The sequence below is a fragment of the Ruegeria sp. ABF4_144 genome, assembly GCF_056160045.1.
The window spans coordinates 2,395,323-2,620,511 of the sequence record NZ_JBSWWK010000001.1 but is presented as its reverse complement, the minus strand read 5'-3'; the positions used below and the strand labels follow the sequence as shown (position 1 = coordinate 2,620,511).

220 protein-coding genes, 1 tRNA gene and 1 pseudogene (2 of these 222 running past the window's edge) are annotated in these 225,189 nt (G+C 58.5%); 110 read left to right on the top strand and 112 right to left on the bottom strand.

All coding sequences use genetic code 11. The annotated features are described in order from the left end of the window. A protein-coding gene (locus tag ACXAGD_RS13115; RefSeq protein ID WP_475211246.1) for a trimethylamine methyltransferase family protein crosses the window boundary here: on the bottom strand, positions 1–657 show its beginning. The gene continues 864 nt to the left of window position 1, outside the view; only the first 657 of its 1,521 coding nucleotides appear in the window; its start codon is at positions 655–657; the stop codon falls past the left edge of the window. A gap of 184 nt (positions 658–841) precedes the next feature. Between ACXAGD_RS13115 and ACXAGD_RS13110 the strand changes: the two genes are divergently transcribed. Together ACXAGD_RS13110 and ACXAGD_RS13105 are read left to right on the top strand one after the other, a co-directional pair. Next, complete coding sequence (locus tag ACXAGD_RS13110; RefSeq protein ID WP_475211245.1) at positions 842–3,277, top strand: GcvT family protein; 2,436 nt, start codon at positions 842–844, stop codon at positions 3,275–3,277. An 81-nt stretch (positions 3,278–3,358) separates the two neighbouring features. Next, entirely contained in the window at positions 3,359–4,330 is a 972-nt protein-coding gene (locus ACXAGD_RS13105) for a LysR family transcriptional regulator (RefSeq protein ID WP_475211244.1), read from the top strand. Here the strand turns inward: ACXAGD_RS13105 and ACXAGD_RS13100 are convergent. Then, positions 4,327–5,308, bottom strand: a pseudogene (locus ACXAGD_RS13100) (LacI family DNA-binding transcriptional regulator). The gene ACXAGD_RS13105 and the pseudogene ACXAGD_RS13100 overlap by 4 nt on opposite strands. 284 nt (positions 5,309–5,592) lie before the next feature. Between ACXAGD_RS13100 and hisD the strand changes: the two are divergent. The 4 genes from hisD to comE all read left to right on the top strand — a co-directional run bounded on the left by hisD (position 5,593) and on the right by comE (position 8,599). Next, positions 5,593–6,900 (top strand): histidinol dehydrogenase, encoded by a 1,308-nt coding sequence (gene hisD, locus ACXAGD_RS13095; protein WP_475211243.1) that lies wholly within the window; start codon positions 5,593–5,595, stop codon positions 6,898–6,900. A 182-nt stretch (positions 6,901–7,082) separates the two neighbouring features. Beyond that, positions 7,083–7,493 carry a universal stress protein gene (locus ACXAGD_RS13090; RefSeq protein ID WP_475211242.1) on the top strand — a complete coding sequence of 137 codons (411 nt, stop codon included), beginning with the start codon at positions 7,083–7,085 and terminating at the stop codon, positions 7,491–7,493. Between the two features lie 48 nt (positions 7,494–7,541). Then, positions 7,542–8,048: a sulfopyruvate decarboxylase subunit alpha gene (gene comD / locus ACXAGD_RS13085; protein WP_475211240.1), complete on the top strand. Its 507-nt coding sequence runs from the start codon at positions 7,542–7,544 to the stop codon at positions 8,046–8,048. Further along, positions 8,045–8,599 (top strand): sulfopyruvate decarboxylase subunit beta, encoded by a 555-nt coding sequence (gene comE, locus ACXAGD_RS13080; RefSeq protein ID WP_475211238.1) that lies wholly within the window; start codon positions 8,045–8,047, stop codon positions 8,597–8,599. Before comD ends, comE begins: the two co-directional genes overlap by 4 nt. A gap of 51 nt (positions 8,600–8,650) precedes the next feature. On the opposite strand, the gene ACXAGD_RS13075 is transcribed toward comE, so the two are convergent. Genes ACXAGD_RS13075 through ACXAGD_RS13060 form a run of 4 tightly spaced genes read right to left on the bottom strand, consistent with a single transcriptional unit; the run spans position 8,651 to position 14,188 of the window. Next, positions 8,651–9,391, bottom strand: a complete 741-nt coding sequence (locus ACXAGD_RS13075) for a maleate cis-trans isomerase family protein (protein WP_475211237.1) — start codon at positions 9,389–9,391, stop codon at positions 8,651–8,653. Further along, on the bottom strand, positions 9,388–10,470 hold the full coding sequence (locus tag ACXAGD_RS13070; RefSeq protein ID WP_475211236.1) for a pyridoxal phosphate-dependent aminotransferase: 1,083 nt from the start codon (positions 10,468–10,470) through the stop codon (positions 9,388–9,390). The genes ACXAGD_RS13075 and ACXAGD_RS13070 overlap by 4 nt, the downstream gene beginning before the upstream one ends. Continuing rightward, positions 10,467–12,116, bottom strand: coding sequence for a hydantoinase B/oxoprolinase family protein (locus ACXAGD_RS13065; protein ID WP_475211234.1), 1,650 nt, complete (start codon positions 12,114–12,116; stop codon positions 10,467–10,469). Before ACXAGD_RS13065 ends, ACXAGD_RS13070 begins: the two co-directional genes overlap by 4 nt. Beyond that, complete coding sequence (locus ACXAGD_RS13060; RefSeq protein WP_475211233.1) at positions 12,113–14,188, bottom strand: hydantoinase/oxoprolinase family protein; 2,076 nt, start codon at positions 14,186–14,188, stop codon at positions 12,113–12,115. The genes ACXAGD_RS13065 and ACXAGD_RS13060 overlap by 4 nt, the downstream gene beginning before the upstream one ends. A 370-nt stretch (positions 14,189–14,558) precedes the next feature. On the opposite strand from ACXAGD_RS13060, the gene ACXAGD_RS13055 reads away from it, so the two are divergent. The 6 genes from ACXAGD_RS13055 (at position 14,559) to ACXAGD_RS13030 (ending at position 19,636) form a co-directional block, all read left to right on the top strand. Further along, a complete protein-coding gene (locus ACXAGD_RS13055) occupies positions 14,559–14,939 on the top strand; it encodes a hypothetical protein (RefSeq protein ID WP_475211232.1) in 381 nt (126 codons plus the stop codon). A 185-nt stretch (positions 14,940–15,124) separates the two neighbouring features. Continuing rightward, positions 15,125–16,255: an ABC transporter substrate-binding protein gene (locus ACXAGD_RS13050; RefSeq protein ID WP_475211230.1), complete on the top strand. Its 1,131-nt coding sequence runs from the start codon at positions 15,125–15,127 to the stop codon at positions 16,253–16,255. 52 nt (positions 16,256–16,307) lie between these two features. Next, positions 16,308–17,228, top strand: a complete 921-nt coding sequence (locus ACXAGD_RS13045) for a branched-chain amino acid ABC transporter permease (protein ID WP_475211228.1) — start codon at positions 16,308–16,310, stop codon at positions 17,226–17,228. After that, entirely contained in the window at positions 17,225–18,211 is a 987-nt protein-coding gene (locus ACXAGD_RS13040; RefSeq protein ID WP_475211227.1) for a branched-chain amino acid ABC transporter permease, read from the top strand. Before ACXAGD_RS13045 ends, ACXAGD_RS13040 begins: the two co-directional genes overlap by 4 nt. Continuing rightward, on the top strand, positions 18,204–18,953 hold the full coding sequence (locus tag ACXAGD_RS13035) for an ABC transporter ATP-binding protein (RefSeq protein WP_475211225.1): 750 nt from the start codon (positions 18,204–18,206) through the stop codon (positions 18,951–18,953). Before ACXAGD_RS13040 ends, ACXAGD_RS13035 begins: the two co-directional genes overlap by 8 nt. Further along, complete coding sequence (locus ACXAGD_RS13030; protein ID WP_475211224.1) at positions 18,950–19,636, top strand: ABC transporter ATP-binding protein; 687 nt, start codon at positions 18,950–18,952, stop codon at positions 19,634–19,636. The genes ACXAGD_RS13035 and ACXAGD_RS13030 overlap by 4 nt, the downstream gene beginning before the upstream one ends. 9 nt (positions 19,637–19,645) lie before the next feature. Here the strand turns inward: ACXAGD_RS13030 and ACXAGD_RS13025 are convergent, their stop codons facing one another. From ACXAGD_RS13025 to ACXAGD_RS12995, 7 genes are all read right to left on the bottom strand, one after another. Continuing rightward, positions 19,646–20,398 carry an outer membrane beta-barrel protein gene (locus ACXAGD_RS13025; protein WP_475211222.1) on the bottom strand — a complete coding sequence of 251 codons (753 nt, stop codon included), beginning with the start codon at positions 20,396–20,398 and terminating at the stop codon, positions 19,646–19,648. A 47-nt stretch (positions 20,399–20,445) separates the two neighbouring features. After that, the gene (locus ACXAGD_RS13020) at positions 20,446–21,690 is read right to left on the bottom strand and encodes a DUF3179 domain-containing (seleno)protein (RefSeq protein ID WP_475211221.1); all 1,245 of its coding nucleotides are present in this window, start codon (positions 21,688–21,690) and stop codon (positions 20,446–20,448) included. Between the two features lie 21 nt (positions 21,691–21,711). Then, positions 21,712–23,379 (bottom strand): sulfatase-like hydrolase/transferase, encoded by a 1,668-nt coding sequence (locus ACXAGD_RS13015; protein ID WP_475211219.1) that lies wholly within the window; start codon positions 23,377–23,379, stop codon positions 21,712–21,714. 198 nt (positions 23,380–23,577) lie between these two features. After that, positions 23,578–24,807 (bottom strand): serine/threonine transporter SstT, encoded by a 1,230-nt coding sequence (gene sstT / locus ACXAGD_RS13010; protein WP_475211218.1) that lies wholly within the window; start codon positions 24,805–24,807, stop codon positions 23,578–23,580. Positions 24,808–24,956: 149 nt separating this feature from the next. Next, a complete protein-coding gene (locus ACXAGD_RS13005; protein ID WP_475211216.1) occupies positions 24,957–25,442 on the bottom strand; it encodes a hypothetical protein in 486 nt (161 codons plus the stop codon). Between the two features lie 72 nt (positions 25,443–25,514). After that, complete coding sequence (locus ACXAGD_RS13000) at positions 25,515–25,982, bottom strand: cysteine hydrolase family protein (protein WP_475211215.1); 468 nt, start codon at positions 25,980–25,982, stop codon at positions 25,515–25,517. A gap of 19 nt (positions 25,983–26,001) precedes the next feature. Continuing rightward, positions 26,002–26,415, bottom strand: coding sequence for a VOC family protein (locus ACXAGD_RS12995; protein WP_475211213.1), 414 nt, complete (start codon positions 26,413–26,415; stop codon positions 26,002–26,004). Between the two features lie 181 nt (positions 26,416–26,596). Here ACXAGD_RS12995 and ACXAGD_RS12990 point away from each other — a divergent pair, with 181 nt between their 5' ends. The 5 genes from ACXAGD_RS12990 to ACXAGD_RS12970 all read left to right on the top strand — a co-directional run bounded on the left by ACXAGD_RS12990 (position 26,597) and on the right by ACXAGD_RS12970 (position 36,476). After that, complete coding sequence (locus ACXAGD_RS12990) at positions 26,597–27,694, top strand: efflux RND transporter periplasmic adaptor subunit (RefSeq protein WP_475211212.1); 1,098 nt, start codon at positions 26,597–26,599, stop codon at positions 27,692–27,694. 7 nt (positions 27,695–27,701) lie between these two features. Next, a complete protein-coding gene (locus ACXAGD_RS12985) occupies positions 27,702–30,830 on the top strand; it encodes an efflux RND transporter permease subunit (protein ID WP_475211210.1) in 3,129 nt (1,042 codons plus the stop codon). A 69-nt stretch (positions 30,831–30,899) separates the two neighbouring features. Continuing rightward, positions 30,900–32,705, top strand: coding sequence for a BCCT family transporter (locus ACXAGD_RS12980; RefSeq protein WP_475211209.1), 1,806 nt, complete (start codon positions 30,900–30,902; stop codon positions 32,703–32,705). A gap of 139 nt (positions 32,706–32,844) precedes the next feature. Next, positions 32,845–34,908 (top strand): oxidoreductase, encoded by a 2,064-nt coding sequence (locus ACXAGD_RS12975; RefSeq protein WP_475211208.1) that lies wholly within the window; start codon positions 32,845–32,847, stop codon positions 34,906–34,908. Beyond that, positions 34,905–36,476: a trimethylamine methyltransferase family protein gene (locus ACXAGD_RS12970; RefSeq protein WP_475211206.1), complete on the top strand. Its 1,572-nt coding sequence runs from the start codon at positions 34,905–34,907 to the stop codon at positions 36,474–36,476. The genes ACXAGD_RS12975 and ACXAGD_RS12970 overlap by 4 nt, the downstream gene beginning before the upstream one ends. 19 nt (positions 36,477–36,495) lie before the next feature. On the opposite strand, the gene ACXAGD_RS12965 is transcribed toward ACXAGD_RS12970, so the two are convergent. The 12 genes from ACXAGD_RS12965 to glyA all read right to left on the bottom strand — a co-directional run bounded on the left by ACXAGD_RS12965 (position 36,496) and on the right by glyA (position 50,830). Then, on the bottom strand, positions 36,496–37,470 hold the full coding sequence (locus ACXAGD_RS12965) for a sensor histidine kinase (protein ID WP_475211205.1): 975 nt from the start codon (positions 37,468–37,470) through the stop codon (positions 36,496–36,498). Continuing rightward, complete coding sequence (locus ACXAGD_RS12960) at positions 37,467–38,144, bottom strand: response regulator transcription factor (RefSeq protein WP_475211204.1); 678 nt, start codon at positions 38,142–38,144, stop codon at positions 37,467–37,469. Before ACXAGD_RS12960 ends, ACXAGD_RS12965 begins: the two co-directional genes overlap by 4 nt. Continuing rightward, on the bottom strand, positions 38,141–39,706 hold the full coding sequence (locus ACXAGD_RS12955) for a DUF4153 domain-containing protein (RefSeq protein ID WP_475211203.1): 1,566 nt from the start codon (positions 39,704–39,706) through the stop codon (positions 38,141–38,143). The genes ACXAGD_RS12960 and ACXAGD_RS12955 overlap by 4 nt, the downstream gene beginning before the upstream one ends. A 104-nt stretch (positions 39,707–39,810) precedes the next feature. Next, positions 39,811–40,695, bottom strand: a complete 885-nt coding sequence (locus tag ACXAGD_RS12950) for a helix-turn-helix domain-containing protein (RefSeq protein ID WP_475211201.1) — start codon at positions 40,693–40,695, stop codon at positions 39,811–39,813. Positions 40,696–40,869: 174 nt separating this feature from the next. Further along, a complete protein-coding gene (gcvP, locus tag ACXAGD_RS12945) occupies positions 40,870–43,725 on the bottom strand; it encodes an aminomethyl-transferring glycine dehydrogenase (RefSeq protein ID WP_475211199.1) in 2,856 nt (951 codons plus the stop codon). Positions 43,726–43,839: 114 nt separating this feature from the next. After that, on the bottom strand, positions 43,840–44,205 hold the full coding sequence (gcvH, locus tag ACXAGD_RS12940) for a glycine cleavage system protein GcvH (RefSeq protein ID WP_475211197.1): 366 nt from the start codon (positions 44,203–44,205) through the stop codon (positions 43,840–43,842). Between the two features lie 18 nt (positions 44,206–44,223). Beyond that, on the bottom strand, positions 44,224–45,318 hold the full coding sequence (gene gcvT / locus ACXAGD_RS12935) for a glycine cleavage system aminomethyltransferase GcvT (RefSeq protein ID WP_475211195.1): 1,095 nt from the start codon (positions 45,316–45,318) through the stop codon (positions 44,224–44,226). Positions 45,319–45,334: 16 nt separating this feature from the next. Next, a complete protein-coding gene (locus tag ACXAGD_RS12930) occupies positions 45,335–45,757 on the bottom strand; it encodes a universal stress protein (RefSeq protein ID WP_475211194.1) in 423 nt (140 codons plus the stop codon). 76 nt (positions 45,758–45,833) lie between these two features. After that, entirely contained in the window at positions 45,834–47,204 is a 1,371-nt protein-coding gene (locus tag ACXAGD_RS12925; RefSeq protein ID WP_475211192.1) for an alanine/glycine:cation symporter family protein, read from the bottom strand. Positions 47,205–47,229: 25 nt separating this feature from the next. Continuing rightward, positions 47,230–48,171 carry a lipoyl synthase gene (gene lipA, locus ACXAGD_RS12920; RefSeq protein ID WP_475211191.1) on the bottom strand — a complete coding sequence of 314 codons (942 nt, stop codon included), beginning with the start codon at positions 48,169–48,171 and terminating at the stop codon, positions 47,230–47,232. A gap of 14 nt (positions 48,172–48,185) precedes the next feature. Continuing rightward, positions 48,186–49,565 carry a dihydrolipoyl dehydrogenase gene (lpdA, locus tag ACXAGD_RS12915; RefSeq protein WP_475211190.1) on the bottom strand — a complete coding sequence of 460 codons (1,380 nt, stop codon included), beginning with the start codon at positions 49,563–49,565 and terminating at the stop codon, positions 48,186–48,188. 11 nt (positions 49,566–49,576) lie between these two features. Beyond that, a complete protein-coding gene (gene glyA / locus ACXAGD_RS12910) occupies positions 49,577–50,830 on the bottom strand; it encodes a serine hydroxymethyltransferase (RefSeq protein WP_475211189.1) in 1,254 nt (417 codons plus the stop codon). A 146-nt stretch (positions 50,831–50,976) separates the two neighbouring features. Between glyA and ACXAGD_RS12905 the strand changes: the two genes are divergently transcribed. Continuing rightward, positions 50,977–51,579, top strand: a complete 603-nt coding sequence (locus ACXAGD_RS12905; protein ID WP_170328704.1) for a helix-turn-helix domain-containing protein — start codon at positions 50,977–50,979, stop codon at positions 51,577–51,579. A gap of 45 nt (positions 51,580–51,624) precedes the next feature. On the opposite strand, the gene ACXAGD_RS12900 is transcribed toward ACXAGD_RS12905, so the two are convergent. The 4 genes from ACXAGD_RS12900 to ACXAGD_RS12885 all read right to left on the bottom strand — a co-directional run bounded on the left by ACXAGD_RS12900 (position 51,625) and on the right by ACXAGD_RS12885 (position 55,600). Continuing rightward, positions 51,625–52,749, bottom strand: a complete 1,125-nt coding sequence (locus ACXAGD_RS12900; RefSeq protein WP_475211188.1) for a mandelate racemase/muconate lactonizing enzyme family protein — start codon at positions 52,747–52,749, stop codon at positions 51,625–51,627. Between the two features lie 3 nt (positions 52,750–52,752). Further along, entirely contained in the window at positions 52,753–53,841 is a 1,089-nt protein-coding gene (locus ACXAGD_RS12895) for an alcohol dehydrogenase family protein (RefSeq protein ID WP_475211187.1), read from the bottom strand. 143 nt (positions 53,842–53,984) lie between these two features. After that, positions 53,985–54,527, bottom strand: coding sequence for a TetR/AcrR family transcriptional regulator (locus ACXAGD_RS12890; protein ID WP_475211185.1), 543 nt, complete (start codon positions 54,525–54,527; stop codon positions 53,985–53,987). A gap of 191 nt (positions 54,528–54,718) precedes the next feature. Next, on the bottom strand, positions 54,719–55,600 hold the full coding sequence (locus tag ACXAGD_RS12885) for a LysR substrate-binding domain-containing protein (protein ID WP_475211184.1): 882 nt from the start codon (positions 55,598–55,600) through the stop codon (positions 54,719–54,721). Between the two features lie 56 nt (positions 55,601–55,656). On the opposite strand from ACXAGD_RS12885, the gene ACXAGD_RS12880 reads away from it, so the two are divergent. From ACXAGD_RS12880 to ACXAGD_RS12850, 7 genes are all read left to right on the top strand, one after another. After that, entirely contained in the window at positions 55,657–55,845 is a 189-nt protein-coding gene (locus ACXAGD_RS12880; protein ID WP_475211183.1) for a hypothetical protein, read from the top strand. Then, positions 55,846–58,299: a GcvT family protein gene (locus tag ACXAGD_RS12875; RefSeq protein WP_475211181.1), complete on the top strand. Its 2,454-nt coding sequence runs from the start codon at positions 55,846–55,848 to the stop codon at positions 58,297–58,299. Between the two features lie 15 nt (positions 58,300–58,314). Then, complete coding sequence (locus ACXAGD_RS12870; protein ID WP_475211180.1) at positions 58,315–59,835, top strand: trimethylamine methyltransferase family protein; 1,521 nt, start codon at positions 58,315–58,317, stop codon at positions 59,833–59,835. 57 nt (positions 59,836–59,892) lie between these two features. Next, the gene (locus tag ACXAGD_RS12865; protein WP_475211179.1) at positions 59,893–60,903 is read left to right on the top strand and encodes an Ldh family oxidoreductase; all 1,011 of its coding nucleotides are present in this window, start codon (positions 59,893–59,895) and stop codon (positions 60,901–60,903) included. A gap of 15 nt (positions 60,904–60,918) precedes the next feature. Then, complete coding sequence (locus tag ACXAGD_RS12860; protein ID WP_475211178.1) at positions 60,919–62,163, top strand: NAD(P)/FAD-dependent oxidoreductase; 1,245 nt, start codon at positions 60,919–60,921, stop codon at positions 62,161–62,163. 235 nt (positions 62,164–62,398) lie between these two features. Continuing rightward, entirely contained in the window at positions 62,399–63,211 is an 813-nt protein-coding gene (locus ACXAGD_RS12855; RefSeq protein WP_475211176.1) for an RNA ligase family protein, read from the top strand. 844 nt (positions 63,212–64,055) lie between these two features. Then, positions 64,056–64,328 (top strand): hypothetical protein, encoded by a 273-nt coding sequence (locus ACXAGD_RS12850; protein WP_475211174.1) that lies wholly within the window; start codon positions 64,056–64,058, stop codon positions 64,326–64,328. 179 nt (positions 64,329–64,507) lie between these two features. On the opposite strand, the gene ACXAGD_RS12845 is transcribed toward ACXAGD_RS12850, so the two are convergent. Next, positions 64,508–65,578, bottom strand: coding sequence for an agmatine deiminase family protein (locus ACXAGD_RS12845; RefSeq protein WP_475211173.1), 1,071 nt, complete (start codon positions 65,576–65,578; stop codon positions 64,508–64,510). Positions 65,579–65,840: 262 nt separating this feature from the next. On the opposite strand from ACXAGD_RS12845, the gene ACXAGD_RS12840 reads away from it, so the two are divergent. Continuing rightward, complete coding sequence (locus ACXAGD_RS12840) at positions 65,841–66,221, top strand: hypothetical protein (RefSeq protein ID WP_475211171.1); 381 nt, start codon at positions 65,841–65,843, stop codon at positions 66,219–66,221. A 545-nt stretch (positions 66,222–66,766) separates the two neighbouring features. On the opposite strand, the gene ACXAGD_RS12835 is transcribed toward ACXAGD_RS12840, so the two are convergent. After that, positions 66,767–67,363, bottom strand: a complete 597-nt coding sequence (locus ACXAGD_RS12835; protein WP_475211169.1) for a hypothetical protein — start codon at positions 67,361–67,363, stop codon at positions 66,767–66,769. Further along, positions 67,360–68,136 (bottom strand): hypothetical protein, encoded by a 777-nt coding sequence (locus ACXAGD_RS12830; RefSeq protein ID WP_475211168.1) that lies wholly within the window; start codon positions 68,134–68,136, stop codon positions 67,360–67,362. The genes ACXAGD_RS12835 and ACXAGD_RS12830 overlap by 4 nt, the downstream gene beginning before the upstream one ends. Positions 68,137–68,180: 44 nt before the next feature. Between ACXAGD_RS12830 and ACXAGD_RS12825 the strand changes: the two genes are divergently transcribed. From ACXAGD_RS12825 to ACXAGD_RS12815, 3 genes are all read left to right on the top strand, one after another. Beyond that, positions 68,181–68,864 carry a hypothetical protein gene (locus tag ACXAGD_RS12825; protein WP_475211167.1) on the top strand — a complete coding sequence of 228 codons (684 nt, stop codon included), beginning with the start codon at positions 68,181–68,183 and terminating at the stop codon, positions 68,862–68,864. Continuing rightward, complete coding sequence (locus ACXAGD_RS12820; protein ID WP_475211165.1) at positions 68,861–69,811, top strand: hypothetical protein; 951 nt, start codon at positions 68,861–68,863, stop codon at positions 69,809–69,811. The genes ACXAGD_RS12825 and ACXAGD_RS12820 overlap by 4 nt, the downstream gene beginning before the upstream one ends. Before the next feature lie 450 nt (positions 69,812–70,261). Then, on the top strand, positions 70,262–70,471 hold the full coding sequence (locus ACXAGD_RS12815) for a hypothetical protein (RefSeq protein WP_475211163.1): 210 nt from the start codon (positions 70,262–70,264) through the stop codon (positions 70,469–70,471). A gap of 267 nt (positions 70,472–70,738) precedes the next feature. Here the strand turns inward: ACXAGD_RS12815 and ACXAGD_RS12810 are convergent, their stop codons facing one another. From ACXAGD_RS12810 to ACXAGD_RS12760, 11 genes are all read right to left on the bottom strand, one after another. Continuing rightward, positions 70,739–71,134: a methylglyoxal synthase gene (locus ACXAGD_RS12810; RefSeq protein ID WP_475211161.1), complete on the bottom strand. Its 396-nt coding sequence runs from the start codon at positions 71,132–71,134 to the stop codon at positions 70,739–70,741. After that, positions 71,112–71,639, bottom strand: coding sequence for a 2,4'-dihydroxyacetophenone dioxygenase family protein (locus ACXAGD_RS12805; protein WP_475211159.1), 528 nt, complete (start codon positions 71,637–71,639; stop codon positions 71,112–71,114). Before ACXAGD_RS12805 ends, ACXAGD_RS12810 begins: the two co-directional genes overlap by 23 nt. Positions 71,640–71,651: 12 nt before the next feature. Continuing rightward, positions 71,652–72,356, bottom strand: coding sequence for an SDR family NAD(P)-dependent oxidoreductase (locus ACXAGD_RS12800; protein WP_475211157.1), 705 nt, complete (start codon positions 72,354–72,356; stop codon positions 71,652–71,654). Positions 72,357–72,359: 3 nt separating this feature from the next. Beyond that, positions 72,360–73,277, bottom strand: coding sequence for a sugar kinase (locus ACXAGD_RS12795; RefSeq protein WP_475211155.1), 918 nt, complete (start codon positions 73,275–73,277; stop codon positions 72,360–72,362). A 60-nt stretch (positions 73,278–73,337) separates the two neighbouring features. Next, positions 73,338–74,528, bottom strand: a complete 1,191-nt coding sequence (locus ACXAGD_RS12790) for an L-dopachrome tautomerase-related protein (protein ID WP_475211153.1) — start codon at positions 74,526–74,528, stop codon at positions 73,338–73,340. A gap of 66 nt (positions 74,529–74,594) precedes the next feature. Further along, positions 74,595–75,245, bottom strand: coding sequence for an RraA family protein (locus ACXAGD_RS12785; RefSeq protein ID WP_475211151.1), 651 nt, complete (start codon positions 75,243–75,245; stop codon positions 74,595–74,597). Then, the gene (locus ACXAGD_RS12780) at positions 75,242–75,901 is read right to left on the bottom strand and encodes a bifunctional 4-hydroxy-2-oxoglutarate aldolase/2-dehydro-3-deoxy-phosphogluconate aldolase (protein WP_475211149.1); all 660 of its coding nucleotides are present in this window, start codon (positions 75,899–75,901) and stop codon (positions 75,242–75,244) included. Before ACXAGD_RS12780 ends, ACXAGD_RS12785 begins: the two co-directional genes overlap by 4 nt. Beyond that, entirely contained in the window at positions 75,895–76,863 is a 969-nt protein-coding gene (locus tag ACXAGD_RS12775; RefSeq protein ID WP_475211147.1) for a C-terminal binding protein, read from the bottom strand. Before ACXAGD_RS12775 ends, ACXAGD_RS12780 begins: the two co-directional genes overlap by 7 nt. Before the next feature lie 21 nt (positions 76,864–76,884). Next, entirely contained in the window at positions 76,885–77,895 is a 1,011-nt protein-coding gene (locus tag ACXAGD_RS12770; protein WP_475211145.1) for a DctP family TRAP transporter solute-binding subunit, read from the bottom strand. A 19-nt stretch (positions 77,896–77,914) separates the two neighbouring features. Continuing rightward, positions 77,915–79,201 carry a TRAP transporter large permease gene (locus tag ACXAGD_RS12765; RefSeq protein WP_475211143.1) on the bottom strand — a complete coding sequence of 429 codons (1,287 nt, stop codon included), beginning with the start codon at positions 79,199–79,201 and terminating at the stop codon, positions 77,915–77,917. Between the two features lie 3 nt (positions 79,202–79,204). Beyond that, positions 79,205–79,711 carry a TRAP transporter small permease gene (locus ACXAGD_RS12760; protein WP_475211141.1) on the bottom strand — a complete coding sequence of 169 codons (507 nt, stop codon included), beginning with the start codon at positions 79,709–79,711 and terminating at the stop codon, positions 79,205–79,207. A 124-nt stretch (positions 79,712–79,835) separates the two neighbouring features. On the opposite strand from ACXAGD_RS12760, the gene ACXAGD_RS12755 reads away from it, so the two are divergent. Next, the gene (locus ACXAGD_RS12755; RefSeq protein WP_475211140.1) at positions 79,836–80,516 is read left to right on the top strand and encodes a GntR family transcriptional regulator; all 681 of its coding nucleotides are present in this window, start codon (positions 79,836–79,838) and stop codon (positions 80,514–80,516) included. A gap of 256 nt (positions 80,517–80,772) precedes the next feature. Here ACXAGD_RS12755 and ACXAGD_RS12750 read toward each other — a convergent pair whose 3' ends face one another. After that, entirely contained in the window at positions 80,773–81,669 is an 897-nt protein-coding gene (locus ACXAGD_RS12750) for a LysR family transcriptional regulator (protein ID WP_475211139.1), read from the bottom strand. A 141-nt stretch (positions 81,670–81,810) separates the two neighbouring features. Here ACXAGD_RS12750 and ACXAGD_RS12745 point away from each other — a divergent pair, with 141 nt between their 5' ends. From ACXAGD_RS12745 to ACXAGD_RS12730, 4 genes are all read left to right on the top strand, one after another. Then, positions 81,811–82,305: a nuclear transport factor 2 family protein gene (locus ACXAGD_RS12745; RefSeq protein ID WP_475211138.1), complete on the top strand. Its 495-nt coding sequence runs from the start codon at positions 81,811–81,813 to the stop codon at positions 82,303–82,305. A gap of 20 nt (positions 82,306–82,325) precedes the next feature. Continuing rightward, complete coding sequence (locus ACXAGD_RS12740; protein WP_475211136.1) at positions 82,326–82,703, top strand: nuclear transport factor 2-like protein; 378 nt, start codon at positions 82,326–82,328, stop codon at positions 82,701–82,703. Between the two features lie 11 nt (positions 82,704–82,714). Further along, positions 82,715–83,317, top strand: coding sequence for an NAD(P)H-dependent oxidoreductase (locus ACXAGD_RS12735; protein ID WP_475211135.1), 603 nt, complete (start codon positions 82,715–82,717; stop codon positions 83,315–83,317). Between the two features lie 112 nt (positions 83,318–83,429). Continuing rightward, positions 83,430–84,587 (top strand): adenylate/guanylate cyclase domain-containing protein, encoded by a 1,158-nt coding sequence (locus ACXAGD_RS12730; protein WP_475211133.1) that lies wholly within the window; start codon positions 83,430–83,432, stop codon positions 84,585–84,587. Positions 84,588–84,832: 245 nt separating this feature from the next. Here the strand turns inward: ACXAGD_RS12730 and ACXAGD_RS12725 are convergent, their stop codons facing one another. The 5 genes from ACXAGD_RS12725 to ACXAGD_RS12705 form a co-directional block, all read right to left on the bottom strand. Next, positions 84,833–85,504 (bottom strand): response regulator transcription factor, encoded by a 672-nt coding sequence (locus tag ACXAGD_RS12725; RefSeq protein WP_475211131.1) that lies wholly within the window; start codon positions 85,502–85,504, stop codon positions 84,833–84,835. A gap of 100 nt (positions 85,505–85,604) precedes the next feature. Then, a complete protein-coding gene (locus ACXAGD_RS12720; protein WP_475211129.1) occupies positions 85,605–87,188 on the bottom strand; it encodes a sensor histidine kinase in 1,584 nt (527 codons plus the stop codon). A gap of 1 nt (position 87,189) precedes the next feature. Further along, positions 87,190–88,665 carry an ABC transporter transmembrane domain-containing protein gene (locus tag ACXAGD_RS12715; protein WP_475211127.1) on the bottom strand — a complete coding sequence of 492 codons (1,476 nt, stop codon included), beginning with the start codon at positions 88,663–88,665 and terminating at the stop codon, positions 87,190–87,192. 50 nt (positions 88,666–88,715) lie between these two features. Further along, positions 88,716–89,780 carry a hypothetical protein gene (locus ACXAGD_RS12710; RefSeq protein WP_475211125.1) on the bottom strand — a complete coding sequence of 355 codons (1,065 nt, stop codon included), beginning with the start codon at positions 89,778–89,780 and terminating at the stop codon, positions 88,716–88,718. A 233-nt stretch (positions 89,781–90,013) separates the two neighbouring features. Next, positions 90,014–90,523: an EF-hand domain-containing protein gene (locus ACXAGD_RS12705; RefSeq protein ID WP_475211123.1), complete on the bottom strand. Its 510-nt coding sequence runs from the start codon at positions 90,521–90,523 to the stop codon at positions 90,014–90,016. Positions 90,524–91,064: 541 nt separating this feature from the next. On the opposite strand from ACXAGD_RS12705, the gene ACXAGD_RS12700 reads away from it, so the two are divergent. After that, positions 91,065–91,481: a hypothetical protein gene (locus tag ACXAGD_RS12700; protein WP_475211122.1), complete on the top strand. Its 417-nt coding sequence runs from the start codon at positions 91,065–91,067 to the stop codon at positions 91,479–91,481. Between the two features lie 183 nt (positions 91,482–91,664). Here the strand turns inward: ACXAGD_RS12700 and ACXAGD_RS12695 are convergent. Then, a tRNA-Gln gene (locus ACXAGD_RS12695) sits at positions 91,665–91,739 on the bottom strand. 409 nt (positions 91,740–92,148) lie between these two features. Here ACXAGD_RS12695 and ACXAGD_RS12690 point away from each other — a divergent pair. Continuing rightward, entirely contained in the window at positions 92,149–92,652 is a 504-nt protein-coding gene (locus ACXAGD_RS12690; RefSeq protein WP_475211120.1) for a ferritin, read from the top strand. A gap of 38 nt (positions 92,653–92,690) precedes the next feature. Here the strand turns inward: ACXAGD_RS12690 and ACXAGD_RS12685 are convergent, their stop codons facing one another. Then, on the bottom strand, positions 92,691–93,212 hold the full coding sequence (locus tag ACXAGD_RS12685; protein ID WP_475211119.1) for an SH3 domain-containing protein: 522 nt from the start codon (positions 93,210–93,212) through the stop codon (positions 92,691–92,693). Between the two features lie 137 nt (positions 93,213–93,349). Between ACXAGD_RS12685 and ACXAGD_RS12680 the strand changes: the two genes are divergently transcribed. From ACXAGD_RS12680 to ACXAGD_RS12660, 5 genes are all read left to right on the top strand, one after another. Then, entirely contained in the window at positions 93,350–94,336 is a 987-nt protein-coding gene (locus tag ACXAGD_RS12680) for a 2-hydroxyacid dehydrogenase (protein ID WP_475212590.1), read from the top strand. Between the two features lie 46 nt (positions 94,337–94,382). Then, on the top strand, positions 94,383–96,176 hold the full coding sequence (gene ggt / locus ACXAGD_RS12675; protein ID WP_475211117.1) for a gamma-glutamyltransferase: 1,794 nt from the start codon (positions 94,383–94,385) through the stop codon (positions 96,174–96,176). A gap of 12 nt (positions 96,177–96,188) precedes the next feature. Beyond that, positions 96,189–97,595: an FAD-binding oxidoreductase gene (locus ACXAGD_RS12670; protein WP_475211115.1), complete on the top strand. Its 1,407-nt coding sequence runs from the start codon at positions 96,189–96,191 to the stop codon at positions 97,593–97,595. Between the two features lie 100 nt (positions 97,596–97,695). Next, entirely contained in the window at positions 97,696–98,979 is a 1,284-nt protein-coding gene (locus ACXAGD_RS12665; RefSeq protein WP_475211114.1) for a hypothetical protein, read from the top strand. A gap of 138 nt (positions 98,980–99,117) precedes the next feature. After that, positions 99,118–101,625: a GcvT family protein gene (locus tag ACXAGD_RS12660; protein WP_475211112.1), complete on the top strand. Its 2,508-nt coding sequence runs from the start codon at positions 99,118–99,120 to the stop codon at positions 101,623–101,625. A 45-nt stretch (positions 101,626–101,670) separates the two neighbouring features. Here the strand turns inward: ACXAGD_RS12660 and ACXAGD_RS12655 are convergent, their stop codons facing one another. From ACXAGD_RS12655 to ACXAGD_RS12645, 3 genes are all read right to left on the bottom strand, one after another. Next, positions 101,671–102,006, bottom strand: a complete 336-nt coding sequence (locus tag ACXAGD_RS12655) for a carboxymuconolactone decarboxylase family protein (RefSeq protein ID WP_475211111.1) — start codon at positions 102,004–102,006, stop codon at positions 101,671–101,673. 69 nt (positions 102,007–102,075) lie between these two features. Continuing rightward, on the bottom strand, positions 102,076–102,729 hold the full coding sequence (locus ACXAGD_RS12650) for a DUF938 domain-containing protein (RefSeq protein WP_475211108.1): 654 nt from the start codon (positions 102,727–102,729) through the stop codon (positions 102,076–102,078). Then, positions 102,726–103,799: an NAD(P)/FAD-dependent oxidoreductase gene (locus ACXAGD_RS12645; RefSeq protein WP_475211107.1), complete on the bottom strand. Its 1,074-nt coding sequence runs from the start codon at positions 103,797–103,799 to the stop codon at positions 102,726–102,728. The genes ACXAGD_RS12650 and ACXAGD_RS12645 overlap by 4 nt, the downstream gene beginning before the upstream one ends. 121 nt (positions 103,800–103,920) lie before the next feature. On the opposite strand from ACXAGD_RS12645, the gene ACXAGD_RS12640 reads away from it, so the two are divergent. Together ACXAGD_RS12640 and ACXAGD_RS12635 are read left to right on the top strand one after the other, a co-directional pair. Beyond that, complete coding sequence (locus ACXAGD_RS12640; RefSeq protein WP_475211106.1) at positions 103,921–104,325, top strand: hypothetical protein; 405 nt, start codon at positions 103,921–103,923, stop codon at positions 104,323–104,325. Positions 104,326–104,328: 3 nt separating this feature from the next. Continuing rightward, the gene (locus tag ACXAGD_RS12635; RefSeq protein ID WP_475211104.1) at positions 104,329–105,561 is read left to right on the top strand and encodes an HlyD family secretion protein; all 1,233 of its coding nucleotides are present in this window, start codon (positions 104,329–104,331) and stop codon (positions 105,559–105,561) included. Between the two features lie 20 nt (positions 105,562–105,581). On the opposite strand, the gene ACXAGD_RS12630 is transcribed toward ACXAGD_RS12635, so the two are convergent. Continuing rightward, a complete protein-coding gene (locus ACXAGD_RS12630) occupies positions 105,582–105,959 on the bottom strand; it encodes a winged helix-turn-helix transcriptional regulator (RefSeq protein WP_475211102.1) in 378 nt (125 codons plus the stop codon). Between the two features lie 181 nt (positions 105,960–106,140). On the opposite strand from ACXAGD_RS12630, the gene ACXAGD_RS12625 reads away from it, so the two are divergent. Next, positions 106,141–106,911, top strand: a complete 771-nt coding sequence (locus ACXAGD_RS12625; RefSeq protein ID WP_475211099.1) for a nuclear transport factor 2 family protein — start codon at positions 106,141–106,143, stop codon at positions 106,909–106,911. A gap of 72 nt (positions 106,912–106,983) precedes the next feature. Here ACXAGD_RS12625 and ACXAGD_RS12620 read toward each other — a convergent pair whose 3' ends face one another. From ACXAGD_RS12620 to xdhA, 7 genes are read right to left on the bottom strand one after another with little or no spacing between them, the layout of a single operon-like run. Further along, a complete protein-coding gene (locus ACXAGD_RS12620; protein WP_475211098.1) occupies positions 106,984–108,057 on the bottom strand; it encodes a BMP family ABC transporter substrate-binding protein in 1,074 nt (357 codons plus the stop codon). A gap of 31 nt (positions 108,058–108,088) precedes the next feature. Then, positions 108,089–109,009: an ABC transporter permease gene (locus ACXAGD_RS12615; protein ID WP_475211096.1), complete on the bottom strand. Its 921-nt coding sequence runs from the start codon at positions 109,007–109,009 to the stop codon at positions 108,089–108,091. Between the two features lie 2 nt (positions 109,010–109,011). Next, a complete protein-coding gene (locus ACXAGD_RS12610) occupies positions 109,012–110,094 on the bottom strand; it encodes an ABC transporter permease (protein WP_475211093.1) in 1,083 nt (360 codons plus the stop codon). 35 nt (positions 110,095–110,129) lie between these two features. Then, the gene (locus tag ACXAGD_RS12605) at positions 110,130–111,647 is read right to left on the bottom strand and encodes an ABC transporter ATP-binding protein (protein ID WP_475211092.1); all 1,518 of its coding nucleotides are present in this window, start codon (positions 111,645–111,647) and stop codon (positions 110,130–110,132) included. Then, complete coding sequence (gene xdhC / locus ACXAGD_RS12600; RefSeq protein ID WP_475211090.1) at positions 111,644–112,579, bottom strand: xanthine dehydrogenase accessory protein XdhC; 936 nt, start codon at positions 112,577–112,579, stop codon at positions 111,644–111,646. Before xdhC ends, ACXAGD_RS12605 begins: the two co-directional genes overlap by 4 nt. Further along, positions 112,579–114,981 (bottom strand): xanthine dehydrogenase molybdopterin binding subunit, encoded by a 2,403-nt coding sequence (gene xdhB / locus ACXAGD_RS12595; protein ID WP_475211088.1) that lies wholly within the window; start codon positions 114,979–114,981, stop codon positions 112,579–112,581. Before xdhB ends, xdhC begins: the two co-directional genes overlap by 1 nt. Continuing rightward, complete coding sequence (gene xdhA / locus ACXAGD_RS12590) at positions 114,978–116,336, bottom strand: xanthine dehydrogenase small subunit (RefSeq protein ID WP_475211086.1); 1,359 nt, start codon at positions 116,334–116,336, stop codon at positions 114,978–114,980. Before xdhA ends, xdhB begins: the two co-directional genes overlap by 4 nt. A gap of 344 nt (positions 116,337–116,680) precedes the next feature. Between xdhA and dnaE the strand changes: the two genes are divergently transcribed. The 3 genes from dnaE (at position 116,681) to ACXAGD_RS12575 (ending at position 120,865) form a co-directional block, all read left to right on the top strand. Then, positions 116,681–120,181: a DNA polymerase III subunit alpha gene (gene dnaE, locus ACXAGD_RS12585; RefSeq protein WP_475211084.1), complete on the top strand. Its 3,501-nt coding sequence runs from the start codon at positions 116,681–116,683 to the stop codon at positions 120,179–120,181. A gap of 85 nt (positions 120,182–120,266) precedes the next feature. Continuing rightward, positions 120,267–120,491, top strand: a complete 225-nt coding sequence (locus ACXAGD_RS12580; protein ID WP_475211082.1) for a YMGG-like glycine zipper-containing protein — start codon at positions 120,267–120,269, stop codon at positions 120,489–120,491. 62 nt (positions 120,492–120,553) lie between these two features. Beyond that, the gene (locus ACXAGD_RS12575) at positions 120,554–120,865 is read left to right on the top strand and encodes a hypothetical protein (protein ID WP_475211080.1); all 312 of its coding nucleotides are present in this window, start codon (positions 120,554–120,556) and stop codon (positions 120,863–120,865) included. A gap of 4 nt (positions 120,866–120,869) precedes the next feature. Here the strand turns inward: ACXAGD_RS12575 and ACXAGD_RS12570 are convergent, their stop codons facing one another. After that, positions 120,870–121,064: a SlyX family protein gene (locus ACXAGD_RS12570; RefSeq protein ID WP_170573549.1), complete on the bottom strand. Its 195-nt coding sequence runs from the start codon at positions 121,062–121,064 to the stop codon at positions 120,870–120,872. A 129-nt stretch (positions 121,065–121,193) separates the two neighbouring features. Between ACXAGD_RS12570 and hisS the strand changes: the two genes are divergently transcribed. Genes hisS through hisG form a run of 3 tightly spaced genes read left to right on the top strand, consistent with a single transcriptional unit; the run spans position 121,194 to position 124,459 of the window. After that, positions 121,194–122,681, top strand: coding sequence for a histidine--tRNA ligase (gene hisS / locus ACXAGD_RS12565; protein WP_475211078.1), 1,488 nt, complete (start codon positions 121,194–121,196; stop codon positions 122,679–122,681). A 3-nt stretch (positions 122,682–122,684) separates the two neighbouring features. Then, positions 122,685–123,773: an ATP phosphoribosyltransferase regulatory subunit gene (locus ACXAGD_RS12560; RefSeq protein ID WP_475211075.1), complete on the top strand. Its 1,089-nt coding sequence runs from the start codon at positions 122,685–122,687 to the stop codon at positions 123,771–123,773. Continuing rightward, the gene (gene hisG / locus ACXAGD_RS12555; protein ID WP_475211074.1) at positions 123,770–124,459 is read left to right on the top strand and encodes an ATP phosphoribosyltransferase; all 690 of its coding nucleotides are present in this window, start codon (positions 123,770–123,772) and stop codon (positions 124,457–124,459) included. The genes ACXAGD_RS12560 and hisG overlap by 4 nt, the downstream gene beginning before the upstream one ends. On the opposite strand, the gene ACXAGD_RS12550 is transcribed toward hisG, so the two are convergent. After that, the gene (locus tag ACXAGD_RS12550) at positions 124,456–124,887 is read right to left on the bottom strand and encodes a DUF1489 family protein (protein WP_475211073.1); all 432 of its coding nucleotides are present in this window, start codon (positions 124,885–124,887) and stop codon (positions 124,456–124,458) included. The two genes, hisG and ACXAGD_RS12550, sit on opposite strands and share 4 nt — an antisense overlap. A gap of 129 nt (positions 124,888–125,016) precedes the next feature. Here ACXAGD_RS12550 and ACXAGD_RS12545 point away from each other — a divergent pair, with 129 nt between their 5' ends. The 3 genes from ACXAGD_RS12545 (at position 125,017) to rpsD (ending at position 129,092) form a co-directional block, all read left to right on the top strand. Next, the gene (locus tag ACXAGD_RS12545; RefSeq protein ID WP_475211070.1) at positions 125,017–127,299 is read left to right on the top strand and encodes an adenosylcobalamin-dependent ribonucleoside-diphosphate reductase; all 2,283 of its coding nucleotides are present in this window, start codon (positions 125,017–125,019) and stop codon (positions 127,297–127,299) included. A gap of 469 nt (positions 127,300–127,768) precedes the next feature. After that, positions 127,769–128,278 carry a hypothetical protein gene (locus ACXAGD_RS12540; protein ID WP_475211069.1) on the top strand — a complete coding sequence of 170 codons (510 nt, stop codon included), beginning with the start codon at positions 127,769–127,771 and terminating at the stop codon, positions 128,276–128,278. Between the two features lie 193 nt (positions 128,279–128,471). Next, on the top strand, positions 128,472–129,092 hold the full coding sequence (rpsD, locus tag ACXAGD_RS12535; RefSeq protein WP_170325974.1) for a 30S ribosomal protein S4: 621 nt from the start codon (positions 128,472–128,474) through the stop codon (positions 129,090–129,092). Positions 129,093–129,162: 70 nt separating this feature from the next. On the opposite strand, the gene ACXAGD_RS12530 is transcribed toward rpsD, so the two are convergent. Then, positions 129,163–130,050 carry an AraC family transcriptional regulator gene (locus ACXAGD_RS12530; protein ID WP_475211067.1) on the bottom strand — a complete coding sequence of 296 codons (888 nt, stop codon included), beginning with the start codon at positions 130,048–130,050 and terminating at the stop codon, positions 129,163–129,165. Positions 130,051–130,212: 162 nt separating this feature from the next. Here ACXAGD_RS12530 and ACXAGD_RS12525 point away from each other — a divergent pair, with 162 nt between their 5' ends. Further along, a complete protein-coding gene (locus ACXAGD_RS12525; protein WP_475211065.1) occupies positions 130,213–131,037 on the top strand; it encodes an SDR family oxidoreductase in 825 nt (274 codons plus the stop codon). 2 nt (positions 131,038–131,039) lie between these two features. Here ACXAGD_RS12525 and ACXAGD_RS12520 read toward each other — a convergent pair whose 3' ends face one another. Further along, positions 131,040–131,501 (bottom strand): Lrp/AsnC family transcriptional regulator, encoded by a 462-nt coding sequence (locus ACXAGD_RS12520; RefSeq protein ID WP_475211063.1) that lies wholly within the window; start codon positions 131,499–131,501, stop codon positions 131,040–131,042. A 102-nt stretch (positions 131,502–131,603) separates the two neighbouring features. Between ACXAGD_RS12520 and ACXAGD_RS12515 the strand changes: the two genes are divergently transcribed. From ACXAGD_RS12515 to ACXAGD_RS12500, 4 genes are all read left to right on the top strand, one after another. After that, on the top strand, positions 131,604–133,019 hold the full coding sequence (locus ACXAGD_RS12515; protein ID WP_475211061.1) for an aminotransferase class V-fold PLP-dependent enzyme: 1,416 nt from the start codon (positions 131,604–131,606) through the stop codon (positions 133,017–133,019). Positions 133,020–133,084: 65 nt separating this feature from the next. Continuing rightward, positions 133,085–134,170 carry a histidinol-phosphate transaminase gene (hisC, locus tag ACXAGD_RS12510; RefSeq protein ID WP_475211060.1) on the top strand — a complete coding sequence of 362 codons (1,086 nt, stop codon included), beginning with the start codon at positions 133,085–133,087 and terminating at the stop codon, positions 134,168–134,170. Next, complete coding sequence (locus ACXAGD_RS12505) at positions 134,167–135,087, top strand: prephenate/arogenate dehydrogenase family protein (protein ID WP_475211059.1); 921 nt, start codon at positions 134,167–134,169, stop codon at positions 135,085–135,087. The genes hisC and ACXAGD_RS12505 overlap by 4 nt, the downstream gene beginning before the upstream one ends. Before the next feature lie 20 nt (positions 135,088–135,107). After that, entirely contained in the window at positions 135,108–135,911 is an 804-nt protein-coding gene (locus ACXAGD_RS12500; RefSeq protein ID WP_475211057.1) for an extensin-like domain-containing protein, read from the top strand. On the opposite strand, the gene ACXAGD_RS12495 is transcribed toward ACXAGD_RS12500, so the two are convergent. Next, positions 135,908–136,909 (bottom strand): DUF2125 domain-containing protein, encoded by a 1,002-nt coding sequence (locus ACXAGD_RS12495; RefSeq protein WP_475211056.1) that lies wholly within the window; start codon positions 136,907–136,909, stop codon positions 135,908–135,910. The genes ACXAGD_RS12500 and ACXAGD_RS12495 overlap by 4 nt on opposite strands. 67 nt (positions 136,910–136,976) lie before the next feature. On the opposite strand from ACXAGD_RS12495, the gene ACXAGD_RS12490 reads away from it, so the two are divergent. The 4 genes from ACXAGD_RS12490 (at position 136,977) to ACXAGD_RS12475 (ending at position 141,169) form a co-directional block, all read left to right on the top strand. After that, a complete protein-coding gene (locus tag ACXAGD_RS12490) occupies positions 136,977–137,507 on the top strand; it encodes a gamma-glutamylcyclotransferase (RefSeq protein ID WP_475211055.1) in 531 nt (176 codons plus the stop codon). An 80-nt stretch (positions 137,508–137,587) separates the two neighbouring features. Next, positions 137,588–138,766: a biopolymer transporter ExbB gene (locus ACXAGD_RS12485; RefSeq protein ID WP_475211052.1), complete on the top strand. Its 1,179-nt coding sequence runs from the start codon at positions 137,588–137,590 to the stop codon at positions 138,764–138,766. Positions 138,767–138,769: 3 nt separating this feature from the next. Beyond that, the gene (locus tag ACXAGD_RS12480) at positions 138,770–140,407 is read left to right on the top strand and encodes a peptidoglycan -binding protein (RefSeq protein WP_475211050.1); all 1,638 of its coding nucleotides are present in this window, start codon (positions 138,770–138,772) and stop codon (positions 140,405–140,407) included. A 111-nt stretch (positions 140,408–140,518) separates the two neighbouring features. Then, positions 140,519–141,169 carry a phosphotransferase gene (locus ACXAGD_RS12475; RefSeq protein ID WP_475211048.1) on the top strand — a complete coding sequence of 217 codons (651 nt, stop codon included), beginning with the start codon at positions 140,519–140,521 and terminating at the stop codon, positions 141,167–141,169. Positions 141,170–141,296: 127 nt separating this feature from the next. Here the strand turns inward: ACXAGD_RS12475 and clpA are convergent, their stop codons facing one another. Both clpA and gloB read right to left on the bottom strand, forming a co-directional pair. Next, on the bottom strand, positions 141,297–143,621 hold the full coding sequence (clpA, locus tag ACXAGD_RS12470; RefSeq protein ID WP_475211045.1) for an ATP-dependent Clp protease ATP-binding subunit ClpA: 2,325 nt from the start codon (positions 143,619–143,621) through the stop codon (positions 141,297–141,299). 166 nt (positions 143,622–143,787) lie between these two features. Further along, positions 143,788–144,555, bottom strand: coding sequence for a hydroxyacylglutathione hydrolase (gene gloB, locus ACXAGD_RS12465; protein ID WP_475211042.1), 768 nt, complete (start codon positions 144,553–144,555; stop codon positions 143,788–143,790). Between the two features lie 61 nt (positions 144,556–144,616). Here gloB and ACXAGD_RS12460 point away from each other — a divergent pair, with 61 nt between their 5' ends. The 7 genes from ACXAGD_RS12460 to ACXAGD_RS12430 all read left to right on the top strand — a co-directional run bounded on the left by ACXAGD_RS12460 (position 144,617) and on the right by ACXAGD_RS12430 (position 150,980). Further along, positions 144,617–145,351, top strand: a complete 735-nt coding sequence (locus ACXAGD_RS12460) for a methyltransferase domain-containing protein (protein WP_475211040.1) — start codon at positions 144,617–144,619, stop codon at positions 145,349–145,351. 303 nt (positions 145,352–145,654) lie between these two features. Then, positions 145,655–146,215: a F0F1 ATP synthase subunit delta gene (locus tag ACXAGD_RS12455; protein ID WP_475211038.1), complete on the top strand. Its 561-nt coding sequence runs from the start codon at positions 145,655–145,657 to the stop codon at positions 146,213–146,215. Beyond that, entirely contained in the window at positions 146,216–147,754 is a 1,539-nt protein-coding gene (atpA, locus tag ACXAGD_RS12450; protein ID WP_475211036.1) for a F0F1 ATP synthase subunit alpha, read from the top strand. 15 nt (positions 147,755–147,769) lie between these two features. Next, entirely contained in the window at positions 147,770–148,648 is an 879-nt protein-coding gene (locus ACXAGD_RS12445) for a F0F1 ATP synthase subunit gamma (RefSeq protein WP_475211033.1), read from the top strand. Positions 148,649–148,666: 18 nt separating this feature from the next. Beyond that, positions 148,667–150,091, top strand: coding sequence for a F0F1 ATP synthase subunit beta (atpD, locus tag ACXAGD_RS12440; RefSeq protein WP_475211031.1), 1,425 nt, complete (start codon positions 148,667–148,669; stop codon positions 150,089–150,091). Positions 150,092–150,103: 12 nt separating this feature from the next. Further along, on the top strand, positions 150,104–150,514 hold the full coding sequence (locus ACXAGD_RS12435; RefSeq protein ID WP_475211030.1) for a F0F1 ATP synthase subunit epsilon: 411 nt from the start codon (positions 150,104–150,106) through the stop codon (positions 150,512–150,514). 115 nt (positions 150,515–150,629) lie between these two features. Further along, entirely contained in the window at positions 150,630–150,980 is a 351-nt protein-coding gene (locus ACXAGD_RS12430; RefSeq protein WP_475211027.1) for an H-type lectin domain-containing protein, read from the top strand. A 50-nt stretch (positions 150,981–151,030) separates the two neighbouring features. Here ACXAGD_RS12430 and ACXAGD_RS12425 read toward each other — a convergent pair whose 3' ends face one another. The 3 genes from ACXAGD_RS12425 to ACXAGD_RS12415 form a co-directional block, all read right to left on the bottom strand. Beyond that, complete coding sequence (locus ACXAGD_RS12425) at positions 151,031–151,723, bottom strand: hypothetical protein (protein WP_475211025.1); 693 nt, start codon at positions 151,721–151,723, stop codon at positions 151,031–151,033. Between the two features lie 296 nt (positions 151,724–152,019). After that, positions 152,020–152,469 carry a ribose 5-phosphate isomerase B gene (gene rpiB, locus ACXAGD_RS12420; RefSeq protein ID WP_475211023.1) on the bottom strand — a complete coding sequence of 150 codons (450 nt, stop codon included), beginning with the start codon at positions 152,467–152,469 and terminating at the stop codon, positions 152,020–152,022. 60 nt (positions 152,470–152,529) lie between these two features. Continuing rightward, entirely contained in the window at positions 152,530–153,549 is a 1,020-nt protein-coding gene (locus tag ACXAGD_RS12415) for a ribose-phosphate pyrophosphokinase (protein WP_475211022.1), read from the bottom strand. A 108-nt stretch (positions 153,550–153,657) separates the two neighbouring features. Between ACXAGD_RS12415 and ACXAGD_RS12410 the strand changes: the two genes are divergently transcribed. After that, the gene (locus ACXAGD_RS12410; protein ID WP_475211020.1) at positions 153,658–154,260 is read left to right on the top strand and encodes a DsbA family protein; all 603 of its coding nucleotides are present in this window, start codon (positions 153,658–153,660) and stop codon (positions 154,258–154,260) included. After that, positions 154,257–155,066, top strand: a complete 810-nt coding sequence (locus ACXAGD_RS12405) for an alpha/beta fold hydrolase (RefSeq protein ID WP_475211018.1) — start codon at positions 154,257–154,259, stop codon at positions 155,064–155,066. The genes ACXAGD_RS12410 and ACXAGD_RS12405 overlap by 4 nt, the downstream gene beginning before the upstream one ends. On the opposite strand, the gene ACXAGD_RS12400 is transcribed toward ACXAGD_RS12405, so the two are convergent. The 9 genes from ACXAGD_RS12400 to ACXAGD_RS12360 all read right to left on the bottom strand — a co-directional run bounded on the left by ACXAGD_RS12400 (position 155,063) and on the right by ACXAGD_RS12360 (position 162,923). Continuing rightward, entirely contained in the window at positions 155,063–156,097 is a 1,035-nt protein-coding gene (locus ACXAGD_RS12400; protein WP_475211017.1) for a threonine aldolase family protein, read from the bottom strand. The two genes, ACXAGD_RS12405 and ACXAGD_RS12400, sit on opposite strands and share 4 nt — an antisense overlap. Further along, positions 156,097–156,570, bottom strand: coding sequence for a YcgN family cysteine cluster protein (locus ACXAGD_RS12395; protein WP_475211015.1), 474 nt, complete (start codon positions 156,568–156,570; stop codon positions 156,097–156,099). The genes ACXAGD_RS12400 and ACXAGD_RS12395 overlap by 1 nt, the downstream gene beginning before the upstream one ends. Beyond that, positions 156,567–157,499, bottom strand: a complete 933-nt coding sequence (locus tag ACXAGD_RS12390) for a bifunctional riboflavin kinase/FAD synthetase (RefSeq protein WP_475212588.1) — start codon at positions 157,497–157,499, stop codon at positions 156,567–156,569. Before ACXAGD_RS12390 ends, ACXAGD_RS12395 begins: the two co-directional genes overlap by 4 nt. Before the next feature lie 94 nt (positions 157,500–157,593). Continuing rightward, on the bottom strand, positions 157,594–158,085 hold the full coding sequence (locus ACXAGD_RS12385; RefSeq protein ID WP_475211012.1) for a ClbS/DfsB family four-helix bundle protein: 492 nt from the start codon (positions 158,083–158,085) through the stop codon (positions 157,594–157,596). A gap of 96 nt (positions 158,086–158,181) precedes the next feature. Next, positions 158,182–158,625, bottom strand: coding sequence for a MaoC family dehydratase (locus ACXAGD_RS12380; protein ID WP_170440782.1), 444 nt, complete (start codon positions 158,623–158,625; stop codon positions 158,182–158,184). Between the two features lie 100 nt (positions 158,626–158,725). Further along, complete coding sequence (locus ACXAGD_RS12375; protein ID WP_475211010.1) at positions 158,726–159,601, bottom strand: HAD family hydrolase; 876 nt, start codon at positions 159,599–159,601, stop codon at positions 158,726–158,728. 105 nt (positions 159,602–159,706) lie between these two features. Next, on the bottom strand, positions 159,707–160,783 hold the full coding sequence (locus ACXAGD_RS12370) for a DUF389 domain-containing protein (protein ID WP_475211007.1): 1,077 nt from the start codon (positions 160,781–160,783) through the stop codon (positions 159,707–159,709). 127 nt (positions 160,784–160,910) lie between these two features. Further along, positions 160,911–161,831, bottom strand: a complete 921-nt coding sequence (locus ACXAGD_RS12365; RefSeq protein WP_475211005.1) for a manganese-dependent inorganic pyrophosphatase — start codon at positions 161,829–161,831, stop codon at positions 160,911–160,913. A gap of 111 nt (positions 161,832–161,942) precedes the next feature. After that, positions 161,943–162,923: a TraB/GumN family protein gene (locus ACXAGD_RS12360; RefSeq protein WP_475211004.1), complete on the bottom strand. Its 981-nt coding sequence runs from the start codon at positions 162,921–162,923 to the stop codon at positions 161,943–161,945. A 123-nt stretch (positions 162,924–163,046) separates the two neighbouring features. On the opposite strand from ACXAGD_RS12360, the gene ACXAGD_RS12355 reads away from it, so the two are divergent. The 6 genes from ACXAGD_RS12355 (at position 163,047) to ACXAGD_RS12330 (ending at position 168,778) form a co-directional block, all read left to right on the top strand. Beyond that, on the top strand, positions 163,047–163,721 hold the full coding sequence (locus ACXAGD_RS12355; RefSeq protein ID WP_475211002.1) for a DUF2161 domain-containing phosphodiesterase: 675 nt from the start codon (positions 163,047–163,049) through the stop codon (positions 163,719–163,721). Positions 163,722–163,873: 152 nt separating this feature from the next. Then, positions 163,874–164,161, top strand: a complete 288-nt coding sequence (gene groES / locus ACXAGD_RS12350) for a co-chaperone GroES (protein ID WP_039523824.1) — start codon at positions 163,874–163,876, stop codon at positions 164,159–164,161. A 54-nt stretch (positions 164,162–164,215) separates the two neighbouring features. Continuing rightward, positions 164,216–165,856 carry a chaperonin GroEL gene (groL, locus tag ACXAGD_RS12345; RefSeq protein ID WP_475211000.1) on the top strand — a complete coding sequence of 547 codons (1,641 nt, stop codon included), beginning with the start codon at positions 164,216–164,218 and terminating at the stop codon, positions 165,854–165,856. Positions 165,857–165,975: 119 nt separating this feature from the next. Beyond that, positions 165,976–166,818 carry a DMT family transporter gene (locus ACXAGD_RS12340; RefSeq protein WP_475210998.1) on the top strand — a complete coding sequence of 281 codons (843 nt, stop codon included), beginning with the start codon at positions 165,976–165,978 and terminating at the stop codon, positions 166,816–166,818. 38 nt (positions 166,819–166,856) lie between these two features. Next, positions 166,857–167,630 carry an alpha/beta fold hydrolase gene (locus ACXAGD_RS12335; protein ID WP_475210996.1) on the top strand — a complete coding sequence of 258 codons (774 nt, stop codon included), beginning with the start codon at positions 166,857–166,859 and terminating at the stop codon, positions 167,628–167,630. After that, complete coding sequence (locus ACXAGD_RS12330; RefSeq protein WP_475210994.1) at positions 167,627–168,778, top strand: alpha-D-ribose 1-methylphosphonate 5-triphosphate diphosphatase; 1,152 nt, start codon at positions 167,627–167,629, stop codon at positions 168,776–168,778. Before ACXAGD_RS12335 ends, ACXAGD_RS12330 begins: the two co-directional genes overlap by 4 nt. 60 nt (positions 168,779–168,838) lie before the next feature. Here the strand turns inward: ACXAGD_RS12330 and ACXAGD_RS12325 are convergent, their stop codons facing one another. From ACXAGD_RS12325 to ACXAGD_RS12310, 4 genes are all read right to left on the bottom strand, one after another. After that, on the bottom strand, positions 168,839–169,906 hold the full coding sequence (locus ACXAGD_RS12325; protein ID WP_475210992.1) for a 5-(carboxyamino)imidazole ribonucleotide synthase: 1,068 nt from the start codon (positions 169,904–169,906) through the stop codon (positions 168,839–168,841). Positions 169,907–169,909: 3 nt separating this feature from the next. Next, entirely contained in the window at positions 169,910–170,665 is a 756-nt protein-coding gene (locus ACXAGD_RS12320; RefSeq protein WP_475210990.1) for an NAD(P)-binding domain-containing protein, read from the bottom strand. Beyond that, positions 170,662–171,147: a 5-(carboxyamino)imidazole ribonucleotide mutase gene (purE, locus tag ACXAGD_RS12315; protein ID WP_475210988.1), complete on the bottom strand. Its 486-nt coding sequence runs from the start codon at positions 171,145–171,147 to the stop codon at positions 170,662–170,664. Before purE ends, ACXAGD_RS12320 begins: the two co-directional genes overlap by 4 nt. Positions 171,148–171,546: 399 nt before the next feature. Next, a complete protein-coding gene (locus tag ACXAGD_RS12310; protein WP_170325931.1) occupies positions 171,547–171,771 on the bottom strand; it encodes a YdcH family protein in 225 nt (74 codons plus the stop codon). Positions 171,772–171,935: 164 nt separating this feature from the next. On the opposite strand from ACXAGD_RS12310, the gene ACXAGD_RS12305 reads away from it, so the two are divergent. The 4 genes from ACXAGD_RS12305 (at position 171,936) to ACXAGD_RS12290 (ending at position 174,410) form a co-directional block, all read left to right on the top strand. After that, the gene (locus ACXAGD_RS12305; protein ID WP_058275530.1) at positions 171,936–172,349 is read left to right on the top strand and encodes an Hsp20 family protein; all 414 of its coding nucleotides are present in this window, start codon (positions 171,936–171,938) and stop codon (positions 172,347–172,349) included. Between the two features lie 5 nt (positions 172,350–172,354). Next, positions 172,355–172,579 carry a DUF1150 family protein gene (locus ACXAGD_RS12300; RefSeq protein ID WP_475210987.1) on the top strand — a complete coding sequence of 75 codons (225 nt, stop codon included), beginning with the start codon at positions 172,355–172,357 and terminating at the stop codon, positions 172,577–172,579. Positions 172,580–172,665: 86 nt separating this feature from the next. After that, the gene (locus tag ACXAGD_RS12295; RefSeq protein WP_475210985.1) at positions 172,666–173,553 is read left to right on the top strand and encodes a PhzF family phenazine biosynthesis protein; all 888 of its coding nucleotides are present in this window, start codon (positions 172,666–172,668) and stop codon (positions 173,551–173,553) included. Further along, the gene (locus ACXAGD_RS12290) at positions 173,550–174,410 is read left to right on the top strand and encodes a hypothetical protein (RefSeq protein ID WP_475210984.1); all 861 of its coding nucleotides are present in this window, start codon (positions 173,550–173,552) and stop codon (positions 174,408–174,410) included. The genes ACXAGD_RS12295 and ACXAGD_RS12290 overlap by 4 nt, the downstream gene beginning before the upstream one ends. A 52-nt stretch (positions 174,411–174,462) precedes the next feature. Here the strand turns inward: ACXAGD_RS12290 and ACXAGD_RS12285 are convergent, their stop codons facing one another. From ACXAGD_RS12285 to trxB, 4 genes are all read right to left on the bottom strand, one after another. Beyond that, positions 174,463–176,181, bottom strand: a complete 1,719-nt coding sequence (locus ACXAGD_RS12285) for a bifunctional sulfate adenylyltransferase/adenylylsulfate kinase (protein ID WP_475210983.1) — start codon at positions 176,179–176,181, stop codon at positions 174,463–174,465. Positions 176,182–176,397: 216 nt separating this feature from the next. After that, positions 176,398–178,068: an adenylate/guanylate cyclase domain-containing protein gene (locus ACXAGD_RS12280; RefSeq protein ID WP_475210982.1), complete on the bottom strand. Its 1,671-nt coding sequence runs from the start codon at positions 178,066–178,068 to the stop codon at positions 176,398–176,400. A gap of 58 nt (positions 178,069–178,126) precedes the next feature. Continuing rightward, positions 178,127–178,585: an RES family NAD+ phosphorylase gene (locus ACXAGD_RS12275; protein ID WP_475210979.1), complete on the bottom strand. Its 459-nt coding sequence runs from the start codon at positions 178,583–178,585 to the stop codon at positions 178,127–178,129. Between the two features lie 4 nt (positions 178,586–178,589). Next, positions 178,590–179,531: a thioredoxin-disulfide reductase gene (gene trxB, locus ACXAGD_RS12270; RefSeq protein ID WP_475210977.1), complete on the bottom strand. Its 942-nt coding sequence runs from the start codon at positions 179,529–179,531 to the stop codon at positions 178,590–178,592. Positions 179,532–179,757: 226 nt separating this feature from the next. Here trxB and ACXAGD_RS12265 point away from each other — a divergent pair, with 226 nt between their 5' ends. Next, the gene (locus tag ACXAGD_RS12265) at positions 179,758–180,258 is read left to right on the top strand and encodes an Lrp/AsnC family transcriptional regulator (RefSeq protein ID WP_170331943.1); all 501 of its coding nucleotides are present in this window, start codon (positions 179,758–179,760) and stop codon (positions 180,256–180,258) included. 116 nt (positions 180,259–180,374) lie between these two features. Here the strand turns inward: ACXAGD_RS12265 and ACXAGD_RS12260 are convergent, their stop codons facing one another. From ACXAGD_RS12260 to lgt, 4 genes are all read right to left on the bottom strand, one after another. Next, positions 180,375–181,157, bottom strand: coding sequence for a Hint domain-containing protein (locus ACXAGD_RS12260; protein WP_475210975.1), 783 nt, complete (start codon positions 181,155–181,157; stop codon positions 180,375–180,377). Positions 181,158–181,884: 727 nt separating this feature from the next. Continuing rightward, on the bottom strand, positions 181,885–182,643 hold the full coding sequence (gene pgeF / locus ACXAGD_RS12255; RefSeq protein ID WP_475210973.1) for a peptidoglycan editing factor PgeF: 759 nt from the start codon (positions 182,641–182,643) through the stop codon (positions 181,885–181,887). Then, the gene (locus tag ACXAGD_RS12250) at positions 182,640–183,707 is read right to left on the bottom strand and encodes a class I SAM-dependent methyltransferase (protein WP_475210972.1); all 1,068 of its coding nucleotides are present in this window, start codon (positions 183,705–183,707) and stop codon (positions 182,640–182,642) included. Before ACXAGD_RS12250 ends, pgeF begins: the two co-directional genes overlap by 4 nt. Next, positions 183,704–184,591, bottom strand: coding sequence for a prolipoprotein diacylglyceryl transferase (gene lgt / locus ACXAGD_RS12245; protein ID WP_475210971.1), 888 nt, complete (start codon positions 184,589–184,591; stop codon positions 183,704–183,706). The genes ACXAGD_RS12250 and lgt overlap by 4 nt, the downstream gene beginning before the upstream one ends. A 97-nt stretch (positions 184,592–184,688) precedes the next feature. On the opposite strand from lgt, the gene ACXAGD_RS12240 reads away from it, so the two are divergent. The 5 genes from ACXAGD_RS12240 to ACXAGD_RS12220 all read left to right on the top strand — a co-directional run bounded on the left by ACXAGD_RS12240 (position 184,689) and on the right by ACXAGD_RS12220 (position 187,883). Continuing rightward, positions 184,689–184,937 carry an accessory factor UbiK family protein gene (locus ACXAGD_RS12240; protein WP_050604795.1) on the top strand — a complete coding sequence of 83 codons (249 nt, stop codon included), beginning with the start codon at positions 184,689–184,691 and terminating at the stop codon, positions 184,935–184,937. Between the two features lie 312 nt (positions 184,938–185,249). Continuing rightward, positions 185,250–185,750: a type III secretion system chaperone family protein gene (locus ACXAGD_RS12235; protein WP_170490324.1), complete on the top strand. Its 501-nt coding sequence runs from the start codon at positions 185,250–185,252 to the stop codon at positions 185,748–185,750. A gap of 36 nt (positions 185,751–185,786) precedes the next feature. After that, positions 185,787–186,602 carry a pyrroline-5-carboxylate reductase gene (proC, locus tag ACXAGD_RS12230; RefSeq protein ID WP_475210970.1) on the top strand — a complete coding sequence of 272 codons (816 nt, stop codon included), beginning with the start codon at positions 185,787–185,789 and terminating at the stop codon, positions 186,600–186,602. Further along, a complete protein-coding gene (locus tag ACXAGD_RS12225) occupies positions 186,595–186,933 on the top strand; it encodes a tRNA-binding protein (RefSeq protein WP_475210968.1) in 339 nt (112 codons plus the stop codon). Before proC ends, ACXAGD_RS12225 begins: the two co-directional genes overlap by 8 nt. Next, a complete protein-coding gene (locus tag ACXAGD_RS12220) occupies positions 186,933–187,883 on the top strand; it encodes a 2-hydroxyacid dehydrogenase (protein ID WP_475210966.1) in 951 nt (316 codons plus the stop codon). The genes ACXAGD_RS12225 and ACXAGD_RS12220 overlap by 1 nt, the downstream gene beginning before the upstream one ends. On the opposite strand, the gene ACXAGD_RS12215 is transcribed toward ACXAGD_RS12220, so the two are convergent. Next, positions 187,880–188,458 (bottom strand): thymidine kinase, encoded by a 579-nt coding sequence (locus ACXAGD_RS12215; protein WP_475210965.1) that lies wholly within the window; start codon positions 188,456–188,458, stop codon positions 187,880–187,882. The two genes, ACXAGD_RS12220 and ACXAGD_RS12215, sit on opposite strands and share 4 nt — an antisense overlap. 357 nt (positions 188,459–188,815) lie before the next feature. On the opposite strand from ACXAGD_RS12215, the gene ACXAGD_RS12210 reads away from it, so the two are divergent. Then, a complete protein-coding gene (locus ACXAGD_RS12210; RefSeq protein WP_475210963.1) occupies positions 188,816–189,277 on the top strand; it encodes a hypothetical protein in 462 nt (153 codons plus the stop codon). Positions 189,278–189,376: 99 nt separating this feature from the next. Here the strand turns inward: ACXAGD_RS12210 and ACXAGD_RS12205 are convergent, their stop codons facing one another. Both ACXAGD_RS12205 and ACXAGD_RS12200 read right to left on the bottom strand, forming a co-directional pair. Beyond that, positions 189,377–190,120, bottom strand: a complete 744-nt coding sequence (locus ACXAGD_RS12205) for a hypothetical protein (RefSeq protein WP_475210961.1) — start codon at positions 190,118–190,120, stop codon at positions 189,377–189,379. Between the two features lie 146 nt (positions 190,121–190,266). Further along, the gene (locus ACXAGD_RS12200; protein ID WP_475210960.1) at positions 190,267–191,391 is read right to left on the bottom strand and encodes a beta-ketoacyl-ACP synthase III; all 1,125 of its coding nucleotides are present in this window, start codon (positions 191,389–191,391) and stop codon (positions 190,267–190,269) included. A gap of 167 nt (positions 191,392–191,558) precedes the next feature. Between ACXAGD_RS12200 and ACXAGD_RS12195 the strand changes: the two genes are divergently transcribed. From ACXAGD_RS12195 to ACXAGD_RS12185, 3 genes are read left to right on the top strand one after another with little or no spacing between them, the layout of a single operon-like run. Further along, positions 191,559–192,026, top strand: a complete 468-nt coding sequence (locus ACXAGD_RS12195) for a MarR family winged helix-turn-helix transcriptional regulator (RefSeq protein ID WP_475210959.1) — start codon at positions 191,559–191,561, stop codon at positions 192,024–192,026. After that, a complete protein-coding gene (locus ACXAGD_RS12190) occupies positions 192,023–193,060 on the top strand; it encodes an efflux RND transporter periplasmic adaptor subunit (RefSeq protein ID WP_475210957.1) in 1,038 nt (345 codons plus the stop codon). Before ACXAGD_RS12195 ends, ACXAGD_RS12190 begins: the two co-directional genes overlap by 4 nt. A 10-nt stretch (positions 193,061–193,070) precedes the next feature. Further along, positions 193,071–196,112 carry an efflux RND transporter permease subunit gene (locus ACXAGD_RS12185; RefSeq protein ID WP_475210955.1) on the top strand — a complete coding sequence of 1,014 codons (3,042 nt, stop codon included), beginning with the start codon at positions 193,071–193,073 and terminating at the stop codon, positions 196,110–196,112. Positions 196,113–196,131: 19 nt separating this feature from the next. Here ACXAGD_RS12185 and ACXAGD_RS12180 read toward each other — a convergent pair whose 3' ends face one another. After that, positions 196,132–196,542, bottom strand: a complete 411-nt coding sequence (locus ACXAGD_RS12180; RefSeq protein ID WP_475210954.1) for a VOC family protein — start codon at positions 196,540–196,542, stop codon at positions 196,132–196,134. Between the two features lie 241 nt (positions 196,543–196,783). Then, positions 196,784–200,128 (bottom strand): carbamoyl-phosphate synthase large subunit, encoded by a 3,345-nt coding sequence (gene carB, locus ACXAGD_RS12175; protein ID WP_475210952.1) that lies wholly within the window; start codon positions 200,126–200,128, stop codon positions 196,784–196,786. Between the two features lie 176 nt (positions 200,129–200,304). Between carB and ACXAGD_RS12170 the strand changes: the two genes are divergently transcribed. The 4 genes from ACXAGD_RS12170 to aspS all read left to right on the top strand — a co-directional run bounded on the left by ACXAGD_RS12170 (position 200,305) and on the right by aspS (position 204,557). Further along, positions 200,305–201,432: an aminodeoxychorismate synthase component I gene (locus ACXAGD_RS12170; protein WP_475210951.1), complete on the top strand. Its 1,128-nt coding sequence runs from the start codon at positions 200,305–200,307 to the stop codon at positions 201,430–201,432. Next, positions 201,387–202,034: an aminotransferase class IV family protein gene (locus ACXAGD_RS12165; RefSeq protein WP_475210949.1), complete on the top strand. Its 648-nt coding sequence runs from the start codon at positions 201,387–201,389 to the stop codon at positions 202,032–202,034. The genes ACXAGD_RS12170 and ACXAGD_RS12165 overlap by 46 nt, the downstream gene beginning before the upstream one ends. After that, a complete protein-coding gene (locus ACXAGD_RS12160) occupies positions 202,031–202,702 on the top strand; it encodes a CPBP family intramembrane glutamic endopeptidase (protein WP_475210947.1) in 672 nt (223 codons plus the stop codon). The genes ACXAGD_RS12165 and ACXAGD_RS12160 overlap by 4 nt, the downstream gene beginning before the upstream one ends. 79 nt (positions 202,703–202,781) lie before the next feature. Beyond that, on the top strand, positions 202,782–204,557 hold the full coding sequence (aspS, locus tag ACXAGD_RS12155) for an aspartate--tRNA ligase (RefSeq protein ID WP_475210945.1): 1,776 nt from the start codon (positions 202,782–202,784) through the stop codon (positions 204,555–204,557). A 190-nt stretch (positions 204,558–204,747) separates the two neighbouring features. Here the strand turns inward: aspS and ACXAGD_RS12150 are convergent, their stop codons facing one another. Further along, positions 204,748–205,464, bottom strand: coding sequence for a response regulator (locus ACXAGD_RS12150; protein WP_475210944.1), 717 nt, complete (start codon positions 205,462–205,464; stop codon positions 204,748–204,750). Positions 205,465–205,598: 134 nt separating this feature from the next. On the opposite strand from ACXAGD_RS12150, the gene mce reads away from it, so the two are divergent. Next, positions 205,599–206,003 carry a methylmalonyl-CoA epimerase gene (mce, locus tag ACXAGD_RS12145; protein WP_170325901.1) on the top strand — a complete coding sequence of 135 codons (405 nt, stop codon included), beginning with the start codon at positions 205,599–205,601 and terminating at the stop codon, positions 206,001–206,003. Positions 206,004–206,019: 16 nt separating this feature from the next. Beyond that, positions 206,020–206,295, top strand: coding sequence for a DUF1467 family protein (locus ACXAGD_RS12140; RefSeq protein ID WP_475210943.1), 276 nt, complete (start codon positions 206,020–206,022; stop codon positions 206,293–206,295). A gap of 3 nt (positions 206,296–206,298) precedes the next feature. On the opposite strand, the gene ACXAGD_RS12135 is transcribed toward ACXAGD_RS12140, so the two are convergent. Both ACXAGD_RS12135 and ACXAGD_RS12130 read right to left on the bottom strand, forming a co-directional pair. Beyond that, positions 206,299–207,009 carry an EI24 domain-containing protein gene (locus tag ACXAGD_RS12135; RefSeq protein ID WP_475210942.1) on the bottom strand — a complete coding sequence of 237 codons (711 nt, stop codon included), beginning with the start codon at positions 207,007–207,009 and terminating at the stop codon, positions 206,299–206,301. Continuing rightward, positions 206,994–207,572 carry a nitroreductase family protein gene (locus tag ACXAGD_RS12130; RefSeq protein ID WP_475210941.1) on the bottom strand — a complete coding sequence of 193 codons (579 nt, stop codon included), beginning with the start codon at positions 207,570–207,572 and terminating at the stop codon, positions 206,994–206,996. Before ACXAGD_RS12130 ends, ACXAGD_RS12135 begins: the two co-directional genes overlap by 16 nt. Before the next feature lie 137 nt (positions 207,573–207,709). Here ACXAGD_RS12130 and ACXAGD_RS12125 point away from each other — a divergent pair, with 137 nt between their 5' ends. Beyond that, positions 207,710–207,985 carry a DUF167 domain-containing protein gene (locus ACXAGD_RS12125; protein WP_475210939.1) on the top strand — a complete coding sequence of 92 codons (276 nt, stop codon included), beginning with the start codon at positions 207,710–207,712 and terminating at the stop codon, positions 207,983–207,985. Here the strand turns inward: ACXAGD_RS12125 and ACXAGD_RS12120 are convergent. Beyond that, on the bottom strand, positions 207,973–208,221 hold the full coding sequence (locus ACXAGD_RS12120) for a hypothetical protein (RefSeq protein ID WP_475212586.1): 249 nt from the start codon (positions 208,219–208,221) through the stop codon (positions 207,973–207,975). The two genes, ACXAGD_RS12125 and ACXAGD_RS12120, sit on opposite strands and share 13 nt — an antisense overlap. Before the next feature lie 122 nt (positions 208,222–208,343). On the opposite strand from ACXAGD_RS12120, the gene ACXAGD_RS12115 reads away from it, so the two are divergent. The 5 genes from ACXAGD_RS12115 (at position 208,344) to ACXAGD_RS12095 (ending at position 210,282) form a co-directional block, all read left to right on the top strand. Then, positions 208,344–209,051, top strand: coding sequence for a M48 family metallopeptidase (locus ACXAGD_RS12115; RefSeq protein WP_475210938.1), 708 nt, complete (start codon positions 208,344–208,346; stop codon positions 209,049–209,051). Next, the gene (locus tag ACXAGD_RS12110; RefSeq protein ID WP_475210937.1) at positions 209,048–209,416 is read left to right on the top strand and encodes a YigZ family protein; all 369 of its coding nucleotides are present in this window, start codon (positions 209,048–209,050) and stop codon (positions 209,414–209,416) included. Before ACXAGD_RS12115 ends, ACXAGD_RS12110 begins: the two co-directional genes overlap by 4 nt. Positions 209,417–209,485: 69 nt before the next feature. After that, positions 209,486–209,737, top strand: a complete 252-nt coding sequence (locus ACXAGD_RS12105) for a DUF6455 family protein (RefSeq protein WP_475210935.1) — start codon at positions 209,486–209,488, stop codon at positions 209,735–209,737. Between the two features lie 15 nt (positions 209,738–209,752). Next, on the top strand, positions 209,753–210,025 hold the full coding sequence (locus ACXAGD_RS12100; RefSeq protein WP_475210933.1) for a DUF6455 family protein: 273 nt from the start codon (positions 209,753–209,755) through the stop codon (positions 210,023–210,025). Continuing rightward, entirely contained in the window at positions 210,022–210,282 is a 261-nt protein-coding gene (locus ACXAGD_RS12095; protein WP_475210931.1) for a DUF6455 family protein, read from the top strand. The genes ACXAGD_RS12100 and ACXAGD_RS12095 overlap by 4 nt, the downstream gene beginning before the upstream one ends. Here the strand turns inward: ACXAGD_RS12095 and ACXAGD_RS12090 are convergent, their stop codons facing one another. Beyond that, positions 210,283–210,525, bottom strand: a complete 243-nt coding sequence (locus ACXAGD_RS12090; RefSeq protein WP_475210930.1) for a CDGSH iron-sulfur domain-containing protein — start codon at positions 210,523–210,525, stop codon at positions 210,283–210,285. A gap of 229 nt (positions 210,526–210,754) precedes the next feature. Here ACXAGD_RS12090 and ACXAGD_RS12085 point away from each other — a divergent pair, with 229 nt between their 5' ends. Both ACXAGD_RS12085 and ACXAGD_RS12080 read left to right on the top strand, forming a co-directional pair. Beyond that, positions 210,755–210,943, top strand: a complete 189-nt coding sequence (locus tag ACXAGD_RS12085; RefSeq protein WP_170347886.1) for a hypothetical protein — start codon at positions 210,755–210,757, stop codon at positions 210,941–210,943. A gap of 132 nt (positions 210,944–211,075) precedes the next feature. Then, positions 211,076–211,432, top strand: coding sequence for a diacylglycerol kinase (locus ACXAGD_RS12080; RefSeq protein WP_475210928.1), 357 nt, complete (start codon positions 211,076–211,078; stop codon positions 211,430–211,432). Positions 211,433–211,449: 17 nt separating this feature from the next. On the opposite strand, the gene ACXAGD_RS12075 is transcribed toward ACXAGD_RS12080, so the two are convergent. After that, the gene (locus tag ACXAGD_RS12075; RefSeq protein WP_475210927.1) at positions 211,450–211,851 is read right to left on the bottom strand and encodes a hypothetical protein; all 402 of its coding nucleotides are present in this window, start codon (positions 211,849–211,851) and stop codon (positions 211,450–211,452) included. Between the two features lie 104 nt (positions 211,852–211,955). Next, positions 211,956–213,344 carry a 30S ribosomal protein S12 methylthiotransferase RimO gene (gene rimO, locus ACXAGD_RS12070; protein ID WP_475210924.1) on the bottom strand — a complete coding sequence of 463 codons (1,389 nt, stop codon included), beginning with the start codon at positions 213,342–213,344 and terminating at the stop codon, positions 211,956–211,958. 96 nt (positions 213,345–213,440) lie between these two features. Here rimO and ACXAGD_RS12065 point away from each other — a divergent pair, with 96 nt between their 5' ends. Further along, positions 213,441–215,402: an AsmA family protein gene (locus tag ACXAGD_RS12065; protein WP_475210923.1), complete on the top strand. Its 1,962-nt coding sequence runs from the start codon at positions 213,441–213,443 to the stop codon at positions 215,400–215,402. 35 nt (positions 215,403–215,437) lie between these two features. On the opposite strand, the gene ACXAGD_RS12060 is transcribed toward ACXAGD_RS12065, so the two are convergent. From ACXAGD_RS12060 to ACXAGD_RS12045, 4 genes are read right to left on the bottom strand one after another with little or no spacing between them, the layout of a single operon-like run. Then, a complete protein-coding gene (locus tag ACXAGD_RS12060; RefSeq protein WP_475210921.1) occupies positions 215,438–216,934 on the bottom strand; it encodes a phosphomannomutase/phosphoglucomutase in 1,497 nt (498 codons plus the stop codon). Between the two features lie 14 nt (positions 216,935–216,948). Further along, entirely contained in the window at positions 216,949–217,782 is an 834-nt protein-coding gene (gene kdsA / locus ACXAGD_RS12055) for a 3-deoxy-8-phosphooctulonate synthase (protein ID WP_475210920.1), read from the bottom strand. Between the two features lie 5 nt (positions 217,783–217,787). Continuing rightward, positions 217,788–219,362 (bottom strand): KpsE/RkpR family capsule polysaccharide export protein, encoded by a 1,575-nt coding sequence (locus ACXAGD_RS12050; RefSeq protein WP_475210917.1) that lies wholly within the window; start codon positions 219,360–219,362, stop codon positions 217,788–217,790. Next, complete coding sequence (locus tag ACXAGD_RS12045; RefSeq protein WP_475210915.1) at positions 219,340–219,999, bottom strand: ABC transporter ATP-binding protein; 660 nt, start codon at positions 219,997–219,999, stop codon at positions 219,340–219,342. The genes ACXAGD_RS12050 and ACXAGD_RS12045 overlap by 23 nt, the downstream gene beginning before the upstream one ends. A gap of 228 nt (positions 220,000–220,227) precedes the next feature. On the opposite strand from ACXAGD_RS12045, the gene ACXAGD_RS12040 reads away from it, so the two are divergent. Together ACXAGD_RS12040 and ACXAGD_RS12035 are read left to right on the top strand one after the other, a co-directional pair. After that, entirely contained in the window at positions 220,228–220,815 is a 588-nt protein-coding gene (locus tag ACXAGD_RS12040; protein WP_475210913.1) for a uracil-DNA glycosylase family protein, read from the top strand. Further along, positions 220,808–221,596, top strand: a complete 789-nt coding sequence (locus ACXAGD_RS12035) for an SseB family protein (protein ID WP_475210911.1) — start codon at positions 220,808–220,810, stop codon at positions 221,594–221,596. The genes ACXAGD_RS12040 and ACXAGD_RS12035 overlap by 8 nt, the downstream gene beginning before the upstream one ends. Before the next feature lie 40 nt (positions 221,597–221,636). On the opposite strand, the gene yghU is transcribed toward ACXAGD_RS12035, so the two are convergent. Continuing rightward, on the bottom strand, positions 221,637–222,515 hold the full coding sequence (gene yghU, locus ACXAGD_RS12030; RefSeq protein ID WP_475210910.1) for a glutathione-dependent disulfide-bond oxidoreductase: 879 nt from the start codon (positions 222,513–222,515) through the stop codon (positions 221,637–221,639). Positions 222,516–222,745: 230 nt separating this feature from the next. Between yghU and ACXAGD_RS12025 the strand changes: the two genes are divergently transcribed. Next, on the top strand, positions 222,746–223,264 hold the full coding sequence (locus ACXAGD_RS12025) for a YHS domain-containing (seleno)protein (protein WP_475210909.1): 519 nt from the start codon (positions 222,746–222,748) through the stop codon (positions 223,262–223,264). Positions 223,265–223,318: 54 nt separating this feature from the next. Here the strand turns inward: ACXAGD_RS12025 and ACXAGD_RS12020 are convergent, their stop codons facing one another. Both ACXAGD_RS12020 and metF read right to left on the bottom strand, forming a co-directional pair. Beyond that, positions 223,319–223,972 (bottom strand): DnaJ domain-containing protein, encoded by a 654-nt coding sequence (locus ACXAGD_RS12020; protein ID WP_475210907.1) that lies wholly within the window; start codon positions 223,970–223,972, stop codon positions 223,319–223,321. Positions 223,973–224,188: 216 nt separating this feature from the next. Continuing rightward, a complete protein-coding gene (gene metF / locus ACXAGD_RS12015) occupies positions 224,189–225,055 on the bottom strand; it encodes a methylenetetrahydrofolate reductase [NAD(P)H] (protein WP_475210906.1) in 867 nt (288 codons plus the stop codon). 94 nt (positions 225,056–225,149) lie between these two features. Here metF and ACXAGD_RS12010 point away from each other — a divergent pair, with 94 nt between their 5' ends. Beyond that, positions 225,150–225,189, top strand: partial view of a LysR family transcriptional regulator gene (locus ACXAGD_RS12010; RefSeq protein WP_475212584.1) — the start only. Its footprint extends 866 nt past the window's final position; only the first 40 of its 906 coding nucleotides appear in the window; it begins with the start codon at positions 225,150–225,152; its stop codon lies beyond the right edge, outside the window.

Genomic DNA, 225,189 nt, shown 5'->3' with positions numbered 1-225,189 from the left:
ACCCGGTCCACCGGCCACGATATCCAGCATCTCGACAATTGGGGCAACATTCTCGGCCAGCGTAAACGAGGTGGCTACCGGTTTGGTTGTGTTGCGCACCAGCGCATAGGCCGTGTTGATATCCAGGTCGAGTACATCCGGGACATCCGTTGCCACGCAGCAACGGGTAAACCAGCTGACATTGGCCAGTGTGTCCTGCAACCGGGTGAAATCGTGCAGGTCGGCCAGAGTAGACGGGCGGTAGAGGCCAGAGTCCAGGTCCAGTGTCTGCACGGCCGCGCCGCCGGTGCCGAAATACACACGATCACCGCCCACTTCGATCGAGCGACTTTCATCCCGACCGTGCAGAGTGAATGTTTTGGTGGCAGAACGAACCAACCGCTCGACCATCTCACGCGGAAAAACCAGCCTATCCTGTTCCCCGGGTTGCGCTCCGGCAGCCATCAGATCGGCGGCCAGCCGGTCGGGCACATTGCCCATACCCAATGTCTCCAGCAGGCGCAGGGCGGTGTCGTAGATTTGCTCAATCTCAGTTGGGGCTAAGGGTTTGAATGCCCCCCCTTTCTGACCCGGCGGGCAGGGATCGACCACGGGCTTCGCTGCCCGCTGCGCGTGCCGGGCACGGCGACCGCTCCGTTTGCTGACCTCTGAAGCCATCCCGCTCCTTTCTCGCTGCTCTTTTTGGGCACACTAAGCGGCAACTCTGTCCCGTCGCAAAGGGGAATTGCGAATTTGAAAATCTTCAATCGCAGTTTCGATTTTCCAATACAGTCTCCGCACCTGTTGTCGGCCGGGTAAATTCTTCCGCACAACTTGTCCCGGATCAGAGGGAGCAGAGCCAATGAAGTCGCGCACCAAAGTTGTCGTCATCGGGGGTGGTATCGCCGGATGTTCGACGCTGTATCACCTGACGCAAGAGGGTTGGACGGATGTGGTTCTGGTCGAGCGCAACGAATTGACCTCGGGCACGACGTGGCATTCGGCGGCGCAGGTGACGAATTTTGGCATGAACCAGACGATGGTCGGGCTGAAAACGCACTCTATCCAACTGTACAAAGAGCTGGCCGACGACCCGGATTATCCGATCAACTACCACCATGGGGACGGAGGCATCCGTCTGGCCAATACCGAAGCGCAGATGCAGGGCTATCGCCATTTTGCCTCGATGGCGCGCGGGATGGATGTGCAGTTCGAGGTGATCGATGCCGAAGAATGTGCCCGCCGCCACCCGCTTATTTCGACCGAGAACCTGATCGGCGGGCTATGGGACCCGATGGATGGAGACATCGACCCAGCGCAGCTGTGTCAGGCGTTGGCCCGTCGCGCACGCAAAGCCGGGGCCGAGGTTTATCGCAACACACCGGTTGTCGGTTTGACCCAGCACAGCGATGACACCTGGACCGTCCACACTGAGCATGGCGATATCGACTGCGATATCGTGGTCAATGCCTGCGGCTATCGTGTGAATGAGGTCGGCGCGATGATGGGGGTGCATCATCCGGTGTCCTCCATGGAGCACCAGTATTTCCTGACGGAAGAAATTCCTGCCATTCGCGATGCGGGGCACAGGATGCCTCTGCTGCGGTGCCCGATCAGTGACTATTACTGCAGGCAGGAAAAGAATGGGCTGCTGCTGGGGTTCTATGAACAGAACTGCAAGACATGGGGTATGGACGGGATTGATCCGAATTTCGTCAACGCCCTGTGCCCGGATGATCTGGACCGCGTAACCGACGTGCTGGAGGGCGCGTTTGCCCGCATGCCCGCTCTGATGGAGGTCGGGGTACACACGGTCGTCAACGGTCCAATCACATATACGATCGACGGTGCACCTTTGGTCGGGCCGATTCCGGGCAAGCGCAACGCGTTTTGCATCATCGGTCTGCGCGCCGGGTTGGGCGAGGGTGGTGGTCACGGCTGGCTGCTGGCCCAGCAGATCGTGCATGGCGAGGCGTGTTATGACACGTGGTGTCTGGACCCGCGGCGGTTCACGGGCCACGCGAATGTGGAACTGACAGCGCTGAAGGCTATTGAGGATTACCAGAACGAATTCCGCTTTCACTTCCCGCACGAACATCGCCCTGCCGGACGGCCAGCCAAGACCACCCCTCTGACCCCCGTTATGGCCGCCGAGGGTGCGGAATTCACGGTGGTGAATGGCTGGGAGAGAGTCGAATACGTCAAGCCCACCCCCGACTTCTCGCCCTCGCTCAGTTTCGATTTTGACGAAACATTTGATCTGGTCGCCGCTGAAGTCGCCAATGTGCAAAACGGTGTCGGATTGGCCGAGGTGAACGGGTTCAACCGGATCGAGATCACGGGCGCGGACAGGCACGCCTTTTTGGACCGGATGTTCTGCGGCACCGTCACTCGGCGCGATGGTCGGGTTGGGCTGGGCTATCTGTTGAACCATCACGGTATGGTCAAGGCCGAGGCGACTATTGCCAACCTGCCTGCCACCGACCGGGGGCCGGACCGCCTGTGGTACGGGTCCGCTGCCGCCAGTGAGTTTCACGACATGGACTGGCTGACCCAACACCTGCGGGCTGACGAAGACGTACAACTGCGCAGCTTGACCAACGACCAGACCATTTTGGTCCTTGCCGGTCCCAAGGCGCGTGATGTCCTTTCTGCTTGCGCTCGCGGCGACTGGTCCAAGGAGGCTTTCCCGTGGCTCAGCGTGCGCGAGTGCTTTGTCGGTATTGCTCCGGCCACGGTGATGGGTGTCAGTTTCTCGGGTGAGCTGGCCTATGAAATCCATATTCCCAACGCCTCGCTCTACGCTGCCTATCTGGCACTACGGCAGGCCGGAGAGGTTCATGGATTGAAACTTTTCGGCGCGCGGGCGGTGGAGTCTATGCGTATGGAGAAGAGCTTTTTGCATTGGAAAGCTGATCTGATCACGGAATTTGACCCGTTTGAAACCGGCCTCGACCGCTTTGTGAGGCTGGGCAAGGGTGACTTCATCGGTCGCGATGCACTGCAGAAAAGACAGGCCGAAGGGCCGCGAAAAAAGCTGGTCTCATTGCAAATCCACGCCACGCAGCAACCTGCCCATCCCGGGGCGTCGTTGATGCAGGGAGGTCGGGTTGTGGGTACGATCACCTCGGGCGACTGGGGGCATCGTGCGGGTCTGAATTTGGCGCATGGCTTCGTTCTGCCCGAATTGTCCGATATTGGGGTTGAGATGGAGTTGGATTCCTGCGGCCAGCGCGTACGCACGACGGTTATCCCCCCTTCGCCTTATGATCCTGGATTTGAACGTATGAAAGCGTGAGACCGGGGGCACATTCATCATTGCCGTTTGCGCCAAACTTTGCTTGGTTTGTTTCGAAGAAATCGAAACAACGGGTGCGCGGTGTCTAAATCTCTGAGCCTTCGCTGGCTGGAAGTCTTCCGGCTGGTTGCCAAATCGGGATCAATCCAGCAGGTCGCGTCTGAGACGGGACTTTCGATCAGCACTGTCTCGAACCATCTGCGCAGCCTTGAGGGAGCGCTGGGCGTTGACCTCGTCGATCACGGGCGCCGCCCGATGGGACTGACCCCGGCGGGCGAGGTGTTTGCGCGCTATGTCCGCGATGGGCTGACGGTATTGAAACGGGGCGAGGCCGAAATCCGTTCAGGCAACTGGAAGCACGCAACGGATCTGCGACTGGCACTGATTGATGATTTCGACAACCAGATCGCGCCGGACCTGTTCCGCTTTCTGGCGCAGGCCCTGCCGCGTTGCAGTTTCCGCCATTACACGCGCCCCAGTCACGAGATCATCACTAATCTGCAAGAGCACAAGCTGGACGCCGGTGTCGCCACGCGCCCCTCGGAACGCACCGAAGGCCTGATAGAGTACCCGCTGATGCGCGATCCGTTTATCGTGATCCTGCCCAATACGTTCAGCGGAGAACCCGAGGACTTGCTAAAGCCGGACGCGGAATTGCCTCTGCTGCGCTATTCGCGCGACTTCATGATCGGCAAACAGATCGAGATTCAGTTGACCCGCAGCAAGTACAACCTGCCTAACCGGTTCGAATTGGAGTGCAACCACTCGATTATCGGTTTGGTCGCCGAGGGCAGCGGCTGGGCGATCACAACAGCCGCCTGTTTTCATCGCGCGCAAAGGTTCCACGACAGTGTCCGGGCGCTTCCGTTTCCGGGGCGCAACTTCGTGCGCACCGTGTCCTTGTTCACAACTGAGGTCTATCCAGAGACAACCTCGAAACTGATTCAGAAGGTGATGGCAAAGCTGATCCGGCAGCATTTCACTGACCCGATGTGCGAGGCGCATTCCTGGTTGGGGGATGACTTCCGTACTATGGAGGCCGAGGCCGCCTAAGAGCTGGCCGGAGGCCCGAGGGTTTGACGCTCAACAATATGTGTGTCCAGCCGCGTTCCAGTACCCGCGGTTTGGTTTTCCAGCATCGCTAGCAGTGCCAGCGCAGATCGGCGGCCCATTTCCCGATGAGGCACATGCACGGTGGTCAGAGCAGGGGTGGCGATCCGGGCCAGTTCGATATCGTCAAACCCTGTAACTGAAACGTCCTGTGGCACTTTCAGGCCCATCTGGCGCGCCCGGTGCAGCGCGCCAACGGCCAGAACGTCGTTGCCGCAAAAGATCGCCGTGGGGCGGGCATCATGTGACATCAGCCTGGAAAACGCCTCGGCACCGTTTTCGATCTGATACGGAGCTTCGAGGATCGTCAGATCCGATGAGGAAAGTCCGTTCTGCTGGACCGCGTCCCGTATTCCTTCGATCCGAGCACGCGCCCGATCATTGCTTGTGGTGATGCCGGAAATCACACCGATCCGTTGATGGCCCAATCCTATCACACGATTTGCCAATTCAGCCATCGCCGCGCGATTGTCAAAGCCGACCGAGGCAATTCGCGCATCTGCCAGATAAGACTACGCGACCATCACTGGCATGTTGCGGTGCGCGAGACCTTCGTAAATCTTCGGATCGCGGTCATACCCGATCAATAGTACCCCGTTCACACCGCGTGCGACCAGAGTCCGGTTCTGCTCTTGTTCATGATCGGGATCGTAGGCCGAGCTTGAGATCAGCAGCGTGTAACCGCGTTGATGCAATTCTTCCTGAAAGGCTTGCAGGCCGCGTGCAAAAAATTTCGTTCTCCATGGTGGGTATGATCGCGCCGATCGTCCAGCTCCGCTTGGCCGCTATCACCCGCGCGGCGAAACTTGGCGTGTATCCCCGCCTATCCACCGCCGACATAACACGCTGACGCGTTGCCTCCACCACCCGGGCGGGATCATTCAAACGGCGGGACACGGTTGCCGTCGAAACGCCTGCCAGCTTGGCGACATCATTCAGCGTGGGCGGAGCGAAGTTTTGGCATTTTCAAACCTGGGATTTGTTTTTCTCAATAAGTCTAAGTGCAAGTTAATATTAAGAAAAACGGAAATGTAAGTGCTTGCATTTTTGATGTAAGGCTTACAAATTTCGGTGAGCCGAATCCGGAAAAAAAGGCCAGATAAAACGTCGTGGTCGCACTTTTCGGAGATGTCGGGGAAGTAGTGGCTCTGTTCGCAGTGCCGATCACCTTGTTTCATGTAAACTACGAATAGGACCCGCTGCCTATGCCTCGTGACTATTTGAAGAAAGCGACTCTAACGGCGCAATCCCATGCCTCTGAGGTGCATGATACGGTCAGGACTATTCTTGCCGATATTGAGGCCGGCGGCGATGCCAAGGCGCTGGAATATGCGGCTAAGTTCGACAAGTTCGACGGCAACGTTTTGATGACGCAGGATGAGATCGACGCCGCCATCGCAAAGGTTCCAGAGAGACTTAAGGCTGACATCCGCTTTGCCCACGACAATGTACGCCGCTTTGCCGAAACGCAGAAGGCAACCGTTGGCGATGTACAGACAGAGATCGTTCCGGGGTTCGTCGCCGGTCAAAAGGCGATCCCGGTGGATGCGGCGGGCTGTTACGTGCCCGGTGGGCGTTATAGCCATATCGCCAGCGCGATCATGACCGTTACCACCGCGAAGGTTGCCGGATGCCGTCACATCACCGCCTGCTCTCCGCCGCGCCCGGGCGAGGGGGTCGCGCCTGCAATTGTATATGCCGCGCATATCTGCGGGGCGGACAGTATCCTGGCCATGGGCGGCGTGCAGGGTGTGGCTGCGATGACTTATGGCCTGTTCGGTTTGCCACGCGCCAATATCCTTGTGGGTCCGGGCAACCAATACGTGGCCGAGGCCAAGCGCGTTCTCTACGGTAAGGTCGGCATCGATATGATCGCAGGTCCCACTGACAGCCTGATCCTTGCCGATGCCAGCGCTGATGCGCATGTGGTGGCCACCGATTTGGTCAGTCAGGCCGAGCATGGGTACAACTCACCCGTGTGGCTGGTGACCGATGACCGGAAGCTGGCGCTGAAGGTGATGGAACTTGTGCCAAAGCTCATCGACGATCTGCCCGAGTTGAATCGCGAAAACGCCGCCGCCGCGTGGCGCGACTATGCCGAAGTGATCGTTTGTTCGGATCGCGAGGAAATGGCGACGTGTTCGGATGAATACGCGCCCGAGCATCTGACCGTTCAGGCCGAGGATCTCGATTGGTGGCTGGAACGGCTGACCTGCTACGGCTCTCTGTTTCTGGGTGAAGAGACCACCGTGTCTTACGGCGACAAGGCCACCGGCACCAACCACGTTCTGCCGACCTCGGGCGCGGCCAGCTATACCGGGGGATTGAGCGTCCACAAGTATATGAAGATCGTCACTTGGCAGCGGGCCACACGCGAAGGATCGAAGTCTGTTGCTGTTGCGACCGCGCGCATTTCCCGGCTTGAAGGCATGGAAGGTCACGCCCGCGCCGCGGATGTGCGTCTGGCCAAGTATTTCCCGGACGAGCAGTTTGACCTGCGCGCGGATGGGTGATTCACGGATGCCCTTTGATCTGCCATCGCGGGCGCCCCGGGGCCGAAAATGCGCCGCAATACCTTGCAGGAAATCACTTTTGTCGGCACCGTATGCACATACGGCCGAGGATTTCCGGCAGACCGTGTGGTCCATTTTAACGGCCGTCTGTGGGCTATGGCCCGGCAGATACGGAGGGATTCATGTATAAGAAAATTCTTGTTCCTATGGCGCTCGACCACGGCATTTCGCGGCACACGCTGGAAGTGGCCCGGGCGCTCTCGGCGGAAGACAGCGAAATTATTGCACTGCATGTGTATGAGATGCCGCAGGGCTCGGTCAGTGCCTATCTGGACAAGGACGCAGTGGCCAATGGGTTTCGCGCAGCTACCAGTCTGTTGCGGGAAAAGACCGAGGAACTGGAGGGCATCCAGCCCGAAATCGTCAAGGGTCATACCGCTCGGACCATCATCGACTATGCCAACGACAATGACTTTGATTGCATCGTCATCGGCTCGCACAAGCCGGGTCTCAGTGATTATTTCCTGGGCTCGACCGCCTCGCGCGTGGTCCGCCATGCGGGGTGCGCCGTGCATGTGCATCGCAGGATTTGAACCCAAAAATCGCGCCTCGGCGCCCCAAGCAGGACGGACAGACGGTATATGAACATAGACAAGAAGATCACGGATGATCTGGTCGCAAACGACATTTCGTTTGTCACCACCGTGCCGTGCAAGCAACTGGCCGGGGTCATCGAAGAAATCGACAATCGCGATGGCATCTATCACATCCCCTCGAACAAAGAAGACGAGGGCATGGGCCTGTGCGCAGGTGCCTGGATGGGCGGCAAACGCCCTGCGATTATCATGCAGAACACGGCCATTGGCGTAACCATCAACACACTGGCCACGCTGATTCAGTATTACCGGATGCCGCTGCCTATGCTGATTTCATATCGCGGAGAGTTGCGCGAACCGATCGCCTGTCAGGTGGAAATGGCGGTACACACCAAGGCCTTGTTGGCGCAGCTGAACATCCCGACCTATCACTTCCACCATCAGTCGGACGTGGACGAGCTGGACGCGATCCTGAAATACACTTTCATGTGCAACAAGCCGGTCGCCATTCTGACCGACGCCAATTTCTGGGGAGGCTATGGCGACCAATGATCCGTTCTGAAATCCTGACAGAAATCGCCCTGATCCTGCGTGATCAACTGGTCGTTTGTAACATTGGCATCCCCAGCCAAGAGCTGCACGCCATCGACGATCAGCCGACCAACTTTTATATGCTGGGCACGATGGGACTGGCCTCATCCATTGGTCTCGGGCTAGCGCTGTCGCAGCCGAAACCGGTGATAGTGATTGATGGGGATGGCTCGGTGCTGACCAATTTGGGCACGCTGCCGACCATCGCGAACAATGTGGCCGACAACTATATCCTGCTGATTGTCGACAACGGCTCCTACGGGTCGACTGGGGATCAACCTACCTATGCAGGGCGGAAGACCTCGCTGGCGAAAATGGCCGAGGCTGCGGGCTGTGACCGCGTGATTGAATGCCCCGCCGAGGAAACCGGTCGTGTGCTGAAAGAGGCGCTGGATGCCAAGCAGATGACAATCATCGTCAGCAAATGTGAAAGCGGTAACGCCAAGATGCCGCCGATCACGATGGACCCGGTGGTGATCCGCGACCGGTTCATGAAGGCTGTGCAGGCCTGAGGAATTCAAGGCGCGGATGTGTTGTTCATTATCCGCGCCTTTGGACAGGTTTCACCGGGGCTGTTCCAATAGCTGCCCGAACCCTGAAACGGGTTCTTTGATATCCAACAGTTGCAGCGCCTGAAAAAGCATTGCTTGATTTGAACTGATCACGGGTTTGCCGACCGTCTCCTCAAGCCGTGCCAGAGCCTCGACACTACGCATGTCGGTGCAAGACAGAACCAGCGCGTCGACCTCAGGGTGATCCGCGGCCCGGCCCAGTTCGAAGACGGCGTCTGGGTCCAATGCTCCCTGGCCTTCGTTGTCCAGTGCCTCAGTTACTTCTGAGCGCTGGATGGTTTCGAAACCCAGTTCACCCAAAAACCCGATCGCCATATCGTTGATCGCCGGAACATAGGGTGAGGCGAACCCGATACGACGGGCGCCGAGCGTAGTCAGAGCATGACCCAAAGCCCCAGCCGCAGTGACCGTCTTGGCCCCGCTTGCAGTGCTGATCCGTGCGGTCAGTTCGCGGTCAAACTCTGGGCCGTGGGTCAGGGTAGCCGAGGTGCATCCGTATAGGACCACACCCGGCTTTGCCCCCATTAACAGGTGCAGTGGCTCGTCCAGATCGGCTGCTCCCAGCCCGTGCATTTGACCCTCATCGGGGATTTCATCTTCGTCATAGCCGCCCATCCGAGCCACGTGCAGCGTGATCCCAGGGGGACACATTAGCGCCAGATCGGGTTCAAGGTTGGTGTTGGTAAAGGGGACAAGAACCCCGAACCTTGCGCGGCCTCTGGGCGTGTTCATAATTGTCCCTCCTGTTTCCATTTCCTCAGGATTGCGATTGCAGTTTCCATTGCTTCCTGTGACCCGACGGTCATGCGTAGTGTGTGCGGCAACCCCGCACCGCCCTGAGGGCGCAGGAAAACGCCTTCGGAGCGCAGCTTTCGGTCTGCGCTTGCCGCGGCCTCAGGTTTACCCATGTCCAGCAGCAGGAAGTTGGTAAAGCTGGGGTAGGGGGTAAAACCAGCGTCCCTCAACTCGCTTGCCGCCTGTTCGCGCAGAGCAGCCGTTATCGCACAGGTTTCACGCATGTAGGCGTCGTCTCGCACTGCTGTTGCTGCGGCGACTTGAGCGCTGGCGGGGATGTTGTTCGGGTTCATCACCTTGCGTAGTTCTTCGGCAATGCCGGGCGGGAACAACCCCCAACCGACGCGAAACCCGGCCATACCATAGGCTTTGGAGAAGGTTCGCAACACGACTGTGTTGTCCTCGGCGGTCATATCAAAACACCGCTCTCCCAAATGATCTGAAAACTCACCATAGGCTTCGTCGATCACCAGCAGAATGTCGGGCCGTAGTCTTTGCCGCAAACGGATGAGTTCGGATTTCGTGATGCGCGTGCCGGTCGGGTTACCCGGATTTGCAACAAAAACGATCCCCGTGTCCGGTTGGACTGCTGCCAGCAAGGCATCGACGCTGATGGTGGCCTCCGTTTCCCGGGCAGTATCGAACCGCGCGTCGGCCATACGCGCAGCCGTCTGAAAGAACGGGTAGGCATGGGCCGGGGCCAGTACTGCTCTACCCGGTCCGGCGTAGACACGGGCAAGACAACCGATCAGGTCGAGCGATCCGTTGCCACTCAAAATCCGGGCCGCATCAATCCCGTGCAGCTCCGCTAGAGCGTGTCGCAGGTCAGTCCAGTCCGGGTCGGGATACAGCATCGACGTGCCCATGGTTTGTGCTGCCGCCTCGAGCGCCTTGGGGCTGGGTGGGCGCAGGCTTTCGTTTTGGGACAGCGAGATGAGGGTTTTGCCCTTGGGCGCGGCAAGGTCAGCCAGCGCGTAAGGTGACATGCGCGCGATATGTGGGTGCGGGCGGGTCATGTCTGCCTCCGATATTGGGTTCGGGCCATGCCCTGAGTGATCAGACCCGCGCGAAGGTCGTTCCGCACCGCGTCGTCCGAGCGTTCCTCGGGCAAACCAAATCCGCCCCCTCCGGGCGTCTCGAACGTTAGTGTTTCACCGGCCTTGATCCGAACCTCGCCTTTGCCGGGCAATTGGCGGTTGCCGGGCTGCACGGTGACACGCCCGGGCGCGCCGTCCAACCCGCCGTCGCGGCCGCCAGCCGGGTTCTTGATCCGCTCGACCGACAGGAACAGCATCAGGTCCTGATCCTTGGATGCGCTGAGTTCAATCTGCTGCCCTAGTCCGCCGCGCGTACGGCCGGCTCCTCCGGAATCCGTTCGTAACTCGCGGCGATGAATCAACACTGGCGCAACGGCCTCGGTTGTTTCGACCTGGCTACCCCAGACGCCGCTGGGAAAGGCGGTGGCCGATAAGCCATCCAGCTGGGGTCGGGCGCCGGTGCCTCCGTTGAAGACCAACTCCAGCGCAAACAGGTCATCGCCGCGATCAACGGCTTCGGGCGCGTGGCGTAGGGGTAGATCGTACATGCAGGATGCCCCCTCAGCCGGAACCTTGTCGGGCAAGGCCTGAGACAGGCAGCCATAGACCAGATCGGGTGTCATCTGCCCCAGCGTATGCCGCATCGCGACCGGGGCCGGGGGCTGCGCGTTCAGGATACAGCCCTTGGGGCCGGTCACGCGAAAGGGGTCGAGCGAGCCTGCATTGTTCGGGATATCCGCTCCAATGATGCAGCGCAGGGCAAAGACGGAATAGGCCGTAGCATAGTTCAGCGGCACGTTGATCCCTTTACCGACACAGTCCGCGGTGCCGTCGAAATCCAGCAACAGGTGGTCGTCTGCGATGGTGAGGGCGGCGTGCAGTTCGATTTCGTCGTCGTAGCCATCAACCTTCAGCACATGGTGCCACGTGCCCTTGGGCAGGGCGGCGATGGCCTCAAGAGTACCGCGTTTGGAAGTGTCGATGATGTAGTCGGCCAGAGCATTCAGATCGGTAAGACCGAATTCTTGCATCATCTGGATCAGTCGGGTGGACCCGGCCTCACAACAGGCGATCAGGGCATATATGTCACCTTCGTTTGCAATAGGCTCGCGCGAGTTGGCTTTGACGATGTCCAGCAGCAGAGCGTTGACCTCTCCCTGGCCAACCAGTTTGCAAGGTGGGATCAGCAGGCCCTCGTCATAGATATCCGACCCTTCTGGCCCCATGCCCAGCCCGCCCAGATCAACAAGATGCGAGGTGCAGGCGGTGTAGCCGATCACCGTGTCCTGATAAAACACGGGCATCATCAGCAGAAAGTCGTTCAGGTGCCCCGAGGCGATCCACGGATCGTTGGTCATGTAGATATCGCCGGGTTTCATTTCGCTTTGGGCAAAACGCGCACGCAGGGTTTTGACCGCCTCGGCCATTGTGTTGATATGCCCGGGCGTGCCGGTGACGGCTTGCGCCAGCATCCGGCCCTGTGCATCGAATACCCCGGCTGAGATATCGCCGCATTCCCGCACGATAGGGCTGAAGGCGGCGCGGATTAGCGCCTGTCCCTGCTCTTCAACCACGGCCAAAAGCCGGTTCCACAGCACCTGCAGGCGTGTATCTGACTGGATCATGTTTGAACCTCCCCTTGCCGCGTCAGCCAGATGTTGCCTTGGCCGTCCACGGTGGCGCTGAAATCGGCGCTGACGAATGTGGTTGTTTGGGCTTCGACGATCAGCGCCGGGCCGCTGAGGGCTGCGCCGGGTGTCAGGTCAGAACGGTTGAACACCCCCGCCGTACGCCATTGGCCGGTGACATCGCACAGGATTTGGCGGTGCTCGGTTGCTGCAGTGGGATGTTCCGCCGGTTTGTCTGAATAGGGTTCATGTGCGGCGGCGGGGGAGGAAACGGACAGCCCCCAGTTCAGGATTTCGATGGCCATGCCGGGTACGATCCGGCTGAACTGGCGGCTGTATTCCGTTTCAAAGGCCTCGCGCAAAGCGGCGAGGTCCGAGCTGGCTAAAGCCCGGTCGGGCAGTTGGATTTCGATCTCATGTCCCTGTCCATGATACCGCATGTAAGCGATCCGACGTTGCTGCAGCGCGCCTTCAGGCGCACCGGCGCGGACAACCTGCTCGGCCTCGGCCTGCATGGAGTCGAAGAAGTGGTTCAGCCCGTCGATATCCAGATTGTCCAACCGGGCATAGCGTGACCGGATGACCTCATAAGACACAGGCGCGAACAGGAAGCCGACTGCCGATCCCACCCCCGGATCACGCGGGATCAGCACCCGCCGCATCTGGGCGCGTCGGGCCACGCGGGTGGCGTGCAACGGGCCGTTGCCGCCGAAGGCGATCATCAAACGGTTGCCAAGGTCCTTGCCGGATTCAACCGCGTGCATCCGGCCAGCGCTGGCCATGCTTTCATCTACAATTTCGCTGACCGCAAAGGCGGCCTGATCAGGGCCAAGTTTCAATGGATCGCCCACATCCTGCGCCATCGCCTGCTTGGCGACATTTGGATCAATCTGTAGCCGTCCTTCAGCAAACCGCCCTGGTTCGATAAGGCCCAACGTCAGGTCGGCATCGGTGACCGTGGGCTTATCTCCGCCCTTGCCAAAGGCTGCCGGACCGGGGTCTGACCCGGCGCTGTGCGGACCGACCTGAATGCGGCCTAAGCGGTCAACACTTGCGATTGAGCCGCCGCCTGCTCCGATCTCGATCATCTCGATCACTGGAATGCGCACTGGCATCCCGGACCCCTTGATGAACCGTTCGGCCCGCGAAATTTCAAACTTGCGCGCGGTTTGGGGGCGGTAGTCGTCGATCAGGCACAGCTTGGCGGTGGTGCCTCCCATGTCAAAGGACAGCACCTCGGGCTCACCCGTGGCCTCGGCGATACGGGCGGCCAGAACGGCACCCCCGGCCGGGCCGGATTCGACCAGACGGATCGGCAACCGCGCGGCGGTGTGCAGCGTGGTCATGCCACCGCCCGCCGTCATCATCAGGATCGGGCAGGCGAGTCCCATCTGTCGGAACCGTGCTTCAAAGTCATGCAGATACCCAGCCATCAGGGGCTGCACATAGGCGTTGGCAATCGTGGTGCAGAGCCGGTCGAATTCGCGCGCTTCGGGGCTGACCTCGTGGCTGAGCGAGATGACCAAATCTGGCATATGCTGCGCCAGCAGATCGCGCAGCGCCAGCTCATGCGCTGGGTTGGCATAGGCATGCAGCAGGCAGACGGCGACGGCCTCGACCTTAAGCGCTCGCAGTTCGTTGACTAGGTTTACAACACCGGTCTCATCCAGCGGCTCCAACTCTTGCCCGCTGGCATTCATGCGCCCGCCGATTGTAAGAGAATGGGTGCGCGGCACGATCAGGTGCGGTTTGACCAGATCGATCGCATATTGGCTGTAGCGCCGCTCATACGCGATTTCGAGGATATCGCGGAACCCACGTGTGGTTATCGTCGCAGTGACGGCTCCGCGGCGTTCGATCAGGGCATTGGTGGCCAAAGTGGTGCCATGGATGAATCCGGTTACCTGGCTCCAGTCGGCGCCCGTGGCCTGTAACACATGTGTGGCACCTGCAACCGCACCAAGGGCGGGGCGGTGTGGCGTGGTGGGTGTTTTGGTGGTTGCCACCACCCGAGACGTATTGTCCAGCAGTACGGTGTCGGTAAACGTACCACCGATGTCGATTGCCATGCGCAATCCAACTGTTTGATTCATAGGGGTATCAGCCTGAAAAGGTGGAACAGACCCTAAGGCGGGTCAGATGAAAACGGACTGTTCCTTGCGGGTCAGGCGACCAGATCGCACCCGGTTTCGCGACGCATCATCGGTTGTCGAAGGTTGGTTGTCACAGCTTCAGTTCCTAGTCGTCTGATGCGACGAGATTGAGTGACAAAATGCGTATCCGTCAACACTTCTTTCGGGGCTCGTGCCGGTTTGGTCCAATTGTCTGAATTTCATATGACGTTAGGTGAGGCGCATCCCACTCAAAAGTTTTCCGAAATTTCGTCACAGGGGGTAAGTCATTAAGCTCAGTCACTTCACACATAACCTTCTGATCGGCATGCGCCTGATACCGGCGGGCCTGTCTCAGGCACAGGCACACGACCACGAGGAACGTCAGGGCATGGGGCTTTTGCGCTTGCTGCCGATTCTAAAGACCAACCACAGTATCGCAATCATCGAACTGTATCCGGAATCGGAGGAGTTCGGAGAGATCCTCAGCGAAGTGGAACAGCCCGAGATGGAGCATCCGCTGCACCATCTGTTCTACAGCCCCAATGGTCGGCTCTATGCGAGCGGACTGGATCCGTCCTGTAGTCTAGCCGAGGTCAGATGGTCTCCTGATGCGGGCGGGGCGCCGGTGATTTCCGGCTTTGACAGTCTGGACACGCAAGGGCAGATCGTCAGCGAAGACATCATCATGGTCACTCTGGCCTACTGAAACGGGCCGCTTTTCAAGAAAATTCAGTAGTTCCGGTTGAAATCGCCCTCGACTGCGGGGGTGTGATCGGTGATTGTTTGCACGATCGGCAAGGTGGAAAAAGACCGCTCTGTCAGGCGAATAGACTAAAAGCCGTGAAGGCTGACATAAGTTGCGTCGAAAAAGACCAACGAAGGGAGAAGAAGATGAAAAAGTTATTAGCGGCCGCTGCGGTTTCCGCGCTGTGCGCGACAGGCGCTTTGGCCGAGGTCAAGGTGGGCATGATCACCACGCTATCGGGTGGTGGCGCCGGGCTGGGTATCGACGTGCGTGACGGGTTCATGCTGGCCATCGCGCAATCGGGCCGGGACGACATCGAGGTCGTTATCGAGGACGACCAGCGCAAGCCGGATATCGCGGTGCAACTGTCCGACAAGATGATCCAATCCGAGCGGGTCGATGTGATGACCGGCATCATCTGGTCCAACCTTGCCATGGCGGTTGTGCCTGCGGCGGTGAACCAGAACGTATTCTATCTGTCGCCTAACGCCGGACCGTCGCCGCTGGCCGGAAAAGGCTGTCACAAGAACTACTTCAACGTCGCCTGGCAGAACGACAACTTGCACGAGGCCGCAGGCGCCTATGCCAACGGTGCGGGTTACAAGAACAGCTTTATTCTGGCACCGAACTACCCGGCGGGCGTTGATGCGCTGACCGGCTACAAGCGCTTCTTCGAGGGTGATCTGGCCGGCGAGGTCTATACCGAACTGGGGCAGACCGATTACGCCGCCGAAATCGCGCAGATCCGCGCCAGCGATGCGGATAGCGTGTTTTTCTTCCTGCCCGGCGGTATGGGGATTTCCTTCCTGAAGCAATATGCTGACAGTGGCATCGACAAGCCCGTGATCGGTCCTGCCTTCAGCTTTGATCAGGGTATCCTTCAGGCGGTTGGCGATGCGGCGATGGGTGTGGTGAACACCTCGCAATGGAACAAGGATATCGACAACCCAACCAACGCGGCGTTTGTCGAAAGCTTCCAGGCCGAATATGGACGTCTGCCCTCGCTCTATGCCAGCCAGGGGTTCGATACCGCCAATCTGCTGCTGTCGGCGCTGGAAAAGGCCGATCCTTCAGATGCGAGGGCCTTCCGCGACGCCCTGCGCCTGGCAGAGTTCGACAGCACCCGCGGTGATTTCAAGTTTGGCCCGAACCATCACCCGGTTCAGACCATTTACGCCCGCGAAGTGATCAAGGAAGGTGATGTGTTCACCAACAAAATCATCGGTGTCGCGTTGGATGACCACATTGACGCCTACGCGGTCGAGTGCAAAATGTAATTGACCTTCTGCCTGCCCCGGCCGACGGGGCGGGCAGACCACCGGAGTTTCCATGTCCTCGATCCTGATTATCGAGCAGATCCTTAACGGGCTGCAGTTCGGCGTCATGCTGTTCCTGATGGCGGCTGGCCTGACGCTGATTTTCGGCGTTATGGGGCTGATCAACCTCGCGCATGGCTCGCTGTATATGGTGGGGGCCTTTGCGGCCGCCGCCGTAGCAGGGGCCACCGGGTCTTTCCTGTTGGCGCTGGTCGCCGCATTGGCGGCAGCAGCACTGGCCGGCGCGATTGTCGAGATGGTTGTGATCCGGCGATTGTACAACGCGCCGCATCTGGATCAGGTGTTGGCGACCTTCGCGCTGATCCTGATCTTTTCCGAGGGCACGCGCTGGGTCTTTGGTTCGTTTCCGCTGTTTCTGGACATCCCCGACGCGCTATCGGGGCCGGTCACCCTGCCCGGGGGCATCGAGTACCCGCTCTATCGCCTCACTCTGATCGGCATAGGGCTGGCTGTCGCGGTGGGCCTCTGGGTGCTGATCGAGCGCACCCGGTTGGGCATCCAGATCCGCGCCGGAGAGAATGACCGCGAGATGATCGCGGCGCTGGGCGTCGATATCTCGAAGCTCTACACGTTGGTTTTTGCGCTGGGCGCGGCACTGGCCGGGCTGGCGGGCGCTTTGGTCGGCGCAATCCAGTCGGTTCAGGTGGGGATGGGCGAGCCGGTGCTGATCCTGGCCTTTGTTGTCATCGTGATCGGTGGCATCGGCTCGGTCCGTGGGGCCTTTATCGGTGCGCTGCTGGTCGGGTTGACGGATACGCTGGGCGGGGTGTTCCTGCCCGAGCTGTTCAAACTGTTCATGGACAATGGTGCGGCGCAAAAGACCGGCTCGGCGCTGGCGTCGATGGGGATTTACGTGCTGATGGGATTGGTGCTGATCTGGCGGCCCACCGGATTGTTCGGAGCGCGCGCATGAGGCTGAAGGAGAACTACCTCAACGCGCTGGTGATCGCGGGTTTGCTTGCGCTGCCGCTTTGGGCGGTTGTCGCGGATCAGCCATTCACGATCACGCTGGTGACGCGGGCGGTGATCCTTGCGCTGGCGGCCGTGGGGCTGAATCTCATCCTCGGGATCGGCGGCATGGTCAGCTTCGGACATGCCGCGTTCTTCGGGATCGGCGGCTATGCGATGGGCATCCTTGCCCATCACGCGCAGACGTACACGGCGCTTGATCTGGGGCTGTTCAGCACCGATGGTACAAAGTCCATGCCGGTGATCTGGCTGGTGGCAATGGTCCTGTCAGCGCTGGTGGCGTTTTTCATCGGGCTGCTGTCGCTGCGCACGTCCGGCGTGTATTTCATCATGATTACGCTCGCCTTTGGGCAGATGTTCTTCTACTTCGCGATTTCCTGGGCGCAGTATGGCGGTGAGGACGGGCTGTCGATCTATGTCCGCAATGGCTTTCCCGGTCTGAATACGCTGGTGCCGATCCAGTTCTACGCAGTGTGTTTCTCGCTGCTTTGTGTCGTGCTGTTTCTGTTCGCGCGTTTGCAGGCGTCTCCCTTCGGTCTGGCGCTGAACGCGGCGCGACAGACGGCGACACGAGTCGAGACCGTGGGCCTGAACCCGATGCGGCTGAAGCTGCTGGCCTTTGTGATCTCGGGCGCAATCACCGGGCTGGCGGGGGCGCTGTTTGCCGACCTAAACCGCTTTGTCTCGCCTTCAATGTTCAGCTGGCAATTGTCGGGGGAACTGATCGTACTGATCATCATCGGCGGGGTGGGGCGCCTTATGGGGCCGGTCATCGGAGCCTGCGTCTTTGTCGCCTTGGAACATTTCCTGGGCGAACTCACCGATTTCTGGCATGTCTATTTGGGCGTCGCCCTGCTTTGCATCGTACTGTTTGCGCGCGGTGGTCTTATCGGCTTGTTGACCGGGAAAGAGGGCGCGCATGTCTGATCCCATTCTCGCCACGCTGAACCTGAACAAAAGCTTTGGAGCGCTCAGGGCCACCGTCGACGTTTCCATCGATCTGAAGCCCGGAGAAATCCACGCCATCATTGGCCCAAACGGGGCTGGCAAGTCGACATTGATCCAACAGATATGTGGCGGGCTGGCACCTGACTCCGGGCAGGTTCTGCTGAACGGACAGGATGTCTCGGGCCATTCTACTCAGGCACGGGCGCAGGCTGGGTTGGCGCGAACCTTCCAGATTTCGCAGCTATGTATGGAAGATACGGTGCTGGAGAATGTCGTGCTTGGTGCGATTGGTGCGGAACGCAGGGCGTGGCGGTTTTGGCAGCCGGCGCTGAAACGGCCCGAATTGCGCGACCGGGCCGAGGCCGCGCTGGATCGCGTGGGTCTTAGCGATGAACGCGATACTAGATGCGCCAATCTCAGCCACGGTCAGCGGAGGCAATTGGAAGTCGCGGTGGCGCTGACTCAGTCGCCTACAGCCTTCGTCATGGATGAGCCGATGGCGGGGCTTGGCGCCGAAGGCTCGAAACGGCTGACCGGGTTTCTGGACGGTTTGCGGCAGGAAGCGCCCATTCTGCTGGTGGAACACGACATGGATGCGGTGTTTGCACTGGCCGACCGGATCAGTGTGCTGGTCTACGGTAAGATCATCGCCACCGGTGCGGCCAATGAAATCCGCACAAGCCCCGAGGTGCGTGATGCCTATCTGGGGGATGAGGCATGACCCTGCTGCGACTAGAAAATCTCACCGCCAGCTACGGTGACAGTCAGGCGCTGTTCGGCGTTGATCTGCAGATGGCACAGGGCGAAGTGACCGCTCTGATGGGGCGCAACGGGATGGGTAAAACCACCACGGTCAAGGCGATCTGCCGGATGATCCGGTCGCAGGGCAAGCTGACGCTAGACGGTCAGGACCTGCATACACTGCCCAGCCATAAGGTGGCCCGAAAAGGGGTGGGGCTGGTGCCCGAAGGCCGCCGTTGTTTCGCGGATCTGACCGTGCGCGAAAACCTGATTGCGGCGGCACGCCCCGGCGATTGGACTCTGCGCCGCGTGACCGAGCTGTTCCCCCGGTTGGGTGAACGCCTGGGTCAGCGCGCCGCCTCGCTGTCGGGCGGGGAACAGCAGATGTTGGCGATTGGCCGTGCGTTGATGACCAATCCGCGCCTGCTGATTTTGGATGAGGCTACCGAGGGCCTTGCCCCGATCGTGCGGCAGGAAATCTGGGCTGCCCTGCACTGCCTGCGGCAAGAGACGAATGTGGCGATCCTGCTGATCGATAAATCACTAAAGGAAATGGCGGCAGTGTCCGACAAAGCGGTCATTCTGGAACGGGGTCGCACGGTCTGGTCCGGTGCAATGACGGACCTGACCCCGGAAGTTTCCGAGAAATACGTGGGCGTCTGATTGCTGCGTTCAGAACCTGTAGGTCGCGCCGATCAGAGGCCCTGATTGATCGAACGTGTAGTCGTTTCCGTCAATGTCATGATCGAATGAGATATAGCGGTATCCGCCCCGCAGAACCCACCGGTCATTGATTGCGTAATCGGCCGTCAAGAGAACAGACCAGGTCTGACTTCCGCTGCGAAATCCCCCGTAATCCACATAGGCCGTGCTGGTCCATGCATCGGACAGAGTAAATCGGGCCCGAACGCCCACCACCGGATCGAACCAGCTGGCGTCGGCAGAGTTGGTCTGCGATGGCGCTCCGCCCGGGGTCAGGGTGAATTCTGTGTCGGTGCTGTACCACCTGAAACCGCCCGCCAGATCGACCTTTACGGACGCATCGTTGCGCACCCGGTATCCAAGCAATGCGGTTAGAAATTGTGTTTTGACCGAGGTCTCAAGCTCTGAACCGGCTGGTCCGGCTACGGTGTTGCCGAAGGACAGGTTGGTATAGTTGTAGTCGGCCAGCACGCTCCATTGGCCGTTGGTTGCGGCAACCGTACCCATAAAGGCAAAGTCCAGATTCTCGAGCGCGTCGGTGAAGCTCAGCGTTCCGTCGAGGGTGCCATTGGGTGTTTCAATGCTGGTCTCGGTCTCGGGCATGAACAAATAGATGGTTGCCTCGTATGACCAGTCGGATTGCTGCGCCGATGTCATCGTCGCAGCCGATGCCAGCAGGGCCGCCGCCGCGGCGCGGGGTATAAATCTCTTCTTAAATGCCATTTCGTCCCTCCGTTTAGTTGTCGCCCATGTTGTCCGGGCTTGCGGGGTTATGCCGCCGCTATGTCAGGTGTTGCCGCGCGTGCGCCTACGCGGTTGATGTCTGTTTCAGGGAAAAACTCGGACCAGACATGCCAGAAAACGCCGGCGCGCAGTGTTTCAACCCTTTTCAGTTTGCCTTGATCCGACATGCCCCAAAAATCGCAGCGCGTAATAGGCTTGCCGCTGTCGTTGTACCAAACCCCCAGGCTTTCGTATTTCGGGTCCAGACTGACCACGATGTCGCGCCCACCTACAGTGGCATTCACGATCCAGTTGTTGTCCACAATGAAATCATCGGTCCAGCAAGCGGCGTCGGTGCCGATGGTGATCCCCCAGACATGGGTCTTATTCGGCAATCGGTCGTCCGAACGGTCCATGTTGTCCATTACTGGGGCTTCTTCCTGATGCTGGCGGCTGATGCCCCAGCCAAAGGTAATCTCGGTCACCATGTCCAACAGCCGCAGAAGCGGGTTGGGGGAAGGTATATTCAGAAAAACCTCGCCATCGGGAAACGCCTTTTGAAATCCTCGAAAGGTCATTCGATAGGTTGGCCATGGCTTCATCTGCGCCTCGGGGCGCAGGGGGCAGGCGGGGCCATCGGCACTTGGGTCGCGGTCGGCTTCGCGGAAGCCATAGATATGCTGGATCGGCTCGCCGGATTCATTGTCGCGCAGGATCAGGTTATTGCCATGCTGAGCCAGAACTTCGAGGTCCAACCGCTTACCTTCGATACGTGGGGCATATCCCTGCCCAAGATTGGCCATAGCACAATAGGTCATGACCACGTCTTCGCCGCCCAGCCCGTCTACGTCGCCCGCCAGATGCGGCCGCATGATCTGTGCATCGGGGTGCGCGCGGGCGTGGCCTTTGTTGTCGATCACGATAACCGGTGCGGTTGGTCCGACATATTTCTGCGCCTCGCTGATCGGGAAGAAGGCGGCATCATTCATCTGGTTGCGCAGTCCCAGATGCACCCAGACATAGGGAAAGCCATACAGAAACAGCACCAATAGCGCCGAGACGATCCACAACCAGAACGGCCCGCCACCCAGAATGAAATGTGCCAAAGTGGCAATTGCAAACGCGCCCAGTCCGATCCCGATCAGGCGGTATTCATGCCGGATGAAACGCACCATGTTCCGGCGTTTCACCTTCAGCAGCATCTGCGAGATGTCGCCCAGATCACGGAAATAGACGAATCCGATTCCTAGCGAGACGACCAGACCAAGAGCGAAGAGAATATTGCCTACCATGTGCACCTCCTGATCCGGGTTCTATTGCTGTGGAGCGGCGCGTTTGGTCATGAACGCTTCGACGGCCTGCTGGGTTTCGGGGCGGATGTTCTCGATCCCCTCATAGGGCACGCCATAGGCAGGAGGGGTGTCGGGGTATTTCTCTTTCCGCGCCATGTGACGGCCAAGTATGCGCGAGAATTCCTGTCCGCCCCAGGCACCAACTTCGGTCGAGACCGAATACTCTTCGCGCGTGTCGCGATAGAGGTCGAAGAACTTTGCGAGGATAGCGCTTTCCCCAGGTCCTGGTAGTTTCAGTTTAAGTTGGTCTTTCACGATCGCCTCGGGTTTGTTCACCGAATACACAATGACGTGATCGCGGCGGGCTTTGGATTCATCCGCAAACAAAAGCGCAGCCGACTGGTCCACGCCGTCTACCAACCGGTCGCGTGGAATGTACTGATCCGCTCCGGCAAAGCGTGACAGGGTCGTGTACAGGTCCGAGACGTGGATGATGCTGTTCAACAGCCCGTCGGCCTCGATCATGCCAGGCCAGCGGATGAAGGCATCCACGCGGACACCGCCCTCGGTCGTGTCACCTTTTCCGCCCGCGTAGATCAAAGGTGTAAAACCGGATTGAGGCGCGTATTTGGTGAAATGGCCGTTGTCGCCCATCACCACAACCACGGTGTTGTCTGCCAGCCCCAGTTCGTCCATCCGCGCGAACAGATCTCCCAGCCATTGGTCCAGAAGCTGCATCTTGTCGACATACAGCCCGCCGTTCACGCTTTCGGGTCCGGACCGCCCGGCGCGGGTATTGTCCAGCGGAATCATCGGCCAATATTGCAGGAAGAATGGCGCATCGCCGCCCGCAAGGCGATCCAGCTCCTCAAGCGTCTTGTCCTGAAACGCCTGGTTCATCTCATCGTATTTAGCAGCGTTCCAGCGTTCGCCGGTTTCCATGCGGATTTCACGGATCGGACCGCCGGTTTCACCCTCGATCACGGTCATCATTGCGGCGGAGTCCGGTCGGAACCAGTCATCCAGCGTGTATTTGTCGTCATAATCGCGGATCGCGACCGAGACCTGTTCCTTGATCGCATCGTCATTGAAAATGGTTAGCTGACCCTGCTGGTGAATGGCGTGCTGAGCATAGTCAAAGCCCTGATTCATCGCCCAGCTTTCCGCAATGTCACCCATGTGCCACTTGCCCACATGGCTGGTGTCATAGCCAGCTTGCTTTAGGACCTCGGCCAGTGTCACTTCATCGCCGGGCAAACCGAAGCCTGCGATATCGACAGTGGTGTCGCCCATGCCCATCCTCACCGGCAACCGCCCGGTCATCTGCGCCACGCGGGTCGGTGTACAGGAAGGTTCGGTATACATCCGCACCATCCGCATGGCCTGGTCCGAGAAGTCGTTGATATTCGGCGTCTCGTATCCCCGCACGGCGTTCAGCTCAGGGATGCCCATGTCGCCAAATCCCATGTCGTCGATCAAAACGCTGACGATGTTCGGTGGCTTGCCCCCGTTGCTGTCGCGAAACGCGGCCAGGGCCTCATCAACGGCGGTGTCATCCTGCGCCCATTGCTCACCATGTTGAGCCTGAAGGATGTAAAATTCGGCATCGTGGTGGATAGGATTTTCCTGTGCCAGAGCCGGTGCGGCCGCAAGACTCGTCGAAAGTGCAATCACCCAGTTCAAATTCATTTCATATTTCCCCCTTGCCAGATACGCCCTGCCGCCAGCGCCGCAAGATCACCTCACATTGAAACATTATGATATTTACTGGGAAATTTCTACGGACCTGCATCTATGGCGGCTACTAAGCCTGTTGCGGGTCAGTACAGGGACAACAACCGCGCAGCAAAACCGCGCGGTTGTCAAAAGGTTTTGGGGAGGGGGCGCTTAGGCGGCGACCTCTTCCATTGGCAGTTTGCGCGGGTAAGGATCGCCGCGCTTGTATGACCCGGCCGCCGTAAACAGTACGTCGGTGGACGAATTCAGCCCGGTTTCCGCGGAGTCCTGTAGGACGCCGATGATAAACCCGATGCTGACCACCTGCATTGCAGTTGCGTTGTCGATACCGAACAGGCTGGCCGCCATCGGGATCAGCAACAGCGAACCGCCGGCCACACCTGACGCTCCGGTTGCGGCAATCGATGCGATGATGCTCAGGAACAGGGCTGACAGGAAATCGACCTGAATACCCATTGTGTGCACCGTCGCCAGCGTCATCACCGTGATGGTGATCGCGGCACCGGCCATGTTGATGGTGGCACCGATAGGGATGGTGACCGAATAGGTTTCCTCATCCAGGTTCATGCGGCGGCACAGTTCCATGTTGACCGGAATGTTGGCGGCCGAACTGCGCATGAAGAACGCGGTGATCCCGGATTCCCTCAGGCAAGTGAAGACCAGCGGATAGGGGTTCTTGCGAATGCGCAGGAACACGATCAGCGGGTTCACGACCAGCGCCATAAACGCCATACAGCCGATCAGAACCAACAGAAGGTGGCCATAGCTGGCAAGGGTTTCAAAACCGGTCTCGGCAATGGTCGAGGCCACGATGCCAAAGATACCGATGGGGGCGACGCGGATGATGGCGGCCACGATCTTGGTAATTGCGCCATCCAGATCGGACATCAGCGTTTTGGTCGAGTCGCTTGCGTGGCGGAAGACCAGCCCAAGACCGACGGCCCAGGCGAGAATGCCGATATAGTTGGCTTGCGCCAGTGCATTTACCGGGTTGTCGACGATTTTCAGCAGGATGTTCTTCACCACTTCGGCCAGACCGTCCGGGGCGTCCATCAGGTGAGGTGTGCCGGTCAAATGCAGAGTGACCGGGAACATGTAGCTGGCCACCACCGCAACCAGCGCCGCCGCGAAAGTGCCGAGGATATACAGCAGAACCACAGGCCCCATACGGGCCTGACTGTCTTTCTTGTGGTTGGTGATTGCGGCGCAGACAAGGATCAGCACCAGCACGGGCGCGACGGCTTTCAGCGCGTCGACAAAGAAATCCCCCAACAGACCAACAGCCGAACCAGCGGCGGGCCAGAGGGTGGCAAGTAGGGCACCGGCCACAAGGCCGATGATGATTTGAGTAACCAGGCTACCGCGTAGAATAAAATTCATCGGGACCATCCTGTTTGACTGGGGGCTTGCCGGGGAACGGATCCTCCCGATCAGGCACGGTTAAGTTTCAAGACTGGGCGCTATATGGGCACTTTGGATCCAATTTAAACATCTGGACTTAACAAATAAGTCCAGATGGGGATTTGAGCCTAACGCTCTGCCGTCTCGCACGGTCTGACATTGGGAGTTTCTGAGGACACCCGTTTCAGGCTCCACGTGCAGGTTTGAACGGTCAGGCCGGGAAGGTTCGGCACTTGATCCGAAGCCCAGACGCTGGTGACCGAAAAGCTGAACGGCGTGTCCGTGGCGGCAGGAAATAGTCGAGCGAGTTCCTTCGATGGAAACGTGCCGCCGCAGGATTCGAAATACCCGCTGACCAGCTTGCTATCAGGTGCCAGCGCAATCGAACCGGTATAGAGCGAATACTCGGCGCCAAGCTCTTGTTTGTCAGTGTATAGCAGGTCGATGGATATTTTATCGCCGTCCTGAACAATTCCGGCACGCATCGGGTCAGCCCAGCTTGACGGCACGCCACCTGTGGTGCTGTCGCAGGCATACATGCCTTCATACTGGCCAGTCAGTGAGAAATTTTCGGCATATGCGGGTGCAAAACTACCGGCCACAAGAAGGGTCATGGCCGTTCTTCCAAGAATGTGTTTCGAGGTCATAATGGGCTCTCCTCTCCAATGCAGACAGGGATTGCGCCGTCACAAAATATCCGAGTGCTTCTCAATCACCTGGCCAAAATGATGCCGCCAGAGGTCCACGCCCAACTTGCCGCTGCGATCCAGCGAAGACCCGACGACCGTGTCTGCAATTATGGTCGGTTGCAGCCCCGCGTCAAACAGGGCGAATCCTGCGGCCAGAACACAAGTGTCGGCCTGAATGCCGCAGACCAAAACGCGGTCAACCTTCCAGCTGTGAAACTGGTCGATCACCTCGGGTGTTGGGCCGTAGCCATACTTCAGAATGGTGCGGTCGGCCTGAACAAGGCTGTCATCGACAGATCGGGGTTTCCAGCCAAGCTGGCGGAAAAAGGGCACTTTTGCTTCGTCATGGCGTTCGACCGTGGCGATAGAGGGGAATTGCGAGGCCAGTAACTGGCTGCGCTCGACCAGCCAATCGGGTGGGTCAAAGCTGGGTTGAACATCGATTACCAGTACGGCCTGTTTCAATGCATACCTCCGATGTTAGTCACACCGCCTGATGAACTTCGATGATATTGCCCTCGGGGTCGTGGAAGAAAAGTTGATGCCATTCCTTCGCGAAGGCGGTGCCATAGTCCGAATAGGGAATGCCGTTGTCGTCCAGCAGCTTTTTGAACGCTTCGATATCGTCTGTGCGAAAGGCGATATGGCCACGTTCGACCGGGTTTATCGTCTCACCATGTTTGAAGGCGACGTCCAGGTTTCTTTCGGCCAGATGCATCTGCATCCCGCCATCGGTCGCAAACCGGATCTTGCCGCTGTAGCCCTTGTCGTCGGTCTCATCGGGGCGGGGGAAGTTTTCAATCGGGATGTCGTCCAGCCCAAGAACCTGCGTGTAAAACCGGTGCAGCCGGTCGACGTCATCGGACACAAAGTTGATGTGGTGAAATTCGAGCTTCATTCAGGTCCGGCCTCTTGGTTGATGCGCGGTGCCAGAAAATCGCAAGAACCTGTCACAGGCAAGCCCTGCGTCAAAGGGTTTGATATGCTTGAGAAATGCGGAAGCGAACTCGCCCAGAAAACCGTTGCGCCAATGTGGGGATGTGGGGATAGTTAAGGAATTACAAGCTCCCGAGGGTCGTATGAAACCTTCTGCTCTGTTTGTCTGCGCATTGATCCCCCTGTTTCTGCCTGACCCGGCAGCGGCCCAGTCCGACGCGCCGCCCAGTGTGATGGTTGCTCCGGTGATGCTGCAAGACCTGCAGAAACAGGACCAGTTCGTTGGCCGTGTCGTGGCGGATCAAAGCGTTGATCTGCAGGCTAGGGTTGAAGGGTTTCTGGAAGAGGTCAACTTTACCGAAGGCGGAACGGTCGCCAAAGGTGATGTGCTGTTCCGGATCGAACAGAAGAAGTACGCAGCCACTGTGGACAGCGCTCAGGCCGCTTTAAAAAGCGCGCAGGCCAGCGCGCAGTTGGACAAGGCCGCGTTGGCCCGGCAGCAGGAGCTGTTCGACAAGGGCGATATTCCTCAGGCGGTTCTGGACACGGCTCTGGCGACCTATGCTGCAGGTCAGGCGGCAGTGGATGAGGCGCAGTCCGATCTTAAGATTGCCCAGATTGATCTGGACTACACTGAAATTTTCAGCCCCATTGATGGCCGCATTGGTTTGTCTGCGGTGGATGCGGGCAATCTGGTTAGCTCGGATACCGGCGTTCTGGCGACCGTCACCAGTGTTGATCCAATATTGGTCAGCTTTTACGTCAGCGAGCCGGTTTTGCTGCAGGAACGCCGCAAAGGCGGGATCACGCCAGGTGCCATCAAGCTGACCACGGATATCAAACTGGCGGATGGTGAGACCTTTGCCGCCGCGGGCAAAGTGATCTTTGTCGGCGACAGCGTCAGCCAGGACACCGACACGATCGAGCTGCGCGCGAGCTTCGCCAACCCTGACGGGGTGCTGATCCCCGGTCAGTTCGTGACCGTCAGCCTGACCGGGTCCGAAGACCCCAAAGTGCTGACCGTGCCGCGCAATGCGGTGCAGTTCGACAAACAGGGGTATTTTGTGTTCTCGGTTGATGGCGACAGCAAGGCCCACCGGCAGAATATTGAGATCGGTACCCAGACCGCGACCCGCACGCAGGTTACATCCGGGCTTTCTGAGGGTGACCGCGTAGTGGTGCAAGGGCTGCAGAAAATACATGACGGGCTGGTTGTGAAGGCCGTCGACAGTCAGGGGTAGGGCCGGTTTGATCGCGCGCTATTTCATCAACAGGCCGCATTTCGCCGCTGTCATCGCGATCCTGATGGTTTTGTTTGGCGCGGTCTGTGTGCGCCTGATCCCGATCACCGAATACCCCCATATCACGCCACCGCAGATTTACGTCGATACCTCATATCCGGGAGCAGACGCGCAAGTCATTCTGGAATCCGTTGCGACCCCGATCGAAGAACGCGTGAACGGTATTCCCGGCATGTTGTCCCTGTCCTCCAAAAGCTCGAATGACGGCACCTACATGCTGAACGTATCGTTCGAGCTTGGCACCGATCCCGATGTCGCGGCTGTTGAAGTGCAGAACCGCATCGCTCTGGCCAGTTCCGAGTTGCCCTCGGCGGTGTTGCAGCAGGGGATCGAGGTGACCAAGAGGTCAGGCAACATGATCATGGTGATCAACCTGATTTCTCCCGACGGATCACGGGATGAGCTGTACCTGAGCAATTTTGCCGCCGATTTCCTTCATGATCCGCTGCAGAGGCTGCCGGGCGTGGGGTCGGTATCGCAGTTCGGTCAGTTGGAATACAGTATGAGGGTTTGGATCAACCCGGTTCGCATGGCTGCGCTGAACATCACTGCGGCGGAAGTGGCCGACGCCATCAAAGACCAGAACGTCATTGCCGCAGCAGGGCAGGTCGGGGCGCCCCCTTTCGCAGAAGGTCAAACCGACTTCCAATTCAAACTGCGCGCCGAAGGCTTGTTGCGCGATGCCGAAGAGTTTGGGCGGATCATCGTCGCCTCGGACCCCAGCGGTTCAGTCACGCGGCTAGAGGATATCGCCCGGATCGAGTTGGGCGCCGCCACCTATTCCGGCACGACCAAGCTGAACGGCAAGGACTCGGCCACTGTTGCGGTGTATCAGGAAAGCACCGCCAACGCGCTTGAGATTTCCGACACCCTACGCGCGCTGTTGAAGGAGCTGTCAACGAAGTTCCCCGACGGTGTCTCGTATGAGGTTACCTATGACGTCACCGATGCGGTGCGCGTGTCGATCCGGGATATCATGACCACGCTGGCCCTGACGGCGGGGTTGGTGATCGGCGTGACCTTCCTTTTCCTCGCGAGCCTGCGTGCCACCATCGTACCAGCTATCGCTATTCCAGTATCGCTGCTGGGTGCGGTGGCGCTGATCTATGCCATTGGGTTCAGTGCCAATATGATCACCCTCTTCGCGTTGGTGCTGGCGATCACTCTGGTGGTGGATGACGCGATCATCATCATCGAAAACGCCGAACGTATCCTGCGGGACGAGGGGTTGGACCCACGCAAGGCAACCCTGAAAGCGATGTCGCAGGTCAACCGACCGATCATCGCGACAACCTTTGTTCTGGCGGCGGTGTTTGTTCCGGTCTGTTTCTTTCCTGGGGTGACAGGCACGATCTATTTCCAGTTCGCCCTGACGATCATCTTTGCCTTTGTTCTTTCGGCCGTGAATGCACTGACTCTCGCGCCTGTGCTCTGCGCAATGATGCTGAAGACCGACAGTAAGCCAATCGGGCCGCTGGCAATTGTTCCAAGGGTGATCGTATGGGTGCGGCACCAGTACCTGCGCCTTGTATCGTTGATGCTGCGCTATATGGCGGTTTCGTTGGTGGTGTTTACCGGGGCCGTGGGTTTGACGGTGTACCTGTTCAATACCGTCCCCACGGGCCTGATCCCGCAGGAGGACAACGGCGTTCTGATGGCATCGATGGAGTTGCCGGACGGGGCCTCTCTGCAACGCACGCAGGCGTTCATGGATAAGGCGGGCGCGCTGATCGAACAAACGCTGGGGGTCGCGGACGTCACGGTTGTGTCCGGCCACTCGATGCTGGCCGGAGGGCGCCCCAACGCGGGTATGGTCATCGTAACGCTGACCCCATGGGATCAGCGCACCAGCCCTGATCTGCAGTGGTATGCGATCATGCACAGCCTTGAACGGCAACTGGCGGCGTTACCCGAGGGGGTTTCCTATGTCTTCCCGTTCCCGACCATTCACGGGCTGGGCTCGACCGGAGGAATTTCAGTGGAACTGCTGGACCTTGGCAATGGGGATGGGGCGCAACTGGATGCGGTGATGACCGGCTTTGTGACCGCCCTGAACGCCGCGCCCGAGTTTTCCCGTGCGCATGGCAATTTCTCGGCCCAAAGCCCACAGTATAAACTGTCTGTTGATCGCGACCGGGCCGAGACATTGGGCGTCAGCGTGGCCGATATCTTCACCGCGTTGCAGGCCAATCTCAGTTCGTATTTCGTGGACAACTTCATCCTGAACGAGCGTGTTTACTGGGTCGTGATTTCTGCCGATGCCGAATTCCGCCAGACATTGGATGATGTGGACAATATCTATGTCAAAAACAGCGCCGGAGAGTCTCTGCCCCTGCGCAACTTCGTCAGCAACGAACCGGTCCTCGCGCCGGATACAGTGCCGCGTTACAACCTGTTCACAGCCGCTTCGGTCAGTGCGCAGCTGGCGGATGGCGTCAGTTCCGGAGATGGCATCATCGCGATGCAGGCGATTGCCGAAAAAACCCTGCCCGACGGGTTCCAGATCGACTGGTCTGGCGTCACCCAGCAAGAGGTGAAAGCACAGGGGCTTGTTCCTTACATCATGCTGTCGGCGTTGGTTCTGGCATATCTGTTCCTAGTGGTTCTGTATGAAAGCTGGATCCTGCCGTTTTCGATCATCACCTCGGCCGTCTTCGCGCTGTTGGGCGCGTTGATCCCGCTGTCGCTGCTGCCCTTCGTGAACAGCAACATCTTTGCGCAGGTCGGGATGGTATTGCTGATCGGACTGGCAGCGAAAAAAGCGATCATGGTGGTTGAGTTCGCCAACCAACAGCGCGACAGTGGCGCCAGCATCCGTGACGCGGCCCTGAAAGCGGCTGAAATCCGGTTTCGCCCCGTGACCATGACTGGCCTGTGTTTCATCGTAGGCGTTCTGCCACTTGTCCTGTCCAGCGGGGCAGGGGCAGCGGCGCGGGTCTCGGTCGGGTATCCCGTTTTGTTCGGCATGATCCTCGACAGCACGCTTGGGTTGCTGATGATCCCGGTTTTGTATGCTGCTTTCCAGAGCCTGCGCGAATGGCTGGTCAGTATCGGGCAAGTACGCCGCAAGACCTGAAAATTGTTGCAGTCTTTCAGGCTTTGCCGGATGCTGAACGGCACCGGAACTGAGGCGGGCCCAAGCAAGATGTCGCTGCAAGACCCCTTTACGGACCTGAAAATCGAACGGCAGGACAGCGGGTTCTACAAGGGCTATAACCTGCCAATTGCGCTGGTCAGCAAGATCGTCGTCTCGCTGTTGGTGCTGTGGGCCTTGGTCTGGCCGCTGAACGCCAATGACACCCTGCGGTCCTGGAAATCGGGGCTGTTGAGCGAGTTTAACATCTTCTACGACCTTTCGGTCGCGCTGTTCGCGTTCTTTCTGATTGTCATCGCGATCATCCCGGCAACCGGGCGGATGCGATTGGGCGGTGAGGACGAACGACCCGAATTTACTAACTTCTCATGGTTTTCGATGATGTTTGGGGCCGGGCTGGGTGTTGGTCTGATGGTTTATGCCACTGCCGAACCGCTGGGGTTATGGGAGACGAATCCCCTGACCGTCTCGGGCGAGGTTGAAGCCAAAAGCCAAGAGGCGATAAAAGGGGCCTATCGATACACGTTCTTGCACACCGGATTTCACGCCTGGGCCATCTACGTGGTGACGGGGTTGAGCCTAGCCTACTACGCCTACACCCGCGACATGCCGCTGACGATCCGCACCGCGCTGACGCCGCTGTTGGGAGAGTATTCCAACGGTGTTGCAGGGCACGTGATCGACATTCTGGGCGTTGTCGCCACGATCCTCGGGGTGGCCGTGACCATCGGATACGGAGTGTCGCAGCTGGTGGACGGGGCGTTTCTGATCACCAGTGCGGAATGGCTGATGGACGGTTTGATGAAGCCATCGACCGCAGGGCTGATCGTTGCGCTTGCGACCGTAATGCTGATGTCGACCCTGTCTGCGGTCTCGGGCGTCGGGCGTGGGGTGAAATACCTTTCGAACTTAAATCTGGTCCTGTCGCTGGTTCTTCTGGCGGTGTTCATTATCTTCGGATCATTTGCCTTTGCCCTGACAACCTATGGGCAGGCATTGGTGGATTACATCATCAATTTCATCCCGCTTAGCCTGCAGGCCTATGGCCCGATGTCCGAGGCCGAGTTCGCCTCGGCCCTGCCGCCCGAAGCCGCCCCCTTCGTGGCCGAGCTGTTTCCAGGCGCTACCGACGCCTGGGGCACCCGCGACAGTTTTCTGGCCGGGTTGGGTGGCGAAGCAGCCGCCCTTCCGGATACTGCGAAACACGCCGCTTATGAGGCCGGAACTCCGGGGCGACTTTTCGGCTGGCAATCGGGCTGGACCACGTTTTATTGGGCTTGGTGGATCGCCTTTTCACCCTTCGTCGGCCTGTTTCTGGCTCGAATCTCACGCGGGCGCACGGTGCGCGAGTTCATTCTTGGGGCGGTGATCGCGCCGTCGCTGGTTTGTTTTGCCTGGATGACCATTCTGGGTGGGTCGGCCATTGATCTGGAACTGAACGGAGACGCCGGTGGCGCGATCCTGTCGGCATCGACCACGGCCACGCTGTTCGTGACGCTCAGCCAGATGATCTCGGGACACATGCTGGTAATCGTCAGCTTTATGTGTGTGGTCCTGACAATGACCTTTCTGGTGACCTCGGCGGATTCCGGGATACTGGTGATGAACACGATCATGTCCGGCGGGGCCGAGGAAACCGGGGTCATGCATCGCATACTGTGGGGCGGTCTGTTGACGCTGGTGATCGGGACGCTGTTGATTGCGGGCGGTGGTGGGCTTGAGGCGTTGACCAATTCGATGATCATTGGCGCGCTGCCCTTCAGCGTTGTCCTCCTGCTGATGTGTGTTGCGCTGGGCAAGGCTATGATCAACGACCTGCGGCGTGCGCGGTACGACGAAAGCCCGACCGAACGTTAAGCCGGTCTGAGGTTTTCTTAATCTTTCCGCCGGGGCGCGCTTCATGAACATTGCGTAGCTTTGCATGGACTGTCCTGTTCGGGGCGACAGGATCGGAGGTCTCGGGCATTCCCGGCAAAACGTAAGAAAGGGGCGCGTCATGGCGGACGTTCAAGGATACGCACCACTTTTTGAGCCCATTCGTCTGGGGCCAGTTACTGCGAAAAACCGTTTCTATCAGGTGCCGCATTGCACCGGTCTAGGCCATGTGCGCCCCCGGGCCGAGGCCGCCCTGCGCGGGATGAAAGCCGAAGGCGGCTGGGGCGTTGTTTCCACGCAAGAGACCGAGATCCATCCGACCTCGGACCTGGCCCCCTCTGCCGAGGGTCGCTTGTGGGACGCTCGCGATATTCCCGCATTGCGGCTGATGACGGATGCGGTGCATAAACATGGTGCTCTGGCGGCTGTTCAACTGGTCCACAACGGCAGACATGCCACCAATCTTCTGTCCCGCGCGCCGGTGCTTGCGCCCTCGGATATGGCGATCAGCGCTTGCCAACCGAAACAGGGGCGCGCAATGGACAAGGCCGACATCCGCGCGCTGCGGCGCTGGCATCGTGATGCTGCCCTGCGCGCCAAAGAGGCCGGGTTCGACATCATCTATGTCTATGCGGGTCACGGGATGACGCTGGCCCAACAGTTCATGTTGCCTCATCTGAATGCGCGCGGTGACGAATACGGTGGATCGCTGGAAAATCGCGTGCGCCTGACCCGCGAACTGCTGGAGGACACTCGCGATGCCGTGGGCGACACCTGCGCCGTGGCCTTTCGGTTCGGGATAGATGAGATGCTTGGCCCCGACGGGATGCAGGCGGCCGAAGAAGGCAGGGCCGTTGTCGAGCTGCTGGCCGATCTGCCGGATATCTGGGACGTGAACGTCTCGGACTGGGCCAACGATTCCGCGACCACCCGGTTTAAGCCACAGGACGGGTATCAGAACGACTATCTGTCTTACGTCAAAAAGGTGACTGAGAAGCCGGTCGTGGGTGTCGGGCGGCTGACCTCGCCAGACCTGATGCTGTCGATGCTGCGCAAGGGGATCGTTGATCTGATAGGTGCGGCCCGCCCGTCGATTGCCGACCCGTTCATCCCGCGCAAGATTGAGGAGGGTCGCGTTGACGAAATCCGGGAGTGTATCGGCTGCAATATCTGCGCCGCCTCGGACGGGTTGGGCGTTCCGATCCGCTGCACCCAAAATCCGACCATCGGCGAGGAATGGCGGCGTGGTTGGCACCCAGAACGCATAGCCTCGCAGGGCCAAGCGACACAGACGCTGGTCGTGGGCAGCGGCCCCGCCGGGTTGGAATGCGCCATGCAGCTGGCACGGCGCGGATATGAGGTCACGCTGGCTGAAAGCGCGATGGACTTTGGCGGGAGGGTTCTGCGGGAAAGCCAATTGCCGGGGCTGGCCGCATGGGGCCGGGTGGCTGATTACCGGCTGAACGATCTTCGCCAACGCGCCAACGTGCAAATGTTTGCGGAAAGTACGCTGGATGCGGATCAGGTGATCGAACTGGGCATCGAACACGTGTTTCTGGCCACCGGGGCCGAATGGCGCGTCGACGGTGTGGGGCGCAATACGCGACGCTTGCCGCCGACGATCGACCCGTCGGCCTTTGTCTATACGCCGGACGATATCATGGCCGGGTCCGAGCCAGAAGGTCGGGTGGTGGTCTATGACGATGACCATATTTATCTGGCCGGTGTTATTGCCGAAAAGCTGGTGCAACTGGGATGTGATGTCGTTTTTGTGACACCGGAAAGCACGGTGTCGAGTTTCTCAGATTTCACCTTGGAGCAACACCGCATTCAGGCCCGGCTGATCGAACTTGGCGTGGAAATTTGCTGCAACCAAACGCTGAGCCGAATTGCGCCCGACTGCGTGACCACAGACTGCGTCTATACCGGGCGGGTGTTGCAGGTGGAATGCGCAGCAACCGTGTTGGTGACCGAACGGCAGCGCAACACCACGCTGTATGATCAGTTGCGGGGCAGGGGATTGAAAACGCTTGAACTGATCGGTGATGCCGCTGCCCCAGGCCTGATTGCCGATGCAATATTCGACGGCCACCGCGCCGCGCGCGACTTTGAACGCCCTAGGGACGCAGCCGAACAAGACTGGTTCCGCCGGGAAATCACCGACCTGCGAGAGGAGGCATCATGACCCAGACCATCGCTCCCAAAACGCGCCGCCGTGGCGGCGGTCGCGCGGCACGCATCGCGCAACAGCAGGCCAGCACCGGAAATGAGGCGGTTTACGGCGGGCTGACCGGTGGCCGCTATCGCCCGCTGTCGCAGGCCGATATGCAGGCCATTCACAGCGCGGCCCTAACCGTGTTGGAGCGGACCGGTCTTGCCGATCCGTTCCCAGAACTGCTGGATCTGGTGCTGCCCAAAGGCGCGATTTTGAACGAGCATAACCGCCTGTGCTTTCCCCGTGGGCTGACCGAGGACCTGCTGTCCAACGCCGCACGGGAATACTACGTCCACGCGCGGGGTGAGCGTGCGGGCAAGGATGATATGCACTGCACCGCGCAAAGCGTTTATTTCGCCAATTCAGGCACTGCCGTTACAACTTTTGACGCGCGGACCAAATCCTACCGCCCGTCCACGCTGTGCGATATCTACGATTTCACCCGGCTGGTCGATAAGCTGGACAATATCCACATGCTGGGCGCCACGGTGCTGGCCACAGATGTGACCGATGACTTCACCCATGACATGAACATGGTCTACGCCATGCTTTCAGCCAGCCAGAAACCGGCCTGTCTGGCCTTTCGGAACCGCAGCCATATGCCCCATGCCATCCGCATTTTTGATCTGGCCTCGGGCGGGGAGGGTTCCTTTCTGAAAAAACCTTCGGTGGTGTTTGGCGGCTGTCCGATTGTGTCGCCCCTACGCATAGGGCGCGAGAATATGGAAATTCTGATCGACACTGCCAAGCTGGGCCTGACCGTGGATCTGGCCGTCCCGCCGCAGGCTGGGGCCACCGCGCCCGCAACGTTGGCCGGAACTCTGGTGCAGGCAGTGGCAGAAACGCTGTCCTGCGTCGCCATTGCCAACCTGATCACGCCGGGTTGCCCGGTCAGTTTTGCCGCCTGGCCGTTCATCACCGATCTGCGCAGCGGGTCGTTCACCGGCGGCAGCGGAGAGCAGGCCTTGATCGGGGCCGCCGCAGTGCAAATGGGCAACTTTTACGGCCTGCCGACCTCGGTCGGGGCGGGGATGACCGATGCAAAACTGCCTGATGCGCAATATGGGCTGGAAAAGGCGCTGACCTTTTCGTTGGCCGCCCATGCCGGGGCTAACCGGGTGTGCGAGTTCGGCGGTATGTTGGGCAGTCTGATGGGGTGCAGCTTCGAAAGCATGGTCATCGACGATGAGGCTGGCGGCATGATCCTGCGATCCCTGCGGGGCATCGAGGTGAACGATGAGACCATGGCCGTTGACGTGATCCATAAATGCGCCATCGACCCGGGGCATTTTCTGGGCAACCCGCATACGCTGAGTTTTATGAACTCGGAGTTTGTCTACCCTCAGCTCATGGACCGAGAGCGCACCGATACTTGGGAAAACGAAGGCAAGGTTGATCTGTTGCAGCGTGCGCAGGACAAGGCACAGGCCATTCTAGGGGCGCATTTCCCCAACTATTTCGGGGCCGAGGACGCCCGAGTGCGCGATGAATTCCCTATCGTCCTGAAAACCGAGCAGATGCGGAGCAGCCGGGCGTAAGGCGCACAATGGTCCCCGCCTATCTGTGTTCGAACCAGATCGAAAAGGCAGCGCCGTCGGTGGCGGGTAGCAGCGCAATATCTCCGCCATGCGCGCGCAGCGTGTTGCGGGCGATAGCCAGCCCCATGCCCGTCCCGCCCTGATCGCGTTTCGTGGTGAAAAACGGGTCAAACACCCGCGCCGCATTGCCTTCAGAGATGCCCTGACCGTCATCGCGCACTCTCAGGACAACCCGTGCCTCGTCTGGCTCGGTTGAAAGCTGAACGACCTGCGCGCCATGTTCTGACGCGTTGCTCAGCAATTGCCGCAGGACAACTTGCAGACCTTTGGGGCCAATCGGGATGATTGCATCACCGCCACTGATCCGCAGATCAAGGGCTGGGAAGTCGCTTCGCAGCCCGTACTGCAATTCGTTAAGTGAGGCCGCACCTTCATGGCGCGACTCGCGCGCGCGGGCGACCTGTCGCATGGCGTCAATCTGGTGCTCCATCTGCACGCCTGCGCTGGCGATCTGATCGACCAGACGCAGATTCTCGGCCGAGAGGGTTTCATCATCGCGCAGCAGTTCCGTCGCTGCGCGAAGGGTTGCCACCGGGGTTTTCAGCTCATGCGTGACGTGGTCTGAGAAGCTGCGAATTGTTGTCTCGCGGTTGCGCAGGGTCTCGGCCATGTCGATGACGCTTTGGGCGGTGGTGCCGAGCTCCTGCGTGCCGAACCGTGCAGGTGGCGACAGGGGGTCGGCAGGGTGCCGAACGACCTGAGTGGCAAACCGTTCCAGCGCAATAATTGGCCGAAGCAACAGCCGGACCAGAAGCCAGCCCAGAACCGCGGTGGCTGCGGTGATGATCAGCGCCAAAGAAACGGCGGCGTTGCGATAGCCCAGTTCCGGCCCGAGATACCGAAACGCCACCAGACCGGTCAGCGACAACAGCAAAGTACCGCACAGCGCTCCGCCCAATACAAAGGCAAGACCCGGGCGCCATTTGCGCGTCATGCCGGGGAACCCTGAATGCGGATTCCAACGCCATGCACGGTTTCAATTGCGCCCGCGCAGCCCGCCTGCGCCAGCTTGCCTCGCAGGTTTCTGAGATGGCTGTCCAATGTGCGGTCCGAGACCTGAGATAGTGCGCCCCAGACCGCCTGTATTAGCTGCGCCCGGCTGTGCACCTGACTGGGGCGTTCAATCAGAGTGGCCAGCAAGGTGAACTCGGTCGCGGTCAGGGGCACTGTGGCCTCATCCAAACGGCAAATATGCGCGCCAGGGTCCAGCGTTATCCGGCCATGGGACAGGATCGCTCCGGGTCGTGGCCCGGCCGAGCGTTTCAGGATAGCCCGAACGCGTGCGACCAACTCTCGTGGGCTAAAGGGTTTGGTGACGTAGTCGTCAGCGCCCATTTCCAGACCAAGTATGCGGTCTATCTCATCATCGCGGGCGGTCAGGAACAGGATCGGCACGTCGGATTTTGCGCGAATGCGGCGGCACACCTCTAACCCGTCCATCTCGGGCAGGCCGATATCCAGAACGATAAGATCCGGTGCTTCGCGGGCGGCGTGGGTAACCGCGATCTGGCCGTCGCTGGCGGTAACCACCCGAAATCCCGCCCGTTCCAGCGCCAGACTTACCAGCTCACGCAGGCGGGGATCATCGTCAACCAACAGGATTTTCATTGCGCCTCGCTTTGCGTGTTTGCTGCAAGATAGCCATTCACGCGCGCAGTGCGAAAGTCCCATTCGCGCCAGTTGAGATGGGTTGGGTCTGGATGCACACAGCTTTGCGCCCAGTCCGGGATATGAGGGATGGGCTGAAGCGCGACCTGTTTCGAAACCGCCTTGGCCGCAGTATGTCCAAGGCTGCAGAGATAAACCCAGTCCGTCGGGGTCGTGTTGTCCGAGTCCGCCGCGCGGGACAGTGTATCGGTTGCGATCAGGGCACCGAAATTGACGAACGCACAGGTATATAGTGTCACGACGCTTAACGCAGTGACCCGCAGCACCAGCCAGCCCGAGGATCGGTCCCGATAGATCTGCCATGCCACCATCGCCAGACCGATCGCGACCAGCCCCATCCATATTGCCGCATAGACGCGCAGATAGGTCAGGCCATAGGAGCCGATATAGAGGTCCAGCCGGAATGCGGCTGACAGGGTCAACAGCACGTTTTGCGCCAGCCAAAACAGCAGCAAGGATTTCAACGCCGGATTTTGTTCCGAGAACGGGCGTGCTGCCAGCGCAAAACCGCCAGCCAGCAAGGCGGTCGCCAGCAGCGGGTAGGCGCCGCGATGGGCATAAGTGGCATAGCTCATTCCGTCCGGTAGGGCCGCACCGCCGAACAGGATCGAGAAATCCAGTACACTCTGCAGTGCCAGCACGAGGTTGAACAGAACCAGTGCGCGAAAGACCGACCCGGCATTCAGAAATCGGGGTGTCCCCCAGTCTGGTAGCTTCACTGAAAGCGCACCGTCGAGGGCAGGGGCGGCCAGAACCGGCCAGATCAACAAGGCCAGCCCGGCCCAGAACATTGCGCGACGGACCAACACGAACAGATCGAAATCCACTTGCAGCATTCGGACCAGCATATGTTCAAGCACAGGGTTCGCGCTGATCAGTAGGGTGCTCAGGACCATCACGCCGCCCAAAGGAAAGGCCCAGTTGCGAAGGAATGTACGGACTGTTGTTCGTTTGGAAGTGCTGTGAGAAGCGGCCCGAATGGGCCTGCCCCGGATGTGGGCCGCAAAGGCCATGACACCGGCGGTCGGAAGGCTTTTGAGCAGGCGGAGAACAGCACCAACCAGCCAGGGCAGGCTTTCGCGAGTCTTGACCTCGGGTGGAATGCGCAACAGCGCCACAGCTCCAAGCAGCCCGAGGGTGAGGAAGGCCAAAGACAGAAGCTGGACATATTCAAGAACGGGCAAGGTTGCCAGCAGCAGTACCCCAGCAGCGACCCACTGCCTGTTGTGGCCCGGGCTATTGACCCTAACCGCCGTAAAGATGCTCCATGCAAAGAGGGTCAGAGAAAACCCGGGCCAGTACCCCCAGAACAGAAAATCCCCTAACAGAACCAGAAGGATCAGTGCAGCAAGTCGGGGAAACTTGCGAATATGATCCAGAATGTTACCGGGTGGTGTGACAGGAGGCGTCTGGTCAATCGTTGCGCCACCTTCGTTGGCCAGCCACCAGCCGTCATATGCAAGCGACCGGGGAATTCCACGGATGATGAGTTCTTTGGGCATGTCGTTCTCCTGCTCGGGTTTCCCCAAGCGTGAACGCGCGAATTGCAGACTATCCGCACCAGTTGTGCAGATTTCGTGCAGACATGCAGAATTCGCTCTTTGCCTTAGCGAGGTCGGCGACGCTCCGACAACTCCCCACTAAAACGCTGATTTCGGACGTCTTCCGTGGTCAAGTTATACTGCACCCGAAAGGCCCGCCCCAACGCAGCGGCGGATGAAAAACCGGTGGCCGTGGCAATCTCGGGCTGCGGCATGTCGGTGTATCGCAGCAGGCTTTGGGCGCGCTCCAGTCGAAGCTCACGATATGTGGTCAGAAGCTTGACGCCCGTCTTACCCAGAAACCGCCGCTGCAGCTGTCGGGTGGATGCGCCAACGGTTTGGGACAGGTCCGAGATTTTCAGCGGATCTTCCACATTATCCAGCATAGCCCCGATCACCTGCCGCACCATTGGGTCCGCGCCAGACCGTTGGATAAGGCGGGTGGCCAATTGGCTGGAAAAGTTGCGGTCCGGCTCGGTCAGGCCGATGTAACCGCGCAGGGTGTCGGCCAGATGTTCTCCGTGATCCAGTGCCACGCAATCCGCAAGCAGCCGAAGGGCGCTCAACTTTGTTGCGGCGCTGTGAACACGGTTGTCGGGGGATCTGTGGGTAGCTCTGTTACAGTCGACAAGACCGATTTCCTGCGCTGCGGCGGTAAAGTTCGGGTGGATGGCAGCAGATGTTTCATCGGCCCGCCCGGTTTGTGCCAACAACAGCACCGCCCCACCGACCAGCACCGAGCGCGACGCCAGACGCAGTATCTGCGATATCCGGGCTTTCTCCACAGCGTCGCATGACCAGGTTTTGTGATGATCGCCCCAGAAAATCGCCGTACGACCTGCCCAATACAGCGGGTCGCCCGCAGAAACCGTCGCGGCACCGCGGATATTCACGGTATAGGTGTGATCCTCGACCAGATGGTTCAAAGAGTCGAAAAACTCGACAATCATCTCTGCCGGCGATTTTACATTTTGATCGCTCAGAAAAACGTCGACGTACCTTGTTCTTTCTGACGTCGTATTGGCCGGCCGCGCGTGGTCGTTTCCGAGGACATAGTGTTTCATCGTTCCTCCACCTGCCATTCATGGGGTAGGCCCCCGCCGGTCTCCCGGCGGGGGTAACTTTTACTCAGCGGCGTCTTGGTATGCGTCCATTGGAGGGCATGTGCAGACGAGGTTTCGGTCGCCGTATGCGTTGTCGACGCGGTTGACGGGGGACCAGTATTTATCGACGCCCATGGAGCCCGGGGGGAAGCAGGCCTGTTCGCGGGTGTAGGGGCGGTCCCAGTCGCCGACCAGATCGCGCACCGTGTGGGGCGCGTTTTTCAGCGGGTTGTTTTCCGCGTCGATCTTGCCGTCGATGATGTCCTGCGCTTCCGAGCGGATCGACAGCATGGCGTCGCAGAAGCGGTCGAGCTCGGCCATGGGCTCCGATTCCGTGGGTTCGACCATCAGGGTCCCGGCCACCGGCCAGGACATGGTGGGCGCGTGGAAGCCTGAATCGACCAGACGCTTGGCGATGTCGTCGACGGTAACATGAGCGGCCTCATCCAACGGACGGGTGTCGAGGATGCATTCATGCGCCACACGACCGGACTCGGAGGTGTAGAGGATCGGGTAGGCCTCGGCCAACCGCGCGGCGATGTAGTTGGCGTTCAGGATCGCCACTTTCGTCGCCTGCGTCAGACCCGCGCCGCCCATCAGCAGCACATAGGCCCAGCTGACCGGCAGGATCGAGGGCGACCCAAACGGCGCCGCCGAGACCGGGCCCACGGCTGTGCCGTATTCCGGGTGACCGGGCAGGTGTTCCTCAAGATGCGCTTTGACGCCGATCGGGCCCATGCCGGGGCCGCCACCGCCATGCGGGATGCAGAAGGTCTTGTGCAGATTCAGGTGGCTGACGTCGCCGCCAATGTCACCCGGACGCGACAGACCGACCATGGCGTTCATGTTGGCGCCGTCGATATAGACCTGACCGCCGTGGTCATGGGTGATCTGGCAGACCTCCTGCACGGTGGTCTCGAACACGCCATGGGTGGAGGGGTAGGTGATCATGCAGCCGGCCAGATGATCGCTGTGCTTCTCGGCCTTGGCGCGGAAGTCATTCAGATCGATATTGCCGTTCTCATCCGACTGCACCGGTACAACCTGCCAGCCCACCATCTGCGCCGAGGCCGGGTTAGTCCCGTGTGCCGAGGTCGGGATCAGACAGACATTGCGGTGCCCTTCGCCGCGGGCGAAGTGATAGTTGCGGATGGTCAGCAGGCCCGCATATTCGCCCTGCGCACCCGAGTTGGGCTGCTGGCTGATCGCGTCATAACCGGTGATCTGGCACAGCTTGTCGTTCAGATCGGCAATCATCTCGTGATAGCCCTGCGCCTGATCTTCGGGGCAGAACGGGTGCAGATTGCTGAACTCGGGCCAGGTGACCGGGATCATCTCGATCGTGGCGTTCAGCTTCATGGTGCAGGACCCCAGCGGGATCATTGCCCGGTCCAGCGCCAGGTCACGGTCGGCCAGACGACGCATATAGCGGGTGATCTCGGCCTCGGCCCGGTTCTGATGGAAGATCGGATGAGTCAGATAGGGCGTCTCGCGCAGCGCGTAATCCGGCAGGCGGTACTGCTTGTTCGAGCTGTCATCGGTGCGGTCGATGCCGAAGGCACCCCAGACAGCTTCGATGGTCTCGGGACGGGTCTGTTCATCCAGGCTGATGCCCACTTTCGTGTCGCCGATCTTGCGCAGGTTGACGCCACGCGCCACGGCGGCCTCCATGACCGTTTTCTGCAGATGACCAACCTCGACCGTGATGGTGTCGAAGAACACCTCAGGTTCGACGGTAAAGCCCGCCTCTTCCAAACCGGCGGCCAGACGCGAGGTCTTGCGGTGCACCGATTGCGCGATGGCCTTGATGCCGTCGGGGCCGTGGTACACGGCATACATCGAGGCAATCACCGCCAGCAGCGCCTGCGCGGTGCAGACGTTCGAGTTGGCTTTCTCGCGCCGGATATGCTGCTCGCGGGTCTGCAGCGACAGGCGGTAGGCCTTGTTGCCGCGGCTGTCGATGCTGACACCGATGATCCGGCCCGGCATCGAGCGCTTCAGCTTGTCGGTGGTCGCCATGTAAGCGGCGTGCGGGCCGCCATAGCCCATCGGAACGCCAAAGCGCTGAGTCGAGCCGATGGCAATATCCGCGCCCATCTCGCCGGGCGACTTCAGCAGGGCCAGTGACAGGATGTCGGCAGCGACGATGGCAATCGCCTTGTGCTCATGCAGCGCCGCGATCTCGGCGGTGTAGTCGCGCACATGGCCATGGGTGCCGGGGTACTGGAAGATCGCGCCAAAGACGGCACCAGCGTCCAGGCTGTCGGGATCGCCCACCTGCACATCGATGCCCAGAGGCTCAGCCCGGGTTTTGATCACCGCGATGGTCTGCGGGTGGCAGTTCTTGTCGACAAAGAAGGCCGCGTTGTTGGCCTTGGACCGGCCGCCGCGCTTGGCCATCGCCATGGCTTCGGCCGCCGCAGTGGCTTCGTCCAGAAGCGAGGCGTTGGCCACGTCCAGCCCGGTCAGGTCGCTGACCATGGTCTGGAAGTTCAACAGCGCCTCAAGACGGCCCTGGCTGATCTCGGGCTGGTACGGCGTATAGGCGGTGTACCAGGCTGGGTTTTCCAGAATGTTGCGCAGGATTGGCGCCGGGGTCGTGGTACCGTAATAGCCCTGACCGATCAGCGAGGTCAGAACCTTGTTCTTGCTGGCCACCTCGCGCATATGGAACAGCGCATCCCGCTCGGTCATCGCCGGGCCCCAGTCCAGCGGCTCCTTCTGGCGGATCGCGGGGGGAACGGTGGCGTCGATCAGTTCGTCCAGCGTCTTGAAGCCGATCACCTTGAGCATGTCGCGCATCTCGGTCGGGCTGGGCCCGATATGGCGGCGATTGGCAAAGTCATAGGCTTCGTAGTCGGTCAGTTTGAAGGCCATTGCAGCGCTCCTATGAATAAGTCAGGTCGGGCGGAGGCCGCGAGGACCTCCGGTAGAAAGCGGGCCGGGTCGGCCCGAACGGGTGGGGTCCCGGATCAGGACCCCGGCAGAGGCTCAGCCGATAAAGGCCTTGTAGCCCGCTTCGTCCATCAGATCTTCCAGCTGCGACGCGTCCGCGATCTTGATCTTGTAGATCCACGCGTTGCCCTCGGGGTCTTCGTTCAGCGCGCCGGGGTTGTCGGCCAGCGTCTCGTTGACCTCGGTGATCTCTCCATCGACCGGCGCATAAAGCTCGGACGCGGCCTTGACGGATTCGATCACGCCGATCTCACCGTCCTTGGCAAATTCCTCGCCCACGTCCTGCTGTTCGACAAAGACCACTTCGCCCAGCTGCTCGGCCGCATGCGCCGTGATGCCCAGCGTGGCGGTGTCGCCCTCAACGGTCAGCCATTCATGCTCTTCGGAATAATAGGTTGCCATGGTGTCTCTCTCCTGACTTCAACGCTTGTAATTCTGTTTGACGAAGGGCAGCGCCACGATCTGCGCCGGTTGCGCCTTGCCCCGGATGATCAGGTTCACCGTCTCGCCCGGTTCGGCATGGCCTGCAGCCACATAGCCCATCGCCACCGGCCCGCCGACCGTGGGGCCAAAACTGCCCGAGGTGATCTGGCCAATCGTATTGCCTTCAAGGCACTGCACCTCGACGCCCTGACGCGCGGGGGCGCGGCCTTCGGGCTTGATGCCCACCAGCTTGCGCGCGGGGCCGTCGGCCAGTTCGCGCTGGATACGCTCGGCGCCCGGAAAGCCGCCCTCTTCCTTGCGGCGCTTCTGGATCGCCCAGCCCAATGAGGCCTCAATCGGCGAGGTGCTCTGATCGATGTCATTGCCATAAAGGCACAGCCCGGCCTCCAGCCGCAGGCTGTCGCGCGCGCCCAGACCCGCCGGTTCGCAATCCTCATGCGCCAGAAACGCGCGGGTGATCTCAATCGCCTTGTCCTCGGGGATCGAGATCTCGTAGCCGTCCTCACCGGTATAGCCCAGCCGCGAGATGCGGCACTCGGTGCCCATGATCTCGGCCACGGTGGTTTCCATGAACTTCAGCTCGCGCGCCGCGGGGCACAGTTCGCCCACCACATCCTCGGCCTTGGGACCCTGCACAGCGACCAGCGCGCGGTCGAAGATCTCGGTCACTTCGACGCCGTCCAGATGGGCCTGCATATGCGGAATGTCCTGATGCCGCAGCGCCGCGTTCACCACGACGAAATAATGATCCCCCGCGTTCGACACGATCAGATCATCCATGATCCCGCCTTCCGGATTGGTGAAGAACCCGTACCGCGCCTTGCCCTCTTTCAAGGTCGCATAGGCCTGCGGGCAGAGCACCTCAAGCTTCTCGCCCACATTCTCGCCCCGCAGGATCACCTGACCCATATGGCTCACATCAAACACCGCCGCCTTCTCACGACACTGCTTATGCTCCCCCATGATCCCCAAAGGATACTGAACAGGCATCTCCCAACCCGCAAAATCAACCATCTTACCGCCCAACTCAACGTGCAAGGAGTGGAGAGGCGTGCGCTTCGGTGTGGTCATCTCAAATACCTTTCAATTAGCGGGATTGGTCACGAACAACAATGACGGTGCAGTGCGCGTTGCGCACGACACGGGCCAGGTTCGGGCCGATCTCATAATTCGGGAAATCGCCTTTGGTCGATGCCATGACGATCAGATCGAAGCCTTCCTTGTAAGCAAGCTTCAGGATTTCGCGGTAGACGCTGCCTTCTTCGATGTGGACGGTCACATCGGCAGCACCGCCATGATCCAGAATAGCCTGAACTGCGCCTCGTACGTGGTCCTTGGCACCGGCGCCGTAGTTGGCGGGCAGGTTCGGCAATTGGATGATCTCGGGGATGACGGCAACTGCATGCAGTTCAGCACCGTAGAACTTGGCTTGTTCTTGTGCAAGCGGCAGGGCGTTCTTCCACGAGCGGTCGTCGGTGTGATCAATCGGCAGCAGGATTTTCGTGGCCATCACGTCTCTCCTCGAGATATAGAGTTTTGTTTGAAAGGCGGGGGGCCGGGTTGGCCCCCCGTTTTGGTTTCCGAGTTTATTCGGCAGGTGTGCCGCCCGGCTCTTCGGATTTACCGCCCGAGGCGAAGAACTCTTTCGTCAGTTTGAAGACGATCGGGCTCAGCAGGGCCAGGGCGATCAGGTTCGGGATGGCCATCATGGCGTTCAGCGTATCCGCCAGCAGCCAGATGAAGCCCAGATCCGCTGTTGCGCCGAAGTAAATCGCAACGATCCACAGAACGCGGTAGGGCATCAGGGATTTGACACCCAGCAGGAATTCGACGCATTTCTCGCCGTAGAACGACCAGCCGAGGATGGTGGTGAAGGCAAAGATCGACAACGCGATTGCGATCAGGTGACCACCGCCTGGCAGTGAGTTTGCAAAGGCCAGCGAGGTCAGTGCCGCGCCCGATTCACCCGATGTCCATGCGCCCGAAGAGATGATCGCCAGACCAGTGATCGAGCAGACGATGATGGTGTCGATGAACGTGCCCAGCATCGCGATCAGGCCCTGATTGACCGGACCTTTGGTCTCGGCTGCGGCGTGTGCGATCGGAGCGGAACCCAGACCGGCTTCGTTCGAGAAGACACCACGTGCCACACCAAAGCGGATGGCTGCCCAGACGGCTGCGCCCGCGAAGCCACCTTCGGCGGCCGAGGGGGTGAACGCGTAAGTGAAGACCAGCGACAACGCGTGACCGATGTTGCCAATGTTGATCAGCAGAACCAGCAGACCGGCGATGATGTATGCAATCGCCATGAACGGAACCAGTTTACCGGCTACAGCACCGATGCGGGTGATGCCACCCAGAATAACGGCTGCGGTCAGTACCATCAGAACAACGCCGGTGACCGAGGTGTTGACACCGAAATTCGATTCCAGAACCTGAGCAACACCGTTGGCCTGTACGCCGTTGCCGATGCCGAAGGCCGCGATTGCGCCGAACAGTGCGAAGGCGACGCCCAGCCAGGCCCATTTCGCGCCCAAGCCGTTCTTGATGTAGTACATCGGGCCGCCGACAAAGTTGCCCAGCTCGTCTTTTTCCCGGTACTTCACCGCACAAACGGCTTCGGCATATTTGGTGGCCATGCCCACCAGGGCGGTCATCCACATCCAGAACAAAGCGCCCGGACCGCCCAGGAAGACAGCAGTGGCCACACCGGCGATGTTACCCGTGCCGATGGTCGCCGACAGCGAGGTCATCAGCGCGTTGAACGGGCTGATCTGCCCTTCGCCCTGACCTTCACGGCCTTTGAACAGCAGGCTAAAGCCCGTGCCAATGCGCAGGATCGGCATGAATTTCAGCCCGACCTGCAGGAAGAAGCCGACGCCGAGGATGAGAACCAGCATCAGCGGCCCCCACACGACGCCATTGATGGCCCCTACGATTGAATTTAACGCTTCCATGGTATTCCTCCCTAGTGCGTCTGGTTTATGCCCCGGCGATGGCCCGTTGGCGGGCTTGCTTGAGGGCGGCAAAGTCTTCGTCCGCATGGAACGACGAACGGGTCAGCGGCGTGGCCGACACGTGCAGAAAGCCCTTGGAGCGTGCGATCTGCTCCAGTTGGGCGAACTCTTCCGGCGACCAGAACCGGTCGATCGGATGGTGTTTGGGGGTCGGCTGCAGATACTGACCAACGGTCAGGAAATCGACGTTGGCGGCTCGCAGGTCGTCCATCACCTGCCGCACGTCGTTCAGGTTTTCGCCTAGCCCGACCATCAGGCCGGACTTGGTGAAAATCTCGGGGTTGGCGCGTTTGGCATCGTCCAGCAGCCGTAGCGAGATGTAGTAGCGCGCACCGGGGCGGACCCTTGGGTACAGATGCGGGACGGTTTCAAGGTTGTGGTTGAACACGTCCGGGGCGGCTTCGAAGACTACGTCCGCAGCGTCACCCTTGCCCAGAAAGTCTGGGGTCAGAACCTCGACCGTTGTACCGGGGTTCTGGTGCCGCACGGCGCGGATGGTCTGGGCGATGTGAGCGGCCCCGCCATCGGCCAGATCATCGCGGTCGACCGAGGTGATGACCACATGGCGCAGGCCCAGTTTCTTGACCGCCGCCGCAACGCGGCCGGGTTCGAAAACGTCCAGCGCGTCGGGTCGCCCGGTCGCCACGTTGCAGAAGGAACAGCCGCGCGTGCAGACTTCGCCCATGATCATCATAGTGGCGTGGCGTTTGGACCAGCATTCGCCAATATTAGGGCAGGCGGCCTCTTCGCAGACGGTAGTCAGATTGTGGTCGCGCATGAGGCGCCGTGTTTCGTAATACTCGGCGCTGTCGATTTTTTTCTTGCGAATCCACTTGGGCTTACGCGGGATGACACTGTCAGCCTTCTTGGCCTTTTCGGGATGGCGGGGGCGAAGCTGGATGGTCATCTGACGGCTCCTTCTCAGGCGTGAATTGCACGGCCCATGGCGTCGAGGCAGGCTTCCTTGACCGCTTCGCCCATGGCCGGATGTGCATGGCAGGTGGCGGCAACCTCAGCGACGGTGGCGCCTTTTGTCATGGCCAGAACCAGCTCGGCGATCAGATCACCGCCATGGGCTCCGCAGATATGCGCGCCAAGGATTTTGCCGTTCGGGTCAGCCAGAACCTTGACCGCACCATCGGTTTCGCCGGTTGAGCGGGCGCGCGAATTCGCCATGAATGCGAACTTTCCGACCGCGTATTCAGCGCCTGTTTCCTTCAACGCTTCTTCAGTCAGACCAACCGAGGCGACTTCGGGGTCGGTGTAAACCACGCCTGGAACGGTGTTGTAATCCACGTGACCGGCTTGACCTGCCAGCATCTCGACACAAGCAACGCCATCCTCTTCGGCCTTGTGCGCCAGCATCGGCCCGGGGACACAATCACCAATCGCGTAAATGCCGGGAACCGAGGTGCGGAAGGTGTCGTCCACCTGAATAAATCCGCGCGGGTCAAGGGCCACTCCCAGTTCTTCCAGCCCAAGCCCGCGCGTGACGGGGCGGCGTCCGACGGCGATCAGAACCTTGTCGGCTTCGATCACCTCTTCCTTGTCTTTGCCGACCCGATCCAAAGTAAGCGTCAGCCCGGCTTCAGATTTCTCAACGGATTTCAGCGCGCGCCCAAGTTGGAATTTTAGTCCGCGCTTGGACAGCGCACGCTGTGCCAGTTTCGCGATATCGCCATCGATGCTGGGCAGCACACGGTCGAGGTATTCCACAACGGTGACCTTGGCGCCCAGACGTGCCCAGACCTGACCAAGCTCCAACCCGATTACACCGGCTCCGACGACGACCATATGGTCGGGCACGGCGTCCAGCTTAAGCGCCCCGGTCGAGCTGAGGATGTCCTGCTCGTCAATCTCTATCCCATTGAGAGGGGTCGGTTCCGAGCCGGTGGCTATCAGGATATTCTTGGCCTCAAAGACGTCATCCCCAACCTTTACGAGCCCATCAGCGGGAATGCTGGCCCAGCCCTCGATCAGGTCTACGCCGTTCTTCTTGAATAGAAATGCGATGCCTTTAGTCAGGTCGCCGACGATCTTATCCTTGCGCCCCATCATTGCGGGCACATCGATGCTGGCCCCCTCGACCGCAATGCCATGGGAGGAGAGGTGTGCAAGCTCGGCATATTTGGCCGAGGAGGTCAGCAACGCTTTGGAGGGAATGCACCCCACATTCAGACAGGTTCCGCCCAGTGCCCCGCGCCCTTCGACGCAGGCCACTTTCAGTCCCAGTTGAGCCGCACGGATGGCAGCGACATAGCCGCCCGGGCCGCCGCCGATGACAACAACGTCGTAGGTCATTTCAATGTCTTTCAGTAGATCGGATGGTTTGCGCACAAGGTGCGGACTTTTTCGCGGGTCGCATTTTCGACGGCCTCATCGCCATTCGGCGACTGCGCCAGCGCATCCAGAACGTCTCCGATCAGGTGACCGATCTGCTGGAATTCCTCGGGTCCAAAGCCCCGGCTGCATCCAGCCGCGGTGCCCAGTCGGATGCCGCTGGTGACGGTGGGTTTCTCGGGGTCGCCCGGAACGCTGTTCTTGTTGCAGGTGAAACCGGCACGCTCCAGCGCTGCTTCGGCGTCTTTTCCGGTCACGCCGATGGGGCGCAGATCGACCAGCATCAGGTGGTTCTCGGTTCCGCCCGAAACGATATCACAGCCGCGCGCCATCATCACATTCGCCAATGCCGAGGCGCTGTCGACTACGCGCTGCATGTAGTCCTTGAACTCGGGCTTCAGCGCTTCGCCAAAGGCGACTGCCTTGCCTGCAATCACATGCATCAGCGGGCCACCCTGCAAACCAGGGAACACAGCCGAGTTGATCTTTTTCGCCAGCGCCTCGTCATTGGTCAGAATGATGCCGCCGCGCGGACCGCGCAGGGTCTTGTGCGTGGTCGAGGTCACCACATGCGCGTGACCGATGGGTGAGGGGTGTAGGCCAGTTGCGACCAGTCCGGCGATATGGGCCATGTCAGCCAGCAGCCAGGCGCCGACTTCATCAGCAATGGCGCGGAAACGGGCAAAGTCGATCTTTTGCGAATAGGCTGATGCGCCAGCGATGATCATCTTGGGCTTTTCGGCCTTGGCCAGAGCCTCAACCTGATCATAGTCGATGAGCCCAGCGTCAGTCAGACCATACTGAACCGGGTGAAACCACTTGCCGGATTGTGCAGGTTTTGCTCCGTGGGTCAGGTGACCTCCTGCATCCAGGGACATGCCAAGGATCGTGTCACCGGGGCTGAGCAGCGCCAGCTTGACCGCGCCGTTGGCCTGCGCACCCGAATGCGGCTGCACGTTGGCGTATTCACAGCCGAACAGCTGTTTCAGCCGTTCGATGGCTTCGACTTCGACCTCATCCACATACTCGCACCCGCCATAGTAACGGCGGCCGGGGTAACCTTCGGCATACTTGTTGGTCAACACAGACCCCTGCGCATCGATCACGGCCTGAGAGACGATGTTCTCGGATGCAATCAACTCGATCTGTTCGGCTTGACGTGTGCCTTCGCGTGCAATCGATGCGGCGATTTTCGGGTCGGCCTCGGCCAGCGACGTCTTGAACATGAGCTCCTCCTCTCAGTCGAATCCCTGGTTCGGGAATTTGTTTCCTATAGTGGAATTAGTTCCCGCAAAGCAACATAATTCTCGTATTCGTGAAGTTGCGTGCGAATAGGGGAGCGGCTAACCTGCCGCAGAATAGGGAGATTTTCATGGGCGAAGACCAAAGGAACGAAGCCTCAGCACCTGAGGAACTGGATGAAGGTGCCGCTTTGGGGCGCTCGATCCGGGATGCGAGGCGGGAAAAAGGCTGGACGCTGGAAGAGGCCGGGCGTGCTGCGGGAATCGGTCGTTCCACCTTGTCGAAGATCGAAAACAACCAGACAAAACCCAGTTTCGAGATCGTGCGACGTCTGACGCAGGCGCTGGATCTGAACCCGCCGCAACTGTTTCTTCAGTCAGGCCAGACGGGGATCACCGGTCGACGAGATTATACGCCAAAGGGGCAGGGCGAATTTCGTGAGACCGCTACCTATCTGCACGAACTGCTGTGTTCGGACCTGACCAGCAAGCGGATGCTGCCCTATGTCGCGACGATCCGGGCGCGGGATATTTCCGAGTTCGACCCGTGGATTCGCCACTCGGGCGAAGAGTTCATGTATGTGCTGAGCGGCGAACTGATCTTTATCTCAGAGCATTATCGCCCGCTGCCGATGAAGGCTGGGGATTCACTCTATTATGACAGCAGCATGGGGCACGGGTGCGTGTCGACCAGTAAAGAGGACGCACAAGTTCTTTGGGTGTCGCTGGAGTAAGACAGAAATAGCGGAAGGCCAGGGCACGCACCGCCCCGGCCCCTTTTAACTCTCCCAGCTCGCGACTGGAGCGCCCAAAAGGTCGCGATTGACGGTGACACCTAAACCGGGCGCATCAGGTGGCACTACGCCGCCATCTTTGATCGGCGCGTCGAAAGCACCGGTTTGAATCGTCACCATGTCACGCGGGTCAAGCACGCAACGCAGCAACCGCTCGGGTACGGTGGCACCCATGTGAAAGATCGAAGCGGCTGACAGGGTGGACCCGACGGTGTCCTGAACGCTGATCGTAAGCCCGGCGGCGCGACAGATGTCACGATGGCGGCGCGCGTGGGTCAGACCTCCGGCCTTCGAAATCTTGAGCCCGATCCCGTCCGCCACGTCCAAAGCCACCAGTTTCGAGACGTCACCATCTTCCTGTGCCAGTTCGTCAAGGATGATCGGCACATCGCATCGCTGGCGTAACGAAATGGTTTCGCGCCAGGTGGCACAAGGGGCCTCTAGCACGAAATCCAAGCCGCTCGGCAGGGCGCGAAGCATCCGCAACGCGGTTTCCGGAATCAACCCGCCATTGGCATCGACAATGAAGTACTCGCCGGGCTGACGATCCGCCAGCGAGGCTGCGATACGCTCGGCGTCCAGTTGCGGGCCGCCTTCGCTGTCCAGAGCCCCGACTTTCACGGAATGGCCCATATAGCCCATCTTGCGGTGCTCGGCGACGCGTGCCCGCATGTCTTCCGGGGTGCCTGCATAGATCGAGCTGATCGCCGGAAGGCGGTTCCCCGTACTGCCGCCCAGCAGTTTGTAGACCGGCAGCCCCACTGATTTACCGAACATGTCCCAGCAGGCCAGATCGATGGCATTCTTAGCATGGTTGTGCCCCAAAAGTGCCTCGTCCATGGCGTCGTTGATCCGATCCACATCGCGCGGATCACGGCCGATCAGATGCGGCGCGATCTCTTCGACTCCTGCCCGTGCGCCAAGGGCATGGGCGGCGATATAGTTGGGGCCGAAGGGGGTGCTTTCGCCCCAGCCTTCGTTGCCATCATCAGCAGTCAGGCAGACCATGACACTGTCAAACCCGGTGTAGATGCGACCGCCGGACAACTCGTAGCTGCCGCCGGAATAGGGCAGGTGCAGCTCGAAAAGGTCGATTTTCTTGATCTTCATGAGTTATTCCTGCGGCGGGAGCAGCACGAGCTGTCCGGTGTGTTTCTTGGCCAGAAAATCTTCCTGCGCGGTGGCGATGTCGGACAGCGGATAGGTCTTGGCCACAACAGGACGAATTTCACCGGCCTCAATGTATTTCACGAGGTTTTCGAACACGATGTCTTCCTGAAATGTGCAGCCGTACAGCGTCAGGTCTTTCAGATAGAGCGTGCGAATGTCGATCTCACATATCGGCCCGGCAATGGCCCCTGCAGTCGCATAGCGGCCACCCCGGCGCAGCACGTCTAGCAGGCTGGGCCATTGTGGACCGGCCACCAGATCGACCACAACGTCAATCGACCCTGCGCCCAGTTCGGCCACCAGATCGGCGTCACGGTCCAAAATTCGGTCAGCACCCAGCGCCTGAACGGCGTCAACCTTAGACGGCGAACACAGCGCGATCACGGTGGCGCCACGGCGCTTGGCCAGTTGCACGGCAGCCGAGCCGACACCGCCCGAGGCGCCCGTGATCAGAACCGTTTCGGCACCGACACCTGCGCGGTGCAGCATGCCTTCGGCGGTGGAATAGGCGCAGGGGATCGCGGACAGTTCAGCGTCGGACCAGTCACACGCGACGGCATGGGTCTCTTGCGCGGGAGCCTTGCAGTATTGCGCAAACCCACCGTCGCACTCGCTGCCAATGGTCCAGCATTCGTAAGGGCGGTAGTCAACATAGGTCCGCAGCATATTGCGCACAATAACCCGTTCGCCGATACGGGCTGGGTCCACGCCTTCACCAACCGCGACGACATGGCCGCATACATCCGCGCCCTGAATGCGGGGGAAAGTCAGCGGCACGCCCGACCAGCTTGCGTCATCGTCGTCAACCCTGTCGAACCCTTCGGCCCCGCCAGTTTCGGTGTCGGCGGTCACGGCCTTGGAATACCACCCGATGCGCGTGTTGATGTCGGTGTTGTTTACACCCGCCGCCGCGACGCGGATGAGTACTTCGCCCGATCCGGGCTGCGGCGTGGGCACATCGGCCCGATAGTCCAGTTTGTCGATGCCACCATGGCCTGTCAGCAGGACGGCTTTCATCGTTTCAGGGATCATCTTTACCTCCAAAAGACGTAACAGGCGCGCCAACAGACCGGCCCAATGACCACCGCATAGGGGTCATTCTTGACCGGCAGGTCACGCGAGTAGACATTGATTTCCTTCAGTTTCATGCCGGACATTCCGATAGTTCAGAAGAGTTACTTGATGCCGTCAGCAGCAAGGATCAGGCCTGCGGCATGGAGTGTCTGGCGGCTGGCACGTTCCGGCCCGATCATGCGGGCGGCTTCGGTCAGGCCTTCGTGAAGGACGAACAACTGATCGGCCAGTATGTCCGCATCGCAATGCGGGGCAACATTGAGAAGCCGCTTGTGAAATTGCGCACGCACCCCGGATTTATGTGCTTCGACCGCAGCGCGTATCGGGGCGCTGTCGGGGTAGGCGGACAGGGCATTGCGGAACAGGCAGCCGCAGTTCGAAATCCCGAACAGCCAGTCGGATAGCCGTTGAAGAATATGAACAACATGCGCAGCGCCGCCGTCGGGGCCGCCGCTGATCCAGTCTGCATAGGCGCGATCGCGGTGCTGCAACGCGCCCACCACCATGGCCTCACGGCTTGGGAAATACTTGTATAGGGTTCTCAGCGAAACATCCGCCCCCGCGCGCAAGGCTTCTACACCTGGTCCGGCAAACCCCATTTCTTCAAATTGTCCGTGCAAACGGGCGGCAATCTGGGTTTTCATATCGATCATGCATGGAGGGTAGAGTGATCACTCTACTACAGGCTTTGCGAAAACCGACGCGTTGCGTGGCGACAGCGACATGGTGCTGGCCCGGTTTGCGAAAGACCTTATGGTGCCTCAGGTTTCCGGAACACTGGTCGGTGCGCAAAACCGTTCACTGACGATAACGAGTGGCTGGGTAGGGTCTCCGTTCAGGTGGTTTCGGCAAGCCAACGAAACGCAAGTTTGGCGCGATCCGAGGTCGTATTGTGAAGCGCGACGTAAAAGTCCAACGGAGAGGAAATCGCCTGCGGTAGCAAGCCGACCAGCTTGCCGGACGCGACGAGTTCCGAAGTCAGCCCTTCCCATCCCAGCACTGCCCCCATGTCGTCCTGTGCGGCCTGTAAGGCAATGGTGTAATTGTTGACGCGATGAGCCGAATTCAAAGGCCCGTCATACCCAAGTTGCCGGGTCCATTCGCGCCAATCCGTCCATCCTGTTCCCGGCGCATCAAGGTGAATCAGCGAGACACGCGCGAGGTCCTGTATGTCAGTAATCTTATTTTGTTCCAAAAACCGTGGGCTGCCGAGCGCCATGATGCGATCACGAAACAGAATATGGTGGTTTGCCTTTTCCTGAGAGGCATCTCCATAGCGAATGCTTAGATCGCATTTCGAAGTGTCAAACCCCAGATCCGTGACCACTTGTGTCACCGAAATATGTCCATGGGTTTTCCAGAATTGCGCAAGCCGCGGGGTCAGCCAAAGCGAGCTGACTGCGGTGCTGGATCGAATTGTTACACCGGACCGATCATATTGCGACCGCAGTTGTTGCAAGGCTTCACTGATATCTTCGAGACCTCGCTGCAGTGCGACCAGCAGGTAAGCCCCGCTTTCGGTCAGTTCGACCCCACGATGATGGCGGCGGAACAGCGAACAATTGAGTTCGGTTTCCAGCGACTTGACCTGATGACTAATGGCGGCCGGCGTCACGTTTAACTCAGTCGCAGCGTTTTTAAAGCTGACATGACGCGCAGCGGCTTCGAAGCTGATCAGTGAGTTCACCGGAGGAAGTTCATAGGGGCCTTTGGGCAAGATGCTTTGACCTTTGATTCTTAGTTTTCTTGCTTTTAAAGCAAAAAAAGCGAAACTTGAGTTACCTCAAGTATCGCAAAGTGAATTTTTTTGCAATTGCCCGAAAGCCTGCCGCCAGTGATGCTGGTCACCAGCTTTGGGGATGTGCCTACCTAAAACTGTGGGGCGGTGTTCATGGAACACGCGTGAGCATCTCTGATTTTCCAAAATGCCCGGTTTTCGGCGCAAATTACGGAGTCGATTGAATGAAGTCGCACGCAAAAGCAGTGGTGGTTGGTGGTGGATGCGTTGGAGCATCGATCCTTTATGGCCTGACTGAACACGGGTGTTCGGACGCGGTCATGCTGGAGCGTACAACGCTGACCTCGGGATCCACTTGGCATGCAGCGGGTCTGTTGGTGACATTTGTGCGGTCGCACAACGTGTCCAAGATGACGATGGAAACCATCCGCATCTATTCCGAAGTTGAGGAGAAGATGGGTGCCTCGGTGGGTCTGCGCAAAGTGGGCCAGTTGCGTGTCGCCAACACCGAAAAACGCTGGGATGAATTCCAGTCCTACATTTCGATCGCCGAAGCCGCAGGCGTGCCTTGCAAGCTGGTAACGCCGGAAGAGATTGCGGAGATTCACCCTCTGCTAAACCAAAGCCCGGACATTCGCGGCGGCATTCTGCATACCGAAGACGGTTATGTGAATCCGGCGGATATCACCATGGCGCTGGCAAAGCTGGCACGCGATGCGGGTGCGAAAGTCTACCAGAACACAGAAGCCCAATCTTATGAGAAGCTGGATAATGGTCATTGGAAAGTGACCACCAATCAGGGAGAAATCACCTGCGAACACCTGATCTTTGCCACGGGCAATTACGCCCGTGAGAACGCGCGTCGAGTGGGCCTGGATCTGCCTTGTATCCCGATCGTTCACCAGTACTGGACCACCGAAACCGTACCGCTGCTGAAAGAGCGCCGTGCGCAAGGTCTGAAAGAATTCCCGATCCTGCGCGACGAGGATTACGGTGCCTATCTGCGCGAGGACGTGGGTGGGATTCAATTTGGGCCTTATGAGTTCACCAAAGACCTCAAACTGTTTGCAGAAGACCGCGTGCCGCCAGACTTCGGGGCGGATCTTCTGCCCGAAGATTTCGATGCCGTGGAAACCCAGTGGGAGCGTGCCATCGAACGCGTCCCGACGCTGGGCGAAGTTGGCATCAAGGCTAACACCCGTGGCCCGTTCCAGATGACACCGGACGAGCTGCCTCTGGCAGGTCCCGCGCCGGGGCATGACAACCTGTGGCTGGCTGAGGGTATGCCGGGTGGCATCCTGTGGGGCGGCACTGTGGGCAATCGCCTGGCTAAGTGGATCGTCGATGGCGACCCGGGCATGGACATGTCTGAACTCGATCCGCGCCGGTTCTCGGACTATGCGTCCAAGCGCTGGACCATGGACAAGGTGCGCGAAACCTGGGGCACCCATATGGACGCGCATGTTCCGGGTGAGGACTTCCCCGATGCGCGCCCGATGAAAACCATGGGGTCTTACGACCTGCTGACGGCACAAGGCGCGGTCTGGACCAGCTTCAACGGCTACGAATTCCCCCGTTGGTTCGCTAAGTCGCCCGAGGAGGCGATTCCTGAGCACTCTTTCCGCCATACCAACCACATGGAGCTGGTTCAGGAAGAGGTTCGTCGCACGCGGGAAGAGGCCGGTTTCATCGAAATGTCGCCAATGACCAAGTTCACGGTTCGCGGACCGGGTGCAGCCAAATGGTTGGACAGCCTGATGGCGAACAAACTGCCCAAAGTGGGCCGTATGACCCTGTCGCTGATGTTGAACGACAAGGGGGGCATGGACGCGGAATACACCATCGTTCGGTATGCTGAGGATGATTTCTATCTGATCTCCACCCCGAACTGGCGTGCCTATAACTGGGATCAGTTGCAACGCCTGCTGCCCAAGGACGGCTCGGTTGTAATGGAGGACATCTCGGAACAACTGGGCGTGATTGCGTTGGCTGGTCCAAACGCGCGGGAAATTCTTCAGCCGCTGACTGATAACGATCTGTCGAATGAAACTTTCCCTTGGCTTTCGGCCCAGATGGGTGAGGTAGGCTATGCCAAAGGTGTGCACCTGCTGCGCGTATCATACACTGGTGAGCTTGGCTGGGAACTGCACCACCCGGTTGGCTATAACCGTCACCTCGTGGACCTACTGCTGAAGGCGGGCGTCAAACCGTTCGGTCTTGAGGCGCTTGAGTCCATGCGGCTTGAGAAATCCTATCGCGCGATCAACCGCGAGATTTGCAAGGATATGACCCCGTATGAGGCAGATCTGGGTCGTTTTGTGGCCATGACCGAAAAGGTTGGTGGTCAGGTTTGCGAACGCGACTTTATCGGCAAACAGGCGCTGGTGGCGCAGAAAGAGTCGGGCGGACACAGTGTTCTGGTCACGCTGAAACTGCCATTTGGCGATACATCCGTGATGTTTGACGAAGGCGTTTATGCCGACGGCAAACTGATCGGTCGCGTCACCTCGGGCGGATTCTCGTATTACTGCAATCACGACATCGCGATGGCGTTGGTGCCGCAGGATGTGACCGCACCGGGCACGAAAATGCAGGTGCTGGTGCATAACGAAATGCGCGACGCCGAAGTAATCGATGTCTGCGCCGTTGACCCAACCAGCGCCCGTGCGCGCGCCTGATCCGGAGGGTTTGATATGGCACAAGCAAGAGCACGTTCGGGCCGGGGTGGCCGCGCGGCACGGGTGCAGGCCCGCACCAACCCGCCACCGGTTTACCTGCCGACGCTGAACCGCAAAATCGGACCAATTGATCTGCTTGGACCCGAAGGGGTCGAGAAGATCCACAACGCGGCCATGACGATCCTCGAGACCACCGGTATCGAATTCCGTGACCCGGTGGCCTTGGCCGATTGGAAAAAACACGGTGCGGATGTTCAGGGAGAACGGGTCCGTATTGGTCGGGACATGCTGATGGACCTGATTTCGGCGGTACCATCGGAATGGGGTTATGCAGCGCGCAATCCGGAACGTTCCCTGCGGGTCGGAAACCGGAATTCGGTGTTTGCAAACGCTTACGGCGCGCCGTTTGTCTATGGCCTGGATGGCATGCGTCGCCCGTCGATGCTGGAAGATGCGCACAACTTCTTCAAGCTCAGCCAGATGAGCCAGTCGATGATGGTTCCGGGTATCCTGCCGGTCGAGCCGCAGGACGTGCCCGTGCCACAACGTCACCTTGAGCTTGTTCACGCAGCACTGACGCTGACGGACAAGCCGATCAAAGGGTCAGTTTTATCAGAACAGGCCGCGCGCGACTCGGTTGAGATGACGCGCATCGTGTTCGGTGAAGAGTTTGTGGACAACAACGTGGTGATGGCCGCGCTGCTGAACTGCAACACGCCGCTGGTGTGGGACGAGACCATGCTGGAAAGCCTGCGGGTTTACGCCAGTGCCAACCAGCCCTGCCTGCTGTCGCCCTTCGTGCTGGCGGGGGCCTCGACCCCGGCCAGCCCGCAGGGTGGCGTGGCGCTGCTGATCGCCGAGTCACTGGCAGGCATGGCATATAGCCAGATCATCCGGCGCGGAGCGCCGATGGTTCTGGGCGTGGCAATTATGGGCGTTTCGATGAAGACCGGCGCGCCGATGATGGGATCACCCGAACCTGGGTTGATGAACCTGCTGGTGGGCCAGATGGCGCGCTTCTACGGTGTTCCGTGGCGGACCTGCACAATGTGGACCGGATCAAAAACCCCGGACATGCAGGCGGCGTTCGATACAGCCAACACCATGTGGCCAGTGCTGCTGGGCGGTGCCAACTATATCGTGCACTCGGCAGGGTTCCTGGAAGGTGCGCTTGGGGTCAGTTATTCGAAATGGGTACAGGACACACGCCAGCTTGAGAACTTCCACCGGTTCTTCAGCGGGATCGAGGATGAAAACCTTGATGCACTTCTGGATGACATTGCCGAGATCGGTCCTGGTGGTCACTTCCTTGGTACAGACCATACCCGGGAAAATCCGCTGCACATGAACCCGCTTCAAAACAATGACAGTTTTGAACAGTGGGAAGCAGAAGGATCGAAGACCGCCGAAACCGTCGGAAATGAAGAGGCGCAGCGTATTCTGGACAACTACGTCAAGCCGCCGATGCCGGATGATCAGCGCGGGGCACTTGACGAATTTGTTGCCAAGAAGAAGCTGGAATATCAGAACTCTTAACTAAAATACGGGCGCGCAAGCGCTCGTCAGCCTAGACACAAGGACAGGATAAGGCTTATGACAGACGCCCCGACGAAAACGCTCTCACTCGAAGAGGTGAAAGTACTGGCCAAATCTGTCCTTGTGTCCGCGGGCATGGACGAACGCGGAAGTGAAATTCTGGCGGATTTGGTGATGCGGTCCGAACGTGACGGCCCCCGCAGTCACGGTTTGCGGATGCTGCCCGTCTATGCGCAAAGCTTTAAGTCGAACTATGCAAATCCGAAAGCCAATCCCACTGTCGAACGCATTGCACCGGGCGTTTTGCGTGGCGATGGAGATAACGGATATTACCAGATTGTGGGAGCAGATGCGCGGGATCAGCTGATCGCGATGGCCCGCGAAAACGGTATCGCGTCCTTCACTTGTGCAAATTGCCACCATCTGGGCGCACTGCGCTTCGACACCGAGCCGCTGGCACAAGCGGGGCTGGTCGCGATGGGCGTTGTGAATTCACTGTCGATGGTCGTGCCCCAAGGGGGGCTGCGCCCGGTCTTCGGGACCAATCCGATGTCCTTCGCCTGCCCGCGCGCAGGGGCGGAGCCTGTGGTCTGGGATCAGGCCTCATCCGTTGCTGCGCTGATGGATGTGCGCATGGCCGCCGCCGAAGGGCATGACCTGCCGCGCCCCAGTGGGCTGGATACTTCGGGTCGGCCGACAACCGATCCGAACGCCATTCTGGAGACCCGCAGCCTGTTGCCCTTTGGCGAACACAAAGGCGCGGCCATTGCCTTCCTGATCGAGGTGCTAGGGGCGGCGCTTGCCGGTGGCACCTTGTCAGTCGACAATCAGGAGCGTGAGTCTCACGGAGCTCTGAACATAAAAGGCGGGGCAACTCTGATCGCGATTGACCCGAGCCGGTTCGGTAACCCGATGTTCAACGATTACGTCACTCGGATCTGTGCCGAGATCGAAGGCAACGGAACCGCGCGCGTACCTGGTGATGGGCGGTTGAAAAACCGCGCGGCGACCGAAGCGAATGGAGTATCCGTCGCACCAGACCTGATGGCACAGTTGCAGGCGCTGTAAGAAAGGTCGCAAGGCATGCCAAACTTGGTGGTGATCGGCGGCGGCGTCGTGGGGATTTCCTGCGCGCTGGCTTTGCAGGCCGAGGGGTTTCAAGTCACTGTCATCGAGCCGGGGCCGGTCGGTGAGGGGGCCAGCTGGGCCTCGTGCGGATGTATCGCCGTCGGTGAGATCGTACCGCTGTCGCAGCCCGGGATGCTGATGAAAGTTCCGGGGCTGTTGATGCATCCCAAAGCGCCTTTGACATTGCGCCCAAGTTCGGCGTTGCGGTTGACGCCTTGGTTCAGCCGATTTGTCGCCAATGCCCGCCCTTCGAAAATGCGCTCCATTGCGGCGGATTTGGCGCGATTGACCTTTTTAGCGACTGCAGATTTCAAGGCGCAGCTGGCCGATATCGGGCATCCTGAGCTGCTGGTGGAACGCCCTGTCATCAAGCTTTTCGACGGGGACGATGATCGCGCCAGCATGGTTGCCGCTTTTGATCTGGCGCGCGAACTTGGGTGCTCGATCGAAGAGGTCAGCGGCAGTGATGCGCATGACATCGATCCCGCCATCGCACCAGATTTCAAATATGCCGCCCTGCTTCGGGACTGGAGCTTTGTGACCGAACCCAAGCAATTGGTCGAAGCGCTGCATCAAGCCTTCATAAAGCGTGGGGGGACAGTCGTCTCTGGCATAGCGGTCGGCTTTGATCGGGATGGTCGTCAGGTGAAAGCCGTGAAGCTGCAAGACGGTCGATCTATTTCAGCTGAGGAGTTTGTTCTGGCTGCGGGGACACATTCCCACAATCTGTCGGCAGAGTTGGGTGTTCCGCTGCAGATTGAAGGCGTTATCGGCTACTCCACGGCATTGAAGAACAGCGGGGTCGACCTGTCCCATACTGTGTTCTACGCAAAGGGCGGGTTCGGCATAACGCCTTACGACGGCGCGCTTGCCGTGGCCGGTACGATTGAATTTGCCGGGGCCGAGGCACGCCCAAATTGGAACCGTACGGACATTCTGGTCGAAAAGGCACGACGGGTTCTGCCCGGGTTACAAACAGGCAGCGCTGAACGCCGGTTTGGGCGGCGACCATTGACGTCCGACACACGCCCGATCATTGGCCGTAGCGGACGGCTGGCGAACGTTACCTTTGCAACAGGCCACGGGCAATTAGGTCTGACGTTGGGCGCAACAACGGCTCGGCTGGTGGCAGCCGAGGTTTCAAACCGCCAATTACCCATCGACATACAGGCCTACAGCCCGGATCGTTTCTCGGGATAGTCTGCTGTCGCGCCGCAGTGGCGCGCAATGTGGTGAACTGTGACCTTCTGGACAACGAGGGTCTTTAACCCTGTGCCCTGTATTGATTTTTTGCGAGGCGATGGTAAGCAGCGCATTCTGTTTCACCCCGAACCCCACGGAAGTCCGATGTGACGCTTGCGAACATAGCGAATCCTTCACCCTGACCATTCTGGCCGGGTGATTTCGTGCGACATCATTACATTGTGAGACAGTTATGAAGATCTACAAATACCCGCGCACGCGGCACATTGAAGGTTCGCGCCTTCAGGTCGGCGATCTTGCGGACGACAAACCCATAAAAGAGCTGGCAGGCCAGCATCTGATCGTCGAAGAGAAAATCGACGGGGCAAACTCAGCCGTTTCGTTTGACAGGGACGGAAATCTGCTGCTGCAAAGCAGGGGACATTTTCTGCTGGGCGGTGGCCGAGAGCGCCACTTTGCGCTGTTCAAAACCTGGGCGGCTGCGCATGCGCTCAGCTTCCATCACGTGCTTGGTCATCGCTACGTCATGTACGGCGAATGGATGTATGCCAAGCACACGGTCTTTTACGATCGCTTGCCGCATTACTTCCTTGAATTCGATGTGCTTGACCGCGAAACAGAGGTGTTTCTAAGCACTGCAGAGCGCCGGTCCTTGCTGGGGGGATTGCCGGTCATGCCAGTGCCCGTTGTGCATGAAGGAGAGCTGACCTCAGTTGATCAGATCAATGCCATGGTTCGACCTACGCCCTATAAATCGGGCCGTTGGCGGAATGCCTTGGAAACGGCCGCAGTTCAGTCAAACAGCCGCCCTGACATGGTGCTGCAACAGACCGAAGACAGTGATTTGGCCGAAGGGCTGTATATCAAGCTTGAGGATGCGGGCTGTGTACAGGATCGGTTCAAGTTTGTGCGGGGGGACTTCCATCAGGCGATCCAGGCCGCGGATGGCCATTGGCATGGTCGGCCTATCCTACCCAATGCTCTCACCGATGGTGTCGACATCTTCGCGCCAACCCTCGGTGTGGAAGGAGCATATGACGTGTAGATCTGCAAAGCCCGCCGTGGCGCATCAGCAAGTGCTGTCTTTGCTTCCAATCGGCCCGCTCTAGCGGGTCGATTGGGGTGCGATCTGGGTCATGTGGTCCGAGCTGGCCGCGCTGGATGACTGCCCATAGGACCCTATCCATCATGCCGAAGGGGACGTGGGCAACCATACTGGAACGGTTGTCGACGCGCTTGTTGCCGACAAAAGTTGGCGCGTGCTGCCGGCAGGTAAGCAGATCTGAGTGCTCTGGGCGTCTGTCGCACGTCAGTTGCTGCGGCGGGCGGCAACGCCGTTCGCGTGGCGCGAGAAGCTGTGCGGCATCATAAGTCAGCATCATTTGCCGTTCTGGCTGATCGAACTTGATGATCCGCTACGGCTGGCTATCGAAACATCATAGCCTTGCCGTCTCGATCTTCTCTGCCTGCACGCAAAGGCTGACGCCCTGGGGCGATCCTGTGAGGATCAGCATTCGTTACCGGGTAGCGCTGAACTGGCGGCTGCAACTTTCGATAAGGCAGGGTTCCGGAACCACCCGATTCCCTTCGCGACTGACGAAAGCCGTGTGTCCTTCTTCGAACTGTCGGATCGTTAACTGCATTACGCGGCGCGTGAAGCGTTTAGTTGCAATGTGACGGTCATGTCGGGCTTTGGCTTTCCGGGCGATCGCAGTCGAAATCGCATTGGCAGGGGCATCGACTTTGACGCTTTTCAACCGTGTTTAAAAGCGCGGCGAAGCTCTGGTGATGCAGTTGAATGGAGGCGACATTCAAAGGCGCGCTCCGAGTTTCAATGTGCAGTTTCAGCCTTTGGTCAGCAAAGGGCCATACCCTCGCAGAACCATATTGTGATCAGTGCCACCTCGGTCGGTTTGCTCCCGAATACCCATGAGGAACTGCCACCGGACTATGGATCGCTTTCGATCAACATGGTGGCTGTCGAGGTCATCCCGAACCCGCCCAATACTAAATTCCCCAACAAGGCCAGAGAGGCTGGTTGCCACTCAATCGACGGGCTTGGCATGCTGGTGGAACAAGGGCGTATTGGCGGCAAACTGTGGTGTGGAACCCTAACGGATGCGTGGGTTATGCGAAACGGGTTGGAAAAAGCCCGGCCTTAAGCAAATCAGATTTTATGATCCAACTTCTTCGGTGCAAGATGTCGTTGTTGCCGCGAAAAGCCCTACGGCGTTACGAAAATAGTAAGCGGATAGTTTAGGCTGCTCGCAACGCTTTGCACTACCATGCAGAGCTCCATAGGGTTTGGTTAGTTGCCTGCGTTTAGTCAGCAAAGATTCACTCAGACGTCGGGCATTTGTTGTGTGGCACAATGAATGCCGCCGCCGAGTTCGCCCAATGGGTCCACGTTCAGCATGATAATTTCCCGCCCGGGGTAGTGTCGTGACAACGCGTCAGCTGCGATTCCATCGGTCTCTTCATCGCCGTATTCCGCGGCGATAACTGCACCGTTGCAGGCGTAGTAATTAGCGTAAGTCGCAACGAAGTCGTAGCTTTTTATCCTGCGCACAAGCGGTTCCGGAATGACATCAACTTTCAGTCCATGGGACACGAGCGTGTCATAGGTTTTCAGAGCCGCACCATGGAACGGGTCACGGCTATCGGGGTCGTCAGGCAGGTTGATCAGAACGCGACCGGGGCCCGTAAACCGCGCGAGGCCGTCTATGTGATAGTCGGTAATGTCTTCACCCCACACGCCGTCCGACCAGATCATCCGGTCAGCGCCGTACGCAGTTAACAACCGTGCTTCGATGTCATCGCGAGACAGACCGGGGTTTCTGTTGTCATTCACCCAACTGCTCTCATGTGCCATCAACAGACCGTGCCCGTCCTGCTCAACACCGCCGCCCTCACCGAGTAGGCCGGAGGGTATCAGGTCCAGCCCAAGCCTTTCGGCAACGTTTGCTGCGATCTGACTGTCGCGACGGTTGACTTGCCTCTCACCCCATCCGTTGAACTGAATATGGTTGATCGCCAACCGACCAGTGCCATCAACAACAAAAATGGGACCGGAATCTCGGCACCATAGATCTTCGGTCGGGATGTCCCACAATGTCACATTGGTCGAGAGTTTTGCCCGGGCATCTGCATGATCATCCGATGCGGCAAGCATGGTAACAGGCTCGAACTCGGCGATTGCATTGGCAATGTCAGCGATCGTTTGCTGCACCATGCCAAGAAACACTGGATCGTCGTAAACGCGGCGACTGACCGGCCATTGCATAAACGTCTGCTGATGTCGGTCTTCTTCAGCCGGGACTTTGAAGCCGGAATTGGCCATGGAAGGTGATCCTTGAAAAAGTGCATGCACAGCCATCGATCCGCCAGTCAACAGAAGCTCTCTGCGTTTCATAGATTGTCCAAACAAAGTAACGCGTTGCCAGAGGTATTCTTAATGAGGTTTTCAAAGCCGAGATACACTGAAATGCTCTGATAGCCACAATTGTTCCCCGCGTCGGCTTCAGCAAGTCCTTTAAGGTGAAAATGGGGGTGCGGTTCAATGAGCATGAAGGCCACCGCTAACCCGGCGGCGACATTGGTGCCCGACTATTCCAACGCTTTCGTTAACAACGGACCGGGGTGCCCGACGTCTGAACATCGGCGTCGAAGTTCGCTTGGCCCAAAGGATCATCAACCTCAGAACCTTGCGCGGCGAATTGGAAAACACTGACGAAGTAGGGGGCTATGACTTGCGCACCGAGCATTCGAGCTCTGCGGTACAGTTGCCAATCCGCAAAGGGTTCTTTCTTGTTGGTTTTGAGGATGTTGTTTCCGCAAAAGGAACTGGTGCTCGAGTCTATCAGCCTCCAAATCGAATGATCAATTCCACTTCTCCTGCTGGTGAAACCGGAGCGATGAGGGGCACCGTTTCGGGAAAATCTGCGTTTTCCGTCAGAATCGCTGAGCAAGAATACACTCGAAAGTTGCTGGCCGCCTCTGCACAGCCATGGGGGGTGTTCGGGGTTGAATACAAACGTTCATCCCGTGCCGTGTAAGCAGGATAGCTGGTTCGGACCGCCCGACCTGTTTCTAATCGATGAGGCGGCGCAGCTGGGGTAAATGGTGCGTTAGAAAGCATTACTCACCCTGTTGCGAAGCTATGGTGTGAGTTATTGGGCCTTCCGGCAAGACCCGCAGCAGTAACAGGCATGTTTCCCGACGGGTGGCAAACACTATTCAACAACAGCCGCTGCCATACAGTTTTCGGCCGTCAGAACTTTCTTGCGCTGAAAGCGCTTCGCAGCTTTACGCGCTGGTCGATCGAAAAATGACGCAGGATGGCTTTTTAACCGAACCGCGAGAGACTCCACAGGTATTTTGCCGCCCCGCAGCTAGCGAAATACAAGGAAGCGTTGACAAAGCACCGAAGTACCAACCTCAGGAAGCGATATTGAAGAAGACACGGACTGTATCTGTAGGCAGAGATCAAGGAGAAGTTCAGGCAATGTCGCAGGACTATGAGATTCCGTTTTGAGGTCTTACTTTATGTGACCACCCCACGTGTTTCAGGTTCTGCCGAGGGTAGGTCGCCGGTCATGCCTTACGGGCGCAGATGCTTCATTATACTGCTGTTAACAGGAATCGGCTTTGGATCCGAAGGGCCGCGAATAGCCAATTCAAACTGGGGATTGTAACCTCCAGTTGCGGTGCAATATGCTTTTGTTTTGGCCCGGTACAGACCAGCCTGTAGCTGTACGTCGACGTACGCGTTTCGCGGCCCTCTTTCACCACGTTTGGTAATTGGTAGCTCCACAAGCTGTTTACCTTCCAGCTCAAGTTTGGCGCCACAAACCGCTGCCCCCTCCCACTCAAACGTTAGGGCAAAAGTGTAAGGTCCGGCTTCGGTCAAATTTAGGTATCCATCGTATTCGACAAGCCAGAGTCTGTCCCTGTATTTCTTCAATTCCGGTTCGAGTTCGAAAGCGTCGTCATAGCCAACTGGAAAACTACCTGTGTACAGGAGCGTAGCCAGTGATCGACCGCTCGGACTGTCGGGCTTACTGTTGTCCTGAATAGGGTAGAAATGCATCAACCATCCGTCGGCAAGCTTGGACCGATCAATTTCTTCGGCTTTCCCATCGGTCGGTGCAGACAGAGACAGGGCCGCAGCCGCGCAGATTGACAGTAGATGTTTCATTCTTTTTCCTCTTCTACAAAAGTACCCGTCGGAGAGATCGTGGTACTGTAAGTGTCAATTGGGAGGTCCGGCGATCGAGGTTCTACCCGTTCTTTTAGTGAAAAGGTGCTCGAGGGTGGGATGTCGGACTCAAAGGCTGGTTCTGGATCCAGAGACCAGTTTAAGGTCGACGCCACCGCACGTATAATTACCGGAAGAGAAAGAAACCCGGCGTCCCACTGTGTTGTGGCTGTGATTGCCATACCAATCGCCTGATCATCATAAAATGCAATCGATCCGCTGGTTCCTTGCTGAACGGCATTGATGGCGATCTGTTCGGAAACGCGTGCATCGAACTCACCCGAGGTTTGGAAATTAACCCGCATAGGGATTTCCTTTAATTGGCCAGCATTCGGGACCTGCCTGAGCCTGATTTCGCGGCCGATGATCGTGTCGGGTTGTTTCCAGGATATGATGGTCTGCCAATCTGTCCCGCATCCGTCAAAGGTTTTGTCCGAGACCTCGGCAATGGCGAGGTCCATTGAGTGGACTTCCGCTTGCATCAATTCTGCTTTGCCAACACTGGCTGGTGCCGAGGAAGACTGGAAATTGAACCTTGAGCTGCGTCCCAGAACATGGTTCGGCAGGAAGATAAAGCACTGCCCGTGGCCACTGAACAGGAAGCCATGCCCGTTTCGTTCTTTGACCGTGACAGAGACGACTTCGCCAACAGCTTGCGTGCCCAAAAGGGCATTTACCGCGCTGAACATCAAAAACAATTTGCGTAACGTCATCAATCACTGGCAGACTAACTAGGGCAATTGAATTAGAGGATAATATGAAGCTTAACGCAACAACGATTGCATTCTTGGCAGTGGTTGCGCCGCAAGCGATGGCAGAGGAATTGGTGCAGGTCACGCCCCTGACTGAAACGCTCAGTGAACAAGCTTTGATCTCAGGTACCATTGTTGCCGGTTTCTTGTCCGTCGGCGAAACGACAACGGAAAAGCCCTACCTTGAAGCGATGATACCTGAAGCCTGGGAAGGTTCCTTGGTTTGTCTCTCTCTGGTTTCGCAAGATGGACGCTACGAGGCTCTCGGGGAGTATTCGGTTCAGGGGCCGTGGTCTGGGGAACCGATCCGCGTACCGCTCGAGTCTTTGCACAACGAATACCTGAGCAAGACTGAGCGGTCTCAATTTGCCGGTTTGCTCAGCAAGGGCTCATGTGATGCCAGAGGTCAAACAGTCACGCCTGTGGGGTGGAATGAAAAGCTGGACCGCGCCCCGTCGAAACTTGAGCTGCTCATAAATTCTCGGGCAGCGGACGAAGTATACCTGGTTTTTGAAAACAGTTCAGACGTCGATTGTGTCAAAACGGACTCGGCCGTCCACCTTGCTTTTGACTTTGTGTGTGACATCCCGAAGCAAGTTGTTGATGCAGGAGATGTCATTGAGGTGAACCGTATCCGCAAAGGGCGCAAAGATCGCCCCCATATTGTTCAGGTTTCACCTCTTCCATGAGAAACTCTTTTGTTAAAAAAAGTATAACTCGGCCTGAATTTAGGCGCAGAAAAAGAAATGTGAATTCTTCAAAGAGTATTAAGCTGTCACCGATCGTGCTGGTTACCTTTTTGGGTTTTGTAGTTATGTGTTTGCTTTGGGTGATTTACCCAAATTTTGTGAACCGAACATATGTTCTTTCGGTAATGACGTCGGGTTTCGAGGTCAAATTTACACGGAGTTTAGTCAACAACAGTTGGCAGTTTTCGGACGTTCTTTTGTGCGAGCGTCGGGAAAACAGGCTGAAGGGCGGCGCTGATACAGACGGGATTTGCGCAACCGAGCTTTTTTCCGAGCGTCAGCTTTCGCACGCCGAGGTTAGTTTTGAAAAGGGCGCGGCTTTAAGTGTTGAGCGCGACATAGAAACAGGTGCGCTTTCAATTGTCGCCCTGAGCGATGATGCTGCGGTGCGCGTCAACGGCGAGGCTTTGTCGCCTGGGTCTTTGATGATAATCGACCGTAAGGCTTGGCTAGATGCAGGTGCGCTCGCCTTCAGCGGAGAGGTGACCATCGGCCAAGTGGCAACCACCGGTGAAACAAGGCTGGTTTCTGGCGGAACCTATGAGATTTTGGAGGCTGGTTGGCCTTGGGAAGAGGGTGCCATGCTTGTGAAATCCGGTCAGTTCTTCAGAGGCGATCAAATCCAGATCGTGACTAAGAACTCTAGTAAGCCTGTCGAGGTGATCGGGTTCCTAGCACCTTTTGACGGCACCATTTCTCTGCAGGTTACATCGCCAATGGGAAAAAACGTCGTTGATGTGGACCGTATGGCTGGCGAAAACCTATATATTTTAAGCAGTGCAATTGACCGAAGCAAAGTTGATCCGCTTTTGCAGGTCTTAACGTTCTTTGTAGCAGTGGTACTTGCTTTGGCTACCTTAAGAGATTGGATGAGACCGCCAGATTAGGCATCGGCGGAGTAACAGAAACCAAATTGCGGTTAGCTCAAAATCCGGCAAGAGTTTAAGTTGTTGTCGTTCTGACAACCGTAAGCGCCATTAGTATAAATCCCGTCCGCTTCGATTGGGGGATTGTCCGTTGCGAAATTACTCTGATCACATATCGCTGACGAGTGACGCCAGGATGAATAGCGGGCACGGCTGCGGAAGTTGCAACCGTCCGGTTCCAAACTCCCGTATAAAACTGATCGCCCCAGTTCAGTTTAGGCATGCCATTTTAAGTGAGCGCTCTAGCGCGGGACTTGCCATAGTTCTATGGGCGCGCCTTCAAGCTGCGAATTTTTACGTCGCTGTAGTCTAAGCTCTGGTTTGCGGGTTTCAATTTCGAATTGACTGCAAACCCAGCTGGCGAACTCTTCCAGTACCGGAAACACAGCATTCTTTCTGCCATTGCGACAAATGGTTGTCGGGCGCATCGATCATTATGCGACGCGTGGGCTGCTGCCAGCTCAAAGCATTGACCAACCTTCCTCGAAAACCGTCGCTTCAGGTGACAGCCAAAATTGCACCAAGGCTCAACTCAGCCCTGCTGATCCATCGCTGATCAGGATGACGGGATGCAACAACGTGGCACTCGTCAAGGAGGTCGATAAGGTCGTTTTTTTGTGAACATGTCGTACTGTGCACTGGTGAGTGTTATCCAACGTGCACCTGGCAGGATGAGCCACCGGACCATTGGAAGTACTGGCATTTCCTGTGCTTGCTCCAACGCCCTTAACTGTAACCAGGTACGGCTACGAGGAAACAGTTGTTAGAGAATTTCGTTTTGCGGTACGTAAACACTGTTTAGGCGGCTCAAAGCACTGATATCCACATCTTGGGGCATAGAATTCCATAAGCAGTCCGAAAACTGCCAGCCGCTCCTTACCGAATTCGCTACTGAAAAATTCCGTTTAAAACGAAATCAGCTGTGCTTGGACTGCTCGCGAAAGGTAGGTCGTAAACAATCGCCAGACGGCTCAAAGCTTTGACATCCACGTCATGGGGCATCGGTGACATTGGATCTATAAAGAAGAATAGGCCGTCGAGCCTCCCCTCACAAATCATTGCGCCAAGTTGCTGATCACCTCCCAATGGACCGCTTTTTAGTGCCGTCAGCTGAAGCTCGGGCAGAGCTGCGTTTATACACCCGCCAGTGGTACCTGTGGCAAAGAGGCTGGCTTGGCGCAGAGTTTCGGAATGCCTAGTGGCCCATTCGACCATCAGCTCCTTCTTGGCGTCATGCGCAACCAATGCCAGTTTTAGCCGTCTATCTGATGAACTGCTCGACATAATCCGCTCCCAGACCCACTTCCTCATAGTGCTTACGGCACATGTCGATCTTGGTAAAGACGTCCTCGTAGCCCATGGTTTTGCCCCATGGATCGACATAGAGCATCACGCCGTTGACCTGGAAATAGGTGATCATCTCGTCGACGTCATCGGGTACGACCAGCGTGTGGGTTTCGCCCGGTGGTTCGTACACATAGCCGCCTTCCTGCGCGATCCAGTCGTGTTCCAGATAGTGCCAGCGGCCTTTAAGAACAAAGCCGTGAACGGGCTGCGGATGCCGGTGCCTCGATAGAACCCCGGATTTCCGTACGCGCAACAAGTTCATCCAATATCCCTGTGACCGGTTCAGGCAGAGCGGCCGGAACGATACGTTCTCGGTTTGCGGCACCCAGACGCGCTCATCTACCGCCACAGCATCTGGGATGACGATCTCATCCTGTGCATCCTTCGGAAAGGGTAGTTGATAGGGCATTCTTGGATCGTCATCGAGTCCTTGTACTGGCATCAGGTGTCCTCCTCACATTGCAGAATAGCCACCGTCCACGGGATAGACGGCACCGGTCACGAAAGCAGCCTCATCCGACAGCAGCCACGCCGCCAATGCCCCCACTTCCGCGGGTTTGCCCCAACGGTCCAGCGGTGTCCGGCCCAGGATCGGCTGGTTGCGGTCGGGATCGGCGCGCAGGGCCTCGGTCATTTCGGTTTCGATCCACCCGGGGGCAACCGCATTGACGCGTACGCCGTCTGCGGCCCATTTCCCGGCCAGCGCCTTGGTCAGTTGCGCCACCCCGCCCTTGCTGGCGGAATAGGCCGGGACCAGAGGCCCGCCGAAATAGCTGAGCATCGAGGCCGTGTTCACGATCGCCCCGCCCGACGCGGCCAAAAAGGGCTGCGCGGCCAGACAACAGCGCATAGTCCCGGTCAGGTTAATATCGATCACCGCTTCAAAGGTCTCGATATCGTATTCCGCACCGCGGGCCAGAATTCCTGCGCAATTGACCAGCCCGTCCAATTGCTCAATCCCGCCGAAAAATGCTGTAACGGCGCGTGTTTCACGCACGTCTAGCTGTGCGCAGGTCTCGTCGGGGTGCTGTGTGGCGCAGGCCGCAACCTCCTCCGCGCCGACGCCGGTCACCGTCACGCGCCAGCCCTTGCGGCGCAACTCACCCGCGATGCCAGCGCCGATGCCGCGGGTTCCACCAATGACAACGGCATGTTTCATAGGTCAGCCCTCTGCCGCCAGAAACGCCTCGACCGCGTCTTTGCGCGGCATCGGAGCAACCGCACCATACCCTTGGGTCGATAGAGCCGCCGCCGCGTTTGCGTAGCGGGCAGCGGTGAATGGATCGCCGCCGGCCACGATGCGAGATAGGAAGGCACCGTCAAATGTGTCGCCAGCGGCCGTGGCATCAACCGCTTCGACACGGCGGCCTTTGACACGCTCGCGCTTGTCAGGTGTCGCAACCAGAGTCCCTTCGGCCCCCAGCGTCAGGGCGACAATTTTTGCCCCGAGCTTCAAGTAGAAGTCTGCGATGGCATCCGGATCAGACAGGCCGGTCAGTTGCTCGGCATCGTCTAAACCGGGAAGTGCAATATCACATTGTGACATAGCGGCATGCGTTACGGCGCGCGCGCGTTCGATGGGCCAGAGCTTCAGGCGAAGATTGGTATCGTAGGACACGAGGCCCCCAGCATCCTTCACGATCTGGATGGCGCGGAACACAGCATCAGCCGCAACATCCGATATCGCCTGACTAATGCCCGAAACATGCAGAATCTTGGCCGATTGCAGCGCTGTTACTGGCAGATCTTCCGGCGCCATCCGGCTGCTGGCAGAGCCTGCACGGAAATAACTGAACTCATGCCCGTTTTCCCCATGGGTCACAAAGTAGACCCCTGTATGGGCATCCGCGACTTGACGCACAGGCGAAGTATCGATCCCCTCGGCCCGCCAAAGGTCCATAAACGAATTGCCGAATGTGTCTGCCCCGATATGTGTCACGTACCCAACGGATGCACCTTGACGCGCGGCGGCGATGGCGCAGTTCGAAGTGTCACCGCCATGTCCGGGCAGATAGTTCCCGTCGGGTTGCTGATTGAACTCCAGCATCGGTTCGCCAAGGCATAGAATATCGGGGGTCATGGTCATCTCATTCTTGCTAAAAGGGCCAGCCCCGCGGGGCTGACCAAGGTGTTGGGAGGATTATTCGGCGGTGTAGCTTTGGCCTACACCCGGAATCTTCCAAATACGGAAGTTCGGGATTTCAGGGTCTTCAAAATTCATGTCGCCATCGACCCAGACATGCAGGTGGTTCGACACCACATACATCTCACCATCCGGACCCCAAGCCAGCGTGTCGGGCCAGTTCATTTCCGGGTGGTGGACGAAACGGCTGACCTCGCGCGTGGATTCATCGAATTTCATAATCCCGTCCAGCGACAAGGCGGTCATGTAGATATTGCCCGCATTGTCAGCGGTCATCCCGTCAGTATTCGAGGGCAGCACGGCGGCAACCTCAACCGCGTTTTCGATGACCGTCTCATTGGTTTCAAAATCGCGCAGGATTTCCGTCGGCAGGCTATACAGATGATTGCCGGTCAGGTTCGTCCAATAGAGCGTTTCCTTATCGCCCGACAATGCAATGCCATCCGCACCAGTGCGCATGCCACCTTCTTTCAAAACAGGGCGGTCGTCGATGTTGAAGAAGAAGTTCGGCTCGTCATTGGTGAACCGGTGTTGATCCAGAATGCGGCGTACCGAATTGGTGTTGCTGTCATAGACGATCAGGCCCCCATGCAGCGGATCACAGAAGATGCCGCTGTCAGCGATGTAGGCAAAGCCGGTGTCGTTATCGACGGCCAGATCGTTCAGGAAAGAACACTGCCGATCCGCCTCTTCCGCAGTGAAGACATAGCGCTGGATTTCCTTGTTCTCTTTCAGGTCCCACAACACCAGCTTGGCGTCGCCATCCTCGAACGGAGGGCCTGCCACGTGGCCCTGATCCAGGATCCACATAACGTCGTTGCGGTCGATCTCAAAGCCCAGCACGGCCTTCAGACCATCGGGATTCGACATGCTGTTCATGTCCTCAGACGGAAACGCCTCCAACTCCCACGTGTCACTGTTCTTGACTAGCTTAGAGACGGTCGAGGGAATCTCGGCTCCACCCCAGCGCGCGGTAGACACATAGATGTTGCCCTGACTGTCGACCTTGGCGCCCTGAACCAGCGCCTTGCCGTAAATCTCGCTGCTTTCCCAGGCGGATTTTGTCGCCTCGTCCTTGACGGCATAGGGCAGACTGTTCCATTCCGCGACAACCTCGGGCCCGTTCGCGAGCGCCGGGGTGGCCAGAACGGCGGTAAGGGCCACCGTGTTGAGCATTCGTTTCAGCATGTATTCCTCCCTTGCTGTGCTCTGGTGTCCCGCAGGTTGTTGCGAGCAACCTGCGGGACGTTTTGGTTAGATGCGACCGTATTTCGCGAGACCTTCGCGCAACGAACCGGTTTCGATGATCAGACGCGCCTGCTCGGCTTCGCGTTCATCAATCTCGCGCGCCATTTCCAAGATGGCTTCTGCATGTTCACGGGGAACTACAACTGCACCGTCGATATCAGCCACAATGATGTCGCCGGGGTGTACAATCACACCACCCATGTCGACTTCTACATTCGATGCCAGCGTACGAACGCGGCCCAGAGTGGTACCCGGGTTAACGCAGCGGGAATAGACCGGGAAGTCATAGTCGCGCTTGATCTCAACCAGATCGCGCACGCCACCGTCCAGAACGGCGCCTTCGTGTTTGTTGGCGACGGCTCCGGCGGTCATCAGGCCACCCCACAGCGCCACATCAGTGGTGCCATTGGTCGAGATTACGATGACGGACCCGGCCTCGGACTCGTCGATGGCGTCCAATGCGTGCTGTGGCGGCAGGAATTCGTCAGTGGGGCCTTCCAGAATTGTTACGGCCGGGCCAACTATTTTCTTTTCGTTGATCCGGGGCTTGATCGAGGCGGGCAGAAAGCCGGTCTTGCCCGCTACCTTGTCCACGGCATCCGCGACGGATGCGGTAGCCGCGTCGCGAAACCCGGCAACGAGTTCTTGGGTGTTCATGAGAGTATCCTCTTACGTTGGAAAGATTGAAAGGATGCGGCCGAGAGAGCCGCACTGATTTCTGCGCGGGCCATGCTGATGTGCCCGGCCTCAAGCGCCTGGGCCGGCAGCAGGTTTCCACCCATGCCGACGCAAAGCGCACCTGCGTTCAGATAAGACTGCGCGGTATCAGGAGACACGCCCCCGGTCGGCATCAAGTCGAGGCTGGGGAACACGGATTTGACCGCCTTCAGGAACCCAGGACCACCTGCAGCATCGGCCGGAAAAATCTTGATCACCGCAGCGCCGTTTTCCGCATGATGGTGTACCTCACCAGGGGTCATAGCGCCGGGCAGATACGGCACTCTTGCAGCAGCGGCTTCCCGAGCGGCAGCATCGTTCCAGCACGGAGAGACAACAAATTCGGCACCGGCTGCCAACACCTTGTCGGCCTGTCCAGTTTCAACAACCGTTCCGGCGCCAGTGCAGATGTCAGGATAGCGTCGGCGCAGTTCAGCGATCAGTGCGGCGGCGTCCGGAACCGTCGTGGTAATCTCTAATGCGCCAATTCCGGCCTTGGCCAGCAGATCGCAGGCCGTCAAAGCGATCTCGGGATCACTGTGTCGGATCACCGGGACAATTTGCGCAGATCGAAGGGTGTTGACCAAATCTACCATTTGTTCACCCAATGATCGGGGTGTTCACCACTCAGAACCTTAGCGACTTCGCGCGCCGCGCATCGCTGCAGCACCGCGACCGAGCGTTCGGAATACCAGGCGGCATGGTCAGACACGATGGTGTTGGGGCTGCGCAGCAGGGGGTTGGAAGGGTTGACCGGTTCCTGTTCGAACACGTCGATCCCAGCCCCGAAAATGCGGCCTTGGTTCAGGGCATCGGCCAGCGCAGTTTCATCTACCAAGCCGCCGCGTGAGACGTTGATCACGACCGAGGTCGGTTTCATCAGCGCGATGTGCTCGGCATCCAGAATATGTCGTGTCTCGGGCGTCAGCGGCGCGTGCAGGCTGATCACGTCGGCGGTCCTGCACAGGTCGACCAGTTCAACTTTGCGCACATTCGCCGCATCCGCCGCGTCGTCCGTCAGGTAGGGGTCGAACACAAGAACCGATGCGAACCCCAGTGTCCGGAATTTCTGTGCCGCCTGCAGCCCGATCTTGCCGCAGCCGATCAAGCCCAGAGTGGCGTTCTCGCGGCTGGGGATCAGGGCGGCTTGGCCAATACCCCACTGGCCCTGCCGAACCTCACCATCGCGGGACGGAATACGCCGTTGCACGGCCAGATATAGCGCCAACGCATGTTCGCTGACTTCTGTCTCCGCGCCATAGTCAGGCACATTCGCAACATAGATGCCGCGCGATTGTGCATAACCCAAGTCGATATTGTCGACGCCCACCCCGTAGCGGACGACGACTTTCAGGTTCGGGCAGGCGTCGATCACGGCCGCATCCACGATACGTTCCCGAACGAGGATGGCGACCGGATCCAATGACCGCAAAGCCGGGACCGCCTCAGTCTCTGCCCCGACCGGCGCGATCTTGACGTCCTGCTCGGCCAGCACCGAAGCCTCGGTGTCATAGGCGGCATAGCCAGGTTCCAGGATTGCGATGGTTTGACGGGTCATGTGACGGTCTCTCGGCATGGATTATTGGGTCTTGTAGGCTTGGACAGCGGCGTCGAGGCGATCAGGCCATTCCTCGCCGATCTCACTCACGATGTATTCGCGCACGGCGGGCTGCGCGGCTTCGCGGAACAGGGCCTTCTGCTCGGGGCTGACGGGGACCACTTCCATGCCTTTTTCCGACAGGATCGCAGTTGCGTTCGCGTCCTGCGCGGCGGTCATGCCGCGGTGGATCGTTTTCGATATCTCAACGCACTGCTCGACGGCTTTCTTCTCGTCATCCGTCAGGCTTTCGTAGAACATGTCCGACATCAGGTAGGCGTGCCAGCTGAACACGTGGCCATCCAACGAGACGTATTTCTGATGCTGATAAAGTGATGCGTTGACGATGTTGGTCACGCCGTTTTCCTGACCATCCACAACACCTTGCTGCAGAGCGCCGGGCAGTTCAGGCCACGGTACTGGAGTTGCCGATGCACCCAGGCTTTCGACCAGAGTCACCCAGACCGGCGCGGTCATCACGCGCATTTTCAGGCCTTCCATATCGGCCGGCTCGGCCACGGGCTTGACGTTATTGGTAAAATTGCGCACACCGTTGTCGGCTACGCCAAAGCTGCGGATACCGGTTTTGGCCAGCATATCCTCGGCCAGCGCGTCACCGAATTCACCGTCCATCACCGCCCAAGCCATTGCCTGATCGTCGAAAAGGTAGGGCATCGCCAGAACCGAGAAGGGTTTGTAGACTGCCGAGATCGGGCCGTCGTGGATGGCCGCCATCTGAACGGTGCCCAGCTGCAAACCTTCCATGATCTCGGGCCCGCCGCCCAACTGCGAGGCTGGGAAGATTTGGACGTCGATCGAGCCCGAGGTCTTACCTTCGACACAGGCCTCAAAGGCCAGAGCTGCGGCGTGTTTCGGCGAGCTCAGATCAGCGGCCTGAAAATGCGCGTATTTCAGCTCCTTGGCCGAGGCTGCACCGGCAGCGGTCATTGAAACAACAGCCGTAGCTGCCATCAGTTTCGACATGGTTTTCATGAGGTTCCTCCCTTTCATGTCAGTTCGCAAATCCAAAGAAGTTGGGGATGAAGGTGCTGATGCTCGGCACAAGAATGACCAGAAGCAGCACCACGAGTTCAGCCAGCAGCAGCGGCAGAACTGCTTTTGACAGGCGTTCGATTTTCAGTTGACCGACGGTGGCGATCACGAACAGGACCGGACCAACCGGAGGTGTGATCATCCCGATGGTGAGGTTCAGCACCAGCATCATGCCGAATTGCAGCGGGTCGATCCCTGCGGAATAGGCAATGGGGCCCAGGATCGGAGTCAGGATGATGAGCGCGGGCAGCGTGTCGATGAAAAATCCGCAGATCAGCGCAAAAGCGGCCAGAATGAACAGTATGCCCAGACGATTGTCTGTAATCTGAGTGATCAGTTTCGCCAGCTCCTGCGGGATTTGCAGGTATGTCAGCAGCCAGGCAAAGATCGACGCCATCGCCACGATCAGAAAGACCGAGGATGTCACAACCGCAGCCCGCACAAAAGCGGCATAAAGCGTGCGAATTGTGAAGGCGCGCAGAAGGAAACCCAGAAACAGCGCATAGGCTGAGGCCACCGCACCGGCCTCGGTCGGGGTGAACACACCGAACAGGATACCCCCCAGAATGATCGCGGGCATGATCAGGGCCGGAACCGCAGACAGGGTTGCACTGCGCAGCTCGGTCATGGTGGCGCGATGTTCGCGCCCGCGATAGCCATAGCGGGTCGAGACGATGTGGTTGGCGATGGCCAGCGATACGCCCAGCAGAACGCCTGGCACGATCCCGGCCAGAAACAGCCCCGCAACAGTCACTCCATTGGTCGAGATTGCAAAGATCACGGCCAGAATGGACGGTGGGATGATCGGGCCAATGGTGGCTGTCGCGGCGGACAAAGCGCCAGCATAGTTCTTTTCATACCCTGCTTCTCGCATCATCCGCATGACGATGGCCGAAGGTCCTGCGGCATCCGCCAACGCAGACCCGCTGATCCCGGCAAACAGCATCGAAACCAGAATGTTCACATGCCCCAATCCGCCGCGCACATGGCCAACCAAAGCATTGGCGAAGCGCAACAAGGCGTTGGTCAGGCCGCAGGCTGTCATGAGTTCAGAGGCCAGAATGAAGAACGGCACCGCCATCAGCGGGAAACTGTCGATCCCCGCGAACATGCGTTGTGTTGCGACAAGCGGGTTCAATGAGCCGTCGATAAAGATCGCCGTCAGCCCGGCGATCCCCATCGTGAAGGCCACGGGAACACCCAAAAACAGCGTCGCAAAGAACAGGATGATCAGAGTTTTCGCCACGGCTCAGACCTCCGCCTCATCGCCTTCGGGGCTGGGACCATGTTCGAATTCCTGGGCGACGAATCTTTTTGCGAAAAAGGCCAGCTGTATCAGGAACAACGCGCACCCGATCGGGATGGCCAGATAGGGGATGCCGCGCGAAATGCCGGTGGACATGGTTTCCTTGTTCCAGCCGAATTGAACGAACTGGATACCGAGCCACAGCATAGTTGCCATGAATCCAAACATAACAATGACAATTCCCCAGCGCAGAAGGCGGGCCAACGGATCTGGCAGCAAGTCTGGAAATGTGGTGATCGCAACCAAGCGACCTTCGCGCAGGGCAAGGCCCGCGCCGCAAAACGCACCGAGGATCATCAGGTGCCGGGCGACTTCTTCCACCCAGGCCATGGACGTACCAAACCCGTACCGCCCCACCACATTGGCAAAGACGATTGCAAAGACCGCAGCCAGCGCCAAAGCCACCAGCGCCCGGTTCAACGCAACAATCCATGTCTCCAGAACTTGCAAAGACGTCCCTCCCAATGCCGTCCCCAGGTGAGAATCGAAACTGGCATACAGTATGCTAATGTGTCAACACTAACATATTGTATGCCAGATGCAGGGCTGCTACTGTTGAGCCGAGGAGAGCGATATGAGCCCATTCAACAGACCGAAATCATTGACGGAATTGGTGACAGAGAACCTGCGAGAACGGATCATCAAAGGTGAGTTCGAATTGGGTGAACAACTGTCTGAAGCCCGAATCGCAAGGAATCTTGAGGTCAGCCGCACCCCTGTGCGTGAGGCGATCAACCGGCTTGAAATGGAAGGTCTATTGGTCGTTGAGCCGCAAAGGGGGTCTTTCGTGTTCAATCTGGAACCGGAAGAATTGGCCAAGCTCTGCGACGCGCGTGTCTGCCTTGAGACAACCGCTTTAACCTCGGCCATGCAGGCAAACCCGCAGGCGCTTCATGCTGCGCTTGCCGATTGTATCGATCAGATGAAAGCGGCGCGAGAGGCGGCGGACGATGCAGCGTACCTGTATCAGGATACTCTGTTCCATCAATGCCTATTTGATTGTGCTGACAATCGATTTCTGAATGACGCCTATCAAACGATTGCTTTGAAAATGGCGGCGTTGCGCAGCCGGTTGGGACACCACCCGGATCACATGGCTAAGTCCTATCGGGAGCACATTGAGTTGCTTCAGTGCGTCGAGAATGGCGATGTTTCAAAAGCGCTGGATGTGCTGAAACTCCACATAGACAGGAAAGAAGGGTCATATTGGAGTGACGCAACGAATGTGGACGGCCTGACCCAGCAGATGAATTGAGCGGTTCTGTCTCCTGCGTTAAACCAAACACGTTGTCTGCAAGTCAGATAACTGCGAAAACTGGCCAAGGTCAGTGCGGGAAACAGAGATTGCTACTGACGTCAGAGCCCGATTGAGGCGTTGCAAGGCATTGCGGGCTTTGTCGATGATACCGCGCCAGAGAATCTGCATTGCAGCTGTACCGCTGGCGGACCGCACGACCATTGGCCCGCGGCTGCGCAGACAACTTTGGATCCTGAGGCCAGCAGAAGCTAGGTCAAACACTATGATTGCGTTTTAAGTGGTCGATGAACAGCCGGAGCGGCATCATCGATCTGTATTCACGCGGGAAATACAAGAAAATACCGGGGGTGAGGCCCAAGTGGTCGCCAAGAACCGGTCGCAACGCGCCTGCATCGATCTGCGTGGCGACATAGGCCTTGAACGTATAGGCCAGCCCAAGCCCTCGCTTGGCCAGATCGATGGAGGCTGGAAGGGCGTTGGCGATCAGATTGCCCTGCACTTCGACAGAGAACTCACCCTCACTCGATTGAAAACTCCATGGTGCAATCTGGCCCGACGACTGAAATCTGTAGCGAATGCAGTTGTGCTCCAACAGATCACGCGGCGTTTCGGGGAGCCCCCGGTACGACAGGTAGTCCGGGCTGGCCACGACGGTCACCGGCAGCGGCTGCGTCAACCGCACCGCCACCATGTCCTGCGCCACACGATCCCCTAATCGGAACCCGGCATGAAGTTCTTCGCCCAGAATATCCGATAGCGCATCGGTTAGGGACAGCTCCAACTCGATCTCGGGATATTCGGCGCAAAAACTCTTGAGGATCGGACCAACATAGAGGTGATAGGCGAACTCCGGCATCGCCAGTTTCAACGTGCCCCGCGCGGCGTGACCAGTGCTGCGCGCGCTTTCGACGGCCTCGGACAGTTGATCAAAAGCGGGTCCCGCGCCGCGGATCAGGGCCCGCCCGGCCTCGGTCAGGCTGATCGAGCGCGTTGTCCGAATGAACAGCGCAGTGCCCAGCTGGTCTTCCAGTGCTTTCAATTGGTGGCTGACGGTCGACGGCTTGATACCCAGCGCCTCGGCCGCGGCACGTAGCGATCCGTGGCGCGCGATGGCGGTGAAAATTTCAAGCGTGGCAAGTGGCAGGCGCATAGTATCCCCAAACTACTTCATTATTCGATTCTATACATGAAAGTAGTGTCAACATGGTCAATTATCGCGCCCTGACAGGATTATTATCTTCGTGCCATCGCAGCCCAGAAGGCTGTCACCACATATTCAGGAGGACACAAGATGAACAGTCTGACCAAAGTTGCTGCCCTCACCGCTGCTCTGATCGCAGGAGAGACCGCCATGGCCGCATCCCCCGAAGACAACATCAAAGTCGTACAGGACTTCTTTGCCGCCTATGGCGCCAACGATCTGGACGGCATCGCAGCCGTGATGGACGAAAACGTCAAATGGCACATCCCAGGCCGCCACCCCTTGTCCGGAACCAAGATTGGTCGTGATGAGGTGCTGGCCTTCTTCGAACAACTGGGCACAGCCGGATTTCAGGCTGAACCCATCTATTTCGGAGCGGACGAAACCCACGTAGTTGATATCCACCGCGGCTGGTCGAACGCTGATGGCAAACCGAATGTCGATACGACATGGGCCCTGGTCTACCGGATCGAGAATGGCAAGATTGTCGAGGCAACCAACCTGTCCGCCGATCAGGACGCGGCCAACACGTTTTTCTGGTCTCAATACACTCTGGCCCCAGTTCCCGAGCGGCTGGCCAAATAATCCATCGGCTGGTGAAACGAATGACCGATTACCCCGACATACGCAGGTTCATCGCAGATTGGTTTGTCCGGTTTGACAGGCTGGATCCGATTGAGGCCTTCCTGCCTGACCTCCATCCCAACGTGAACTGGGACATGCCAGATGTCGATACCACACTCAGCGGGCATGACCGCGTGCGGGCCTGGTATCGTGGTGTGCTTGAAACCTTACAGCGCCCGACCGAGCATCACGTCAGCAATGTCGCGATCACACCCGGCGTAGCACAGTTCGAAGTTCTGTTTCGCGCCACGACAGTTGCGGGCGAGCGTCTCGAAGCGCGGGTTCAGGAAAACTGGCGCTTTGAAACACGGCCCAATGGCAGCCCGCTGATAACCCATTATTCCGCAAAATTCCTGTAAGAGGCAGATACATGAAAACCCTCGTCCTCACCGCGCACCCGGACCTGAACAAATCGCGTATCAACCGCGCATGGTTCGAAGCGCTTTCTGACGCATCCAATGTAACGACCCGCGATCTTACCACCGTTGGCGGTATCGAGATGCGCTTTGACATCGATACCGAACAGACCTTGCTGCTGGCCCATGACCGTATCGTGTTTCAATTTCCATTCTATTGGTACTCAGCACCGCCGGTCATGAAAGCTTGGATGGATCAGGTGCTGAACTATGGCTTCGCTTATGGGCCAGGCGGTGATCGATTGAAGGGGCGTGAGCTGCTGATCCTTGTCTCGACCGGAGGTCCCGAGCACAGCTATCACGCGGGCGGATACAACAACTTTACCATGGCTGAGTTTCTTAAACCGTTCCAACAAACAGCAATCCTGGCGGGCATGACATATCTGCGCCCGTTCGTGGCCCACGGCATGGCTTTGGCCACTCAGGAACAGATCGACGAAAACGTGCCCCATATGCTGGCCTATTTGAGTGACCCCGAACTGGACCCCAAGGTTAGACAGGCCCGTTTGCTCAAGAAATTGGAAGACGATCCCTCACTCGCTGCGGCGGTGAGCTGACTCAGATTGAACCTGCGCCAGACTGAAAAGCACGCATTTTTTAGCTGGCGCGGGTTCTTTAATAACCGATGACAGGTAGACTATCAGCACGGAACCAGATTGTGAGACCACTGTGACCGAGACTGATCACCTGAACCACTGGTTGATTTCCGACGGCCGCCTGCTGGGCGACGAGAGGCTCATCGTCAAAGGGTATTGCGAAGGATTGACCGCGCTTGGCGTCCCGCTTGCCCGCGCAAGGATCGCACAGAATTACTCCAACCCTTTGCTCAGCGCGTGGGGGATCATCTGGACACCCGAAGAAACCCGCCGCTACACCGTGCCGACTACGGTTCTTGCAACCAGCGCGTGGCACGGCAGCCCATTTGAATATGTCGTCACGCAGCGGCGCCCTTTGCGCAAACGCCTGTCCGATCTCGACCTTCTGACAGAACATCCGATCTATTCGGAGCTGGCCGAAACTGGTGCCACCGATTTTCTGGCCATCCCGCTGGAGCATGGCAACGGATCGGTTCAGGGCACCAGTTTCACCTCGAACGCGGATGCAGGATTTTCGGACGATCACATCCGATACATTGAAGACACGCGATATGCGCTTGCCGCTGCTTTGGAACCCATTGCGATGCGTCATTCACAGAAAAGTCTTCTTCGAACCTATTTGGGTCACGGCCCTGCCGATGAAATCGACCATGGGCACATAAAGCGCGGAGAACACAGAACAGTCTCCGCCGCTATCCTGTTTGCGGACCTTCGCGGTTTCACTGAGAAAGCCTCGTCCTGGTCCGAAGGCGACTTGCTTGCCATGATGGGTGAGTACTTTGAGATGGTGGTGTCACCCATCCAGGACAATGGGGGTGACGTTCTCAAATTCATGGGGGACGGTATACTTGCTGTTTTCAACGTTGACGACGACGCCGAAGCCTCATGCAAATCTGCGGTGCAGGCGGCGGAACAAGCCCTGGCCAATCTGAGAGGTTACAACGATACAGCTGCTGAAAAGAGAAAAGAGCCAATCGAATTCGTAGTCGGCATTGATTTCGGTCGGGTCACCTTTGGCAACATCGGCAGTCCGGATCGCTTGGATTTCACGGTCGTCGGGCAGGCTGTCAATGTCGCCAGCCGCGTTCAGGAGCTGTGCAAGAAACTGGACGAAAAATTGCTCGTGACACAGAGCGTCGCAGAGCGGATGGCACGGAGCATGCAGTCAGCTGGGTATCATTATATCCGCGGTTTGCCCGGTAAAATCGAGGCTTTTAAGATCCGGGAATAGCTCTTCAGAAGTCAACTGTTCGCCGAACGCGGGTCGGCCAAGTGCCGATGGGTTTGATTGAAATATGAATGTCTGTTTCAGATGAAGTTCAACTATTGCTTCGGCTTTGTAGAGAATGACCACTACCCAACGGTGATGTTTCTCGTCTGCTGGAGCCGTGTCCAAGGCCGACGTAGGGGGGAAAGGAAGCTTCGACTCGCCGCGCTGGCCTACTACAACTCCGGACAAAGCTCTTAGTATTCTGCTCACGTCATCCTATACCCAACATTTCGAAGCGTAACGATCCGCTGGCCTTCCGCTCCGATTTTGCGCCGAAGGCGGCCAACGTAAACGTCGACGACGTTGGTTAATGGATCTTCGTTCATGCCCCAGACAGAGTTGAGGATGCGCTCTCGGGACAGAACCCGACCTACATTGGTCAGAAACAACAGAAGCAGATCGCGTTCTTTTTTGGATAACTGAACCTCCTCGCCAGCCACGGTCACATGGAGGGAGCGTCTGTCAAAGCTCAGGGTTCCGCATTTGATGACAGACTCCCCAAGATCGCTGGCATAGTTACTGGCGCGCCGGTGCAACGCCTCAACGCGAGCGATGAGTTCGTCGAAATCAAAGGGTTTCGGAAGGTAGTCGTCAGCGCCGATTTTCAATCCTTCGACCCGTTCTTCGGGGCTGTCCAGCGCGGTCAGCATCAGGATGGGGATTTTCGATTTACGGGCACGCAGCTTGCGGCAAACATCCTGCCCCTGAATTCCCGGCAACATCAGGTCCAAAAGGATAACGTCGTATTCTTCTGTGGCCGCATGCTCCAGCGCATCTTCCCCACTTGAGGCGTGGTCGACGGTCCAGCCTTCTGCGGACAAACCGCGACGGATGAAGTCGGCAACGCGTACCTCGTCTTCGACAAGTAGAATATTCATGCTACGCCTCAACTCAATTGGTGCTTCGATCTATTACAATGCCGAAGGGAGTATGATCGCTTCGGTTCCGGAAGCAGGAATTCAGAAAAACAAAATAACATCAGCCCGTCTCTCGCCACGTATCAGCTTGCACAACTTTCATCTTGGGGCCTTTGGGAAGTGTTAAGACGATTTTTAAACCACCCTCTCGACGGTCCTGAAGATCAACGGTTCCACCATGGGCCTCGACGATTGATTTGACGACCGGAAGGCCGAGGCCGCTGCCCTCAATCCCCTGACCCGAGGCGTTCGAGCCTCGGTAAAAGCGATTGAATGCCTGGGATTTTTCTTTGGCGCTTAACCCGGGTCCATCATCCTCGATCGCAATTGAGCAAGAGGCGAGACCTTCATTTAGCTTGGCCTCAATCGTAGGACCGCCATAGCGCCGGGCGTTTTGTAGCAATGCGAGAAGGGACTGGCGCAGGCGGACTTCGTCGACCGAAGCGAGAACTTTGTCCTTGGGCGTTTCAACCTGAACCGGCTCAGGGAACATGGCTACTGCATCGTGCAATATCTTTCGCAGGTCGGTTTTCCTGCGATCAAGGCGAAGCTGACCGGCCTCGAACCGGGCCACAGTCAGCATATCGTCGACGATTTGATTGGTGTGCTTTGCAGAATCCCGGATACGGGCGAGTGAGTCTGAGACCTCTTCTGACAGTTTGTCGGATGTCCTTAATGTAACATCGGCCTCTCCAAGTATGATCGCCAGCGGTGTGCGCAATTCGTGGCTGATATCGGCCATTAGCTGTTTGCGGTTCTCTTCCCCGGTTTCAAGTTTATCTATGAGCTGTTGAAGCTCGGACGTTCTAGCCGCGACGGTTTGTTCAAGTTGTCTTTTTTGTTCCGCGCGGCTGGCTTCACGTGCGGCCAAACCTTCGGCCATGCTGTTCAGAACGGTACCGAGTTCCCTGAATTCGCGACTGCCACCAAGCCTCACAGGCTCCGAGTAATCGGCTCTGCGCAGGTGCCCGATACCTTCGGCAAGTCGGATCAAAGGCTTCCTGATCTGGCGATTGAAGGACACAAGTGCCACCAGAAGCACTCCGATTGCGGCCGCGACAATTATATAGACCAATCGTTTGTTCCATTCCCGGAAAACTGCGGCCTCGGTCAGAACTTCTTCGACTTCCTCGATCTCTTCGTCGAGCGCGGATTTGATTTTTCGGTCAAGTTCGTCATCGATATCCCCATCCAAAAGGGCTGCCAGGCGTTCGATACGAACAAAGGTTTCAATCGGGCTGCCTTCTGCCGTAAGGCTAGCGATGGCCGCGTTTACAGATTCAATATCGTCTTCAATCTGATCGAGGAGTTCCAGTTCTTCGATTTCCTCGTCGCCAACCATTTGGATTTCGCGGGCGATGACATTCCTAATATCCGCGAGATTTTGCGCGATTTTAATCCTCAAACCTGCTTCCCTAGCACCGTCATCCCGATCCCCGATCAGAAGCGCGTCGCCATGCTGTTTGAACAGGCGGTAAAGGTCTGCCTCAAGCCGGAGATGGAGCCCATAGGACTCTTGGGCCAACAATATCCGGGCGTCCCACCAACGGGTTTTTTCCAGACTGTAGAGGGTCAGCCCCGCAAGCCCGCACAGAAACCCGACGAGAACAGCGGCGTATACTCCAAACAGGGTGGATGAGCGCATATCAAATAACCTTTGAGTTCTCATTCAGATTAGAGGTGACAGGGTCATCGGCCAATATTATCGTTGCCGACGAACGCTCTTGAAACGCCGCGAGCAGTTCAGCTTGTTGATGTCGGCAGGCAGCCCACCTGATTGAGGCGATTACAACAACTTCGGCCTTGCCCAGTACAGCGCGTGCAAGATCTAGCCGCAAAGTTTGATCAGATGTCAGCCCGTGGCCGTTTTCAGCGATACGTTGGTCAAGACCTTCGGGCGCCATGAGCAAGTCGGATAGACCCAAGTGCCCCAGCGTTTTCGCGATCCTGCGGTCGCTGGGCCGTTTCCGGCACATCAAGGTTGCGGATCGGCGCAAACTGCCCTGAAGCCCGATATGGGCGTCTCCGATGAAGGCGAGTTTTGGTGGAGTTAGGTGCTCACCATAGCGCACTTTAATGCCCTCATAAGTGTCAAAGCCCGCGATACATCGCGCGAGCTTACTGGCGTATGGTCCCGTCAACTCTGAGATCCTGTTCGGTTTGGCAACAAATGTGAAAGGTGCTTCGTCAAGTTTTCCGGCGACGTTGACGACCATGGCATCCGTTTGTTTTGCGACGCTTCGATTGACCGTTGGCTCTGAAAGAAGCCGTTGAGCTTTCTCGCGCGCGACGCGCCAGGCACAGTGATGATCCCATGCACTCGCGAGGTTTTGTAGCGGAAGCGCGATCAATGCCATCACAGCAAGGCAGGCCGCAACGGTCGCAGGGGCGATGCCTGTTTTGCCAGCTTGCCAAAGCATCAAGAGACTCACGAATGCCACACCCAATCGCAGGATCGCCTGAAGGCCAACCACGCGGCCACGGCGCGCCAGCGCATCATGGCGCAGCGTTGCACCTTGCATGTCCAGATTCTGCAATTCGCGGTCTGTCCGGCCCATTAGGTCGAGTTCAGGGGCAATCGCAATCCGCTCGATCATGGAGATCGCAATGTTGGCCCGGCGCCGGCGCAGTCTTCGGTGCCTATGCTCAAGATGCCAGGCCATTGCCACCGCTAGCAGCAATGTCAGACCAAGTGCTGCCATTCCACTGACCGCAAGTACGGGATTTAGATAATACAGAATAGCTGCGGCGCCTGGGATTATAATTGCAGCAGAACAGACGCTTGGTAAACCGCGTCCAAACCACAGACGGGCTGCTGACAAATCACCAACAAACCTTAAGGACAGCGCTCCGACTCGGCGTCTCTCATGGCGCGATTTGGGAAGTTTTGCGATCTGCTGATAGAGCGCACGCCGCAATGAGATCGCATAGCTTTGGCCGAGCGCTTCCGCACGATATCGGGACAGGAACAGACAGGCGGCAGTGACTACACCGGAACCGGCCAATTGCAATACGGTCTCGTTGGTGAGCGCATGTCCAGCGTGGATCGCCCCAAACGCGTCCCGTGTTGCGAAAGCAGCAAACGCTAGTGCAATCGCCTGAAGGACGCTGCTTGATACCACGAGGACCGCATCGATGATGCGGTCCTGTGTGGCCAGTCTGGGGAGGGGGATCATGCGGCCACGTTCTCTGGTTCATGCCGCATCAGGGGGGCAACATGTTGGGCGATCATTGCAGGCGACCATAGGTCTTCACGCGACAGGATCGGACACCCGGTGGCTTCAAGCGCTTCGGCTGAGGCGAGGGGTGAGCAGCTTACTTTTCCGGAAATCGCAAATGGGTTCAGCCCAACCCGTTTCAACACGGTAACGCCGCCTAACGCGCTCAGCGCGTCGGGCGCTGCAAACAAGATACCGTCCAGACGATCCCGAATGCGTGAGGATCGGAGGATTGCGCGGGTTTCCTGTTGGAATACGCCATCTGCGATTTCTACAACCACCACCTCGGCTCCTCGCGACGCGGCCGTTGCGACCAGGGTGTCAAAGCCGGTTTCGATCGTCTTCAGAGGCATCCGATAGGTTGTCGCCATTCCTACATCCGTAAAATCAAGCGCTGCCGCGCCTGCATCTTCAAAACTGTTGAAATCGCCAAAGGCGCCGGTACCGGTGGCTTTGACACCTGCCACAGAAAACCCTGCGCGCATCAGGCCATGGCCGAGGCTTGACGCTGCGGTTGTCTTGCCAGAGTTCATCGATGCTCCAAATACGCCGATTACAGTTACCCGGTTATTGGCAGGCAACTGGGGCAGGGCGTAATCAACGATATTGATCACTTGGTCTTTGGCATTGGTCAGAAGCCCGAGGGGCTTCAACCGCGTTGGTTCTTCCATGCTGATATGCGCGGCATCCACCCGGCCAACAACACCGCCGCCCGCAACCAGATCGATGAGATCATCGTCGACGACAGCACTGGCAAGGAATTGGTCCGGCGCATAGCGATCACCCAGGCACAGAACCACAAAATCGCCTGGATAGCTGGTCGAAACACGCCGCTCGGCTAGCTGTATTTTTTTGTGGTGGCCGATCTCGGCAATCTCGCAGAGGATAAGATCGCCTGCTTTTGCGTTTCTCATCTGAGTGTTGAGACCCTGGACATCCGACCGATCAACGCGGCGGGTTGTGAAGGCCCATTTTGCAATTTCACAAGCACTGAGGGGGATTGGGGGAAACTGTGTCATGCTTTGCTCCGTGGCTGACTTGTCCATGGTTTCATTTTCTCAGCACCGTGTGAGAAATGTTGCAAAGGCGCATGAAGGGATGTGGTGCGATTGAATGAACAGTAGATGAACGAGTTATTCGGGCGGGAATACTGGGTGCAGACTTAGCTTGATGGCAGCCCGGAATGGGTTTGATCCCGAGTTGGCGGAGATAGAAGGATTTGGCTTAACGCCCGGCGATGGCTAGTCGACAATCAGTCGTCATCGCCGCCATCATTTCCATCATTTCCATCATTGTCATCGCCATTGTCGTCCCCGTTATCATCTCCACGGTCTTCCCCGCCGCTCTGTCCGCCATTGCCGCCATTGCCGTCGCCTCGCTCTCCCCCATTCCGGTTTTCCCGACCTTCACGTCCGTCTCGATCATCATTCTTATTGTCTGAGCTTTGCCGCAACTCTCTGATCGTAATGCGGTTGTCGCCATTTCGGTCGATGTCCTCAATCAACCTACGCGCGCCTGCTTCCCCGAATGCATCCACGAGTTCATTGAAATTGAGAACGCCGTCGGAATTTGTATCGACAGAGCGAAAACTCGCTGTCTGTGCAGTGGCCTTGTCCGACAAACCAATGCCGATCATCAGGATAAGGGCGAAAACGAACGAACAGTACGTATGGCTGAATGTTCTTTTTCCGCACGTCGCCGCCTCGCGTCGATCCAACACCAAAGATATTCCTTTAACCGACGATTGTTCTTCAAGAACCAACGCTTTCCTATCTCAGTGGGACAAGGTAGCGCGCTCAGATGAAGTGCTGATATTTTGCAGATGAACGTTAGATGACAACTGCAAATATTTTTGTAGCTAACTATTCTTGTGAGAGAGGTCATTTGTTGGCATTCGACGGCATCGAGTGGAAAAGTGCCGTTGAGCTCAAGTTTAGGGTCAGGTCTTTTCGCTCTCTGGTTGATTAAACACCAAAAAACCAAAAATCTCGCACAAATTATCTGTGTGAATGGCACCTGCATAAGAAGACATTTTTGAGCTGATGTAAGTGCCTTTCCGATGCGGTTGTGTGTCCGGTCTGTTTGCGCGGCACACCAGACCGCCGGCCCTGACGATTTCCGCTGACCAAGTCCCAAACCGCGTCGCGGAAAACGATGCGTCCGTGACATCCAACGGGGTGCCGTGGTTGACGGGCTGAGATTACTCCATCATCGCAATAGTCTTACGTCTCCGTTTTTACGTTGTTTGCGGTAGGGCATTACGAGACTGACACCTCTCTTTATAGTTCAAAACCGCCCAGATGATGCGGGATGATTTGGTGGCAATGGCCCGAATGATCGAGTGCTTGGCGGATCAGGTCGATGCAGGCGAACTAACGATAGAAGCGCCATTCCAGATGCGCCGCAGAGGCGTGGAGTTGAAGCTGCATCTTGGCGATTCAGCGCTTGAAACCGATCAAACGTTGGTGCGTAACATCATCAAAGCGCGCCGGTGTTGGGTGATGGTTATTGATGGTAGAACGTTCTCTGAAATTGCGGAAACAGAAGGAAGTTCTAAACGCCGGGAGCAGGATGTGGTCGATCTCGCAATGCTGGCGCCTGATGTGCTGGACGCTATCGCTGCAGGCGACCAGCCTGCCGACCTGACCACGGACTACCTGATCAAGTCGGTCTTCCCGGCTACCTGGTCAGGTCAGCACAAGCGGTTCGCCGGGCTGTGATCTACAGACCCTCCCAAAGTCACCATACTCGTACCGCCGGAATCGCGAATTGAGACTGCGGCTGGGAATCGACAAAAGTTGCGCTCACTTCCGGGTCTCAACACAAGACGTTAAAAGCTAAGCCGCCGACGAAATGACACAATCTCCGGTCAATTATTCAGCGTGCCATTTCACGGAAAATGATGGCTGGGGTGGTAGGATTCGAACCTACGATACACGGTACCAAAAACCGCTGCCTTACCACTTGGCTACACCCCAACGGTGAGCGGCTATCTACGATTGTTGTTCGGAGGGTTCAAGAGGCTTTGAGCGAAAAAATCCGGCTTAGAGTAAAAATTATTTAGTCCGCGTTCCAGATGGTCCAGCGCTCCGTATTTTTGGCTATCAGTCAGCTGAGTTAAAAGGTGTTTCGCGTGCAAGAGCGGGCGAAGCCATGCAAAGTCTCAGTCGTTGGTACGACAGTTTTTAGTATTGTCGCTTTTCGGGGATTGGCCAGCTGATCGCGTTGGGTTGCAGAAGACCTCAGAGACTGCAACTGCAATTCACTTGCAAAAAATCCTGTTAAAATACTGAAAAATATAAAAAAATAAGAAGCCAACGGTTGCGTCGATAGATTTGAAAACTTAGCTGTATGCTAACCCCGCACCTCGTGACATAGGAGAAGAAGATGAAGCTGAACCCGAACGTTGCAGAAGCGTTGAATCGTCAGATCAACAATGAGCTTCACGCATCCTACACCTACCTTGCCATGGCTGCGTATTTCGAATCCGAGGACTTGCCCGGATTTGCCCAGTGGTTTCGCGGGCACTCGGTTGAAGAGAGCGGACACGCCATGCGCATCTTCGACTTTGTTGCTCAGCGTGGCGGAAGAATCGAAATTGATGGGATCGCCAAGCCGAAAGCGGATTACGCCTCGCCGGTTGAAGCGTTGGAACACGCTCTTGCAAACGAAGTAACGGTGACCGGGCAGATCAATGCACTGTTCGAGCTGGCGCACGAGGTCAAGGAATACAGCACTCAGAATATGCTGAACTGGTTCCTGGCTGAACAGAACGAGGAGGAAGACCTGTTTGGCAGAATCCTCGATCAGACCAAAGCGGCCAACGGGGATCGCTGGAATCTGTTGGTTCTGGACAAGGAAATGGGCACGCGGACAGCCGAAAGCGCTTAACCATCGCTTCCTTCAGGCGGGGCGGCACGTACGCCCCGCTATTCGCGGATTTCGGATGGGTCGACGCCCCAGAGGTTCGATTTTTGCGCCCAACCGCGATATCCGCCGGCCGAGATGTGGCACCAGTCCACGCTGCAACTACCCAGGCGCGCCACCACGCCGGATTCGAATTTCGCGCTGACCTGAGAATTGGGGTCGGGGCTGGTATAAACGGTCAATAGTTCAGATTCGATCAGCACAGTGCGCACACCAGACAAAAGCGCGTAGTGAACCCAACCACCAGCACCGTCGCGGTCTTGAACCCTGCGCCAGTTGCCGTATTCCGCCGTGATCTGCAGAGGCATTCCGCGCCGTTTGAACACCCAGTCGATTCGATGGGTCAGCGAGGGGCCTCTGCGTACGTTGCCCTCGGCGGCTTTCATCGAAACATATCGGGGCAGGGGCAGGTTGGTTACAGGGCCACGCTTGTCCTGAGCGCTGGCGGTCAGAGTGCTCAGCGCCAACAGAAATGCGGACGTAACCACCAGAAGGCGGCGTTTTACTGGTAGAAAACCACTCACTGACTGTCTGCTCTTGTGCCTGTTGATCGGGTTTCGAAAAAAGGTCGTCTCAATGCGTTGGGGTTCTTGTGCCCCGCCTTATCCTGCGCCACGATGCCATGGCGCGCGAAGGTTTGCAAAGCGATGGGAGGGCGAAGGTGCCAAGAGAACGTCTGAGTGTTGTCGTTACGCGACGGTTGCCCGAGGCGGTGGAAACCAGGCTGAGCGAGTTGTTCGATGTGCAGTTGCGCGACGATGACACGCCCATGACGCGCGAGGAATTGGTCGCAGCCGTGCAAAGCGCGGATGTCCTTGTGCCCACGGTGACGGATACCATCGATGGTGGGCTGCTAGGGCAGGCAGGTGAAAAGCTGCGTCTGATCGCCAATTACGGGGCAGGGGTCGACAATATCGATGTGGCCACAGCCCGGCAGCGGGGCATTCTGGTTTCGAATACGCCGGGCGTGCTGACCGATGACACGGCAGACATGACCATGGCACTGATCCTCTCGGTCACCCGCCGGATCCCTGAGGGGCTGTCGGTCATGCAAAAGGGCGACTGGGAAGGCTGGGCTCCAAATGCGCTGCTAGGTGGCCGGATCGGTGGACGTCGGCTTGGCATTCTAGGCATGGGGCGGATTGGTCAGGCCGTTGCCCGCCGTGCATCGGCTTTCGGGATGCAGGTGCATTACCACAACCGTCGCCGGTTGCGTCCGGAGACCGAGCAAGAGCTTGAGGCAACCTATTGGGAAAGCCTCGATCAGATGGTGGCGCGGATGGACGTGATCTCAGTTCATTGCCCGTCTACACCATCGACCTTTCACCTGATGAATGCGCGGCGCCTCAAGCTTCTGAAGCCGTCAGCTGTGATCGTGAACACGTCGCGGGGCGAGGTGATCGATGAAAACGCGCTTACCCGTCAAATCCGCTCGGGCGATATCGCCGGGGCAGGGCTGGATGTGTACGAGCATGGCACACATGTGAACCCGCGCCTGCGGCAATTGCCGAACGTGGTTTTGCTGCCTCATATGGGATCGGCCACGTTGGAAGGGCGGATCGAGATGGGCGAGAAGGTCATTATTAATATCAAAACCTTCGAAGACGGGCATCGCCCGCCGGACCAGGTTGTGCCATCCATGTTGTGACCCGTTTGCGCCGCAGGGACGACAAATAAATTTTCAGGAGGATACGATGAAACGAAAGCTGATTTCGGGATTGTTTTTGTCGGCGTTGATGCTGGGCAGTGCTTCATTCGCGCAAGAGACAGCGGATGAAGTTGCCCCCGAGGGGGCATCGGACGGGCAGGTGCAGGGTCTGACGGAAGAGGTTATCGCCGCGCTTGAAGCCAAGATGGCCGGGCAGCCGGTAACTTCGCAGAACTGGATGGTTGCGGCCGCGAACCCGCTAGCCGTTGAAGCCGGAGCCAAGGTGTTACGGGCCGGTGGGTCTGCCGCCGATGCAATGGTCGCCGTGCAAGTCGTGCTGGGGTTGGTTGAACCGCAATCTTCGGGCCTTGGTGGCGGGGCTTTTCTGGTTTGGTACGACGCAGCAACCGGCAAGCTGACGACACTGGACGGGCGCGAGACGGCGCCGCTTGAGGCCAACCACCGGCTGTTCCATGATGAAAACGGTGAACCGCTGAAATTTTACGATGCAGTTGTCGGGGGCCTTTCGGTTGGCACCCCGGGTACCCCTGCATTGCTGGAAGAAGCGCACCGGCGCTGGGGCCGTAGCCCATGGCCCAGCCTGTTTCAGGACGGGATCACTCTGGCAGACGAAGGCTTCCTCGTCTCGCCGCGTCTGGCTGCATTGGTCGAAGCCGATGCCGAACGGCTGTCTCGTTTCCCGGTCACGGCGGAATACTTCCTGCCGGGCGGTGAGCCATTGCAACAAGGGCAGCGGCTGATGAACCCGGACTACGCGGAAACGCTGCGGGTTTTGGCCAGCGAAGGTTCCGCCGGGTTCTATGGCGGTGAGATTGCCGCCGGGATCATCAGCACCGTTCGATCGGCACCGGGCAATCCCGGTGTGCTGTCCGGCGTCGATCTGGCGCTGTATCAGGTTATTGAGCGCGAACCTGTTTGCGCCGCCTACCGCGCCTATGAAGTCTGCGGCATGGGGCCGCCTTCGTCCGGGGCGCTGACGGTTGGCCAGATTCTGGGGATGCTCGAAGGCTATGATCTGGCAGCGATGGGGCCGGAGGACACGCATTCTTGGCGTCTGATCGGCGACGCGTCCCGATTGGCCTTTGCGGATCGGGGTCGTTACATGGCCGATCACGATTTTGTCCCGATGCCGACACAGGGTCTGGTGCACCCCGACTACCTTAGTGAACGCGGCCAACTGCTGGGCGGAGAGGGCGCACTGACCGAAGTCGCGCCCGGCAATCCGGAATTCGATCATGCCTCGAACTGGGCGGATGACGTTTCGCTGGAACTGCCCTCGACCTCGCATATTTCCATCGTCGACCAGTACGGCAACGTGCTGTCGATGACCACGACCATCGAGAACGGGTTCGGATCGCGGTTGATGACCAACGGGTTCCTTTTGAATAACGAACTGACCGATTTCTCGTTCAAGACCCACAGCGATGGCGTTCCTATTGCCAACCGGCTGGAGCCGGGCAAGCGCCCGCGTTCGTCCATGAGCCCCACGATCGTGATGCAGGACGGCGCACCAGTTCTGGCCATTGGTTCACCCGGTGGCAGCCGAATAATCGGTTACGTGGCCAAGTCGATCATTGCCTGGGCCGATTGGGATATGGATGTGCAACAGGCGCTGTCCTTGCCGCATCTGGTCAACCGTTTTGGCACCTATGATGTGGAACAGGGCACGGCCGCCGAGGGCTATGCCGATGCGCTGATCGGGCTGGGGTTCGAGGTCAACCCGCGTGACCTGACATCGGGCCTGCACGCGATTGAGATCGGAGATGTCCTGATCGGTGGCGCGGACCCGCGCCGCGAAGGCATCGCGCTGGGTGAATAAGAGAGGTTCTTCATGGTGCAGGCAGTCGCGTTGCCCCGAAACGACGCCGGGATTGAAACAGCTGTCGGCATTCTGAAGCAGAAGTTCGGCGATCGTCTGCAAACCGGTCAGGCGATCCGCGAACAGCACGGCCACACGACCACCTGGATCGAAAACCAGTCCCCGGATGCAGTGGTGTTTCCGCATTCGACCGAGGAGGTTTCGGAGATCGTAAAAACCTGCGCCCAACACAAGGTGCCGGTGATCCCCTTTGGAACCGGCACCTCGCTGGAGGGGCATGTAAACGCCCCGGCTGGTGGCATCTCGGTAGACCTGACCCAGATGAACAAGGTGCTGGCCGTCCACGCCGGCGATCTGGATTGTGTCGTGCAACCCGGCGTGACCCGCGAAGACCTGAATACTCATCTTCGCGATCAGGGCCTGTTCTTTCCCATCGATCCGGGCGCCAATGCCTCGCTTGGCGGGATGGCGGCGACGCGTGCCTCGGGCACCAATGCAGTGCGCTATGGCACGATGAAAGACAACATCCTCAGTCTTGAGGCTGTGATGCCGGACGGGCAGATCATCCGCACTGGACATCGGGCCAAGAAATCCTCGGCCGGGTACGACCTGACCCGCCTGTTGATCGGGGCCGAGGGCACATTGGGTATCATCACCGAACTTACCCTGCGCCTGCAGGGCATCCCCGAGGCGATTACTTCGGCCCGGTGCTCCTTTCCTTCGGTCGACGCCGCCTGTCAGGCGGTGATGATGACGATCCAGTACGGCGTGCCTGTGGCGCGGATCGAACTGCTGGATGAGCTGTCGGTAAAGGCCGCCAACGCCTATTCCGGGCTGGACCTGCCGGAAACGCCGCTGTTGCTGCTGGAATTTCACGGCTCCGAGGCCGGTGCGGTTGAGCAGGCTGAGACATTCGGTCAGATCGCCGAAGAGTTTGGTGGCGCGGATTTCGCTGCGACCTCGACCACCGAAGAGCGCAACAAGCTGTGGCAGGCCCGACACGACATGTACTGGGCCAGCTTGCAACTGCGCCCCGGCGCGCGGGGGATTTCCACCGACGTCTGCGTTCCAATCTCACGCCTGGCGGAATGCGTGGCGGCAACACGGGCCGAGGCGCAAGACCTTGGTTTGTTAGCTCCGATTGTCGGGCATGTGGGCGACGGCAACTTTCATACTCTGTTGCTGATCGACATGGAGAACGCGGATGAGGTCGCCAAAGCCGACGGCTTTGTCGGCTGGCTGAACGATCTGGCAATCTCGATGGAGGGGACCTGTACCGGCGAACACGGAATCGGGCAGGGCAAGCGGCCCTATTTGGTCAAGGAACTGGGGCCGGCGATTAACTATATGGGGGCGATCAAGATGGCCCTGGATCCGGATAACATCATGAATCCGGGTAAAATTCTGCCATCCTCTTGATTGTAATCCGAACAGAAATTCCAGCGTCGCAGCCATAAGACCGCCCTAATTTAGGTCTATCTTTCGCAAAAACGAGCAGCGATTTATTTCGGATATTCATATGGACAGTTTGCGGATCTTTGGGTTTGTGATGATCATAGTTTTGGTCATTATCGGCTTGGACTATTACCAACAGGACAAAAAGCACGAAGGCACTTTGTCCGCGAATGGTTACGTGGACTCGATCAAGCATCGATTTGCACAGCAGCAGGTTGAGCGCGACGCCAAAGCCGCCGAGCGGGAACGCAAAAAGTTATGGAAAGCGGGCGCGAAGCCTCATCTTCCCGCAGCCACTAGTGGTTGGACCCGTTACGAACTGACAGACGCGGACAACAAAGCTGTTGCGACTGCAGTATCAAACTATGGTCTGGCGCCTCTGATCAGTTCCATTTCTAGCACGTCGGAATTGATGGGACTGTCCAGCAGCGGCAAGGACGGTATTCTGCGCAAGCTCAGCAAAACGGGTGCGGTCTATGCTCAGGGTGATGAAATCGCCTGGTTTGATATTAGCCTGAAACCGGAATCGCCGCGCAACACGCTGGCTGGAATTGCGCTGTCCCGGCAGCAGAATTTCATGGCTCAGGCCGTAATCAAGAAAGGGTATGCGGTTATCGATGGTGTTGCGTTTATCGAGATAACGCAGGACCTGACGTCTCCTACCGAGCCGCTTTCCTATCGCAAAATCACAGGGCGGATCGGAATCGACGAAGAGGTTGTGATCCGTTTGCACACCAACGCCAGTGACTCCTCGATCCAAGAGCTTTTGGGCGCGGTGGATTATGCCGCCCTTAACGCTTTGCTGACTTTCCCTTCGCCTGTGGTGGGGCAGGGATATTCGGTGCCTCTGGCAGGGCAGCCGGAAGTCGCCGAAAAAATGGATCGCCTGTATTCCGAAATGATCTTGGTTCAGGAAAAGACATCGGACGAAAAGCTCAAGAATCTGGATGTCACTGCGCTGGTGGTGAACTCGATGACGGCGTCGGGGCTCAACAGCGAGGGCCTGATGGACATCACCGGTGGCGAGGTCTTTGAAAATCAGGACGTCCTGCAGATCGGTTACGGCCGGGCGCAGCAACTGCTGCTGGATTCGGGTACGCGCCAAGCGGCGCTGGCTTCCGAGGCTGAAACGGACACCGCGTCTGTGAATGTTGTCGAAGAGCAAGACGCGCAGGGCTTTTTCGGTCGGTTGAAAGAAAAGTTGCCTGCATTTGACTCGTCGGAACCGCAGGAAGCGGCGGCAAAACCCGCAAAACCCAGCCAGCCTGTGCGCGTACACAAGGGCGGCCTCGGCAGCGGTTGCGCCAAGGTCGGCAGCATAAAACGGTGTTCTGTCACCGGGCAATAGGGGCCTAAATCGGCGTATCCGGTGGCCATCTGCGGCAACGGGGTCGTTTTCCTTCTCTCACTGGTCGGATGAATGTCGCGTTTGGCCCTGCAAATGCGCCATATGGTTCCAACAGATTCCAAGGAGAGACGTCCGGTTATGAAAACCCAAGTCAAAGCACTGGTCGTTGGCGGCGGCGCCGTCGGGACCTCGATTGCCTATCATCTGGCCAAAGCGGGCTGGGACGATGTGATGTTGATCGAACGGGACGAGCTGACGTCCGGGTCCACCTGGCACGCAGCGGGCCTGCTGCCGCTGTTCAACATGTCCTATGCAACGACCCACATCCACAAGTACTCGGTAGATTTCTACAAAACGCTTGAGGAAGAGACCGGCCTGAACGCAGGTTTCGCCGTGGTCGGCAACCTGCGCATGGCGCAAACGCAAGAGCGTATGGACGAATACATGCTTTATGCGTCCACAGCCGAAACCTGTGACGTTGCATATGAGTGGCTGACACCCGAGCAGATCAAGGAACGCTGGCCGCTGATCGAGACATCGGACCTGAAAGGTGCGATCTATCACACCGAAGACGGCTACATTAACCCTGCCGACGTGACACAGGCGATGGCCAAGGGTGCCCGTCAGCGTGGCGTTGATATCGTCCGCAAGCTGCAGGCGGATGCCTTCCACTGGAACGGCACCCATTGGGAAGTCACCTGCACCAAGATGGTCGAAAAAGGTGGCAACCTTGTCGAAAGCGACGAGCAGGTTGTGATCACTGCCGAGCATGTCGTGACTGCTTCGGGCAACCACGCACAGCGCACCGCCAAGATGCTGGGCATCAAGATGCCCGCCATCCCGGTCGAGCACACCTTCATCGTCATGGATAAAGACCCCGAGCTGGTCAAATGGCGTGAAGCTGGCAACCCGGAACACCCCGTAGTGCGCGACGCGGACAACGAATCCTACGCGCGTGAAGAGCGTGGCGGCTGGATCCTGGGTATTTACGAGCACGGCGCGCCCGCGCGGTTCGAGCATGGTGTGCCGGATAGTTTCCGCGCCGACCTATTTCCGCTGGATCTGGACCGGATCGCCGATCAATACATGGCAATGGCCGAACGTGTGCCGTCCTGTGCTGAATCCGGCCTGAAAGACGACTTCAACGGCCCGATCTGCTACACGCCCGACGGCAACCCGCTGGTTGGTCCGGCTCCGGGTCTGCGCAACATGTGGCTGGCCGAAGGCTTCAGCTTCGGTATCACCGCTGCTGGCGGCACCGGCTATTATCTGGCTCAGATGATGGTCGATGGCGAAGCCGAGATCGACATGGCCTCGCTGGACCCCAAGCGGTATTCGTCCAACTGGATGACCACCGAGTTCGCGGCGCGCAAGAACGAAGAGTGCTATGAGCACGTCTACATCCTGCACCACCCCGACGAAGAGCGCGCAGCTTGCCGTCCACTGCGCACCGTTCCGGCGTACGACCGTCAGAAGGCGCGCGGCGCACAGTTCGGTTGGGTGAACGGTTGGGAACGCCCCAACTATTTCGGCCCGGTTGATGCGCCTGAGAACTTTGACGAGGAAAGCCGGTCCTTCCGCCGTGGCAACTGGTGGCAATATGCCGTTGAAGAAGCCAAGGCGATCCGCGAAGGCGTTGGCCTGATCGACGCGTCGGCCTTCACCAAGCACGTCGTCAAAGGCCCCGGTGCAACCCAGTTCCTGGATTGGTTCACCTGCAACAAGCTGCCCAAGGTTGGACGCATCAACCTGACCTACGCGCTGACCTCGCACGGCACCACCCGCACCGAATACACCATCGTCCGCAACGGCGAGAACAACTACTACATCGTCTCCGCCGGTGCTTGGACCGAGTACGACGCCGACTATCTGCGTAAGGCGGCTGAGGACAAAATGGAGGAGTTCGGGTACATCGAGATCCAGGACGTTACCACTCAGTGGGGCGTCTTCGCCATCGCCGGACCCAAGTCGCGTGACGTTCTGAAAGAGGTCATCAACGACGCTGATCCGGAAACTGCACTGTCTAACAAGCGTTTCCCTTGGCTGTCGGCGCGCCAGATTGAGTTGGGCATGTGTCCGGTCAACGCGATCCGCGTGGCCTATACCGGTGAGCTTGGCTGGGAACTGCACCACCCGATCGAGATGCAGAACTACCTGTTCGACCTGCTGGAAAAAGCCGGTGAGAAGCACGGTATGAAGCTGGTCGGTGCCCGCGCCCAGAACTGGCTGCGTCAGGAGAAATCCTATCGCGCCTTTGGTACCGAATTGGGTCGCGACGCGACCCCGCTGGAAGCCGACCTGCCGCGCTTTGTCGATCTGTCGAAAGACTTCTACGGCAAGGCCAAGCTGGAAGAGACCGGCGTGCGCGTGAAGTGCTGCACTCTGCTGATCGATGGACCGGACGATGCCGATCCGTGGGGCCGCGAGGCGCTGTACACGCCGGAAGGTGAGCGCGTGGGTCGTCTGACCTCGGGCGGCTACTCGGTGGCGTTCGAGAAATCCATCGGCATGGGTTACGTAAAGCCCGAGCTGGCGGTCGAAGGCACCAAGCTGCAAGTCAAAATTCAGGACAAGTTGTGGGATGCGGTTGTCACCTGCGACAGCCCCTACGATCCGAAGAACGAAACCATCCGCAAGGACGGCTAAATACACAAAGGCCCCGGATGACTCCGGGGCCTTTTGTTTTTGAGGTCAAGCGCTTAGCTCATCGTAACATTCCAGCGCCTTGGCGGCATACATCATCGACGGCCCGCCGCCCATCTGCACGGCCATGGCCAACACGTCGGAAAACTCCTCCCGCGTTGCGCCCGCTTTAATCAGGGCTCCGGTATGAAGGGTTATGCAGGGCTCGCACCGGATCGCGATGGACATGCCCAAGGCGATGAACTCTTTGGTCTTATAGTCCAGCGTTCCGCCCTGTTTGACCGCCGCGCTCAGCGCGCCAAATGCGCGGGTGGCGTCGGGGATTGCGCCGTTGAGGTTGCGCAGTCCGCTGCGCGTATCCTTGATTTTTTCCTGCCAACTCATGTTGTCATTCCATGTTACATTTCACAAATGGAATATGTTTTAACTTAGCATGCCTAGCCTTGATCTTGATCAGGTGCCGAGTTTTTCCGCTATGAAGGCCAGATTGTTTGCGGGCATTTCGACAATCTCGAGGACAGTCAGATTCTGCCCTGCCATCCAAGCGGCGATGTCTTTGTCGTCCTTGTAACCAATCTCGGGGTCCTGTTGGGTCAGTGCGCTATGAAACCGCTGGTCGCCGTCGCTTGTCAGTTGGCCCGAGCGTTTGAATGGCCCGTAGAGGATGAAGCGTCCTCTTGGGGCCAATGCCTGCGCGGTTTCGGCAATCAGTACCTGTGCTTCAGGCCAACTGATCAGATGCAGCAGATTGATTAAAACGATCAGATCCAGATCAGCGAACGACTCATGCCACCCTTGCGCTGTCGCATCCAGCGCGGCGGCATCGGCGACGTTGGCCAGGTCGGCGGCATAAGCGTCGATACTGGCGCGGCGGTCGGGTTCCACCTCGGTCGGTTGCCAAAACAGGTCGGGCAAGGCTTGGGCAAAGGCACTGACATGTTGGCCGGTGCCGCTGGCGATCTCCAGCGCTTGGCCAGATTTCGGAGCCCATTGCGTCAGCAACTCACACAGCGCCTTGGCGTTGCGGGTTGCGGCCGGAGCTACCAGTCGCCCGTCTTGTCCTTCGGTGGCGACGCTAGCATTGGAGGGCAAGGATCGTTTGCTCATCGGCGCAACCTTTCCGGGCTGAGGGCCGCAATTGTTTCAGAGTCCAGTTCCGAAGCCGAACCTGTCGCCAAGTCTGCCACCAGTCGCGACGCGGCCGGAGAGGTCTGGAACCCGTACCCGCCCTGTCCGGCGGACCAGACGAACGCTGGATCGGACGAGTCCGGCCCCAGCACAAGGGTTCCATCTGGCGCAAAGCTGCGCAACCCCGCCCAGTTGGTTTCGACACGCGTGACGGGTTCGGTGACCATCTCTTCGTACCGGGCCAGACCTTCGGCCAGCACCATATCATCAGCATAGGCATCATGTGGCGATACGTGGTCGGCCTCGGACGGAGAAACCAGCAGCTTGCCTGCATCAGGTTTAGCATACCATGCCTCGGCAACGCCCAGCATCATGGGCCACCCTCGAACGTCGCGCCCGCCCGGTGCTGGCAAGCGCGCCATCGACCTGCGTTTGGGAATGATTCCGATTGGGGCAATCCCGGCCATTTCGGCGATCTCGTCTACCCAAGCACCTGCGGCATTGATCAATGTACGGGCTTCGTAGGGGCCTCCGGCCTCGATAACCCAGTGCCCCTCCTTGCGAATATCGGTAACCTTGGCTTTGGTCAGAACCTGCCCGCCATTGCCGCGAATGACGCGGGCAAAATCCTGCAGCAACCTGTCTGTATCAATGTCGAACGCTGCATCGCTGACAGCGGCGAAGCCCAGCGTTTCGGGGTTCAGGATCGGGATGCGAGCCCGTGCATCGTCTGTGGTGATCCGCTGCATGTTCAGGTCCGCCATGTCCCGTTCGAACGCCTCGCCCTGATCCTTGTCGCCAACCAGCATCAGCCCGCGCGGCGTGAGATACCCACCGTTCTCGGTATGTAGGAAACTGGCGCTGGCCTTGTTCAACGCCACAACTGACGGCGGCCCATAGCTTTCTTCGAACAACGCAGCCGACCGGCCCGAGGCATGGTACCCCAAAGCATCCTCAGCCTCGAGCACGGTCACTTTCCCGTGTTGCGACAGCCGCGCCCCGGCGCTCAGGCCGGCAATGCCACCGCCGATGACCAGAAAATCAATCATGTGCCCCCCCCGCTGGCTGTAGTTTGTGCTAAGTGCTTGAAACTGTCAGCAGACTTTAAGCAGGCTTGAAATTGCGCATCAACCCATCCAAAGAAGTATCAAGCAGAAACAGGAGGGCAGGGTGAGTACCGCAGATCTACACCCGATGGCCACGGGGCATATTCCGTCCTACGTGACCCAGGCGGACGGCAGTGATTTTCTTTTGACGTTCATGTTTGTTTTTACCGTTGTCGTCATCATTCTGATCGGAGTGGGATATTTCACCCTGCACTCGATCCCTGAGAAGCTGGCACATGAATCCAACCACCCACAGTTCCAATTGGTCGGCATTCTGGCCCTGTTGGCGCTGTTCACCCACAACGGATTGTTCTGGGTCGCGGCCGTTCTGGTGGCAGGTTTCCAGTTCCCCGACGTTGCCGCCCCGCTGAGGGCTATCGCCGATGCGATCCGATCTTTGGGCAAGCACGGCCAGTCGGAACCCACACCAGTGCAACCCTCGGAACCCGCCGCGCAGCAGGAGCAGTAAGACATGCTTGAAACTTTGATGTGCGCGCTGGTAACGGTGCTGCCCGACTATCTGTTTCGCCGCTTTGTTCAAGGCAAACGGATCGGTCACGAGATAACGCTGTTCACCATGTGGTACGAACTGCGCTGGGGCCTGACCACCTGTGCCATTCTGGCGCTGACGGTGATCACCACGCTGTTCTACTTCCACCCGGCCAGCAAGACGGCCGCTTCGTATTTCCGCACGGTGACGATCCTGCCGCAACTCGGTGGCCGCGTGGCCGAGGTATACGTCACCAACAACCAGCAGGTTGTGGCTGGCCAGCCAATCTTTCGGATCGAGGACTTCACCCAGACCGCTATGGTCGAGTCTGCCCATGCCCAGATCGCGCAGGTTCAGGCTTCTTTGAAAGTGGCGCAAACCGATTTGGCTGAATCCGAAGCCGGGATCGCCGGCGCCCGCGCCGCGCTGGATCAATCGCTTGAGGATCTTGAGCGCAACACCACACTACGCGACGAAGGCTCCAGCGCTGTAAGGCTGGCCGAGATCGACCGGCTGGAAAACCTTGTGGCCGAGCGTGAAGCGCAATTGCGGGCGGCAGAGGCGCAGCGCGCCGCTGTCGTTCAACAGATCGAAGAGTTGATCCCTGCCCAATTGGTCAGTGCCAACGCGCAGCTGGATGCAGCGTTGACCGAGCTGGACAAGACCGTGATCAGCGCCGGGGTAACGGGCCGGATTGAACAGTTCGGCCTGCAGGTTGGTGACTACGTCAGTCCGCTGCTTCGTCCGGCGGGTATCCTGGTTCCGTCAAATTCGGGTCATGACCGATTTCAGGCGGCGTTCAACCAGATGTCGGCTCAGGTCATCAAGCCCGGCATGATCGGCGAGTTGGGCTGCATGACCAAGCCCTTCACCGTCATCCCGATGGTTGTGGTCGAGGTCCAGGACGTGATCCCGTCCGGACAAATTCGTCCCTCGGACGAGCTGCGGGACGTGCAGGCCAACAAGACACCAGGTTCAATCCTGGTCTACATGGAGCCGCTCTATAAAGGCATGGCCGATGATATCCCACCGGGCAGCAATTGTCTGGCTAACGTCTATACCGACAATCACGAACGGTTGAAGCACGATGACCTGGGTTTTTGGCAATCCGCCGCCCTGCACGTGATCGATACGATCGGTGTGGTCCACGCCGCGGGCCTGCGCCTGCGCCTGATCCTGATGCCGGTGAACACGCTGGTTTTGACAGGTCACTGAGGCCCACACCTTTGGGGCGATCAGCCCCCCTGAGACCGCTCGTATTCCATGCGGGCGGTCCTGACCTGATCCATCTGTTCATGTGACCAGAACACAAGCGGCTTCAGTTTCTCCAACAGGCTGCGGCCCAGCGGTGTCAGTTCGTAGGACACAGCCACAGGCGGCCCCGGATCGACCGTCCGCGTCAGATAGCCATCCCGCTGCAAACCGCGCAGGTTTTCCGTCAGCACCCTTTGGGTGACGTCCCCGATACAACGTTTCAACTCGCCAAATCGCTTGGGCTCATCTTCAAGCGCAAGGATGATAATCATGCGCCATTTGCCGGTCACGTTGGACAGGATCGACCGGATCGAGCAATCCGATGCCTCGGCCTTTGAATTCACACCTATTGGCAGCATGGCGTCCTCTAGTTCAAAATGAATACCAAAGACGATAGTAGTACTAAATAGGGATATTTCAAAGGGTTGAATTAAATCAGGTACCCTTGAGGTAACCAAATTATTAAAAAGTGCGTAATTGATATGTAGTGCAAATTTAATACCAAATATCACCACAACGCGAATCAAGAGGATACCTCCTATGACACCCAAGGAAATCGTACTGGCCCTGTTTTCCGCTGCTTTTGTCGAACATGACCCGCAGGCCGCCGGCCAGATGGTGACGCCCGGCTATATCCAGCACAACCCGCAGATCCCGACCGGGGCAGAGGGGCTGATGGGTCTGATCCCGCTGGTCGAACAATCGGGCATGACGGTTACCACCCACCGGGTCATCACCGAGGGCGATATGGTGGTACTGCACAACACCTACGACAACGCTGACGCGTTTGGCGCATCGCAACTGGCCGCGTTTGATATCTTCCGGGTCGAAGACGGCAAGGTCGCCGAGCATTGGGACAATCTGCAGCCTGTGCCCGCCACCACAGCCTCGGGGCGCGGAATGACCGACGGCCCGGTCGAGATCGTGGACCATGACCAGACCGAACAGAACAAAGAGCTTGTTCTTGGTTTTGTGCGCGATGTGCTGGCAGGGCAAGCGCCCGAGAATGTGACAAACTACATGAACCCCGAAGTCTATATGCAGCATAACCCGTCGATCGACGATGGTCTGGACGGGCTGATGGCCGCGATCGAGGCATTTGCTGCACAGGGGCAGGTCATCACCAAGTTCGAGCCACAATTCGCCGTAGCCGAAGGCAATTTTGTTTTCGTCGCCACTGACGCGATCATGGGTGGCGCGCCTTATGCTTTCTTTGACCTGTGGCGGGTCGAGGATGGCTTGATTGTCGAACACTGGGACGTGGTGTCGCCCATCCCGGCGCAAGCGGCGCATGAAAACGGCAAGTTCTGAGCCTTCGCTCGGTCAAACCCACAAAAAAAGGCCCGCAATCCAGCGGGCCTTTCCAATGTGCGAGGTCGCAGCTTACTGCGGGATTTCGCCTTCCAGACCTTCGACATAGAAGTTCATGCCTGCCAGGGTGCCGTCATCGGCGCTTTCGCCCTCGGCCAGCCAGTCGCTGCCGTCCTGCTTTTTCAGCGGGCCGGTGAAGGGATGGTATTCACCTGCGGCCATGGCAGCCTTCAGGGCCAGAGCTTCTTCTTTGACATCGGCCGGAACAGCGTCCGAGATCTCACCGATTGCGACCATGCCTTCGCGGATGCCATCCCATGTGTTGGCGCTTTCCCATGTTCCGTCCATTACGGCCTGGGTCCGTGCAATGTAGTAGGGAGCCCAATCGTCAATGATCGACGAGACGCGCGGGAACGGAGCGTATTCGCTCATGTCCGAGGCCTGACCGAATGTCACAACGTTGCCTGCCTCTTGCGCAGCCGCCTGCGGCGCGGTCGAGTCGGTGTGCTGCAGGATTACGTCCGCGCCCTGTTCGATCAGAACGGTGGCGGCGTCAGCCTCTTTCGCCGGATCGAACCAAGTGTAGGCCCAGACGATCTTGAACTCGACATCCGGGTTCACCTTCTTGGCGTGGATATAGGCCGAGTTGATGCCGCGGATCACTTCGGGGATCGGGTAGGAGCCGATATAGCCGATGATGTTCGACTTGGTCATTTTTCCGGCGATGTGGCCCTGAACAGCACGGCCTTCGTAGAACCGGGCCGAATAGACCGAGACGTTGTCTGCGGTTTTATAGCCGGTCGCGTGCTCGAACTTCACGTCTGGGAATTTCTTGGCCACGTTGATGGTCGGGTCCATGTAGCCGAACGAGGTGGTAAAGATCAGGTCAGCGCCTTCCAGCGCCATCTGGGTCATCACACGCTCGGCGTCGGGGCCTTCGGGCACCGATTCAACGAACACGGTTTCGACTTTGTCGCCAAAGTGCTCTTCAACCGCCAGACGGCCCTTGTTGTGCTCATAGGTCCAGCCGCCGTCACCCACTGGGCCGACATAGACGAAACCGACCTTGGTTTTGTCTTCGGCCATAGCGCCTGTTGCCAGACCAAGCGCCATGGCGGCACTTGTCAGAAGTGTAGTGAATTTCATGTGTTACTCCCCAAGTTGGTTCAGTTGGCCCCTAGTGCGAGGCATGGAAGGTCCGGCCCAATGCGGCAGGTGCGCTGCTCTTGTCGGCCGAAAGGATCACAAGCACAAGGATCGTGATGATGTAGGGCGACATTGCCAGATACTCGACAGGAATGGCAACGCCCGCTGCCTGCAAATTAAGCTGCAACACGGTGATACCGCCGAACAAATAGGCACCCAGCAAGGCCCGCCATGGCTTCCAGCTGGCGAACACCACCAACGCAAGGGCAATCCAACCAACACCAGCGGTCATGCCCTCAGTCCACTGTGGGACGCGGATCAGGCTGATGTAGGCTCCGCCAAGGCCTGCGCAGGCACCACCGAAGAGGATTGCCATGATGCGGATCTTGATGACCTTGTAGCCAAGCGCATGCGCAGCATCGTGGTTTTCGCCGACCGCGCGCAGGATCAGACCGACGCGGGTGTATTTCAGCGTGGCCCAGACTGCAGCCGTCAGAGCAATGCCGACATAGAGGATTGGGTCATGCTGGAACAGGATCGGGCCGATCACCGGGATATCGCTGATCAACGGGATGTGGATTTCACCCATGTCGGGTGGTTTGACACCCACATAGCTTTGCCCCATCAGCGCGCTGAAGCCGAGGCCAAACAGGGTTAAAGCAAGGCCACTGGCAACTTGGTTGGCCAGTGCAAACTGCGTCAGTAGCACGAACAACAGGGACAGCACCGCGCCACCGATGGCTGCCGCGACAAAGCCCAGCCAGGGTGAACCGGTTTCGACCGAGATCGCAAAACCGCTGATTGCGCCGACGATCATCATGCCCTCGACGCCGAGGTTCAGAACGCCTGCCTTTTCGACGACCAGCTCTCCGATCGCGGCCAACAGCAGGGGGGTTGCGGCCACCATCAGCGAGGCGACCAGAAGTACGGGATTAATTTCACCAAGGTCCATTGTTACGCCACCTCGCTACGGGCCGCACGGATGCGGTAGTTTGTCAGAAGATCGAATGCCAGCAGGAAGAACAGGAGCATGCCCTGGAACACCTGAATGGCAGCGGCAGGCAGGCCCAGCTGAGACTGCGCGATTTCACCGCCGATATAAGTCAGCGCCATTAGGCCACCAGCCAGCAGGATACCCACCGGATGCAGGCGGCCCAGAAAGGCTACGATGATCGCGGTAAAGCCGTAGCCGACGTTAAAGTCGATGCTGACCACACCCGAGGGGCCCGAGACTTCGAACATCCCCGCTAGCCCTGCCAGCGCGCCGGACAGACCGAGGCAGAACAGGATCAGGCGGGCAGGGTTCACACCTGCGAACTTGGCCGCGCGGGGAGCCTCACCCGTCAAGCGGATGTGGAATCCCAACATGTGGCGGTTTAGTAGAACATAGGCAAAGATCACTGCGATCAGCGCGGTCACGACGCCCCAGTGCATGCCCGATCCGGCAATCAGCTCGGCATTATGGGCGCTGTCATAGGACTGCAGGTTGCGCGAACCGGGGAAGCCGAAGCCTTCGGGGTTTTTCAGCAGACCGAGTGAAACCGAGGCCAGCATCTGCTCGGCCACATAGACCAGCATCAGCGATACAAGGATCTCGTTGGTGCCAAAGCGGACTTTCAGGAAGGCCGGTATCATCGCCCACAGCCAGCCGCCGAATGCACCGGCAATCACCATGATCGGGAAGATGTAGAACGCATCCAGTGGATAGAACGCCAGACCTGCACCAGCGCCAAAGATGGCGCCCATGATGTACTGTCCTTCGGCGCCGATGTTCCAGATACCTGCACGGAAGCCCAAAGACAGGCCGATAGCGATCAGCACCAGCGGCGCACCTTTCACCAGCAATTGCGGGCGGTAGTAGAACGCGAACTCACCAAACAGAGGTTCCCAGAAAATGGTTCCGATGGCCTCAACCGGGTTCTTGCCCAGAATGGAGAACAGAATTCCGCCGAACACCATCGTTGCCAGAACCGCGACCAGAGGGGTGGCATAAGACCATGCCTTGGACGGCTGTGGCCGTTTCTCCAACACTATCATCTGCTCATACCCCCGTTTTCATTTCTTGTTTTGTGTTAGACATGGGCCACCTCCATGCCATGCGCGCCACCCATCATCAGACCGATCTCGTCGACCGTCAGGCCCGTGGTCGGGCGCGGGGCGCTCAGGCGGCCTTCGTTCAGGGCCGCAAAGCTGTCCGAGATTTCCATCAATTCGTCCAGATCCTGGCTGATGCAGATCACCGCCGTGCCTTTGGCAGCCAGATCCAAAATGGCCTGCCGGATCGACGCCGCCGCTGCCGCATCCACACCCCATGTCGGCTGGTTCACCACAAGAACGTCCGGGTTCTGCAGCACTTCGCGGCCGATCACGAATTTCTGAAGGTTGCCGCCCGACAGCGAGCGCGCCGCATTCTCGGGCCCCGGCGTGCGTACGTCAAAGGCGCTTATTATTTTTTCAGCAAAGCTCTTGGTTTCTGCCCATTTGAGGAACCCGTTGCTTTCCAATCCTTCACGAACCGACCCGGTCAGCAGGGCGTTTTCGGTCAGGCTCATATCCGGTGCCGCCGCATGGCCGAGCCGTTCTTCGGGTGCGGTCAGTACACCCAGCTTGCGTCGTGCAGTGGGGCCCATTTTGCCGATCTTCTGACCGTTGAATTTGATCGCATCGGCGGTTGTCAGGATTTCGCCTGAAAGCACGCCCAGCAATTCGTCTTGCCCGTTCCCAGCAACGCCACCGATGCCCAGAACCTCGCCCTTGCGGACGGTCATGTGGACATTGCGTAGCGCCGTTCCGAATTCCGACGGCGACGGCACTGACAGCCCGCTGACGTCCAGAGCAACCTCTCCGAACTCGCGGCCGGACCGTTCTGGTGTTTGCAGGGTCGAGCCGACCATCATCTCGGCCATATCACGCGCCGAGGTCTCGGCAGGGATGCATTCGCCCACGTTCTTGCCCAGACGCAGGATCGTGGCGTGATCACATAGTGTCCTGATTTCTTCCAGCTTGTGTGAGATATAAAGGATCGAAGTGCCCTCGGATCGAAGCTTATTCAGCGTTTCAAACAGGATATCGACTTCCTGAGGGGTCAGAACCGAGGTCGGCTCGTCCATGATCAGCAGCTTGGGGTCCTGCAGCAGACAGCGAATGATCTCGACACGCTGACGCTCACCCGCGGACAGGTCGCCAACAGTGCGGTAAGGGTCCAAAGGCAAGCCGTAGGTCTCGGACACTTCGCGGATGCGCGAGGCCAGATCACCCATCGGCGGCGGGTTCTCCATTCCCAGCGCGATGTTCTCGGCCACGTTCAACGCATCAAACAGCGAAAAGTGCTGGAACACCATTGCAATCCCGTCGGCCCGCGCAGCGCGGGGTTCGGGCGGCGCAAAAGGTTGGCCACGCAATAACATTGTACCGCTGTCGGGTTTCACCAGCCCGTAGATCATTTTCACCAGTGTGGATTTGCCGGCACCGTTTTCGCCCAGCAGGGCGTGGACTTCGCCTTCACCGATGTCAAAGGACACCTGATCATTGGCCACGACGCCGGGATAGGCTTTGGTCAGCCCTTGCAAGCTTAAAAGTGGAGTGGTCACGCGCTCAGGTCCTTCTTCAACTCGTTCTGTCGGGCCGGGCGCAAGAGCTGCGCGGCGACGCCAACGGCGATCATATGCGGGTGTTTGCCCAAGCCGGGATCACCGATTGGACAGGTGATCCGGCTGATCCGCTCGGGCGAATGCCCAAGGGCCGCCAGCCGCGACCGGAATCGCGCCCATTTCGTAGCCGAGCCGATCAAGCCAGCAAAGCGGAAATCATGCGAAAGCAGCCGGTTGCACAGCTCTAAATCCAGATTGTGTGAATAAGTAAGCACAAGGTGCTCGGCATTGGGCGGTGCATGTCGCACCAGTTCCGCCGGTTTGGCGACTGGAACCACAGTTACGCCGGCTGGAATCGTATCTGGGAACCGCTCGGGGCCGGTATCAACCCAGGTGATTGCCAGATCGGGCAGGGGGGACAGAACGTCCACCAGCGCCCGGCCCACATGGCCAGCGCCCCAGATCCACAGGTTACGGGTGGGTTTGTGCACCGGTTCGATCATCCAGCCGTCGACCAGTTGCGGTTCGGGCGCGATTCCTTGACCGCGTGCGGCCGCCAACAGGCGTTTAACCGACAGGGGCATATCGCCGCCAGACGGGCGCCGTGCGATAATGGTATCGTCGAGCGCATTCACCGCCTCTTGGTCATAAATCTCGCTCAGAAGCGACACAGCGCCGCCGCAACACTGGCCCATGTCGGGGCCAAGCGCGTGATGTGACAGCCGGGATGGAACGGTTTGGGTTCGCGCGGCCTCGGCCGCTTGAAATTCCAACGTGCCGCCACCGATGGTGCCGCTTTGTCCGTCCTCCCAAACCAGCATTGCGGCACCGACCTCGCGCGGGGATGACCCCTTTATCGCAGCGATGACCACCCGGGTGACTTTCCCGTGGGTTTTGACCGCCTCCCTCAAAGCCTCTCGATCAAATCCCATCAGATGCCTCCCTTCATCCTTTGGACACCGTGCCAAACTTCCTCGGCAGTGGCGGGTGCATCCAGTGCCGGATAGCTGCCACCACAGGCCGCCACCGCGTTGGACAGGGCCAGCCAAGCCGAGATACCCAGCATGAAGGGTGGCTCACCCACCGCCTTCGAGCGATAGATCGTGTCCTCGCGGTTCTCTCCATCCCACAGCGCGACGTTGAAGATGTCGGGCCGGTCCGAACAGGCAGGGATTTTGTAAGTCGAGGGCGCGTGAGTGCGCAGATTGCCTTTGCCGTCCCAGACCAACTCCTCGGTCGTCAGCCAGCCTGCGCCTTGCACATAGCCACCTTCGACCTGCCCGATATCCAACGCTGGGTTCAGTGATGCGCCTGCGTCATGCAGGATATCGGTACGCAGGATGCGGTTTTCTCCGGTCAGCGTGTCCACGGCGACCTCGGTGATCGAGGCGCCGTAGGCGAAGTAAAAGAACGGACGGCCGCGTCCCGCGATCCGATCCCATTCGATCTTGGGGGTCTTGTAGAACCCGGTTGCCGAAAGGCTGATGCGCCCCTGATAGGCCAATGCGGCGGCTTCGGCGAAGGTATAGCGTTCTTCGCCGACCGAAACCTGACCGTCCGAGAAGGTAACAGTTGAGGGATCGGCCTGATGCCGCTCGGCCAGATACTCGGCCATTCGGTCGCGGATCGTGTCGCAGGCAGCTTTCACAGCCATCCCGTTCAGGTCACTGCCCGAGGACGCTGCTGTGGCCGAGGTGTTCGGCACCTTTGCGGTATCTGTGGCGGTGATCTTCACCATCTCCAGCGGAATACCAAAGCGGGACGCTGCGACCTGAGCGACCTTTTGGAACAGGCCCTGACCCATCTCGGTGCCGCCATGGTTCAGGTGGACCGAGCCATCTTGATACACATGCACCAGCGCGCCCGCCTGGTTCAGGTGGGTCAGCGTAAAGGAAATCCCGAACTTGACCGGAGAGAAGGCGATGCCCTTCTTGATAACGCTGTTCTCGGAGTTCCATTGCTCAACGGCAGCTTTGCGCGTGGCATAGTCGCTGGATTTCAGCAGAGCTTCGGTCATGCCGTGCAACTCGAAGTCACTAACTTCCATACCGTAGGGCGTGGTGTTGCCACCTGCGGGCAGGGGGCGCACCGGAGCGTTACCCATCGCCACTGCACCGCGGCTGGTCAGGTCCTCATGCGGGTCGGGATGGCCCAGCGGTTTCTCGGCTGGTTCAACCTCAGCAACCTTGTGCGCGGGTTCATAGTAGTTGCGCCGGCGCAATTCGACCGGGTCGAGCCCCAATTCATAGGCTGCGTGATCCATGACCCGTTCGATTCCGACCATACCCTGCGGGCCTCCGAACCCGCGATAGGCGGTGGCGGATTGGGTGTTGGTCTTCAGCCGGTGGCTTTCGATCCGGGCGTTGGGCAGCAGATAAGCGTTGTCTGAATGCAGCATCGCGCGGTCGGCGACGGGCAGGGACAGATCCTGCGCCCAGCCGCAGATCACATGGTGCAGGAACGAGACACCCTGAATGTGGCCATGTTGATCGAAGCCGGCTTTGTAGGAAATGCGGAACGCGTGGCGCTTGCCGGTGATGATCATGTCATCATCGCGGTCATAGCGCATCTTACAAGCCTTGCCGGTTGCACGTGCGGCCACGGCGCAAGCCACGGCCAATGCGTTGCCCTGGCTTTCCTTGCCGCCAAAGCCACCTCCCATCCGGCGGGTTTCGACACGAACCGCATGCATCGGAACGCCCAAAGCGTCGGCCACCTTGTGCTGAATCTCGGTCGGATGCTGGGTCGAGCTGTGCACCAGCATATCCGCGCCTTCATTCGGCACGGCCAGAGCAGCCTGACCTTCCAGATAGAAATGCTCTTGCCCACCGAGTTCAAAGGAGCCTTCGATCACGTGGGTCGCGCCAGAGATAGCCGCATCTGCATCTCCCTTGGCGTAAATGCGCGGGCCGTCCTCGAACCGACTGTCGGCGGCCAAAGCCTCTTCGACCGTCAGGATTGGCGTTTCCTCGGCATAGTCGATCTTGCCCAGACGTGCGGCCTTGCGGGCGGCCAGATGGCTGGTGGCGACAACCAGAAACACCGGCTGACCGATATAGTGAACGGTGCCGTCCGACAGCAGAGGCTCATCATGGATGGACGGAGAGACATCGTTGGCGAAGGGCAGGTCGTCCGCTGTCATCACCATCACGACACCGTCGGCGGCCTTCACCGCGGACAGGTCCATCGCATTGATCTTGCCTTTAGCAATCGGGCTCAGGCCAAACGCCAGATGTAGAGAGCCCTTTGGCGTCGGGATGTCATCCACGTAACGCGCCGAGCCGGACACATGCAGAGGCGCGGCGTCGTGGGGGAGGGGTTTAGTCACGCTCATGCCGACACCTCCAACACGTTAGTCGCTTCGCCCTGGTCTTCGAGGTAATATCGTTCCAGCATCGCTTTGGCGGTTTCCAGGCGATAGGTTGCCGAGGCGCGCATGTCCGTGAGTGGTTGATAATCTTCAGCAAATTTGGGCAGCGCGGCGTCAATCGTCTCGCGCGTCCAAGGCTTGCCGGCAATTGCGGCCTCGACATTGGTTGCCCGTTTTGGGACGCCTGCCATGCCACCAAACGCAATCCGCGCCTGCGTGACGGTGCCGTCCGTAACGGTGATGTTGAAGCACCCGCAGACGGCCGAGATATCCTGATCGAACCGTTTGCTGAGTTTGTATGCTTTCAGGCGGTCTGCCTGACGCGGGAAGCTGACGGCTTCGACAAACTCACCGGGTGCCCGGTCTTGCTTACCGTAGTCGATGAAAAACTCTTCCAGAGGGATCGACCGGCGCGTATCGCCTTTGCGAAGATGCAAGGTCGCGCCCAAAGCGATCAGGGCAGGTGCGTTGTCCCCGATCGGTGAGCCGTTGGCAATGTTGCCACCGACTGTTGCGGCATGGCGCACCTGAACGCTGGCGTAGCGGCGGATCATTTCGGCGTAAGAAGGGTGGAGGTCAGACAGCGCCTCGCCCATAAGGTTCATGTCGACCATAGCGCCGAAGCGGATTTCTTCGTCGGTAATGGCGATCTCTTTCAGATCTTCGCAACGGTTAAGGAAGATAACGGGGTCCAGATCACGCAACTGCTTGGTGACCCAAAGGCCGACATCGGTCGCTCCGGCGACCAGAGTGGCATCGGGGTTCTCGGCATACACATTTGCCAATTCGTCGGACGAGCCGGGCAACATCGGTGATGTCTGCACGGTGACCGGTTTGTCTTTCACCCAAACCGGAACGGGCTGTTCTTCGGCTGCCTTCGCCGCACGGATGATCGGCGCATATCCTGTGCAGCGGCACAGGTTGCCGGCAAGCTGGGTGTCGTGATCAGTCGCGCCGTTCGCATGGCTGGCAACCATAGACATGACAAATCCAGGAGTGCAGAAGCCGCATTGCGAGCCGTGCAGATCCACCATCGCTTGCTGCACCGGGTGCGCTTCTCCATTCGGGCCGCTTGCGCCTTCGACAGTACGTACCGCTTTGCCGTGTAGCTGCGGCAGGAACAGGATGCAGGAGTTCAGTGCCTTAGCACCGCCCTCATCCGTCACCATGACGGTGCAGGCCCCGCAATCGCCTTCGTTGCAGCCTTCCTTGGTGCCGGTCAGGCCGCGATCCTCGCGCAGCCAGTCCAGCAGGGTCGCTGTCGGATCGACATCCGCCAGGTCCACTGTCTCTCCGTTCAGAAGAAACGTGATATTCATTCGAGAAACCCGTCGCCTTACCCGGTTGCGCCCTTGGGTGCCCTCCTTCGATGCGACGTAGAAAGAGTGGCGGGCGGATAGCTTGCCGTAAGATGTTAGAAACAGCGCGCCTTATCTGGCAAGAAAAACTGCCTGCAAGATGCACCATTGGACCCGAACGGCCTGAAAGTGTCGTGTTTGTGTAGAAGTCAGTCGCTTGTAAATAAAGATCTTTTTTGAAACGACGCCGGGTCGTACCCGAAGCACCTTCTGAAAAAGCCGAATAATCAGCGGTGATTTTTTAGGCAATCCAAAGCGTCGGTTCCCGCTTTTGCCGCGCCTCTGGCTGGGATAGCGTAGTGGTCATGAGCAGTACTCCTCGATTCATTCACCTCCGCGTTCACACCGAATATTCCCTGTTGGAAGGCGCCGTGCGGCTGAAAAAGCTGCCCGCGCTTTGCGACAATGCGGGGATGCCCGCCGTTGCGGTGACGGACACCAATTCTATGTTCTCGGCGTTGGAATTCTCGGTCACCGCTAGCGGGGCCGGGGTGCAACCGATTATGGGCTGTCAGGTTGACCTAACGTATGTGCAGGCGCAGCCGGGTGAAAAACCCAAAGCCCCCGCGCCGCTGGTGCTGCTGGCCCAATCTGAGATTGGGTATGAGAACCTGATGAAGCTCAGCTCGTGCCTTTATGTGGACAAGGGCGGGCAGCTGCCGCAGGTCACGTTGGACGAACTTGCGGATCGTTCTGACGGTTTGATTTGTCTGACGGGAGGGCCTGACGGGCCGGTTGGAATGTTACTGCAGCAAGGCCAGCGCCCGGCCGCTGAGGCGCTGGTGGATCGGTTGGCGGCGATGTTCCCGGATCGCCTTTACATAGAACTGCAGCGCCATCCGGGTGAAGACGGCCAGCCTGAGGCCGAACGCCTGACCGAGCGCGGCCATGTTGAGATGGCCTATGCCAAGAACCTGCCGCTTGTGGCCACCAACGACGTCTATTTCCCGACAACGGATATGTATGAAGCGCATGACGCGCTGATCTGTATTGCCGAGGGCGCGTATGTTGATCAGCAGGAAGGCCGCCGCCGTCTGACCGCGCAGCATTACTTCAAGTCGCAGCAGGAAATGGTGACCCTGTTCGCTGATCTACCTGAAGCCATTGAGAACACGGTCGAGATAGCCAAACGTTGCGCCTTCATGGCCTATCGCCGCGATCCAATCCTGCCGAAATTCGCGGATGATGAAGTCGCTGAACTACGCCGCATCGCCAATGAGGGCCTGCAGAAACGTCTGGCGGTGATCCCTCATGCTGTGACGCCCGAGGAATATCAGGAACGGCTGGATTTTGAGCTTGGCATCATCGAAGGCATGGGCTTTCCCGGCTACTTCCTGATCGTTGCCGACTTTATCCAATGGTCCAAGGATCACGACATTCCGGTGGGGCCGGGACGGGGATCGGGTGCGGGCTCACTGGTGGCCTATGCGCTGACGATCACCGACCTTGACCCGCTGCGCTATTCGCTGCTGTTCGAACGCTTCCTGAACCCCGAGCGGGTTTCGATGCCCGACTTCGATATCGACTTTTGCATGGATCGCCGCGAAGAGGTCATCCGCTACGTGCAGCAGAAATACGGGCGCGACAAGGTGGGGCAGATCATCACCTTCGGTGCGTTGCTTTCCAAGGCCGCCGTGCGCGATATCGGCCGTGTGCTGCAGATGCCCTACGGGCAGGTGGACCGCCTGTCAAAGATGATCCCGGTCGAGGGCGTCAAACCTGTTTCCATCGAGAAGGCCTTAAAAGACGAACCTCGCCTGCGGGAAGAAGCACGAAATGAAGAGGTGGTGGACCGTCTGCTGACCTACGGCCAACAGGTCGAAGGATTGCTACGGAACGCCTCGACCCACGCGGCGGGTGTGGTGATCGGAGATCGGCCTCTGGACGCGCTAGTGCCGCTCTATCAGGACCCACGATCGGATATGCCCGCAACCCAGTTCAACATGAAATGGGTCGAGCAGGCCGGGCTGGTGAAATTCGACTTTCTGGGTCTTAAAACCCTGACCGTGATCCAGAACGCGATGGACATCATTTTCAAGTCCGGGCGGCCATTGCATATCGCCGCCGATGGCACGGAGCTCTACGAACCGGCTGAGGGGGCCGAGAACCAGATCAACGCCATCCCGCTGGATGATGAGGCGACGTACAAGCTCTACTCGGCAGCCAAAACGGTGGCAGTGTTCCAGGTGGAATCCTCGGGCATGATGGATGCGCTCAAGCGGATGAAACCGACCTGTATTGAGGACATCGTGGCTCTTGTGGCGCTATACCGGCCCGGTCCGATGGAGAACATCCCGACCTATTGTGAGGTCAAGAACGGTCAACGTGAGATTACGTCGGTTCATCCACTGATTGACCATATCCTTGAGGAAACGCAGGGCATCATCGTTTATCAGGAACAGGTGATGCAGATTGCTCAGGTCATGGCCGGGTACAGCCTCGGCGGCGCTGATCTGCTGCGGCGTGCGATGGGTAAAAAGATCAAAGAGGCGATGGACGCCGAGCGCCCGAAATTCGAGAAGGGTGCGGGCGAGAATGGTGTGGATGCCAAAAAGGCCAGCGAGGTGTTCGACCTGCTGGAAAAGTTCGCCAACTACGGCTTCAACAAGTCCCACGCCGCGGCCTATGCGGTCGTCAGCTATCAGACCGGCTGGCTGAAGGCGAACCACCCGGTCGAGTTCATGGCAGGTGTCATGAACTGCGATATCCATCTGACCGACAAGCTGGCGATCTATTTCGAAGAGGTGCGCAAGGGGCTGGAGCTACCCTACGTACCGCCTTGCGTGAACCGCTCTTTGGCGACATTCAATGTGGTGAATGGCGAACTGGTCTATGCGCTGGGCGCGCTGAAGAACGTCGGCGTTGAGGCTATGAACCTTGTGGTTGAAGGACGTGGCGACAAGCCGTTCGTCAACCTGTTTGATTTTGCCCGCCGGGTTGATCTTAAGAAAGTCGGTAAACGCCCGTTGGAAATGTTGGCGCGCGCCGGTGCTTTCGATCAGCTCGACAAGAACCGTCGCCGCGTCTTCGAAAGCCTTGATCCGCTGGTGCAATATTCTGCAGCTATCCATGATCAGAAAAACTCGAACCAGGTGTCGTTGTTTGGCGAGGCAGGCGACGACCTGCCCGAACCGCGCCTGTCTCCTACGCCCGACTGGCTGCCCGCCGAGCGCTTGAGCGAGGAGTTCAAAGCCATCGGCTTTTACCTCTCGGGTCACCCGCTGGATGACTACATGCCTGCGTTGAAGCGCAAGCAGGTGCTGACGCTGGACGAAGTGACCGAAAAGGCGCGCTCTGGTCCGTTCATAGCCAAGATGGCGGGCGTTGTGGCAGGGCGGCAGGAACGGAAATCCGCTCGTGGTAACCGGTTCGCCTTTGCCCAGCTTTCGGACCCAACGGGGGCTTACGAGGTAACTCTGTTCTCGGAAACGCTGGAGAAATCGCGCGAGTTTCTGGAAACCGGTGCGCAGGTGGTGCTGACCGCCGAGGCGACAATGGAATCAGATCAGCTAAAACTGCTGGGCCGCTCGGTCGGGCCGGTGGATACGGTTGTGGCCGAGGCGGGAGCGACCGGATTGCGGATATTCGTGGACGAGCCGGGGGTGTTGGCAACCGTCGCCAAAGTGCTCGAGGACGCCGCCGGAGCGGCCAAGCGGGCCTCGAAAGGGCCGATCCATATCTGCCTGATGGACCCCGGCCTGCCGGGCGATGTTGAGATGGATCTGGGGCAGGACTTCCCGATCAATCCGCAAATCAAGGGCGCGATCAAATCGCTGGATGGTGTCACCGAGGTTGAGGAAATCTGAGCCAGCCTTTTGTTGCCACAGCGTTTTTGCGCGGCTAGGCTGTGATCATTGCCTCATTTGGGGCGTGTCACGGGAGGGCACCGGTATGGCAATTTCCAACTTAGGATTGAAAACTCTGACCTGTGCGGCCGCAATGTCGCTGGCCTTGGTCTCAGCATCTGCTGGATTGGCGGACAGCAAGGATGACAAAAAGAAAAAGACGATCGAAGGCGCGTTGATCGGCGCGGGCGTCGGAGCGTTGGTCGGCGACGGCAAGGGTGCTGCGATTGGCGGCGTGGCTGGGGCCATTATCGGACATAACTGGAAGTGATGGCGATGCGGACTGAAAAACTCAAAATGACCGCTTGCGCCGCAATCATAATGACTCCGTGTATGGTAGTGGCTGATGATGCGGCTGATCAGATGGTGCAGGATGCCTTGCCTGTGATGCACTACACCTGCGCTTCGATTGCCGAAGAGGCGGATGGAGACGAAGCCTTTGTTGTCGAAGTCGTGGGCAAGATGACGGCCCTGTCGCTTTATAATCGTCAGATCAATATCGAAGATCACGCGACCACTGACGAGGAAAAAGCCCAACTACGCGAAGCCTTCATCGCCGCGCTGTCCGAAGGCTGCGCGGCGGACAAGGATGCCCTTTTGGGTGGCGTGGTCGACAACGCGGTGAAAACGACGCTGGGGTTGTGATCTTTCAATAATGCGGTGGGCGTTCGTCTCCGAAGACGACCCCGCCCGATCCTTCCTGCGCCCGTTCGGCCTCGCGCTGCAACAGCATCTCGACGCGGCGGGTCAGGCGGTCGATCTCACCCTGCTGGCGGGTGACGACTGTGTTCAGCTCTTCGACCGTGCGGGTCAGATGGGCGATCTGTTCTTCCAGATGCTGCATGGGAGGCTCCTGTTCCTGCGGTGGTCATAGCGACCCTGTGACGCCAAGGCCAGCGAAAGCGCGCCTTGCCCCGATGCGGGCCATGGGATAGACCGCGCGCGGAACATGAAAATCCCAAGGACGCCCCACATGGCCAAGCCCAAGAAACAGCCCCGCCCCAAGGCGATTACGCCCAAAGGGTTCCGCGACTATTTCGGCCAGGAAGTCTCGCAGCGCACTGAGATGCTGCGGACTATTGCAGACGTCTATCATCGGTATGGGTTTGATGCGTTAGAGAGCAGCGCAGTCGAAACCGTTGAAGCGCTGGGCAAGTTCCTGCCCGACGTGGATCGCCCGAACGAGGGTGTGTTTGCGTGGCAGGAAGTTGACGAAAACGACAAGGGCGACTGGATGGCTCTGCGCTATGACCTGACCGCGCCTTTGGCCCGTGTCTATGCGCAGCATCGGAATGATCTGCCGACGCCCTATCGCCGCTATGCGATGGGACCGGTCTGGCGGAACGAAAAGCCGGGGCCGGGGCGCTATCGTCAATTCTATCAGTGCGATGCGGACACGGTGGGCACGGCCTCGATGGCCGCGGACGCCGAGATTTGCGCCATGCTGTCGGATACGCTGGAAACCGTGGGTATTCCACGCGGCGATTATCTGGTGCGGGTCAATAACCGCAAGGTTCTGAACGGTGTGCTAGAGGCGATGGGCCTTGGCGAAGACGCTGCCGCCCGCGACAACGTCCTGCGCACCATCGACAAGTTCGACAAGGTGGGTGAGGCCGGAGTTCGCGAGCTGCTGACCAAAGGGCGTTTGGATGCCTCGGGCGCGTTTATCGACGGTGTTGGCCTGAGCGATGATCAGGCGGAGCCGGTGATTGCTTTCCTGACGTCCAAGGCCGCCGATACGGCCGGCACGCTGGCGAACCTGCGTGCGGCCGTGGGCGACAGCAAGATCGGCGCAGACGGCATTGCCGAGTTGGAGCAGATCGGTGCGCTGCTGGATGCGGGCGGCTATGGCGCAGATCGGATCGAGATTGATCCTTCGGTCGTGCGCGGTCTGGGCTATTACACCGGGCCGGTTTATGAGGCCGAACTGACCTTTGAGATTTTCGATGAGAAAGGCCGCAAGCGGCAGTTCGGGTCTGTATCGGGCGGTGGCCGTTATGACGATCTGGTCAAGCGCTTCACTGGGCAGGAAGTCCCCGCGACCGGAATTTCCATCGGCGTCGACCGCTTGCTGGCTGCGCTGCGCGAAAAGGGTCGGATCGCGGCCCAGGCGACAGGCCCCGTGGTTGTCACTGTCATGGATCGCGACCGTATGGCTGACTATCAGGCGATGGTGGCTGAGCTGCGCAATGCAGGTATCCGAGCTGAGGTCTATCTGGGTAATCCCAAGAACTTCGGCAATCAGTTGAAATACGCGGACAAGCGGAACTCGCCCATCGCAGTGATCGAAGGTGGTGACGAAAAGTCGAATGGCATTGTTCAGATCAAAGACCTGATCCTTGGTGCCAAGATCGCCGAAAGTGCGACGCTGGAGGAATGGAAAGAGCGCCCCAGTCAGTTCGAAGTGCCGCGCGGCGATCTGGTCGCCAAAGTGCGTGAAATTCTGGACAGTCAGGACTGAGCCATGGCCAACCGTTCCCAGATACAGGCCCGCGCCGCGATGATGCGTGTCCGGTTCGAGGCCGCAGGTGCGCAGGTCGTGGATACGCCCTTGCTGCAACCGGCCGAAACGCTGCTGGACCTCTATGGCGAGGATATCCGCGCACGCGCCTATGTGACCTCGGACGCGCTGCGCGGCGAGCAGATGCTGCGCCCCGACTTCACCATGCCCGTGGTGCAGATGCATATGAGTGAGGGCGCTGAGCCCGCGCGCTATACCTATTCCGGCGAAGTGTTCCGCCGACAGGAGCATGACCCGGATCGCTCGAACGAGTACATTCAGGTCGGATATGAGGTCTTTGACCGTGACGATCCGTCGGGCGCTGATGCCGAGGTGTTTTCGCTGTTCGCGCTTCAATTGCGTGGTCTGCCGTTACGTGCGGCAACCGGAGATATCGGTATTCTGACCGCAGCCGTTGAAGGCCTTCGCACGACCGAGCGTCGCAAGACCGCCCTGATGCGGCACCTTTGGCGCCCGCGCCGGTTCCGCATTCTTCTGGATCGGTTTGCCGGCCGCAAACCCGGCCCCGAAGGGCGCGACGACCTGCTGAATGCCGTGGACCCCTTGGACATTGATATTCCGATGATCGGCAAACGCCGTGCGTCTGAGATTGAGGCGCGGATCGACGCTCTGCGCGAAGATCGCGATACGCCCCCCATCTCAGACAACGAACTGGCTGGTTTGGAGACGCTGTTGAATGTGCGCGAGACCATGCCATTCGCGTTGGAACAGTTGCGCGACGTGGCAGTGGACTTGCCGCAGATCACACCTGCGCTGGACCGATTGGAAGCGCGGGTTGCAGCCCTGCAGGCGCGTGGTGTCGATGTCGGGCGGCTGGATTTCGAGGCCGCGTATGGCCGAACCTCGATGGAATACTACGACGGGTTCGTCTTTGGTTTCTACGCCGAAGGTCGCCCCGACCTGCCGCCGATCGCCACCGGCGGGCGGTATGACGCGCTGACCCGTCAGTTGGGGGATGGCGAAGAAATCCCCGCGGTAGGGGGCGTCATTCGCCCTGACCTGATGCTGGAGATCGAGGAGGATGCGCAATGAGCCTGAAATTGGGCGTGCCCTCGAAGGGCCGGTTGATGGAGAAGACCTTCTCGTGGTTCGAAAAGCGCGGCATTGCGCTATCACGCACCGGTTCGGATCGGGAATATGCCGGTAAGGTCGAAGGTATTGATGGCGTTTCGCTGGTTCTGCTTTCTGCCGGGGAGATTCCGCGCGAACTGGCAGCGGGTCGCATTCACTTGGGCGTCACCGGTATCGATTTGGTGCACGAGAAACTGCCGCGCTGGGAGCAGCAGGTCGAAGAGATCTCGCAGCTCGGGTTCGGTAAGGCTGATCTGATCATCGCCACGCCTGCCTGCTGGGTCGATGTGGACACACTGGATGATCTGGATGCGGCTGCTGCAGCGTTTCGGAAAACCCACGGCCACCGGCTACGGATTGCGACCAAGTACCATCGTTTGGTGCGCGAGTTTCTAACGGACTCGGGCGTGGCCGACTATACTCTGGTAGATAGCCAAGGCGCGACCGAAGGCACGGTAAAGAACGAAACCGCCGAGGCAATTGCAGACATCACGTCGACCGGTGAGACTCTGCGCGCAAACCACCTGAAAATCTTGTCGGACGGCATGATCCTGCAATCGCAGGCAACGCTATGGCGCAGCCGGGTGGCAAAATGCGATGCGGATGAAAAGGCGGTACTGTCCGAACTGCTGGATCGGCTGCGTTAAAGCACGCCAATGTCCGCGAGCGCGCGATTAAGTTCATCGGGCAGGGCGTCATCCTGCTCGCGGCTTTTGGGCAGGTCTGCGGGCGTGTCTTCGGGTTTCAGATAGCGCCACCCCTGAAAGGGGCGTTTCAGCGCGTTCTGCGTGCGGTGGACCTCGGGGTCCAGCACGATGGCGCAGCGGCGAATGCCATCCTCACCGCGCACTTCGTCCAGTCGCAGGATACGCTGGCGGCACTGGATCACGCCCTTGATGACCCAATAGATTGATCCGCCGTTCAGAATTTCGTCTTCGCGCTTGGGCCACATACGGGTGACGTGGCGTGGGCAGCCGTCCTCATACAACGGTCTGCGGCTGTCCTGCCATTCGATCAGCGAGTCTACGCTTTCTGATCCGACCGAAAGTTTTATGAGGTTTATGTACTTATCCACAGCTTTCCCACAGAGTCGTCCCGAGGTTTGTCTTTATATTGTAGCTTGCTCCTCGGCGCTATCAAGGTGTTGTGGTTGAGGTGTGTATTGGGGTAGTCTGGATACCTCTTTCAGCACAGGGAATCACCAATGAGCCGCTTTGCCGCCCCCATCGCCGAGCAGATCTGGGATATGAAATACCGTTTCAAACAGGCGGATGGCACGCCGATCGACCAAACGGTCGAGGATAGCTGGCGACGCATCGCCCGCGATCTGGCGCGGGTTGAGAAAGACCCGGCCCATTGGGAAGAAAAGTTCTTCGAAGCGCTGGAAGATTTCAAGTACCTGCCCGCCGGTCGCATCACCGCAGGCGCAGGCACTGCGCGGCAGGTGACCCTGTTCAACTGCTTCGTCATGGGCACCGTGCCTGACAGCATGGGCGGTATCTTCGACATGCTGAAAGAGGCCGCGCTGACCATGCAGCAGGGTGGGGGGATCGGCTATGATTTCTCAACCATTCGTCCGCGTGGTGCAGATGTACATGGGGTGGCGGCGGATGCGTCCGGACCGTTGAGCTTCATGGATGTCTGGGACGCAATGTGCCGCACGATCATGTCTGCGGGCTCGCGCCGTGGGGCGATGATGGCGACGATGCGCTGCGATCACCCGGATATTGAACAATTTATCACTGCCAAGTCCGACCCGGCACGCCTGCGCATGTTCAACATGTCTGTGCTGGTGACCGATCCTTTCATGGAGGCCGTCAAGGCAGATGGTCCGTGGGAACTGGTCTTCGGTGACAAGGTCTATCACACCGTTCAAGCCCGTGACCTGTGGAACAAGATCATGCAGGCTACTTATGACTATGCCGAGCCGGGCGTGATCTTCATTGACCGGATCAATCAGGCAAACAACCTCAGCTATGTCGAGACTATTGCAGCGACCAACCCATGCGGTGAACAGCCGCTGCCGCCTTATGGCGCGTGTCTGCTGGGGTCCATTAACCTGGCGCGTCTGGTGGCTGAACCGTTCGAGGACGCAGCCCATCTGGACGAGGAGGCACTGCAGGAACTGGTCGCCACCGCCGTTCGAATGATGGACAACGTGGTGGACGCGTCGAAATTCCCGCTGCCTGAACAAGCGGCCGAGGCGCAAGCCAAGCGCCGCATCGGGCTGGGTGTGACTGGGTTGGCCGACGCTCTGTTGATGCTGGGTCTGCGTTATGGGTCCGATGAGGCGGCACGTCAGACCGAGCGCTGGCTGCAGGCGATCGCCCGCGCCGCGTATCTGGCGTCGGTGGATTTGGCGAAGGAAAAAGGCGCGTTCCCTCTGTTCGATGCCGAGAAATACCTCGCCAGCGGCACCATGCAGCAGATGGACGACGATGTGCGTGACGCAATCCGCGAGCACGGCATTCGCAACGCTCTTCTGACCTCGATTGCACCGACGGGCACCATATCCCTTTATGCAGGTAATGTATCCTCGGGGATCGAGCCGGTCTTTGCTTATGCTTATACGCGCAAGGTTCTGCAGAAGGATGGCTCGCGTACTGAGGAAGAGGTCGTTGACTATGCTGTGCAGATGTGGCGCGACAAGTTTGGTGACAAGGAACTGCCGGACTATTTCGTCAACGCGCAGACTTTGTCCCCGTCGGATCACGTGAAGATGCAGGCGGCAGCGCAGAAATGGATCGACAGTTCGATTTCCAAGACGATTAACTGCCCCGAGGATATCAGCTTTGACGCCTTCAAGGACGTCTATATGCAGGCTTGGGATCAGGGTTGCAAAGGTTGCACCACCTATCGCCCGAATGATGTTACTGGGTCGGTTCTGACCGTCTCCGAAAGCGCTGACACAGCACCGGGCGAGAGCGCTACAGCCCCGCACGAGGTTGACGGGGGAGAAGTCGTCTATATGTCCGAGCCGCTGGATCGGCCGCAATCGCTGGAAGGTTCGACCTACAAGCTGAAATGGCCTGATAGCGAGCACGCGATCTACCTGACGATCAACGATATCGTTATCGGCGGTCGTCGTCGTCCGTTCGAAGTATTCATCAACTCGAAGAACATGGAGCACTACGCCTGGACGCTTGCTCTGACTCGGATGATCTCGGCCGTGTTCCGTCGGGGTGGCGATGTGTCGTTCGTGGTCGAAGAACTGAAGGCCGTGTTCGATCCGCGCGGCGGTGCCTGGGTGCAGGGCAAGTATATCCCGTCGATCCTGGCTGCCATCGGCGGGGTGATCGAACAGCACCTGATCAATATCGGTTTCCTCGAGGGTGAGGGGATGGGGTTAAAGTCTGACCCGCAGGCGCAGGTGGTCAACCTGGATACCCCCCGTGGAAAGGCGTGCCCGTCCTGCGGACAATTCGACATGGTGATGATCGAAGGTTGCATGACCTGCCGTAGTTGCGGGCATTCTAAGTGCGGTTAAATCCAGGGGTGCAAACTTTTTATGCGCTACGGTGTGATACGACTTCATTAAGGTGAATTCGGCGGCCGCCTTATGGGCCGGCTGCTCCTAAATGCTCACAACTACGTGTGTTAGCACGCCTTGAATGTGCCCGGTCTACAGATCAGGCGCATTCTGTTTTCGATTGCCTATTGCTTTCGTGTGGCCAGTCGGCGCACCGGATTTCTTGATGGTATTTTGATATCTTTCAGTATTTTTTATTTTGAAACAATATTATAGCGTTTGTTTTCAGTTGAACGTCTTCAGTTTGGTTCTGTTGTGGCTGCCCACTGCAATACGGCTTGGCGTGCGGCAATCTCGTCACATTCAGCAGCCGATTCGTATTGCTAAAAAATCATTAATGTTGCGTTAACGTCTCTTTTCCGCCTTATTTTACGTTGATAAGAGAGCCCCAGTCAGTTGTGAAATGTTTAAGGTGCAGGCGGGTACAATGAGAGCCGGAGAAAACGGTCGAACGGCAGTATTTTGGAGTCAGACGGAAATCGATGGACTTGAGGCGGCGCCTTTGTCCTTTCTGACAATCGGAGCAGCATGGTCCTGGCGCGGGCAAGCGCGATATCTGGTCGAAACGGCCACCCAAGCACTTGAGTGGACTGGACAGGCACGAGGCGGTGCTGCTGCAACCCTTGATCATTGTGCTCAAGTCGAGAATTTGCCGGAAGAAGCAAGCGGTCTGCTTGTTTTGACCAATGGCGCTCAATCATTCACAGCGGCCTTGTTTCCCGTAGTCGGAGAGGCGGTGCCGATGCTGGTCTTCGAAGGGGATTGTCCTGATCGTGATCAGGAATTCTGGATCAGCGAGATAGCAGAGGGCGGGATTCAAAGCGACACCTTCTCTGGGATCGAAAGCACCGTTGTTGCCTTCCCGGCCCGCTCTGAGCGGGATTTGGATGAAGCCGATCTTCGGGTTGCGGTCAGGGCTGGGCGTCGGGCCGACTAGTTCCCATTTTTTTGCGAAAATCCTGTTGCCGCGAGGTGGGGTGTGTTGACTCCGCCGGTTTCGCGGATATAAGCGCGGCTTCATTGGTGTTGGTGGCCCCCGCAAGGGGAAGCCTGTCATGGGGGAGACCTCAAGAGGACAACGCCCTTCATAGTGGCCCGCAGGGCCTCGACCTAAACGAAGGAGATCAGCCGTGACCAAACGCACGTCTGCCAAGTACAAAATCGATCGCCGGATGGGCGAAAACATCTGGGGTCGTCCGAAATCCCCGATCAACCGTCGTGAATATGGCCCCGGCCAGCACGGTCAGCGCCGCAAGGGCAAACTGTCGGACTTCGGTCTGCAGCTGCGCGCCAAGCAGAAGCTGAAAGGCTACTATGGCGACCTGACCGAGAAGCAGTTCCGCCGCATCTACGCCGAAGCCGAGCGCGTCAAAGGTGACACCGGTGAAAACCTGATCGGTCTGCTGGAGCGCCGCCTGGACGCCGTTGTTTACCGCGCCAAGTTCGTACCGACTGTGTTTGCTGCACGTCAGTTCGTGAACCACGGCCATGTCAAAGTGAACGGCAAGCGGGTCAACATCCCGTCCTACCGTGTCAAAGAAGGCGACGTTATTGAAGTCCGTGACAAGTCCAAGCAACTGGCTGTTGTTCTGGAAGCTGTCGCACTGGCCGAGCGTGATGTTCCTGACTACATCGATGCCGACCACTCGAAAATGACCGCAACCTTCGTGCGCGCACCGGGCCTGAGCGATGTGCCTTACCCGGTCATGATGGAGCCGAACCTGGTCGTCGAATTCTACGCGAAGAACTAATCTTCGCCGACACCGAGAGATTCGAGGCCGCGCAACCTGCGCGGCCTTTTTCGTTTCGCAATGGTCCTGTTCAGGCTGCGCTCGGCGATCCGATATCCTGTCGCGGAGAGACACCGAATTTGCGCGAATATTCTCGGCTGAACTGGGTCGGGCTTTCATACCCCACTTCAAAAGCGGTCTGTGACACGCTGAGCCCGCGATGGGACAGCAGCCTGCGCGCTTCGAGCAGCCTAAGATCCTTTTGGTACTGCAACGGTGAATTTGCGGTCACCGATTTGAAATGAGCGTGAAAGGCCGAAACGCTCATACCCGCTGTTTGCGCAAGGTCGGACACGGGTAACGGGATTCGGAAATCCGCCCGGATGACATCTATGGCCCGAGCGATCCTGCTGGCGGCACTGTCACGCCACAGCATTTGCCGCAGCATCCCTCCGTGATCCGCTTGCAGCAGCCGATAGTGGATTTCCCGGCTGATCATCGGCGCAAGTACCTGCCGGTCTATCGCGGTCTGGCTAGCGCGAAACAGGCGGGCCATGGCATCGACCATCTCATCCGAGGCTTGAGATACGGCCAGACTGAGGGCTCCTTCGGGCTCGGATGGTGCAGTCTCAACCTCATCGTAGAGGCCACGCAACACGGATAGGTCCAGCGAAAGAACCAGACCCACATAGGGTGTCTGACGGCTCGCCTCGGTGACCGAAGCCAAAACCGGCAGTGCGTGGCTGACGATCAGAGAGTCTCCCGCTCCGAAATGGACGAGCCGGTCGCCAATGCGGGTTTCTTTTCTACCTTGTAGAACTAGGCAGACAATAGGGTCATAGACTTGGGCTTCGATGGATTTGGTTTTTACGTCGTGCAGCAACCCCAGACCGTCCAGCGCAGTTGGGTAGAACTGTGCATCCTCGGGCTGATCGCGCACGGTTTCGCAGATTTCGGCAATCAGATCAGTTTGTGTCATGTCCGGCCTCGCGCTCTGTTCATGAGTATTCTGTCGAACCACGCCTGACCAGTGAAAACCTGAAGGTTCAGAGGAATAGGCAGAAGTTGAGGAGAATCCGGCAGGCGGTCGGTGGGGCAGGGGCTTATTTGTCTGGCAGGCCCATCCTAGTGGAGAACGATTATGGCACAGACTATCCTAGTTACCGGCGCGTCTTCTGGCATCGGCAAAGTCACTGCGGAGCTGTTTCAGCAAAAAGGCTGGAACGTCATCGCCACCATGCGCAGCCCTGAGAAGGAAGCCGAACTGACGCAGTTGGAGAATGTACTAGTTACGCGGCTGGATGTAACCGATGAGGCATCGATTTCGGCAGCCGTGGCTGAGGGGATCGCGCGGTTCGGGCAGATTGACGTTCTGTTGAACAACGCAGGTTACGGAGCTTATGGCCCGCTGGAGGCGTTCCCGATGGACCGCATCCGCCGGCAGTTCGATACCAACGTGATCGGTCTGTTGGCCGTGACAAAAGCGGTACTGCCGCATATGCGGGCCAATGGGTCGGGCTGCATCGTGAACATCTCGTCCATTGGCGGGCAGATCACCTTCCCGCTCGGGGCGCTGTATCACGGCACGAAATTTGCGGTCGAAGGCCTGTCGGAGTCTTTGCACTACGAACTCGCTGCCGCCGGTATCAAAGTCAAAATTGTTGAGCCCGGGCTGATCGCCACGGACTTCGGTGGTCGGTCCTTTGATTTCGTCAATGACGAAAGCATGACCGAGTATCAGCCAGTGGTGCAAGCCCTGTTCAGCACATGGGGGTCAGACGACATGGCCACGCGCACCTCGCCACCTAGCGTTGTGGCCGAAGTGATCTGGAACGCAGTGACGGACGGCACAGACACGCTTCGGTATCGCGCGGGTGAGGACGCGGTTGAATACCTCGATAACCGCAAAGCTCTGGATGACGCCACCTTCATCGGCGGTATGAAAACCATGCTCGGGCTGGCCTGAGTTTAAATCGGCAGCGGTCGTCCTTCGGCGATCGCTTCCATCGCGAAATACGAGGTAACGCTGTCCAGTTCTACCTTCTCGATCAGGCGTTGATAGACCTTGTCATATGACGCCATATCCTCGGTCACGACTTTCAGCTGATAGTCATAGTCGCCACCGATCCGGTGGAAATCCACCACCTCGGGGATGGTCAACACATGGCTGCGGAACGCCTGTAGCCATTCGGCTGAATGGTGGCGTGTGCGCAGCATGACAAAGACCACAAGACTCAGTCCAAGTTTCTCGCGCGCGATCCGGGCGGTTGAGCCGACGATCACGCCATTTTCGTTCAGGGCCTTTAGCCGCCGCCAGCAGGCGTTTTGCGACAACCCGACACGATCCGCCAATTCGCGCTGGGACAGCGTGGCGTCGGTTTGCAGCTCACGCAGGATGTGTTTGTCAATTTGATCTATTTTTTCAGACATATTTAATCATATGACACAAAATATGCAGAATCCATCGAAAGAAAGGTGAAGTTTTCTCGGCAAACTTCAATCACATTGGAGGGGCAATACGGAGCCTTTGCCATGACCTTGTCCAAATTTCGCGCAGACATTCAGTCCACCACTCACAATTCCAGCTTGCGCGAGGGGCTGATCGGAGAAAATGTTCTGATCCCGGGTCTGCATGGGGACGTGCCGCTGGTTTACGCGGACTATGTCGCTTCGGGACGTGCGTTGCGGCAGGTTGAGGATTTTGTCGCCGAACAGGTGCTGCCCTTCTATGCCAACAGCCATACCGAGGCCTCGTATTGCGGGTCTTACATGACCCGTCTGCGCCGCGAAGCACGCGCAGAGATTGCCCGCATTGTTGGTGCGAGGGGAGAAGACGCGGTGATCTTTACCGGGTCCGGTGCCACTGCGGGTCTGAACCGGCTGGTCAGTTTGTTGGGTGTGGATGCGGCTGACCGGCCGGTCGTTTTGATCGGGCCATATGAGCATCATTCGAACATTCTGCCTTGGCGTGAAAGCAAAGCGCAGGTGATCGAGATTCCGGAAGCTGCGGAAGGTGGCGTTGACCTGGCCGCGCTGGAGCAGGCTTTGGTCGAAAACGTCGCTTCTGATCTGATCATCGGGTCATTCTCGGCTGCATCGAATGTCACCGGGATCATCACTGAACCGGACCCGATTACCCGGCTGCTCAAGGCGCACGGGGCGGTGTCGGTTTGGGACTACGCGGGCGGCGGGCCCTACTTGCCGATGGACATGGGGCCGGAAGATGCGCGTAAGGACGCTATCGTGGTATCCCCGCATAAATTTCCCGGCGGGCCGGGGGCTTCCGGCGTGCTGATTGTCAACCAGAACGCTGTGAAACGCACATGCCCCAGCTGGCCCGGTGGCGGTACAGTCAGTTTTGTCTCGCCATGGCGTCACGACTACAGTGAGGATCTGGCCACCCGCGAAGAGGCTGGAACGCCCAACGTGATCGGCGACATTCGTGCGGCGCTGGCCTTCATCGTCAAAGATGTGGTCGGCACCGATGAAATTGCCCGCCGTGAGGAGAAATACAACCGCATGGCGCTGGAAGGGTGGGGTGACAATCCCAACCTAACCTTGCTGGGCACGAATAACCCGCATCGGTTGCCGATCTATTCCTTCCTCGTTCGGGACAATTCCGGGCAGCCGGTGCATCAGCAGCTGTTTACCCGGATGCTCAGCGATATCTACGGTATTCAGGCGCGCGGCGGATGTGCATGCGCTGGACCCTATGCGCATCGTTTGCTGGGGATTGACCGGGAAACGTCTGATGAACTGCACGCCGCTTTGTCTGCCGGGGAAGAAATGAAAAAACCCGGCTGGGTACGCTTGAATTTCTCGTATCTGATGAGCGAAGAAACGGTTCAGTTCATCATCGACAGCGTCAACGACCTGTCCCACCGGACCGAAGAGTTTGTACCCTGCTACAGCGCCGACCCGGCAACCGCCCGCTTCAAAGCGGCGTGACGGAATTGCCGCTTTTCTCAAAGCGTTGAGACGGGTATTAGGGGCTCCAATAATCGGAGCCTCTTATGAACAAGATCACCCCTCAACCCGGCATTATGGACATCGCGCTTTATCAGGGCGGCCAGTCACATGTGGCCGGGGTTGAGCATGTGATCAAGCTCAGCTCGAACGAAAATCCGTTCGGCCCCAGCCCCAAAGCGATTGAGGCGGTGCGCGACAGTGCCGAGACCCTACATCGTTACCCCAGCACCGACCACGCCTCCCTGCGGGACGCCATCGGCGCGCGTCACGGGCTGGACCCTGAGCGGCTTATCTGCGGCGTGGGCAGTGACGAGGTGTTGCAATTCATCGCTCAGGCCTATGCGGGGCCCGGGGATGAGGTCATCTATACCGAGCACGGGTTTTCCATGTACCCGATTATCGCCCGCATGGCTGGTGCGACGCCCGTCATGGTGCCCGAGCGGAATCGGCATGTGGATGTTGATAACATCCTTGCTGCAGTCACCGGTCAAACCCGGATCGTGTTCGTCACCAACCCAGGCAATCCAACCTCGACCATGATCCATGAGGCCGAACTGGTTCGGTTGGCCGAGGCGCTGCCGCAGACCTGCCTGATGGTGATTGATGGGGCCTATGCCGAGTTTGTCGACGGGTTCGACGGGGGTGCATCGCTGGTGGACCGGTTCGAGAACGTGATCATGACACGGACGTTTTCCAAGGTCTACGGACTGGGCGGGATGCGGGTCGGCTGGGGCTATGCGGCGCAGTCGGTCATTGACGTGCTGAACCGGGTGCGTCAGCCGTTCAACCTGTCCCTGACGGCTTTGGCAGCAGCCGAAGCTGCGGTGAAGGATGTGGAGTTCCTGACCTTCTGTCAGTCCGAAAACGCGCGCCTGCGGGTGTGGCTGTCCGAGGAACTGGCCAAGATCGGCGTGCCATCTGATGCGTCCTGCACCAATTTCATCCTCGTCCGTTTCGCCGATCAGGCAGAGGCTGAGGCCTGTGATGATTACCTCAAGACCCAAGGTCTGATCGTGCGCCGTGTTGCCGGATACAACCTGCCCAATGCGCTGCGGATTACCGTGGGCGATGAAGAGGCGTGCCGCCGTGTCGTTGCGGCCATCACCGCGTTCAAAGGGGATGCAGCATGAGCCAGGTTTACGACCGTGTCGCGCTGATCGGGTTGGGCTTGATCGCATCGTCCATGTTCTGGGCGATCAAACGCGCTGGCCTTGCGGGTGAGGTCACGGGCTATGCCCGGTCTGAGGCAACCCGAGACACCGCCCGTCGTATCGGCCTGTGTGACCGCGTTTGCGACACCGCACGCGAAGCGGTCGAGGGCGCGGATCTGGTCGTTCTGTGCGTTCCCGTTGGTGCGATGGAAGCCGTCGCCGCAGATATTGCCCCGGTCCTGAAGCCAGGCGCGACGGTGACGGATGTGGGCTCGGTCAAGCGGCACGTGATTCAGGCCGTGTCTCCCCATATCCCCGAGGGCGTACACTTTGTGCCCGCGCACCCACTGGCGGGGACTGAGCATTCCGGCCCAGAAGCCGGTTTTGCCGAACTTTACGACAATCGCTGGTGTTTGCTTGTACCGGTCGAAGGTTCGGACCCGGACGCCATCGCTCGCCTGCGGGCGCTGTGGGAAGGCATGGGCGCGAGTGTCGATGAGATGGATGCGGACCACCACGATCTGGTTCTGGCGGTGACGTCCCACGCGCCACACCTGATCGCCTATACGATGGTGGGTGTGGCGGACGACCTTCGCCGGGTGACTGATAGCGAAGTCATCAAGTATTCCGCCGCCGGTTTCCGCGATTTCACGCGGATTGCGGCCTCGGATCCGACCATGTGGCGCGATGTGTTCCTGACCAACAAGGATGCGACGCTGGAAATCCTCGGTCGCTTTACCGAGGAGCTTTTTGCCCTGCAACGTGCTATCCGTACCGGCGATGGCGAGCATCTGTTCGATTATTTCACCCGCACGCGCGCGATCCGGCGTGGGATCATCGACGCGGGGCAGGATACGGATGCGCCGGACTTTGGACGAGGTAAAGCGAACCCATGAGACGCGGCTGGAGGTTTCTGATGATTGGATGCGTGGCGGTCAGCGCCACATGGTCCAACGCGGCGCCTCTGGAACAGTCACTGGTTCCCGTAACGCGACCTTCGGAGGTTCCGGTTCTGGCCTTTGCCAGCACGGTTCCCGCTGATATCCGCCCCAAACTGCGGCCAGAGTCAAAAGTTGTTCTGGCAGCCGTTGCACCCCCGGCGGACGTGACGGTGTTGGGGCAAACCACACCAATCCGACCGCTCGTGCGACCGAAAGCGCTGGAGCTGGAAATATTGTTCAAAAAGCGCAAGCTGCGCAAAACTTCTGTCTGCGGTGACATTGAGATTCAGGGCAAACCGGTGGGCAACGTGCCGGGCAGGATCAAAGCGTGTGGCATCACGGATGCTGTTCAGGTCACTTCTGTTTCGGGCGTGGCGCTCAGCCGTCCGTCGACGATGGATTGCGGGACCGCGATTGCGCTGAACAAATGGGTCGACAAGACAGTTAAGCCCACGTTCAAACGGCGCGGACCTGTGGTCGAACTTCAGGTCGCCGCGCATTATGCCTGCCGTACCCGCAACAACCGTAAGGGCGCGAAAATATCCGAGCACGGCAAGGGTCGGGCGATTGATATCTCGGGCTTTAAGATGGCCGATGGCGAAGTGGTGACGGTCCTGAAGGGCTGGCGCAAGAACCCGTCAAAGCGTCAGCTGACCAAGGTTTGGCGCGGGGCGTGCGGGCCGTTTGGCACCGTGTTGGGGCCAAATGCGGATCGCTATCACAAGGACCATTTCCATCTGGATACGGCGCGCCACCGTCGGGGCCCGTACTGCCGTTAACGCAGGATCAGACGCGGAGCCGGTCCTAAGGGCAGGGGGCCAAGCGCCACAAAGCCATCGCGGAAATTCAGTTGCAGGTCCAAAGCGTTGGGGTTGCCACCCAGTCCGGCCATGAAGTTCAGCGCGCGTGTCACCGGATCGACCGCCTGATCGGGCAGGGCACCGGCCGCGTTGGCCATGGCGATCATGTCGCGCCAATTCTCGGCTTTGACGGCAATCTCACCAGTTGGAATGCCTTGTTGATCGACATCCAGCTCTCCAGCAGCGAACAACCTTAGCGCGCCCCACTTCATTTCTGCCAGTCGCAGATCAATTTTCACTGGCTGCGGTCGGCTATCCTCGAGCGCCGAGCGATCCCACGCTTTGTCGAACGTGGCGGTCATATCCAACTCCAAGGTCTCAAACGCTTGTGGCAGCGTCGTGGCTGAACGCATCAGCTCACGCAGGTCGTCGCCGGGGGTGAAACCGTCAATCCGGGCGCCGATCACATAGGCCTCGGGGGTCGGCGTCTGTTCCATCACAAGCGCAAGAGTATCGCCGCCTGCCAGTGCCTCGGCGTCGTCAGTGATCAACCACGACCCAGCGGTCAGTGCCATCTTTTCCAGCACCAGTGCGACGCCGGGCTGCAATTGCAACTCAGCCTGCAATTCGCTGGCCTCGATGGTGGCCGTCTGGTCGTAGTAGGATAGGCGCTGCGGGGTATCCGCAAAACGCAACACCTGCCGACCGGGCCAGATCGCGGGGCTTTGGAATTCGATCCAGTCGGCGCTCCAGGCGGTACCATTGACCGGATCGGCCAGCGCGGGGCTGTTCAGGCGGGTCATGTGGTGGAACGGATATCCGGCGGTTTCCACATCGGCGAATTCGGCCTGCCAGCCCCGTTCCTGCTGTTTGTCGAACCATGTCGTGATGGCATTGCGCAGCCCGAACCCGGCGATGAACCAATAGGCGCTCCACGCGACAAAGATGAAAATGATAAACCGCACCAGACCGCGCATGACAGATGGCCCTTTTTCCCGCCTCGGAATTGATGTTTATAGGCGTAAACGGCCAAGGACCAGTGCTATGACGATGTGGGTTTTCGGATATGGATCGCTGCTGTGGAATCCGGGCTTTCCGGTGGCCCGTAGCGAACGCGCCACGCTGCATGGCTATGCCCGGTCCTTCTGCATGAGCTCGATCCACCACCGCGGGACCGAGGATCATCCTGGCCTAGTTCTGGCGCTGGACGAACAGGCTGATGCCAATTGCAAGGGATTGGCCTTGGCGGTGGAAGCTGGTCACGAGGACCGTACGCTGCAAGAACTGCGTGAACGCGAGCTGATCTCATCCGCTTATGTCGAGAAGATGCTGAATGTTCAGCTGGACAATGGCGAGGTGGTGACAGCGGTGACATATGTGATCGACGCCGACCATGTGCAGTATTGCGGGGGTATGCTGCTGGAGGAGCAAGCGCAGATCATCGCGCATGCCGTAGGCGGGCGCGGGCCGAACACCGAATACCTATACAATACCGCCGAACATCTGGCCGAGATTGACCTGCGCGATCCCGATCTTGAGTGGTTGGCGCAACGGGTCCGCACCATCACTGCATAAACCCTTATAAACCCTTGGCGTCACCAGCGTATTTTCGCTAGATTCGATTAAGAGCAGGCAAAATACCGGGAACCACGCGCATGGCGCAGGCACATCAGGGCGCGAGACCGCATTTCTCGCAACCCATTCGTCAGATCGTTACGATGCTGGTCGCTATCGCTTTGGCGGGGTTTGGGGTTTTTATGGCATTGCCCTACGTGCTGCCGGTCTTTTACGCCAACCCGTACCTTAACGGTTTCATCATACTCGTCTTCGTTATCGGCGTGTTCGCCTGTTTCTATCAGGTGACGCAGCTGATCGGATCGGTCCGCTGGATTGAAGCCTTTGTTGGCGGGGTTGTGCACGAGGACGCGCGCACACCGCAATTGTTGGCGCCGCTGGCCTCCCTTTTACGTGTGCGGGGCGCACGGTCGCAGATCAGTTCAACCTCAACCCGGTCCATCCTGGACTCGGTGGCCGAGCGGATCGAGGAAGAGCGTGAGATCACCCGCTATATCACCAACGTCCTGATTTACCTTGGCCTTCTGGGTACATTCTTCGGTCTGGCCACCACAGTTCCGGCCATCGTTGACACCATCCGCAGCCTCAATCCGCAACAGGGCGAAGAAGGGCTGGCCGTGTTCAACCGCCTTATGGTGGGGTTGGAATCGCAGCTGCAGGGCATGGGCGTGGCCTTCGGCTCCTCGCTTCTGGGTCTGGCTGGGTCGCTGATTGTTGGTCTGCTCGAGCTGTTTGCGGGCCACGGGCAGAACCGCTTCTACCGTGAGCTTGAGGAATGGTTGTCTTCGATCACACGTGTTGGCTTTGCGGGCAGCGATGAGGGCGGAGCCGAGCTGGCCGTGTTGACTCCTGTTTTGGACGCCATGTCCGAGCAGATGAACGCTCTGCAGGATCTGTTTTCTGCGCAAGAGGCCGATCGCGCCGCCGTATCTTCCAGACTGGGCCAGTTGGCGGATTCCATCGGCGAGATGAATCAGCGCCAATCTGACACCGATGGCGTGACCGCCGCGCTGGAACGGGTGGCCCTTGGGCAAGACGCGCTTTTGGATCACATGCGCGAACAGGGTACTGGCGACGGAATCGATGCCGAAAGCCGGATGCGTTTGCGCTCGATGGACGTGCAATTGTTGCGTATTCTCGAAGAAATCTCGGCCGGGCGGCAAGAAAGTATGAGCGAGCTGCGCAAGGATATCGAACTGCTGGTCAAAGCCCTGACATTGCCCCGAGGCGCCGTGCGTACTGCTCCGGAAGGAGAGTAGCTTATGGCCCTGTCCCGCCGCACAGGTCAGCGTTTCCAGGGCTCAGTATGGCCCGGATTCGTGGATGCCATCACCGGGCTGTTGATGGTGCTGACCTTCGTGCTGACCATCTTCATGGTGGTGCAATTTGTGCTGCGCGAAACCATTTCCGGGCAAGAGGATGAACTGACAGCGTTGTCGGACGAGGTTGCGGCTCTAGCCGGGGCGCTTGGTCTGGAAGAGCGGGAAAACAGCCGGTTGCAGGCTCGGTTGGGGGTGCTGGATTCGACCCTGACACAGGTTGAGACCGAGCTGGTGCAAGCGCAGATTCAACTGACCGACTTCGAGGCGCAGGTCGCGGCTTTGCTGGTGGATCAGGCTCGATCACAGGATGAAATTGCCGAGCTGCAGAGCGAACAGGACGCATTGAACCTGGCTTTGGCGCAAAGCCGGGCCGAGATCGACGAACAGACCGAAGCCGCACGTTTGGCCGCCGCTCAACGCGAGGCGCTTGAGGCTTTGGTGGCAGATCTGGAGCAAAGCGACGCGGCACAGACGACACGGATTTCTGAGCTTGAGGAGCAACTGACGGCAGAAGAGGCCGCCAAACTCGCCGAGGCTGCCGCCGCCGAAAACCTGCGTAACCGCCTGCAGAATGCAGATGCCGAACTGACGGCCATGACCCTTGCGCTAGAGGCACAGCGCAAAGAAGCCGAGGAAACGCTGACCTTGCTGGCCGCGGCACAGGCCGCAAAGGCGGAACTGGAACGGCAATTTGGCGAACTGAACAACGAAGATCTGCGGGCCCGCCTTGAAGCCGCCCTTGCTGCTCAGACCGAGGCAGAGGATGAAGCGCAAGAACAGCGGACGTTGGCCGAAGAACGCGCAGCGCTGTTGGCGGTTGCGCGCGACACACTGTCGAGCGAGCAGGCGATCTCGGAACAGGCGCAACGTGAAACCGCGCTGCTAAATCAGCAGATGGCGGCGCTGCGCGAGCAGTTGGGCGGGTTGCAGGCCTTGCTCGACGACTACGAAGAACGCAATGCAGCCGCCGACATCCGCATCCAGACTCTGGGGCAGGACCTGAACGCAGCGCTGGCGCGTGCGGCCTCGGAAGAGCGCCGCCGTCGCCTGCTGGAAGAGGCCGAGCGCATCCGCCTTGAGGCCGAAGCGAAGGACCTGGCCGCGCAGGCCGAGGATCTGCAGCGCTATCGTTCCGAGTTCTTCGGCCGACTGCGGGAGGTGCTGGGCGATGAAGAGGGCGTTCGGATCGAAGGGGACCGCTTCGTGTTTTCCTCTGAGGTGCTGTTCGACACCGGATCAGCTGTTCTGTCCCCGATTGGTCAGCAAGAGGTCGCCAAGGTGGCCGCCATCCTGCGCAGTGTGGCGGCGGAAATTCCCGAAGGTCTGAACTGGGTGATCCGGGTGGATGGTCACACGGACAACGTGCCTCTGGCCGGGACCGGGCGCTACCGCGACAACTGGGAACTGAGCCAGGGCAGGGCCTTGTCTGTGGTGCGCTATATGGTCGAAGCGCTGGGAATACCGCCGAACCGGCTGGCCGCCAACGGGTTTGGTGAATTCCAACCCGTCAATCCCGCGGATACCCCCGAAGCCCGCGCACAGAACCGACGGATCGAGCTGAAGCTGACCGAGCGATAACCAATCAAGCTGTGAAAAAATCTTTTTGATCCGAGCGGATTGTCCGCTCGCATATGGTGAAAAAGAGCGCAGAACTCCTATATCTGCACCATAGGTTTATGGGAGTTATGCGTGAAAGACATTGAAACAGAGATCCACATTTCGGTGCAAAAACAACTACGTTTGCCTTACCGGCGTGTGACTCTGTGCCAACCCCGGCAAGGGCACAGGTTTTGGCTGAAACGAGTTGAGCGTTTCGCACCACATCTTTGGTTGGTGAAGGGAAAACCTGAACAGGCGTTTGATCGTGATCGGCGCGCTCATCGTTTTCTCTGGAACTACGGGATGCCCGTCCCCCGGATCGTGACCGAAGGCTTGGGGTTTATAGCCTTTGAGGACGCGGGGGTGAGCCTAACCAAGCTGTGTCAGAACGGCACTGTCACGGTGGCAGAAAAGCTTAAAGCATGCCGCGCGGCGGGGCAGGCATTAGCGCGCTTGCACGCGGTGGATCTGGCGCATGGACGTCCGGCGATGCGGGACATGTGTTGGGATGGGCGTCAGATTCGGTTCATTGACTTTGAGTATTTTGTGCCGGCCAAAGCCGGGCGGCTGCGCAAAGCGCGCGATGTAAGTATCGCGATCCTGTCGGCCTTGTCGCAGGGCGCGAATGGCCCTCGCTATGCCTATTGCATCCTATCCGCCTATCGCTCAACAAATGAGAGGCAGCCACAAGTTCTGCCGAGACCATGTCCGGTAAGAAACAGCCAACCGCGAATCTGGTAGTGCTGCTGGGTTAGAGGTTGCGTGCCTACATTTGTGGGCGGACTAACCTGCCAAATTTCTGGTACGCATGCCCAAATCAAAAAAAACCCGCCACGAAGGGCGGGTTTTCTGTTTGAGTTTTGGCCTATCAATCCGCCGTCAGCAATGGCGGCTTGTCTCCCGGAATACGCGGCTGATCGGGGCCGAAGATCTCCAGGTTCAGCTCGCCCTTCTTAACCGAAACCTGCACCACACCACCCTTGGCCAGCTTGCCGAACAGCAGCTCCTCGGCCAGAGGTTTCTTGATGTGCTCCTGGATCACGCGGCCCAGTGGACGCGCGCCCATCTTGTCGTCATAGCCCTTGTCGGCCAGCCATTCGGCGGCCTTGGGCGTCAGATCGATGGTCACGTTGCGGTCCAGCAGTTGTGCTTCAAGCTGCAGCACGAACTTCTCGACCACCTGCAGGATGACCTCTTTCGGTAGCGGGGCGAAGGAGATCACGGCATCCAAACGGTTGCGGAATTCCGGCGTAAAGGTGCGTTCGATCGCGGCGGTGTCTTCGCCTTCGCGCCGGTCACGGGCAAAGCCGATGGCGGCCTTGGCCTGTTCCTGCGCACCCGCGTTCGAAGTCATGATCAGCACCACGTTGCGGAAATTCACCGTGCGGCCGTTGTGATCGGTCAGCTCGCCATGGTCCATCACCTGCAACAGGATGTTGAACACGTCTGGGTGCGCTTTCTCGATCTCATCCAGTAGCAGCACACAATGTGGATGCTGGTCGACACCGTCGGTCAGCAGACCGCCCTGATCAAACCCGACATATCCCGGAGGCGCACCGATCAGACGGCTGACCGCGTGTTTCTCCATGTATTCCGACATATCGAACCGCAGCAGTTCCACGCCCAGCGTATCTGCCAGCTGTTTGGCGACCTCGGTTTTACCGACACCGGTCGGGCCAGCGAACAGGTAGTTACCGATGGGTTTTTCGGGCTCACGCAGACCGGCACGGGCCAGTTTGATAGCGCTGGAAAGCGCCACGATGGCGTCATCCTGACCAAATACCACCCGTTTCAGCGAGGCCTCGAGGTCTTTCAGGACCTCAGCATCGTCCTTGGTGACGTTCTTCGGCGGAATGCGCGCGATCTTGGCGACAACGGCCTCAATCTCTTTCACACCGATGGTCTTGCGACGTTTGCTTTCCGCAACCAGATGCTGCGCGGCACCGGCCTCATCGATCACGTCGATGGCCTTATCGGGCAGTTTGCGGTCGTTGATATAGCGCGCCGAGAGCTCCACGGCAGTCTTGATCGCATCCGCGGTGTATTTGATCTCGTGATGTTCTTCGAAATAGGGCTTGAGGCCGCGCAGGATCTTCACGCTGTCCTCGACCGAAGGCTCATTCACGTCGATCTTCTGGAAACGGCGGCTGAGAGCGCGGTCCTTTTCGAAATGCTGACGGAACTCTTTATAAGTGGTTGAACCCATTGTGCGCAGCTTGCCGCCCTGTAGAGCAGGTTTCAGCAGGTTCGACGCGTCCATCGCCCCACCCGAAGTGGCACCAGCACCGATCACGGTGTGAATCTCGTCAATGAACAGCACCGCGTCGGGGTGATCTTCCAGTTCGGTCACGACCGCCTTGAGCCGTTCTTCGAAATCACCGCGATAGCGGGTGCCTGCCAGAAGCGCACCCATGTCCAGCGAATAGATGGTGGTATTGGCCAAAACATCGGGCGCTTCACCAGCCACGATCTTATGCGCCAGACCTTCGGCGATGGCGGTTTTGCCTACGCCCGGGTCGCCCACCAACAGCGGGTTGTTCTTACGGCGGCGGCAGAGAACCTGAATGCAGCGCTCGACCTCATCCGCACGGCCGATCAGCGGGTCAACGTCGCCTGCACGGGACTTCGCGTTCAGATCGATGCAGTATTTCCCAAGTGCGCTTTCTTTCTGGTCGCCTTCGCCAGCGGTAGACTGAACTTCTTCCTCGACCTGATCCGCGCCCGAAACCGAGCGGTTTTCGCCATAGGCCGGGTCCTTCGCCACGCCATGCGCGATGAAGTTCACCGCGTCATAGCGGGTCATGTCCTGTTCTTGCAGGAAGTAGGCTGCGTTGCTTTCGCGTTCGGCAAAGATGGCAACCAGAACATTGGCACCTGTCACTTCGGTCCGGCCGGAGCTTTGTACGTGGATCGCAGCGCGTTGGATCACGCGTTGGAACGCAGCAGTAGGTACGGCTTCGGAGCCGTCAATATCGGTGACCAGATTAGACAAGTCTTCGTCAATGAATTCGACCAGAGTGCTGCGCAACTCATCAAGATCGACGCTGCAGGCCTTCATGACGCGGATCGCATCAGGTTCCTCCAGCAGCGCAAGCAGCAGATGCTCCAGCGTTGCGAATTCATGTCGCCGCTCATTCGCAGCCGCCAGGGCCGCGTGAATGGCTTGTTCTAATGTGCTCGAGAATGAAGGCACGCGGGTGCTCCTCTGTCTTGGGTCGAAGGGGGGCGGCTATGGCCCCATTCCAACCATGTCCTCATACTATTAGAGTTTGGTTGATCGTGGCCCGGCTTCAAGGGTTTTCTTTCACTTGACAGTCACATTTAACGTGACCGTTGCCGTGAAGGGCGTGAAATAAGCATCAAAACCGGTCTTTTCTAGCCCGCACTTCGGCAAAAACGTCGGCCGGGTCGGCATTTTCCATTCCCAATTGCGCCTGAATCGCCGGATCAGTGGCGCGCAGAAATGGGTTTGTGGCCTTTTCCACCGCAAGAGTCGACGGCACAGTCGGTCTTCCTTCGGCGCGGGCGCGGTTGATTTCGACCATCCGTTGCTGCAGTGCAGCGTTGTCGGGATCGACGGTTATGGCGAATTTGGCGTTGGATTGTGTATATTCGTGACCGGAACAGACGATTGTGTCGTCGGGCAGGGCCGCCAGTTTTGACAGCGAGGCCCACATTTGTGGCGCTGTTCCTTCGAACAGGCGGCCGCAACCAAGGGCCATCAGGCTGTCGGCGGTAAAGACCACTGAGCTTTTCGGCATGTAGTAGGCAACATGTCCAACCGTGTGGCCGGACACGTCCAGCACCTGAACCGGTTCGCCTACGATCTCGAACGTATCACCGTCCGAGACCTGCTGGTCCAGCGGGGGCAGGCGATGGGCGTCGGCAGCGGCGCCGATGACCTTGGCAGGTTGCTGTTCAAGAATGCCGGGCAAGCCGTCGACGTGATCCCAGTGATGGTGGGTCAGCAGCACATGGCTCAGACGCCAGCCGCGCGCCTCCAGTTCAGCCAGAATCGGGCCGGATTCAGGGGCGTCGACAAGAGCGGTCTGGCCACTGGCGGCGTCATGCGCCAGAAAAGCGTAATTGTCGCTGAGGCAAGGGATGGTGACGATCTCAAGAGGCATGGCCTTTTGCCCTTTCGTTGCTAGAGTGTGCTCAGCTAAGCCGATTGACCGGGTGTCCGCAATGCATCTTGATGTGCAGGATCTGAGGAACTTCTACTACCGCAGCACATTGGGCCGGGCGGCGCAGGCGGCTATTCGGGGTAGGCTGACCGATATTTGGCCTGAAGCTAAGGGCCAGACGGTGGTGGGGTTCGGCTTTGCAGTGCCCTTGTTGCGCCCATACCTGAAAGATGCGCGCCGTGTGATCGGCCTGATGCCGGGGCCACAGGGTGTTATGCCGTGGCCTGCGGGTATGTCCAACGTATCAGTTCTGACTGAAGAGACCATGTGGCCTGTTGAGACTGGCCACGTGGACAAGCTGGTGGTGATGCACGGGCTTGAGACCTCGAGCCGCCCCAGTGAATTGCTCAATGAATGCTGGCGGGTCCTGGGGCCGGGCGGTCGCGCCTTGTTCGTTGTGCCGAACCGCGCCGGGTTGTGGTCGCGAACGGACCGCACGCCGTTCGGATTCGGGCGACCATATTCAGCGTCTCAGTTGGAAAGCCAGTTGAAGGCACATCATTTCATTCCTGAGAGCCACTGCTCTGCCCTTTACATGCCACCGTCGTTTCGCCGGTTCTGGCTTAAATCGGGAAATCTGATCGAGAAAACGGGTCAGCGTCTGCCGACGGTCATGGCGGGCGGCGTATTGATGGTTGAGGTGACGAAACATATCCGGCCCCCCAGCGGTAGCGTCACCAAAGATACTGAGCGGCGCCCCATCAAAGCGTTGGACGGGTTGTTGAAGCCCGCGTAACCGCCGTACCGCCATTTGAATGGAAAAAACGCGGGAAAAAAGTCACAGGAATCGCAAAAACCTGCATATTCGTAACATTTTTCAACTGACCTAAGGGGTCCAAACCGTCGCACTTGATCTAAGTGTTTGAAAAGTAATGTTTTGTGGATAATTCCGTTACCGCTATAGTATATTGCTTGGTTGGTTCTGCTCTGCTACATCCCCCGTGATTTTGATCCCCGCCCTAAAAGGACGGGGTTTCCTCACGCCCCAAGGTAGCGGCCGCTACTCAAAATCGGGGCCTCAAATATCGGAAGGGTGGACGTGTCCGAACCAGCTTCGATTTCCACAGGCATCGCCGAGCGCTATGCCACCGCAATCTTTGAGATTGCAAAAGAGAACAATGACCTTGCAGGTCTGGAATCCGGCATCAATGATCTGTCAGCAGCTCTGGGCGAAAGCGCCGAGTTGCGCGACCTGATTGCATCACCGCTGGTTTCGCGTGCCGAACAGGAAGCCGCGATTACCGCAGTCGCCGACAAGATGGGTCTGCATGCCATCTTGCGTAACACGCTGGGTCTGATGGCGCAGAAACGTCGCCTGTTTGTTGTGCCGCAACTGGTGCAGGTTCTGCGCGACATGCTGGCTGACGAGCGCGGCGAAGTGACCGCCGATGTCGCCTCGGCCAAAGCGCTGACCAAGACACAACTGGAAAAATTGTCCAAAACGCTGTCCGAGCGTGTGGGCAAGACCGTAACTATAAATGCGACCGTGGATGAAAGCCTCATCGGCGGTCTTGTCGTTAAAGTGGGCTCGAAGATGATCGATAGCTCGATCCGTTCGAAGCTGAACTCCCTACAGAATGCAATGAAAGAGGTCGGATAAATGGGAATCCAAGCTGCAGAGATTTCTGCAATCCTGAAGGACCAGATCAAGAACTTTGGTCAGGAAGCGGAAGTGGCCGAAATCGGTCGCGTGCTGAGCGTCGGTGACGGGATTGCCCGTGTATACGGCCTGGACAACGTGCAAGCGGGTGAAATGGTCGAATTCCCCGGCGGCATCATGGGCATGGCCCTTAACCTGGAAAGCGACAACGTGGGTGTCGTTATCTTCGGTTCTGACCGTGACATCAAAGAAGGTGACACCGTAAAGCGCACCAACTCGATCGTGGACGTTCCGATCGGAGACGAACTGCTGGGCCGCGTTGTTGACGGTCTGGGCAACCCGCTGGACGGCAAAGGCCCGATCAACGCAACCAAGCGTGGCGTTGCAGACGTCAAAGCCCCCGGCATTATCCCGCGTAAATCGGTGCACGAGCCGATGGCAACCGGCCTGAAATCGGTTGACGCGATGATCCCGATCGGCCGTGGCCAGCGTGAGCTGATCATTGGTGACCGTCAGACCGGTAAAACCGCCGTTGCTCTGGACGCGATCCTGAACCAGAAAACCTACAACGACGCAGCCGGCGACGACGAGTCGAAGAAGCTGTACTGCATCTACGTTGCGATCGGTCAGAAGCGTTCGACCGTTGCACAGCTGGTGAAGAAACTGGAAGAGTCCGGCGCGATTGAATACTCGATCGTTGTTGCTGCGACCGCGTCTGACCCGGCGCCGATGCAGTTCCTGGCACCCTATTCCGCAACTGCGATGGCCGAGTACTTCCGTGACAACGGTCGCCACGCGCTGATCATCTATGATGACCTGTCGAAACAGGCTGTTTCGTATCGTCAGATGTCGCTGCTGCTGCGCCGTCCGCCCGGACGTGAAGCCTATCCTGGTGACGTTTTCTACCTCCACTCGCGTCTGCTGGAGCGTTCGGCGAAGCTGAACGAAGACTTCGGTGCAGGCTCGCTGACGGCTCTGCCGGTTATCGAAACTCAGGGTGGTGACGTTTCGGCGTTTATTCCGACCAACGTGATTTCGATCACCGACGGCCAGATCTTCCTGGAAACCGAACTGTTCTATCAGGGCATCCGTCCTGCTGTGAACACCGGTCTGTCGGTTTCGCGTGTGGGCTCGTCAGCTCAGACCAACTCGATGAAGTCGGTTGCTGGTCCCGTTAAACTGGAACTGGCTCAGTACCGCGAAATGGCTGCGTTTGCGCAGTTTGGTTCCGACCTTGACGCCGCAACTCAGCAGCTGCTGAACCGTGGTGCACGTCTGACCGAGCTGATGAAGCAGCCGCAGTACTCGCCGCTGACCAACGCCGAAATCGTATGCGTCATCTTCGCGGGTACCAACGGTTACCTCGACAAGATCGACGTCGCGGACGTTGGCCGTTACGAAGCTGGCCTGCTGGCGCACCTGCGTGGCAAACACGCGGATCTGCTTCAGTGGATCACGGACGAAGATCCCAAGATCAAGGGTGACGCTTCCGACAAGATCAAGGCTGCGCTGGACGAATACGCCGCAACCTTCGCTTAAGGGAGAGGCGGGCATATGCCAAATCTTAAGGACCTTAAAAACAGGATCGAGTCGGTCAAATCGACCCGCAAGATCACCAAGGCCATGCAGATGGTCGCGGCAGCAAAACTGCGCCGCGCCCAGGAATCTGCCGAAGCCTCGCGTCCCTATGCCGAGCGGTTCAATGCCGTGATGGCGGGGTTGGCGGCTTCGGTCGGGGGCAGCGATAGCGCCCCCAAGCTGCTCCGTGGTACGGGCAGTGATGATGTGCATCTGCTGGTTGTGATGACAGCCGAACGCGGCCTCTGCGGCGGCTTCAACTCGAACATCGCCAAGCTGGCCCGTGTCAAAGCGGAAGAGCTGCGCCTGAAAGGCAAGACAGTCAAGGTTTTGACTGTCGGCAAGAAGGGCCGCGACGCGCTCAAGCGCGATTTGGGCGATCTGTTCGTCGGGCATGTCGACCTGAGCGAAGTCAAACGCATTGGTTACACCAACGCGCAAGACATCGCGAAGGACATCCTGTCTCGCTTTGATGGGGCTGAGTTTGATGTTGCTACGATCTTCTACTCGAAGTTCGTCAACGTTGTGACCCAGATCCCGACGGCACAGCAAATCATCCCCGCCTCGTTCGAGGACGAGGCGACGGGTGACGACAGCGGTGCCATTTTCGACTACGAGCCCAGCGAAGAGGCCATCTTGGCTGACCTGCTGCCCAAGGGGGTTGCGACCGCGATCTTCTCGGCTCTGCTCGAGAACGGAGCGTCTGAACAGGGTGCACGGATGTCTGCAATGGACAACGCGACACGCAACGCGGGTGAGATGATCGACAAGCTGACGATCCAGTTCAACCGCTCGCGTCAGGCCGTGATCACCAACGAGCTGATTGAAATTATTTCCGGCGCCGAAGCGCTGTAAGAAAACCGGAGACGAAACATGGCGAATGCAAAAGGCAAAGTCACACAGATCATCGGGGCCGTCGTCGACGTGCACTTCGAAGATCAGCTGCCTGAAATTCTGAACGCGCTGGAAACCACCAACAACGGCAAGCGCCTGGTGTTGGAAGTTGCTCAGCACCTGGGTGAAAACACTGTCCGCACCATCGCGATGGACGCGACCGAAGGTCTGGTCCGTGGCGAAGCGGTTACCGACACCGGCGCACCGATCTCGGTTCCGGTTGGTAACGCCACCCTGGGCCGCATCCTGAACGTTGTCGGCGAGCCGATCGACGAAAAGGGTGAAGTTGCTGCAACCGAAACCCGTGCGATCCACCAGCCCGCACCAGAGTTCGACGAACAGTCGACCGAGTCGGAAATCCTGGTGACCGGCATCAAGGTTGTTGACCTGCTGGCCCCTTACGCCAAAGGCGGTAAGATCGGCCTGTTCGGCGGTGCCGGCGTGGGTAAAACCGTTCTGATCATGGAACTGATCAACAACATCGCAAAAGTGCACTCGGGCTTCTCGGTGTTCGCGGGTGTTGGTGAACGGACCCGTGAAGGGAACGACCTGTACCACGAGATGATCGAATCGAACGTTATTAAGCCGGACAACCTGTCGGAATCGCAGGTGGCCCTGGTTTACGGTCAGATGAACGAACCTCCGGGAGCACGTGCACGTGTTGCTCTGACCGGCCTGACCCTGGCCGAGCAGTTCCGCGACCAGTCGGGTACCGACGTTCTGTTCTTCGTCGATAACATCTTCCGCTTCACGCAGGCTGGTTCCGAGGTTTCGGCTCTGCTGGGTCGTATCCCGTCAGCCGTGGGCTACCAGCCGACACTGGCCACCGACATGGGCGCCCTGCAGGAACGCATCACCTCGACCAAGTCGGGCTCGATCACCTCGGTTCAGGCGATCTACGTTCCTGCGGACGACCTTACCGACCCTGCGCCGGCAACCTCGTTTGCTCACTTGGATGCGACCACCGTTCTTAACCGTGCGATCTCGGAAAAGGGTATCTACCCGGCGGTTGACCCGCTCGACTCCACCTCGCGTCTGCTCGACCCGGCCATCGTTGGTGAAGAGCACTACAAGGTTGCGACCGACGTTCAGCAGATCCTCCAGCGCTACAAATCGCTGCAGGACATCATCGCCATCCTTGGCATGGACGAACTGTCGGAAGAGGACAAACTGACCGTGGCCCGTGCCCGTAAGATCGAACGCTTCATGTCGCAGCCGTTCGACGTGGCGCAGGTCTTCACCGGCTCGCCGGGTGTTCAGGTTCCTCTGGATGTCACCATCTCGTCGTTTAAGGCCGTTGTGGCTGGCGAATACGATCACCTGCCCGAAGCGGCCTTCCTGATGGTTGGCGGCATCGAAGAAGTGATCGCCAAAGCGGAAAAGATGGCCGCAGAAGCCGCCTAAGGAGTATCCCTGATGGCAAACACGATGCAATTCGACCTCGTCAGCCCCGAGCGGAGCCTAGCTTCGCTTGCGGCGACGGCGGTCCAGATTCCCGGCGCGGACGGGGATATGACGGCAATGCCCGATCATGCCCCCACCATCACCACCCTGCGCCCGGGCATCCTGAAGGTCGACTCACCCGAAGGGTCCAGCGAATACCTGGTCACCGGCGGGTTTGCTCAGATCAACGGCGATGGCCTGTCGGTTCTGGCTGAAAAGGCCATTCCGGTAACCGAGGTGACCCGGTCGCATCTGGACGACCTGATCGCCGAGGCTCGTGCTTCGCACGAAGTGGCAAAGAATGGCGACGATCAGAGCATCGTCGACGACGCCGCCAAGCTTCTGGCCGACATGGAAGCCCTTGGAACGCATATGAGCCTGTAAGGTTCACTGCATTTAGAATGCTGAAAACGGCTCCACATATGTGGGGCCGTTTTTTGTCGTGATTTTGGAGATGCGCCGGGATAAGGTTGCGGAATTGAAAGATAAAGACGATGAAATGAAGACTTTTCGAACCCACCCTATTGGTATCGACCAAGGCGAGGCAGTGCTGTTTTCCGATTTCGCCGATGGTGGCGATATGTGGACGGGCGAGGGCCCACGCGAGCGGCGGAAATCCATCACCTTCAGTCAACCCTTCCGATCAGAACCGGTAGTTCAAATCGGCGTGTCGCTGTGGGATGTTGATACATCCTCGGCCTTGCGGGCCGAAGTGACAGCCGAGGATATTTCTTCCGAGGGGTTCACGGCCGTGTTCCGAACATGGTCTGATACCCGAATTGCCCGGATCCGGGCCACGTGGACTGCCATCGGTGAGGTCGCGCACGCGGATGACTGGGATATTTCCTAAAGGCCTGCGTCAAACGCTTGGCGACGGCACTGTGGCCTTGTGCTGAGAACTTACTGCAACGCAGATAGGATGTATTCTATTTCCCGAATACCCATCCCTGTTTTTTGAATGGTCAAAAAGGTTGCCAAGGCACCAATCAGGAAGCAGACGGGTACTCGAGCAAGCGCGCTTTCACGCAAAATTAGGCCGACAAAACCAACGAGAACCGAAAGAACAAGCAGAAAAATTGAAGCCGTAAGAGCACCCTCATAAATTTGCTGTGCGGTCTCGGTTGGAATTTTCGTGGCCTTACCTGCCAAAAACAGGCTGATGCAAGAGCTGATACCGAAAACGAGGCCTAAAACGGAGCTGCGTATTCGCGCTTCTTTTGAAGCATTTCGAGCTGGATGTTCACCGTGTCCTGTACTCTGAGATGCAGTGCTGTTGCGTGTAGCCCGTTTTTTAGAGAATGCGCGCAACAGAAAAATGCAGCCGGTAAGAATAAAAGTCACACTACACAGTGCCGAAGCCACTATGTACCCTAGGCCGGGGCCCTCACGGAGGATTTCGTAGTTTTCGTTTAGGTCTTTGATGATGAATAGACCCAGACTCATCAAAAAAGCACCGATACAAACAACGATTAAGTTTGGCTTTTGGGGCGCCTGTGCCGCAGTGCTTTGCGGTCCGCCAAACAAAACTGGTTGGGAATGCCCGGGATTGGCGTTGATGCGCTGAATGCGTTCTTGGAAATTTGCGTTGGACATGCGGTGAATTCTTCGAGCTTCGAAATTTAATTCACCGTGTCGCACGAATGTGGTGACAATTGGTCGAGAAGTGGCGGTTTTCAGACATTTATAGCCGCGCGACGCACCCTTGGCTGGTTGTAAAAGTAGGTGCCGGGATTATAAGAATGGCCGGTTTTCACCGCCTGCTCGATCACCTGCAAACGCCTGGTATAGTAGATTGGCGTATTGAGTTCAGATCGGGCAGGGGGATGTCGGAGGCGCTGCCTCGAGCAGAAAAGTCGAGGTCTGCACAGCTTTGAAGGGGGGCGGAAATCCTAGCTGTTTTCCGCCTCAATCATATCAACACGTGTCGCGTGACGGCCGCCTTCGAACTCGGCGGTTAGAAAGGCGTCGACGATGTCCAGCGCCTGGCCTTCTCCTACCACACGCGCGCCGATGGACAGCATGTTGGCGTTGTTGTGCTGACGGATCATACGGGCCGAGAACGCGTCCGAGCAGACGCCGCAGCGGATGCCGGGCACTTTGTTGGCCGCCATCATAATGCCTTGCCCAGTACCGCACAGGATGATCCCCAACTGGCAGTCACCTGAGGCCACGGCCTGTGCTGCAGCTTTTCCATGTTTGGGGTAATGCGTGCTTTCGGGGGTAGTTGGTCCGATATCGACCACGTCCCAGCCTTGGGCTGAGATGTGGTTTGCGACGGCTTGGCGCAGCTCGATGGCAGCATGGTCGCTGGAAAGAACAATTCGTTTTGAGGCTGTCACGGAAACGTCCTGCTTTAGTATTACAACGAAAAAGGGCGGCTGGTGGGCCGCCCGTCTGTGTCAGTCCATGTGGTACATGGATTCGTAGATCGGCGTCAGGGTTTTGTCCTCGAACAGAGATGACACGCTGGTGCCATTCCAGATGTTCAGGATCGCTTGGGTAAAGATTGGCGCGGTCGGCACGATGCGGATATTCTTGGCCTTTGCGACCTCTTTGGTAGGCTGGATTGTGTCGGTCAGCACCAGCGATTTCATCACCGAGTTTGTCACACGCTCAACCGCGGGGCCGCTCATGACGCCGTGGGTAATGTAGGAGTGGACTTCTTTCGCACCGTTATCCAGCAGAACCTGCGCCGCTTTGCAGAGCGTACCGGCGGTGTCGCACATGTCGTCCACGATCAGACAGATCTTGTCTTTCACGTCACCAATCACGGTCATCTCGGCCACTTCACCGGCCTTTTCGCGGCGCTTGTCTACGATCGACAGGGGGGCGTTGATCCGCTTGGCCAGTTCACGTGCGCGGGCCACGCCGCCCACGTCGGGCGAGACCACCATGATCTCGTCCAGATTGTCCTTGAACTGGTTTTTCACATCCAATGCAAAGATCGGCGAGGCATAGAGGTTGTCCACGGGGATATCAAAGAACCCCTGAATCTGCGCGGCGTGAAGGTCCATGGTCAGAACCCGTTCGATCCCTGCGCCGGTCAGCATGTTGGCGACCAGCTTGGCGCTGATCGGCGTGCGGGCTTTGGTGCGGCGATCCTGACGGGCATAGCCAAAATAGGGGATCACTGCAGTGATCCGCTGCGCGGACGAGCGGCGCAGTGCGTCGGCGATGATCAGCAGTTCCATCAGGTTATCATTGGCAGGGTTCGAGGTCGGCTGGACGATGAACATATCCTCGCCCCGGACGTTTTCGAACACCTCGACGAAAATCTCGCCGTCGTTGAACCGCTCGACCCGCGCGTCGACCAGCCCCTGATCGACACCGCGATACAGGCTCATACGGCGAGCAATGGATTCGGCAAGCGGAAGATTGGCGTTCCCAGCGATTAGCTTGGGTTCGTGGAGTGTCGGCATCGGCTGAGGTCCCCGGGCAGCAATGGCAAATGTGACAGATTCGTGATGTTGACACCGCTTAGCATGGCCTTACCGTCCAGCAAAGATAACCCAGCGGAGAAAGTGAACATGGCCACCATTGACTACTATTTTGCGACAATTTCGCCATTCACATATTTGGCCGGCTCACGGCTGGAAGAGATCGCGGCAAAGCACGACGCGACGATCAATTACAAACCGCTGGATATCATGGGTCTGTTCGCGCGCACCGGGGGGACGCCACCTAAAGATCGCCATATCTCACGCGTTGAATACCGTGCGCAGGAATTACAGCGGCAGTCCAGAAACCTGGGGATTGCGTTCAATATGCAACCGGCGCATTGGCCAACGAATATGGCGCCGTCATCGTATGCGGTGATTGCGGCGGTCAAGGATGGATCCGGCGACGTCGGGAAGCTGGTTCAATCCTTCCTGCGCGCCTGCTGGGCCGAAGAGAAGGATATCGCGCAGGATGACGTGATCCGCGCGTGCCTGTCTGAGGCCGGATTTGATCCGAACCTTGCCGACAGCGGCTTGCTGGTGGGCGCTGAAACCTATGCCGCCAATCTGGAAGAGGCGGTAGATCGGGGTGTTTTTGGTGCCCCGTTCTATATCACCGAGGATGATCAGAGGTTTTGGGGGCAAGATCGGTTAGATGATCTGGATCTGCACCTAACCGAGCTGAATGGGTGAAGGATCTGTCGCCGGTTCATGTCAGAACCTTGGGGCAGGGCGCGCGCAAGGTGCTGGCCCTGCATTGCACGATTGCCCATTCCGGCGCGTGGTCTGGTCTGGCCGCGGCGTTAGAGGGCGAGACCACCTTGTTCGCCCCTGACATGCTTTCACACGGTCGCAGCCCGGATTGGGACGGGCTGGGGGATTACTTCGACGTTGTGACGGAAACAGCGGCTGCGCAGCTGATCGAACCGATGGACGTGATCGGCCATTCTTTTGGTGGCATGATTGCGCTGCGCCTGGCGGCTGAGCATCCCGACCTGGTCCGCAGCGCCGTGTTGATTGAGCCCGTCTTCTTTGCCATCGCGAAACAGGATGCGCCCGCGCTGGTTGCGAAGCATGATCACGAGGCGCAGCCTTACACGGATGCTTTGGCAGCCGGAGATATGGCGCTGGCCGCACGCCTGTTCAACAGAATGTGGAGCACCGATGACAGTCCCCGCTGGCCGGACCTGCCGGAACGTACGCGCGCGGCGATGGTGCGAGGCGTCCACGTTGTGCCCGCGGTAGAAGGTGTTTTGTTCCAAGATCAGAAAGGGTTACTAAACCCCGGCGTTCTGGACCGTGCGGCCATGCCGGTTTTGATCCTCAGCGGTTCTAAGACGCACCCGGTGATGCCAGCGATTGGACTGGGTTTGCAGCAGCGGTTGCCAAACGCGTCCTGCGCCGTGGTCGAGGGCGCAGGACACATGGCGCCGATCTCTCATCCACAAGATACAGCGCACCTTGTGCAGCAGTTCTGGCAGGACGCCCGCGACCCCTAAAGCAGGGCGAGGAACTGGTCGATATTTTCGGCGCTGATCGACCAGTCGCAGACCAGGCGGCAGGCAAGGATTTCTGCGTCATCGGCTCCGTCCAGCTCTGCCCCCCACAGGTGATAGACAGCACCGGCGTCGTGCAGCTGTTTGTGCCGCGCACGTGAGAATTGGGCGAAGATCATATTCGCGTGGGGTTCATGCAGGAACGAGGCACCTTTCGCGCGCAAACCTTCGGCCAGTCGGGCGCAGTTGTCATTGGCTTGGCGAGCCAGTTTCAGCCACAGGTCGTCCTGCAGATAAGCGGCCATTTGCGCCGACAGATAGCGGTGTTTGGAAAACAGATGCGCCCCGCGCTTGCGGCGCAGTTCGAATTCCCAGGCTTTGGACTCGTCGAAAAAGACGACCGCCTCGACCCCCATCAGCCCGTTCTTGGTGCCGCCAAAGCTAACCGCGTCCACACCCGCTTTCCACGTCATCTCGGCTGGCGAGCAGTTCAGTGCGACAAGGGCGTTGGTGAACCGTGCACCGTCGAGATGGACCGGAAGGCCGTATTCCTTGGCCACGCCGCACAGTGCCTGCAACTCGGCCAGAGAATAAACCGACCCGCGCTCGGTCACCTGAGTGATCGATACCGGCCCGCGCTGGGGACCGTGTACGCCGCGTGTCTCTTCGGCCTGAATGGCCCCGCGCAAGGCTTCCGGTGTCATCTTGTCCGCACCCGGAACAAGTGTCAGCTTGGCGCCGGTGTAAAACTCCGGCGCGTTACACTCGTCCTCGTGGATATGCGCTACGGGTGAGCAAAAGATCGTGTCCCAAGGGTTTGCCAGAGTCGCCAGAGCCAGCGAATTCGCTGCCGTTCCAGTGGCCACCAGATAGACGGCCGCGCCCGGGGCCTCAAAGATGCCGCGAATGCGATCCCGTACCTCGTTCATCAGCGTGTCGGCGCCGTAGGCCATCTGATAACCTTCATTGGCCGCGTTCAATGCGGCCATGACCTGGGGGTGAACCGGCCCGGAATTGTCAGAGGCGAAATACATCAGCTAGGCTCCTCGATGATATAGTCTTCCCACTCTTCAAGCGGTGTTTCGAACTCGGACACCGTGCGCCCCTGAACCGACATTCCGGCGGCGTGCACGCTGTTCGGCGTACCAGATATCAACGGGTGCCAGTCGTAAAGAGGCTTTCCTTCCCACAGCAGCCGATAGGCACAGGTTTGCGGCAGCCAATAGGCGTGGTCGTCGATATTGTCGGGCTTCATCACGATACATTCCGGCACGAACTGGTGGCGGATGTCGTATTGCGTGCAACGGCAGCTTTCGTCGTCCAGCAGGCGGCAGGCGACGCAGGTCAGGGCGACCTCGCCGGTATCCTCGTCCTCCAGCTTGTTCAGGCAGCATTTGCCACAGCCGTCGCACAGCGCCTCCCACTCGCGCTGGTTCATTTTGGTCAGCGGTTTGCGTTCCCAGAACCGAGGGCTCAGGTCGTTGCGATCAATTGGGTCGGCGGTCATAGCGCCGCCAGAATGCTGCGGGCCTTGTCGCAGTCGGCGTCCATCTGCGTGATGAGACCGTCCAGCCCGTCGAATTTCATCTCGGGGCGCAGGTATTCGACCAATCCGACCGACAGGGTTGCGCCATAGAGGTCGCCCGAGAAGTCAAACAGGAAGGTTTCGATATTGGGCACTTCGCCGTTGAACATCGGACGCGTCCCGACCGAGGCCGCGCCGTAATAGCTGCCCTGATGGGGGCCGTCCAACACATCAACCAGCACCGCATAGACACCGAATTTCGGCGGGTGCAGTCCCTCGATGGACATGTTCGCCGTCGGGAAGCCCAGTTCGCGGCCACGTTGTTCGCCGCCGATCACCTCGCCCTCGATCCGGTGCCAATGGCCCAACATTGCGGCAGCATCGCGGGGGCGGCCCTCGGACAGGGCGGTGCGGATTGCAGTCGATGACACCACGTTCTCGGACCTTTCCATCAACGGGGCAATGGTGACGCCGAACCCCATCTCTTGCCCAAAACGGACCATGTCATCGGCTGTGCCACTGCGCCCTTTGCCAAAGCAGAAATCGGCCCCAACGACCACATGTGACAGTCCAAGACCGTCGCAAATCACGTTGCGGGCGAATTCCTCGGGGGTCAGCCCGGCCAGAGCAGCGTTGAAGGGCAATTCGTAGAGTTTCTGCACGCCCAGCTTTTCCAACCGGTGTGCGCGTGCGTTACCGCGCATCAAGCGAAAAGGAGACGTGCCGGGGGCAAAGTACTCGCGCGGGTGGGGTTCAAACGTCATGACGCCCAAGGGGGCATCCGGAGCGGCACTGCGCGCCAGTTCGATCACCGATTGGTGGCCGATATGGACGCCGTCAAAGTTCCCGATCGCCACACTGGCGCCGCGGTCCTGAGGCTCGATGTATTGATAGTCCCGGATGACATGCATGCGCAGTGGGTACTGGTCCTTAGACCTATGTTCAAGCATATGATGTCACGGGCGGGTCAAAATACCCGGTGAAGAATTGCATGGCTGCCGACCGTCACAACGATCGCAACCGGCCGCGGATGTATTTTGCCGCTGACCTGAAGTGGCTGGCACCGGCGGCCTCGGCCCATCGGCCCGGTGTCCAGTTGTTCTTGGCGCCCTTCATGGGACCCTCGTACAACTCGGCGTTAGACCGTGTTTCAAGGAATTCGGCCAGTTTGCGATAGCCCGCGTCCAGTTCCTGCACAGCGTCGTCCCACGACAGGTTCGCCTGTTTTTGGCGCAGGTCAAAGTTATAGCGGCGCAGCTCATTCCACTTGTATCCATTTGCTGGGAAATACACTTCCTTTTCCGCCTGTCCGTCAGCATACCAGCCAAGAAACAGATTAATCCAGTGGGCCCTGTGTCCGACAACATCCTTGATCGACGTCTCGTCGTCATCTTTCAGAAGGGCGTGGCGAGGTTCCAAAGGCGCAATGAGCGTCCTGAGTTTGGAATACTCTTTTTCAGTGATCGCCAGAAGTTCCGGTTTGCTTGATGCAGCCATGTTTCAAGCCCAATACGTATTAACCCGCATCGGAGTTTAGCGAGCCTCCGCGCCACAGGAATGACGCAGATCAAAGGCTGTGGCTGAAAAGGCTGATCAGTCGAACTTGCGCGACGGGGCCAGCACCATGGCTTCGCCGATCAGCACCTTCTTACCGTCGACCGAGCAGTGGCAGTCCAGCTTGACCCGACGCTTGGAAAAGTCGATGTCGATCACCTTGACCTCGGCATAGACCATGTCGCCGGGGCGCACAGGGGCTAGGAATTTCAGTGACTGCCCCATATAAACCGTGCCGTGACCCGGCAGCTGTTCCCCAATCACGGCCGAGATCAGACCAGCGGTCAGCATTCCATGCGCGATGCGACCCTCGAAGATCGTGTCGCGGGCATAGTCGTCATCCAGATGCACCGGGTTCCGGTCCGTCGAAACTTGCGCGAACATCTCGATGTCTTCGTCCGTCACCACTTTGCGTAAGTAACGGGTCATGCCCATTTCGATGTCTTCGATACAGATCGTGCCGCGCGGAAGATTGTCCAACATGTCGCCCTTACCTTAATCTGCAGGGCAACAAAACAACCAAAGTCGCCCTAGTTCGGCAACTTTATTACTTCGCAGTCGCAGAAAATCAAGTCTTTTCTGATTACCTCAAACGTCCGATTGTATAGGTTGGATTGATATTTTCCCTTGCAATGTAATCGGTTAGGGATTCGTGGTGCGGATGGTGCGACGTTTTTGTTTCGGCAGCAGCCAATCCGCCGGAAATGAACAGAGAATCAATCCCCTCTCCCATGCCGCCCAGAATGTCGGTGTGCGGGCCGTCGCCGATCACCAGAATGTCGCCGTCGGGGATGTCTTGACCCAGTTCCTGCAACCGGCGGCGAGCCAGATCGTAGATCGGCGGGTGCGGCTTGCCGAAGTAAAGGCTCTCTCCCCCCATCTCTGTGTAAAGCTTGGCCAGCGCGCCAGCGCACCATTCCCGCACTTCGCCCCGGTCGACCACGATATCAGGGTTGGCGCAGAGCAGCTTCATGCCCTTTTGCTTGGCATAGAGGAAATCGGGGCGGTTGATCGACGGATCCGCCATCGGGTCGAACGGGCCGCAGCAGACGATGCCTTCGGCCTCGTCCAGCGGGACGCGTTCGATGTGAATGGGGTGGTGCAGCAGTTTCAGCGGCTCAAAGAACCCGGCATCACGTTGCCATTCCCCCATGAAATAGACCTTTTCACCCACCGCGCCCCGGAACATCGCCGAACGGGCTGAATCGCCACTGGTGGCGATGGTGTCGTAGGCGTCGGCGGGCACGTTGAATTGTGCCAGTTGCTCTGCCACGCCAGCGCGAGGTTTCGGAGAGTTAGTGACCAGCACCACGATCCCGCCTTTCGCGCGATAGGCCTGCAGCGCGGCGACGGCTTCGGGGTAGGCGGTGATGCCGTTGTGAACGCAGCCCCAAAGGTCAACGAACAGCGCCTTATAGCGGTCGGAGATTTCGGTCAGGGCGTGGATGATCTGGGTCATGAAAAGCCTCGGGGGAGTTAAAACAAGGTTGCGTCAGCTATTGCAAAGCTGGTTCTGTTTGACCATCCCGCAATATCAATTGCCGGGGAAATAGGCTCGTTTCTTTCAGTTTTCTTCGGTCACTTTCTCTACGTCCGGTGCTTGCTGGACGGTGTCTGTGCCCAAAATGATCTGCGCGCCAATCCTGTTTTGAAACCGCACAACGACAAGATAGCCCGGACCCAGTTCTTTGCGTAAGACGTCAACCAGAGGTGTCTCTCGCAGGCTCTCAGGCAATAATCCTACGACTGAAGATACCTTGTAGGCCGCCTCGATCGGTAGGTCGACAATCAACCAGATGTCGGCGTGTTTGCTTTTGGCGTTTACGTCGACGCGGATGATCTCGACCGAGACCGGATCGGCCCAATTGCGGATGGTTTGCGCCAGTTGCGCCTCGGTTCGTGTCTCGAGGTACCGATTATACGTGGACTTGCCCAGCTGTAGGACGACAAATGCCAGAAAGGCCAAAGTTACCACTACGCTGGCGGTGAAGTTCAGCTTGCGCCGGCCTTTGCTGAAAACCACCGAGCGGGCCGCGTACACGATATAGACCGCGCAGGCGGACAGGATTATCGCGCCCAGGTTTGTGGCAAACAACAAGACGGCTTCATAGGCTTCTGACGGTTCTCCGAAATACATCAGAACACCCGAGGCTGACAAAGGTGGTACCAGTGACACCCCAATGGCCGCGCCGGGCAGCAAGCTGGCCTCGGATCTGTTGATCTGGACATATGCCCCGGCTACACCCGCAGCCAAGGCAACGATAAGATCCTCGGTTCCAGGGTCGGTCCGGGCCAGAACCTGATCGGGGATCAGGATGCCGCGCGGGACGTCGGCCACATATACCAGAAACCAGGCCAGCAGGACGCATAAAGCGGCCGCGCCACAAACAACCAGTGCCAGGTAGAGCGCGCGAGCCAGCCATCCCATGACCATCGCTGCCGCCACGCCAAGAATGGGGGTCATCAGCGGCGCCACCAACATTGCGGCGATTACCACTGCGCCGGAATTGCGCAACATGCCCATCGTGGCGATTACAACGGACAGAGTCAGCAACATGGCAAAGCGGCGCCAATAGGCTGATTTATCCTGGCCTTCGAACCGCAGGATACTGCGTGTTGTACTGAACTTGCGCTTACTCATACGTTGGATCTGGTCCGGTACCCATTCTGTTAACCAGAGTAGCAATGGAAGCGTTTCAAGCAAATCCTTCAGCGCAATGAAAAAAGGCGCCCTAGTGGGACGCCTTTAAAACTGCTTGTTCAGAAGATCAGACCTTGAGGTTCGGAATGATCTGCTTTTTGCGGCTCATGATACCCGGCAGAACAACGGCGTCGCCGTCAACCGACGCGCCAAAGCTCTTTTCTGCCACGCCTTTGACCAGATCGTTAGGAACAAGTAGGGTGGCTTCTTCGTTCAGGATGTCGACAACGAACAGCAGAACCTGATCAACGCCGTCTTCCTTGGCGACGTCTACCATCGAGCCCGCCAGGCTGGCTTTGCGATCCAGCACAACGCCGGGCGCGGTGGTTTCCAGAACCGAGACGCGGAACTTTGTGCCGTCGACTTCGTATTCCTTGCTGTCCATCCGGATCAGTTCGGCGTCCGAGAATGACGATACATCCGATTTAGCTGCGAACATGTCGGCGGCATAGGCTGAAACATCCAGACCCAGATCGGCGGCCAGTTTCTCGGCCACTTCGCGGTCATGCGCGGTGGTGGTGGGCGAGCGGAACTCCAGTGTGTCCGACAGGATGCAGGTCAACGCCGCACCTTTGATGGCTTCGGGCATCTTGGCGGCGTCGTCACCCATCAGGTCGACCATGATGGTCGCGGTGCAGGCCAGCGGTCGCACGGTTATATCGATCGGGCCTTTGGTTTCCAGACCGCCGACCAGCTTGTGGTGGTCGATGATGGTGCGGATGTCGGCGCTGTTGACGCTGGCGGGCAGCTCGGCCGGGTTGTTGGTGTCAACGATGACAACCGGCACGTCCGCTTCGACGTCGTCGATGATGCGCGGCTTGGGCAGGTCCCAGCGCTGCAGCATGAACGCGGCTTCGGTGTTGGGCTCGCCCAACAGAACCGGCTCGGCCTGTTCGCCTTTGACTTCGTTCAGGTACCACGACCACAGGATCGGAGAGCCTGTGGAGTCGGTGTCGGGGGATTTATGGCCAAATACAAGAGTTGTCATGTCAGCGTCCTGAGGATGATAAATTTGCGCGCCTTATAGGGCGGTCTGCCGGGCTTGTCACCCGGCGGAGTTTACGCTGCGACGGTTGGTCTGGATTTCGCCTGTACCCCGTTAGAACTGCTCGCGGGACAGGGTGTATCCGGCCTGTTCCAACTGATTTAAAAGGCCATGCGTTCCGCTGAGGTGGCCGGCGCCTGTGGCGATCACTGCAGTCTGATCTTGAATGTTCAGAATGTGCTGCATCCAGTTGTTGTTCCGCTCAACCAGCAGGTTTTGTTCGAAGTCGCCCCATTCTTTGTCAAAATCCTCTGGCGACATGCCTGAAAACTCCAGCGCCATAACGCGGCCCAGTTCCAGCGCTTGTCCGTGTTTTTCAGTGAAATATGCGTTTGTCATGGTGGCCATCTGATCATCGCTGTTGCCATAGGCATTGGCCATCCGTGCCAGCGACTCCGCCTGTTCTTCGATGGGGTAGAAGTCAAACAAGGCGGTCAGTTCTTCAATGCTTTCCAGCGAATGCTGCGGGATGCCTTGTTCTTCGGCCAGATCAGTCAGACGCGCATCCATCCCGTGGCGGGCGTTCGGATCGCTGATCAAACATGTCGGCATAGCCAGCGTCATGCCAACGAACCAGGGGCGCATTTTCGCCCCCATCCAACCGGGAATGCCACGCTCGGCCAATTCAGCGGATAGGGTGGCCCAGGCCTCTTCGGGCAGCAACTCAATCAAGCTGGGACCGGACGTGATCAGGATCGGGCTGGGGTCCAGGGCCAGTTCCTGTTCCCATGCCGTCATTGCGTCTTGAGTGACCTCAAAGTAAAAGGCATCGGCTTGGCTGAGTGTCGGCGTCAAGCGCTCGACAATCGCGTCCATGCGCGGATCATTAATGTGCATGGTCCCGATCAAGTGCAACACCGTGTCATCTTTGGTGGCAACCCAATGGTTGCCTTCCGCATACGGCAAGTCGACGAGCGCCTGATTCAGCTCTGCACGCATTTCGGGCGTAAAGTCGTCCCATAGATCACGGCCCTCGCAGGCGGCGTGAGCTGTCGCGGGAAGCAGCAGGGAGATCAGAAATGGAAACAGGCGCATGTGTTCAATCCAATGAGTATGTCTTTGCCCGAAACTTGCCCCGGTGCCGGGCCATGTGCAAGGCGGATCAGGGAGTTGCGTGCAGCCTCTGGCATTCTGTGACATTTCGCCTAGCATGTGGCCATGGACCGCGAGCAGGATCTCTATCCCCCCATCAAGGCGCTGCTGGAGCGTCAAGGTTATACTGTCAAGGGCGAGGTCGGCGCGGCCGATATCGTGGCCGTGCGGGATGGCGATGAGCCGGTGATTGTCGAGTTGAAGCTGCGGTTTTCGCTGGCGCTGTTTCATCAGGCGATCACGCGGCTGAAAATGACGGATCAGGTGTATATCGGGGTGTGCAAGCCCAAGGGTCGCACAGCCCGGCGGGCGTTGAAGGATAACCTCGCCCTGTGTCGCCGCCTGGGCCTTGGGTTGATTACTGTGCGGGCTGATGGTTCGGTCGAGGTACAGTGTGATCCCGGTCCCTATGCACCGCGTAAGACCAAGGCCAAGACCTTGCGTTTGCTGCGCGAATTCGACCGGCTGGAGGGCGATCCGAATGCCGGGGGTGCCACCCGGCACGGCATCGTTACCGCCTACCGTCAGGACGCTTTGAAATGTGCGGCCCATCTGGCCGAATGCGGAGCGACCAAGGGAGCTGTTGTTGCCAAAGCAACCGGTGTGGCCGAAGCGACGCGGCTGATGCGTGACAATCACTATGGCTGGTTCGACAAGGTCGAGAAGGGCATTTATTGTCTGAACGAGGCCGGGCAAGACGGCCTGAAACACTGGGCTTACAGTTGGGAACAGGCTGACTGAGGCTGATTTCTAAAAAATCCGAAACAGCTTGTTGACTCGGGGGTTTGGACCTCCTAGCTATTCGTCGTTATCACTCACACTACCCGAGTGCTAACGCCTCACCGTCCGGTGGGGGGAGGATTAACAAACTTTGAGCCCAAGGAGCTGCAAAGATGGCATTGAAACCGCTTCATGACCGCGTGCTGGTTCGCCGTACCGAAAGCGAAGAGAAAACCGCAGGCGGCCTGATCATTCCTGACAGCGCAAAAGAAAAGCCCAGCGAAGGCGAAGTCGTCGCAACCGGTGAAGGCGCACGCAAGGACAGCGGCGAACTGATCGCAATGGCTGTTAAAGCTGGTGACAAGATCCTGTTCGGCAAATGGTCGGGCACCGAAGTTCAGGTCAACGGCGAAGAGCTGCTGATGATGAAAGAAAGCGACATCATGGGGATCATTGAGTAAGCCCGCGCGCTTCTCTGATCTTCATCTCAATACATTTTCTCAAGGAGAAACGACATGGCTGCAAAGGACGTCAAGTTCGACACCGATGCCCGTAACCGTATGCTGGCAGGTGTGAACATCCTGGCCGATGCTGTTAAAGTGACCCTGGGCCCCAAAGGCCGCAATGTGGTTCTGGACAAATCCTTTGGCGCACCGCGCATCACCAAAGACGGTGTTTCGGTTGCCAAGGAAATCGAGCTGGAAGACAAGTTCGAAAACATGGGCGCGCAGATGGTGAAAGAAGTCGCCAGCCGCACCAATGACGAAGCCGGCGACGGCACCACCACCGCAACCGTTCTGGCTCAAGCCATCGTGCGCGAAGGTCTGAAGCAGGTTGCAGCTGGCCTGAACCCGATGGACCTGAAGCGCGGCATCGACCTGGCAACTGCCAAGGTTGTTGAGGGCATCAAAGACGCTTCGCGTGAAGTCAAAGACTCTGCAGAAGTTGCTCAGGTTGGCACCATCTCGGCCAACGGCGAAGCCGAAATCGGTCAGCAAATCGCAGACGCGATGCAGAAGGTTGGCAACGAAGGCGTCATCACCGTCGAAGAAAACAAAGGTCTGGAAACCGAGACCGACGTTGTCGAAGGTATGCAGTTCGACCGTGGCTACCTGTCGCCTTACTTCGTCACCAACGCAGACAAGATGATCGCAGAGCTCGACGACTGCATGATCCTGCTACACGAAAAGAAACTGTCCTCGCTGCAGCCGATGGTTCCGCTGCTGGAACAAGTGATCCAGTCGCAAAAGCCGCTGCTGATCATCGCGGAAGACGTTGAAGGCGAAGCGCTGGCGACCCTCGTGGTCAACAAACTGCGCGGTGGCCTGAAAATTGCTGCTGTCAAAGCACCGGGCTTCGGCGATCGCCGCAAAGCCATGCTGCAGGACATCGCGATCCTGACCGGCGGTCAGGTCATCAGCGAAGATCTGGGCATGAAGCTCGAGTCCGTCACCATGGACATGCTGGGCACCGCCAAGAAAATCGAAATCACCAAAGACGAAACCACCATCGTCGACGGTGCTGGCGAGAAAGCCGAGATCGAAGCACGTGTTGCTCAGATCCGCACTCAGATCGAAGAAACCTCGTCGGACTACGACCGTGAGAAGCTGCAAGAGCGCGTTGCCAAACTGGCAGGCGGTGTTGCTGTTATCCGCGTCGGCGGCATGACCGAAGTTGAAGTGAAAGAGCGTAAGGACCGTGTGGACGATGCTCTGAACGCAACCCGCGCTGCTGTGCAGGAAGGCGTTGTTGTAGGCGGCGGTGTTGCTCTGGTTCAGGCCGGTAAAGCACTGGAATCGCTGGAAGGTGCAAACGCCGACCAGAACGCCGGTATCAACATTGTTCGCAAAGCAATCGAAGCGCCGCTGCGCCAGATCGCCGAGAACGCAGGTGTTGACGGTGCGGTAGTTGCGGGCAAAGTCCGTGAATCCGGCGACGTATCATTCGGCTTCAACGCACAGACCGAAGAATATGGCGACATGTTCTCGTTCGGTGTCATCGATCCGGCCAAAGTTGTCCGTACCGCTCTGGAAGACGCGGCATCGGTTGCTGGCCTGCTGGTCACTACCGAAGCAATGGTTGCTGACAAGCCGCAGAAAGACGCACCTGCTGCAGGCGGCATGCCCGACATGGGCGGCATGGGCGGCATGATGTAAGCTGCTTAGGCCATAGTGCTTAGGAGCGGGGTCGCCTTCGGGCGGCCCCGTTTTTTTGTTTCACGCATCGCTCAGGAATGTGAGTGTCCAAGTCACCACGAAACCACTATGCGGTTGATATGCGTTTGTTTCTTCTCACAGCTCTGACCATGTGCGCCTTTGCGGCGAATTCGATCCTGAACCGTCTGGCAATCGACAGCGGTGCCAGCGATCCCGCCGGGTTCGCCGTTGTTCGTGTTCTTGCCGGGGCCGTGGTTCTGGCAGCTTTGGTCTGGTTCAGGGCCGGGCATTTGCCGCTGCGAAGCCGGCGCAGGATTGCCGGGGCCGGGGCATTATCGCTTTATATGATCGGGTTTTCCCTGGCTTACCTTACGTTGGATGCTGGCCTTGGGGCACTGATCCTGTTCGGCGTAGTACAGATCACCATGTTTGCGGTGACCTCTGTGATGAGCAATACCCCAACTGCCCGCCAGATTGCCGGTGCCGCGATTGCGCTGGCAGGGTTGGCTTATGTACTCTGGCCGTCCGGTGCAGTGCAGGTCGACCTGACGGGCGCGGTTTTGATGACGGCAGCCGGCGTGGGCTGGGCGATCTATTCGCTGGCCGGGCGGTCCGAGCCGGACGCCTTGGCGGGGACTGCGGCCAATTTCATCGTCGCGTTGCCGGCCACAGGGCTAGCTCTTCTGGTCACCGGGGTAGAGTGGCAGATGACCGGTTCGGGCTACTTTCTGGCCGCTATCTCTGGTGGGGTCACGTCGGGGATGGGTTATGCGCTTTGGTATCGTGTGTTGCCGCAACTGGCCCCTACCACTGCAGCGGTCGTGCAACTAAGCGTTCCTATCATCGCCATTCTGGCTGGTGTCATTTTGCTAGGCGAGGTTGCCAGCCTTCGCCTGATGCTGGGGGCCTCGCTGGTTCTGGGCGGTATTGCGCTGGCTGTCCTGCGCCTGAAACAGCGCTAGGGGTTTCATCACCCGCGCTTAGGGCTTATCTGGCGGCTATGAGATACCTGTTCGCCCTGTTTTTGTTTCTTGTTCCGGCCGCGGCCCAGGCAAAATGCGTGGTCCTTCTGCATGGGCTTGCGCGGACCGAAGCGTCTTTCACCGTTATGGAGCAGCTCTTTCAAGCGCACGGATACAAAGTGGTGCGCCCGGGTTATCCTTCGACGGACCTGCCGATCCCCGATCTGGCCGATCAGACCGTGCCGGACGCACTTGCGGCCTGCGGAGATGATACGGCGAATGTCGTGGCGCATTCGATGGGCGGCATTCTGCTGCGTTATTGGCTACAGGACCACCAGCCGGAGAATCTGGGTCGCGTGGTCATGCTTGGCCCGCCCAATCAGGGTAGCCAATTGGTTGATGAACTGGGCGCCTGGGAGGCATTCGGCATGTTGAATGGCCCCGCCGGTTTGGCGCTGGGCACCGGCCCCGAGGGCATCCCGCGTCAGTTGCCGCCGGTCGATTTCGAGTTGGGGGTAATCGCGGGTGAGAACTCGCTGAACCCGGTGTTTTCTTCCATGATCGACGGCCGGGATGATGGTAAAGTGTCGATCGAGACGACCAAGGTCGAAGGGATGCAGGATCACATAGTCCTGCCGGTGACCCACACGTTTATGATGAACAATCCTCGTGTAATGGCGCAAGCGCTGCATTTTATCGAGTACGGTCAGTTCGATCCGCAGATCACCTGGCTGGACGGGGTGCTGGATGTTATCGATGAAATTTGTATCGGGCAGGATTGCTCGGAACCCGCCTCGGAGCCAACGCAATGACGGCATTGAACCTGACCCTGACCGGCGCAGAGGTTCTGCTGCCGGAACAGGGCCTTGCGCCTTCCGAATTGACAATGGCCGAAGGCGTCATTCAACCGGACCGCTCCGGGCGGGAAATCGACCTGTCGGGCTACCTTGTACTGCCCGGCATCATTGATCTTCACGGGGACGGGTTCGAACGCCATATCGCGCCGCGCCGCGGGGCGATGAAGCAGATGGCTGAAGGCATTCTTTCGGTTGAGGCTGAACTGGCTTCCAACGGCATCACCACCGCCGTTCTGGCCCAGTTCCACAGTTGGGAAGGCGGCGTGCGCGGCCCCGAGTTCGCGGGGCAGGTGTTTGACGCCATCGCTGCGGTCAAGGACCGCGTTGTGACTGACCTGATGCCGCAACTTCGGTTTGAGACACATATGTTGGACGACTACGTGGGCTTGCCGGAACGTATTGCCGAATGGGAGGTGCCTTACGTGGTGTTCAACGACCACCTCCCGCATGACCGACTGGCTGAACGACGCAAACCGCCGCGGCTGACCGGGCAGGCGCTCAAGGCCGGACGCAACCCGGAAAAGCACTTCGAACTGTTGCTGTCCATGCATGACCGCCGGGCTGAGGTGCCTGCGGCGCTGGACGCGTTGTGTGCGACGCTTGCCAAGCATGGCGTGCGCATGGGCAGCCATGACGACGCCACCGCCGAAACACGCGCCGACTGGCGCGCACGCGGTGCGCAGATTTCCGAATTCCCCGAAACGCTTGAGGCTGCCGAGGCCGCCCATGTTTCAGGCGATTATATCATTCTGGGATCGCCCAACGTGGTGCGCGGGGGCTCGCATAAGGGCAATGCCAGCGCGCTGGACTTGATCACGATGGGATATTGCGACGCGCTGGCCTCGGATTATCACTACCCCAGCCCAAGACGCGCGGCGTTGATGCTGGCCAAGTCTGGGTTGGTGGATATGGCAGGCGCGTGGGCGCTGGTCTCATCCGGGCCAGCCCGTGTGTTGGGTCTGCATGACAGGGGCACGCTGGCTTCGGGTCAACGCGCTGATCTGGTCATTCTGCATGCCGATACCCTACGCGTCGCCGCCACTTTGGCGGGTGGTCGGGTCAGCTATATGACCGGAGATATCGCGGCCCGCTTCATCGGCTGATCCGCGCTTCATCTGGCCAGAAATATTCCAGCCGGAGGCATCGCGCGTCAGCGCGATACCCTAGCGGATTATGCGGTTGAAATGCCCCATCTTGCGCCCGGTCTTGACCTCGGCTTTGCCATATAGATGCAAGGCCACATCGCGTTCCTGTGCCAGTTCGGGCACGCGATCCATGTCGGCACCGATCAGGTTCTCCATAACCACATCCGAATGCCGTTGCCCGTCGCCAAGCGGCCATCCGGCCACGGCACGGATATGTTGTTCGAACTGATCCACGGCGCAGCCATTTTGTGTCCAGTGGCCCGAGTTATGCACCCGCGGTGCGATTTCGTTCACGATCAAACCAGCAGGGGTCACGAACAGCTCGACGCCCATGACGCCCACGTAATTCAGCGCATTGAGAATGTTGGCCGCGAGTAGCACGGCATCTGTGCGTTGTGCCGGGCGCAAGCGGGCAGGGACCGTCGTGGTGTGCAGGATACCGTCTCGGTGCACGTTCTCACCAGGATCGAAACAGGCGACCTGACCGTCCAACCCGCGCGCGGCAATGATCGAAACCTCGTGGCTGAAATCAACAAACCCCTCAAGGATAGCTGGCGCACGCGCCATATCTGCCAGAGCTGCCTCGGCATCCTCAGGCGCACGCAACCTTGCCTGGCCCTTACCGTCATAGCCGAAGCGACGGGTTTTCAGGATGGCAGGCGTGCCGATCTGATCGATCGCGGCCTTCAGGCTTTCGAGATCGGCGATGTCGGCAAAGGGCGCGGTTTTCAGGCCAAGCCCCTGCAGGAATGTCTTCTCGGTAAGCCGGTCCTGGCTAACGCGCAGCGCCTCCCGTCCCGGGCGGATCGGGCGGTGGGACTCCAGCAGATCCAGCGCTTCGGTCGGGATGTTTTCGAACTCATAGGTAATGACATCGACGGACTCGGCAAAAGCGCGCAGTGCGTCGACATCGTCATAGGCCGCGGTTGTTACCCGGTCAGAGACTTGGCTTGCAGGCGGATTGGCACCGGGTTCATAGATATGGGTTACAAAGCCCAGACGCGCAGCCGCGACGGACAGCATCCGGCCCAGCTGACCGCCGCCAAGGATGCCAATCGTGGCGCCGGGTGCAAGCATGTCGGTCATTGTTCAGGTCTCCAGCCGTTTGCCGATTGCGGTAAGGGCATCGCGCAAGGCCTCATGCGCCTTGTCCGTTTGTAGAGCCTGCGTCATCTGCAGACTAAGGGTTCCGTCAGTTGCCAGAGCGTCGCGTTCTGTGGCAAGACGTCCGGCCTGACCTTTGTTCATGGTTGCAAGAAAGCCTGCCATCAACTGCGTCGTGTAGAACTCTGCGCCGTCGGCATCGCCTGTCTGATCGGCCAGCCATTCCGAGCCGGTCGCCAACAGATCCAGAATACCGGGAACCATAGCGCAGATTGCAAAATGGGCATTCAGAGAAGCTTCGTTCGCCACTTTAACGACGGGGTTTTCAGGGGCTAACAGCTCAGCCAAAAGCTGATCGTTACCGTAAGCCGCCATCGGGCAGCCACCCTGTTCCAAAAAGCCCAGAGGGATCGTTTGAACGAAATCCTCGGCGGGGGCGCAAAGCATTTTGAGGTCCGCTTCGGAAACGGCCGCCATGACGGAAACGATCCGATGTTCAGCCTTGAAAGTCAGAGGGCCAAGCACTTCACTCGCGATATGTGGGCGCAGGCACAGAAACACGATCTCGGATCGGTCTATCACCGATTGTGGATCGCTGATCGTCGCGTTGATTTCAGCTTTCAGTGCAGCGGAGACCGAGGCGTTGCGCTCGGTCACAAAAATCTCGTGTCCTTTGCGCGCCAGTAGGCGAGCAATTGGTGCCGCAATGTGTCCCGTGCCGATGAAGCCGATACGGCTCATCCCTGTGGTTCCTCGGGGATCGAGGCCGACAACGCTTCGCGCCATGCGTCCAACCGCTGCGCCAGAGCGTCGTCATGCAAGGCCAGAATCCCGGCAGCCATCAGGCCCGCATTTGCACCGCCTGCAGATCCAATCGCCATGGTCGCCACTGGGAAGCCCTTGGGCATCTGAACGATGGAATACAGGGAGTCGACACCAGACAGCGCCCGTGTCTGCACCGGGACGCCGATCACCGGCACCCTTGTTTTTGAGGCCATCATGCCTGGCAGATGTGCGGCCCCTCCGGCCCCGGCAATGATCACATGCAGGCCACGCGAAACGGCGGTTTTGCCATAGTCCCACAACCGGTCGGGGGTGCGGTGCGCCGAGACGATGCGTTTCTCATACGAGATGCCCAGCTCATCCAGAATATCCGCTGCTTCTTTCATCGTGGGCCAGTCCGACTGGCTGCCCATGATGATCCCCACTTTCACATCGCTCATCCGCTTGCTTCCCCGCCTTCTGAGAGAGCGCGCACTATAGCCAAATCCGACTTCGAGGCAATGAGGTATGGTAGCGTTCGCTACCTATTTGCCTGATTGCGCCAAGAGCCCTGCCGACCAACGAAACAGCCAGAAGATTGTGGCACTCAGGCACATCAGTAGCATGGATACTTTTAGCGTTTGGTGCGCGAAATAGAGTACGCCAGAAATTGGCACCCAGCTTTCGGGGTCTCCGCGTAGCATTACGTAGTTCTGTCCGTTCTTGAACGCGTGTGAAACCACCACATCCCCGATGGTTAAGTGAACTGCTGCCGACGCAAGAAAAACGCTCCAAAAAACAACAAAAAAGAGCTTTAGTCCCGACTTTCGCGCAGCTTCAGAATTAGTAAACCGCATTCATCAGGCGATGATGTCAGGGGTCAAACGGTCTTCGATCAGGCGAATGATGTCCTTGAGCCGCAGTTTTTGCTTTTTCAGCCGTTTGATCGTCAGCTGGTCGGCTGTACCGGTGGCTTGCAGCGCCTCGATCGCCTCGTCCAGATCGCGGTGCTGGCGGCGGAAAACCTCCAGTTCAACCCGCAAAACCTCGTCTGTTTTCATCGAAAGATCGGTGGGCGCATTCATGAGCGACTCAGTGCCTTTTGTGGTGCTTAACACACAAGATAGTGTGTCAGGCTTTATCCGGCCAGACCTTGTGGACATCGCCGCATATTCCCATATTCTATTCTACGCGGTTGCCAGAATGGGGCCGCACCACACGTCGCTTTGGCAAAAAAGGACGAAAATACGTGTCGAAACTTACTCTTGGCTCATACCCGCATCTTTTGGGGTTCGAGCAACTGGAACGCCTTCTGGAGCGGTCTGCAAAGGCTGGAAACGAAGGATACCCGCCCTATAACATCGAACAGACCTCGGACTTTTCGTATCGCATTACTTTGGCTGTGGCCGGGTTCGCGGAAGAGGATTTGTCGATCACCATCGAAGATCGTCAACTGGTGATCCGGGGCCGTCAACGCGACGACAGCGAGGGGCGTATTTTCCTGCACCGTGGCATCGCCGCGCGTCAGTTTCAGCGCATGTTCGTGCTGGCAGACGGTGTCGAGGTGGGCGAGGCGATTATGGAAAACGGTCTGCTGCATGTGGATCTGACCCGCGCCGTGCCCGAAACCGTGGTGCAAACGATCAACATAAGAAAGGGGTAAGAGCAATGAATACACCGATTGAGCTGAACACCGAGGGCGACCGGATCGTCTATGTAAAAGCCGTCGATGTCGCCGATCTGCCTCGTGAAGTCCGCGAGCAGGCCGGAGATCTGGCGCAGTTGTATGCAGTGCACGATTCCGACGGTCAGCAATTGGCCCTGGTCGCCGACCGCAAACTGGCGTTTAATCTGGCGCGCGAACACGACTTTTCCCCGGTGGCCGTCCACTAAGCCACGCGATTTTCCCGTGACATCTGGCGCCCCGCGGGCGAGATATGCGGACCTGTAGCGGTTCGCATATCGAAAGGGCGCACGACATGAGCTGGTTTGACTTCGACTGGGTAGACGCCTTCAGCGACCGGGCTTTTGGCGGTAACGGCTGTGCTGTTGTTCATGGCGGCGCTGTTCTGTCGCAAGAGGTCTGCATGGCCTATGTGCGCGAGACCTCTCTGGTCGAATGCACCTTTACCGGGCCATCCGACGTGGCCGATATCCGGGTGCGCTATTTCCTGGCCAGCCGCGAGATCCCATTCGCCGGGCACCCGACCATCGCCACGGTCGCCGCAATGCGGTCGCGCGACTTGTTTCAGGGCGATACGCTGACCTTGGAGACTGGCGCGGGGATCGTCGCAATTCGCCTGAACGGTGATGAGATCGAGATGACGCAAGTCGCACCACAATTTGGCAGCGCCGTACCAGCCGATCTGGTCGCCGCGGCGATCGGCCTGCCGGAAGAGGCCATCATCTCTCCGCCAGAATTTGTCTCAACTGGGTTGCCCTTCTGCGTGACCGTTTTGCGCGATCATGAGGCTTTGCGCGCAGCAAGGCTGGATACCAGCGTACTGCCAAAAATAACTGAGAAAGCCGGATTTTCGGGCTCAGACATGGCCGAACCTTTCCTTGTCACCCTCAAAGGTGCCACCGATGCGGGCGACACGTTCTCGCGCCTTCTGATGGCGCCGCCCAGCCCACCCGAGGACCCGTTCACCGGATCGGCCACTGGCGCAATGGCAGCCTATTTGTGGAAACACGGGTTGATGCCCAAGGACATGTTTACCGCTGAACAAGGGCATGACATGGGACGCCCCGGTCAGGCCACAGTCACACGAGTTGGCCCGCCGGATGCTATGACCGGTATCAAGGTCGCGGGGCGCGGTCATATTCTGATGCGTGGTCAGGTCGACCTGCCAGAGGCTGCGGAATGACCCAACCCGCTATTGCGATCCTGCCTTATGGGCACCGGTTGGGGCAGAAGCTGGCCTCGGTCCCGTTGTCGGAATTGATCTGGCCCGAGGGTTGCCCTGATCGTTTGATCGGCAAGACGGTCGGTGATCTTGAGCACACCGATCACCTGATAATGTACCCGAACTCGACCGTGCATCTGCGCCTGCGTCGGGGAACCCGCGCGCGGATATCGCTAATGATGGGCGAACCTTCGGCAATTCATGGCAAACACGACCGGATGCTGCGCTATACGTGGCGGCGGTTTTTCCGGGTGCTAACCTTCCATGATGTCCTGCTGCACGGCATCCCAAACGCGGTGTTCCTGCCGTATGGCGTTACAATGGTGCCCGACTGGCGGGAGCTGGATGTCACAAAAACCAAATCCTGCTCGCTGATCGCCTCGGCTAAGCGTGACCTGGAAGGGCACCAGCTGCGCCATTCGGTGATCGACTGGGTGCGGGAAACCGGTGCGGATGTAGATATCATGGGGCGCGGCTATACGCCCTTTGATCTTAAATCCGATGGGTTGGCCCCGTACCGCTATTCCGTGGTGATCGAGAATGTACGGGAACGGAACTATTTCTCGGAAAAGCTGACGGACACGATCCTATGCTCGACAGTGCCGATCTATTGGGGTTGTCCGAATATCGGGGACTTCCTCGATACATCTGGCATGATCTTGTGCGAGTCCGAGGCAGATATTCAGCGTGCGATTCAGGCAGCCTCAGCTGAGGACTATGCCACCCGCTTGCCGCACCTGCAGGCGATCCAACCCCAGGCGGCCGAGTACGGGGACTTCGAAGCCCGCGCGGTCGCCGCCATCCGCGCCGAACTCTGACCAAAAAAAGGCCCCCGCGATGCGAGGGCCTTGGAATGCTTCTGGTGCCAACTTACGACGCGGCGATCAGACCCATGCTTTCCAGTTTCAGCAGAACCTGATGGGCGCAGTTGTCGACGTCCACATTTTCGGTCTCGACACTCAGCTCAGGGTTCTGAGGCACGTCATAGGGGTCCGAGATACCGGTGAACTCTTTGATTTTGCCTTCACGCGCCAGCTTGTACAGGCCTTTGCGGTCACGGCGTTCGCATTCCTCGATCGAGGTTGCAACGTGCACTTCGCAGAACGCGCCGAACTGTTCGACCTCTTCACGGACCGCGCGTCGGGTCGTGGCGTAAGGCGCGATCGGGGCACAAATGGCGATGCCGCCATTCTTGGTGATCTCGCTGGCCACGTAGCCGATGCGGCGGATGTTCAGGTCGCGGTGCTCTTTCGAGAAGCCCAGTTCGGACGACAGGTTCTTACGAACGATGTCACCATCCAGCAGCGTCACCGGACGGCCGCCCATCTCCATCAGCTTGACCATAAGGGCGTTGGCGATGGTGGATTTGCCCGAGCCCGAGAAACCGGTGAAGAACACGGTAAAGCCCTGCTGGCTGCGCGGCGGCTTGGTCTTGCGCAGTTCGGCCACAACTTCGGGGAAGCTGAACCATTCGGGGATTTCCAGACCTTCGGCCAGACGACGACGCAGCTCGGTGCCCGAGATGTTCAGGATCGTGACGTTGTCCTTGTCTTCGATCTCGTCGTTGGGCTCGTACTGGGCGCGTTCCTGCACGTAGACCATGTGTTTGAAGTCGACCATTTCGACACCGATTTCATCCTGAAACTGGCGGAACAAGTCCTGCGCGTCATAGGGGCCGTAGAAATCCTCGCCCCGGCTGTTTTTGCCGGGGCCGGCGTGGTCTCGACCGACGATAAAGTGGGTGCAGCCATGGTTGGCGCGGATCAGGCCGTGCCAGACCGCCTCACGCGGGCCAGCCATGCGCATCGCGAGGTTCAGCAGCGACATCGAGGTAGTCGAGGCCGGGTACTTATCCAGAACCGCCTCATAGCAGCGCACACGGGTAAAGTGATCGACGTCGCCCGGCTTGGTCATGCCCACGACCGGGTGGATCAGCAGGTTGGCCTGCGCTTCTTTCGCGGCGCGGAAGGTCAATTCCTGGTGTGCGCGGTGCAGTGGGTTGCGGGTTTGGAACGCAACGATGCGGCGCCAGCCCAGCTTGCGGAAATAGGCGCGCAGTTCGTTCGGCGTGTCGCGGCGACCACGGAAGTCATAGTGAACCGGCTGCTGGATGCCGGTTACCGGGCCACCCAGATAGACCTTTCCCGCGACGTTGTGCAGGTAGTTCACCGCCGGGTGGGCATCGTCGTCGGCGCCGAAAACCTTCTCGGCCTCGCGCGCCTTGTCCGGGGTCCAGCGGTCGGTAACGGTCATGGTACCGAGGATGACGCCTTCCTGATCGCGCAAGGCAATGTCCTGACCCAGCTCGATGCCTTCGGCAAAGTCTTCGCTGACATCCAGCGTGATTGGCATCGGCCACAGCGTTCCATCAGCCAGGCGCATGTTGTCGACGACGTTGTCGTAATCGGCCTCGGACAGGAAACCCTTGAGCGGGTTGAACCCGCCATTCATCAAAAGCTCCAGATCGCAGATCTGACGCGGGCTCAGGTCCCAGCTGGTCAAGTCGGCGGCTTCCACTTTCAGCTTTTGGGCAGATTCATAAGATACATAAAGCTCGGAGATCGGAGCCAGATTGCTTAACATCGTCATAGGAATACTCTTATCGAAGTGCGGTTTTACCGGTGATTCAGGGGTGTTTGCGGGGCATTTGCCCCGACTGCTGGTCGAAGTCCATATACATTCACGAAATTAGGGACGATATGCGCCGTTTTTACCCGGAATGGAAGGAAATTTCGGCTGATGTCTTTTTTCGCGACTTAATTCCCGCTGACATGCGATAGCCGTATAGAATTAGCACATCTGTTCCTATCCTGCGGTGACCAGTAACAGGTCTTTGGCGCTGGCCACGGGCAGGGCAGGAATCGGGCGGGTTACGCCACGCAATTCAAATGACTTCATGCCAGTCTGGTCACCTTCGTAACCTGCCGTTTGCAGCAGCTCCGCTGACACCAGAAGCTCGACCCCCAGCACCTTGGTCTCGCTCTCAAGCCGGCTGGCTACGTTGACTGCATCGCCGATGATGGTCCGCGGCGCATTGCCCGCGGCGCCGATTTCCCCCAACACCAGATCACCCAGATGCAGGCCCATACCGATGCGTACCTGCGGGCTGCCTTCCGCCTCAAGCCGCTGGTTGAACTGTGCGAGAGCCCGGCTGACGTCGCCGGCAGCCTTCAACCCGGCCCGGGCCGAGCTTTCGGCGTCGGGGGTTTCGAAGACGGCCAACAGGCCATCGCCCATATACTTGTCGACCACGCCGCCATCTGCGGTGATCGCCGGAACGATGGCGTCAAAGAACCGGTTCAACAGGAATACGATGTCATAAGGCAATTGCCCGGTGGTGCGCGATGTGAACCCACGCATATCCAGAAACAGAACAGCCAGTTGGCGCTCTTGCCCCTGGCTTGCATGGGCACGGTGCCGCCCTCCTTCGGGGCGGAACATGCGATACGCGGTTAGAGGTTCGGTCGGGCGGATTTGACAGGCCAGCCGCGCGCCCTTCGGGGCGCCAACAGCGGTCAGGCTTCGGGCCTCGATCTCGGCAGGAGCGGGGAGGTTATCGGCGCCGTCTTCTATGATCACTCGGCAAGTGGTGCACCGCCCTTTGCCGCCACACAAGGCTGTGTGTGGAATGCCATTAGCCTGCGAAATCTCAAGCAGGGTCATGCCCTTTTCGGCCACGACTTCGGGGCCTTCGACATATTTTATCCGTACCGAGTGCCTGCGCCGCCATAGCTTGCGAAGCGCAAACACCGCCAACGCTGTTCCCAATGCGATCCAAAAAGCCATCAGCGCATTGTCCTTGACGCTGAACATTGCCTCGAATGCCTCGGGCGAGGGCCAGTTGTAATGCTCGATATACTGTTCGCGAAGGAACGGATCGGCGAATTCCGCCCAGATGCGGCGCCCTTCGGTCAGCAACCCGGCCAGCGCGAAAGAGGGGATAAACACCGCCACGCCGATCAGATAGGGCACGGTTTTCGACCACCAGCGGGTCAGACGCAGCCACATGTGCAACCCGATGCAACCGTGAATCCAGACCAGCAGCAACAGCAAGCTCTGCATCCAGATCACTGTACTGGGCCACATCAGAATGATGATGTAGCCCATTTCGTCATTTACCTCATAGATTTCATGGGCATAGCGCGTTTGCACGATATGAGAGATCAGCTGCAGCGGGATCAGCAGGCCCAGCACTACTTGCACTCCGGTCGCAAGCGGCATCCGCAAGGTTCTGCGCTGGCTGATCGAGTATAGCGCCAACCCGGCATGGACCAGCAAGGCAACGTACAAGAGCACGCTCATGGCATCGTGGCGGGTGACGGTTTTGCGGCCATCCTGCATTCCGTGCAGGTAATCAGTATGAAACAGCCCCAGCCCGATATTGATGAAATGAAAGAAGGCAAAGGCAAACAGGATCAGGCCGCTGCCAATCCTCAGCCGGGCTGCCCACCCGCCTTGCCATAGAACGCTACTCAATCAGATCACCTGCATTTGCTTTGCTTGTACCCGAGTCTGATACGCGCGAGCGAATGGGTCAAGAATAAGACGGAACCCATTTGGTTGCAGTTGCGTCTGTGCGGATCAGGGCAGGGGAGATGTTGAACAGCACGACGTGGCTGAGCTCGGGGCGTGAGCGTGAGCTGTACAGCAATCCATCCGCGCCCATCGCGCGGGCCTGATCAGAAAATTGCCACGTGGGTGAGCGTCCCTGCCTGTCGTGGATGTCCTGCCAGATAATCGAGGCGTCGCGCTGCCCACGCAGGTCTACCAGACGCGCATCCGTGATGCGCGCGCGTTGCAAAACCCTTGGCGGGTCGCCGTCCGAGACATATCGTCGAATCGCAACACCGGCACCCTCTGTGCTGAGAGAGGCATAGAGAGCGGTCTGTCCTGCATAATGAAAACGCCCCTCGGGCGCCTTCGCGGGGGCCAGAGGGGCGTCGATCTGTGACAGAAACAGAATTCTCCAGACCGGGCCGGAGAATTCCAGCACCGGGTTAGTCCTGCTCCGCCAGGAAGCGTTCTGCGTCCAGCGCGGCCATACAGCCCATACCGGCGCTGGTGACGGCCTGACGATAGATGTGGTCGGTCAGGTCGCCGGCAGCGAAAACACCCGGCACCGAAGTCTCGGTCGAGCCCGGCTTGGTCACGACATAACCGCCCATATGGGTTTCCAGCGAATCCTTAACCAATTCATTGGCAGGCGCGTGGCCGATGGCGACAAACACGCCCTTACATGGGATCTCGGTGACCTCGCCGGTTTTGACGTTCTTGACGCGCACGCCTTCGACGCCCAAAGGCGCATCGGTGCCGACTACTTCTTCCAGCTCGTGGAACCACAGCGGCTCGATCTTTTCGTGCTTCAGCAGGCGGTCCTGCAGGATTTTCTCTGCCCGTAACTCATCACGACGGTGGATCAGAGTGACCTTGCTGGCGAAGTTTGTCAGGAACAGCGCCTCTTCCACGGCTGTGTTGCCGCCGCCGATCACGACGATTTCCTGCCCGCGATAGAAGAACCCGTCACATGTGGCGCAGGCCGAGACGCCAAAGCCCTTGAACTTTTCTTCCGACGGCAGACCCAGCCACTTGGCGCGGGCACCCGTGGCCAGAATGACCGCATCAGCGGTGTAGGTGGTGCCGCTGTCGCCTTTGGCGGTGAAGGGGCGTTTGCTGACGTCCAGATCGCTGATGATGTCTCCGATCACCTCGCAGCCCATCGCCTTGGCGTGATCCTGCATGCGGACCATCAGGTCGGGGCCCTGCACCTCGGTATCGCCGGGCCAGTTCTCAACTTCGGTGGTGGTGGTGAGCTGACCGCCGGGCTCAATGCCCTGAACCAGAATTGGCTCCAGCATTGCGCGGCTGGCATAGACGCCCGCAGTATAGCCGGCCGGTCCCGACCCGATGATCAGAACCTTGGTGTGACGTGTTTCGGACATGGTACCCCCAACTCGATCTGCCTGATTTGGGCGCGCGGCCCTTGGCGGATGGATATAACGACCCCAGTGCCGCGCTTAAAGCCCCTTCCTGTTTCACACCCGCTATGAGCCCTACGAATGGCGCACAAAAAAAGGACATTGAAAATAAACAATATTGCGCGACCGCGAAAGATTATTGCGCATCTTCCGGGTGCTGATATAACAACCGAAAAATCAGGAGCATTTGATGGTCGCGATACGGCTGGATGAGATTGACCGCAAGATTCTGGCGGAATTGCAGGCAGACGGTCGCATGACCAATGTCGAACTTGCAAAACGCGTTGGCATTTCAGCGCCTCCGTGCCTGCGCCGTGTGCGGACATTGGAAGAATCAGGCCTGATCCGTGGCTACCACGCCGAAGTGAACTCGCGCGAACTGGGATTCGAGGTTCAGGTCTTTGCCATGGTCGGTCTGGAAAGCCAGGCCGAGTCCGAGCTGAGCGCTTTCGAGGAACGCTGCCGCGAGTGGCCATTGGTGCGCGAGTGCCATATGCTGAACGGCGAGGTGGATTTTATCCTGAAATGCGTGGCACCGGACCTGAGCAGTTTTCAGCAATTCCTGACCGGCGATCTGCTGACCACGCCGAACGTGGCCAGCGTAAAGACTTCGCTGGTTATCCGCGGCGCAAAAGACGAGCCCGGCGTACCTTTTGATGTTCTGGAAGAACGAATGAGCCGGACCGCGTAAGCGCCGCCTCTTTCGGATGTGGTTTCATCGGTGGCAGAAAGGCTGCCACCGTCATGTAAAACACCCAACTTAATAATAACTGCATAATGCCCCCACATTGCAGATTGAGCCTAGATTCAGGCGGTTATCGCATCCACCTCTCCGTCTCCGGCGCGCGGCAAAACCAGCGGGCCGAAATCGTTCAGCGTGTCGATATGCGCGAACAGGTTTAGGTAGATCGATTTTAGCGACCGGCTGACCTTGCGAATGGTGTTGGCGCCGGGGTGATACGACTCGAATTGCAGCCCGTCGACCCTGATCACTGCATGACGTTTCAGGCAGATATGAAACAGCTCGACCGGGGTCGGTGGCAGCGTCTCGATGATGCTTGTGCCGTCCTGAAACTCGTATACCGGTGTCAGGACCTGATCGTCGCCGTGCACATGTCGCAGGTGTGCGGGTGTTCCCAACAACCGAGCGGCGGGGCCAGCGATGACACCCGACATTGGTTTTTGCATTCCGAACGTGTCGGCCATGATCCGTGTCAGCGGCCTTGTCCGACCGCGCGTATCCTCGCGCCCCGGTACAAGGGTGACGGATCCTTTCCACAGAACCGTTTCCGAGGTGCCGCTTTGTGTCAGAACCGTATCGCCGGGCAGCAGGTCTTCGATTGCCATCGGCCCGAATTCGGTTTCGACCAGAGATCCGCGGGTAAAGGCGCAGAACGCGTCTTCGAACATGGGCAGGGCAGGCGCGATGTGGCGGGTCTGTACGACATCCCCATTTCTCATCAACGTACTGACTTCGTAGCGCCGCAGCTGCGCCTTTTTCTGCGTCGTTGGTCTTGGTGCATCGCGCAGCAACGATGACGTTTCTACGGCGTTTCTGGCAGCGCGCGATAACGAACGTGGAATATTCATTTCAATTCCGTCCCCTCTTACTACCGCACAGGCAAGCTGAACCCCCGTACAGGCTCGCCTGATTGGATCTACTTGTGCCATGAAAGAATTCGGTAACCGTAGGGCGACAGGCGCGAACGGCCTTTGTCACTAAGAAAAATCCCACGTTTTTAGTCACCACTTGTCCCCCAGACAAACTCATACAAACGCCGGCTAAATTGCCTGCGCACACACGCCCCAAACCAGAACCGCACACAATATTCGCGGTAGGTCGCACAGCGGGTCGGAGCACTTCTCCGCTATGCGTCTTGTTCCCCGGGAACCGGCAGCTGGTTCGCGGGGCCTGTAAATCAGCGACGCGCTGCCAGACGGCGTGCGACCCTGACCGAGTGACTGGAAACCCGTTTCCAGGGCATCTCCAGATGTTGCTCTCTGGTGGCCGCAACCACGGCGCTGAGAAAGCGTGATTTCGTCTTCATTTCTTGTCCTGCCCGTTTGGGAGCTTTTGCCCCGTTTTCCTCTGAGGCCTCAATGTGCAGGGCCATTACGGCGGCGATAAGGCTGATCCGGGATGAATTCAGGACATAGGACGGTTTGCGTTTCCTTGTTTCGGGATATGTCGCGCCCTACTGGAGTTTTGGCTGATAACCACCTGAGAGCGGACAATAAATATACAATTGTAGCGACTCAGGTAGACAAAAGAATTATGGCGAAAAAGCGGCGAAATTGCCGCAATTCAGGCCGGTTCTTAAAGTTTTATGGCTGAAATCAGGCGGCCATAGTCGGCCTCTTTCGCGTGGGTCGACCGACGGTAGGAATAGAATCTGTCGGGATCGGAATAGGTGCAATGGCGTGTCCACTCGGCCTGACCGACCCCCGCCTGTCGCAGCCGATGCAGGCCAAAGGCTGGCAAGTCGAACTGCAGCCTGTCCCCGGTACCATTTGCAAAGAACTGTAGGTTTTCCGGAGAATCCGCGACGAATTCGTCTAAAAACTCGGGACCCACTTCATAGGCATGTTGCGAAATCGACGGCCCGATCACGGCCACCGTGTTTTCGCGTTTGGCGCCCAGGGCTTCCATCGCATCCAGCGTCGCCTCAAGCACACCGTCCAACGCGCCGCGCCAACCCGCATGGGCGGCTCCGATCACGTTTGCGTCAGAATCGGCGAACAGGACCGGCTGGCAATCTGCGGTGAGAATCGTCAATGCCAGATCGGGTGTTGCCGTGACCACCGCATCTGCCTTGGGTTTTTCACCGTTGAGCGGTCCATCGACGGTCAGAACGGTTGGTGAATGCACCTGATGAACACCGATCAGCGCTTCGGGCGCAACGTTCATCGCCTGAGCAACACGCTTGCGATTCACTGCAACGGCTTCGGTCTGATCGGATGAACCGTAACCACAGTTGAGGCCAGCAAACACACCCGATGAGGCACCGCCGCGGCGGCTGAAGAACCCGTGGCGCATGGGCGACAGCAAATCTGAGGTCAGAATCTCCAGGGTCATGGTTCCAGTCCGGGTGGTGGCGAGGAAGGGGTGGGGTAGAGGCCTAGTACTTTGAACAGGTTTCCCATTTCCTCGGGGTGCGTCAACCGGCGATGTGCTGCAACCAGCGCTGCAAGCTCAGACCCGCCGAGAGAGGCCGCTAGCGCTTGCGCGCGTGTAGTGATTCCCAGCCGTTCAAGAAACACGCCCTGCGGTGTCAGGCGCGAATGGGCGCATCCTGCGGCGCGGGTTGCAAGGGCCAGCGGTTCGAAATCCACATGGGCCGTCAGGTCGGACTGTCCGGGCAGAGCCAAGGGATCGGCGCGCTCATGTGCTTGAAGCGCCTGAAACGTATCGCCCTGCGAATGCCAATCACCGTAGTCCACAATCAACCCGGCGCCGCCATGGGTGCCGATTCGTCCTGCGATCACGGTGATGATGGGTATGGCCGCCGCACATAGCTCGACCAGATCATCATCTTTGGTGTCATCCAGTCGATCCTTCAGAGCGACCTGCTCGCCCTGCGGGCCCAATCCCCAAGTCAGCGCGTCACCATCCGAACCGATCAGCCGTTCGCGCCACCCATCGCCATCACGCAGGAACTGGCGGATAGGCAGGGCGTCGAAGAATTCGTTCGCGACCAGAAACAGCGGCGCATCGGGCAGGTCGGTGACCGTGTTGATCCAGCGCGGTTCAAATTCCCTTAAGGTCTGTGCTTGAACATCCCGCAAGGCGGGCGAGGCCTCGACCAATATGATCTCAGCAGCATCGAGAAAGCCCGGCACACGGGCCGTGGCACGCAGCATATCCCCCATCAGCGTACCGCGCCCCGGGCCAAGCTCGGCCAGCACGAAACGCTCAGGATGCCCCTGATCCAGCCAGCTCTGCGCCAGAGACAGGCCAATCAACTCTCCGAACATCTGGCTGATTTCTGGGGCAGTGATGAAATCTCCCTGCGCGCCAAGTGGGTCGCGCGAGGTATAGTAGCCATGCGTCGGATGCAGCAGGCAGTCGGTCATGTAGTCGGCCACGCTCATCGGGCCGTCCTGTGCGATCCGCGCAAGCAGGTGATCTCTCAGGCTCATGATACCGATCTTGAACGCAAGGCGAACCACAAGCCAAGCGCGATCATCGGTAGCGACAGCAATTGCCCCATCGTTAGGCCATAGCCACCGACCTGCAGGGCCAGCCCGAGTGGGTTACCGGGTGAGATGAACTGCGCGTCGGGCTGCCGGAAAAACTCGACAATGAAACGCGACGCGCCATAGCCCGCCATAAACAGGCCCATGATCAGGCCCGGCTTGTGGAAGGCACCGCGCCGATAGGCTAGCCACAACAGCAGGGCGCCCAGTAGCAGGCCTTCAAACACGGCTTCATATAACTGCGAGGGATGCCGGGCGCACATACCCGCGACCACACCGGGACAGTCCTGCGCGGCCGCCCCTGGAAAGATCACCGCCCAAGGCAATTCGCTGGGTCGGCCCCAGAGTTCGGCATTGATGAAGTTTGCCAACCGCCCCAGCAGCAACCCTGGTGGTACTGTATGCGCGATCAGGTCCGCCATGGACAGAACCGGAATCTGGTGACGCCGCGCATAAACGTAAGACGCAATCACAACCCCCAGCAGCCCGCCATGAAACGCCATGCCCCCCTGCCAGACTTTCAATATCTCCAGAGGGTTCGAAAGGTAGTAGGAGGGCTGGTAGAATAGGACGAACCCCAAACGCCCGCCAAGAATCACACCAAGGATGATCCAGGTGATCAGATCCTCAAGCTGTTCTGGTTTCATTGGCGGTGTCTTGTTGGGCCAAAGAGCCGGGCGTTTCAGCGCCATAACCCCCAATCGCCATGCAATCAGGATACCGGCGATATAGGCCAGCGCGTACCACCGCAGCGCGAACTCCATCCCGAACACTGAGATCGAGAACAATTCGGGCGACAGATCGGGGAAATTCAAAACAGCCTGCATGTGCGTCTCATTGCCCGGGGTTTGCGGGGCAAGTCAACCTTGAGCCCGCGCCAATCATTCCCCATATAGAGACCAACCGCGATTTCGGAGTAAAGCCATGCAAACCCGCAACAAGATCCTCGACGACGTATCCCAGCTGATGACAAACGCCATGGGTGTGGCGCAAGGCGCGCGGGAAGAGGCCGAGAACGCGATGAAGTCGATGATCGACCGCTGGCTGGCTGATCGCGATTTCGTCACGCGCGAAGAATTCGACGCCGTTCGCGCGATGGCCCAGAAAGCGCGTGAAGAGAACGCCGCGCTTGAGGCACGCATTGCTGCGCTTGAGGCGAAACTGGACAAGTAACGTCCAACTCAGAGTTTTTCAGAAAAAGACATGCGCCGCGCAATCCCGACCTCGGATTGTGCGGTGTTGTGCATCTTGCCGTCTTACAGAGTTTAATCAAGACAAAGCTGCGTGAGGCGCCAATATTTTGATCGCCGTTGCCTTCTGTCCACAACTTATTGCTGTTATCCCCAATAAATAGGGTTGCCAGAACCCATCTCGCGTCGCACCATATTTAGTACAGGCCTACGGGGGAAGCCCGGCTTGTAGAGCAGGCAACTAGCGCTGGGGCGCTGCCAGCCCCAAAATGCTAGAGATTAGTGAGGTGGCATTATGGCCCTTTCCGAGCAGTTTCTCGAAGAAGACCTTCATCCGATTGATATTGTTGAACACTTGGCTGAACACCACGACTGGGATTTCGACCGGATCGGGGATGATCAAATAGCAATGGCTGTGGAAGGGCAGTGGCGCACATACTCGATCACTTTGGCCTGGTCGAACTATGACGAAACACTCCGCATGGTGTGCTCGTTCGAGATGGAGCCGCCCTCGGATCGTGAAACCGAGTTGTATGAACTGCTGAACAAGATGAATGATCAGTGCTGGGCCGGGGCGTTCACCTACTGGGCTAATCAGAAGCTGATGGTCTATCGTTACGGTCTGGTTCTGGCCGGCGGCCAGATGGCCAGCCCGGAACAGATCGACACGATGATCACCGCCGCAGTGCTGAGCGCCGAGCGCTACTACCCTGCGATCCAGTTGGTGACATGGGGCAACCGTACCCCCGAAGAGGCGATGCAAGTCGCCATTGCAGAGGCCTACGGCCGCGCGTAAAGCTTTGCCCCAAGCCGAGTAAGGGGAGGGGCAATCATGGACATGTCACGCGTCGCCGAACAGGGGCTGGTGCTTCTGGGATGCGGTAAAATGGGATCGGCCATGCTCGCCGGATGGTTGGAGCATGGCCTTCCTGCGTCAGAGGTCTGGGTGATCGATCCGAACCCCTCGGACTGGTTGAAGGCGCAGGGCGTTAACATCAACACGCCTTTGCCCGAAGCGCCCGCAGTGGTTCTGGTGGCCGTCAAGCCGCAGATGATGGGTGAGGCTCTGCCTGCGATACGGGCGCTGGGCGGCGGTGGCAGCCTGTTTGTCTCGGTCGCGGCGGGCACCTCGATTGCCACATTCGAATCCGTATTGGGAGAGGGAACGCCAATCGTGCGCGCGATGCCGAACACGCCTGCAGCGATTCGGCAGGGAATCACGGCGTTGATCGGCAATTCGGTTGCGTCAGACACGGATGTTGCTCTGGCTGAAAACCTGCTGTCCGCTATTGGCGAAACGGTGCTGTTACAGGATGAATCGCAGATGGATGCTGTCACGGGCCTCAGCGGTTCGGGGCCGGCGTATGTCTTCCATCTGATCGAAACACTGGCCGCTGCAGGGCAAGCGCAGGGCTTGCCGCATGAACTGGCGATGAAGCTGGCCAAATCCACCGTTGCCGGGGCAGGGGCGTTGGCCATGGCGGCCGAGGAAGACCCCTCGCAACTGCGCGTGAATGTGACGTCTCCGAATGGCACCACGCAGGCCGCGCTTGAGGTGCTGATGCACGAAGAAGAAGGCTTCCCCGACCTGTTGCACCGCGCTGTTAAAGCCGCAACCGACCGATCCAAGGAGCTGTCCCGTGAGTGAGATTACTTTCGACGAATTCTTAAAGGTCGATATTCGCGTGGGTGAAGTGATCCGCGCCGAGCCCTATCCCGAAGCCCGCAAGCCTGCGATCAAGATGTGGATCGATTTTGGCGATGAGATTGGTGAACGCAAAACCTCGGCGCAGGTCACTGCGCATTACGACCCGGCGACTCTGGTGGGTAAACAAGTGATGGCCGTTGTGAACTTTCCCCCGCGCCAGATCGGTCGCTTCATGTCCGAGGTTCTGGTGCTTGGCCTGCCGGATGAAAACGGAGAGATCGTCCTGATCGGCCCGGATGGCGAGGTTCCAATCGGCGGGCGGATGCACTGATGAAGCTGCTGATTGCCCGCCCGATGACTGCCGCCGTCGAGGCCCGTGCCCGCGCCGAGTTCGATGTCGAGATTCGCACCGAAACCCTGCCGATGACACGCGATGAAATGTTGCGGGCTCTGACGGAATTCGACGTTGTTGTTCCCACGCTGGGCGATCAGTTCTCCGCTCAGGTGTTCGCCGATGCGCCTAATCCCCGCTGCAAACTGCTGGCGAATTTCGGCGTTGGCTACAATCACATCGACGTGGACGCTGCCCGTGCTGCCGGCATTGCTGTCACCAACACGCCCGGCGCGGTAACCGATGCCACCGCCGACATCGCGATGACCCTGCTGTTGTCCACTGCCCGCCGCGCTGGGGAGGGCGAACGGTTGGTTCGGGCAGGCGACTGGCAAGGTTGGCACCCGACGCAAATGCTGGGCCATCACGTCACCGGCAAGCGGGTTGGTATCGTCGGCATGGGCCGCATTGGCCAGGCCATCGCGCAACGGTGTCATTTCGGGTTCGGAATGCAAGTCGCATACCAATCGCGCAACGCTAAAGATCTGGATTTCCCGGCCGTTTACACCAGCGATCTTAAGGCGTTGGCCGGATCTGTCGATTTCCTGATCCTTGCCGTCCCCGGTGGCGCCGAAACCCGTCATCTGATCAACGCTTTGGTGCTTGGGGCGATGAACCCTTCGGCGATCCTGATCAACATCGCGCGTGGTGAGGTTGTGGATGAAGCCGCCCTGATCGCCGCGTTGCAAGCGGGTGAGATCGCAGGGGCGGGGTTGGATGTGTACGAATTTGAACCCGCCGTCCCGCAAGTTCTGCGCGACATGCAGAACGTGACCTTGCTGCCGCATCTGGGCACCGCGACCGAGGAAGTTCGCACCGATATGGGTCACATGGCGCTGGACAACGTCGAGGCCTTTGTTGCTGGCGGTCCGCTGCCGAATCCGGTTTAGGTTCCGACTGCCTCTCGCCAGTGTTTGCGGCAGAGCGAGACATAGGTCTCGTTCCCGCCGATCTGCACCTGAGCGCCTTCGGTGATGGTTTTTCCGTTCTCGTCCTGACGAATCACCATTGTCGCTTTGCGGCCGCATTTGCAGATTGTGCGGACCTCGCGCATTTCATCGGCCAGGGCCAGCAGGGCGGCCGAACCCGGGAACAGGTGCCCTTGAAAATCCACCCGCAGCCCATAAGCCAGTACCGGAACGCGCAGATCATCCACGGCACGGGCCAGCTGCCAGACTTGTTTTTCGGTCAGAAACTGAGCTTCGTCCACAAAGACACAGGCGATCTCCCCCCGGTTCAGGCGCGCTTCGATCATCGCAAACACGTCATCCCCGACCGAGAATGTATCGGCATCGGCGGAAATCCCGATCCGCGAGGCGATCTTGCCTAAGCCCGCTCGCCCGTCCAGCGCTGCGGTCATCAAATAGGTGTCCATGCCCCGCTCGCGATAGTTGTGCGAGGCCTGCAGCAACACGGTCGATTTACCCGCGTTCATGGTGGAATAGTTGAAGTAGAGCTTTGCCATGCGCCCGGGTCTAAAACGCCTGATCCCCTTGGGCAAGATGCCAAAACTCGGGAAAGAGGCGACGTCGTCGTTGTCGTTGCAGGGGCCGAGCTTAAAGCTCAAGGGGGATGGATCCCCCACGTCAACAACAACGACGCCGTTGGCCGACAGGCGGCCAATACTGAGCGGGGCTAATAATCTGCCCCGCAATTACTCGTAACCAGCTGGAACTGCCGTCACTCACTCACAAAATCCCCGAATATCTGAGGGATAGCCAATGTATGACATTTCAATTATGAATCGAGTATGGGAAATTTCTTTTCCCTTTCCCCCGCAATGGCAGATGTTGTGGGGGAAACAGGCAGAAAAGGTAAAAACATGGCAGATATCGGGGCCTATCTGAAAAAACACACAGAAGCATTGGTCAAAGATGTCGGCATTGAATCCGCATGCGAGATCACCGGAAAGTCCAAGGCGACTTTGGGGCGATACTATTCTGACAATGCCGAACACGTTGATCGGTACATGCCGGTGGACGCCGTAGCCCGGCTTGAGGCCGTTGCGAACTATCCGCATGTCACCTCGGCGCTGGCCGATCTGAAGAACATCACTCTGTCCTATGACGGACGCAACTCAGACACACCGCGCACCGGTGGGGTGAACTCGGACGTCATCGCCCTTAGCCAACGGTTCGCAATGCTGATGACCGAATACCAGGCCGCCATCGAAGACGGGATCATCACCGTGAACGAAGCCAAGCGCCTGCTGAAGGAAACCAGCCTGCTGCAACAGGTGCTGATCGAGATGAAGCTGCATTTGGAAGAAGAAAGCGTTAGCTAGGGCTAATCGCTGACCTTCTCGTTACGAATCCTGGCAACACAGGCTACAAAGGTCTGGTTTGCAGCACTTTTCTATGTTTCAAAAAAGCGAAATTGAAGGTCAGCCTTTTGTTTCCAACGACCAGTCTTGCGCTTTCACCTCAAGGGCTTCGTCTCGCAGGTAGAAATGAAAATGCCGCGTTCCAAGCCCTTCCATCGTGATCCAAGGTGTGGGGTCCATGTCGTCTTGGGTATTGCCAGAAATTTCGTAGAACTCGCCCCATGACGGTGCTAGCCCGCTAAAACGGCACTGGCCCCCATACCACCCATGGTCATTTACCGGCGTCACACGATACCGCTCGCAGTTTTTGAAGCAGACTGTGATTGCAGGTATGTTCTCGTATTCACGATAAACGTATGGGTTTGGCCGCATATGGGCCAATAGCGTTTGACCACTCCGCTCAATCTTGAGGCCAACATCGTTTGGATGCGCGTTCCAATCTTCGCTGAGGCGCGTAAATGTGGGCAGATCGTTAGTACGGAAATGCCAAGGCAATTCGTCTTTAGGGGTCCAAGTGACGAAAAGACGATCTGGACGCCGTGCCAGTGACTGTAGAGTATCCGCCGGTTCATTGATCAAGACGGCGACACTGCACCGCCCTGCCATTTTCCAGCCGGTCAAGCAATTCCTTATCCGCCGACCGTCGACCTGAGCAATCGGCAAGTTTCGGCCAGAAACCTCTAATACGTCTCCTGCCTCTGGAACATGTGTGAGCTGATCCAACACCAAGACAGTGCGAGGCTTCCCAGATTTATCGGCTGGCAGGTTAAATACATCGGTCAGTCGACCCTTGGGTTTGCGCACACAGTTACTCCAAAAAGTTCAAGCTGATCCTACCAATCATGGCAAACTTTTTGGAGCAAACGCTCGTAAACCGCGCAGCATTTGGTGGGTATGATCTCAAAGCAGAAAGCCAAACACTCTTTTGGGCGAACTCTGGAAACGGCCCACTACCCGTGCCGTTTCACAATAACTGAGCCCACTGAATAACCGGCCCCGAACGAGCAGATCAGCCCTACATCTCCTTCCGTCAGATCATCTGAATACTTAGAAAATGCAATGATCGACCCTGCCGAGGAAGTGTTGGCGTAGTCCTGCAGGATGTTGGGTTGCTCGCCGGCTTCGGGTTCGCGGCCCAGCACTTTTTTACCGATGAAATCGTTCATAGTTTTGTTAGCCTGATGCAGCCACAGACGTTTCAGGTCACCGCTGGATACGCCTTCGGATTCCATGTGGTCCGAGATGTGTTTGCTGACCAATGGCAGAACTTCCTTGAACACCTTGCGGCCGTTCTGCATGAACTGCATGTCACGGCGATCCACAACTCCGGCAGGGCGCGAGCGGCGCAGGAAGCCATTGTTATTGCGGATGTTGTTTGAGAACGACGTGGCGCAGCGGGTCGAGAGGATTTCGAAATGCGGGCCCCGCGCGTCTTCAATCCGTTCGATCAGAGTAGCCGTGGCGACATCGCCAAAGATAAAGTGGCAGTCGCGGTCGCGCCATTCCAGGTGGCCCGAACAAATCTCGGGGTTCACAACAAGCGCTGATCGTACCGAGCCCGAGCGGATCATGTCCGCCGCCGCCTGAATACCGAACGTGGCCGAGGAACAGGCAACGTTCATGTCGAAGCCGAAACCCTTGATACCCAGCGCCTGCTGGATCTCGATCGCAATCGCCGGATATGCGCGCTCGTGGTTGGACGCCGCGCAGATCACCAGATCGATATCCTCGGCGTTGCGTCCGGCCTGTGCTAGCGCTTTTTTGCAGGCGTCCACTGCCATCTCAGTCATGATGCCGGGTTCATCATCGCTGCGCTGGCGCAGCATGGGGTGCATCACGTCCGGGTCCAGAACACCCGACTTGTCCATCACATAACGGTTCTCGATGCCCGAGGCCTTTAGGATGAACTCTTCCGAGGAATGCTGCATGGGCTCTATCTCGCCCGCTGCGATCGCGTCGGCATTCGCGGCGTTTTGCTTGTCGGCATAGGCGTTGAAGGCAGCGACGAGTTCGGCATTGGTGATAACGTTCTCGGGCGTGAAAACACCGGTGCCGGTGATTGCAGGGGTATACATGGCGGGTCCTGGACGTTTCGAGTTTGCCTAAAATGCAGTCACGGCGAGGTTTGATCAAGGTATAGTGACCTAACGGAATGTACGAGGCTGAACCTATTTCAGCTTCATATCTTGAATAGTTCAAAATTTGAAGTATATGACCAGCCTGACGCATCCGGAGGGTACGTATGTCAGACGATATCAGCATCAGACTCAGCCGTCTCAGCCCCGAGATTCAATCCATCATGGGCGTGTATGCGCTGTATTGGAAACTGGAAGAGACGTTCGATTGCGTCGAAACGGACTTGAGCCATCTCGAATGCCATATGCTGATCAAACTGGATGAGCCAAAGCGCATGGGTGTATTGGCTGCCGATATGCTGACCGTCCCTTCGACCATTACGGCAACGGCGGACGGTTTGGAAAAGGCCGGGCTGCTGATCCGCGAACGCGACCCGGAAGACCGCCGAGCCTGGTTGCTGGTTCTGACAAAGCAGGGTCATGAACAGCGCAACATGCTGGTCTCCGTAGCCGGTGATTTGTTCCACCGCGCCTCTGGTTTGGATGCGGAAGAAACTGCTCAATTCGCGCAACTGGCGCGCAAAATCCGAGACAACATTCTGAAAACGGGAATTCCCGAGGGATTAACGAAATGAAACTCCTCTCTGTTATTAGCGCGACCCTGATCGCGCTAGCGACTACGGTTGTGGCACAAGACACGGCCAAACCGGTCAAGCTGATGCAGGTGCGGGAAACCTCGCCCGGGTTTTCGCGGCAGTTTTTCGGGCGGGTGGCTGCCCGGCAGACCGTTGACCTTGCCTTTCAGGTGTCCGGTCAGATTGTCGAAATGCCGGTGAACGAAGGCTTTGTGATCCCGAAGGGCGAGTTGATCGCGCAACTGGATCAAGCGCCGTTCCAGCGCCGTTATGATCGGGCCGTGCTGCAAAAGGATCAAGCGGATCGGACCTTGGCCCGTCTGTCGCGCTTGCGCGGAACGGCGGCCAGCCAGGTGGCGGTAGACGATGCGGAAACCGCTGCGCAGTTGGCTGATATTGCCGTCCGGGATGCGGAATACGATCTGGAACACGCCACGCTAACAGCGCCGTTTGACGCGTTGGTTTCCAGCCGGGCGGTCGAGTCCTTTACCACAGTGTCGGCCGGGGCGCCCATCGTTCGGATCCACGACATGTCCGAATTGCGGATTGAGGTCGATGTGCCCGAGATCCTGTTCCAGCGGTCCTCTCAGGAAGATGAACTGACAATCACCGCGAAATTCCCCGCCAGTGACGAGGTGTTCCCTCTGCAAATCCGCGAGTTTGATGCCGAAAGCTCGACCGTGGGGCAGACGTTTCGCATTCAGTTTGGTTTGACCCCGCCCGAAGGTCTGCAAATTCTGCCTGGTTCGTCCGTGACCGTAACTGTTCAGGTGCAGGACGCCCGGACAGGTATCATTATTCCCGCCTCAGCCATCGTTGCCGATGCTGACGGGGCGTTGGGTGTGATGGTGTTCTCGCCGGTCGGAGCTGATGAGGGCAACATTCGGCATGTGCCTGTCACCATCGAGCCGACCCAGTCCGGTGATGTTCGGGTGCTGACTGGTCTGTCGGATGGCGATGAAATCGTTGTCGCCGGAGGGGGCGCGCTGACCGATGGTCAGGCCGTGCGCCGCTTTGCCGGTTTTGCGAACTGAGGGCTGACAGATGAACATCGCACGCGCGTCAATTGACCGGCCGCTTTATGTTTGGCTGATCATCCTGTTTGCCCTGTTTGGCGGCATCTGGGGCTTCCTTTCGCTGGGCCGACTGGAAGACCCGGCCTTTACCATCAAAAACGCCGTCATTTCAACGCAATACCCCGGTGCCACGGCAGAGCAAGTGGCGCTTGAGGTCTCGGAGCCGCTGGAATCCGCGATTCAGCAGATGGGTGAGGTCAAGACGATCACATCGGTCAACCAGCCCGGATTTTCGCTGATCGAGGTTGAAATCAAGTCTACTTATGACGGCACGGAATTGCCGGGCATCTGGACGGAACTGCGCGCCAAGATGCGCGACGCCGCGCGATCCTTGCCTCCGGGAGTTGGGCAGCCGCTGGTCAATGATGGTTTCGGCGATGTGTTCGGCCTATTCTATGCCGTCACTGCTGAAGGCTTTTCCGACGCCGAGAAACACGAACTGGCCACCTTTCTGCGACGCGAGTTGCTGACCGTTTCCGGTGTGGCGGATGTCGAGGTGATGGGCCTGCCGCAAGAGGCGATCTTTGTTGAACCCGACCTGGCCATTTCGGTGAACCAGAATGTGCCGATCCAGACTATCAACGAAGCCATTGCCAACGCGGATTCCGTAAACGCATCAGGTTCCGTCCGGTCCGAAAATGACAGGACCACCATTTTGACCGCAGAAGGGTCGGATTCCGTTTCGGCTATTGCCGGGCTGTCCGTCGGTTCACAAGGGCAGGTGATCAACCTGTTCGATATGTCTCACGTGTACAGGGGGCGCCAGACTGACCCAGATGTCATGATCCGGTTCAACGGCACCGAGGCGTTCACGCTGGGCGTCGCAGGGCTGTCGACTGAGAATATCGTCGAGGTCGGCCAGCGTGCCGACGCCAAGTTTGCCGAGCTGGACACCCAAATCCCCTTTGGCGTGGAAATCCTGCCGATCTATCAGCAGCACGTGGTGGTGGAGCAGGCCTCGAACGATTTTCTGGTGAACCTTGCGATGTCCGTCAGTATCGTGGTTGCGGTGCTTGCGGTCTTCATGGGGTGGCGTGCGGCCGTGGTCGTTGGCTCGACCCTGTTGCTGACCGTTGTAGGCACATTGCTGTTCATGTCGATATTCTCGATCGAGATGGAGCGCATTTCGCTGGGCGCCCTGATCATCGCCATGGGGATGTTGGTGGACAACGCCATCGTTGTCGCCGAGGGGATGCAGATCGCCATGCTGCGCGGCAAGAACTCGCGCGATGCTGCGGATGAGGCCGCGTCGAAAACACAAATCCCACTGTTGGGGGCCACGGTGATTGGCATCATGGCCTTTGCCGGGATCGGCCTCAGCCCCGATGCAACGGGCGAGTTTCTGTTCTCGCTGTTTGCGGTAATCGGCATTTCGCTGCTGCTCAGCTGGGTGCTGGCGCTGACCGTTACGCCGTTGCTTGGACACTACTTCTTCAAACAGGGTAAAGAGGGCGCGGTCGATGCCTACGGTGGTATCATGTTCCGTGTGTACGGGGCGATCCTGCGCTGGGCATTGCGGATGCGCTGGCTGGTGATTGCCGCCCTGATCGGTGTCACGGCGGCTTGTTTCGCGGGCTTCGGTCTGGTGAAGCAACAGTTCTTCCCGGACTCGAATACGCCACTGTTCTTCGTGCATTACAACCTGCCGCAAGGCACGCCGATTGCCCGCACGGCTGAGGACATGGCTGTGTTCGAAGACTGGCTGGCCGAGCGTGAAGATGTCGTCTCAGTCGCCACATTCGTCGGCCAGGGGGCAACCCGGTTCCTGCTGACCTATTCGGCAGAAAAACCGAACCCCGGCTATGGTCACATGATCATCCGCACTGAAACTTTGGATGACATTCCGGCGCTGCAAGCGGATCTGGAAACCTTTGGTCAGGCACAATTCCCCGAAGGTCAGTTCCGCACCAAGCGCCTGATCTTTGGCCCAGGTGGCGGCGATCCGATACAGGCACGGTTCTCGGGCAGTGATCCGGCGGTTCTGCGTGAATTGGCAGATGCAGCTGTGCTGAAAATGCGTGAGGCTTCGCCCAATGCGCTGAACGTCTATCACGACTGGCGGGAGCAGGAACTGGCGGTTCAGCCGATCTACGCGACCGAGCGTGCCCAGACAGCAGGTGTCTCACGCGAGGATATCGCTGCGACGCTACAGTTTTCGACGGACGGCATCTCTGCCGGAGGGTTTCGTGAACGCGACCGCCTGATCCCGATTATTTTGCGCCGCCCAGCGGACGGAAATTACTCGATCGTGGATCAGGTCGTTTACTCGGATCAGTCGGAGCGGTTTGTGCCTATCGAACAAATGGTCGATGGGTTCGAATACAAGCCGCTCAACACGCTGGTCCATCGCCGCGACCGTGTGCTGACGATCACCGTGGGAGCAGACATCCCGCCGGACATGACCGCGGCGCAGGTCCACTCGGAAGTGCGGGCAGCTATCGAGGGCATGGAATTGCCGCCGGGATACCGGATGGAATGGGGTGGCGAGTTCGAAAACGCCGGCGAAGCCAATGAAAGCCTTGGGCGTCAGCTGCCGCTGAGCCTGCTGATTATGGTGTTGATCTCGGTGCTGATCTTCAACGCTATCCGCCAGCCGATCATCATCTGGCTGCTGGTGCCGATGTCGGTGAACGGGGTTGTAATCGGCCTGCTGGGTACTGGCCTGCCGTTTACTTTCACCGCACTGCTGGGCTTGCTCAGCCTGTCGGGGATGCTGATCAAGAACGGTATCGTTCTGGTCGAAGAGATCGACTTGGTCCGAGCCACCGGCAAACCCCTGCGCGAGGCGATTGTCGAGGCCTCGGTCTCGCGTCTGCGCCCTGTGATGCTGGCGGCGATCACCACTATTCTGGGGATGGCGCCGCTGCTGACGGATGCGTTCTTCCGATCCATGGCGGTGACGATCATGGGCGGTTTGGCCTTTGCCACGATCCTGACCATGGTTGCGGCACCAGTCTTTTATCTTGTGTTCTTTGCACGGGATGAAAAACGCGAGGCTGCAGCGGCCTGATAAAAACCGGGCGGCTGTTTCAGTCGCCCGGGTCTTTTGCCGGGTCGTAGTTGTAGTAGAAACAAGACAGCTTGTTGCCATCCGGATCGCGTAGGTAGGCAACATAGAAATCGGGCGTGTAACGGCCCCGTGTGCCCGGCGCCCCTTCGTCCGTGCCGCCATGTTTCAGCCCTGCTGCGTGAAACTGCCTTACTTGCGCGGCGCTGTTGGCGGGGAAGGCTATCATCGTGCCATTCCCAACGGTGGCGGTGCCGCCGTCAAAGGGCGTACAGACCCAAAACCCGACACCGGCGTCAGGTTCGGTTCCCCATCCCGCGCTATCTTCGGTCCATCCTGGCAGGCGAGGCTGCTCCAAAACCGCAAAGATCGCGTCATAGAACCGGATGGCCTGCTTCAGGTCATTGGTGCCGTATGTGGTGTAAAGGCGCATGGCTGTCCTGTTGGTTTCAGGACCGCATCATGCCGCCTGCATACCTACAGGAACAGTGAAAACCGTGTCAGATCAGCGGAACCAGCGGTACATCACACGCGGTCAGCGTCATAAGAGCGGCGAATACCATAAACCTGCGCATTTCTTTTCCCTTCTGCTCGTCTGAAGAAAAGATGCGCGCCCGAAGACACGGGGTCAACGGGCGCGTAGAATGTGTTGCATTTAAGCGGGTTCGGGCCAGTCAGCCCTGCAGAGATTTCACCTCGACATCCCCTTCGGCCTGCGCCTTGATCGCCAGTGCGGCGGCATGGCTTGCGGCAGCGGTGGTGAAATAGGGGATCTTGTCATAGAGCGCGATCGAGCGGATGGACTTGCTGTCCTCGACCGCCTGCGCGCCTTCGGTCGTGTTCATCAGCAGTTGCACCTGACCGTCTTTTAGCATGTCGACGACGTCCGGACGGCCCTCATAGACCTTGTTCACCACGTCACACTCCACGCCGTGGCTGGTTAGCCAGCTTTGCGTGCCACGGGTCGCAATCAGCTTGAACCCTTGCTCGGTCAGCACCTGCGCGGCCTCAAGCATCGCTGCGGTTTTGTCGGCATCCTTGATCGAGATGAACGCACGTCCCGAGGACGGCAGCACCATTCCGGCCCCCATTTGCGCCTTGAGGAAGGCACGCGGGAAGTCGCGGTCCCAACCCATAACCTCACCGGTCGAGCGCATTTCCGGGCCAAGGATCGTGTCAACGCCGGGGAAGCGGGCGAAGGGCAGCACTGCCTCTTTCACCGAGAACCACGGCATGTCCGGGTCGGCCAGCGTCATTTGGTCGGCGATCTTGGTGTCCTTGCCTTCCTGATAGGGCGGACGCATCGGGAAGTTTGACAGTTTCTCGCCAGCCATGACACGGGCTGCAATCGAAGCAATCGCGCTGTCGGTCGCCTTCGCCACAAACGGCACGGTGCGCGAAGCGCGGGGGTTAACCTCGATCAGGTAGATCTCATCATCCTTGATCGCGAACTGGACGTTCATCAAGCCAACAACGTTCAGCGCCTTGGCCAGTTTGAACGCCTGATCCTTGATCTGGCCGAGGATTTCTTTCGACAGCGAGTAGGGCGGCAGCGAACAGGCCGAGTCACCCGAGTGAACACCCGCCTCTTCGATATGCTGCATGATGCCTGCAACGTGCACGTCGGTACCGTCGCACAGCGCATCCACGTCCAGCTCAACCGCGCCGGCCAGATAGCTGTCCAGCAGAACCGGGCTGTCACCCGAAACCACAACGGCCTCGTTGATGTAGCGCTTCAGTTGATCCATATCGCGCACGATTTCCATCGCGCGGCCGCCCAGAACGTAAGATGGGCGAATGACCAGCGGGAAGCCGATCTCATCTGCAATGGCCAGCGCCTGTTCGTCGGTCGAGGCGATGCCGTTTTTCGGCTGCTTCAGACCCAGATCGTTGACCAGCGCCTGGAAGCGTTCGCGGTCTTCGGCCAGGTCAATCGCGTCGGGCGTGGTGCCGAGAATCGGAATACCTTCGGCCTCCAGCGCGTTTGCCAATTTCAGTGGGGTTTGGCCGCCGAACTGAACGATCACACCGTGCAGCGTGCCGTTTTCCTGCTCTTTCGTCAGGATTTCCATGACGTGCTCGAAGGTCAGAGGCTCGAAATAAAGGCGGTCCGAGGTGTCGTAGTCGGTCGACACAGTCTCGGGGTTGCAGTTGACCATGATGGTCTCGTATCCCGCCTCTGTCAGTGCGAAGCAGGCGTGACAGCAGCAATAGTCGAACTCGATGCCCTGACCGATCCGGTTCGGGCCACCGCCGAGGATGACAACCTTTTTGCGGTCGCTCGGACGTGCTTCACATTCAACCTCACCCATCATTGGGGCCTCGTAGGTCGAATACATATAGGGTGTCTGCGCTTCGAATTCGGCAGCGCAGGTGTCGATGCGCTTAAACACGGCCTTTACGCCCAGATTGCGGCGGGCGCGGCGCACGTTGTCTTCATCCCGACCGGTCAGGTTGCCCAGACGCGCATCAGTGAAGCCCAGCATCTTGAGTTTGCGGATGCCTTCCTCGGTCATCGGCAGGCCGTCTTTGCGCACCTGGCGCTCGGCCTCAATGATCTCGCGGATACGGGCCAGGAACCACGGGTCGAACTTGGTGACGCCGAAAATCTCATCGTCGGTCAGACCGTGGCGCATAGCCTGCGCGATGGTGCGCAGACGGTCGGGGGTCTGCTGGCTGATCGCTTTGATCACTGCGGCCTTGTCATCGGCTTCGTCCCAGAGGCCGACATTCAGACCGGGGATTTCGATCTCATCAAAGCCGGTCAGGCCCGATTCCATCGAAGCCAGAGCCTTCTGCATCGATTCGTGGATAGTGCGGCCGATGGACATGGCCTCACCCACCGACTTCATCGCGGTGGTCAGATAAGGTTCCGAGCCAGGGAATTTCTCAAAGGCGAATTTCGGAATCTTGGTGACGACATAGTCGATGGTCGGCTCGAACGAGGCGGGCGTGACCTTGGTGATGTCGTTGTCCAGTTCGTCCAAGGTGTAACCCACGGCCAGTTTTGCGGCGATCTTGGCAATCGGAAAACCGGTCGCTTTTGAGGCCAGCGCTGAGGAGCGTGACACGCGCGGGTTCATCTCGATCACGACCATGCGGCCATCATCTGGGTTGATCGCCCACTGAACGTTCGACCCGCCGGTTTCGACACCGATCTCGCGCAATACAGCGATCGAGCCGTTGCGCATGATCTGGTATTCCTTGTCGGTCAGGGTCAGGGCAGGGGCCACGGTGATCGAGTCACCCGTGTGCACGCCCATCGGATCGACGTTCTCAATCGAACACACGATGATGGCGTTGTCGGCGGTGTCGCGCACCACCTCCATCTCGTATTCTTTCCAACCAAGCAGGCTTTCATCGACAAGGATTTGGTTTACCGGCGAGGCATCCATGCCCGAGCGGCAAAAATGAATGTAATCCTCGCGGTTATAGGCCACACCACCGCCGGTGCCACCCAGCGTAAAGGCGGGGCGGATGATGGCGGGCAGTCCGATTTCTTCCAACTCGTCCAGCGCCATCTGCACCCCGGCGTCCAGATCGGTAGAGCCGTCTTCGCGTTTGGGTGCGGTCACGATGGTTGCCTTGGGGTTTTCAAGACCCAACCGGTCCATCGCCTCGCGGAACAGGGCGCGGTCTTCGGCCATCTCGATGGCGTCGCGCTTGGCGCCGATCATCTCAACGCCGAACTTGTCCAGCACTCCCATCTCTTCCAGCGCCAGCGAGGTATTCAAGCCAGTCTGCCCGCCCATGGTGGGCAGCAGCGCGTCGGGGCGTTCTTTCTCGATAATCTTGGCAACAACTTCGGGGGTAATCGGCTCGATGTAGGTGGCGTCCGCCAGCCCGGGATCGGTCATGATCGTCGCCGGGTTTGAGTTCACCAGAATGACCCGGTATCCTTCTTCCCGCAGTGCCTTACAGGCCTGTGCACCGGAATAGTCGAACTCGCAGGCTTGACCGATAACAATGGGGCCCGCCCCGATGATCATGATCGACTTGATGTCGGTTCTTCTCGGCATGGCCACATTCCTTCGATTGTTCGCGAGTCAGGGCGCCCCCAAGCGCCCAAATTGTCCTGCGTTATAGGGACCGCGCGAAAAGGTTCAAGGGGTATCGGAATTGGGGGTGAAATTGCCGCTTTCCCCTCTTTCCCTTGCCGCCATATCCTCTATATCGCGCAGCACGGAAAATGAGGATGCAATTGCGTATTCGTTTTGATCAGGGCCCGGCCGGGCAGGGAACCACTTTTGACCGGCCCGCACAGGTGATCCGCGCTGATACGGCGGACGACGTGCTCCACGCGTTGGAGGCGCTGGATGAGGCGCGTGCGGATGGCGCATGGCTGGCGGGCTATGCCAGTTATGAGCTGGGCTATGCGCTGGAACCTCGTCTGGCCGACCGTATGCCACAGGATCGCCGCTTGCCGCTGCTGTGCTTTGGCGTCTACGATAGACCCGAGCAACGTGATATGCCTGCGGCTGCGGGTGGTATCACCGGTTTTGAGCCGCGCTGGGACGAGGCCCGCTATACAAGTGCCTTTCACCAGGTCCATGACGCCATCGGGGCCGGCGATATCTATCAGGCCAACCTTACCTTTCCCATTGACCTGACCGTCGAGGGCGACTGCGCTGCGCTTTATGCCGCTTTTGCAGGCGGACAACCGGTGGGTCATGGTGCGCTGGTTCAGCAGGATGGTCTGCCCGATCTTCTTAGCCGCTCGCCCGAGCTATTCTTTCGCACAGACGCAGATCGGATGATCGAAACCCGCCCGATGAAGGGCACCCAGCCCCGCAGCGAGGATATGGCCGAAGATGCGCGTCGCCGCGCCTTCCTGTCCATCGACGAAAAGAACCGGGCCGAGAACCTGATGATCGTCGACCTGCTGCGCAATGATATCAGCCGTGTCGCGCTGCCCGGGTCCGTCAAAGTACCCGAGCTGTTCAAGGTCGAGACCTATGCCACCGTGCATCAGATGATCTCACTGGTGCAGGCGCAATTGCATCTGGGGGCCGAGCTGTCTGATATTCTGATGGCGCTGTTCCCCTGCGGATCGATTACCGGGGCACCGAAAATCCGCGCGATGGAAATCCTGTCGGATCTCGAACCCTGGCCCCGCGATATCTATTGCGGCGCCATTGGCTGGGCCGCACCTGACGGACGGTCTGAGTTCAACGTGGCGATCCGCACGCTGATGGTCGAGGATGGCAAGGCAACGCTGAACGTGGGTGGTGGCGTGGTCTGGGATAGCACGGCCCCATCCGAATATGAGGAAGCACTATGGAAAGCCCGCTTTGCGCACCAGCTGATCCTGACTTCCGCCTGATTGAAACGCTGGCCTTTCGGCCGGGACAGGGATTTGTGCGGCGCGACCGGCATCTGGCCCGCATTTCGCGTTCGGCGAGATCGTTTGGTTTTCCCTTCGATAAGGGGTTGGCCGTCGAAAAGCTGGAGGCGGTGGCCGGAGCATCTCCGCTGCGCTGCCGTCTGACGCTGGCCACAGCGGGGGAGATGGACGTGACGACCGGGGCGCTGGCCGACAACCCTCCGGTCTGGCGAGTGGAGATTGCTCAGACACGCCTGACTGCAGATGACATCTGGCTGCGGCACAAGACAACCCAACGTGCGTTATACGATAGCGCTCGTGCGTCCTTGCCTCAGGGCATAGACGAAGTTCTGTTTCTCAACGAACGCGATGAGCTGTGCGAAGGCACGATCACCAACCTGTTTCTACATATGCCCGATGGCCGTCACCTAACGCCTGCCGTGTCCAGCGGCGTGCTGCCGGGAGTCCTGCGCGAAGAACTGCTGGATAATAAACAAGTTACCGAAGCCACCCTGACCTTGACCGACTTGAAAAACGCATCAAAAATCCAAATGGGGAATTCGTTGCGTGGTCTGATCCGGGCGGAGTTGGCAGAACAGTGAGCAAACAAACCGATTGGGCAGACAGCGCGGCCCCGCATCTGCGGTTGCGGCTGGAATTTTGGCTTTTCTTTCTAGCCGTCCCGGTGCTGATCGCGGTGTTTTTCCCTCCGAACTGGATGTTTCCGTCGCTGTTTGCCTTCACGGCCTTCGGCATCGTGCTGCTACACTACACACCCGGCTTTTCCTGGGCCGAGCTTCGGTATAACTGGCGCAACTGGTCCTGGGGCGAAGTCGCCCTGTTTACGATTGCAATGACCTCTTTCTGCGCCGCACTTGTGATGGCCACCCGGCCCGAGGCGGCGTTCTTCCTGCTGCGTAACCGGCCCGAGTTTCTTCTGGTCATATGGCTGGGCTATCCCCTGCTGTCGGCCCTGCCACAGGAGCTTTTATTCCGCTCGCTGTTTTTCCGCCGCTATCACGCAATCCTGCCAAACGGACGGGCGGCTTACCTGTTGAACGCGGCACTTTTTTCACTCGCGCACCTGATGTACTGGAGCTGGATCGTCGCCGTCATGACATTTGCCGGAGGGTTGCTGTTCACCTGGGCCTACCGCAAACGCGGATCGTTTTTCTACGCGGTCCTGCTGCACGCGATTGCAGGGAACATCATCTTTGCTGCGGGTCTGGGCATCTATTTCTACTCGGGCAACGTGCAAAGGCCGTTTTGAGCGGCATACCTGCCTTGACTTTCCAAGCCTGACGGGGTGTATCGGCGCGACGAATTCTGCGCCCGAAGGGATATGATCCATGCACGCCTATCGCAGCCACACCTGCGCCGCTCTGACCGCCGCCAATGTCGGTGAAACCGTCCGCCTGTCCGGTTGGGTGCATCGTGTCCGAGATCATGGCGGCGTTCTGTTCATCGACCTGCGCGACCATTTCGGTGTGACGCAGGTTCTATGCGACGGCGACAGCGCCGCCTTTGCCGAGCTTGAGAAGGTGCGCTCTGAATGGTGTATCCGTATCGACGGCACCGTCAAAGCGCGCGATCCCGAGCTGGTGAACCCGAAGCTGCCCACCGGTGCAGTCGAAGTTTATGTGCGCGAGCTGGAAGTTCTGGGCGCTGCCGATGAGCTGCCACTGATGGTCTTCGGCGATCAGGAATATCCTGAGGAAACCCGCCTGCGTTATCGCTATCTGGACCTGCGCCGCGAGGCGATGCAGCAGAACATGACCCTGCGTTCTGACGTCGTGGCCTCTATGCGCAAACGCATGTGGGATCAGGGCTTCCGCGAGTATCAGACGCCGATCATCACCGCATCCTCGCCCGAAGGCGCGCGCGATTTCCTGGTGCCCTCGCGTCTGCATCCGGGTAAGTTTTATGCGCTGCCGCAGGCGCCTCAGCTGTTCAAGCAGCTGATCATGGTGTCGGGCTTCGACAAGTATTTCCAGATCGCACCATGCTTCCGTGACGAAGACCCCCGTGCAGACCGGTCGCCCACCGATTTCTACCAGCTTGACCTTGAGATGTCGTTTGTCGAGCAGCAGGACGTGTTCGACACCATCCAGCCCGTTCTGACCGGTGTGTTCGAAGAGTTCGGCGGTGGCCGCAAGGTTGATCAGGAGTGGCCGCAGATTTCTTACAAGGACGCGGCGCTGTGGTACGGCACCGACAAGCCTGACCTGCGTAACCCTATAAAGATGCAAGTGGTCTCCGATCACTTCCGCGGGTCCGGATTCGCGATCTTCGCGAAGCTGCTGGAGCAGGAAGGCACCGAAATCCGCGCTATTCCGGCGCCGACTGGTGGTAGCCGCAAATTCTGTGACCGCATGAATGCTTTCGCCCAGAAAGAGGGTTTGCCCGGCATGGGCTACATCTTCTGGCGTGATCAGGGCGAAGGCATGGAGGCCGCTGGCCCGCTGGCCAAGAACATTGGCCCTGAGCGCACCGAGGCGATCCGTCAGCAACTGGGTCTGGGCGTTGGCGATGCCGCGTTCTTCCTGGGCGGCAAGCCAAAGGCCTTTGAAAAGGTGGCAGGCAAGGCGCGCGATGTGATCGGCGACGAGCTGAACCTGACCGAAAAAGACCGCTTCGCCTTTGCTTGGATTGTGGACTTCCCGATTTACGAGCAGGACGAAGAATCCGGTGCAATCGACTTTGAACACAACCCATTCTCGATGCCGCAGGGTGGATTGGAAGCTCTGAACGGAAACCCGTTGGACGTGCGTGGCTATCAGTATGACCTGGCATGTAACGGCTATGAGCTGGTGTCGGGTGCAATCCGGAACCACAAACCCGAGATCATGCTGAAGGCGTTCGAACTTGCAGGCTATGGCGAGGATGAGGTGAAGTCCCGCTTTGGCGCGCTGTTCAGCGCTTTCCACTACGGTGCCCCACCGCACGGGGGCTGTGCTGCCGGGATCGACCGGATCGTGATGCTGCTGGCCGATGAGGCCAACATCCGCGAGGTCATGATGTTCCCGATGAACCAGCGCGCCGAAGACCTGATGATGGACGCGCCATCGGATCCGACCTCGGATCAGTTGATGGAGCTGGGATTGCGCATCATCCCGCAGGATTAATCAACGGCCCGTCGCAGACCCTGCGGCGGGTTTTTCTTTTGATTGGGGGGCCGCGCCTGAGAGCGTTGCCAAGCACAAAGGGCAGGGGCGTGCACCACGCGCCCTACGAATACTCCGAGCTGTTGTTCTGGTCTGATAGTAAGCCCAGATGCTCAGTATCGTGGCCGTCAGAAAGTATGCCGTCGCCATCTCAGATCGCCTCACGCTGTTCCAGACGGGCCTGCACGATACCGGCAACCTGCGCGGTTAGCGCGGTAACGGGCGACCCGGATGCACGGGAGTCCGCCAGCTTTTGCGCCGCATCGGCCAAAATCGTATCCTCGGCATCACGGGCAACGCCGCGCAGGAACTGTGCTGCATAGTCCAATGTGCGATGATCGTTTGGGCCGGCCAGAACGTCTGCGATATGGGCCATGTCGTCCTGATAGGCCATCGGATCGGGGCGGATGACCTCATCCCGGACCGCATGCAAGCTGTTGGGTCGGCGATCCTCGGGCAGGCTTTCCAGAATGAACTTCTGAAAGTACGAAAGTGATTTCAGAGGTTTGTGCAAGAAACCGTCGGCTCCGGCCTGCAGCGCAGAGGCCTGCGCATGATCATCGCCGGACATCCCCAGAATGGCACCGATACGGGGGCTCGCCTCGGCCAGTTCGGCAATAAGTTCGGCCCCTGAGCCATCTGGTAAGCCGATATCCACCAGAATGACCGAAGGGCGATAGATCTGCAGGTGACGCCGTGCCGAGGTCAGACAATCTGCGCGCCGGATGCGGGCGCCGCTGTGCAAACACATCAGCCGGATCGCGTCACAGGCATAGCGGCTGTCTTCGACAACCAGAATGGTTTGGCCCAGCAGAGGCCGCGTGGCCGTCGGCTGCGCGGGAGAGGCGAAGGGGCTCGAATCGTCCATAGCAGAACTCCTAATCAGCAGATGCCCCACGCTAGGAAGATCTGGCTAACACGACGTTAACGGCAATTTGGCGCACTTGTTCTTTGACAAAACAGCCCCCATAACCGCTGCAACGCAGAACGGAGGAGAATTCCATGATTGGTCGTCTGAACCATGTTGCCATTGCTGTGCCTGATCTTGAGGCCGCATCCGAGCAGTATCGCAGCGCATTGGGTGCCAAAGTTGGAGCACCGCAGGACGAACCCGATCATGGTGTGACCGTGGTGTTCATCGAATTGCCCAACACCAAGATCGAACTGCTCTACCCGCTGGGTGATGACAGCCCGATCAACGGCTTTCTGGAAAAGAACCCGGCCGGCGGCATTCATCACGTCTGCTATGAGGTCGATGACATCATCGCCGCACGCGACCATCTGAAGGAAACTGGTGCCCGCGTTCTGGGATCCGGAGAGCCCAAGATTGGCGCGCATGGCAAGCCGGTGTTGTTCCTGCACCCCAAGGACTTTAACGGCTGCCTGGTCGAGCTAGAACAGGTTTAACCCAAGCGAGGCTGTCATGACGATTACTGCTGCACTGGTCCTGTTTGCCGTCATCTGGTTCATGACGCTTTTGGTTGTGCTGCCAATACGCATCAAGACGCAGGGCGATCTGGGCGATATCGTGCCGGGCACCCATGCAGGTGCGCCGGAAGTGCATCACATGAAGCAAAAGCTCTGGATCACCACCGGGATTTCGGTGGTGCTCTGGGCGATCATCGCGGGGATCATCATCTCGGGCGTGATCTCGGTGCGCGACTTCGACTGGCTGAACCAGCTAGAGCCGCGCCAGTAAGCGTCAGGGCGTTGGCCCCGACAGCTTGTGGTAGATGTGGGTGAAGGTTGCGGCCCCGAGGATCGGGATCACGAGGTTCACCAGCGGTACCGACAGCGGGATCGCCATCAGAGTGCCAGCCAGCCAGATAGTGGGCATATGCTTGGCGCGGAGTTTGCGGGCCCCGTCCCGCCCAACGCGGCGCATGGCGGCCAGAGTGAAATATTCTCGGCCCAGCAGAAATCCGTTCATTGCCCAGAAAATGAAGGGGGCCAGCGGCGTGAAGATCGCATAGAGGATCAGGGCCAGCAGGTTGGCGATGATCAGCACGCTCATGAACTCTGCCGCGTCGCGTAACCCTTCGCTGAACGGGATCCCGGGCACGGTGGGCAGGGTAGGATAGTGTTTGTCCTCAACCGCTTGCGCAACCTCTTCCAGAAACATCGAGATGATGGCCGAGGCGACAGGCATCATCAGGAATACCGGCAGGATCAATACTAAAAAGATGCCGGAATAGTTCAGCACGTCGTTCAACCACGGCACGGCACCGATCCAGGGCAGCGAAATCTCGTCCCCCGACAGCCAGTTGATCAGCCAGATGGCACCGGCACAGGCGGCGATCAGCAAAACAATCGTCAGACCAACGCCGCGCAGCAGTACGGCGCGGAACCTGGGGTCTCCGATCTGACCTAATGCCGCAAAGAACGCGTTGAGGATCATCATTCCGAGAGCCATTCGGTCAGCGCTGCAACATCCGGGCGGGGGCGTTCGGGCGGGGCATTGCCTTCGGTCGCAATGTGGATCAGACCGGCGACGCGTTCGTTGTCCTGCAGGCCAAAGGCCTGACGGCAGAATTCAACGTCATGAGTTTGCCAGCCGGACAACCAGTTCGCGCCCCAACCAGCCGCAAGGGCAGCATTCAGAAGGGCCAGACACACGGCGCCCGCCGAATAGGTCTGTTCGATGGGCGGGACTTTTTCCGAAGGCTTCTGAACCTCGATCACTGCGACAGCCAGATGGCCCATGTCGAACTGGCTGCGGGCCTTTGCGATGTCCTCGGGTGCTTTGCCCAGTCGCGTGCCGCAATCCTGTGTCAGCGCCGACAAACGGTCCATTGCGCCCTTTTCTAGCACGATAAAGCGCCAAGGTTCCAACTTGCCGTGATCCGGGCTGCGGGCGGCGGCGGTCAGCAGGGGGAGCAGTTCTTCCCGCGTTGGGGCCGGTGCCACCAAAGTTTTCGCGGGGCGCGACCGGCACGTTTGCAGAAATTCCAGGGCGGCCGGGTTATTCAAGGACATATGTTAACTTCCTTTACATGGGCAGTCTGTATCTGGTTGAGCATCTGGCGCGTTTCAAGTGCAAACAGCTGGAGATGCGGGATCAATTTCATTCCCCGGCCCACCGTGCAAGAGTATTTGCAAGCAAGAGGTCCAAGATGGCGAAACCGAAACTGCGTGATGTGCCGGATTTAAGCGCACATGCCACTCCGGGCACTGCGATTCCGGTTCGGGTGACACCCAAGGCCGCGAAGGACAGCATTCTGGTGGACAAAGGCGCAATTCGCGTCACCGTGACTGCCCCGCCGGAAAACGGCAAGGCGAATGACGCGGTACGCAGGATATTGGCCTTGGCGATGGGCGTAGCCCCATCCGAGGTTACCCTGAAACAAGGGCAGACCGCGCGCGACAAGCTGTTTGTCTATTCGCCCTGATCCGGCCTTTCGTGGATCTGATAAACGCCCTCGGGCAGATCCAGCGCGGCGGCCAGATCGCGCACCTGTTCGGGCGATAGGGTTATTTTCTGAATTTGGTCCGTGCGAGGGTCCAATTGCTCAAGCGTCACACATTCGGCGAAGCTGTTGATGACGACATCCTCTTGCAAAGGCTTTGGGCCTTCGTCCACCAGAGTAACGACCGTCGAGTCGAATTCATGCTCAATCGAAAACATGACGCCAAAGTGCAGGGCGTCGGGCGGCAATGCAACCCGTTCCCTTACAATCGCGCGGTGGCAGTCCTGCGCAGGTCGCGCTATGGTTTTTCAAACGGGATCGCCGTTTCAAAGGAATATGAATGCGCCGTCTGACCTTTTTACTGCTTCTTCTGGTGCTGGCGGCTTGCGGCGCCTGTGCCATGCGTGTGCAACCAGCGGCGGAATGGTCCCAGGATTCGGATGAGTTCCAGGTCGATGCGCAAACCTTTCAGGAAATCAGCCGTGCAGTTGGCAAAGAAGCCCGCGCCGAATGTTTGCGCCAGGCACGGGTCAGCAATTGCGATTTCACCATTCTGGTCGATTTGAACCCACGTGCACCGGTCAATGCCTTTCAGACACTAGATGACAAAGATCAGCCGGTGATCATTTTTACCCGTTCGATGATCCAATCCGCGGAAAACGCTGACGAACTTGCCTTTGTGATGGGGCACGAGGCCGCGCATCACGTATTGGGCCATATTGCACGGCAATCGCAAAATGCAAGGGAAAGTGCGGCGATCTTCAACGAGTTGGGCGAACTATATGGCGAGGATGGTGAAGAGCTGGAGCGCGTGCAGAAACTGGGTGCCGAAGTGGGCGTTCAGGTGAACGTCAAAGCTTTCGAGCTGGAAGCGGATCAGTTGGGAACAATCATCACCCACAACGCAGGGTACAACCCACTAATCGGCGCGAAGTACTTTGACCGTCTTCCCGATCCGGGAGATCAGTTTCTGGGCACCCATCCGCCCAATGCCGAACGCGTCCAGATTGTGCAGGATACAGCAAGGCAACTGGGTCTCACACAATGACAACGTTGACACGGTTGGGCGTGATCCTGACGGATCGCGGGTCAAAATACGCGGTATCGGGCGCGACAGTCAGCAGCCGCGCGGATGTTGATGCAGTGCTGCAGGACCTCAAGTCAGACAAGGCCTATGCCAAGGCCACGCACAACACATGGGCGGCTGTGTTGCCGACTGGTGCTCTCAAGGCGGATGACGGCGAAAGCGGTGCGGGCATGGTGATCCTGCGCATGTTGGAACGCGCCGGAATAGAAAGCCACGTAGTGATCGTCACCCGCTGGTACGGCGGAAAGAAGCTGGGCGGAGATCGTTTTCGCCGGGTACAGGACGCCACCCGCGCCTATCTGGATCACATCGGAGTGGGGCCTTGACCTGAATCAAAGGCCCGTAGAGGGTGTTGAGCTATCCTGTTCCTGACGCGTAACAGGAAAGGATCTTCGATGCCCAACCGAGAAGTTCTGAAACTCCATGCTGGTCTGGTGGACCGGATGGCCTCCAAACTGGGGTTGGATTTGCAAGAGGCTGCGATCGATGGAGACGTCTCGATCGACCAGTTGTCCGATGCAGTTCTGAGCTGCACGGACTGCCCGAACCCCGGACATTGCCAGCGTTTTCTGGACCAGCCCGCGTTGGTGGCCCGAACGCCGGAGTACTGCCGCAATCAGGAACTGCTCAATAAATTGATGCCGTAACGACCGGAGAAACCCATGCCGCCTCTCGGAGAGATCATGACCCACCTGCGCCTTGTCCTGCATATGGGACAGGTGACGGGAACGGACATGGTCGACGCGCATCAGAGAGGACACCTGAGCCAGCAGGACTGGGCAGAGATGATTCAGCATTGCCGGGGCTGCAACTGGGCCAACCGGTGCCCAGACTGGCTGGAACGGCATGAAACTGTAGACGATGCTCCGCAGACCTGCAGAAACCGACAGCGGTTTGCGGCGCTGAAAACGCAACTAGAGCAGGAAACAGCATGACACGGTCTGTTCTGGGGGATGTTGAAAAACACTTCTGGCTCACCCGGTCCGTGGCGCGGTGCATGAATATCTCACTTACAGAAGCAATGGCCGAAGGTCGCCTGACACCGAATCACTATGCCGAATTGGTGACGCGCTGCCGGGCATCGCATTGCAGCGGCCAATGCGCGATCTGGTTGTCCGAGCAGCAGTCAAAGGCCCAGGCTGCCCCTGACTTCTGCGCCAATGCCGATCAGTTGAACGCCTTAAAGCTCTGATCAGACCTTGGCGTGTGTCCCGTCGCACAGCGGCGGTTTCGAACTGTGTTTGCATCCACAGAAAAAGACCTTTTTGCTGCTATCTGCCGTGTATTTGACCGGCTCGAACTCCGTGCCCTTGTGGGATCCGTCGCAAAAGGGCTGCCGCTTGGACTGGCCGCACGCGCACCAGAAATAGCTTTTTCCTTCGGTCACCTCGACCGGGAAGGGGCTTTTTTGCGCAATGGTGGGGTTGTCTGACATGTGGCTACTCCGTCTTTGGCTAATGTCAGCTCAACAGTGTAGTCCGATACGCTCGAAACGGTAGCTTTTGCTCATAAATCCGCTGTTTTAGAGGGGGTTGCCAGCGTGGTTCCGCCTTTACTCACAAACGCGTGATTGATTTCGTTGCAAAAATACAATCAAGGCCCTATTCTGTGCTCGGCCCCGAATTCTTGGGCAATATCAGGAAATTAATAGAGGAATGACGGACATGAAACTTAAATTTGCTGCCGTTGGTGCATTTGCCCTTGTTTTGGCTGCTTGCTCACAACAAGAAGAGCCGGCACCGGTTTACATCACGCCTGAGTACGACAAGTTTGGCACGCCGAGCTGTCCGGCAGGAACCGAACTGGCCACGACAGAAGCGGGTCAAACCGTCTGTAACCCGGTCGCACAATAAGAATACCGCGGGCGGCTTGCTGCCAAAGCCGCCCGCACAAATATCATCGATATGGCCGCCCATGGGGCGGTTTTTTCTTGTCTGTCGGACGCTATTCCGGTTTCAGTTTCAGCCACAAAAAGTCGAGGGCAGATGAGAACCTTTTTTACCCGTCTCAAGGATCGCACCCGCTGGAGCTGGCAGGGCATCGTCGCAACATGGCATGCAGAGTACTCGTTCCGGTCTTGGGTCTGGGCGAACCTGATATCCGCAACACTGGCCGTTTTGCTGCCGCTGAACGATGGAATACGTGCGCTGATACTGGTTTTTGGGCTGCTTGTTCTTGTGGCGGAACTGTTCAATACCGCAATTGAGCGAGCCGTTGATCACACCTCGACCGACCATAATGCGCTGGCTGGTCAGGCTAAGGATGCCGCCAGTGCAGCCGTTGCATTGACGGCCGTGGCCACAGGAGTCGCATGGGTTGTCGGCCTTGTCAGCCTGCTTTGAGGTAAGTCGCTACGGCTTTACCCGCCAAAGCGATACCCCCGGCGCTGAATGCCGTAGTTTTGTGGAATGTGGTAGGGCGAGACGTGTCGTCTGGGAAAGCCTCGCACTGCGCGGTGGTGCCGTTTTATCGGCTTTGCGTAATACACTTTGGGTTTTCGATAGTAGGCCTTGGGCTTTTTCTTGTGGTGATGAGCCTTGCCCTTCGGGTGATGCACTTTGGCCTTGGGGTAATAAGCTTTGGGTGCGCCGTAGTACCTGTGCACATTGTGCGTGCTGCGCAGGTGGAGGCTCAGTGATTTGGAGCCGACTGCAATGAACCCGCCCGAGCTGACGTTTTCAGCAACAGCGGGCGCAGCATAAAGCTGCGCGGCAAGGATCACTATTAGAAACTTCGGGCCAAAGGGGCGCTGACAGGACATCGAACCCTCCTTCACACAAGGCGGAATGTCCTGTCATGATCCACGAATCGCGCGGCAAAAGCCAATAAACTTGGCTCACGCTTTGCCCATAAGGGGTGACTGGCTCAGACCAGCTTGCCCCAAAGATCGTATTCGCCGGCCTCGTCGACTTCGACGGAAACGATGTCGCCGGGTTTAAGGGTTTCATAGCCTTCGTCGATGAACAGGTTACCGTCGATCTCGGGGGCGTCGGATGTGGTGCGGCAGGTGGCGGCCTCGTCATCGACCTCATCCACGATCACGTCGATTGTCTGGCCGACCTTCGCGGCCAGCTTGGCCTCAGAAATCGCCTGCGCTTTTTCCATGAACCGTTCCCAGCGCTCTTGTTTAACTTCGGCAGGGACATGTTCAGGCAGGTCGTTCGACCGCGCACCATCCACGTTTTCGTATTGGAAGCAGCCGACGCGATCCAGTTGCGCCTCGTCCATCCAGTCCAGCAGGGTTTGGAACTCTGCCTCGGTCTCGCCCGGATAGCCGACGATGAAGGTCGAGCGCAGGGTTATGTCGGGGCAGGTTGCGCGCCACGCCGCAATCTCGTCCAGCGTTTTGGCGGCTGCGGCCGGGCGGGCCATGCGTTTCAGAACGTCAGGGTGCGCATGCTGGAACGGAATGTCCAGATAAGGCAATACATTGCAGCCCGCATCCGCCATCAGTGGAATCAAATCGCGCACATGCGGGTAGGGGTAGACGTAGTGCAGCCGCACCCAGGCATCGAGCTGCCCCAGCTCGCGCGCCAGATCGGTGATGTGGCTGCGCACCTCGCGGTCTTTCCACGGGTTCACATCGTATTTGCGATCCAATCCATAGGCCGAGGTGTCCTGCGAGATCACCAATAGCTCGCGAACGCCATTGTCGACCAGCTTTTCGGCCTCACGCAGCACTGCATGGGCCGGACGGCTGGCCAGTTTGCCACGCATATCAGGGATGATGCAGAACTTGCACTTGTGGTTACAGCCCTCGGATATCTTGAGATAGCTGTAGTGGCGTGGCGTCAGTTGCACACTGGCCGCAGGCAACAGGTCCACAAACGGGTCCGGGTCGGGGGGAACGGCGGTGTGGACGGCATCCAGAACTTGTTCGTACTGGTGCGGACCGGTCACCGCCATGATGCGCGGGTGATGTTCACGAATGTAATCCGGCTCCGCCCCTAGACAGCCGGTCACGATGACCTTGCCGTTTTCCACCAGCGCCTCACCAATGGCATCCAGAGATTCAGCCTTGGCGCTGTCGAGGAACCCGCAGGTGTTCACAATCACGGCATCAGCGCCGGAATAGTCCGGTGAAATTCCGTATCCTTCGGCCCGCAGGCGGGTCAAAATCCGCTCACTATCGACCAGCGCCTTCGGGCAGCCCAGTGAAACCATGCCGATGGTGGGCTGGTTTAGACGCGGCGTGTCGGTGATCCGGGCAGAGGGTGCCAGGTCGGGGCGGAGGTTTGGCGGGTTCGTGCTCATGGCGCGGCATATAGTGGGGAACGCTTCCCCTTGCAAATGGCGGCAAGGCTTTGAATGATCTTTTCAACGCATGCCCAATAAGCGGAGAGCAGAAAAATGAAGTGGCTGTTGCGCATACTCTTCCTGTTTGTGGTCGCTTTCGGCCTTGTCATCGGCGCATTGTTGCTGATGCCGGGCGATAAGCTGGCCGCGATCCTGGTTGAGCAGGTCAAAAAAGAGACAGGCCGCGATCTGACCTTGTCCGGCGACGTGAACCTGTCTTTCTGGCCGGTTCTGGGCGTCGAGACCGGCCCTGTTACGTTCGGCAATGCGTCCTGGGCTGGGCCGGATCCGATGCTCAGTGCCGAAAGCCTTGCCGTTGGCGTTGATGCGGCCGGTTTGTGGAACGGTGATTTTCGGATACGACGCGTGCTGGCGGAGCAGCCGGTCCTGCGGCTGGAACTGTCAGATGGGCGCGGGAATTGGGAATTGAGCACCGCAAGCCCTCAACCGTCTCCGGGCGGTGGCACGGCGCCATCTGAGGCGTCGTCGCAAGGGGTGGTGACGCTTGACCGTTTGGAACTGACCAACGCGCGGCTGCTCTATATCGAAAACGGCACGACGGCTTATGACTTCTCGAATGTTGATTTGTCTGCCAGTTGGCCTGACCCTACTGCCCCGATGATAATGGAGGCGCGGATGGCCGTTCCGGGTGGCGCTGTGAAGGTGGACCTCAAAATCCCGGACCTGCCGGCCTATGCATCTGGTGCCGTGACGCCGCTGCAGCTGGCCCTGACTGCACCCGGAGGAGAGTTCGGATTCGACGGCCGCGTTAACCTTGCGGGTGAAATGGACGGCAATTTGGAGGTTAAGACCCAAAACACGGAAAAGATGCTGGCCGCCTTTGGGCAGGCTGGGGTCGGAGTGCCACTGGGGCTGGGTCGTGTCGCTGATGTGTCCGGGCATATGACCTATACAAGTGACGGCCGGGTGTCGCTGCGCGGTTTGGTGGCGCAGCTGGATGATAACCGTTTCACCGGCGAAGCTGATATCGAGATTTCTGACCCGCCAAAAATCACCGCGCGGCTGAAGGGTGGGGATATCGATCTGTCCCATTACAATGATGCGCCTGCATCGTCCGGGGGTGGCTCCGACGCGGCCACTGCATCGGCACCGGTTAGCGGTTGGTCCACCGATCCGATCGATGCCTCAGCCCTTGCTTTGGCGAACGGTGAGATCCGACTGACGGCCTCGTCCATTGCGGTTCCTGAAATCACCTTGGGGCCCAGCGACCTGACGCTCAGCCTTGATCGATCTCGCGCGGTTTTGCAGATGAAGCCAGCCACTTTATTCGCAGGACAGGTGACCGGGCAGGTGGTTGCCAATAACAGAAACGGATTGTCTGTTGGCGGTAAGCTGAACGCCCAAGGTATCGACCTGCAGCAAGCTCTTTCCACAATGGCCGGGATCAATCGTTTGACGGGGGCCGCATCAGGCGATTTTGAGTTTCTGGGCGTCGGCCAGACCGAGGATCAGATCATGCGATCCCTCAGCGGCAAGGGCAGCCTGAATGTCGGGCAGGGTGTTATCTCGGGCTTTGATTTGGATCGGCTTATGGGGCGGGGCAAAGGAACCGGAGGGACGACGGTGTTCAACAGCCTGACGGCCAGTTTCAACATCAATCAGGGGGTGCTGACCAACAACGATCTGCTTATGTCGCTGGATAATTTCCGGGCAGATGGAACGGGGCAGGTCGACATTGGCGCGCAGACTATTGACTATCTGTTCACGCCTACCGCGCTTAGGGCCAATTCCGGGCAGGGCCTTTCGGTACCGGTGCGCGTTGTAGGTCCGTGGGCCGATCCGTCGATCAAACCCGATCTGACCAAGGTGATTGAGGCCGCCGCCGAGGGCCAGCTCAAAGACCTTGAAGATGATGCCAAGCAAAAGGTGCTGGATAAGGTCAGTGATGAGTTGGGAACTGTGGTGACAGACACTGAAAGCGCCGAGGATGCTTTGAAAAACAAGCTGGAAGACGAGGCCCGCAAAGGTTTGCTCAAACTTCTGGGCGCGGACTGAAAGGGGCGCCCTAAGGCGCCCCTATCTCATTTGCATCAGATCGTCTGGTCGTAGTCGCCAACGCCGGGTTCGGTCCGGATCACGGCGTCGATATCTGCGAAAATGGCCCGCATTTCGTCTTCGCTATCGCTGCTTTCACAGACCACAACAAGGTTCGGCGTGTTCGACGAAGCTCGCACCAGACCCCAGCTGCCATTGTCCAGAATGACCCGCGCGCCGTTGACGGTGACAACCTCTTTGATCGCGCGACCGGCGAACTCCTCGCCCGCGTCGGCCTTGGCAACCAGCTTGTCGACCAGACGTTCGAGAATGTCGTATTTCTCAGTGTCTGCGGCATAGGGCGACATGGTTGGCGTTGACCAGGTCTTCGGCAGCGCCTTACGCAGGTCCGACATGCTCTTGTCTGGGTTGCGGTCCATCAGCTTGCAGATCTCAACCGCGACCCGCATGCCGCAGTCATAGCCACGCCCAATCGGTTCAGCCAGGAAGTAGTGGCCCGACTTTTCGAACCCGGCCAGCGCGTCAATCTCTTTAACCCGGCGTTTCATGTGGCTGTGGCCGGTCTTCCAGTAATCCGCTTTGACGCCATGGGCCTGCAGTTCGGGGTCGCTGGCGAACAGGCCGGTTGATTTAACGTCGGCCACGAATGTCGCGTTGGGGTACAGCTTGGCCAGATCGCGGGCCAGGATCACGCCGACCTTGTCTGCGAAAATCTCCTCACCCTCGTCATCCACAACACCGCACCGGTCGCCGTCACCATCAAACCCCAGCGCCATATCTGCACCGCTGGATTTCACGGTGTCGGCCATGTCGTGCAACATTTCCATGGCTTCGGGGTTGGGGTTGTAGTTGGGGAAGGTGTAATCCAGCCGGTTGTGGCTGGGCACCACTTCCACGCCCATGCGCTCGAAAATCTCAGGCGCAAAAGCCGAGGCCGTGCCGTTGCCGGTCGCGCAAACAACCTTGAGCGGGCGCGACATTTTGAAATCGCCGACCAGATCGTCGATGTAAGCCTCTTTCACGCCTTCTACGAATTCGTACGATCCGCCCTCGTGCGGAACGCCTTCGCCGTTCAGAACGATGTTGCGCAGTTCCGACATTTCGTCTGGGCCGTGGGTCAGTGGGCGCTCAAATCCCATCTTCACGCCCGTCCAGCCGTTCGGGTTGTGACTGGCAGTGACCATGGCCACCGCGGGCACATCCAAATGGAACTGTGAGAAATAGGCCATGGGGCTGAGAGCCGGGCCGATATCCTTGACCTGAATACCAGCCTGCATCAGGCCCAGGATCAGCGCGTTTTTGATCGCCAGGGAATAGTCGCGATAGTCGTTGCCGACAGCGATCACAGGCTCGATCCCGCGTTTGCGCATCTGGGTGCCCAGACCCAGACCCAATGCTGTCATGCCGGGCAGGTTGATCTCTTCGGGGTATTTCCAGCGGGCGTCGTATTCGCGAAACCCGGTGGGTTTGATCATCGGGTCACGCAAAAAGCTCCAGGTGTTCGGGGTCACCTCGGGGATGGGTTTGGTCATACTATCGCTCTTGATTAAATCTGAATCGGGTTGGCTTTGGCCAATGCATCAAAGCGCATCAATGTGTCAATCAATTGAGGCATTTGGTCCAGATAGATCATGTTCGGACCATCGCAGGGTGCGTTGTCCGGATCCTGATGCGTTTCCATGAACACTGCGCCAGTACCAACAGCCACAGCGGCCCGTGCCATGACCGGGGCGAACTCTCGTTGCCCGCCAGACGAACCACCCTGGCCACCGGGTTGCTGTACCGAGTGCGTGGCGTCCATCACCACCGGGTAGCCTGTCTGCGCCATTTGCGGCAGCGACCGCATGTCGGCCACCAGCGTGTTATACCCGAAGGACGAGCCCCGCTCCGTCAGCAGGATGTTTGTGTTCCCAGTGCTTTCGATCTTGGCCACGATATTGGGCATTTCCCAAGGCGCCAGGAACTGACCTTTTTTGACGTTGATCACAGCGCCAGTGTTGCCTGCAGCCAACAGCATGTCGGTCTGACGGCACAGAAAGGCCGGGATCTGCAGTACATCCACCGCCTCTGCGACGACGGCGCATTGCGCCTCGGTATGAACGTCGGTCAGAACCGGAATACCCATTGTCTTGCGGATGTCGTCCAGAACTTTCAGCCCGGCGTCAATCCCCATGCCGCGCGCCCCTGACAGCGAGGTCCGGTTGGCTTTGTCGTACGAGGCCTTGAAGACATACTGCGCACCGGCAGCATCGCAGGCCTCTTTCATTTTGCCGGCGATCATCTGAGCATGATCTGCGGTTTCAAGCTGGCAAGGGCCGGCGATGATCGTCAGTGGCAGATCATTGCCGACCGTGAGATCGGAGATTTTTACATGTTTCATGTGTCTTACGAGGATACCTGTTCACGAAGGACCGACGCGGTAAGCGAGATCATCAGGTAGATACCAGCAAACAACAGGAAAGCCAAAATCGTATTTTCGAACTTGCGCGGATAGGTAGGTTCTTCGCTGGCGACCGGGTTCACCGAGACCGTCAGATAGCGCACCTTGCGGTTGGCCTCGGTCCGGGTGGTTTCCATCTGTTCCATTGCGGTTTGCAGCATCATATCGCGGGCCACCAAATCGGCCTGGGCCATCTGGATCCGTACGCTCAATCGCGCCAGCGAATTTTCGCCCGCCGATACGTCCAGCATTTCTTCATTCAACTCAGCCAACACGGCCTCAAGCCGTTTGATGTCCGCGCGGACACCGTCAACCTTGGCCTGGTTGGGGCGCAGATTGTCCAAAAGGGCTGCCAGTTGCAGTTCCTTTTCCTGCAGCTCGATTTCGATTGCATTGATGCGCCCCCGCAGACCGGCAAGGACGTTTTCCGGGTCCAAAACCGCGCCCTGCAGTTGCAGCTCAATCAGTTCTTCCTGCGCTTTTCTGCGTTCTTCCTGCGCCAGTTCAAAACCGGCCCGGGCATCGCGCATCTGGTCCTCGCGCTTCAATTCCGTCAAGCCATTGATGGTATCTTCGGCGTAAGACAGCAGAAGTGCAGACAGTTCGACTGAAATCTCGGGACTTGGGGCGGCAACCTCCATGCGGATAATGCCGTCGCTTGGGTCATACCCGATGGTGATCATCCGCTTGTACAGCTTATAGGTATCTTCAAGGGTTGCGTCCTGTGGCAGGCGCTGGATTGGATCTATCCACTCCTGCTTGAAGATTTCCGAGAAATTGGTGTCATTCTCAAGCCGAACCAAAGCATCTTTGGACTCCAGAAATTCCTGCGTGGCAACCGAGTCCTGCGCAGTGGCGTATTGGGTGCCGGCCAGGAACCCGCCAAACGAAGCGCCGCCACCATCAGCCTGCAGGATCGAAAAGGCAGAGTCGCTTGCGTACATGGGCGTCGCAAACCGGTAGAAATAAACTCCAACGATCAGCGTCGGCAGCAAAACAAACACCGCCAGCCGAGCAAACAGGGCAAACAATTTGCGTCGGCGGCGGCGCGCGATGTCTTTTTGGATTTCACCGATTTCCAGGTTGCGCCGCTCCGCAGGGCTCAGCTCTGGCCCGGGCAGAGTTTGGGGCGTTTCTTTGATCGTCTGCGGCAGCTGGATAGTGATTTTGTCCTTGGCCTGATCTTCGGTGTCTTTCCTCTCGGCTGCCAGATCCAACAGATTGGCCCGCTCAAACGGGTCGATGCCCTTTTGACGCAACAATCGCACCGCATCATAGTCCGACGTCGCCGCCAGGCCGTTTTTCTGCGCAAGACGCCGTGCAACACGCAGTTGCCGACCGGTCAGGCCTTCGCGCTTGATCGCATCGATATCGGTCGCGGGCTGCGCGTCATTTGCGGCTTCGGATGGTTGCGTTGCTTTTCTGATGCGCGAAATGGCATCGGCGCGCGCGTCCGCCGAGCCCGCACCTTCGCGGTTGCGGCGCCAGCGGTATTTCTTAGCCTTGGGTTTGGTAGTCATATAGCTGTCGTGCCTCTTCCAAGGTTTCGAACATGTAAAGCTGACCGTCCAGTAAAACGGCGGCCTGCTGTGCAAACTTCTCAAGAACAGAGGGGCTGTGCGATACAATAACAAGGGTTGTAGTGCGCAACCGCTCTCTCAAAATGTCGCCCGCTTTCCTGTTAAACTCGACATCCGTAGTCGCTGGCATCCCTTCGTCGATCAGGTACATGTCGAAATCCAGTGCCAGCATCAGGGCAAAGGTAAACCGCGCCCGCATACCGGACGAATAGGTTCCCAGCGGTTGGTCGAAATACTCACCTAGACCGCATAGCCACTTGCAGTAAGCTTCGATGTAATCCGGGTCCATACCGTAGATTTTTGCAATGTAGCGGGCATTTTCCAGTGCGGACAGTTTCTTTGCCACGCCCCCCGAGAACCCCATCGGAAACGAGATCCGGCACGATTTGCGGATTACGCCTTCGTCGGGTTTTTCCAGCCCGGCCATCATGTTGATCAGCGTCGTCTTGCCGGTGCCATTGGGCGCTAGAATGCCGATAGACCGTCCAAGTTCGATCCGGAACGAGACCCTGTCCAGGATCACCTTGCGGCGCGTCCCGGTCCAGAAGGACTTGCTGACATTCTCGAACTCAAGCATTCAAGGCCTGCTGCTCTTGCGTTTGTTGCACCGGCCAGGCCGGTGAAGGAACGGAAAACTTACCGGTCCATATTGGCTACATTATGTCGAATTATGAAACAAATGATCAATGCGCGCGACAGCGACCATTCGGCACTGTGACTAATGCATCGGTTGGACCGCGGCAACGCGTTGACTATCTTTCAATTCGACCGTCAACCAGTTTGATGCAGGAAATCTTGCGATCTGATGAATTCGTTGCAGAAAGAGATAGAAGCTTGCCGTATATGTTCGGACAGGTTTCGGGCCACGCATACGGCGCACGAACCGCGCCCGGTGGTCTGGTTTCGAAATGGAACGCCGCTGCTTATTGCGGGGCAGGCGCCGGGCGCGAGAGTTCATGCTTCGGGCCGGCCGTTTACCGATCCATCCGGTGATCGTTTGCGTGACTGGCTTGGGATCGATGAAACCATATTCTATGACCGGGCTCGTGTGTCGATCGTGCCGATGGCGTTCTGCTTTCCCGGTTACAATGAGCGCAAGGCAGACCTGCCGCCACCGACTGTCTGCGGGAAAACATGGCACGACAGGGTGATGGGCGAATTGGGACAAGTGCCGCTGACCGTTTTGGTCGGTGGGCATGCGCACAAGTACCACCTTGGCGCGCGCGGCTCGGTCACGGACACGGTACGAGGCTGGCACGACCATGCGCCGCAGGTCTTTCCCTTGCCTCATCCGTCCTGGCGCAATACGGCATGGTTGAAGAAAAACCCGTGGTTCGAGGCCGAGTTGTTGCCGGTTCTGCGTGCCCGGGTGGAAGAGGTTCTGAATGACTGACACGACCGCCCTTGATGCCGCACACGCCACGATGGAGTCCGACCCGCAGGACGACGCGGCGCGGCTGCGTTTCTTTGAACGGCTTGCCGATAGCGAGCTTTTCCTGCTGCTGGCGGAAGAGGCACAGGACGAAAACATAACTCCTGAACTGTTTGACGTGGCCGATGGTCGGTTCGTTCTGGCCTTCGACCGCGAGGATCGGCTGGCCCACTTCGCCGAACGCCCGGTGCCTTACGTTGCGCTATCGGGGCGGGTACTGTCCGGGATGCTGGCGGGCCAGGAGATTGGTCTGGGGTTGAACCTTGAGGTCGCGCCGTCCTCGATGCTGATCCCAGCCGAGGCGTTGGGTTGGCTGGCCACCACCCTGGAGCACGGACCCGAAGAGGTGCAGCAACGTTTGGCCGAGTTCATGCCTCCTACCGGACTGCCCGATGTTTTGCTAAAGGCGCTGGACGCGAAGCTGGCCACAGCCGTCGGCTTGGCCGAGGCCGCGTTTCTGGTTGGAACCAGATCAGAGGATGGTGGTGCGGGGCATCTGCTGGGCTTCGTCGGCGTGGTCGAAGGGGCGGAGCCTGCATTGGCCAAAGCAGCATCTGAGGCGCTGACCTTTTCTGGCATCGAGGCTGGGGCGATGGATGTTGGCTTTTTCAGCCCACATGACGCCGCCGCAGCCGCATTGGCACGTGTAGGCCTGAAATTCGATCTGCCGAAGCCTGAACAAAGGGTCGTTCAACACATCACACCTGGCAGCGATCCGGACAAGCCACCAGTTCTGAAGTAAGCAGACCCCGCGACCGACCAGATCGCGGGGCCCTGCGTTGTTATTCCGCCGCGGCTTCCAGCTTGTCTTGCGTGCGGGTGTCAAAGTCGCTGGCGTCGTGACGCTCGTGCAACTGGGTGTGAGGCTCACCAAATGCTCGGTTGACCATGCGACCGCGCTGCACAGCGGGGCGTGCGTCAATCGCCTTGGCCCAACGCATCACATTCTCATAAGATTCCACATCCAGGAACTCGGCCGCGCTGTACAGACGACCCAGGACCAGTTGACCGTACCAGGGCCAGATGGCCATGTCGGCGATGGTATAGTCTTCGCCTGCGATGTAGGTGTTCTCGGCCAGCTGACGATCCAGAACATCCAACTGACGCTTGGTCTCCATGGCGAAACGGTTGATTGGATATTCCCATTTCTCGGGTGCGTAAGCGTAGAAATGACCAAAGCCGCCGCCCAGATAGGGCGCGCTGCCCATCTGCCAGAAGACCCAGCTCATCACCTCAGTCCGCTCGGGGCCCGACTTGGGCAGGAACGCGTCGAACTTTTCGGCTAGATGGAACAGGATTGAGGCGCTTTCGAACACGCGCACAGGCTTGTCACCAGACCGATCCCATAACGCAGGGATTTTTGAGTTCGGGTTGGCATCAACAAAGCCCGAGCTGAACTGATCACCTTCACCGATGTTGACTAGCCAGGCATTGTACTCGGCCCCTTCATTACCCAGCGCCAGCAGCTCTTCCAGCATGACGGTAACTTTGACGCCGTTGGGTGTCGCCAGCGAATACAGTTGCAGTGGGTGTTTGCCGACCGGCAGGTCCTTGTCATGGGTGGCGCCTGAGATGGGGCGGTTGATATTGGCAAACTGGCCGCCGCTTGCGCTGTCCCATGTCCAGACTTTGGGGGGCGTGTATGGGGATTGCTCGGTCATCTGTCGTCTTTCTCAGTAAAGTTCTGGTGAATTGTCCGTCCGTCACAACAGCTAATGTTGCAAAGCCCCGAGTCCAACCCCGGAGTAGCCGTAGTTTTGTAACAATCGGGCTCAATCTTCTCACGTTTTTTCATCCGATCTCACAGCGGCGCGAGCGGGACTGCCCATCGGGGAGAAATTACCTATTCTCTCAGCAGACGTTCAACTCCGAGGACAAAAGGATCTACCACATGAAACGCTTTGCCCTGACTTTCGCGACTGCTCTGACTCTTGCCCTTCCGGCTTTTGCCGGGGATCAATATGTGGACGGCACCGGGTTTGCTGTGTCGGGTTATGACGTTGTCGCCTATCGCGGACTGGACCAGGCACCGATTGGCCAATCCCAGCCCGAAGGTGTGCGCGGTCATGCCGACATCACTGCGGAATATAATGGCGCGACATGGGCATTCGCGACCGAAGAGAACCGTGACAAGTTTCTCGAGAACCCGGCTTACTATGCTCCGCAATACGATGGTCACTGTGCCTATGGTGTCTCGAAAGGTGGCAAAGTTCCGGCCAACCCGAACCTGTGGCGGATCGTTGATGACAAGCTGTACCTGAACATCACCGACGTTGTTGTTGGATTCTTCGAGGAAGATGTCCCTGGCAACATCAACCTGGCGGAAGGCAATTGGCCGGGTATCGAAGGTGATGCCGCATCGACCAGCGTTATTCCGAAATTCACCTCGGAAGGTCCGGTTGCAAACTAAGCTGCCGCTCATCTAAAATCGAACCCGGTCTTCACCAGGCCGGGTTTTTTCTGTTCAGCCCGCCAGCCAGAAATCATCCCGCATCTGCTGGTCCGCATCGAACTTGATGCGCACGCTTTTGGCACCGGGGAACTTGCGCGCGGCGATCGTTTCAGGGACCACAACTTCACCCGCGCCAGTGTCCTTGGATTGAAAGCTCAAAACTTCAGTTTCCATCCGCCGGGCCGAAGCCAAGAACGAGGTCGGCAGCGCCACTCGGTTCGAGCCTTCCTGCACCGGGGTCGGTACAAAATAGGTTAGATGGCGGCCATAGAACCCAACTGCGTCCGGGACATGGTCCGCGTCGGTGGTGCTCTGCGGGTTTGGGTTTTGTGCGTCGCCTTCGGGGCTGTGCCCCAGCGCTGTGTTCAACAGCACCCGGCAGGCATCTATGTCCGAGCTTTCCAGCTCGATCACGCGTTTGCGCAGCTTTGGTCGCCGGGGTGAGCCAGTAGTTTTACCTTTGGTCGCCAACCCTTCGCGACGCAAAAAGTCGTAAGCTTCCTTGGCGCGCGCAAAATGGGTGCAGTCGCCGTTTCTGTGATCCGGATGAGCGTGAAACGCAATGTGACGCCAGGCATCTCTGATATCGTCGGACCTTGCTGTCTGGTCCAATCCCAGCGCCGCTAGTGCGTCAGCGCGTGCATTAATCTTTTCGACAGGCTCCATACCCAAAACAACTCTTTAAACAAACACCACAATCTCAGTTTGAAGAGGAGCGGGGTTTTGTCAAATTTTAGCTGAACTTTATTGCGACTTTGGGGACAGTTGCCCCAAGGCTGAGTCATTGTTCACGCTTGAGTTTTGGTGGCCAAATAGGCCTCAATTCTACAAAAAAACCCGGAGCCTAAGCAGGATCCGGGCGAAGGTGACCATCTGGAAGGTTCAGGCGACGTTCTGCAGTTCGGCCCGAGGTGTAATGCCCAGGGCAAAGCACACATCCCGCGTCAGCTCTGGCCGGTTCAGCGTGTAGAAATGCAGCTTATCCACACCGCCATCGATCAGGTCGGAACACAGCTCGGTGCACAGCGCAGTGGCCAGCAGATCCTCACGATCATCGCGAATCGCCTTTTCAAAAGCGTTTTCGATCCACTCGGGGACATGCGCGCCACACCGGCGGGCAAAATTGCGAGCGCCTTTCCAATTCTCAATCGGCAGAATGCCGGGGACGATAGGCTTGTCGATGCCAGCCTTGTCGCAAGCATCGCGGAACCGAAAGAACGTTTCGGCCTCGAAGAAGAACTGGGTCAGTGCCTCGTCCGCCCCGGCGTCCAGTTTGGCCTTGAGCCAGTCTACATCCGCCGCAAAATCCTGCGCCTCAGGGTGCTTGTCAGGATAGGCGCCGACGCGAATGTTGAACTTTCCGGTATCGGACAGCGCCGAGATCAGTTCGACCGAATTGGTGAACCCGTCGGGGTGAGGGATGAAACGGTCCTGACCTTTGGGCGGATCGCCACGCAAGGCAACAATATCCTGAACACCCGCGCGTGCAAAGGTGTCGGCAATCTCAAGCGTCTCCTGACGCGAGGCATCAACACAGGTCAGATGCGCAGCCACCGGCAAGCCCGACGATTTATGCAACGTTGCCACCGCATCGCGCGTCAGCTCGCGCGTGGTGCCACCGGCGCCATACGTGACCGAAACAAAGCGCGGCTCTAGCGGCGCCAAGGTCTGAACCGTATCCCAAAGGCGGAAAGATGCCTCCAGAGATTGCGGCGGGAAGAACTCGAATGAAATCTCAGGTGTCGTCATAACTGCCTCACAGGTCCAATCTCTTGCCCTTGTGCCAGTTCGCGCGTTGTGAGACAAATTCATATTACTCAAGAACAACATGAGTCTCATTGCAATGCACATCGAATTCCGACACCTGCGTACCATCAAGGCCA

Excerpts from the sequence above, each read along its gene's own strand:
- ACXAGD_RS12545 (WP_475211070.1), top strand. The coding sequence starts at position 125,017 with ATGAGCCGCTTTGCCGCCCCCATCGCCGAGCAGATCTGGGATATGAAA.
- ACXAGD_RS12110 (WP_475210937.1), top strand. The coding sequence starts at position 209,048 with ATGACAACGTTGACACGGTTGGGCGTGATCCTGACGGATCGCGGGTCA.
- ACXAGD_RS12925 (WP_475211192.1), bottom strand. The coding sequence starts at position 47,204 with ATGGAAGCGTTAAATTCAATCGTAGGGGCCATCAATGGCGTCGTGTGG.
- ACXAGD_RS12325 (WP_475210992.1), bottom strand. The coding sequence starts at position 169,906 with ATGACCGACATGCTTGCACCCGGCGCCACGATTGGCATCCTTGGCGGC.
- ACXAGD_RS12100 (WP_475210933.1), top strand. The coding sequence starts at position 209,753 with ATGCCGCCTCTCGGAGAGATCATGACCCACCTGCGCCTTGTCCTGCAT.
- ACXAGD_RS12645 (WP_475211107.1), bottom strand. The coding sequence starts at position 103,799 with ATGATTGATTTTCTGGTCATCGGCGGTGGCATTGCCGGCCTGAGCGCC.
- dnaE (WP_475211084.1), top strand. The coding sequence starts at position 116,681 with ATGAGCAGTACTCCTCGATTCATTCACCTCCGCGTTCACACCGAATAT.
- ACXAGD_RS12365 (WP_475211005.1), bottom strand. The coding sequence starts at position 161,831 with ATGACAACTCTTGTATTTGGCCATAAATCCCCCGACACCGACTCCACA.
- ACXAGD_RS12215 (WP_475210965.1), bottom strand. The coding sequence starts at position 188,458 with ATGGCAAAGCTCTACTTCAACTATTCCACCATGAACGCGGGTAAATCG.
- ACXAGD_RS12075 (WP_475210927.1), bottom strand. The coding sequence starts at position 211,851 with ATGTCCTGTCAGCGCCCCTTTGGCCCGAAGTTTCTAATAGTGATCCTT.
- ACXAGD_RS12400 (WP_475211017.1), bottom strand. The coding sequence starts at position 156,097 with ATGTATTTCGCCTCTGACAATTCCGGGCCGGTTCACCCCCAGGTCATG.
- ACXAGD_RS12895 (WP_475211187.1), bottom strand. The coding sequence starts at position 53,841 with ATGATCCCTGAAACGATGAAAGCCGTCCTGCTGACAGGCCATGGTGGC.
- ACXAGD_RS12845 (WP_475211173.1), bottom strand. The coding sequence starts at position 65,578 with ATGAAACGCAGAGAGCTTCTGTTGACTGGCGGATCGATGGCTGTGCAT.
- ACXAGD_RS13045 (WP_475211228.1), top strand. The coding sequence starts at position 16,308 with ATGTCCTCGATCCTGATTATCGAGCAGATCCTTAACGGGCTGCAGTTC.
- ACXAGD_RS12360 (WP_475211004.1), bottom strand. The coding sequence starts at position 162,923 with ATGCGCCTGTTTCCATTTCTGATCTCCCTGCTGCTTCCCGCGACAGCT.
- ACXAGD_RS12195 (WP_475210959.1), top strand. The coding sequence starts at position 191,559 with ATGTCAGACGATATCAGCATCAGACTCAGCCGTCTCAGCCCCGAGATT.
- ACXAGD_RS12210 (WP_475210963.1), top strand. The coding sequence starts at position 188,816 with ATGGCAGATATCGGGGCCTATCTGAAAAAACACACAGAAGCATTGGTC.
- ACXAGD_RS13090 (WP_475211242.1), top strand. The coding sequence starts at position 7,083 with ATGTATAAGAAAATTCTTGTTCCTATGGCGCTCGACCACGGCATTTCG.
- ACXAGD_RS12520 (WP_475211063.1), bottom strand. The coding sequence starts at position 131,501 with ATGTCTGAAAAAATAGATCAAATTGACAAACACATCCTGCGTGAGCTG.
- ACXAGD_RS13075 (WP_475211237.1), bottom strand. The coding sequence starts at position 9,391 with ATGAACACGCCCAGAGGCCGCGCAAGGTTCGGGGTTCTTGTCCCCTTT.
- ACXAGD_RS12480 (WP_475211050.1), top strand. The coding sequence starts at position 138,770 with ATGGCCCTGTCCCGCCGCACAGGTCAGCGTTTCCAGGGCTCAGTATGG.
- hisD (WP_475211243.1), top strand. The coding sequence starts at position 5,593 with ATGCCTCGTGACTATTTGAAGAAAGCGACTCTAACGGCGCAATCCCAT.
- ACXAGD_RS12785 (WP_475211151.1), bottom strand. The coding sequence starts at position 75,245 with ATGAACACCCAAGAACTCGTTGCCGGGTTTCGCGACGCGGCTACCGCA.
- ACXAGD_RS12620 (WP_475211098.1), bottom strand. The coding sequence starts at position 108,057 with ATGAAATTCACTACACTTCTGACAAGTGCCGCCATGGCGCTTGGTCTG.
- ACXAGD_RS12810 (WP_475211161.1), bottom strand. The coding sequence starts at position 71,134 with ATGTCGAGCAGTTCATCAGATAGACGGCTAAAACTGGCATTGGTTGCG.
- ACXAGD_RS12050 (WP_475210917.1), bottom strand. The coding sequence starts at position 219,362 with ATGACTACCAAACCCAAGGCTAAGAAATACCGCTGGCGCCGCAACCGC.
- ACXAGD_RS13070 (WP_475211236.1), bottom strand. The coding sequence starts at position 10,470 with ATGACCCGCCCGCACCCACATATCGCGCGCATGTCACCTTACGCGCTG.
- ACXAGD_RS12320 (WP_475210990.1), bottom strand. The coding sequence starts at position 170,665 with ATGAGCCGTATCGGCTTCATCGGCACGGGACACATTGCGGCACCAATT.
- ACXAGD_RS12720 (WP_475211129.1), bottom strand. The coding sequence starts at position 87,188 with ATGCGCTCATCCACCCTGTTTGGAGTATACGCCGCTGTTCTCGTCGGG.
- ACXAGD_RS13040 (WP_475211227.1), top strand. The coding sequence starts at position 17,225 with ATGAGGCTGAAGGAGAACTACCTCAACGCGCTGGTGATCGCGGGTTTG.
- ACXAGD_RS12430 (WP_475211027.1), top strand. The coding sequence starts at position 150,630 with ATGAAGACTTTTCGAACCCACCCTATTGGTATCGACCAAGGCGAGGCA.
- ACXAGD_RS12265 (WP_170331943.1), top strand. The coding sequence starts at position 179,758 with ATGGTCGCGATACGGCTGGATGAGATTGACCGCAAGATTCTGGCGGAA.
- ACXAGD_RS12285 (WP_475210983.1), bottom strand. The coding sequence starts at position 176,181 with ATGACGATGTTAAGCAATCTGGCTCCGATCTCCGAGCTTTATGTATCT.
- ACXAGD_RS13030 (WP_475211224.1), top strand. The coding sequence starts at position 18,950 with ATGACCCTGCTGCGACTAGAAAATCTCACCGCCAGCTACGGTGACAGT.
- ACXAGD_RS12240 (WP_050604795.1), top strand. The coding sequence starts at position 184,689 with ATGCAAACCCGCAACAAGATCCTCGACGACGTATCCCAGCTGATGACA.
- ACXAGD_RS12995 (WP_475211213.1), bottom strand. The coding sequence starts at position 26,415 with ATGAAGCTCGAATTTCACCACATCAACTTTGTGTCCGATGACGTCGAC.
- ACXAGD_RS12170 (WP_475210951.1), top strand. The coding sequence starts at position 200,305 with ATGCAATTGCGTATTCGTTTTGATCAGGGCCCGGCCGGGCAGGGAACC.
- proC (WP_475210970.1), top strand. The coding sequence starts at position 185,787 with ATGGACATGTCACGCGTCGCCGAACAGGGGCTGGTGCTTCTGGGATGC.
- xdhC (WP_475211090.1), bottom strand. The coding sequence starts at position 112,579 with ATGGGATTTGATCGAGAGGCTTTGAGGGAGGCGGTCAAAACCCACGGG.
- ACXAGD_RS12370 (WP_475211007.1), bottom strand. The coding sequence starts at position 160,783 with ATGAGTAAGCGCAAGTTCAGTACAACACGCAGTATCCTGCGGTTCGAA.
- ACXAGD_RS12700 (WP_475211122.1), top strand. The coding sequence starts at position 91,065 with ATGCGGGATGATTTGGTGGCAATGGCCCGAATGATCGAGTGCTTGGCG.
- ACXAGD_RS12955 (WP_475211203.1), bottom strand. The coding sequence starts at position 39,706 with ATGCCCAAAGAACTCATCATCCGTGGAATTCCCCGGTCGCTTGCATAT.
- ACXAGD_RS12025 (WP_475210909.1), top strand. The coding sequence starts at position 222,746 with ATGAAACGCTTTGCCCTGACTTTCGCGACTGCTCTGACTCTTGCCCTT.
- atpA (WP_475211036.1), top strand. The coding sequence starts at position 146,216 with ATGGGAATCCAAGCTGCAGAGATTTCTGCAATCCTGAAGGACCAGATC.
- ACXAGD_RS12960 (WP_475211204.1), bottom strand. The coding sequence starts at position 38,144 with ATGAAAATCCTGTTGGTTGACGATGATCCCCGCCTGCGTGAGCTGGTA.
- ACXAGD_RS12900 (WP_475211188.1), bottom strand. The coding sequence starts at position 52,749 with ATGAAGATCAAGAAAATCGACCTTTTCGAGCTGCACCTGCCCTATTCC.
- ACXAGD_RS13025 (WP_475211222.1), bottom strand. The coding sequence starts at position 20,398 with ATGGCATTTAAGAAGAGATTTATACCCCGCGCCGCGGCGGCGGCCCTG.
- ACXAGD_RS12150 (WP_475210944.1), bottom strand. The coding sequence starts at position 205,464 with ATGGACGATTCGAGCCCCTTCGCCTCTCCCGCGCAGCCGACGGCCACG.
- trxB (WP_475210977.1), bottom strand. The coding sequence starts at position 179,531 with ATGTCCGAAACACGTCACACCAAGGTTCTGATCATCGGGTCGGGACCG.
- ACXAGD_RS12140 (WP_475210943.1), top strand. The coding sequence starts at position 206,020 with ATGACGATTACTGCTGCACTGGTCCTGTTTGCCGTCATCTGGTTCATG.
- ACXAGD_RS12085 (WP_170347886.1), top strand. The coding sequence starts at position 210,755 with ATGAAACTTAAATTTGCTGCCGTTGGTGCATTTGCCCTTGTTTTGGCT.
- ACXAGD_RS12950 (WP_475211201.1), bottom strand. The coding sequence starts at position 40,695 with ATGATTGTCGAGTTTTTCGACTCTTTGAACCATCTGGTCGAGGATCAC.
- metF (WP_475210906.1), bottom strand. The coding sequence starts at position 225,055 with ATGACGACACCTGAGATTTCATTCGAGTTCTTCCCGCCGCAATCTCTG.
- ACXAGD_RS12080 (WP_475210928.1), top strand. The coding sequence starts at position 211,076 with ATGAGAACCTTTTTTACCCGTCTCAAGGATCGCACCCGCTGGAGCTGG.
- purE (WP_475210988.1), bottom strand. The coding sequence starts at position 171,147 with ATGAGCGATGTGAAAGTGGGGATCATCATGGGCAGCCAGTCGGACTGG.
- ACXAGD_RS12020 (WP_475210907.1), bottom strand. The coding sequence starts at position 223,972 with ATGGAGCCTGTCGAAAAGATTAATGCACGCGCTGACGCACTAGCGGCG.
- ACXAGD_RS12805 (WP_475211159.1), bottom strand. The coding sequence starts at position 71,639 with ATGCCAGTACAAGGACTCGATGACGATCCAAGAATGCCCTATCAACTA.
- ACXAGD_RS12445 (WP_475211033.1), top strand. The coding sequence starts at position 147,770 with ATGCCAAATCTTAAGGACCTTAAAAACAGGATCGAGTCGGTCAAATCG.
- ACXAGD_RS12500 (WP_475211057.1), top strand. The coding sequence starts at position 135,108 with ATGATTGGATGCGTGGCGGTCAGCGCCACATGGTCCAACGCGGCGCCT.
- ACXAGD_RS12970 (WP_475211206.1), top strand. The coding sequence starts at position 34,905 with ATGACCCAGACCATCGCTCCCAAAACGCGCCGCCGTGGCGGCGGTCGC.
- ACXAGD_RS12190 (WP_475210957.1), top strand. The coding sequence starts at position 192,023 with ATGAAACTCCTCTCTGTTATTAGCGCGACCCTGATCGCGCTAGCGACT.
- ACXAGD_RS12790 (WP_475211153.1), bottom strand. The coding sequence starts at position 74,528 with ATGCTGAAACGAATGCTCAACACGGTGGCCCTTACCGCCGTTCTGGCC.
- ACXAGD_RS12335 (WP_475210996.1), top strand. The coding sequence starts at position 166,857 with ATGAGATACCTGTTCGCCCTGTTTTTGTTTCTTGTTCCGGCCGCGGCC.
- ACXAGD_RS12395 (WP_475211015.1), bottom strand. The coding sequence starts at position 156,570 with ATGACCGCCGACCCAATTGATCGCAACGACCTGAGCCCTCGGTTCTGG.
- ACXAGD_RS12415 (WP_475211022.1), bottom strand. The coding sequence starts at position 153,549 with ATGCCGACACTCCACGAACCCAAGCTAATCGCTGGGAACGCCAATCTT.
- ACXAGD_RS12090 (WP_475210930.1), bottom strand. The coding sequence starts at position 210,525 with ATGTCAGACAACCCCACCATTGCGCAAAAAAGCCCCTTCCCGGTCGAG.
- ACXAGD_RS12735 (WP_475211135.1), top strand. The coding sequence starts at position 82,715 with ATGAAAACCCTCGTCCTCACCGCGCACCCGGACCTGAACAAATCGCGT.
- ACXAGD_RS12855 (WP_475211176.1), top strand. The coding sequence starts at position 62,399 with ATGAAGATCTACAAATACCCGCGCACGCGGCACATTGAAGGTTCGCGC.
- ACXAGD_RS12530 (WP_475211067.1), bottom strand. The coding sequence starts at position 130,050 with ATGACACAAACTGATCTGATTGCCGAAATCTGCGAAACCGTGCGCGAT.
- ACXAGD_RS12125 (WP_475210939.1), top strand. The coding sequence starts at position 207,710 with ATGGCGAAACCGAAACTGCGTGATGTGCCGGATTTAAGCGCACATGCC.
- ACXAGD_RS12575 (WP_475211080.1), top strand. The coding sequence starts at position 120,554 with ATGGTAGTGGCTGATGATGCGGCTGATCAGATGGTGCAGGATGCCTTG.
- ACXAGD_RS12875 (WP_475211181.1), top strand. The coding sequence starts at position 55,846 with ATGAAGTCGCACGCAAAAGCAGTGGTGGTTGGTGGTGGATGCGTTGGA.
- ACXAGD_RS12775 (WP_475211147.1), bottom strand. The coding sequence starts at position 76,863 with ATGACCCGTCAAACCATCGCAATCCTGGAACCTGGCTATGCCGCCTAT.
- ACXAGD_RS12770 (WP_475211145.1), bottom strand. The coding sequence starts at position 77,895 with ATGAAAACCATGTCGAAACTGATGGCAGCTACGGCTGTTGTTTCAATG.
- lpdA (WP_475211190.1), bottom strand. The coding sequence starts at position 49,565 with ATGACCTACGACGTTGTTGTCATCGGCGGCGGCCCGGGCGGCTATGTC.
- ACXAGD_RS12690 (WP_475211120.1), top strand. The coding sequence starts at position 92,149 with ATGAAGCTGAACCCGAACGTTGCAGAAGCGTTGAATCGTCAGATCAAC.
- mce (WP_170325901.1), top strand. The coding sequence starts at position 205,599 with ATGATTGGTCGTCTGAACCATGTTGCCATTGCTGTGCCTGATCTTGAG.
- ACXAGD_RS12540 (WP_475211069.1), top strand. The coding sequence starts at position 127,769 with ATGAGAGCCGGAGAAAACGGTCGAACGGCAGTATTTTGGAGTCAGACG.
- ggt (WP_475211117.1), top strand. The coding sequence starts at position 94,383 with ATGAAACGAAAGCTGATTTCGGGATTGTTTTTGTCGGCGTTGATGCTG.
- ACXAGD_RS12755 (WP_475211140.1), top strand. The coding sequence starts at position 79,836 with ATGAGCCCATTCAACAGACCGAAATCATTGACGGAATTGGTGACAGAG.
- ACXAGD_RS12835 (WP_475211169.1), bottom strand. The coding sequence starts at position 67,363 with ATGAAACATCTACTGTCAATCTGCGCGGCTGCGGCCCTGTCTCTGTCT.
- ACXAGD_RS12185 (WP_475210955.1), top strand. The coding sequence starts at position 193,071 with ATGAACATCGCACGCGCGTCAATTGACCGGCCGCTTTATGTTTGGCTG.
- ACXAGD_RS12890 (WP_475211185.1), bottom strand. The coding sequence starts at position 54,527 with ATGAAAACCCAGATTGCCGCCCGTTTGCACGGACAATTTGAAGAAATG.
- ACXAGD_RS12340 (WP_475210998.1), top strand. The coding sequence starts at position 165,976 with ATGCGTTTGTTTCTTCTCACAGCTCTGACCATGTGCGCCTTTGCGGCG.
- ACXAGD_RS12990 (WP_475211212.1), top strand. The coding sequence starts at position 26,597 with ATGAAACCTTCTGCTCTGTTTGTCTGCGCATTGATCCCCCTGTTTCTG.
- ACXAGD_RS12200 (WP_475210960.1), bottom strand. The coding sequence starts at position 191,391 with ATGTATACCCCTGCAATCACCGGCACCGGTGTTTTCACGCCCGAGAAC.
- ACXAGD_RS12250 (WP_475210972.1), bottom strand. The coding sequence starts at position 183,707 with ATGAGCCTGAGAGATCACCTGCTTGCGCGGATCGCACAGGACGGCCCG.
- ACXAGD_RS13065 (WP_475211234.1), bottom strand. The coding sequence starts at position 12,116 with ATGATCCAGTCAGATACACGCCTGCAGGTGCTGTGGAACCGGCTTTTG.
- ACXAGD_RS12425 (WP_475211025.1), bottom strand. The coding sequence starts at position 151,723 with ATGTCCAACGCAAATTTCCAAGAACGCATTCAGCGCATCAACGCCAAT.
- ACXAGD_RS12905 (WP_170328704.1), top strand. The coding sequence starts at position 50,977 with ATGGGCGAAGACCAAAGGAACGAAGCCTCAGCACCTGAGGAACTGGAT.
- ACXAGD_RS12795 (WP_475211155.1), bottom strand. The coding sequence starts at position 73,277 with ATGACCCCCGATATTCTATGCCTTGGCGAACCGATGCTGGAGTTCAAT.
- ACXAGD_RS12300 (WP_475210987.1), top strand. The coding sequence starts at position 172,355 with ATGAATACACCGATTGAGCTGAACACCGAGGGCGACCGGATCGTCTAT.
- ACXAGD_RS12965 (WP_475211205.1), bottom strand. The coding sequence starts at position 37,470 with ATGACGCGCAAATGGCGCCCGGGTCTTGCCTTTGTATTGGGCGGAGCG.
- gcvP (WP_475211199.1), bottom strand. The coding sequence starts at position 43,725 with ATGGCCTTCAAACTGACCGACTACGAAGCCTATGACTTTGCCAATCGC.
- ACXAGD_RS12580 (WP_475211082.1), top strand. The coding sequence starts at position 120,267 with ATGGCAATTTCCAACTTAGGATTGAAAACTCTGACCTGTGCGGCCGCA.
- groL (WP_475211000.1), top strand. The coding sequence starts at position 164,216 with ATGGCTGCAAAGGACGTCAAGTTCGACACCGATGCCCGTAACCGTATG.
- ACXAGD_RS12120 (WP_475212586.1), bottom strand. The coding sequence starts at position 208,221 with ATGTTTTCGATTGAGCATGAATTCGACTCGACGGTCGTTACTCTGGTG.
- gloB (WP_475211042.1), bottom strand. The coding sequence starts at position 144,555 with ATGCCTCTTGAGATCGTCACCATCCCTTGCCTCAGCGACAATTACGCT.
- hisS (WP_475211078.1), top strand. The coding sequence starts at position 121,194 with ATGGCCAAGCCCAAGAAACAGCCCCGCCCCAAGGCGATTACGCCCAAA.
- xdhB (WP_475211088.1), bottom strand. The coding sequence starts at position 114,981 with ATGAGCGTGACTAAACCCCTCCCCCACGACGCCGCGCCTCTGCATGTG.
- ACXAGD_RS12290 (WP_475210984.1), top strand. The coding sequence starts at position 173,550 with ATGACCCAACCCGCTATTGCGATCCTGCCTTATGGGCACCGGTTGGGG.
- ACXAGD_RS13060 (WP_475211233.1), bottom strand. The coding sequence starts at position 14,188 with ATGGCAATCGACATCGGTGGTACGTTTACCGACACCGTACTGCTGGAC.
- ACXAGD_RS12295 (WP_475210985.1), top strand. The coding sequence starts at position 172,666 with ATGAGCTGGTTTGACTTCGACTGGGTAGACGCCTTCAGCGACCGGGCT.
- ACXAGD_RS12650 (WP_475211108.1), bottom strand. The coding sequence starts at position 102,729 with ATGAGCAAACGATCCTTGCCCTCCAATGCTAGCGTCGCCACCGAAGGA.
- ACXAGD_RS12495 (WP_475211056.1), bottom strand. The coding sequence starts at position 136,909 with ATGCGCGGTCTGGTGCGGTTTATCATTTTCATCTTTGTCGCGTGGAGC.
- ACXAGD_RS12180 (WP_475210954.1), bottom strand. The coding sequence starts at position 196,542 with ATGCGCCTTTACACCACATACGGCACCAATGACCTGAAGCAGGCCATC.
- ACXAGD_RS12165 (WP_475210949.1), top strand. The coding sequence starts at position 201,387 with ATGGAAAGCCCGCTTTGCGCACCAGCTGATCCTGACTTCCGCCTGATT.
- ACXAGD_RS12380 (WP_170440782.1), bottom strand. The coding sequence starts at position 158,625 with ATGTTGGACAATCTTCCGCGCGGCACGATCTGTATCGAAGACATCGAA.
- ACXAGD_RS12105 (WP_475210935.1), top strand. The coding sequence starts at position 209,486 with ATGCCCAACCGAGAAGTTCTGAAACTCCATGCTGGTCTGGTGGACCGG.
- ACXAGD_RS12660 (WP_475211112.1), top strand. The coding sequence starts at position 99,118 with ATGAAAACCCAAGTCAAAGCACTGGTCGTTGGCGGCGGCGCCGTCGGG.
- ACXAGD_RS12665 (WP_475211114.1), top strand. The coding sequence starts at position 97,696 with ATGGACAGTTTGCGGATCTTTGGGTTTGTGATGATCATAGTTTTGGTC.
- ACXAGD_RS12815 (WP_475211163.1), top strand. The coding sequence starts at position 70,262 with ATGGTTGTCGGGCGCATCGATCATTATGCGACGCGTGGGCTGCTGCCA.
- ACXAGD_RS12710 (WP_475211125.1), bottom strand. The coding sequence starts at position 89,780 with ATGACACAGTTTCCCCCAATCCCCCTCAGTGCTTGTGAAATTGCAAAA.
- ACXAGD_RS12130 (WP_475210941.1), bottom strand. The coding sequence starts at position 207,572 with ATGTCCTTGAATAACCCGGCCGCCCTGGAATTTCTGCAAACGTGCCGG.
- ACXAGD_RS12485 (WP_475211052.1), top strand. The coding sequence starts at position 137,588 with ATGGCGCAGGCACATCAGGGCGCGAGACCGCATTTCTCGCAACCCATT.
- pgeF (WP_475210973.1), bottom strand. The coding sequence starts at position 182,643 with ATGACCCTGGAGATTCTGACCTCAGATTTGCTGTCGCCCATGCGCCAC.
- ACXAGD_RS13050 (WP_475211230.1), top strand. The coding sequence starts at position 15,125 with ATGAAAAAGTTATTAGCGGCCGCTGCGGTTTCCGCGCTGTGCGCGACA.
- aspS (WP_475210945.1), top strand. The coding sequence starts at position 202,782 with ATGCACGCCTATCGCAGCCACACCTGCGCCGCTCTGACCGCCGCCAAT.
- sstT (WP_475211218.1), bottom strand. The coding sequence starts at position 24,807 with ATGAATTTTATTCTACGCGGTAGCCTGGTTACTCAAATCATCATCGGC.
- ACXAGD_RS12095 (WP_475210931.1), top strand. The coding sequence starts at position 210,022 with ATGACACGGTCTGTTCTGGGGGATGTTGAAAAACACTTCTGGCTCACC.
- ACXAGD_RS12135 (WP_475210942.1), bottom strand. The coding sequence starts at position 207,009 with ATGGCTCTCGGAATGATGATCCTCAACGCGTTCTTTGCGGCATTAGGT.
- ACXAGD_RS12045 (WP_475210915.1), bottom strand. The coding sequence starts at position 219,999 with ATGCTTGAGTTCGAGAATGTCAGCAAGTCCTTCTGGACCGGGACGCGC.
- ACXAGD_RS12390 (WP_475212588.1), bottom strand. The coding sequence starts at position 157,499 with ATGCATGTCATCCGGGACTATCAATACATCGAGCCTCAGGACCGCGGC.
- ACXAGD_RS12490 (WP_475211055.1), top strand. The coding sequence starts at position 136,977 with ATGACGATGTGGGTTTTCGGATATGGATCGCTGCTGTGGAATCCGGGC.
- ACXAGD_RS12065 (WP_475210923.1), top strand. The coding sequence starts at position 213,441 with ATGAAGTGGCTGTTGCGCATACTCTTCCTGTTTGTGGTCGCTTTCGGC.
- ACXAGD_RS12635 (WP_475211104.1), top strand. The coding sequence starts at position 104,329 with ATGCTTGAAACTTTGATGTGCGCGCTGGTAACGGTGCTGCCCGACTAT.
- ACXAGD_RS12825 (WP_475211167.1), top strand. The coding sequence starts at position 68,181 with ATGAAGCTTAACGCAACAACGATTGCATTCTTGGCAGTGGTTGCGCCG.
- comE (WP_475211238.1), top strand. The coding sequence starts at position 8,045 with ATGATCCGTTCTGAAATCCTGACAGAAATCGCCCTGATCCTGCGTGAT.
- gcvH (WP_475211197.1), bottom strand. The coding sequence starts at position 44,205 with ATGGCAACCTATTATTCCGAAGAGCATGAATGGCTGACCGTTGAGGGC.
- ACXAGD_RS12610 (WP_475211093.1), bottom strand. The coding sequence starts at position 110,094 with ATGATAGTGTTGGAGAAACGGCCACAGCCGTCCAAGGCATGGTCTTAT.
- ACXAGD_RS13015 (WP_475211219.1), bottom strand. The coding sequence starts at position 23,379 with ATGAATTTGAACTGGGTGATTGCACTTTCGACGAGTCTTGCGGCCGCA.
- hisG (WP_475211074.1), top strand. The coding sequence starts at position 123,770 with ATGAGCCTGAAATTGGGCGTGCCCTCGAAGGGCCGGTTGATGGAGAAG.
- ACXAGD_RS12980 (WP_475211209.1), top strand. The coding sequence starts at position 30,900 with ATGTCGCTGCAAGACCCCTTTACGGACCTGAAAATCGAACGGCAGGAC.
- ACXAGD_RS12060 (WP_475210921.1), bottom strand. The coding sequence starts at position 216,934 with ATGACCAAACCCATCCCCGAGGTGACCCCGAACACCTGGAGCTTTTTG.
- yghU (WP_475210910.1), bottom strand. The coding sequence starts at position 222,515 with ATGACCGAGCAATCCCCATACACGCCCCCCAAAGTCTGGACATGGGAC.
- comD (WP_475211240.1), top strand. The coding sequence starts at position 7,542 with ATGAACATAGACAAGAAGATCACGGATGATCTGGTCGCAAACGACATT.
- ACXAGD_RS12830 (WP_475211168.1), bottom strand. The coding sequence starts at position 68,136 with ATGACGTTACGCAAATTGTTTTTGATGTTCAGCGCGGTAAATGCCCTT.
- kdsA (WP_475210920.1), bottom strand. The coding sequence starts at position 217,782 with ATGAAACATGTAAAAATCTCCGATCTCACGGTCGGCAATGATCTGCCA.
- ACXAGD_RS13055 (WP_475211232.1), top strand. The coding sequence starts at position 14,559 with ATGCGCCTGATACCGGCGGGCCTGTCTCAGGCACAGGCACACGACCAC.
- ACXAGD_RS12865 (WP_475211179.1), top strand. The coding sequence starts at position 59,893 with ATGACAGACGCCCCGACGAAAACGCTCTCACTCGAAGAGGTGAAAGTA.
- ACXAGD_RS12560 (WP_475211075.1), top strand. The coding sequence starts at position 122,685 with ATGGCCAACCGTTCCCAGATACAGGCCCGCGCCGCGATGATGCGTGTC.
- ACXAGD_RS12525 (WP_475211065.1), top strand. The coding sequence starts at position 130,213 with ATGGCACAGACTATCCTAGTTACCGGCGCGTCTTCTGGCATCGGCAAA.
- carB (WP_475210952.1), bottom strand. The coding sequence starts at position 200,128 with ATGCCGAGAAGAACCGACATCAAGTCGATCATGATCATCGGGGCGGGC.
- ACXAGD_RS12260 (WP_475210975.1), bottom strand. The coding sequence starts at position 181,157 with ATGAATATTCCACGTTCGTTATCGCGCGCTGCCAGAAACGCCGTAGAA.
- lgt (WP_475210971.1), bottom strand. The coding sequence starts at position 184,591 with ATGCAGGCTGTTTTGAATTTCCCCGATCTGTCGCCCGAATTGTTCTCG.
- ACXAGD_RS12375 (WP_475211010.1), bottom strand. The coding sequence starts at position 159,601 with ATGACCCAGATCATCCACGCCCTGACCGAAATCTCCGACCGCTATAAG.
- ACXAGD_RS12410 (WP_475211020.1), top strand. The coding sequence starts at position 153,658 with ATGGCCACCATTGACTACTATTTTGCGACAATTTCGCCATTCACATAT.
- ACXAGD_RS12235 (WP_170490324.1), top strand. The coding sequence starts at position 185,250 with ATGGCCCTTTCCGAGCAGTTTCTCGAAGAAGACCTTCATCCGATTGAT.
- ACXAGD_RS12655 (WP_475211111.1), bottom strand. The coding sequence starts at position 102,006 with ATGAGTTGGCAGGAAAAAATCAAGGATACGCGCAGCGGACTGCGCAAC.
- ACXAGD_RS12505 (WP_475211059.1), top strand. The coding sequence starts at position 134,167 with ATGAGCCAGGTTTACGACCGTGTCGCGCTGATCGGGTTGGGCTTGATC.
- ACXAGD_RS12355 (WP_475211002.1), top strand. The coding sequence starts at position 163,047 with ATGGACCGCGAGCAGGATCTCTATCCCCCCATCAAGGCGCTGCTGGAG.
- ACXAGD_RS12625 (WP_475211099.1), top strand. The coding sequence starts at position 106,141 with ATGACACCCAAGGAAATCGTACTGGCCCTGTTTTCCGCTGCTTTTGTC.
- gcvT (WP_475211195.1), bottom strand. The coding sequence starts at position 45,318 with ATGACCACACCGAAGCGCACGCCTCTCCACTCCTTGCACGTTGAGTTG.
- xdhA (WP_475211086.1), bottom strand. The coding sequence starts at position 116,336 with ATGAATATCACGTTTCTTCTGAACGGAGAGACAGTGGACCTGGCGGAT.
- ACXAGD_RS12040 (WP_475210913.1), top strand. The coding sequence starts at position 220,228 with ATGAATTCGTTGCAGAAAGAGATAGAAGCTTGCCGTATATGTTCGGAC.
- ACXAGD_RS12780 (WP_475211149.1), bottom strand. The coding sequence starts at position 75,901 with ATGGTAGATTTGGTCAACACCCTTCGATCTGCGCAAATTGTCCCGGTG.
- ACXAGD_RS12385 (WP_475211012.1), bottom strand. The coding sequence starts at position 158,085 with ATGGCTGCATCAAGCAAACCGGAACTTCTGGCGATCACTGAAAAAGAG.
- hisC (WP_475211060.1), top strand. The coding sequence starts at position 133,085 with ATGAACAAGATCACCCCTCAACCCGGCATTATGGACATCGCGCTTTAT.
- ACXAGD_RS12035 (WP_475210911.1), top strand. The coding sequence starts at position 220,808 with ATGACTGACACGACCGCCCTTGATGCCGCACACGCCACGATGGAGTCC.
- ACXAGD_RS12860 (WP_475211178.1), top strand. The coding sequence starts at position 60,919 with ATGCCAAACTTGGTGGTGATCGGCGGCGGCGTCGTGGGGATTTCCTGC.
- rimO (WP_475210924.1), bottom strand. The coding sequence starts at position 213,344 with ATGAGCACGAACCCGCCAAACCTCCGCCCCGACCTGGCACCCTCTGCC.
- atpD (WP_475211031.1), top strand. The coding sequence starts at position 148,667 with ATGGCGAATGCAAAAGGCAAAGTCACACAGATCATCGGGGCCGTCGTC.
- ACXAGD_RS12740 (WP_475211136.1), top strand. The coding sequence starts at position 82,326 with ATGACCGATTACCCCGACATACGCAGGTTCATCGCAGATTGGTTTGTC.
- ACXAGD_RS12820 (WP_475211165.1), top strand. The coding sequence starts at position 68,861 with ATGAGAAACTCTTTTGTTAAAAAAAGTATAACTCGGCCTGAATTTAGG.
- ACXAGD_RS12570 (WP_170573549.1), bottom strand. The coding sequence starts at position 121,064 with ATGCAGCATCTGGAAGAACAGATCGCCCATCTGACCCGCACGGTCGAA.
- ACXAGD_RS12750 (WP_475211139.1), bottom strand. The coding sequence starts at position 81,669 with ATGCGCCTGCCACTTGCCACGCTTGAAATTTTCACCGCCATCGCGCGC.
- ACXAGD_RS12310 (WP_170325931.1), bottom strand. The coding sequence starts at position 171,771 with ATGAATGCGCCCACCGATCTTTCGATGAAAACAGACGAGGTTTTGCGG.
- ACXAGD_RS12630 (WP_475211102.1), bottom strand. The coding sequence starts at position 105,959 with ATGCTGCCAATAGGTGTGAATTCAAAGGCCGAGGCATCGGATTGCTCG.
- ACXAGD_RS12670 (WP_475211115.1), top strand. The coding sequence starts at position 96,189 with ATGGTGCAGGCAGTCGCGTTGCCCCGAAACGACGCCGGGATTGAAACA.
- ACXAGD_RS12870 (WP_475211180.1), top strand. The coding sequence starts at position 58,315 with ATGGCACAAGCAAGAGCACGTTCGGGCCGGGGTGGCCGCGCGGCACGG.
- ACXAGD_RS13035 (WP_475211225.1), top strand. The coding sequence starts at position 18,204 with ATGTCTGATCCCATTCTCGCCACGCTGAACCTGAACAAAAGCTTTGGA.
- lipA (WP_475211191.1), bottom strand. The coding sequence starts at position 48,171 with ATGACCATCCAGCTTCGCCCCCGCCATCCCGAAAAGGCCAAGAAGGCT.
- ACXAGD_RS12220 (WP_475210966.1), top strand. The coding sequence starts at position 186,933 with ATGAAGCTGCTGATTGCCCGCCCGATGACTGCCGCCGTCGAGGCCCGT.
- ACXAGD_RS13110 (WP_475211245.1), top strand. The coding sequence starts at position 842 with ATGAAGTCGCGCACCAAAGTTGTCGTCATCGGGGGTGGTATCGCCGGA.
- ACXAGD_RS12330 (WP_475210994.1), top strand. The coding sequence starts at position 167,627 with ATGACGGCATTGAACCTGACCCTGACCGGCGCAGAGGTTCTGCTGCCG.
- ACXAGD_RS12745 (WP_475211138.1), top strand. The coding sequence starts at position 81,811 with ATGAACAGTCTGACCAAAGTTGCTGCCCTCACCGCTGCTCTGATCGCA.
- ACXAGD_RS12615 (WP_475211096.1), bottom strand. The coding sequence starts at position 109,009 with ATGGACCTTGGTGAAATTAATCCCGTACTTCTGGTCGCCTCGCTGATG.
- ACXAGD_RS12435 (WP_475211030.1), top strand. The coding sequence starts at position 150,104 with ATGGCAAACACGATGCAATTCGACCTCGTCAGCCCCGAGCGGAGCCTA.
- ACXAGD_RS12115 (WP_475210938.1), top strand. The coding sequence starts at position 208,344 with ATGCGCCGTCTGACCTTTTTACTGCTTCTTCTGGTGCTGGCGGCTTGC.
- ACXAGD_RS12800 (WP_475211157.1), bottom strand. The coding sequence starts at position 72,356 with ATGAAACATGCCGTTGTCATTGGTGGAACCCGCGGCATCGGCGCTGGC.
- ACXAGD_RS12460 (WP_475211040.1), top strand. The coding sequence starts at position 144,617 with ATGCATCTTGATGTGCAGGATCTGAGGAACTTCTACTACCGCAGCACA.
- ACXAGD_RS12515 (WP_475211061.1), top strand. The coding sequence starts at position 131,604 with ATGACCTTGTCCAAATTTCGCGCAGACATTCAGTCCACCACTCACAAT.
- ACXAGD_RS12725 (WP_475211131.1), bottom strand. The coding sequence starts at position 85,504 with ATGAATATTCTACTTGTCGAAGACGAGGTACGCGTTGCCGACTTCATC.
- ACXAGD_RS13020 (WP_475211221.1), bottom strand. The coding sequence starts at position 21,690 with ATGGTAGGCAATATTCTCTTCGCTCTTGGTCTGGTCGTCTCGCTAGGA.
- ACXAGD_RS12930 (WP_475211194.1), bottom strand. The coding sequence starts at position 45,757 with ATGGCCACGAAAATCCTGCTGCCGATTGATCACACCGACGACCGCTCG.
- glyA (WP_475211189.1), bottom strand. The coding sequence starts at position 50,830 with ATGTTCAAGACGTCGCTGGCCGAGGCCGACCCGAAAATCGCCGCATCG.
- ACXAGD_RS13005 (WP_475211216.1), bottom strand. The coding sequence starts at position 25,442 with ATGACCCTTCTTGTGGCCGGTAGTTTTGCACCCGCATATGCCGAAAAT.
- groES (WP_039523824.1), top strand. The coding sequence starts at position 163,874 with ATGGCATTGAAACCGCTTCATGACCGCGTGCTGGTTCGCCGTACCGAA.
- ACXAGD_RS12975 (WP_475211208.1), top strand. The coding sequence starts at position 32,845 with ATGGCGGACGTTCAAGGATACGCACCACTTTTTGAGCCCATTCGTCTG.